Annotated in this window: 203 protein-coding genes and 2 pseudogenes (1 of these 205 only partly in view); 79 read left to right on the top strand and 126 right to left on the bottom strand. The window is 70.4% G+C overall.

The annotated features are described in order from the left end of the window. Positions 1-375, bottom strand: partial view of a hypothetical protein gene (locus N4G66_RS03320; protein ID WP_261702384.1) — the 5' portion only. It extends 333 nt beyond the left edge of the window; only the first 375 of its 708 coding nucleotides appear in the window; its start codon is at positions 373-375; the stop codon falls past the left edge of the window. A gap of 238 nt (positions 376-613) precedes the next feature. Between N4G66_RS03320 and N4G66_RS03315 the strand changes: the two genes are divergently transcribed. The 3 genes from N4G66_RS03315 to N4G66_RS03305 are packed head-to-tail and all read left to right on the top strand — an operon-like array spanning position 614 to position 3,814. After that, on the top strand, positions 614-2,050 hold the full coding sequence (locus N4G66_RS03315) for a magnesium transporter MgtE N-terminal domain-containing protein (RefSeq protein WP_261702383.1): 1,437 nt from the start codon (positions 614-616) through the stop codon (positions 2,048-2,050). Continuing rightward, entirely contained in the window at positions 2,040-2,636 is a 597-nt protein-coding gene (locus N4G66_RS03310) for a DUF1003 domain-containing protein (RefSeq protein ID WP_261702382.1), read from the top strand. Before N4G66_RS03315 ends, N4G66_RS03310 begins: the two co-directional genes overlap by 11 nt. Before the next feature lie 44 nt (positions 2,637-2,680). After that, positions 2,681-3,814: an Mrp/NBP35 family ATP-binding protein gene (locus tag N4G66_RS03305; RefSeq protein WP_261702381.1), complete on the top strand. Its 1,134-nt coding sequence runs from the start codon at positions 2,681-2,683 to the stop codon at positions 3,812-3,814. Positions 3,815-4,029: 215 nt separating this feature from the next. On the opposite strand, the gene N4G66_RS03300 is transcribed toward N4G66_RS03305, so the two are convergent. The 5 genes from N4G66_RS03300 to sigE form a co-directional block, all read right to left on the bottom strand. Further along, positions 4,030-4,686: a hypothetical protein gene (locus N4G66_RS03300; RefSeq protein WP_261702380.1), complete on the bottom strand. Its 657-nt coding sequence runs from the start codon at positions 4,684-4,686 to the stop codon at positions 4,030-4,032. Positions 4,687-4,989: 303 nt separating this feature from the next. Next, on the bottom strand, positions 4,990-5,445 hold the full coding sequence (locus N4G66_RS03295; RefSeq protein ID WP_261702379.1) for a sec-independent translocase: 456 nt from the start codon (positions 5,443-5,445) through the stop codon (positions 4,990-4,992). Positions 5,446-5,709: 264 nt separating this feature from the next. Then, positions 5,710-7,425: a S1C family serine protease gene (locus tag N4G66_RS03290; RefSeq protein ID WP_449343308.1), complete on the bottom strand. Its 1,716-nt coding sequence runs from the start codon at positions 7,423-7,425 to the stop codon at positions 5,710-5,712. 613 nt (positions 7,426-8,038) lie between these two features. Further along, positions 8,039-8,986 carry an anti-sigma factor family protein gene (locus N4G66_RS03285; protein WP_261702377.1) on the bottom strand — a complete coding sequence of 316 codons (948 nt, stop codon included), beginning with the start codon at positions 8,984-8,986 and terminating at the stop codon, positions 8,039-8,041. After that, positions 8,983-9,681 carry an RNA polymerase sigma factor SigE gene (sigE, locus tag N4G66_RS03280; protein WP_261702444.1) on the bottom strand — a complete coding sequence of 233 codons (699 nt, stop codon included), beginning with the start codon at positions 9,679-9,681 and terminating at the stop codon, positions 8,983-8,985. Before sigE ends, N4G66_RS03285 begins: the two co-directional genes overlap by 4 nt. Positions 9,682-9,908: 227 nt before the next feature. On the opposite strand from sigE, the gene N4G66_RS03275 reads away from it, so the two are divergent. Further along, a complete protein-coding gene (locus tag N4G66_RS03275; RefSeq protein WP_315903609.1) occupies positions 9,909-10,610 on the top strand; it encodes an O-methyltransferase in 702 nt (233 codons plus the stop codon). 179 nt (positions 10,611-10,789) lie between these two features. Here N4G66_RS03275 and N4G66_RS03270 read toward each other — a convergent pair whose 3' ends face one another. Continuing rightward, positions 10,790-10,957: a DUF3117 domain-containing protein gene (locus N4G66_RS03270; RefSeq protein ID WP_003966491.1), complete on the bottom strand. Its 168-nt coding sequence runs from the start codon at positions 10,955-10,957 to the stop codon at positions 10,790-10,792. A gap of 364 nt (positions 10,958-11,321) precedes the next feature. Here N4G66_RS03270 and chcB point away from each other — a divergent pair, with 364 nt between their 5' ends. Continuing rightward, positions 11,322-12,125, top strand: coding sequence for a 2-cyclohexenylcarbonyl CoA isomerase (gene chcB, locus N4G66_RS03265; protein WP_261702376.1), 804 nt, complete (start codon positions 11,322-11,324; stop codon positions 12,123-12,125). A gap of 131 nt (positions 12,126-12,256) precedes the next feature. On the opposite strand, the gene N4G66_RS03260 is transcribed toward chcB, so the two are convergent. Then, entirely contained in the window at positions 12,257-12,838 is a 582-nt protein-coding gene (locus tag N4G66_RS03260) for a DNA-3-methyladenine glycosylase I (protein ID WP_315903606.1), read from the bottom strand. After that, complete coding sequence (locus tag N4G66_RS03255; protein WP_261702375.1) at positions 12,835-13,185, bottom strand: DivIVA domain-containing protein; 351 nt, start codon at positions 13,183-13,185, stop codon at positions 12,835-12,837. Before N4G66_RS03255 ends, N4G66_RS03260 begins: the two co-directional genes overlap by 4 nt. 173 nt (positions 13,186-13,358) lie before the next feature. On the opposite strand from N4G66_RS03255, the gene folP reads away from it, so the two are divergent. Then, positions 13,359-14,219, top strand: a complete 861-nt coding sequence (folP, locus tag N4G66_RS03250; RefSeq protein WP_261702374.1) for a dihydropteroate synthase — start codon at positions 13,359-13,361, stop codon at positions 14,217-14,219. Positions 14,220-14,367: 148 nt separating this feature from the next. Here folP and N4G66_RS03245 read toward each other — a convergent pair whose 3' ends face one another. Together N4G66_RS03245 and dapE are read right to left on the bottom strand one after the other, a co-directional pair. Then, positions 14,368-15,126 carry an LOG family protein gene (locus N4G66_RS03245; RefSeq protein WP_261702373.1) on the bottom strand — a complete coding sequence of 253 codons (759 nt, stop codon included), beginning with the start codon at positions 15,124-15,126 and terminating at the stop codon, positions 14,368-14,370. A gap of 150 nt (positions 15,127-15,276) precedes the next feature. Continuing rightward, positions 15,277-16,356, bottom strand: a complete 1,080-nt coding sequence (gene dapE / locus N4G66_RS03240) for a succinyl-diaminopimelate desuccinylase (RefSeq protein WP_261702372.1) — start codon at positions 16,354-16,356, stop codon at positions 15,277-15,279. Between the two features lie 128 nt (positions 16,357-16,484). Between dapE and N4G66_RS03235 the strand changes: the two genes are divergently transcribed. Together N4G66_RS03235 and N4G66_RS03230 are read left to right on the top strand one after the other, a co-directional pair. After that, positions 16,485-17,468 carry a heavy metal transporter gene (locus tag N4G66_RS03235; protein WP_261702371.1) on the top strand — a complete coding sequence of 328 codons (984 nt, stop codon included), beginning with the start codon at positions 16,485-16,487 and terminating at the stop codon, positions 17,466-17,468. A gap of 364 nt (positions 17,469-17,832) precedes the next feature. Further along, positions 17,833-18,234, top strand: a complete 402-nt coding sequence (locus N4G66_RS03230; RefSeq protein WP_261702370.1) for an ATP-binding protein — start codon at positions 17,833-17,835, stop codon at positions 18,232-18,234. 76 nt (positions 18,235-18,310) lie between these two features. Here the strand turns inward: N4G66_RS03230 and N4G66_RS03225 are convergent, their stop codons facing one another. Together N4G66_RS03225 and fdxA are read right to left on the bottom strand one after the other, a co-directional pair. Continuing rightward, the gene (locus tag N4G66_RS03225; RefSeq protein ID WP_261702369.1) at positions 18,311-19,405 is read right to left on the bottom strand and encodes a bifunctional succinyldiaminopimelate transaminase/glutamate-prephenate aminotransferase; all 1,095 of its coding nucleotides are present in this window, start codon (positions 19,403-19,405) and stop codon (positions 18,311-18,313) included. A gap of 155 nt (positions 19,406-19,560) precedes the next feature. Further along, positions 19,561-19,881: a ferredoxin gene (fdxA, locus tag N4G66_RS03220; protein WP_127831304.1), complete on the bottom strand. Its 321-nt coding sequence runs from the start codon at positions 19,879-19,881 to the stop codon at positions 19,561-19,563. Positions 19,882-20,021: 140 nt separating this feature from the next. On the opposite strand from fdxA, the pseudogene N4G66_RS03215 reads away from it, so the two are divergent. Together N4G66_RS03215 and N4G66_RS03210 are read left to right on the top strand one after the other, a co-directional pair. Next, positions 20,022-21,023, top strand: a pseudogene (locus N4G66_RS03215) (GNAT family N-acetyltransferase); the annotation flags it as partial. 179 nt (positions 21,024-21,202) lie between these two features. After that, positions 21,203-22,054 carry a transglutaminase-like domain-containing protein gene (locus N4G66_RS03210; protein ID WP_261702367.1) on the top strand — a complete coding sequence of 284 codons (852 nt, stop codon included), beginning with the start codon at positions 21,203-21,205 and terminating at the stop codon, positions 22,052-22,054. 91 nt (positions 22,055-22,145) lie between these two features. Here the strand turns inward: N4G66_RS03210 and N4G66_RS03205 are convergent, their stop codons facing one another. The 9 genes from N4G66_RS03205 to N4G66_RS03165 all read right to left on the bottom strand — a co-directional run bounded on the left by N4G66_RS03205 (position 22,146) and on the right by N4G66_RS03165 (position 31,208). Then, positions 22,146-23,180: a tetratricopeptide repeat protein gene (locus N4G66_RS03205; protein ID WP_261702366.1), complete on the bottom strand. Its 1,035-nt coding sequence runs from the start codon at positions 23,178-23,180 to the stop codon at positions 22,146-22,148. Between the two features lie 32 nt (positions 23,181-23,212). After that, entirely contained in the window at positions 23,213-23,827 is a 615-nt protein-coding gene (locus N4G66_RS03200) for a response regulator transcription factor (RefSeq protein ID WP_261702365.1), read from the bottom strand. Then, complete coding sequence (locus N4G66_RS03195) at positions 23,824-25,047, bottom strand: sensor histidine kinase (RefSeq protein ID WP_261702441.1); 1,224 nt, start codon at positions 25,045-25,047, stop codon at positions 23,824-23,826. The genes N4G66_RS03200 and N4G66_RS03195 overlap by 4 nt, the downstream gene beginning before the upstream one ends. Positions 25,048-25,052: 5 nt before the next feature. Next, positions 25,053-25,793, bottom strand: a complete 741-nt coding sequence (locus tag N4G66_RS03190) for an ABC transporter permease (protein ID WP_261702364.1) — start codon at positions 25,791-25,793, stop codon at positions 25,053-25,055. Further along, positions 25,790-26,788, bottom strand: a complete 999-nt coding sequence (locus tag N4G66_RS03185) for an ABC transporter ATP-binding protein (RefSeq protein ID WP_261702363.1) — start codon at positions 26,786-26,788, stop codon at positions 25,790-25,792. The genes N4G66_RS03190 and N4G66_RS03185 overlap by 4 nt, the downstream gene beginning before the upstream one ends. Before the next feature lie 205 nt (positions 26,789-26,993). Continuing rightward, the gene (locus N4G66_RS03180) at positions 26,994-29,189 is read right to left on the bottom strand and encodes a hypothetical protein (protein WP_261702362.1); all 2,196 of its coding nucleotides are present in this window, start codon (positions 29,187-29,189) and stop codon (positions 26,994-26,996) included. Between the two features lie 160 nt (positions 29,190-29,349). Further along, positions 29,350-29,775 carry a DUF6113 family protein gene (locus N4G66_RS03175; protein WP_261702361.1) on the bottom strand — a complete coding sequence of 142 codons (426 nt, stop codon included), beginning with the start codon at positions 29,773-29,775 and terminating at the stop codon, positions 29,350-29,352. A 64-nt stretch (positions 29,776-29,839) separates the two neighbouring features. Further along, the gene (gene mshB, locus N4G66_RS03170; protein WP_261702360.1) at positions 29,840-30,751 is read right to left on the bottom strand and encodes an N-acetyl-1-D-myo-inositol-2-amino-2-deoxy-alpha-D-glucopyranoside deacetylase; all 912 of its coding nucleotides are present in this window, start codon (positions 30,749-30,751) and stop codon (positions 29,840-29,842) included. Between the two features lie 262 nt (positions 30,752-31,013). After that, positions 31,014-31,208, bottom strand: coding sequence for a hypothetical protein (locus N4G66_RS03165; RefSeq protein ID WP_037620693.1), 195 nt, complete (start codon positions 31,206-31,208; stop codon positions 31,014-31,016). A 187-nt stretch (positions 31,209-31,395) separates the two neighbouring features. Between N4G66_RS03165 and N4G66_RS03160 the strand changes: the two genes are divergently transcribed. Further along, on the top strand, positions 31,396-33,525 hold the full coding sequence (locus N4G66_RS03160; protein WP_261702359.1) for a S9 family peptidase: 2,130 nt from the start codon (positions 31,396-31,398) through the stop codon (positions 33,523-33,525). A 158-nt stretch (positions 33,526-33,683) separates the two neighbouring features. Here the strand turns inward: N4G66_RS03160 and N4G66_RS03155 are convergent, their stop codons facing one another. From N4G66_RS03155 to N4G66_RS03135, 5 genes are read right to left on the bottom strand one after another with little or no spacing between them, the layout of a single operon-like run. Then, positions 33,684-34,745 (bottom strand): ABC transporter ATP-binding protein, encoded by a 1,062-nt coding sequence (locus tag N4G66_RS03155; RefSeq protein WP_261702358.1) that lies wholly within the window; start codon positions 34,743-34,745, stop codon positions 33,684-33,686. Beyond that, positions 34,726-35,712, bottom strand: coding sequence for an ABC transporter ATP-binding protein (locus N4G66_RS03150; protein ID WP_261702357.1), 987 nt, complete (start codon positions 35,710-35,712; stop codon positions 34,726-34,728). Before N4G66_RS03150 ends, N4G66_RS03155 begins: the two co-directional genes overlap by 20 nt. Positions 35,713-35,717: 5 nt before the next feature. Next, positions 35,718-36,737, bottom strand: a complete 1,020-nt coding sequence (locus tag N4G66_RS03145) for an ABC transporter permease (RefSeq protein WP_391858740.1) — start codon at positions 36,735-36,737, stop codon at positions 35,718-35,720. Then, positions 36,730-37,653 (bottom strand): ABC transporter permease, encoded by a 924-nt coding sequence (locus N4G66_RS03140; RefSeq protein WP_261702356.1) that lies wholly within the window; start codon positions 37,651-37,653, stop codon positions 36,730-36,732. The genes N4G66_RS03145 and N4G66_RS03140 overlap by 8 nt, the downstream gene beginning before the upstream one ends. A 54-nt stretch (positions 37,654-37,707) precedes the next feature. Next, positions 37,708-39,333, bottom strand: coding sequence for a peptide ABC transporter substrate-binding protein (locus tag N4G66_RS03135; protein WP_261702355.1), 1,626 nt, complete (start codon positions 39,331-39,333; stop codon positions 37,708-37,710). Between the two features lie 527 nt (positions 39,334-39,860). Here N4G66_RS03135 and N4G66_RS03130 point away from each other — a divergent pair. From N4G66_RS03130 to N4G66_RS03110, 5 genes are all read left to right on the top strand, one after another. Next, positions 39,861-40,889, top strand: a complete 1,029-nt coding sequence (locus tag N4G66_RS03130; protein ID WP_261702354.1) for an ABC transporter permease — start codon at positions 39,861-39,863, stop codon at positions 40,887-40,889. A gap of 74 nt (positions 40,890-40,963) precedes the next feature. Next, entirely contained in the window at positions 40,964-42,724 is a 1,761-nt protein-coding gene (locus N4G66_RS03125; RefSeq protein ID WP_261702353.1) for an ABC transporter substrate-binding protein, read from the top strand. 97 nt (positions 42,725-42,821) lie between these two features. Then, positions 42,822-43,802 carry an ABC transporter permease gene (locus N4G66_RS03120; protein WP_261702352.1) on the top strand — a complete coding sequence of 327 codons (981 nt, stop codon included), beginning with the start codon at positions 42,822-42,824 and terminating at the stop codon, positions 43,800-43,802. A 76-nt stretch (positions 43,803-43,878) separates the two neighbouring features. Beyond that, positions 43,879-44,916 (top strand): ABC transporter ATP-binding protein, encoded by a 1,038-nt coding sequence (locus N4G66_RS03115; protein WP_261702351.1) that lies wholly within the window; start codon positions 43,879-43,881, stop codon positions 44,914-44,916. Positions 44,917-44,942: 26 nt separating this feature from the next. Further along, a complete protein-coding gene (locus N4G66_RS03110; protein WP_261702350.1) occupies positions 44,943-45,989 on the top strand; it encodes an ABC transporter ATP-binding protein in 1,047 nt (348 codons plus the stop codon). 10 nt (positions 45,990-45,999) lie between these two features. Here the strand turns inward: N4G66_RS03110 and N4G66_RS03105 are convergent, their stop codons facing one another. Further along, a complete protein-coding gene (locus tag N4G66_RS03105) occupies positions 46,000-47,610 on the bottom strand; it encodes a transposase (protein WP_261702349.1) in 1,611 nt (536 codons plus the stop codon). A gap of 470 nt (positions 47,611-48,080) precedes the next feature. Between N4G66_RS03105 and N4G66_RS03100 the strand changes: the two genes are divergently transcribed. Next, complete coding sequence (locus N4G66_RS03100; protein WP_261702348.1) at positions 48,081-48,557, top strand: hypothetical protein; 477 nt, start codon at positions 48,081-48,083, stop codon at positions 48,555-48,557. Between the two features lie 263 nt (positions 48,558-48,820). Here the strand turns inward: N4G66_RS03100 and N4G66_RS03095 are convergent. The 3 genes and pseudogenes from N4G66_RS03095 to N4G66_RS03085 form a co-directional block, all read right to left on the bottom strand. Continuing rightward, a pseudogene (locus N4G66_RS03095) lies at positions 48,821-49,421 on the bottom strand (GNAT family N-acetyltransferase). Between the two features lie 51 nt (positions 49,422-49,472). Continuing rightward, on the bottom strand, positions 49,473-49,850 hold the full coding sequence (locus tag N4G66_RS03090; protein WP_261702347.1) for a VOC family protein: 378 nt from the start codon (positions 49,848-49,850) through the stop codon (positions 49,473-49,475). Positions 49,851-49,868: 18 nt separating this feature from the next. Next, complete coding sequence (locus tag N4G66_RS03085; RefSeq protein ID WP_261702346.1) at positions 49,869-50,381, bottom strand: DinB family protein; 513 nt, start codon at positions 50,379-50,381, stop codon at positions 49,869-49,871. 123 nt (positions 50,382-50,504) lie between these two features. Here N4G66_RS03085 and N4G66_RS03080 point away from each other — a divergent pair, with 123 nt between their 5' ends. Further along, positions 50,505-51,545 (top strand): amidohydrolase family protein, encoded by a 1,041-nt coding sequence (locus tag N4G66_RS03080; protein WP_261702345.1) that lies wholly within the window; start codon positions 50,505-50,507, stop codon positions 51,543-51,545. Here N4G66_RS03080 and N4G66_RS03075 read toward each other — a convergent pair. Then, positions 51,535-51,966 carry a VOC family protein gene (locus tag N4G66_RS03075; RefSeq protein ID WP_261702344.1) on the bottom strand — a complete coding sequence of 144 codons (432 nt, stop codon included), beginning with the start codon at positions 51,964-51,966 and terminating at the stop codon, positions 51,535-51,537. The two genes, N4G66_RS03080 and N4G66_RS03075, sit on opposite strands and share 11 nt — an antisense overlap. Positions 51,967-52,115: 149 nt before the next feature. On the opposite strand from N4G66_RS03075, the gene N4G66_RS03070 reads away from it, so the two are divergent. Further along, positions 52,116-52,850: a class I SAM-dependent DNA methyltransferase gene (locus tag N4G66_RS03070; protein ID WP_261702343.1), complete on the top strand. Its 735-nt coding sequence runs from the start codon at positions 52,116-52,118 to the stop codon at positions 52,848-52,850. Between the two features lie 251 nt (positions 52,851-53,101). Here the strand turns inward: N4G66_RS03070 and N4G66_RS03065 are convergent, their stop codons facing one another. The 7 genes from N4G66_RS03065 to N4G66_RS03035 all read right to left on the bottom strand — a co-directional run bounded on the left by N4G66_RS03065 (position 53,102) and on the right by N4G66_RS03035 (position 64,747). Continuing rightward, positions 53,102-54,253 carry an ABC transporter ATP-binding protein gene (locus N4G66_RS03065; protein WP_261702342.1) on the bottom strand — a complete coding sequence of 384 codons (1,152 nt, stop codon included), beginning with the start codon at positions 54,251-54,253 and terminating at the stop codon, positions 53,102-53,104. Between the two features lie 13 nt (positions 54,254-54,266). Beyond that, positions 54,267-55,328 (bottom strand): ABC transporter ATP-binding protein, encoded by a 1,062-nt coding sequence (locus N4G66_RS03060; RefSeq protein WP_261702341.1) that lies wholly within the window; start codon positions 55,326-55,328, stop codon positions 54,267-54,269. Between the two features lie 9 nt (positions 55,329-55,337). After that, positions 55,338-56,318, bottom strand: a complete 981-nt coding sequence (locus N4G66_RS03055; protein WP_261702340.1) for an ABC transporter permease — start codon at positions 56,316-56,318, stop codon at positions 55,338-55,340. 96 nt (positions 56,319-56,414) lie between these two features. Next, positions 56,415-58,220, bottom strand: a complete 1,806-nt coding sequence (locus N4G66_RS03050) for an ABC transporter substrate-binding protein (protein ID WP_261702339.1) — start codon at positions 58,218-58,220, stop codon at positions 56,415-56,417. Between the two features lie 150 nt (positions 58,221-58,370). Further along, complete coding sequence (locus N4G66_RS03045) at positions 58,371-59,405, bottom strand: ABC transporter permease (RefSeq protein WP_391858739.1); 1,035 nt, start codon at positions 59,403-59,405, stop codon at positions 58,371-58,373. A gap of 774 nt (positions 59,406-60,179) precedes the next feature. Then, a complete protein-coding gene (gene typA, locus N4G66_RS03040) occupies positions 60,180-62,093 on the bottom strand; it encodes a translational GTPase TypA (protein ID WP_261702338.1) in 1,914 nt (637 codons plus the stop codon). A 179-nt stretch (positions 62,094-62,272) separates the two neighbouring features. Next, positions 62,273-64,747, bottom strand: a complete 2,475-nt coding sequence (locus N4G66_RS03035; protein ID WP_261702337.1) for an ABC transporter family substrate-binding protein — start codon at positions 64,745-64,747, stop codon at positions 62,273-62,275. A 505-nt stretch (positions 64,748-65,252) separates the two neighbouring features. Between N4G66_RS03035 and N4G66_RS03030 the strand changes: the two genes are divergently transcribed. The 4 genes from N4G66_RS03030 to N4G66_RS03015 are packed head-to-tail and all read left to right on the top strand — an operon-like array spanning position 65,253 to position 69,262. Further along, positions 65,253-65,576, top strand: a complete 324-nt coding sequence (locus N4G66_RS03030; RefSeq protein WP_261702336.1) for a hypothetical protein — start codon at positions 65,253-65,255, stop codon at positions 65,574-65,576. A 46-nt stretch (positions 65,577-65,622) separates the two neighbouring features. Beyond that, positions 65,623-66,444 carry a hypothetical protein gene (locus N4G66_RS03025; RefSeq protein WP_261702335.1) on the top strand — a complete coding sequence of 274 codons (822 nt, stop codon included), beginning with the start codon at positions 65,623-65,625 and terminating at the stop codon, positions 66,442-66,444. An 18-nt stretch (positions 66,445-66,462) separates the two neighbouring features. Continuing rightward, complete coding sequence (locus N4G66_RS03020; RefSeq protein ID WP_261702334.1) at positions 66,463-68,439, top strand: fumarate reductase/succinate dehydrogenase flavoprotein subunit; 1,977 nt, start codon at positions 66,463-66,465, stop codon at positions 68,437-68,439. 52 nt (positions 68,440-68,491) lie between these two features. Further along, on the top strand, positions 68,492-69,262 hold the full coding sequence (locus N4G66_RS03015) for a succinate dehydrogenase/fumarate reductase iron-sulfur subunit (protein WP_261702333.1): 771 nt from the start codon (positions 68,492-68,494) through the stop codon (positions 69,260-69,262). A 120-nt stretch (positions 69,263-69,382) separates the two neighbouring features. Here the strand turns inward: N4G66_RS03015 and N4G66_RS03010 are convergent, their stop codons facing one another. Then, positions 69,383-69,715, bottom strand: coding sequence for a hypothetical protein (locus tag N4G66_RS03010; protein WP_261702332.1), 333 nt, complete (start codon positions 69,713-69,715; stop codon positions 69,383-69,385). 316 nt (positions 69,716-70,031) lie between these two features. Here N4G66_RS03010 and N4G66_RS03005 point away from each other — a divergent pair, with 316 nt between their 5' ends. Further along, positions 70,032-71,549, top strand: coding sequence for a hypothetical protein (locus N4G66_RS03005; RefSeq protein WP_315903605.1), 1,518 nt, complete (start codon positions 70,032-70,034; stop codon positions 71,547-71,549). Positions 71,550-71,810: 261 nt separating this feature from the next. Here N4G66_RS03005 and N4G66_RS03000 read toward each other — a convergent pair whose 3' ends face one another. The 6 genes from N4G66_RS03000 to N4G66_RS02975 all read right to left on the bottom strand — a co-directional run bounded on the left by N4G66_RS03000 (position 71,811) and on the right by N4G66_RS02975 (position 78,560). After that, on the bottom strand, positions 71,811-74,507 hold the full coding sequence (locus tag N4G66_RS03000) for a SpoIIE family protein phosphatase (protein ID WP_261702330.1): 2,697 nt from the start codon (positions 74,505-74,507) through the stop codon (positions 71,811-71,813). Between the two features lie 247 nt (positions 74,508-74,754). Further along, positions 74,755-75,186, bottom strand: a complete 432-nt coding sequence (locus N4G66_RS02995; protein WP_261702329.1) for an ATP-binding protein — start codon at positions 75,184-75,186, stop codon at positions 74,755-74,757. Between the two features lie 106 nt (positions 75,187-75,292). Beyond that, positions 75,293-75,700, bottom strand: a complete 408-nt coding sequence (locus N4G66_RS02990) for a (deoxy)nucleoside triphosphate pyrophosphohydrolase (protein ID WP_261702328.1) — start codon at positions 75,698-75,700, stop codon at positions 75,293-75,295. 45 nt (positions 75,701-75,745) lie between these two features. Next, on the bottom strand, positions 75,746-75,928 hold the full coding sequence (locus N4G66_RS02985; protein WP_148010279.1) for an SPOR domain-containing protein: 183 nt from the start codon (positions 75,926-75,928) through the stop codon (positions 75,746-75,748). A 420-nt stretch (positions 75,929-76,348) separates the two neighbouring features. After that, the gene (locus tag N4G66_RS02980; RefSeq protein ID WP_261702327.1) at positions 76,349-77,101 is read right to left on the bottom strand and encodes a GntR family transcriptional regulator; all 753 of its coding nucleotides are present in this window, start codon (positions 77,099-77,101) and stop codon (positions 76,349-76,351) included. A 148-nt stretch (positions 77,102-77,249) separates the two neighbouring features. Next, positions 77,250-78,560 (bottom strand): DUF4190 domain-containing protein, encoded by a 1,311-nt coding sequence (locus tag N4G66_RS02975; protein WP_261702326.1) that lies wholly within the window; start codon positions 78,558-78,560, stop codon positions 77,250-77,252. A gap of 149 nt (positions 78,561-78,709) precedes the next feature. Here N4G66_RS02975 and N4G66_RS02970 point away from each other — a divergent pair, with 149 nt between their 5' ends. After that, entirely contained in the window at positions 78,710-79,816 is a 1,107-nt protein-coding gene (locus tag N4G66_RS02970) for a threonine synthase (RefSeq protein WP_261702325.1), read from the top strand. A gap of 77 nt (positions 79,817-79,893) precedes the next feature. Here N4G66_RS02970 and N4G66_RS02965 read toward each other — a convergent pair whose 3' ends face one another. The 19 genes from N4G66_RS02965 to N4G66_RS02875 all read right to left on the bottom strand — a co-directional run bounded on the left by N4G66_RS02965 (position 79,894) and on the right by N4G66_RS02875 (position 104,131). After that, positions 79,894-82,419 carry a vWA domain-containing protein gene (locus N4G66_RS02965; protein WP_261702324.1) on the bottom strand — a complete coding sequence of 842 codons (2,526 nt, stop codon included), beginning with the start codon at positions 82,417-82,419 and terminating at the stop codon, positions 79,894-79,896. A 12-nt stretch (positions 82,420-82,431) separates the two neighbouring features. Continuing rightward, positions 82,432-84,330 carry a glycoside hydrolase gene (locus tag N4G66_RS02960; protein ID WP_261702323.1) on the bottom strand — a complete coding sequence of 633 codons (1,899 nt, stop codon included), beginning with the start codon at positions 84,328-84,330 and terminating at the stop codon, positions 82,432-82,434. Between the two features lie 12 nt (positions 84,331-84,342). After that, positions 84,343-84,882: a hypothetical protein gene (locus tag N4G66_RS02955; protein WP_261702322.1), complete on the bottom strand. Its 540-nt coding sequence runs from the start codon at positions 84,880-84,882 to the stop codon at positions 84,343-84,345. Positions 84,883-84,893: 11 nt separating this feature from the next. Continuing rightward, positions 84,894-88,898, bottom strand: a complete 4,005-nt coding sequence (locus tag N4G66_RS02950; RefSeq protein WP_261702321.1) for a phage tail protein — start codon at positions 88,896-88,898, stop codon at positions 84,894-84,896. Beyond that, complete coding sequence (locus N4G66_RS02945; protein ID WP_261702320.1) at positions 88,895-90,499, bottom strand: baseplate J/gp47 family protein; 1,605 nt, start codon at positions 90,497-90,499, stop codon at positions 88,895-88,897. The genes N4G66_RS02950 and N4G66_RS02945 overlap by 4 nt, the downstream gene beginning before the upstream one ends. Before the next feature lie 3 nt (positions 90,500-90,502). After that, positions 90,503-90,868 (bottom strand): GPW/gp25 family protein, encoded by a 366-nt coding sequence (locus N4G66_RS02940; RefSeq protein ID WP_261702319.1) that lies wholly within the window; start codon positions 90,866-90,868, stop codon positions 90,503-90,505. Between the two features lie 16 nt (positions 90,869-90,884). Beyond that, the gene (locus N4G66_RS02935) at positions 90,885-91,523 is read right to left on the bottom strand and encodes a phage baseplate assembly protein V (protein WP_261702318.1); all 639 of its coding nucleotides are present in this window, start codon (positions 91,521-91,523) and stop codon (positions 90,885-90,887) included. 13 nt (positions 91,524-91,536) lie between these two features. Beyond that, on the bottom strand, positions 91,537-92,718 hold the full coding sequence (locus tag N4G66_RS02930; RefSeq protein WP_261702317.1) for a hypothetical protein: 1,182 nt from the start codon (positions 92,716-92,718) through the stop codon (positions 91,537-91,539). A 1-nt stretch (position 92,719) separates the two neighbouring features. Then, positions 92,720-93,037 carry a hypothetical protein gene (locus N4G66_RS02925; protein ID WP_261702316.1) on the bottom strand — a complete coding sequence of 106 codons (318 nt, stop codon included), beginning with the start codon at positions 93,035-93,037 and terminating at the stop codon, positions 92,720-92,722. A 14-nt stretch (positions 93,038-93,051) separates the two neighbouring features. Continuing rightward, the gene (locus N4G66_RS02920) at positions 93,052-93,801 is read right to left on the bottom strand and encodes a hypothetical protein (protein ID WP_261702315.1); all 750 of its coding nucleotides are present in this window, start codon (positions 93,799-93,801) and stop codon (positions 93,052-93,054) included. An 8-nt stretch (positions 93,802-93,809) separates the two neighbouring features. Continuing rightward, on the bottom strand, positions 93,810-95,606 hold the full coding sequence (locus N4G66_RS02915; RefSeq protein WP_261702314.1) for a hypothetical protein: 1,797 nt from the start codon (positions 95,604-95,606) through the stop codon (positions 93,810-93,812). A gap of 1 nt (position 95,607) precedes the next feature. Continuing rightward, positions 95,608-97,449 (bottom strand): hypothetical protein, encoded by a 1,842-nt coding sequence (locus tag N4G66_RS02910; protein ID WP_261702313.1) that lies wholly within the window; start codon positions 97,447-97,449, stop codon positions 95,608-95,610. Between the two features lie 5 nt (positions 97,450-97,454). Then, positions 97,455-99,059 (bottom strand): hypothetical protein, encoded by a 1,605-nt coding sequence (locus N4G66_RS02905; RefSeq protein ID WP_261702312.1) that lies wholly within the window; start codon positions 99,057-99,059, stop codon positions 97,455-97,457. Positions 99,060-99,230: 171 nt separating this feature from the next. After that, positions 99,231-99,404 carry a hypothetical protein gene (locus N4G66_RS02900; protein ID WP_261702311.1) on the bottom strand — a complete coding sequence of 58 codons (174 nt, stop codon included), beginning with the start codon at positions 99,402-99,404 and terminating at the stop codon, positions 99,231-99,233. Beyond that, the gene (locus N4G66_RS02895; protein WP_261702310.1) at positions 99,401-100,195 is read right to left on the bottom strand and encodes a T4 family baseplate hub assembly chaperone; all 795 of its coding nucleotides are present in this window, start codon (positions 100,193-100,195) and stop codon (positions 99,401-99,403) included. The genes N4G66_RS02900 and N4G66_RS02895 overlap by 4 nt, the downstream gene beginning before the upstream one ends. Before the next feature lie 10 nt (positions 100,196-100,205). Beyond that, complete coding sequence (locus N4G66_RS02890) at positions 100,206-100,676, bottom strand: phage tail protein (RefSeq protein ID WP_261702309.1); 471 nt, start codon at positions 100,674-100,676, stop codon at positions 100,206-100,208. A gap of 109 nt (positions 100,677-100,785) precedes the next feature. Next, positions 100,786-102,888 (bottom strand): phage tail sheath subtilisin-like domain-containing protein, encoded by a 2,103-nt coding sequence (locus N4G66_RS02885; protein WP_261702308.1) that lies wholly within the window; start codon positions 102,886-102,888, stop codon positions 100,786-100,788. Between the two features lie 23 nt (positions 102,889-102,911). Continuing rightward, positions 102,912-103,118 carry a hypothetical protein gene (locus N4G66_RS02880; RefSeq protein WP_261702307.1) on the bottom strand — a complete coding sequence of 69 codons (207 nt, stop codon included), beginning with the start codon at positions 103,116-103,118 and terminating at the stop codon, positions 102,912-102,914. Continuing rightward, on the bottom strand, positions 103,115-104,131 hold the full coding sequence (locus N4G66_RS02875; protein WP_261702306.1) for a hypothetical protein: 1,017 nt from the start codon (positions 104,129-104,131) through the stop codon (positions 103,115-103,117). Before N4G66_RS02875 ends, N4G66_RS02880 begins: the two co-directional genes overlap by 4 nt. 469 nt (positions 104,132-104,600) lie before the next feature. Between N4G66_RS02875 and N4G66_RS02870 the strand changes: the two genes are divergently transcribed. The 3 genes from N4G66_RS02870 to N4G66_RS02860 all read left to right on the top strand — a co-directional run bounded on the left by N4G66_RS02870 (position 104,601) and on the right by N4G66_RS02860 (position 107,034). Then, positions 104,601-105,377: an AfsR/SARP family transcriptional regulator gene (locus N4G66_RS02870; RefSeq protein WP_261702305.1), complete on the top strand. Its 777-nt coding sequence runs from the start codon at positions 104,601-104,603 to the stop codon at positions 105,375-105,377. Positions 105,378-105,648: 271 nt separating this feature from the next. Further along, entirely contained in the window at positions 105,649-106,689 is a 1,041-nt protein-coding gene (locus N4G66_RS02865) for a glycoside hydrolase family 25 protein (protein WP_261702304.1), read from the top strand. A 48-nt stretch (positions 106,690-106,737) separates the two neighbouring features. Beyond that, positions 106,738-107,034, top strand: a complete 297-nt coding sequence (locus N4G66_RS02860) for a hypothetical protein (protein WP_261702303.1) — start codon at positions 106,738-106,740, stop codon at positions 107,032-107,034. Between the two features lie 141 nt (positions 107,035-107,175). Here N4G66_RS02860 and N4G66_RS02855 read toward each other — a convergent pair whose 3' ends face one another. Further along, entirely contained in the window at positions 107,176-108,615 is a 1,440-nt protein-coding gene (locus N4G66_RS02855) for an ATP-binding protein (protein WP_261702302.1), read from the bottom strand. A 431-nt stretch (positions 108,616-109,046) separates the two neighbouring features. Here N4G66_RS02855 and N4G66_RS02850 point away from each other — a divergent pair, with 431 nt between their 5' ends. The 4 genes from N4G66_RS02850 (at position 109,047) to N4G66_RS02835 (ending at position 113,254) form a co-directional block, all read left to right on the top strand. Then, the gene (locus N4G66_RS02850; RefSeq protein WP_261702301.1) at positions 109,047-109,427 is read left to right on the top strand and encodes a CPCC family cysteine-rich protein; all 381 of its coding nucleotides are present in this window, start codon (positions 109,047-109,049) and stop codon (positions 109,425-109,427) included. Further along, positions 109,424-110,155: a HEAT repeat domain-containing protein gene (locus tag N4G66_RS02845; RefSeq protein WP_261702300.1), complete on the top strand. Its 732-nt coding sequence runs from the start codon at positions 109,424-109,426 to the stop codon at positions 110,153-110,155. The genes N4G66_RS02850 and N4G66_RS02845 overlap by 4 nt, the downstream gene beginning before the upstream one ends. A 3-nt stretch (positions 110,156-110,158) precedes the next feature. Next, the gene (locus tag N4G66_RS02840; protein ID WP_261702299.1) at positions 110,159-110,788 is read left to right on the top strand and encodes a DUF6000 family protein; all 630 of its coding nucleotides are present in this window, start codon (positions 110,159-110,161) and stop codon (positions 110,786-110,788) included. Between the two features lie 141 nt (positions 110,789-110,929). Further along, the gene (locus N4G66_RS02835; protein WP_261702298.1) at positions 110,930-113,254 is read left to right on the top strand and encodes an RNA-binding domain-containing protein; all 2,325 of its coding nucleotides are present in this window, start codon (positions 110,930-110,932) and stop codon (positions 113,252-113,254) included. A gap of 85 nt (positions 113,255-113,339) precedes the next feature. Here the strand turns inward: N4G66_RS02835 and N4G66_RS02830 are convergent, their stop codons facing one another. Further along, positions 113,340-113,870: an NUDIX domain-containing protein gene (locus N4G66_RS02830; RefSeq protein ID WP_261702297.1), complete on the bottom strand. Its 531-nt coding sequence runs from the start codon at positions 113,868-113,870 to the stop codon at positions 113,340-113,342. A 1-nt stretch (position 113,871) separates the two neighbouring features. Continuing rightward, the gene (locus tag N4G66_RS02825) at positions 113,872-115,227 is read right to left on the bottom strand and encodes a tetratricopeptide repeat protein (RefSeq protein WP_261702296.1); all 1,356 of its coding nucleotides are present in this window, start codon (positions 115,225-115,227) and stop codon (positions 113,872-113,874) included. Positions 115,228-115,450: 223 nt separating this feature from the next. On the opposite strand from N4G66_RS02825, the gene N4G66_RS02820 reads away from it, so the two are divergent. The 5 genes from N4G66_RS02820 (at position 115,451) to N4G66_RS02800 (ending at position 120,009) form a co-directional block, all read left to right on the top strand. Further along, positions 115,451-116,200, top strand: coding sequence for a hypothetical protein (locus N4G66_RS02820; protein ID WP_261702295.1), 750 nt, complete (start codon positions 115,451-115,453; stop codon positions 116,198-116,200). A gap of 78 nt (positions 116,201-116,278) precedes the next feature. Further along, entirely contained in the window at positions 116,279-117,190 is a 912-nt protein-coding gene (locus N4G66_RS02815; protein ID WP_261702294.1) for a phosphotransferase family protein, read from the top strand. A 1-nt stretch (position 117,191) separates the two neighbouring features. Beyond that, on the top strand, positions 117,192-117,884 hold the full coding sequence (locus N4G66_RS02810) for a class I SAM-dependent methyltransferase (protein ID WP_261702293.1): 693 nt from the start codon (positions 117,192-117,194) through the stop codon (positions 117,882-117,884). A gap of 31 nt (positions 117,885-117,915) precedes the next feature. Beyond that, a complete protein-coding gene (locus N4G66_RS02805) occupies positions 117,916-118,461 on the top strand; it encodes an HAD domain-containing protein (protein WP_261702292.1) in 546 nt (181 codons plus the stop codon). A gap of 123 nt (positions 118,462-118,584) precedes the next feature. Further along, on the top strand, positions 118,585-120,009 hold the full coding sequence (locus tag N4G66_RS02800; protein WP_261702291.1) for a hypothetical protein: 1,425 nt from the start codon (positions 118,585-118,587) through the stop codon (positions 120,007-120,009). Positions 120,010-120,206: 197 nt separating this feature from the next. Here the strand turns inward: N4G66_RS02800 and N4G66_RS02795 are convergent, their stop codons facing one another. From N4G66_RS02795 to N4G66_RS02780, 4 genes are all read right to left on the bottom strand, one after another. After that, the gene (locus N4G66_RS02795; protein WP_261702290.1) at positions 120,207-121,904 is read right to left on the bottom strand and encodes a relaxase/mobilization nuclease domain-containing protein; all 1,698 of its coding nucleotides are present in this window, start codon (positions 121,902-121,904) and stop codon (positions 120,207-120,209) included. After that, complete coding sequence (locus N4G66_RS02790) at positions 121,894-122,469, bottom strand: MobC family plasmid mobilization relaxosome protein (protein WP_261702289.1); 576 nt, start codon at positions 122,467-122,469, stop codon at positions 121,894-121,896. The genes N4G66_RS02795 and N4G66_RS02790 overlap by 11 nt, the downstream gene beginning before the upstream one ends. Before the next feature lie 315 nt (positions 122,470-122,784). Beyond that, positions 122,785-124,038, bottom strand: a complete 1,254-nt coding sequence (locus tag N4G66_RS02785; RefSeq protein WP_261702288.1) for a DUF3631 domain-containing protein — start codon at positions 124,036-124,038, stop codon at positions 122,785-122,787. A 517-nt stretch (positions 124,039-124,555) separates the two neighbouring features. After that, a complete protein-coding gene (locus N4G66_RS02780; protein ID WP_261702287.1) occupies positions 124,556-124,750 on the bottom strand; it encodes a helix-turn-helix transcriptional regulator in 195 nt (64 codons plus the stop codon). 121 nt (positions 124,751-124,871) lie between these two features. Here N4G66_RS02780 and N4G66_RS02775 point away from each other — a divergent pair, with 121 nt between their 5' ends. After that, positions 124,872-125,372 carry a helix-turn-helix domain-containing protein gene (locus N4G66_RS02775; protein WP_261702286.1) on the top strand — a complete coding sequence of 167 codons (501 nt, stop codon included), beginning with the start codon at positions 124,872-124,874 and terminating at the stop codon, positions 125,370-125,372. A gap of 24 nt (positions 125,373-125,396) precedes the next feature. Beyond that, a complete protein-coding gene (locus tag N4G66_RS02770; protein WP_261702285.1) occupies positions 125,397-126,515 on the top strand; it encodes a tyrosine-type recombinase/integrase in 1,119 nt (372 codons plus the stop codon). A 108-nt stretch (positions 126,516-126,623) separates the two neighbouring features. Here the strand turns inward: N4G66_RS02770 and ychF are convergent, their stop codons facing one another. Beyond that, positions 126,624-127,712 carry a redox-regulated ATPase YchF gene (ychF, locus tag N4G66_RS02765; protein WP_261702284.1) on the bottom strand — a complete coding sequence of 363 codons (1,089 nt, stop codon included), beginning with the start codon at positions 127,710-127,712 and terminating at the stop codon, positions 126,624-126,626. A gap of 365 nt (positions 127,713-128,077) precedes the next feature. Here ychF and N4G66_RS02760 point away from each other — a divergent pair, with 365 nt between their 5' ends. Further along, entirely contained in the window at positions 128,078-128,521 is a 444-nt protein-coding gene (locus N4G66_RS02760) for a DUF6542 domain-containing protein (protein ID WP_315903604.1), read from the top strand. On the opposite strand, the gene ppgK is transcribed toward N4G66_RS02760, so the two are convergent. Next, positions 128,515-129,264, bottom strand: a complete 750-nt coding sequence (ppgK, locus tag N4G66_RS02755; RefSeq protein ID WP_261702282.1) for a polyphosphate--glucose phosphotransferase — start codon at positions 129,262-129,264, stop codon at positions 128,515-128,517. The genes N4G66_RS02760 and ppgK overlap by 7 nt on opposite strands. A 29-nt stretch (positions 129,265-129,293) precedes the next feature. Then, the gene (locus tag N4G66_RS02750) at positions 129,294-130,307 is read right to left on the bottom strand and encodes a 4-hydroxy-3-methylbut-2-enyl diphosphate reductase (RefSeq protein ID WP_261702281.1); all 1,014 of its coding nucleotides are present in this window, start codon (positions 130,305-130,307) and stop codon (positions 129,294-129,296) included. 390 nt (positions 130,308-130,697) lie between these two features. Between N4G66_RS02750 and xseA the strand changes: the two genes are divergently transcribed. The 3 genes from xseA to N4G66_RS02735 all read left to right on the top strand — a co-directional run bounded on the left by xseA (position 130,698) and on the right by N4G66_RS02735 (position 132,968). After that, positions 130,698-131,906 carry an exodeoxyribonuclease VII large subunit gene (gene xseA / locus N4G66_RS02745; RefSeq protein ID WP_261702280.1) on the top strand — a complete coding sequence of 403 codons (1,209 nt, stop codon included), beginning with the start codon at positions 130,698-130,700 and terminating at the stop codon, positions 131,904-131,906. Between the two features lie 9 nt (positions 131,907-131,915). Continuing rightward, positions 131,916-132,167, top strand: coding sequence for an exodeoxyribonuclease VII small subunit (locus N4G66_RS02740; RefSeq protein WP_261702279.1), 252 nt, complete (start codon positions 131,916-131,918; stop codon positions 132,165-132,167). Positions 132,168-132,377: 210 nt separating this feature from the next. Next, positions 132,378-132,968, top strand: a complete 591-nt coding sequence (locus N4G66_RS02735; RefSeq protein WP_261702278.1) for a malonic semialdehyde reductase — start codon at positions 132,378-132,380, stop codon at positions 132,966-132,968. Positions 132,969-133,165: 197 nt separating this feature from the next. On the opposite strand, the gene N4G66_RS02730 is transcribed toward N4G66_RS02735, so the two are convergent. After that, positions 133,166-133,684: a DUF4245 domain-containing protein gene (locus N4G66_RS02730; protein WP_261702277.1), complete on the bottom strand. Its 519-nt coding sequence runs from the start codon at positions 133,682-133,684 to the stop codon at positions 133,166-133,168. A gap of 126 nt (positions 133,685-133,810) precedes the next feature. Here N4G66_RS02730 and glpX point away from each other — a divergent pair, with 126 nt between their 5' ends. Continuing rightward, on the top strand, positions 133,811-134,842 hold the full coding sequence (gene glpX / locus N4G66_RS02725; protein ID WP_261702276.1) for a class II fructose-bisphosphatase: 1,032 nt from the start codon (positions 133,811-133,813) through the stop codon (positions 134,840-134,842). 624 nt (positions 134,843-135,466) lie between these two features. On the opposite strand, the gene N4G66_RS02720 is transcribed toward glpX, so the two are convergent. Both N4G66_RS02720 and N4G66_RS02715 read right to left on the bottom strand, forming a co-directional pair. Then, positions 135,467-135,838 (bottom strand): WhiB family transcriptional regulator, encoded by a 372-nt coding sequence (locus N4G66_RS02720; protein ID WP_261702275.1) that lies wholly within the window; start codon positions 135,836-135,838, stop codon positions 135,467-135,469. A 225-nt stretch (positions 135,839-136,063) separates the two neighbouring features. Next, positions 136,064-136,792, bottom strand: a complete 729-nt coding sequence (locus tag N4G66_RS02715) for a DUF1707 SHOCT-like domain-containing protein (RefSeq protein WP_261702274.1) — start codon at positions 136,790-136,792, stop codon at positions 136,064-136,066. A 259-nt stretch (positions 136,793-137,051) separates the two neighbouring features. On the opposite strand from N4G66_RS02715, the gene N4G66_RS02710 reads away from it, so the two are divergent. The 6 genes from N4G66_RS02710 to N4G66_RS02685 all read left to right on the top strand — a co-directional run bounded on the left by N4G66_RS02710 (position 137,052) and on the right by N4G66_RS02685 (position 145,510). Next, on the top strand, positions 137,052-138,719 hold the full coding sequence (locus N4G66_RS02710; protein ID WP_261702273.1) for a fumarate hydratase: 1,668 nt from the start codon (positions 137,052-137,054) through the stop codon (positions 138,717-138,719). A 240-nt stretch (positions 138,720-138,959) separates the two neighbouring features. Beyond that, complete coding sequence (locus N4G66_RS02705; protein WP_261702272.1) at positions 138,960-140,363, top strand: class II fumarate hydratase; 1,404 nt, start codon at positions 138,960-138,962, stop codon at positions 140,361-140,363. Positions 140,364-140,478: 115 nt separating this feature from the next. Further along, complete coding sequence (fomD, locus tag N4G66_RS02700; RefSeq protein WP_261702271.1) at positions 140,479-141,171, top strand: cytidylyl-2-hydroxypropylphosphonate hydrolase; 693 nt, start codon at positions 140,479-140,481, stop codon at positions 141,169-141,171. A gap of 119 nt (positions 141,172-141,290) precedes the next feature. Next, positions 141,291-141,587 carry a hypothetical protein gene (locus tag N4G66_RS02695; RefSeq protein ID WP_261702270.1) on the top strand — a complete coding sequence of 99 codons (297 nt, stop codon included), beginning with the start codon at positions 141,291-141,293 and terminating at the stop codon, positions 141,585-141,587. Next, the gene (locus tag N4G66_RS02690) at positions 141,569-143,746 is read left to right on the top strand and encodes a SpoIIE family protein phosphatase (RefSeq protein WP_391858738.1); all 2,178 of its coding nucleotides are present in this window, start codon (positions 141,569-141,571) and stop codon (positions 143,744-143,746) included. Before N4G66_RS02695 ends, N4G66_RS02690 begins: the two co-directional genes overlap by 19 nt. A 300-nt stretch (positions 143,747-144,046) precedes the next feature. After that, positions 144,047-145,510 (top strand): catalase, encoded by a 1,464-nt coding sequence (locus N4G66_RS02685; protein WP_261702268.1) that lies wholly within the window; start codon positions 144,047-144,049, stop codon positions 145,508-145,510. Between the two features lie 160 nt (positions 145,511-145,670). Here the strand turns inward: N4G66_RS02685 and N4G66_RS02680 are convergent, their stop codons facing one another. After that, on the bottom strand, positions 145,671-147,992 hold the full coding sequence (locus tag N4G66_RS02680) for a transglycosylase domain-containing protein (protein ID WP_261702267.1): 2,322 nt from the start codon (positions 147,990-147,992) through the stop codon (positions 145,671-145,673). 464 nt (positions 147,993-148,456) lie between these two features. Between N4G66_RS02680 and N4G66_RS02675 the strand changes: the two genes are divergently transcribed. The 4 genes from N4G66_RS02675 to N4G66_RS02660 all read left to right on the top strand — a co-directional run bounded on the left by N4G66_RS02675 (position 148,457) and on the right by N4G66_RS02660 (position 152,381). Then, positions 148,457-148,723, top strand: a complete 267-nt coding sequence (locus tag N4G66_RS02675; protein ID WP_261702266.1) for a hypothetical protein — start codon at positions 148,457-148,459, stop codon at positions 148,721-148,723. Between the two features lie 105 nt (positions 148,724-148,828). After that, positions 148,829-149,356: a PadR family transcriptional regulator gene (locus tag N4G66_RS02670; RefSeq protein WP_261702265.1), complete on the top strand. Its 528-nt coding sequence runs from the start codon at positions 148,829-148,831 to the stop codon at positions 149,354-149,356. Then, complete coding sequence (locus tag N4G66_RS02665) at positions 149,353-150,051, top strand: ABC transporter ATP-binding protein (protein WP_261702264.1); 699 nt, start codon at positions 149,353-149,355, stop codon at positions 150,049-150,051. The genes N4G66_RS02670 and N4G66_RS02665 overlap by 4 nt, the downstream gene beginning before the upstream one ends. Next, positions 150,048-152,381 carry an ABC transporter permease gene (locus N4G66_RS02660; protein ID WP_261702263.1) on the top strand — a complete coding sequence of 778 codons (2,334 nt, stop codon included), beginning with the start codon at positions 150,048-150,050 and terminating at the stop codon, positions 152,379-152,381. The genes N4G66_RS02665 and N4G66_RS02660 overlap by 4 nt, the downstream gene beginning before the upstream one ends. A 90-nt stretch (positions 152,382-152,471) precedes the next feature. Here N4G66_RS02660 and N4G66_RS02655 read toward each other — a convergent pair whose 3' ends face one another. The 4 genes from N4G66_RS02655 to N4G66_RS02640 all read right to left on the bottom strand — a co-directional run bounded on the left by N4G66_RS02655 (position 152,472) and on the right by N4G66_RS02640 (position 155,551). Continuing rightward, entirely contained in the window at positions 152,472-152,900 is a 429-nt protein-coding gene (locus tag N4G66_RS02655) for a hypothetical protein (protein WP_261702262.1), read from the bottom strand. Positions 152,901-152,904: 4 nt separating this feature from the next. Beyond that, positions 152,905-153,351 (bottom strand): roadblock/LC7 domain-containing protein, encoded by a 447-nt coding sequence (locus tag N4G66_RS02650; protein WP_261702261.1) that lies wholly within the window; start codon positions 153,349-153,351, stop codon positions 152,905-152,907. Positions 153,352-153,404: 53 nt separating this feature from the next. Continuing rightward, a complete protein-coding gene (locus N4G66_RS02645) occupies positions 153,405-154,364 on the bottom strand; it encodes a MarR family transcriptional regulator (RefSeq protein WP_315903603.1) in 960 nt (319 codons plus the stop codon). A 278-nt stretch (positions 154,365-154,642) separates the two neighbouring features. Beyond that, a complete protein-coding gene (locus tag N4G66_RS02640; RefSeq protein ID WP_261702438.1) occupies positions 154,643-155,551 on the bottom strand; it encodes a LysR substrate-binding domain-containing protein in 909 nt (302 codons plus the stop codon). A gap of 341 nt (positions 155,552-155,892) precedes the next feature. On the opposite strand from N4G66_RS02640, the gene N4G66_RS02635 reads away from it, so the two are divergent. After that, positions 155,893-156,447 carry a peroxiredoxin gene (locus N4G66_RS02635; protein ID WP_261702259.1) on the top strand — a complete coding sequence of 185 codons (555 nt, stop codon included), beginning with the start codon at positions 155,893-155,895 and terminating at the stop codon, positions 156,445-156,447. A gap of 6 nt (positions 156,448-156,453) precedes the next feature. Continuing rightward, the gene (locus N4G66_RS02630; RefSeq protein WP_261702258.1) at positions 156,454-156,987 is read left to right on the top strand and encodes an alkyl hydroperoxide reductase; all 534 of its coding nucleotides are present in this window, start codon (positions 156,454-156,456) and stop codon (positions 156,985-156,987) included. A gap of 154 nt (positions 156,988-157,141) precedes the next feature. Here the strand turns inward: N4G66_RS02630 and N4G66_RS02625 are convergent, their stop codons facing one another. The 4 genes from N4G66_RS02625 to N4G66_RS02610 form a co-directional block, all read right to left on the bottom strand. After that, positions 157,142-158,557 carry an AI-2E family transporter gene (locus N4G66_RS02625; protein WP_261702257.1) on the bottom strand — a complete coding sequence of 472 codons (1,416 nt, stop codon included), beginning with the start codon at positions 158,555-158,557 and terminating at the stop codon, positions 157,142-157,144. Between the two features lie 136 nt (positions 158,558-158,693). Continuing rightward, on the bottom strand, positions 158,694-159,410 hold the full coding sequence (locus N4G66_RS02620) for a lytic transglycosylase domain-containing protein (RefSeq protein ID WP_261702256.1): 717 nt from the start codon (positions 159,408-159,410) through the stop codon (positions 158,694-158,696). A 410-nt stretch (positions 159,411-159,820) separates the two neighbouring features. After that, complete coding sequence (locus N4G66_RS02615; protein WP_261702255.1) at positions 159,821-161,146, bottom strand: PhoH family protein; 1,326 nt, start codon at positions 161,144-161,146, stop codon at positions 159,821-159,823. Between the two features lie 320 nt (positions 161,147-161,466). Further along, on the bottom strand, positions 161,467-162,240 hold the full coding sequence (locus N4G66_RS02610) for an isoprenyl transferase (protein WP_261702254.1): 774 nt from the start codon (positions 162,238-162,240) through the stop codon (positions 161,467-161,469). Positions 162,241-162,384: 144 nt separating this feature from the next. Between N4G66_RS02610 and mgrA the strand changes: the two genes are divergently transcribed. The 3 genes from mgrA (at position 162,385) to N4G66_RS02595 (ending at position 165,686) form a co-directional block, all read left to right on the top strand. Next, positions 162,385-163,422, top strand: coding sequence for an L-glyceraldehyde 3-phosphate reductase (mgrA, locus tag N4G66_RS02605; protein ID WP_261702253.1), 1,038 nt, complete (start codon positions 162,385-162,387; stop codon positions 163,420-163,422). 408 nt (positions 163,423-163,830) lie between these two features. Next, positions 163,831-164,175, top strand: a complete 345-nt coding sequence (locus tag N4G66_RS02600; RefSeq protein WP_261702252.1) for a DUF192 domain-containing protein — start codon at positions 163,831-163,833, stop codon at positions 164,173-164,175. A gap of 359 nt (positions 164,176-164,534) precedes the next feature. After that, positions 164,535-165,686, top strand: a complete 1,152-nt coding sequence (locus N4G66_RS02595) for a winged helix DNA-binding domain-containing protein (RefSeq protein WP_261702251.1) — start codon at positions 164,535-164,537, stop codon at positions 165,684-165,686. Between the two features lie 202 nt (positions 165,687-165,888). On the opposite strand, the gene N4G66_RS02590 is transcribed toward N4G66_RS02595, so the two are convergent. Next, a complete protein-coding gene (locus N4G66_RS02590; RefSeq protein ID WP_261702250.1) occupies positions 165,889-166,677 on the bottom strand; it encodes a class I SAM-dependent methyltransferase in 789 nt (262 codons plus the stop codon). Between the two features lie 85 nt (positions 166,678-166,762). On the opposite strand from N4G66_RS02590, the gene N4G66_RS02585 reads away from it, so the two are divergent. Continuing rightward, entirely contained in the window at positions 166,763-167,275 is a 513-nt protein-coding gene (locus N4G66_RS02585) for a DinB family protein (RefSeq protein ID WP_261702249.1), read from the top strand. 26 nt (positions 167,276-167,301) lie between these two features. Here the strand turns inward: N4G66_RS02585 and N4G66_RS02580 are convergent, their stop codons facing one another. The 15 genes from N4G66_RS02580 to N4G66_RS02510 form a co-directional block, all read right to left on the bottom strand. Beyond that, positions 167,302-168,198 (bottom strand): LLM class flavin-dependent oxidoreductase, encoded by an 897-nt coding sequence (locus tag N4G66_RS02580; protein ID WP_261702248.1) that lies wholly within the window; start codon positions 168,196-168,198, stop codon positions 167,302-167,304. Positions 168,199-168,239: 41 nt separating this feature from the next. Beyond that, a complete protein-coding gene (locus N4G66_RS02575) occupies positions 168,240-168,866 on the bottom strand; it encodes a dihydrofolate reductase family protein (RefSeq protein ID WP_261702247.1) in 627 nt (208 codons plus the stop codon). 85 nt (positions 168,867-168,951) lie between these two features. Next, the gene (locus tag N4G66_RS02570) at positions 168,952-169,599 is read right to left on the bottom strand and encodes an OmpA family protein (RefSeq protein ID WP_261702246.1); all 648 of its coding nucleotides are present in this window, start codon (positions 169,597-169,599) and stop codon (positions 168,952-168,954) included. A 3-nt stretch (positions 169,600-169,602) separates the two neighbouring features. Beyond that, positions 169,603-170,196 carry a hypothetical protein gene (locus N4G66_RS02565; RefSeq protein WP_261702245.1) on the bottom strand — a complete coding sequence of 198 codons (594 nt, stop codon included), beginning with the start codon at positions 170,194-170,196 and terminating at the stop codon, positions 169,603-169,605. 15 nt (positions 170,197-170,211) lie between these two features. Further along, positions 170,212-170,820 (bottom strand): pilus assembly protein TadG-related protein, encoded by a 609-nt coding sequence (locus N4G66_RS02560; RefSeq protein WP_261702437.1) that lies wholly within the window; start codon positions 170,818-170,820, stop codon positions 170,212-170,214. Then, the gene (locus N4G66_RS02555; protein WP_391858741.1) at positions 170,817-171,005 is read right to left on the bottom strand and encodes a hypothetical protein; all 189 of its coding nucleotides are present in this window, start codon (positions 171,003-171,005) and stop codon (positions 170,817-170,819) included. The genes N4G66_RS02560 and N4G66_RS02555 overlap by 4 nt, the downstream gene beginning before the upstream one ends. A 117-nt stretch (positions 171,006-171,122) precedes the next feature. After that, positions 171,123-171,854 carry a response regulator transcription factor gene (locus N4G66_RS02550; protein ID WP_261702243.1) on the bottom strand — a complete coding sequence of 244 codons (732 nt, stop codon included), beginning with the start codon at positions 171,852-171,854 and terminating at the stop codon, positions 171,123-171,125. Next, positions 171,847-173,223, bottom strand: a complete 1,377-nt coding sequence (locus tag N4G66_RS02545; RefSeq protein ID WP_261702242.1) for a sensor histidine kinase — start codon at positions 173,221-173,223, stop codon at positions 171,847-171,849. Before N4G66_RS02545 ends, N4G66_RS02550 begins: the two co-directional genes overlap by 8 nt. Continuing rightward, the gene (locus tag N4G66_RS02540) at positions 173,223-174,113 is read right to left on the bottom strand and encodes a type II secretion system F family protein (protein ID WP_261702241.1); all 891 of its coding nucleotides are present in this window, start codon (positions 174,111-174,113) and stop codon (positions 173,223-173,225) included. The genes N4G66_RS02545 and N4G66_RS02540 overlap by 1 nt, the downstream gene beginning before the upstream one ends. A gap of 13 nt (positions 174,114-174,126) precedes the next feature. Next, positions 174,127-175,068 carry a type II secretion system F family protein gene (locus tag N4G66_RS02535; RefSeq protein ID WP_261702240.1) on the bottom strand — a complete coding sequence of 314 codons (942 nt, stop codon included), beginning with the start codon at positions 175,066-175,068 and terminating at the stop codon, positions 174,127-174,129. A gap of 223 nt (positions 175,069-175,291) precedes the next feature. Beyond that, the gene (locus tag N4G66_RS02530) at positions 175,292-176,632 is read right to left on the bottom strand and encodes a CpaF family protein (protein WP_261702239.1); all 1,341 of its coding nucleotides are present in this window, start codon (positions 176,630-176,632) and stop codon (positions 175,292-175,294) included. 18 nt (positions 176,633-176,650) lie between these two features. Beyond that, positions 176,651-177,232, bottom strand: coding sequence for a TadE family protein (locus N4G66_RS02525; protein WP_261702238.1), 582 nt, complete (start codon positions 177,230-177,232; stop codon positions 176,651-176,653). Positions 177,233-177,369: 137 nt separating this feature from the next. Continuing rightward, positions 177,370-178,989, bottom strand: coding sequence for an AAA family ATPase (locus tag N4G66_RS02520; RefSeq protein ID WP_261702237.1), 1,620 nt, complete (start codon positions 178,987-178,989; stop codon positions 177,370-177,372). 363 nt (positions 178,990-179,352) lie between these two features. Beyond that, positions 179,353-180,066, bottom strand: a complete 714-nt coding sequence (gene cpaB, locus N4G66_RS02515) for a Flp pilus assembly protein CpaB (RefSeq protein ID WP_261702236.1) — start codon at positions 180,064-180,066, stop codon at positions 179,353-179,355. A gap of 171 nt (positions 180,067-180,237) precedes the next feature. Continuing rightward, positions 180,238-181,119 carry a hypothetical protein gene (locus tag N4G66_RS02510; protein ID WP_261702235.1) on the bottom strand — a complete coding sequence of 294 codons (882 nt, stop codon included), beginning with the start codon at positions 181,117-181,119 and terminating at the stop codon, positions 180,238-180,240. A 375-nt stretch (positions 181,120-181,494) separates the two neighbouring features. Here N4G66_RS02510 and N4G66_RS02505 point away from each other — a divergent pair, with 375 nt between their 5' ends. Next, positions 181,495-183,180, top strand: coding sequence for a chitinase (locus tag N4G66_RS02505; protein WP_261702436.1), 1,686 nt, complete (start codon positions 181,495-181,497; stop codon positions 183,178-183,180). 258 nt (positions 183,181-183,438) lie between these two features. After that, positions 183,439-184,809 carry a M14 family metallopeptidase gene (locus N4G66_RS02500; RefSeq protein ID WP_261702234.1) on the top strand — a complete coding sequence of 457 codons (1,371 nt, stop codon included), beginning with the start codon at positions 183,439-183,441 and terminating at the stop codon, positions 184,807-184,809. A 79-nt stretch (positions 184,810-184,888) separates the two neighbouring features. Here the strand turns inward: N4G66_RS02500 and N4G66_RS02495 are convergent, their stop codons facing one another. From N4G66_RS02495 to N4G66_RS02475, 5 genes are all read right to left on the bottom strand, one after another. Then, positions 184,889-185,689 (bottom strand): hypothetical protein, encoded by an 801-nt coding sequence (locus N4G66_RS02495; RefSeq protein ID WP_261702233.1) that lies wholly within the window; start codon positions 185,687-185,689, stop codon positions 184,889-184,891. Positions 185,690-185,869: 180 nt separating this feature from the next. Beyond that, a complete protein-coding gene (locus N4G66_RS02490) occupies positions 185,870-187,393 on the bottom strand; it encodes a GntP family permease (RefSeq protein WP_261702232.1) in 1,524 nt (507 codons plus the stop codon). A gap of 169 nt (positions 187,394-187,562) precedes the next feature. Continuing rightward, positions 187,563-187,973, bottom strand: a complete 411-nt coding sequence (locus N4G66_RS02485) for a RidA family protein (protein WP_261702231.1) — start codon at positions 187,971-187,973, stop codon at positions 187,563-187,565. Between the two features lie 7 nt (positions 187,974-187,980). Continuing rightward, the gene (locus tag N4G66_RS02480; protein WP_261702230.1) at positions 187,981-188,748 is read right to left on the bottom strand and encodes an IclR family transcriptional regulator; all 768 of its coding nucleotides are present in this window, start codon (positions 188,746-188,748) and stop codon (positions 187,981-187,983) included. Further along, positions 188,745-190,043 (bottom strand): sugar kinase, encoded by a 1,299-nt coding sequence (locus N4G66_RS02475; protein WP_391858737.1) that lies wholly within the window; start codon positions 190,041-190,043, stop codon positions 188,745-188,747. The genes N4G66_RS02480 and N4G66_RS02475 overlap by 4 nt, the downstream gene beginning before the upstream one ends. A gap of 146 nt (positions 190,044-190,189) precedes the next feature. On the opposite strand from N4G66_RS02475, the gene N4G66_RS02470 reads away from it, so the two are divergent. Together N4G66_RS02470 and N4G66_RS02465 are read left to right on the top strand one after the other, a co-directional pair. Beyond that, the gene (locus N4G66_RS02470) at positions 190,190-191,467 is read left to right on the top strand and encodes an amino acid deaminase (RefSeq protein WP_261702229.1); all 1,278 of its coding nucleotides are present in this window, start codon (positions 190,190-190,192) and stop codon (positions 191,465-191,467) included. Between the two features lie 16 nt (positions 191,468-191,483). Next, positions 191,484-193,112, top strand: coding sequence for an N-acyl-D-amino-acid deacylase family protein (locus N4G66_RS02465; protein ID WP_261702228.1), 1,629 nt, complete (start codon positions 191,484-191,486; stop codon positions 193,110-193,112). Between the two features lie 20 nt (positions 193,113-193,132). On the opposite strand, the gene N4G66_RS02460 is transcribed toward N4G66_RS02465, so the two are convergent. From N4G66_RS02460 to N4G66_RS02450, 3 genes are all read right to left on the bottom strand, one after another. Then, positions 193,133-194,035, bottom strand: a complete 903-nt coding sequence (locus N4G66_RS02460) for a S1 family peptidase (RefSeq protein WP_261702227.1) — start codon at positions 194,033-194,035, stop codon at positions 193,133-193,135. Between the two features lie 136 nt (positions 194,036-194,171). Next, positions 194,172-195,935, bottom strand: coding sequence for a P-loop NTPase fold protein (locus tag N4G66_RS02455; protein WP_261702226.1), 1,764 nt, complete (start codon positions 195,933-195,935; stop codon positions 194,172-194,174). 46 nt (positions 195,936-195,981) lie between these two features. Continuing rightward, complete coding sequence (locus N4G66_RS02450; RefSeq protein WP_261702225.1) at positions 195,982-196,608, bottom strand: hypothetical protein; 627 nt, start codon at positions 196,606-196,608, stop codon at positions 195,982-195,984. Positions 196,609-196,734: 126 nt separating this feature from the next. Here N4G66_RS02450 and N4G66_RS02445 point away from each other — a divergent pair, with 126 nt between their 5' ends. From N4G66_RS02445 to N4G66_RS02420, 6 genes are all read left to right on the top strand, one after another. After that, on the top strand, positions 196,735-197,946 hold the full coding sequence (locus N4G66_RS02445; protein ID WP_261702224.1) for a pyridoxal phosphate-dependent aminotransferase: 1,212 nt from the start codon (positions 196,735-196,737) through the stop codon (positions 197,944-197,946). A 123-nt stretch (positions 197,947-198,069) separates the two neighbouring features. Then, on the top strand, positions 198,070-198,486 hold the full coding sequence (locus tag N4G66_RS02440) for an SCO4983 family protein (protein WP_261702223.1): 417 nt from the start codon (positions 198,070-198,072) through the stop codon (positions 198,484-198,486). Positions 198,487-198,720: 234 nt separating this feature from the next. Beyond that, positions 198,721-199,794, top strand: coding sequence for a substrate-binding domain-containing protein (locus tag N4G66_RS02435; protein WP_261702222.1), 1,074 nt, complete (start codon positions 198,721-198,723; stop codon positions 199,792-199,794). 228 nt (positions 199,795-200,022) lie between these two features. Next, entirely contained in the window at positions 200,023-201,195 is a 1,173-nt protein-coding gene (locus N4G66_RS02430) for a toxic anion resistance protein (RefSeq protein WP_261702221.1), read from the top strand. Then, positions 201,192-202,736 carry a substrate-binding and vWA domain-containing protein gene (locus N4G66_RS02425; RefSeq protein WP_261702220.1) on the top strand — a complete coding sequence of 515 codons (1,545 nt, stop codon included), beginning with the start codon at positions 201,192-201,194 and terminating at the stop codon, positions 202,734-202,736. Before N4G66_RS02430 ends, N4G66_RS02425 begins: the two co-directional genes overlap by 4 nt. Beyond that, on the top strand, positions 202,723-203,331 hold the full coding sequence (locus N4G66_RS02420; protein WP_261702219.1) for a hypothetical protein: 609 nt from the start codon (positions 202,723-202,725) through the stop codon (positions 203,329-203,331). The genes N4G66_RS02425 and N4G66_RS02420 overlap by 14 nt, the downstream gene beginning before the upstream one ends. Before the next feature lie 257 nt (positions 203,332-203,588). Here the strand turns inward: N4G66_RS02420 and N4G66_RS02415 are convergent, their stop codons facing one another. From N4G66_RS02415 to N4G66_RS02385, 7 genes are all read right to left on the bottom strand, one after another. Next, positions 203,589-204,749, bottom strand: a complete 1,161-nt coding sequence (locus N4G66_RS02415) for a hypothetical protein (RefSeq protein ID WP_261702218.1) — start codon at positions 204,747-204,749, stop codon at positions 203,589-203,591. Next, positions 204,746-205,552 (bottom strand): PP2C family serine/threonine-protein phosphatase, encoded by an 807-nt coding sequence (locus N4G66_RS02410; protein WP_261702217.1) that lies wholly within the window; start codon positions 205,550-205,552, stop codon positions 204,746-204,748. The genes N4G66_RS02415 and N4G66_RS02410 overlap by 4 nt, the downstream gene beginning before the upstream one ends. A gap of 27 nt (positions 205,553-205,579) precedes the next feature. Beyond that, the gene (locus tag N4G66_RS02405) at positions 205,580-206,341 is read right to left on the bottom strand and encodes a vWA domain-containing protein (RefSeq protein ID WP_261702216.1); all 762 of its coding nucleotides are present in this window, start codon (positions 206,339-206,341) and stop codon (positions 205,580-205,582) included. A gap of 17 nt (positions 206,342-206,358) precedes the next feature. After that, positions 206,359-207,546, bottom strand: coding sequence for a hypothetical protein (locus N4G66_RS02400; RefSeq protein WP_261702215.1), 1,188 nt, complete (start codon positions 207,544-207,546; stop codon positions 206,359-206,361). Positions 207,547-207,685: 139 nt separating this feature from the next. Beyond that, positions 207,686-208,150, bottom strand: a complete 465-nt coding sequence (locus tag N4G66_RS02395; RefSeq protein WP_261702214.1) for a hypothetical protein — start codon at positions 208,148-208,150, stop codon at positions 207,686-207,688. Beyond that, complete coding sequence (locus N4G66_RS02390; RefSeq protein ID WP_315903602.1) at positions 208,137-209,102, bottom strand: serine/threonine-protein kinase; 966 nt, start codon at positions 209,100-209,102, stop codon at positions 208,137-208,139. Before N4G66_RS02390 ends, N4G66_RS02395 begins: the two co-directional genes overlap by 14 nt. A gap of 243 nt (positions 209,103-209,345) precedes the next feature. Continuing rightward, positions 209,346-211,163, bottom strand: a complete 1,818-nt coding sequence (locus N4G66_RS02385) for a phosphoenolpyruvate carboxykinase (GTP) (RefSeq protein ID WP_261702213.1) — start codon at positions 211,161-211,163, stop codon at positions 209,346-209,348. A gap of 323 nt (positions 211,164-211,486) precedes the next feature. On the opposite strand from N4G66_RS02385, the gene trhA reads away from it, so the two are divergent. Next, positions 211,487-212,200: a PAQR family membrane homeostasis protein TrhA gene (trhA, locus tag N4G66_RS02380; protein WP_261702212.1), complete on the top strand. Its 714-nt coding sequence runs from the start codon at positions 211,487-211,489 to the stop codon at positions 212,198-212,200. A 191-nt stretch (positions 212,201-212,391) separates the two neighbouring features. Further along, positions 212,392-212,529: a hypothetical protein gene (locus tag N4G66_RS02375; protein ID WP_261702211.1), complete on the top strand. Its 138-nt coding sequence runs from the start codon at positions 212,392-212,394 to the stop codon at positions 212,527-212,529. Here the strand turns inward: N4G66_RS02375 and N4G66_RS02370 are convergent. After that, the gene (locus tag N4G66_RS02370) at positions 212,526-213,725 is read right to left on the bottom strand and encodes an RNA-guided endonuclease InsQ/TnpB family protein (protein ID WP_261702210.1); all 1,200 of its coding nucleotides are present in this window, start codon (positions 213,723-213,725) and stop codon (positions 212,526-212,528) included. The genes N4G66_RS02375 and N4G66_RS02370 overlap by 4 nt on opposite strands. A 45-nt stretch (positions 213,726-213,770) precedes the next feature. Between N4G66_RS02370 and N4G66_RS02365 the strand changes: the two genes are divergently transcribed. From N4G66_RS02365 to N4G66_RS02350, 4 genes are all read left to right on the top strand, one after another. After that, positions 213,771-213,926, top strand: a complete 156-nt coding sequence (locus N4G66_RS02365) for an Arc family DNA-binding protein (protein WP_261702209.1) — start codon at positions 213,771-213,773, stop codon at positions 213,924-213,926. A gap of 118 nt (positions 213,927-214,044) precedes the next feature. Next, positions 214,045-214,191: a hypothetical protein gene (locus N4G66_RS02360; RefSeq protein WP_261702208.1), complete on the top strand. Its 147-nt coding sequence runs from the start codon at positions 214,045-214,047 to the stop codon at positions 214,189-214,191. Beyond that, positions 214,188-214,850, top strand: a complete 663-nt coding sequence (locus tag N4G66_RS02355; protein ID WP_391858736.1) for a TetR/AcrR family transcriptional regulator — start codon at positions 214,188-214,190, stop codon at positions 214,848-214,850. The genes N4G66_RS02360 and N4G66_RS02355 overlap by 4 nt, the downstream gene beginning before the upstream one ends. 12 nt (positions 214,851-214,862) lie before the next feature. Further along, positions 214,863-215,588, top strand: a complete 726-nt coding sequence (locus tag N4G66_RS02350) for a Mut7-C ubiquitin/RNAse domain-containing protein (protein ID WP_261702206.1) — start codon at positions 214,863-214,865, stop codon at positions 215,586-215,588. A gap of 75 nt (positions 215,589-215,663) precedes the next feature. Here the strand turns inward: N4G66_RS02350 and N4G66_RS02345 are convergent, their stop codons facing one another. The 5 genes from N4G66_RS02345 to N4G66_RS02325 all read right to left on the bottom strand — a co-directional run bounded on the left by N4G66_RS02345 (position 215,664) and on the right by N4G66_RS02325 (position 224,445). After that, complete coding sequence (locus tag N4G66_RS02345; protein ID WP_261702434.1) at positions 215,664-217,928, bottom strand: galactose oxidase early set domain-containing protein; 2,265 nt, start codon at positions 217,926-217,928, stop codon at positions 215,664-215,666. Between the two features lie 143 nt (positions 217,929-218,071). Then, entirely contained in the window at positions 218,072-219,277 is a 1,206-nt protein-coding gene (locus N4G66_RS02340; protein ID WP_261702205.1) for a glycosyltransferase, read from the bottom strand. Continuing rightward, positions 219,274-220,965: an ArnT family glycosyltransferase gene (locus tag N4G66_RS02335; RefSeq protein ID WP_261702204.1), complete on the bottom strand. Its 1,692-nt coding sequence runs from the start codon at positions 220,963-220,965 to the stop codon at positions 219,274-219,276. The genes N4G66_RS02340 and N4G66_RS02335 overlap by 4 nt, the downstream gene beginning before the upstream one ends. Further along, positions 220,962-222,224 (bottom strand): glycosyltransferase, encoded by a 1,263-nt coding sequence (locus N4G66_RS02330; protein WP_261702203.1) that lies wholly within the window; start codon positions 222,222-222,224, stop codon positions 220,962-220,964. Before N4G66_RS02330 ends, N4G66_RS02335 begins: the two co-directional genes overlap by 4 nt. A gap of 184 nt (positions 222,225-222,408) precedes the next feature. Then, positions 222,409-224,445 carry a thioredoxin domain-containing protein gene (locus N4G66_RS02325; RefSeq protein ID WP_261702202.1) on the bottom strand — a complete coding sequence of 679 codons (2,037 nt, stop codon included), beginning with the start codon at positions 224,443-224,445 and terminating at the stop codon, positions 222,409-222,411. A gap of 384 nt (positions 224,446-224,829) precedes the next feature. On the opposite strand from N4G66_RS02325, the gene N4G66_RS02320 reads away from it, so the two are divergent. Then, entirely contained in the window at positions 224,830-228,024 is a 3,195-nt protein-coding gene (locus tag N4G66_RS02320; protein WP_261702201.1) for a tetratricopeptide repeat protein, read from the top strand. 156 nt (positions 228,025-228,180) lie between these two features. On the opposite strand, the gene N4G66_RS02315 is transcribed toward N4G66_RS02320, so the two are convergent. Continuing rightward, positions 228,181-228,441, bottom strand: coding sequence for a hypothetical protein (locus tag N4G66_RS02315; protein ID WP_391858735.1), 261 nt, complete (start codon positions 228,439-228,441; stop codon positions 228,181-228,183). Further along, positions 228,434-229,315, bottom strand: a complete 882-nt coding sequence (gene mca / locus N4G66_RS02310) for a mycothiol conjugate amidase Mca (RefSeq protein WP_261702199.1) — start codon at positions 229,313-229,315, stop codon at positions 228,434-228,436. The genes N4G66_RS02315 and mca overlap by 8 nt, the downstream gene beginning before the upstream one ends. A gap of 151 nt (positions 229,316-229,466) precedes the next feature. Between mca and N4G66_RS02305 the strand changes: the two genes are divergently transcribed. Beyond that, complete coding sequence (locus N4G66_RS02305; RefSeq protein WP_261702198.1) at positions 229,467-229,868, top strand: DUF4307 domain-containing protein; 402 nt, start codon at positions 229,467-229,469, stop codon at positions 229,866-229,868. Positions 229,869-230,079: 211 nt separating this feature from the next. Beyond that, positions 230,080-230,577 (top strand): transcription elongation factor GreA, encoded by a 498-nt coding sequence (gene greA, locus N4G66_RS02300; protein ID WP_261702197.1) that lies wholly within the window; start codon positions 230,080-230,082, stop codon positions 230,575-230,577. Positions 230,578-230,686 lie beyond the last annotated feature (109 nt).

Genomic DNA, 230,686 nt, shown 5'->3' with positions numbered 1-230,686 from the left:
GTACATGCCCTCCAGCTTGTCCGCCGCCGCGGTGTCCGACGACTTGCCACCGCTCTTGCCGTCCTGATGGGCCCAGAACTCGCTGTCGGCCTTGAGGAAGAGGTGCTCCCCGACCCGCAGCAGCCGGAAACTGGCCCCCTTCGAGGTGACCGACCCGGTACCGCCGTCGGACTTGAGGCGCATGTCGAGGGTGAACGTGGTCCCGTTGGAGACGACCGTCCCGGAGAGCCGCACGGTCGGCGCGGCCTCGGCCGCCTTCTTCGTCCTCGCCTGAATGGTGGCGGCGGACAGCTTGCCGACCCCGTTCGTACCCGCGTCCGGATCCCCGCTGCCGCACCCCGTCAGTCCCGTCCCTGTCACGGCCAGTGCGCACATCGCGGCCACTGTCACGGCTCTGCGGGTACGGCCCTGGGGAATTGCGGTCACAGGTGGGGCTGCCTCTCGTGCGCGGTCCTCAAACGGCGTACGGCAGCGTACCGGTGCGGCGGCCACCCGTCGGAGGCAGTCCGTCCGGACCGCCCACCAGGGCGTATCCGACCGGGACGGGCTAGCCTGAAGCCCACCCGAGCGGACAGACCGGGACATGACGCTTCGAAGCGAAGGAGGCGCTGGCATGGCCGCAGCCGCCCCCCGGATCTTCGTCTCGCACCTGGCCGGCGTCGCCGTCTTCGACCCGAACGGCGACCAGGTGGGCCGTGTGCGGGACCTCGTCGCCATGCTGCGCGTCGGACGGCGGTCGCCCCGCATGCTCGGCCTCGTCGTCGAACTGTCCACGCGCCGCCGGATCTTCCTGCCCATGACCCGGGTGACCGGCATCGAGTCCGGCCAGGTCATCACGACCGGCGTCCTGAACGTGCGCCGCTTCGAGCAGCGGCCCACCGAGCGGCTCGTCTTCGGCGAACTGCTCGACCGGCTCGTGACCCTCGTCGAGACGGGCGAGGAGGTGACGGTCCTGGACGTGTCGATCCAGCAGCTGCCGGCCCGCAGGGAATGGGAGATCGGCCGGGTCTTCGTGCGCAAGGGGCGCAGCGGCGCCTTCCGGCGCACCAAGGGCGAGACGATGACGGTCGACTGGTCCTCCGTCACCGGGTTCTCCCTGGAGGAGCACGGACAGGGCGCGGAGAGCCTGCTCGCCACCTTCGAGCAGCTGCGCCCGGCCGACCTCGCGAACGTGCTGCACCACCTGTCGCCGAAGCGGCGCGGCGAGGTGGCCGCCGCGCTCGACGACGACCGCCTCGCCGACGTCCTCGAAGAGCTGCCCGAGGACGACCAGATCGAGATCCTCGGCAAGCTCAAGGAGGAACGCGCGGCCGACGTCCTGGAGGCGATGGACCCCGACGACGCGGCCGACCTGCTCGCCGAACTGCCCACCGAGGACGTGGAGCGGCTGCTGGCGCTGATGCGGCCCGGCGAGGCGGCGGACGTCCGGCGGCTGATGGCGTACGCGGAACGGACGGCGGGCGGGCTCATGACCACCGAACCCATCGTGCTGCGGCCCGACGCGACCGTCGCCGAAGCGCTCGCCCGGGTCCGCGACCCCGACCTCTCCCCCGCGCTCGCCGCCCAGGTGTACGTGTGCCGCCCGCCGGACGAGACACCGACGGGCAAGTACCTGGGCGCGGTGCACTTCCAGCGGCTGCTGCGCGATCCGCCGTTCACCCTGGTCGGCTCGCTCGTCGACGACGACCTCCAGCCGCTGGCCCCGGAGGACGAGCTGCCCGTGGTCGCCGGGTTCTTCGCGACGTACGACATGGTCGCGGCCCCCGTCGTCGACGAGAGCGGCTCGCTGCTCGGGGCGGTGACCGTGGACGACGTACTTGACCACATGCTGCCCGAGGACTGGCGGGAGACGGAGTTCCACCTCGACGAGGGTGTGCACGAGAGCCTGCACGAGGAGAGCCACGACAGCGACGACAGCCACCGGGCCGGCCGTGAAGGCGTCCACGAGGACGGCCACGGCCACGAGGACGTCCGCCGGGGGCCGGACGACGAGGACGTCCGCCGGGGGCCGGACGCCCCGCTGGGCGGAGAGGGACGACATGGCGCCTGACCGTGAGGCCCGCGAGCGGGCCGCCACGGGGGCGACGGCGGCCCCCAGGCCGCGCACCCGGCTCGACCAGCCGAAGCCCCCGCGGCGCAGACTGCTGCCCGAGTGGGACCCGGAGGCCTTCGGACGGTTCTCGGAACGCATCGCCCGCTTCCTGGGCACCGGGCGGTTCCTCGTCTGGATGACGGTCGTCATCATCATGTGGGTGGTCTGGAACGTCTTCGCGCCGGGCGGCCTGCGTTTCGACAACTACCCGTTCATCTTCCTGACCCTGATGCTGTCGCTCCAGGCCTCCTACGCCGCCCCCCTGATCCTGCTCGCGCAGAACCGGCAGGACGACCGCGACCGGGTCAACCTCGAACAGGACCGCAAGCAGAACGAGCGCTCCATCGCCGACACCGAGTACCTCACCCGCGAGATCGCCGCGCTGCGGATGGGGCTCGGCGAGGTCGCCACCCGCGACTGGATCCGCAACGAGCTCCAGGACCTGGTCAAGGAGCTGGAGGACCGGTATCCGGACGGGCACAAGGACGACCGGGCCGTATTCCCGGCGGAACGGTCGCACGGACGTGACGTAGACGACCGGTGACGGGGCTTTCCGGGGCCCATGGGGAGCGCCGTACCATCGTCCCTATGGCTACGGAAGACGCGGTGCGTGAAGCACTGGCGACGGTGAACGACCCCGAGATCAACCGACCCATCACCGAACTGGGGATGGTCAAATCGGTGCAGATCAGTGCGGACGGCGTGGTCGCGGTCGCCGTGTACCTCACGGTCTCCGGCTGCCCGATGCGCGACACGATCACCCAGCGGGTGACGGAGGCGGTCTCGCGGGTCGAGGGCGTAACCGGTGTCGACGTCGAACTCGACGTGATGAGCGACGAACAGCGCCGCGAGCTGGCGACCGCGCTTAAGGGCGGTACCGCCGAGCGCGAGGTGCCCTTCGCCAAGCCCGGCTCGCTCACCCGTGTGTACGCGGTCGCCTCCGGCAAGGGCGGCGTCGGCAAGTCCTCGGTCACCGTGAACCTGGCGGCGGCGATGGCCGCCGACGGACTCAAGGTCGGTGTCGTGGACGCCGACATCTACGGCCACTCGGTGCCCCGCATGCTCGGCGTGGACGGCCGGCCGACCCAGGTCGAGAACATGATCATGCCGCCGTCCGCGCACGGCGTGAAGGTCATCTCCATCGGCATGTTCACCCCGGGCAACGCGCCGGTGGTCTGGCGCGGCCCGATGCTGCACCGCGCCCTCCAGCAGTTCCTGGCGGACGTGTACTGGGGCGACCTGGACGTCCTGCTCCTCGACCTCCCGCCGGGCACGGGCGACATCGCGATCTCCGTCGCCCAGCTCGTCCCCAACGCCGAGATCCTGGTCGTCACGACCCCGCAGCAGGCGGCGGCCGAGGTGGCCGAGCGCGCCGGCTCCATCGCCGTGCAGACCCACCAGAAGATCGTGGGCGTCGTCGAGAACATGTCGGGGCTGCCCTGCCCGCACTGCGACGAGATGGTCGACGTCTTCGGCACCGGCGGCGGCCAGTCGGTCGCCGACGGCCTGACCCGCACCACCGGCGCGACCGTCCCGGTCCTCGGCTCCATCCCGATCGACGTCCGGCTGCGCGAAGGCGGCGACGAGGGCAAGCCGGTGGTCCTGACCGACCCCGACTCCCCCGCGGGCTCGGCGCTGCGTGCCATCGCCGGCAAGCTGGGCGGCCGTCAGCGCGGCCTGTCGGGCATGTCGCTGGGAATCACCCCGCGCAACAAGTTCTAGGACTTCCCGCACGAAGCTCCAGAGCCGTCGGGTTCCAGGGCTTCCCGCACGAAGCTCCAGAGTCGCCGGCACGAAGGAGGGGGCGCCGTCCGTTCGGACGGCGCCCCCTCCTTCGTAGCGGCTGTCAGGGCCTCGCAGCGACTGCCGGGCCCCGCATCCGCTACCGGCGCAAGCGCCAGTGCCACCAGTGCCTGAAGCGGCTGCCAGGGCCGTTTCTAGGCGTAGGCCGCGATGTCCTTGATCATCGCGAAGCCCAGCCCGTACGCGCTCATTCCCCGCCCGTACGCTCCCACGTGGACGCCTTCCTGGGTGGAACCCGCGAGGACCCAGCCGAACTCGGACTCGCGGTAGTGGAAGCTCGTGGGGACGCCGTCCACGGGGAGGGACAGGGTGGACCAGTCCGGTCCGTCCAGGTCGTCGGCCAGCACCCACGCGGTCTCGGTCTGCTGGTCCAGCCAGTCGTCGCGCAGGGTGTGGTCCATCTGGCCGGGCCAGGTGAAGGACAGCAGCCCCACACCGGCCAGCCAGGCCGCCGAGGACACCGAGGTGGCCTCCAGCAGTCCCGTGCCGTCCGCGCTGCGCCGTACGGGGCTGGCGGCGACGGTGACCACCACCGCGAACCGCTCCTTGTCCTCGCCCGGCTCGGGGCGCACCGAGGGCTCGTCCCCGTGCCCGATCGAACCGTGCTCGACGGCGCCGTCCGCCGAGGTACCCACCGGCATCAGCCAGTGCGACCCCGTGAAGGCCTCGTCGAGGCCGTACCAGGGGAAGTGCGCCAGCAGGTAGCCGTCGACCGTACGCCGGGCGGAGGGGACCTGTTGTCCGCCCTCCGCGGCCGGCGCCTGCGCGCCTACCCGACTTGTCGTCTCCATCTGCCGGACGCCTCCTCGCTCTCGTCGGACCGGGTGGCCCGCCCCCCTCGGGCGTCCTTGTCGGTCCGCACAACAACTGGGCAGCATAGCCACACCGCTCCGAGCAGCGGCGAAAGCGCCCGGCGCGTAAGGCGTGTGAACGGCGTATTCGGACTGCGCGGGGTCTGTTCGCGGCCCACGGACGAAAACGTTTTCAGACCGGACCCATCCGGCCGAAGCCAGGGCCGGTCCGGCCCGCGAGGGTGGCGGATGCCCGGTCGCGCACGCTCCCGTGCGGCGGGCCGCCGCGGTACTCCGTACGGCTCAGGTGGCGTCGGCGTCGTAGGGCGGGTGCTCGTCGGCGTCGAGCTTCTCGCGCTTCTTCGTCATGTCGACGGAACCGCCGGCCGTGCCGTTGGAGGACCCGGTGGACCCGGAGGTGTCCGAGGAGTCGGACTCGCGGCCGTGCACCACGTCCGTGACCTCGGCCATCTCCTTCTTCAGGTCGAAGCCGTTACGGATTTCCTTGAGCCCCAGCTCGTCATTGTCCAGCTGCTTGCGTATGAACGTCTTGGGGTTGAGGTCCTCGAACTCGAAGTCCTTGAACTCCGGGCCGAGTTCATCGCGGATGTCCGCCTTGGCGCTCTCCGAGAACTCACGGATCTTGCGAATCGTGCGCGTGACGTCCTGAATCATCTTCGGGAGCTTCTCGGGACCGAAGACGAGCACGGCCAGGACGACCAGCGTCACCAGCTCAAGCGGTCCTACGTCATTGAACACCTGATAGCTCCTTGCGATGTCCTCGGTCCACGGCCCTCGGGAGTCTTCCGTGGTCCGGGCCGGGTCCAACGGTACCCGGCGTTCCTGTCCGTCCGGAACTGTCCCGGGGCTTCCGACTTCATGTACACCGCTGGTTTTCCATGATGTTTGCCGTCCGGAGCTGCGACATCATGCTCGACTGTGAGGTTCGTGTCACTCGTGGCCGTGACTCGCGGGGCTCCCGTCTGTGACTCGCGGGGCTCCCGTCCGTGACTCGCGGAGCTCTCAGTCGCCGCTCGCGGAACCGAGGACCAGGGTGACCGTCCTGCGCGTGCCGCCCCGCCGGACGGTCAGCCGGAGCCGGTCGCCGGGCCGGTGGGCGCGGGTCTTCACGATGAGTTCCTCGCCGGAGTGGACACGTCCGCCGTCGACCTCGGTGATGACGTCGCCCGCCTTGAGGCCCGCCTTCGCGCCGGGTCCGCCGGTGGTGACGGGCGGACCGCCCCCGGCGGCCTTGGTGCCGACCCGCGCGCCGTCACCGGCGTAGTTCATGTCGAGCGTGACACCGATCACTGGGTGGGTGGCCCTGCCGGTGTTGATGAGCTCCTCGGCGACGCGCTTGGCCTGGTTGACGGGGATGGCGAAGCCGAGCCCGATGGAACCGGCCTGACCGGTCCCCAGGTCGGAGCCGCTGTCGGCGGAGCGGATGGCGCTGTTGATGCCGATGACGCGGGCCCGGGAGTCCAGCAGGGGCCCGCCCGAGTTGCCGGGGTTGATCGGCGCGTCCGTCTGGAGCGCGTCCACGTACGAGACGTCGGTGCCGTCGCCCTTCTCGCCGCCCGCCGTGATGGGCCGGTCCTTGGCGCTGATGATCCCGGAGGTGACGGTGTTGGCGAGGTCGAAGGGCGCGCCGATGGCGACGACGGGGTCGCCGACCTGGACGCTGTCCGAGTTGCCCAGCGGCATCGGGGCGAGACCGTGGACTCCCGAGACCTTGACGACGGCGAGGTCGTAGCCGCTGTCGTGTCCGACGACCTCGGCCTTGGCGGTCTCACCGCCGTTGAACGTCACGGATATCGTGCCGCCGGCGCCGGCCGGTTCGATCACGTGGTTGTTCGTGAGGATGTGTCCCTCGCCGTCGAGCACGAATCCGGTGCCGGTTCCCTCTTCCTCGCTCCCCCGCACATGCAGGGTGACGACGCTGGGCAGCGCGTGCGCCGCGATCCCGGCCACACTGTCCGGGGCGCGCCCCGGGGCCTCCTTGGCGGCCTGCGGCAGCTCGATGTCCGTCAGCCCCCCGTTGCGCTCCAGATACGCCCCTGCGGCGCCGCCCACTCCCCCGGACACCAGCGCGAGCGCGACGGCCCCGAGCACCAGGGCCTTCCTCGCCCTCTTGCGCCGCTCCGCCACGGTGGGCACGGCGATCCCGTTCTGCTGGAGGGGGCCGTTCTGCTGGAAGGCGCCGTTCTGCCGGAGGGCGCCGGGCGTGGCGGCCCAGGGGTCGTAGTTCTGCCAGGGGTCGGGGACAGCGGACTCGACCGGGGCGGGAGAGGCGGCGGGTCCGGCAGGGGGCTTGGACATCGAGGCTGTCGGGTTCGGGGGTCCCGAGGGTTCCGGTACATGGGGCAAGGCGTCGAAGGGCGCGCCGCCCTGGCCCGGGACTGTCCCTGCGAGGTGCGCTCCGTGGAAGGGGACTCCCTCTGCGGGGTGCGTCCCGTGGGCCGGGACACCCTCCGCGAGGTGCGCTCCGTGCGCCTGAACACCTTCTGCGAGGTGCGCTCCGCGGGCCGGGGCGACCGCCTCCGCCCGGGAACCCGGCGCATGCGAGCCCTGAGCGTACGGACGCTGCGCGTACGGGCCCTGCGTGTGCGGACCCTGTGCCTGTGCGGCCGCCGGGTGCTGGACCGGCGGGGCGGGTGCCCACGGGCCTGGGCCGCCGTAGGGCGGGGTGCCGTAGGGGTCGGGGTCGTGCAGGGGCTTGGGGCGCCGGGGCGCGGGCAGCTCCAGCTCGAAGTCGCCGACACTCGCGCCGTCACCGGCGCCCTCGGCCTGGGCGGAAACGCCGACACGGCGGGCGGACTCGGCATCGACAGGGGCCTGCGCCTCGACCGGGCCGGGGAGGCCCTGGGGCCGGTCGAGCTCGAAGTCGCCGTCACCGGCGCCCTCGGCCCGGGCGTGAAGGCCTACCCAGAGGACGGACTCGGCATCGGCGGGAGCCCCCGCCTCGACCGGGCCGGGGAGGCCCTGGGGCCGGTCCAGTTCGTAGTCGCCCCCGATGTCGCCTTCACCGGCCGCCGTCCCCGGGTGCGCCTGCGCCTCCGGCGCGCTCGGGTCCGCACTCCCTGCGCTCTCCGCGAGGGCAGTGGGGTGCGTGGAACCCGGTTCCGTGAGGTGAGCCGGTGCGGTGTCCGCCCCCGTGCCCTGGGGCCGGGGTCGGCTCCACCACTTCGCCTTCGTGGGCCTGCCCTCGTTCATGCTCTCCCCACACCTGACCCGCGGCACGACTCGCCGACGGTCACCACAGACTTGTCGACTCCGCGCCCGTGATCCCTCCCGCGGACGCGGCCCACCCCGGATTCAACCAGGTTCATGGGCCGACGCGCAGAGGGCAGGGTCAGTGAGCGCTATGCGGGGTGGGGGACGAGGAGGAAGTGGGGGACGGTGTGACGGCGGGGGCGGCGAGCAGTGCCGGGGCCGGGGTCAGCGCGAGCGGCTGGACGTCGGTGAGCGGACGTATGAGCGGGGACATCGCGGCGGCACCGGCGACCACCGGTGTCGTCAGCGTGTGCACGGCGTCCTGGCCGTGGGCCGCCGGAGCGGGAACTCCGGGCAGCAGCGGGGCGGACACCCCGGTCGGCGCCACCGGACCATTGCCGAGCGCCCGCTCTCCCTGGGCGAGCAGCGGTCCGGTGGAGCGGCGTCGCTGCGACTCGGGAGCCGTGGCGGCCCCCGCGCCCTGGGAACGGGACGGCGTCACATTGCTTCCGGCGCCGGACCCTCCGCGCGCGTCCGGGGTGTCTGCGAGCACGCCGGTGGACACTCCGCCGAGCGCGACGGCGGCCAGCGAGACGGCGCCCGCCGCGGCGAAGGCGAACCGGAGCCCGCGCGAGGCCGACCGCTCGGCCTCGTGACGGCTGACGTCATGGATACGGAAGCCGCGCCCCGGAGCGGGGGGCAGCACATCGTCGTGCGGTCCGGACGGCACGTACCCGAAGGCTTCGCCGCGCATTCCGAAGACGCCGGAGAGGCCGGGGCCGGTCGAACCGCCGGCAAGTCCTCCGCGGCCGAAGCCTCCTCCGCCCAGCCGCGAACTGTCGGAGTCGCCTCCACCGGGAAGTCCCTGGAGTCGGGCCAGGAAGCTCTCGGAGGGGGGTGGCGGGGCCATTTCGGCGAAGACGCTCTTCAGTCGGCGCTGGGCGTCGGCCTCGGCCTTGCACTTCGCGCAGGTGGCGAGGTGGGCCAGGACGCGGTCACGCGACTCATGACCGAGCTCTCCGTCCACCAGGGCGGAAAGTCGGTCCCCGAGGTGCTGCTCGGCAGGGGTGGGACGGGTTCCACTCACGCGGTCGCGCCCCCTCCCCCCAGCACGGGCACACGGGCCGCGAACGAGCGTCGCTCGGCGCGGGCCTCGGGAGACCGGTGTGCCAGGGCCTTGCGCAGCTGGGAGCGGCCGCGGTGGATCCGGGAGCGGACCGTGCCGAGCTTGACGCCCAGGGTCGCGGCGATCTCCTCGTAGGACAGTCCCTCGATGTCGCAGAGGACGACGGCGGCGCGGAACTCGGGCGCGAGGGTGTCCAGCGCCTGCTGGACGTCGGCGTCGAAGTGCGCGTCGTTGAAAACCTGCTGCGGGGAGGGCTCACGGCTGGGCAGCCGCTCGGCCGCGTCGTCGCCGAGGGCGTCGAAACGGATGCGCTGCTTGCGCCGCACCATGTCGAGGAAGAGGTTCGTGGTGATGCGGTGGAGCCAGCCCTCGAAGGTGCCGGGCGTGTAGGTCGACAGCGAGCGGAAGACACGGACGAAGACTTCTTGAGTGAGGTCCTCGGCATCGTGCTGGTTGCCCGTGAGGCGGTAGGCCAGACGGTAGACGCGACCGCTGTGGGTGCTGACGATCTCCTCCCAGGTAGGCGGAGTCCACGCCTGCGACTCCGCGTCGGTGGTGAACGTCGCGGTCTGCGCCGGGGCAGCAACGTGGAACTGGTCAGCGTTGTCGGTCACGGATTTCGGCTCACCCGCTGATCTGAGTAGGCGCCGCAGCACCCCTCCCCGATCCACAGGCGCAGCCGCACCTCCCCTGTCGGCTCTGGTGGTGTCCAGTGGAGCCCCTACCATAGCCACCTCGCCCGTTAGCTCCGGATAAGCGGTTTTACGAGAATTTGATACGGGCTCATATGGGTACGCCGGCACCTGCCCGCGGCCCCGCTCCGTGTACCGATCCATCGACTTCCCCCCGCCGGGTATCCCCACCCTTCTAAACGCCCGGTCCCATCCGCAGGTTCCCGGCACCAACGGATACAGTCACGCCCAGGCAATCACGGGGACAGGAGAGGGTCATTACCGGCAACCGGCAGACGAGCTGGGCGGCGTTCGCCGACGCCTTTGTCGCCGAGGACGAGGCGCTGCGCTGGGCCCGGGACCGGGCCCACGAGGTAGGCCTGCGCTCGGTGTCGCCCGGCACGGGCGCCGCGCTGCGCCTGCTCGCCGCCAGCCTGGACGCGAAGGCGGTAGCCGAGATCGGTACCGGGACCGGCGTCTCCGGAATTCATCTTCTGCACGGCATGCGGCCGGACGGGGTACTGACCACGGTGGATCCGGAGCCGGAGCGCCAGCAGTTCGCCCGCCAGGCCTTCCGCGCCGCCGGTTTCGCCAGCAATCGCGCGCGCTTCATCCCGGGCCGCGCGCTGGATGTCCTGCCCCGCCTCGCGGACGCCGGCTACGACCTCGTGTTCTGCGACGGCGACCGTCTGGAGTGCCTGGACTACCTCGCTGAATCGTTGCGCCTGCTGCGGCCGGGCGGGCTCGTCGCCTTCGAGGGTGTCTTCGCGGACGGCCGCACCGTGGACTCGGGACCGCAGCCGGTGGAGGTGAGCCGGCTGCGCGAACTGCTGCGCGCGGTGCGCGAGAGCCAGGAGCTGGTGCCGTCTCTGCTGCCGGTGGGCGACGGTCTGCTGTGCGCGGTCAAGCGCTGACCCCGCTGCCCGACCCGCCGCCCGATCCGTTTCCCGTCATGCGCCTCCGACCAGGCCATATGCCCCGCCGATCGCTGCCGACCGAGCGGCGTGGCAGTCCCGTACGCCGGAAAAAAACGGCTTCCCCGGCACCAGGTGCGGTGCCGGGGAAGCCGAAGAGGTGTGGGTCGCGTTCCGCGTCAGCCGACGACCTTCTTGAGGGCGTCGCCGAGTGCGTCGGCCTCGTCAGGGGTCAGCTCGACGACGAGTCGACCGCCGCCTTCGAGCGGAACGCGCATGACGATGCCCCGCCCCTCCTTGGTCACCTCGAGCGGGCCATCGCCCGTCCGCGGCTTCATGGCCGCCATGCTCGTTCCCCTTCCTGAAACCAGCTCATCGTCGCCGACGGCCCCCTCGGAGGGCACGCACGTCCCCTCATAGGACACACGTCACCGGCATCGAACACATTGCTTCCAGGCCATTATCCCGCATCTCAGGACCCGATGACCAACATCAGTCGGCATCGCTTGCGCAACGCGCTTGAGCAAAACCACTCAATTCGGCGATGTGGCTGCGATACTGCGCCGCCGCATGGACTTCCGCGGCCCGGAATTCTTTGATGCAGGTCACATGTACGCCCCGCGCCACCGCCGGTGATCTCCGCCATGCTGTCATCGGACACAGGACGTACCGGCCGGTACGACGAGCCGCGACCCCCGGAAGGGACCCACCATGGCCGACACCGTGCTCTACGAGGTGAGCGACGGACTCGCGACGATCACGCTGAACCGCCCCGAGGCGATGAACGCGATGAACACCGAGACCAAGGTCGCCTTCCGGGACGCGGCGCAGGCGGCCGCCTCGGACGACGCCGTACGGGCGATCCTGCTGACCGCCGCCGGCGACCGGGCGTTCTGCGTCGGGCAGGACCTCAAGGAGCACATCGGGCTGCTGGCCGCCGACAAGCAGTCGGGGTCGGGCCGGACCATGAGCACCGTGCGCGAGCACTACAACCCCATCGTGCGGGCCCTGACCGGAGCCGCGAAGCCCGTGGTGGCCGGGGTCAACGGCGTCGCGGCCGGGGCCGGGTTCGGTTTCGCGCTCGCCGCGGACTACCGCGTCGTCGCCGACACGGCCGCCTTCAACACGTCCTTCGCCGGCGTCGCGCTGACCGCCGACTCCGGGATCTCCTGGACGCTGCCCCGGGTCATCGGCCCGAGCCGCGCCGCCGATCTGCTGCTCTTCCCCCGCAGCATCAGCGCCCAGGAGGCGTACGAGCTGGGGATCGCGAACCGGCTGGTTCCGGCCGGCGAGCTGCACGCGGAGGCGGAGAAGGTGGCGCGGGCACTGGCCGCCGGGCCGACGCTGGCGTATGCCGCGCTGAAGGAGTCCCTCGCGTTCGGGCTCACCCACTCGCTGGACGAGACCCTGGAGAAGGAGGACGAGCTCCAGGCGCGGGCCGGCGCGTCCGAGGACCACACCATCGCGGTCCAGGCGTTCGTGAACAAGGAGAAGCCGAAGTACCTGGGGCGCTGACGGACCGGGAGCGTGCGTCGCGGCCCGCCCATGGCCCGCGACGCCGCTCGCGGGATCCTTGCCGTCCTGCGGTCCCGAGTACTTCTCGTGGCCTGCGCGGCGCTCCCCGCGCCGTTGAAGGGGTCCCCCCATCACCCGGTGTTGCGCACCGCGCAGTCCGCCAGGTGGTCGTTCACCAGGCCGCACGCCTGCATCAGGGCGTACGCCGTCGTCGGGCCCACGAAGCGGATGCCGCGCTTTTTGAGGGCCTTGGAGAGGGCGGTCGACTCCTCGGTGACGGCCGGTACGTCGGAGAGCCTCTCCGGGACCGGCCGGGAGGCGGGGTCGGGGGCGAAGGACCAGATCAGCTCGTCCAGCTCGCCCGGGGCCCAGTCGGTCAGCACGCGCGCGTTGGCGACGGTCGCCCGGATCTTGGCGCCGTTGCGGATGATCCCCGGATCGGCGAGCAGGCGCTCCTCGTCGGCCTCCGTGAACGTCGCCACCCGGGCGATCTCGAAGTCCGCGAAGGCGGCGCGGAAGCCGGACCGGCGGCGCAGGATGGTGATCCAGGACAGCCCCGACTGGAAGGCCTCCAGGCACAGCCGCTCGTAGAGCGCGTCGTCGCCGTGGACCGCCCGGCCCCACTCCTCGTCGTGATAGGCCACGTAGTCCTCGGTGGACAGCGCCCAGGGGCAGCGCAGGGCGCCGTCGGGTCCGGCGAGCGCGTCGCTCACTGCTCGTCCTCCGGGTGCTTGCGCAGCGAGGTGGGGTGGCTCGCCGCGCGGGCGCCGGCGAGCGCGGCCTCCAGGTCGGCGATCCGGGCGTCCCGCTCACCGATCTCGGCGCCCAGACGGCCGAGCGCGTCGTCGACGTCCGCCATGCGGTAACCGCGCACGGTGACGGCGAAGCGCAGCGCGTCCACGTCGCCCTTGTGCACCGGACGGTCGTAGGGCAGCGGGTCGCGCAGCCGCTCGGGCTCGGCGTCGGGAAGGGGCGTGCTCTCACCGCCGCCCACCACGGACAGGGTGACCGCGGCGACCACGACGGCGAGTGCGACGACCAGGAACAAGAACATGAACATCGCTGAGGTCCCCACGCTCTGGTGCCGGCGCGGGTCGCGTCGGCGCGAAAGTACTGGTGCTGACGAAGGCAGTCTGACGCTGGAAGTGTCAGGCTCCGATCGTGCCATGCGAGTCTGGCAGTTAAGGTCGCAGGCGGCTTATCAGTGCGACTTACTGGGAGAGGTCACAGGGGATGCTCAGGCTGGGCAGGCGTGAATTCGACGCGCACGAGCCGGTGATCATGGCGATCGTGAACCGGACCCCGGACTCCTTCTACGACCAAGGAGCCACCTTCCGCGACGAGCCGGCCCTCGCGCGCGTGGAGCAGGCGGTGTCCGAGGGCGCCGCCATCATCGACATCGGCGGGGTCAAGGCCGGACCGGGCGAGGAGGTGACCGCCGAGGAGGAGGCACGCCGGACGGTCGGTTTCGTCGCCGAGGTGCGCCGCCGCTTCCCGGACGTGATCATCAGCGTCGACACCTGGCGGCACGAGGTCGGCGAGGCGGTCTGCGAGGCCGGTGCCGATCTGCTCAACGACGCCTGGGGCGGGGTGGACCCGCGGCTGGCCGAGGTGGCCGCCCGGTACCGGGTGGGACTGGTGTGCACGCACGCCGGGGAGTCCGAACCGCGGACGCGTCCGCACCGGATCGCTTACGACGACGTGATGACCGACATCCTGCGGGTCACGCTCGGTCTGGCGGAGCGCGCGGTAGCCCTCGGGGTGCCCCGCGAGTCGGTGCTCATCGATCCCGGGCACGACTTCGGGAAGAACACCCGGCACAGTCTGGAGGCGACGCGGCGGCTCGGAGAGATGGTCTCCACCGGGTGGCCGGTTCTCGTCTCCCTCTCCAACAAGGACTTCGTGGGCGAGACGCTCGACAAGCCGGTCAAGGAGCGGGTCGTCGGGACGCTGGCGACGACCGCCGTCTCGGCGTGGCTGGGAGCGCAGGTGTACCGCGTCCACGAGGTCGCGGAGACGCGTCAGGTGCTGGACATGGTGACGTCGATCGCCGGACACCGGCCGCCGGCGGTGGCCCGGCGCGGGCTGGCGTAGCGGACGGACCGCGGGGTGCGGGCCGCGGGTGCGCGGACCGCTCGGTCGCACGGCGCACGGCGCACGGGAGAGGCTGACTCGGGAGAGCCGCCTTCCCGTACGCCTCGGCCCGTCGAGGCGTGGGCCCGTCGGGCCTCGGGCGCGGACCCTAGCGGCCGGCCTCCTTCGAGACCAGGGCCACCGCTTCGTCCACGTCGTCGGTCAGGTGGAACAGCATCAGATCCTTCTCCGAGGCCTTGCCCTGAGCGATGAGGGTGTTCTTGAGCCAGTCGACGAGACCGCCCCAGTACTCCGTCCCGAAGAGGACGATCGGGAAGCGGGTCACCTTCTGGGTCTGGACCAGCGTGAGCGCCTCGAAGAGTTCATCGAGGGTGCCGAGGCCGCCCGGCAATACAACGAACCCTTGTGCGTACTTGACGAACATCATCTTCCGGACGAAGAAGTACCGGAAGTTCAGGCCGATGTCGACGTACTGGTTCAGCCCCTGCTCGAAGGGGAGCTCGATACCGAGGCCGACGGAGATGCCCTTCGCCTCGCAGGCACCCTTGTTGGCGGCTTCCATGGCACCCGGTCCACCGCCGGTGATCACCGCGAACCCGGCCTCGACCAGGCCCCGGCCGAGAGCGACTCCCGCCTCGTACTCGGGCGAGTCCACGGGTGTCCGGGCCGAGCCGAACACACTGATCGCGGGCGGGAGTTCGGCCAGCGTGCCGAAGCCTTCGATGAACTCGGACTGGATGCGCAGAACACGCCAGGGATCGGTGTGCACCCAGTCGGAGGGGCCGCCCGCGTCCAGCAGCCGCTGGTCCGTGGTGCTCGCCTGGACCTGATCCCGCCTGCGCAGCACCGGTCCCAGCCGCTGCTCCTCCGGTGGCCGCTTCTTGCCCCTCGGGTCGCCAGTAGCCATGTCCACTCCCTCCGCGTACGGATCTCCCCCGCTCCGGCCGTGAGCCGGTGCGGGGGAAGGTCGCTCCGCCCCAGAGTAGATCTCCGCTGGTTACGGCGGGGGGACGTCGGCATGTCCGCCATGAACCGCCGGCAGGTACGCCTGTGCGCGTCAGGCGGTGAGCCAGTCGCGCAGTCGCTGCTCGCCCGCAAGGATCTTGGCCGTTTCCACCCGTTCGTCCCGCTTGTGCGCCAAGTGGGGATTGCCGGGGCCGTAGTTGACCGCCGGAACGCCGAGGCCGCTGAAGCGGGAGACGTCCGTCCAGCCGTACTTGGGCTGCGGGGTGCCCCCCACCGCCTCGATGAACGCGACGGCGGCCGGGTGGGAGAGGCCGGGTAGGGCGGCACCGCTGTGGTCGTCGATCACGAACTCGTCCACGCCGCAGTCGGCGAAGACCTCGCGGACGTGCTCGATCGCCTCCTCCTCGGTGCGGTCGGGCGCGTAGCGGAAGTTGACCGTGACGACGCACTCGTCGGGGATGACGTTGCCGGCGACACCGCCCGAGATGCCCACCGCGTTCAGGCCCTCGCGGTACTCCAGGCCGTCGATCACCGGGTAGCGCGGCTCGTACGCGGCCAGCGCGGCCAGGATCGGGGAGGCCGCGTGGATCGCGTTCGAACCCATCCAGCTGCGGGCTGAGTGGGCGCGTTCGCCCTTGGTCCTCAGCAGCACCCGCAGCGTGCCCTGGCAGCCGCCCTCGACCTGCCCGTCGGAGGGCTCCAGGAGGACCGCGAAGTCGCCCTGCAGCCATTCGGGGTGGACCTCGGACACATGCTTCAGCCCGTTCAGATGGGCCGCGACCTCTTCGTTGTCGTAGAAGACGAAGGTGAGGTCCCGGTTGGGTTCGGGGACGGTGGCCGCGATACGGAGCTGGACCGCGACGCCCGACTTCATGTCGCAGGTGCCGCAGCCCCACAGCACGCCGTTCTCGTCGAGGCGGGAGGGCACGTTGCCGGCGATCGGCACGGTGTCGATGTGACCGGCCAGCACGACCCGCTCGGCTCGGCCCAGGTTCGTGCGTGCCACGACGTTGTTCCCGTACCGGTCGACCGCCAGATGCGGCAGGGCGCGCAGGGCGGCCTCGACGGCGTCCGCGAGCGGCTTCTCGTTGCCGCTCTCCGAGGGGAGGTCGACGAGCTGCGCGGTGAGCTCGGCTGCGTCCAGGGTGAGGTCAAGCGGGGTGTCGGCCATGGCGTCGACCCTAGCGCGCCTGGCCGAGGGGGCCCGAAAACAGCCTGATGCGGTCGTATCCCCCGGCCGCGCTCCCGTTGTCCACAGCCCCACAGATCGCCGACAGCGGTCTCCAGTACCTTGTACGCGTGTCTGAGCCGTCCCCCACTCCTGTCCGGCGCCGCCGTCGCCTCCTTCGCTTCGGAGGGGCCCTCGCGGTCCTGTTCGCGATCGCGGGCTATCTCGGCGTGCAGTACCTCACCGGCGGCGTGGGCGCGCCCCGGTGCAAGGTCGTCTCCGGCAACGGCGACGGCGCGTCGTACGAGTTCACCCCGGAACAGGCGGTGAACGCGGCGACGATCTCGGCCATCGGCACCTCCCGGGACATGCCCGAGCGCGCGGTGGCCATCGCCCTCGCGACGGCGCTCCAGGAGTCGGGGCTGCGCAACATCCAGCACGGCGACCGGGACTCCCTCGGCCTGTTCCAGCAGCGGCCGTCGCAGGGCTGGGGCACGAGAAAACAGATCATGGACCCGACGTACGCGGCGGGCGTCTTCTACGAACACCTGGCCAAGGTGCCCGGCTACTCGCGGCTGCCGCTCACCGTCGCCGCCCAGCGTGTCCAGCACAGCGGCTTTCCGCAGGCGTACGCGAAGCACGAGCCGGACGCCACCCTGCTCGCCGCCGCGCTGACCGGCCGCGCTGCGGCCACGCTGACCTGCCAGGGGCGCCCGGCCGCGACCCCGGCGGGCGGCCCTGCGCCGGTGCGGGCCGCGCTCGCACGGGACTTCGGTCGCGATGTGCTCCAGGAGGCGGGCGCCACCGTGGGTACGGCGGGTTCCTCCGCGTCGCCGGCACCGGCCGCCCCGGCGTCCCCGAAGGCCGCCGACCGGACCGTGACGGTCCCCGTGCGCGAGGAATCCACCGCCGGGACCGGGGTCGTCCGCCGCGGCTGGGAGCTGGCGCACTGGGCCGTGGCCAACTCCTCGGCCCTGCACATCGATCGAGTGTCGTACGCAGGGCGCGAGTGGACCGCGGGGACCTCGGAGAGCTCGTGGCACACGGCCGACGAGAAGGGCGGTTCGGGGGCGAAGAAGGCCGCGGCCGAGGTCCGGATCGTGACCGGGCAGTAGTACGGACCCTCACCCGTTGGAAGGACCCGGCCTCCTGCGGGCCGACGATGTGCGCGCGCTTTCGGGCACTCACCCCCCTCGTCCGGGAAATCCCTTGAGAGCAAAGGCCCACAGGGATTCCACGGGCTATCCGGCCGGGTATCGTTTGCCCGTTTTTATCCACAACCGATAATGCGACACATTGCCAACTCTTTACGGCGGGCCACCGCAACCTTCGCGGACTTCGAGCGGTAGTCACTGCGTCCGAGCCCGGAACGATCGCCTCAGACGATCAGCATCGGGTGACGCGGCCGGTCGGCGGCCAGCCGGCCGACCGCCGGGCGCGGCAGGACACTTCCCCGTTCTCTTCCGTCTAAGGAGCACCATGTCCCTCCCCCTGACCCGCCGGATCGCCCGTGTCGTGCTGCTCGTCGCGGCCGGAGCGGCGCCCGTGGTCGGCGCGGCCGGCTCCGCCTGCGCGGCTGCCGACCTGCCGGCCGCCCCCAGCCTCGGCGGGCTGACCGCCCTGGACGGGGCGAACGTCGGCAACACCGTCGACGGAGCGGCGCAGAACGTCACCGGGACCGCCGGCAAGTCCGGCGGGAAGGCCGCCAAGAAGGCCACGCCCGCCGCGCAGAAGGTGGCCGGGGGCGCGGCCGGACAGGCCGGCGCCCTCCTCGGTGACACCGCGAGGACCGCGGCCGTCGGCGGCCTGCCGACGGACGCCGTGACCCATGGCGGCCTGCCGACCGGGCAGCTGCCGGTGCAGGGCCTGCCGCTGGGCTAGTCCCGCGGGAGCGCACGACGACGGGGGTCCGGGGAAGCGAGTTCCCCGGACCCCCGTCGTGCTACGCCCTACCGGCCTACCGCAGGCGTTCCACCGCCGCCGCCACGCGCTCGTCCGAGGCGGTGAGGGCCACGCGGACGAAGTTCTCGCCCGCCTCGCCGTAGAAGTCGCCCGGGGCCACCAGGATGCCCAGGTCGGCCAGGTGGGCCACCGTGGACCAGCAGGACTCGTCCCGGGTGGCCCAGAGGTAGAGGCTCGCCTCGCTGTGCTCGATGCGGAAACCGTGGTTCAGGAGGGCGTCGCGCAGGGCGGTCCGGCGGGCGGCGTAGCGGTCGCGCTGTTCGCGGACGTGGGTGTCGTCCGAGAGGGCCGCGACCACGGCGGCCTGGGTCGGCGCGGAGGTCATCATGCCGCCGTGCTTGCGGATCGCGAGGAGCTCACCGAGGACGGCGGAGTCGCCCGCGAGGAACGCGGCGCGGTAACCGGCCAGGTTCGAGCGCTTGGAGAGCGAGTGGACCGAGACGATCCCCTCGTAGGAGCCGCCGCACACGGCGGGGTGCAGCACCGAGACCGGGTCGGCCTCCCAGCCCAGCTCGATGTAGCACTCGTCGGAGAAGACGAGGATGCCGTGTTCGCGGGCCCAGGCGACGATCCGGGCGAGTTCCGCGGCGGACAGGACCCTGCCTGTCGGGTTCGACGGGGAGTTCAGCCACAGCAGCTTCAGGTCCGTCGGGTCCAGCTCCGTCGGGTCGTCGTAGACCACGTGGTCCGCCCGTGCGAGCCGTGCGCCGACCTCGTACGTCGGGTAGGCGAGGCGCGGGTACGCGACCTTGTCGCCGGGGCCGAGGCCGAGCTGCGTCGGCAGCCAGGCGACCAGTTCCTTGGAGCCGACCACGGGCAGCACATGACGGTGGGTGATGTCCCGCGCGCCGAGCCGTCGCTCGACCCAGCCGGTGAGCGCGTCCCGCAGCTCGGGCGTGCCCCACACCGTGGGATAACCGGGCGAGTCCGCGGCCGCCACCAGAGCTTTCTGGATCAGCTCGGGCACCGGGTCGACCGGGGTGCCGACGGACAGGTCGACGATGCCGCCCGGGTGAGCGGCGGCGGTCGCCTTGTAGGGCTCCAGCTTGTCCCAGGGGAAGGTGGGAAGCCGGTCGGAGACTGCGGACACGGGATCGGGCTCACTTTCTCGTACGTACGACCCGTACCGGCGGATACGGGCTGCTGCACGGACTGCTGCGGCGCTGATACGGCAAATGCCTCGGTCCCGTACGGCGATCGGAGCGATCAGCTGTACGGGACCGAGGCGGCGCGTATGCGGGCCGCTTACTGGTTCTGCGGCGACAGCGCTGCGATGAAGGGGTGGTCGCGCTCGATCAGGCCGAGCTTGCTGGCGCCGCCGGGCGAGCCGAGCTCATCGAAGAACTCGACGTTCGCCTTGTAGTAGTCCTTCCACTCTTCCGGAGTGTCGTCCTCGTAGAAGATCGCCTCGACCGGGCACACCGGCTCACAGGCTCCGCAGTCGACGCATTCGTCCGGGTGGATGTACAAGGACCGGGAGCCCTCGTAGATGCAGTCGACCGGGCACTCCTCGATGCACGCCTTGTCCTTGACGTCGACACAAGGCTGCGCGATGACGTAGGTCACGCTGTCGTTCCTCCTCGATAGGGCGCTGGCGGGCCTCCGTAGGCTCCGCCGCCTGGCGCGCGGGAGCGCGGCGTCGTCGATGCCCGCCCCTAGTATCTCCGTTCTTGGGCATGATCCGAACAGGAGGGGTGAACTGACCTGTGGAAATCTCTGCTGCAGGCCGCCTTGAGGTCCGCATCACCGCTGCTGACGTGGGAAAACGTGTCTCGGTACGACGCCTGATCAATGACGGAGACACGGTGGAGAAGTTCACCGATACGGTCGGTGTTCTCACATCATGGGACGACGGTGTGCTGCTGATCACACGACGGACCGGCGAGCGTGTCCGGATCGCGGAATCCTCACTGGTCGCGGCCAAGGTCGTACCGTCCGCCCCGGCGCGCCGGCGCGGACCCGCGGCGTCCTACGAGGAGCTGGCGCGGGTCGCGGCACGGGCCTGGCCGCCGGTGGAGAGCGAGCGGCTCGGCGGCTGGGAGCTGCGGGCGGCGGGCGGGTTCACCCGGCGCGCCAACTCCGTGCTGCCGCTGGGCGACCCGGGCGTGCCGCTCGACCGGGCGCTGACGTACGTACGCGACTGGTACACCGCTCGTGACCTGCCCGCCTACGTCCAGACCACCACCGGCGCCGAAGGCACGCAGGAGCTGCTCTGCGCGGAGCTGGAGGCGCGCGGCTGGGCGCGTGAGGTGACCGCCGAACTGTGGATCGGCGCGCTCGCGCCGGTCGCGGACCGGGAGGCTCCCGAGGTGACGCTCTCCCGCACGGCCGACGAGGCGTGGCTCGGCCGCTACCAGCGCAAGGGAGTGAGCGACGTGGCCCTGAAGGTGCTGGGTGGCGGCCCCTCGGTGTGGTTCGCGACGGTGCCCGGCGCCGGGGGCGCGGCTCCGGCCGCGATCGGACGGTGTGTGGTGGACGGCCGCTGGGCCGGTTTCGCCGCCGTCGAGGTCGACCCGGACCGGCGCCGCCGGGGCCTCGCCACCGCCGTCATGGCCGCCCTGGCCGGCCGGGCCCTGGAGGAGGGCGCCTCGGCGGCCTGGCTCCAGGTGGAGGCGGACAACACCGGGGCCCGGGAGCTGTACGCCCGGATGGGCTTCGGGCCGCATCACGCGTACCACCACTACCGGTGGCCGTCGGACGCCGGTACGGCAGGCACCAGCGCGGCAGGCACCGGTACGGGAACCGGTACGGGAACCGGTACAAGCCTCGGCACAGTGGCCTCCGGCGCGCCGGACGGCGGTTTCGGTGGTGCCGAGCGGGGTGCCGAACCGGATATCGAGCCGGGCGTCGAGCCGTATCGATCGACGTGAAGGGGCCCGAGCCAGCTATGCCTTCCCCCCAGCCCCCGCAGCCGGAGCGAGCCGACGAGGTACGGCGGCGGTTCGCCGACGAGGCGCGGGCCGAGCGGCCCGATCTGGCGGCGCTGTGCCTGCTGGTGGGCGCCGCGGCGGACAGGACGCTGGACGAGCCCGGAATGGACGCGGCGCAGATCGAGCTGGACGAGCTGGCGGGCCGGCTGCCCTTCCACCCGGGCGGCCCGCGCTCCTGGGCGACCGCGCTGGCCGAGCTCCTCGGCGGGCGCTGCGGATACCGGGGCTCACCGGCTGACTACCAGCGGCTGGAGTCCTCCCTGCTGCACGCGGTACTGCGCCGACGGCGCGGGCTGCCCATCCTGCTCTCGGTGGTGTGGATGGAGGTCGCGCGACGGGCCGGGGCACCGGTCTACGGGGTCGCGCTGCCCGGTCACTTCGTGGTGGGCTTCGGACCGCCCGAGCAGCAGGTGCTGGCCGATCCCTTCGACGGCGGGCGCGTCCTGACCGGCTCCGACGCCGAACTCCTCGTCGTGGGCGCGACCGGCGCCCCGCTCGACCCGTCGATGCTCACCCCCGCCGACCCGCTCGACGTCGTCGTGCGCATCCTGAACAACATCCGCGCCTGGGCGGCGGCCCGCCCCGAACGCTCCGACGTGGCCCTGTGGTCGGTGGAACTCTCCCTGCTGCTGCCCTCGCACCCTGCGCGCCTGCGCTATGAGCGAGCCCAACTCCTCGTCCAGCGCGGCGACTTCCTGACCGGAGCCACCGAACTCGACGCGTACGCCGACGTGGTGGCAGCAGTGGACGAACCGGCCGCAGCCCGCGTACGCCAACAGGCCCACGCGGCACGGGCGATGCTCAACTGACCTCGCCCGAACGCCCTACCGACCTCTCTACCTCCCTACCGACCGACCGTCCGTCCCCCGTCCGTCCGGCAGCGCCGACGCGAGCAGGCGGTCATGCTCCGACGGGGCGCCCTTCAGCGGCGAGGGCCTGCATCTCCTCGATGTCCTCCGGGTCGATGTCCAGTTCCATCGCCTCGGCGAGCAGCGCGCCGATCCGCTCGGTCCGCCCCCGGTCCGCGAGAAACTGTGCGTATTGCACGTACGCGTCCTCGTCCTGGTGGTCGATCGCTTCCCGGTAGCGCCGCTCGGCCTGCTCCCACTGCTCGAGGTCCTCGTGCAGGAGCGCGAGATTCAGGTAGGCGTTGGTCTCCTCGTCCTTGTCGATGGCTGCCTCGTAGTGGGCCACGGCCTCCTTCTCGGCGCCGCCGTCGACCAGGTGGAGCGCGTAGGCGAAATGCGCGCCGGACAGTTCCTCGGCGAGGGCCTCGCGCAGGTGCCGACCGGCCTCCTCCATGGCGCCGGTGGCGTTCTCGGCCTCGCCGAGCACGACCAGGACCGACCGGTGCCCGGCGTCCAGGGCCTGCCGCAGCCAGGGGAGCGCTTCCTCGTACTCCTCCTGGTCGGCCAGGAGCCTGCCGAGGTTGCCGGCCGCCATGGTGTCGCCCTGGTCCACCGCCCGGCGCAGGAGTTCGGCCGCCTCGTCGAGACGTTCGTCGTCGTCGCTGAGGAAGCTGCCGTAGTCGTTGAGCGCTTTCGGGTTCTTCTCGGCCAGCGCCCGCCGGTAGTACTCCTCCGCGCGCGTGCGGTCCCCGACCTCGTCGGCCAGGACCGCCGCGGTCCACAGCGTGACGTCCCGGCCGCCGCGGGCGGCCTGCTCCAGGGCCGCGACCGCGTCCTCGGGCCGGTCGAGCTGGATCAGCAGATCGGCCAGGGCCTCGTACGCCCCGGCGTCACCCGCCTCCGCGGCCGCGGAGATCAGCTCCAGCGCGGCGTCGATGTCGCCCCACTCGTGAACGAGGTCCAGGATCTTCTCCGCGACCTCGTCGTCCCAGCTGGTCCACGCCCGCAGATACAGGGCCAGAGCCGCGGCGAAGTCACCTGCCGCCCACTGTCGTTCCGCCTGATCCTCAAGATTGTCTTCCGCCATGAGGGCATCCTTTTCGTAGGTTCCGCGGGCGGCTACAGCCAGCCCTTCTCCCGCGCGATCCGAACCGCCTCCGCGCGATTGCGTACCGCGAGTTTCTGGATCGCTGTCGAGAGGTAGTTGCGGACCGTGCCCTGGGAGAGGTGGAGGACGGTGGCCAGTTCGGCGTTCGTGGAGCCGTCGGCCGCCGCGCGGAGGATCTCGCGTTCGCGGTCGGTGAGGGGGTTGGCGCCCTCGGCCAGGGCAGCGGCCGCGAGGGTGGGGTCGATGACACGCTCGCCGGCCAGCACCTTGCGTACGGCTGCGGCGAGCTGGGCGGCGGGAGCGTCCTTGACCAGGAAGGCGTCGGCGCCGGACTCCATGGCGCTGCGGAGGTATCCGGGGCGGCCGAAGGTCGTGAGGACGACCAGCTTGAGGGCGGGGAACTCCTTGCGGAGTCCCGCCGCGGCCTCCATCCCCGTCATGCCCGGCATCTCGATGTCGAGGAGCGCCACATCCACGTCATGGGTGCGCGCCGCCGCCAGCACCTCGTCACCGCGGGCCACCTGGGCGACCACCTCGATGTCCGGCTCCAGTCCCAGCAGGGCTGCCAGCGCCTCGCGGACCATCGACTGGTCCTCGGCGAGCAGGACCTTGATCGTGCGGCTCATGCACCGGATCCTACGGGGTCGTCCGCCGCGCCCGCAGAGGCGCGGTCGCCCGCCAGGGGCACCCGTGCGACCAGCCGGAATCCGTGCCGGACGCGGCCGGCCTCCAGCGTTCCGCCCGCCTTCTCCAGCCGTTCGGTCAGTCCCGTCAGACCGTTGCCGGGGGCGGCGCCGGACGAGCCGCCCGAGCCGTCGTCCTCCACGGACAGTTCGAGAACGGGCCCTTCCAGGGTCTGGCGCCGGACGATTCCCACCACGCAGCGCCGCGCGCCGCTGTGCCGTACGACGTTGGTGACCGCCTCGCGCAGCGTCCAGGCCAGCGCGGACTCGCTGTCCTCGGGAACACCGTCGAGGACGGGTTCGGCCGGAAGGTCGGCGACCACGTCCGCGGCGGTCAACGCGACCTGGGCGCCCGCGAGTTCCCCGGCCAGCCGGGGCCTTCGGTAGCCGGTGACCGCCTCGCGCACGTCGACCAGGGCCTGGCGGCTGACCTGTTCGATGTCGGCGACCTGCTGGGCCGCCTTGTCGGGGTGGTCGGGGAGCATCCGCCCGGCCAGTTCGCTCTTCAGCGTGATCAGCGAGAGCGAGTGGCCGAGCAGGTCGTGCAGGTCCCGGGCGAGCCGCAGCCGCTCCTCGTTCGCGGCGAGCTGGGCGACGGTGGCCCGCGCCTTGCGCAGCTCCACCGTCGTGCGGACCAGCTGCCGTACGCCGGTCATCGCGAAGCCGATGAGGACGACGAGCAGGACGAGGTTGCGGGCGTCCCGCTCGCCTCCGTGCAGGCCGACGAGCAGCATCACGACGGCGGTCAGCGGGATGGTCCAGTACGAGACGCGCAGCGGGAACGTCGTCCCGCAGGCGACCGAGACGTACACGAACAGGCCGAGCCAGGGCGCGCCGAGCGTCAGGCTCAGGACGACGGCCAGCGCGCCGAGGGCGAGGACCATGAGGGTGACGGCCAGGGTTCCCGTGAAGGCCCTGCCCATGTTGCGGAAGACCAGCGTCAGATAGACCGCGACGAAGGCCGCGAGGCCCAGCCAGCCGGACGCGGTGGCCGCGGGTGTGTGGTGGCCTGCGGCGAGGTCCTGGACCGGCGAGCTGAGGAACACCAGCCAGATGACGATCCACACCGACTTGCGCAGGGCCTCGCGGATGCTGCGCGGGGACTGTCCCAGCCGCACGATCCGGTCTGTTCGGGCCTCGTCGGGCAGCGGGTCTTCCGTCATGGCACTCACGCCTTCAGCGTGTCCTTCCGGTACAGCCAGGCCGCGCCGCCCGCGAAGAGGGCGAAGGAGACGGCGAGGATGGCGATGTCCTTCGTGTGCGGGGCGTTCCCCAGTTCGATGGCCTGCCCCAGGGCAGCGTACGCGTGCGTGGGCAGCCACTTCGCTATGTTCTGCAGCCAGTCGGGGAAGGTGGTCGTCGGCATCCACAGGCCGCCGAGCATCGACAGACCGAAGTAGACGATCATCGTGATCGGCCGGACCGCGTCCCCGCTGGCGAGGTAGCCGATGGCGACGCCGAGCGCCGCGAAGACCAGGCTGCCGGCCCAGATCACGCCGGTGAGCGCGAACCACTGCCAGGTGTCCAGGCGTACGTCCTTCACGGCCGCGGCGACCACGAAGACGATCACGATCGACGGCAGGCTGATCACGGCGGCGCTGGCCGTCTTCGCGAACACATAGCCGCGGCCCGGCAGCGTGGTGAGCCTCAACTGCCGTACCCAGCCGCTCTCCCGCTCCTTGGCGATGCGCTCGCTGTTGCCCATGAGGACGGCGGTCAGGGCGCCGAAGGAGGCCATCGAGACCATGAAGAAGGTCGGCAGGGTCAGGCCGGTGCCGTCCACCTCGGTGGTGCTGTCCGCGCTGCCCGCGATCAGCAGGAACAGGGCCGAGGGGTAGATCACCGAGAAGAACAGGAACTTGCGGTTGCGCAGGGCGCGGGTGATCTCCAGCTTGATGAGACTGTTCACTTGGACGTGGCCTCCTCGGCGGCGGTGCGGGTGGCTTCTTCGGCCGGGGTGCGGGTGGCCTCTTCGGCCGCCGTGAGGGTGGCTTCCTCGGCGGCGGTGATGGCGACGAAGGCCTGCTCGAGACCGAGCCCGGCGACTTCGAGGTTGCGGGGGTAGACGCCGAGCCCGTACAGCGCGTGGACGGTCGCGTCCGCGTCGGAGGACTGGATGCGGACGGTCTGCCCGGACACGTCGATCGAGGTGAGGAACGGCAGCGCACGCAGCGGGGCCTCGTCGATCGTGCCCTCCAGGTCGAAGGCGACGCGGCGGGCGCCGGCCTTGGCCTTGATCTCGGCGGCGGTGCCGTCGGCCAGCAGCCGTCCCCGGTGCAGGACGAGCACCCGGTCCGCTATGGCGTCGGCCTCCTCCAGGTAGTGCGTGGCGAACAGGACCGTACGGCCCTGGTCGGCCTGCTCGCGCATGGTGGCCCAGAAGGCCTGCCGGGCGGAGACGTCCATGCCGGTGGTGGGCTCGTCGAGGACGATCAGGTCGCTGTCGCCGGCCGTGGCGAGCGCGAAGCGGACGCGCTGTGCCTGGCCGCCGGAGAGCTTGTTGACCTTGCGGTCGGCGATCTGGGTGATGCCGGCGCGGGCGAGGACGTCACCGGCGCGGTACGGCTTCGGGTGCAGATCGCAGGCGAGCTTGACCAGTTCACCGACGGTGACCTCGTCCATCAGCCCGCCGCTCTGGAGCATGGCGCCCACCCGGCCGGCGACGATCGCCTCGCGCGGGCCGGTGCCGAACACCCGGACCGTCCCGCTGTCGGCGTTCTTGAGGCCGAGCAGCAGGTCCAGCGTGGTCGACTTGCCCGCGCCGTTGGGGCCCAGCAGAGCGACGGTCTCGCCCGGGTGCAGTTCGAGCGTCAGCCCGTCCACGGCCCGGACGTTCCCGTAGCTCTTGGTCACCGATTCGAACCGGACCACCGATGTGGTGGTGGTCGCCGCAGTCGTTGTCATGTCGTCCATCGTGGAGGAGGAGGGGGCGCCCGCGGCAGTGCGGTGTGTCCTGGGTCGCGGATGACAGATGTCATGTCGGCCGCCCGCGCCTGCCCCCCCCCCGGCGGATCGTGTCCGTGCCCCGGCGGATCGTGCGATACGGCAAGAGGGCACCCGGCCGGTGGAAAACCTCGGCCGGGTGCCCTCTGTGCGCTTGGTGCGCGCGCTAGTTGGGGTTGGTGGGGATGGTCACGTCGCGTGCGGCGGCCGTCTTCCCCACGAGCGCCCTCCCTATGGCGGAGGCGACGTCCTGCGGGCTCACGGCCTTCTTGCTGCCGTCGCCCTTGGTGATCGTCACGCCGTCGAAGGCATGGCCGTACAGCCCCTGGAGCACGTTGAGGTCGTAGTGCTCGACGAGCTTGCCCTGGACCGGCTGGACGCTCAGGAACTTCCAGATGGACTTCTGCGGGCTGAAGGGGATGAAGTGGGTGGCGTCTGTACGGATGATGATCTTCGCCGACATGGCGACCGTCGCGAACGTCGACATCTTGCGGTCCACCTCGGTCTTGCTCACCGTCGGCTGGCGGGTCGTGGTGGCGACCTTCACGGGAGGGGTCGCGCCGGTCTCCACCTGGGCGCGGTACGCGTCCTGGACGGCCTGCAGCGAGGGGCCGACGTCGATGCCCTTGCCCTCCTTGCCGTAGACGGCGACGGCCTTGCCCGGCTGGAACTTGATCGTGCCGTCGCTCGCCGAACCGGAACCGCTCGCGGCGCGCTCCAGGGCGGCCTGCAGCTTCTCCTTGTCGACCGGCATCACGGGCTCGACCACGCGTTCCTGGCCGAACAGGGAGCCGATCACCGAGATCGGGTTGTAGTCGCTGCCGGCGGCGGCGCGGACGGTGGCCTGGCTGTCCAGCTGGAGTCCGGCCTGGTCGGGCCTGAGCTGGACGGCGTCGCCATCGACGGACAGCGTGAGCGGCTTGTTCGTCCGCGTGCCGAAGGCGTCGTCGAGCTTCTTGACGGCGTCGTCGCGGGTGCCGCCGCCGATGTCGACGCCGAGCACGGTGGTGCCCTTGGGCACGTCCGAGTGGTTCATGAGCAGGCCCGCGCCGTAGGCGCCGCCGGCAAGGACCACGACGAGGACGCCGAGGAGCGCCCGCTTGTTGCGGCCCTTCTTCTTCCCCGGCTTCGACGAGGCCGACGGCCGCTGGACCGGCTCGGGGAGCTTCGGCGGAGTGTGCGACCGGGGTCCGTCGCTCCGCGCCCCCGCCTCGTACGCGAAGTTCTGACTGGGCGAGACGACGGGGATGCCGCTGGTCAGGGTGTGCCCGGAGACGTTCTCCGCGGGAGCGCCGTAGGCACCGGGTCCCGGGGCGGGCGCGGGCTTCTGCGGGGTGAGGATCGCGGTGTCGTCGCTGAGACCGCCGCTCAGGCCGGCGCGCGAGCCATTGCCGGTGCCGGGGTATCCCGTGCCCGTGTTCCGGTTGCCGGGGGCGGAGCCGGGCGATGCGGCCAGGCTGCCGCGAGCCGCGCCCGCACCGGCCGGAGGCAGCAGCGGGCCGTCACCGGTGGCGGGACCGCCGGTCGGACCGGCCGGGCCGCCCCTGCCGCCCCGGCCGCCCTCGGAGAAGTACGGAAGGTCGTCGCGGCGCGGTTCGCCGGACCCGCCGGCCGAACCTATGGCGGGGAAGGAGCCGGTGTCGCGCAGCGCCCCGGAGACGTCGAAGGAGCCCGTGCCGCCGCCGTGGCCGGGGGCCACGGGTCCGGCGCCGGTGGCGCCGGGGAGTCCGGCACCGTTCGTACCGCCGGGCCGCACGCCGCCGGTGATGCCCAGCGGACCGGCACCGGTGGACTGCATCGGCCGTCCCGCGCCCGGTGCACCCGCGGAACCCGCCGCGCCGGAGGGAGCCGAACCGCCCGGCAGGCCCGCCCCATCGGTCGAGCCGCCACCCGGCCCGCCCTTGGGGGGCGCGCCGGCCTTGCGGGGCGCGAACCAGTCGCTCGTCTTCTCCTCGGCCGCCCCGGGCTGCTCCCCGGGCGTGGGCGCGGGTGCCGGTGCGGCCGGGGCCGGGGTGGTGGCCGTCGTGACGGAGGCGCCCGCGGGCGAACTCATGCCCTGCGGCGCCCGGTGCGTCCCGGTGCGGGCGCCGTCGCCGCCCTTGGTGGGCACGTCGGCGTCGGCCACGGGTGTACGGACGACCACGGGCGGGATGGGCCGCGACCCGGGGATGTTGATCCGGATCCGTGTCGTCAGAGTGGTCTCGGTCTTGCGCTCCTCCGGAGGCTTCCCGGCGGCCGAACGGCCCGCGTCGGCACCGCTTTCGGAAGCCGTGGGGGTGCCGTACGGCGGCGTCCCCGACGGGTACGCGGCTCCACCGCGCCCGTTGGGCCCGGAGGACGAACTGTCAGTTTCACGACTCAAGGCAGGTTCTCCCGGTTGGCTCCGCCGCCCGTTTACTCGACCTCATCTCGGGCAGCTCGGCGGCGCGCACCACCATACTGGCCATGTACGACCCGCAAACCTCGCCCGTGCAGGAATCTCGCACGCGACCCGCACGGGACCGATACGGCGAAGTGGTACGTCACTTGCGAAGTCGGGCATCGGAAGGGCCCGGTTGCCGCCCCTGACCGAGGGTGGCGCACATCACAGCCAGGGCCATGCCTCCGAGGAGGAAAAGGTACGAGACGACTCCCGCGCCGAAGAGGAAGTCCCCTTCCGGGCGGCTGGCGGTGAGCAGCACGACGGCGACCATCCAGCCCGCCGCGGGGGCGACGGCCCCGGCACGGGACTCCGTCGCCCGGGCGCCGCCCAGGAAGAGTCCGGCGGCGCCCGCCAGCGCGAGCAGCAGCCCGAGCGGGAACCAGCCCGGCTGCACCAGCGCCCCGGCGACGCCGACCACGGCACCGAGCAGGAAGAGTCCCAGGTAGGCGGCGATCCGCCCGCCCGAGGGCCGAGTCAGCGGCTGGGCGAGCATGCTTCCGCCGCCGCGCTGTCCGTTCGTACTCATCACAGATCCGCCCCTAGCCAAGTCGTCCTCGCACTCGTCCTCGCACTCGCCGTCCCCGTGCCCCTCACCGGTCGATCCCTTCGATCGTCCCGGTGCCCTCGATTCCCTCGAAGAGGTCCGTCTCGCGCGTCGCGGGTCGCTGGGCGTTCACCAGCTCGTAGTACTCGGTGGTGAAGAGCGGCTGCGCCAGTTCGTTCGAGAGGACGAACCAGGGCCCCTCCACGGTGATCTGGGTGGCGTGCGCCCGCATCGCGGCGGCCTTGGCGGCGGCGTACGCGGTTCCGTCGATCTCGGTGGTGATCGTCACCTCGTCGACCACGCCCGGTACGTCGCCGACTGCGGCCATACGGTCGAACGGCAGCTCCGGAAGGGCCTCGCGCAAACGGGCGAACGCCTCCTCGGCGACCCGGCGCGGCACCCGGTTCCAGTAGGTCTTGGTGATCCGCCACGCGTCGCCGAGGTCGGGGCGGTGGGTGGGTTCCGCGGCCAGTTCAGCGGCGCGCACGGCCACACGGTGGGCCTGGATGTGGTCCGGGTGCCCATAGCCCCCGTCGGGGTCATAGGTGACGAGCACCTGGGGGCGTACCTCGCGGATCACCTTCACGAGGCAGTCGGCGGCCTCGTCGAGGTCCGCGGACCAGAAGGCACCCACGCGGTGGTTCTGCTCGACGCCCATCATCCCGGAGTCGCGGAACCGGCCGGGGCCGCCCAGGAAGCGGTGGTCGGCGACGCCCAGTTCCTTCATGGCGGCGCTCAGCTCACCGGTCCGGTACGGGCCCAGCCCGCCGTCACGGTCAGGGGCGAGATGGGCGAGCTCGGGCGGGATGACCTCGCCCTCCTCGCCGAGGGTGCAGGTCACCAGCGTCACATGGGCGCCCTCGGCCGCGTAGCGGGCCATGGTCGCGCCATTGTTGATCGACTCGTCGTCCGGATGCGCGTGCACCAGGAGCAGACGCCGGTCGGGCAGTTCCGTCATGGAACCCACCCTACGAGGCACCCGTCCCCCGCCGGTCGCCCGCGGGCCCCCTCTCGGGCCTCGTGGCGCCGAGCCGGAAGGCAGCCGTCACGCGCTCGCGGATGTCGACGAGCCGACGGTTCAGAGGACCGGATACGTGTGGGAGACGCGGCTCGGCCCCGTCCCGGAGTCCCGTGGTTTCGAGGGAGCCGAACAGGGCAGGCGGGGAGTGGGAGTCGGAATGTGGGCCCGGGTGTTCTCCCCGCCGGCGGTCCGGGGCGGATCAGAACTTGATGCTGCCGATCATCCCCGCGATGTTCGTCGTCAGATCGCTGATCGTGGGCGCGATGGTCGAGGAGGCGAGATAGAAGCCGAGCAGCATGCAGACGACCGCGTGCCCGCCTTTCAGTCCTGACTTCTTGATCAGAAGAAAGACGATGATCGCCAGCAGCACCACCGCCGAAATCGAGAGTGCCACGGCGGCTCACCTCCAAAGTTCCCAGGGACTTGGGGTCCGGTACGGGGTCGGACATGGGGGGTCGGTAAATCCATACAGCAGCCAGCAGGTTCCTACCCACGCAGCGCTAGTGATCATAACTATCCGTACGCGCGCATCGATCGGCGCACGGCCGCACAAGGGGGCGCATGGCCAATATGGTCGAGGCATGACGAACGAGCCTCTCTCCTTCCCGCGCCGGTACGCCCGCACCCAGCGGTTCACCTCCGGCGCGCCGCGCGCGTTCACCGTGTCCCCCGACGGTTCCCGTGTGGTGTTCCTGCGGTCCTCCTCCGGTACGGAGCGGGCGAATCAACTGTGGGTTCTCGATGTGCCGGAGGGCCGGGAACGGATCGCGGCCGACCCCGCGGCCCTGCTCGGCGGCGCCGTCGAGCACCTCTCCCCGGAGGAACGGGCGCGCCGCGAGCGCAGCCGCGAGGGCGGCGCGGGGATCGTCGGATATGCCACTGACACAGCCGCCGAGTTGGCGTGTTTCACCTTGTCAGGGCGGCTGTTCACGGCGGAGCTGCGGGCCGGCACGGCGCGTGAACTCCCGGTCCCCGGACCGGTGATCGACCCGCACCCCTCCCCCGACGGCACGCACGTGGCGTACGTCTCCGGGGGCTCGCTGCGGGTCATCGGGGCCGAGGGCGAGGGGGACCGGGCGCTCGCGGAGCCGGAGCGGGTCGCGGCTCCCGGTTCGGTTTCCTATGGATTGGCCGAGTTCATCGCGGCCGAGGAGATGGGGCGTTCGCGCGGCTTCTGGTGGTCGCCCGAAGGGGACCGGCTGCTCGTCGCGCGGGTCGACGACACGCCCGTACAGCGCTGGTGGATCTCCGATCCGGCGCACCCGGAAGCCGATCCGCAGCGGGTCGCCTACCCGGTGGCGGGCAGCGCCAACGCGGAGGTGCGGCTCTTCGTGTTCGGGCTCGACGGGGTGCGCACGGAGGTCTCCTGGGACCGGGCGCGTTACCCGTATCTGGCGCATGCGCACTGGTCAGCGGCGGGTGCGCCGCTGCTTCTGGTGCAGGCGCGGGACCAGCGCAGCCAGCTGTTCCTGGCCGTGGACCCGGACACCGGGACGACCCGGATGGTGCACGCCGATGAAGATCCAACTTGGCTTGATCTTTTCCCCGGAGTGCCGTGCTGGAGCCCCGGCGGACAGCTCGTGCGGATCGCCGACGAGGGCGGCGCGCGGGTCCTGGCGTTCGGTGAACGCCCGCTGACCGGCGCCCAGTTGCACGTCCGGGCGGTGCTCGACGTCTCGTCCGACGACGTGCTGATCGCGGCCTCGGCGGGCGAGTCCGCGAAGGCGCCGGAAACGGGCGAAGTACATGTGTACCGGGTGAACGAACTCGGCCTGGAGCGCGTCTCGCAAGAGCCCGGCGTGCACTCGGCGGTTCGCGCCGGGGGCGTGACCGTGCTCGTTTCGTCGGTGCTCGACCAGCCGGGCGCCCAGGTGCAGGTGCTGCGGGAGGGGAAGCAGGTCGCGGCCATCACCTCGTACGCCGAACATCCCGGTTTGTCCCCGCGCGTGACACTCACACAGGGGGGCGCACAGAAAATCCCATGCGCCGTGCTTATGCCTACTGACTACGACGGCGACAATCCCCTACCGGTCCTGCTGGACCCCTACGCCGGTCCGCACGGCCCCCGGGTACTGGCCGCACACAACGCCCACCTCACCTCGCAGTGGTTCGCCGACCAGGGCTTCGCCGTGGTCGTCGCCGACGGCCGCGGCACCCCGGGGCGCTCCCCCGCCTGGGAGAAGGCGATCCGCGACGACCTCACGCTCTCCCTCGACGACCAGGTGGAGGCGCTGCACGGTCTCGCGGAGCACTTCCCGCTCGATCTGTCCCGGGTCGCCATCCGCGGCTGGTCGTACGGCGGCTGGCTCGCGGGACTCGCCGTACTGCGCCGCCCCGACGTCTTCCACGCGGGCATCGCGGGCGCCCCGGTCGCGGACTGGCGGCTGTACGACACCCACTACACGGAGCGGTACCTCGGCGATCCGGCGGCGAGCCCGGCGACGTACGCGAAGAGTTCGCTGGTCACCGACGAGGGCCTGTCAGCGCCCGCCGAACCGCACCGGCCGCTGATGATCGTGCACGGCCTCGCGGACGACAACGTGGTGGTGGCGCACGCCCTGCGGCTGTCCTCGGCACTGCTGGCCGCCGGCCGTCCGCACGAGGTGCTGCCGCTGTCCGGCGTCACGCACATGACCCCTCAGGAACAGGTCGCCGAGAACCTCCTGCTCCTCCAGGTCGACTTCCTGAAGCGCTCCCTCGGAATGAGCTGACCCACCGGGGACAGCAACGAGCCGGGGTGACATGGCGCACCCCGGCTCGTTTACGGCACCCGCACGGCCGTACGGTGTTCACCTTGGCGCGTCCGTATATCGGTACCGCTTCCGTCAAGTTGCCTGCGTGTTAACGAAGTTCGCTCACATTTGTGATGTTATGCGGCCCCGCCGGACGGCTCCTCCGGGGGGACGACCTGTTTCTCCTCCGCGAAGTGACAGGCCGAGTCGTGGGCGGCCGGGCTGTCGCCGATCCGGAACTCGGCCGGTACGGCGAGCAGTGGCACCTCCAGCGTGCAGCGTTCCTGCGCCTTCCAGCAGCGGGTGCGGAACCGGCAGCCGGACGGGATGTTCGCGGGCGAGGGCACGTCCCCGTGAAGGATGATCCGCTCCCGGTGCTCCCGCGCCTCCGGGTCCGGCACGGGCACGGCGGACAGCAGCGCCTGGGTGTAGGGGTGCGTCGGATGGTCGTAGATCTCGACGTCCCTGCCCGTCTCCACGATCCGCCCGAGGTACATCACCCCGACCCGGTCGGAGATGTGCCGCACGATCGACAGGTCGTGCGCGATGAAGACGTAGCTGAGATTGAACTCGGCCTGGAGCCTGTCCAGCAGGTTGATCACCTGCGCCTGCACGGAGACGTCGAGCGCGGAGACCGGCTCGTCGGCGACGATGATCTCGGGCCGCAGCGCCAGGCCCCGCGCGATGCCGATGCGCTGGCGCTGGCCGCCGGAGAACTGGTGCGGATAGCGGTTGATGTACTCCGGGTTCAGCCCGACCACGTCCAGCAGGTCCTGGACCCTGCGCCGCCGGTCGCCCTTCGGCGCGACCTCGGGGTGGATGTCGTACGGCTCCCCGATGATGTCGCCGACGGTCATCCGCGGGTTGAGCGAGGTGTACGGGTCCTGGAACACCATCTGGATGTTGCGGCGTACGGCCTTCAGCGCCTTGCCGGACAGCCGCGTGATGTCCTCGCCCTTGTACTTGATCGACCCCTCGGTCGGCTTCTCCAGGTTGACCAGCATCTTGGCGACCGTCGACTTGCCGCAGCCGGACTCGCCGACGATGCCGAGGGTCTCGCCGTGGCCGAGGTGGAAGTCGACGCCGTCCACGGCCTTGACCGCGCCGATCTGCTTCTTGAACAGGATGCCCTGGGTGAGCGGGTAGTGCTTGACCAGTCCGCTGACCTCCAGCAGCGGCTCAGTTGCTGCTTGTGTCATCGAGGCACTCCCTCCAGAAGAAGCAGGCGCTCCTGCGGTCCGCGTCGACCTCCGCGAGCGGCGGCACCTCGCTGCGGCAGATGTCCTGGGCCATCGGGCAGCGCGGGTTGAAGGCGCAGCCCGGCGGGATGTGCATCAGGTTGGGCGGCAGCCCCTTGATCGCGTACAGCTCCCGGCCCTTCTGGTCGAGCCGGGGGATCGAGTGCAGCAGCCCCTTCGTGTAGGGGTGGGCGGGCGCCTTGTAGATGTCGTGGACCGGCGCCGTCTCGACGATCCGGCCCGCGTACATCACCGCGATCTTGTCGGCGACGTCCGCGACCACGCCGAGGTCGTGGGTGATGAGGATGAGCCCCATGCTGAGCTCGCGCTGCAGCTCGGCGAGCAGGTCCATGACCTGGGCCTGCACGGTGACGTCGAGCGCGGTGGTCGGTTCGTCGGCGATGATCAGGGCGGGCTCCAGGGCCAGCGCCATGGCGATCATGATGCGCTGACGCATACCGCCGGAGAACTGGTGCGGATAGTCCCGCACGCGCTCGGCGGCCCCCGGGATGCGCACGTGCTCCATCAGCTCGATCGCCTTGGCGCGGGCTTCCTTGCGTTTCATCCCGCGATGCACGGTGAACATCTCGCCGAGCTGGTCGCCGACACTGATCACGGGGTTCAGGGAGGACAGCGCGTCCTGGAAGATCATCGCCATCTCGGCGCCCCGCACCTTGCGCCGCTCCTCCTCCTTGAACTTCAGCAGGTCCTTGCCCTGGAAGAGGATCTCGCCGCCGGTGATCTTCCCGGGCGGCATGTCGAGGATGCCCATGACCGCCTGGGCGGTCACCGACTTGCCGGAGCCGGACTCGCCGAGCACGGCGAGCGTCTCGCCCTCGTCGACGCTGTAGGTGACCCCGTTGACGGCCTTGGCGACGCCGTCCCGGGTCCTGAACTCCACATGCAGATCTCGCACTTCGAGCAGCACGGCGGTCACCTCAGCTTCGGGTCGAGGGCGTCGCGCACCGCGTCGCCGAGCATGATGAACGCGAGCACGGTGATCGCGAGCGCGCCGGCCGGCCACAGCAGCATGTGCGGGGCCTGGCGGATGTACGCGGAGGCCGAGGAGATGTCGATGCCCCAGCTGACCCTCGGGGGCTTCAGACCGACGCCCAGGTACGACAGCGTCGCCTCCAGCGAGATGTACGTACCGAGCGCGATGGTCGCGACGACGATCACCGGCGCGACCGCGTTCGGGGTGATGTGCCTCAGCATCAGCCGGGAGTTGGAGGCGCCCAGCGCTCGGGCCGCCTGGACGTAGTCGTTCTCCTTGGTGGTGATGACCGAGCCGCGCGCGATGCGGGAGATCTGCGGCCAGCCGAGCAGGATCATGAACCCGACGACCGGCCAGATCGTGTTGCTGGTCACCACGGAGAGGAGGACCAGACCGCCGAGCACGACGGGGATCGCGAAGAAGATGTCGGTGGCCCGGGACAGGATCGAGTCCCCCAGCCCGCCGTAGAAACCGGCCAGTCCGCCGAGGAACGAGCCGAGGAGCGCGACCCCGACCGTGGCGAGCACACCGACGCTGATAGAGATCCGGGTCCCGTACACGGTCCGCGTGTAGACGTCGCAGCCCTGTCCGTCGTACCCGAAGGGGTGTCCGGGCTGCGAGCCCTGCTGGGCCTTGGAGAGGTCGCACTGGAGCGGGCTCTGGGAGGTGATCAGTCCGGGCCAGATCGAGATGACGACCAGGAACAGGATGACGAGTCCGGAGATGATGAAGACGGGGTTGCGGCGCAGGTCCCGCCAGGCGTCGGACCACAGGGAGCGCGGCTTCTCCCGCGGGCCCGTGCCCTCCGGTCCTCCCGGTGTCTTCTCCAGGGTCTCCGCCTCGCTCGACCCGAGGTCCATCGTGCCGCCCATGCCGGTCGGGGCCATGGCGAGGTCCTCCCGCGGGGGACCCTGCGGCCCGTGATGTGGGTCTTCCTCGTACGGCGGCTGCTCAGGCATAGCGGATCCTCGGGTCGAGTACGGCGTACAGGAGGTCGACGAGCAGGTTGGCGACCAGGAAGACGAGGACGAGGATGGTCACGAAGCCGACGACGGTCTGGGTGTTCTGGCGCACGATCCCCTGGTAGAGCTGGTAGCCGACACCGTGGATGTTGAAGATCCGCTCGGTGACGATCGCGCCGCCCATCAGCGCGCCGATGTCGGTACCGATGAAGGTGATCACGGGGATCAGCGAGTTGCGCAGCAGGTGCCGAATGGTCACCCGGCGCCGCGGCAGGCCCTTGGCGACGGCCGTACGGACGTAGTCGGAGCGTTTGTTCTCCGCGATGGAGGTGCGGGTCAGCCGGGTCACGTACGCGAGGGACACCGAGGCCAGCACCAGGCCCGGCACGATCAGCTCACCGAAGGTGGCGTCCGCGGAGACCGACGGTTTGATCCAGCCCCATTGGACGCCGAGCAGCAGCTGGGCCAGCAGACCGGTGACGAAGGTCGGCACGGAGATGACCACGAGGGTGAGCAGCAGGACGCCGGTGTCGACGGGCCGGCCGCGGCGCAGACCGGTGATGACGCCGAGCGTGATGCCGATGACGATCTCGAAGAAGATCGCGACGATCGTCAGCCGGATGGTGACCGGGAAGGCGGAGGCCATCAGCTCGGTGACCGGCTGCCCGTTGAACGCGGTACCGAAGTCGCCGGTGAAGATGTGCCCGATGTAGGTCAGGTACTGCTGCCACAGGGGCTTGTCGAGGCCGAAGTCCGCGCGCAGCTGGGCGGCCGTGGCGGGGTCGCACTGCCGTTCACCGCACAGGCCCGCGATGGGGTCACCCATCACGTTCACCATCAGGAAGATGAGAATGGTGGCGCCGAAGAAGACCGGGATCATCTGCAGCAGACGCCGGATGACGTACCGTCCCATGAGTGCTCCGGGGATAGAGGGGCGGGCCGTTGCGACGGACCCGCCCCGGGCGGCTCAGTTGACGGTGATCTCGTTGTAGACGGGGACGCTGAACTGGTTGAGCGCCACGTTCGAGACCTTGTCCGAGTAGCCGGCGCTGCCGTTCTGGTACCAGAGCGGGATGGCGGCCATGTTGTCCCGTACGACCCCTTCGGCCTGCTGGAAGAGCTGGATGGCCTTGGTGGTGTCGGTCTCCGCGTTCGCCTGGTTGACGAGGCTGTCGAACTGCTTGTTCGACCACTGGCCGTCGTTGGAGGAGGCGTTCGTGTAGTACAGCGGCTGGAGGAAGTTCTGGATCAGCGGGTAGTCCATCTGCCAGCCGGCCCGGAACGGACCGGGCATCTTGTGCTGCCCGATCTGGTTGCGGAAGTCGGCGAAGGTGCCGATCGGGTTGCCGACGCAGGCCGTGTTGTTGCCGAGCGCGTTGTTGATGGAGTTGCAGACGGCGTCGACCCATTCCTTGTGGGAGCCGGTGTCCGCGTTGTACGAGATCTTGACCTGGCCGCCGGGCAGACCGCCCCCCTCCTGGATCATCTTCTTGGCCTCGGTCGGGTTGTAGTCGCAGTACTTGCCGCACAGGCCTTCCTGGAAGCCGCCCTTCTCGCCGAGCACCGGTGAGGTCCAGTCGCTCGCGGGCGTCCGTGTCTTCTGGAAGATCGTGTCGGTGATCTGCTGGCGGTTGATCGCCATGGACAGTCCCTGACGGACCTTCGTCGCCCCGCTGGTGTTCCACTTCGGGTCGTAGAACGGGAAGGCGAGGGTCTGGATGATGCCGGCCGGGGTGTTGATGTACCGGCCGTTCAGGTCCGTCTTCGCGTTCTTGAGCTGGGCCGCGGGCACGTCGTCGACGAGGTCGAGGTTTCCGGCCAGGAGGTCGTTGTAGGCGGTGTTGTTGTCCGTGTAGACCTTGAGGGTCACACCGGCGTTCTGCGCCTTGTCGTCACCGGGGTAGCCGTCCCACTTCACCAGGGACATCTGCGAGCCCTTGGCGTAGGAGTCGATGGTGTACGGGCCGTTGCCGACGGGCTTGCTCACCCAGGCCGCGTGGTCGCTGAAGAACGATTTGGGCAGCGGCGAGAAGGCCGCGTAGCCGAGGGTGTCCGGGAAGGTCGAGAACTTCTGGGTGAGCTTGACGGTGAACGTGTTCGTGCCGGTCACCTTGAGCCCGGAGAGCGTGTCGGCGCTCTGGCTGCCCGTTTCGGGATGCACCTTGTCGTAGCCCTCGATGTACCCGAAGAAGTACGCGTTCTTCTGGTTGTTCTTCAGGCTGGCGCCGTAGTTCCAGGCGTCGACGAAGGACTGGGCGGTGACGGCCTCGCCGTTGCTGAACTTCCAGCCGCTCTTGACCGTGATCGTGAAGTTCTGCGAATCCGAGGTGTCGATCTTCTGGGCGAGCATGTCCTCGGCGGCACCGGTCTTGGCGTTGTACCGCTTCAGCCCGCGGAAGATCATGTCGAGGACCTTGCCGCCCTGCACCTCATTGGTGTTGGACGGTTCCAGCGGGTTCTGCGGGTCCCCCCAGGAGGCGCTGACGGTACCGGAGCCGCTGCTGCTTCCACCCCCTCCGCCCCCGCAGGCGGACGCCGCGAGGGCTACCGCCACCGCGCATGCGGCCCATTTGGCGTGCGTGGCTCCACGCATGGAGTGCCTCCTCAAGAGTGCGCTGTGACGCCGGCGCCGGGTCGGGGTCGGAACGTCCGGCTCCGGTGCGCTGTGCCTTTAGGGCCCAATATCTGTCCATACGGGGCGCATCGCACATTTACCCCACCCTTCCGGGTGGTGGTCCATCCGGAAGGGGGTACTCCGGACGTGTCGTCAGAGGATCTTGACCTTCGCCAAAGAGGATCTTGACCTTCGATGCAACAGATCTCCGCGCATCGATACGGAACCGTTGATTCCAGTGCACTAGATGTACGCATTCCGAGACTCTGGCGTCCGGATAACGAACTCGTTGCCCGTTTCGCGAAGTTAGCCCGAATCCGGACACAGAACGGCCACAGTGCGCTACACGCGTAGTTACGCCGAGGTCAAGCTCAGGCAAAGAAAGTAAATAGAAACCCAAGGCGACCGAGATTTTATTGACCTTGCATGAATTGCGTTGAAAAAGTCCGGCGTAGCCCGTAGGGAGCGCCCTGCGGACGCCGTTGACCCCACGGGCCTGGAGCACCATGACCCTCCCCACTCCTTCCGCGGCCGCATCGCTTGAGGTGACCGACGAGATCGGATCGATCCCGGATTCGTCTTCCAACCCCAAGGGCTCGGAGAGTCGCTCCCCGGGGCGACTCGCCTGGAAGCGGTTCAAGCGTGACCGCACCGGCGTCATATCCGCGTACATCGTGATCTTCTTCTTCGCGATTTCGATCTGCGCGCCGCTGATAGCGAAGCTGTATGGGAAGAACCCGTACGAGCAGTACGGCCAGGAGAAGGACGGCCTGCTCAACGACTTCGCCTTCCCGGTGAAGCCCAACGGCGGCATCGACAGCAACTTCTGGTTCGGCATCGAGCCCCAGCTGGGCCGGGATGTCTTCACGTTCCTGCTGTACGGCATCCGCACGTCGCTGATGATCGCCACCGCGGCCACCCTGCTGACCACGGTGGTCGGTGTGGTGATCGGCATCACCGCGGGATACCTCGGCGGCCGGACGGACTACTTCGTCGGCCGGGTCATCGACATCCTGCTGTCGTTCCCGTCCACGCTGTTCTTCATCGCCTTCATGCCGGTCGTCTACGGCTTGTTCATCCCCTTCAGCGACGAAGTTCCGACCTGGCTCAGGGCCACCAGTCTGATCCTCGTCCTGAGCGCCTTCGGCTGGGCCTCCATCGCGCGACTGCTGCGCGGTCAGGTACTCGGTCTGCGCGAGCGGGAGTTCGTCGAGGCCGCGAAGGTGACCGGCGCGTCCTCGCGCCGCATCGTCTTCAAGGAACTGCTGCCCAACCTGTGGACACCGATCCTGATCCAGTCCACCCTCATGCTGCCGGCCTACGTCACCGCCGAAGCAGGACTCGCCTTCCTGGGCGTCGGCATCAAGGACCCCACCCCCGACTGGGGCGTGATGATCCAGCGCGGCGCCGGCTTCTACGCGGACGACATCACGTTCATGATCTTCCCCGGCGTATCGATGGTCATCTTCGTCCTCGCCTTCAACCTGCTCGGTGACTCGGTCCGCGACGCCCTCGACCCGAAGTCGAAGCGCTGAGTCCCATCCCAGCCCCGGTCGCCGTCGTCCGGCCGGCAGCCCTACTCACCCTCTGAATCCATAGGTAGGCACGCATGTCCTTCTCCCGCAGAAACTTCCTCATAGCCACCGGTGTGGCGGCCGGCGCGAGCACGGTCCTCAGCGCGTGCAGCAGCGGCAACGCCGGCGGCAGCGGGAGCAACAAGGCTCCGTCGGTGGACAAGGCCGCGGCCGCCACCATCGCCGTCGGCACCAAGGCGGACTCGACCGGCCCGGCCCCCGAGGTCGAGGGCGCGGTCAAGGGCGGGACGATCTACACCCTGGACCAGATCGACTGCGACCACCTGGACCCGGCCCAGCTGTACTCCTCGTACGAGGGCGCCGTCTCCGTGCCGTTCCTTCGCGGTCTGACCGGCTACAAGGTCGACGCCAAGGGCAAGGTCACCCTGGTCGGCGACCTCGCCACCGACGCCGGCACGATGACGGACGGCGGCAAGACCTGGGCCTTCACGCTGAAGGACAACGTGAAGTGGCAGGACGGCGCCGACGTCACGATCGAGGACGTCCGCTGGACCTTCGAGCGTCTCTTCGCCAAGTTCGTCACCCAGGGCCCGCGCTACCCGCAGAGCTGGCTCATCGGCGGCGACAAGTACAAGGGCCCCTACGAGGGCAAGCACCTCGACTCGATCGAGATCTCCGGCAACACCGTGACCTTCCGTCTGAAGGAGGGCCACAGCGACTTCAACTTCATGCTGGCCATGCGCGGCTTCTCCCTCGTGCCCAAGAAGCACGACACCAAGGAGAAGTACGACAAGCAGCCCTTCTCCTGCGGCCCGTACAAGATCGAGAGCCGCAGCATCGGCAAGTCGATGACGCTGGTCCGCAACACCCACTGGGTGGCCGACACGGACCCGATCCGCAACGCCTACCCGGACAAGTTCGAGATGCAGTTCGGCTTCGAGCTGCAGGCCTCCACGGACCGCTACATCGCGGACGCCGGCAACGACCAGTACACGGTCTCGATGTTCAACGAGGTCGCCCCCACCCGCATGCAGCAGGTGCTCGGCAATGCGACCCTCAAGAAGCGCGTGCTGACCCAGGTCGACACGACCTGCTACTACTACGCGATCAACACGAAGCGCGTCCCGGACGTCAAGGTGCGCCAGGCGCTCAACTACGCGTGGCCGTCCAAGCAGGCCCAGCAGATCCGTGGCGGCTCATCCTCCTCCGCGATCGCCACCACGATCATCAGCCCCCTCACCCCGGGCCACCAGGACTTCGACCTGTACGGCAAGAAGACGAAGCCGACCGGTGACCCGGAGAAGGCCAAGGCTCTCCTGAAGGAGGCCGGCAAGGTCGGCCAGAAGGTCGTCATCGCCTTCCAGCAGTCCGACACGGCGGTCAAGACCGCCGTCGCCATCAAGACCGCCCTCACCAAGGCCGGCTTCGACGTGGTGACCAAGCAGGTCGACAAGACGTCCTTCTACAGCCAGATCGGTCAGCTGGACAACGAGTACGACCTGTTCGCGGCGGGCTGGGGCCCGGACTGGCCGGCCGGTTACGCGGTCATCCAGCCCTGCTTCGACAGCAGCCAGATCGCCGACGGCGGTGTCAACTGGCCGCAGCTGCGGAACACGGGCGTGGACAAGGCGATCGCCGCCGCCACCGTCGAGGCCGACCCGAAGAAGGCCGCCAAGATGTGGGGCGACCTCGACCGCCAGATCATGGAGCTCGCCGCTGTGGTTCCGGACTACAACCCGATCCGCAACTGGATGTACGGCTCCAAGATCGGTGGCATCCAGTACGACGCGGGCAACACCTGCATCGCGATGACCAAGCTGTACCGCAAGGCCTGACCCGTCCCGGGGCGGCGGCCCTCACCGGCCGCCGCCCGGCTCCTGCCCCTCCCTCCACGCCCCCGGCGACGGCGCCCCGTCCGGAAAGTCACGCGCAATGTTCCGTTTTCTAGTCCGCCGCATCATCGGCGCACTTGTGATTCTGCTGATCATCAGCGCCGTCACCTTCATGCTCTACTACGCGATCCCGCGCGACCCGGCCCGTATGGCGTGCGGCAAGGTCTGCACCAAGGACCTGCTCGAACAGGTCCGGCAGAACCTCGGGATCTCCGACCCGCTCCCGGTCCAGTACTGGCACTGGCTGGAGGGCATCTTCGCCGGCCGTGACTACGGCGGCCTGGGCAACTGCAACGCGCCCTGCCTGGGCTTCTCGTTCACCAACCGCGAGCCTGTCCTCGGCACGATCATGGACCGGCTGCCCACGACCATCTCGCTCGCGCTGGGCGCCGCGTTCTTCTTCCTGATCATCGGTGTCGGTACCGGCATGATCGCCGCGGTCAAGCAAGGCAAGGCGGCCGACAAGATCGCCAGCTCGTTCTCGCTGATCGGCTCGTCGCTGCAGATCTACTTCGTCGGCTACATCGCGATGTTCCTCATGGTGCAGCAGCTCGGCATCATGGATCAGCCCTCGTACACGCCGTTCACAGACAACCCGGTCGCCTGGGCTTCCGGACTGCTGCTGCCCTGGCTGACGCTCTCCATCATCTTCACCGCCAACTACACGCGTATGACGCGCTCCCAGCTCGTGGAGCAGCTCAGCGAGGACTACGTGCGGACGGCGCGCGCCAAGGGCCTGTCCCGGCGCTCGGTGTTCTTCCGCTTCGCGTGGCGCGGTGCCATGGGCCCGATCGTGACGATCTTCGGCATCGACATGGGCACCCTGATCGGCGGCGCCATCATCACCGAGTCGGTCTTCAGCATCCAGGGCATCGGCCGGCTCGCGCTGACGGCGGTCGACGCCAACGACCTGCCGATGCTGCTGGGCGTGACCCTCGTCGCGGCGGCCGCCATCGTCTTCTTCAACATCATCGTGGACGCCGTCTACGCCCTCATCGACCCGCGGATCCGGCTCGCCTGACCCCGCTGCCTGTGCGGCTTCCCTCCCACCGGCCCCACCCAGCTACCCCCCGCATCACCCCCTCAGGAGCGTCCCCGTGACGAGCACCGATCAGCAGCCCTTCCTGTCCGTCAGGGATCTGAAGGTCCACTTCTCCACCGAAGACGGCGTCGTCAAGGCCGTCGACGGTCTCACCTTCGACCTGGCCAAGGGCAAGACACTCGGCATCGTGGGCGAGTCGGGCTCGGGCAAGTCCGTCACGAACCTGACGATCCTCGGCCTGCACGACCGCGAGCGCACCGCCATCGACGGGGAGATCCTGCTCGACGGCAAGGAGCTGCTGACCGCCTCCGAGCGGGAGCTGGAAAAGCTGCGCGGCAACAAGATGTCGATGATCTTCCAGGACGCGCTGGCCTCGCTGTCGCCGTACCACACCATCGGCAAGCAGATCGGCGAGACCTACCGCAAGCACACCGGCGCCTCCAAGGCGGAGGCCCGGGCGCGGGCGATCGAGATGCTCAAGCGCGTCGGCATCCCGCAGCCGGACGTCCGGGTGGACGACTACCCGCACCAGTTCTCCGGCGGTATGCGCCAGCGCGCGATGATCGCGATGGCGCTGGTCTGCGACCCCGAGCTGCTGATCGCGGACGAGCCGACCACCGCGCTCGACGTGACCGTGCAGGCCCAGATCATGGACCTGCTCAAGGACCTCCAGCAGGAGTTCGGCACGGCGATCATCTTCATCACCCACGACCTCGGCGTCATCGCCGACATCGCCGACGACGTCCTGGTGATGTACGGCGGCCGGTGCGTGGAGCGGGGCACCAAGAAGGAGGTGCTGCGCGCGCCGCAGCACCCCTACACCTGGGGCCTGCTGGGCTCGATGCCGAGTCTGGACGGACCGGTCGACGTACCGCTGTCGCCGATCCCCGGCTCGCCGCCCTCCCTCCTCAACCCGCCGACCGGCTGCCGCTTCCACCCGCGGTGCACCTTCACGGAGAAGGTCACGGGCGGTCTCTGCGCAAGCGCGCAGCCGCTGCTGGAGATCACGGACGGGCGCGGTGCCGCCTGCCACCTCACGGCGGACCAGCGCCGCGACTTCTTCGCCGACTTCGCCGCCACGCGGTCGCACTGACGTAACTGAGACGGGACTTCACGATCATGAGCAACACGAACCCCCTCCTGGACGTCACCGGACTGACCAAGCACTTCCCGGTGATGGGCGGCTTCCCCTTCAAGCGGAAGATCGGCGCGGTCCAGGCCGTGGACGGTCTCGACTTCCAGGTCGCCGAGGGCGAGAGCCTCGGCCTGGTCGGCGAGTCCGGCTGTGGCAAGTCGACGACGGGCCGGCTGATCACGCGTCTGCTCGAGCCCACCGCCGGCAAGATCAGCTACCGCGGCCAGGACATCACACACGCGGGCCGCAAGCAGCTGGCGCCGATCCGCTCCGAGATCCAGATGATCTTCCAGGACCCGTACGCCTCGCTGAACCCGCGGCAGACGGTCGGCAAGATTATCTCGGGCCCGATGGAGATCAACGGGATCAACCCGCCCGGCGGCCACGAGAAGCGCGTCCGTGAACTCCTGGAGACGGTCGGTCTCAACCCGGAGCACTACAACCGCTTCCCGCACGAGTTCTCCGGCGGTCAGCGCCAGCGCATCGGTGTGGCACGGGCGTTGGCGCTCTCGCCGAAGCTGATCGTGGCGGACGAGCCGGTCTCGGCGCTCGACGTCTCCATCCAGGCGCAGGTCGTGAACCTGCTCCAGGATCTCCAGCGGGACCTGGGCATCGCGTTCCTGTTCATCGCCCACGACCTCGCGATCGTGCGGCACTTCTCGCAGCGCGTCGCGGTGATGTACCTCGGCAAGATCGTCGAGATCGCCAACCGCGAGGACCTGTACGAGAACCCGCGCCACCCGTACACGCGCGCGCTGATGTCCGCCGTTCCCGAGGCGACCGCGGACGACGTCCCGGCCCGCGAGCGCATCCTGCTCACCGGTGACGTGCCCTCCCCGCTCAACCCGCCGTCGGGCTGCCGGTTCCGCACCCGCTGCTGGAAGGCGACGGACAAGTGCGCGAGCGAGGCTCCGCCGCTGGTGCAGATCTCGGGCAGCAACGACGGTCACCTGACGGCGTGCCACTACCCGGAGACGAAGGAGACCATTCCGGCCCAGCGTCTCGCCAAGGACCCCGAGGCGGCGGTCTGACACACCGTTTCTATGGACTGAGCGGTAGTGGGTCCTGTTGCCAGGACTCATGCTCAGTCGAACGCCCCGGACGGTGTTGGGCGTTCTGGTTACCCGCGTTCGCTCCGCATCCGGGCGGCACGGATCGTGTCCGTGGTCCGGGAACGCGGGGGCGGGGTCCCTCACGCCCCAGGGTTCCCGGTGCGGCCTGGACGGTCCGATGCCCCGCACGATCACTCCGGTCGTGCGGGGGCGGTGCCGTCCGACGCCGGACCGGATGCCCCAGGGCGCGCCTTCCGATCGCCACGGCGGCTGCGTCGTGGCGGGTAGTCTTCCTGGTTTTGCTGGTGAGGGGTTTCTGCCAGTGCTGGGCACCCCAGCGGGAGGTGTAGGCGGGGTCGACCGCGACCAGCGGGATGCCGAGGTCGGCGGCCATCGACACCAGGCGGGCCCGCAGCCGGCCCACGGGCATGCCGGAGATCAGCCTGCGGAACTTCTTTCGGCCTCCGTGTTTCTCCCGGGTCGTCTCGGCGGTGAAGTCGAGGTCCTCCACCGCGATCGCCAACCGGTGCCGGGTAGCCCAGTGCAGCAGGCGGGTCAGCGCGTGGCGTACCTGGGCGTCGCGGTGGTCGGCGGTGCCGGACAGGTCGTAGTCGAAGCGGCGCGGGACGCCGACCGGATTGCCGTGCACGTCCAGCCGCCAGGCCGCCAGATGGTCGGCGTTGGCGTCCACTCCGATCAGGCCGCCGGCCCGGACGGCGGTCAGGGGCACGGCCTGGGCGGGTGGGATGGTCCAGGAGGCGGTCAGGTACCAGCGTTGGCGCTGGACGTCTTCGTGGATGCGGTAGGCCACCGCCCGGTTCGCCCCGACCCGGTCCCGCCATGCCTCACCCCGGTGCGCGAACGACACCCTCGCCGCCAGGACGTAACGGCCGCGCGGGGCGTTGGCGAGGTGGGCGAGCGGGGCCGGAAGCTTGATGCTCACCTGTCCGTCGGGGCTGATGCGGATGGTCTCGTTGCCGTACCGCTTGCCCGACTCGCCGTCCGCCTGCAGAAACCGGCGCGAGGCCTCCCACCGCGCACGCCATTCCTGCTCGGTGAGCTGCGCCTGTTCCAGGTGGTGGCGGCTGTTCAGCAGCCGCTTCCCGCCCCGCACGACATGCACCCGCCCGGCCACCCAGTCGGCCCTGGCGGCAGCCAGCCGATCCTCCAGCACCCGCAGCCGACGCGTCTTGGCATGCCACTCCATGCGGCTGCGGTAGCCACCGGCAGCCCGTTTCGAACCCTTCTCCCGCAGCGGCAGGGACAGCCGGTGCCGGATAGTACGGATCCCGACTTCGAGCTGCCGGATGTGCGCCCCCTGGCCGCGCCGGGCCAGCGCCCACTGATCGTGCGTGGCCTTCGTCAACGACCCCGCCCACCGCGACGACGACTCCGCAGTCAGGATCCGCTTGCGCGACGCCCACGCCTCGTTTTCGTGCTCAAGGCCCGCCGCACACCGCGCCTTCAGGTCCCGGGACGCCAGCGTGCCGAGGCGGCCGCCAACCAGCCGCAGCACTGTCTCGTCCTGGGCGGTCAGCCCCTTGAGTCGGTCCCGGACTGTGACACCCGACAGGCCGGGCACCACGAACGATGCCGCCACTACCCGCAACCCCGCACCCCCCAACCCACTCACCCCCGACCCGAACACCCCATCACCCCGCCCAACGACCACCACCCGAAAAGGTCACGCATTCGAGACAAGAACTTCCGTTCCCCTTGGAACTCTCATGACGAGTGCCATCGCCACTCACCCACCCACGCCAGGACCCCTCACACGCAGTCAGCGAACAGCAGTCGTCCACCCCTTTCCGCCATCCCCCCTTACGGAACCAACTCCCACCGAGCTATTGACCCGAGCTCGCGAACGTCCGTTCCCAGGGAAACGAAGACGTGCACCCGTCAGAGTGCAGGTCTCCTGCATGGGGTGGGCGCCGCGGCGTAGGCAACCCCGTGAGCAAGAGCCTCTTCCTCTGGTCTTCCTCAAATCCCTTCCTTTGTCAGGTCCATAGCGACGAGGGTGATCCCTAAGCGAACTGACCATGCGCTGTCAGAAACGGGTGGATCAAAACGATGAACAGCATCAAGAAAAGCGGAATGATCGCGGGAGCACTCGCACTCGGCCTCTCTCTCATGGGACCGGCGTCGCCTGTTCAGGCCGCAGGCGGCGGCACCACCTTTCACCTCGTCAACCAAGCCACTGGAAAATGTCTCCAGATGAACTGGAAGGACGAGAAGATCACCCAGGCCACATGTAAGAACACCAAGAAGCAGTGGTGGGGTCATGCGGGGGGCCAGCTCTATACGGAGTACAACCGCGGCGCCTGGTGCTTGGCGCACAGCGGCAGGGAAAAGGCCGTGTACGCCCGTCTGTGCACCGACTCCCAGAACTGGACATGGACAAGCCTCCACAACAACGCCAAGACGTCGATCGCATCACCGCAGTGCAGCTATCTCAAGGTGGTCGGCGGAGCGGTGAAGTGCGGCACGAGGACAGGGGTGGGGAGCGAACCCGGCAGGAAGAAGATGACCTGGATCATCAAGTACTGATTCGCTCAGCCTCCTGAACGGCTCTACCCAGGCCGTCTGGAAAGGCCCGTGCCTCTAAGGAGGCACGGGCCTTTCCGTGACAGCCATCCCGCCAGGTCGTTTCTTTCCCATCGTCTTGCAGACCAGATGAAGATGGCGACGAGGTGGAGTCCGGCAAGGTAGATAATCGCGGTCTTGTCCTACGAGGGTGGCCAGGCGGCGCCATTTCTTGAGCTTGAGTTGTCCGGTCCGACCGCAGGATTTCGACCTCAACCCATGGGGCATCAACCAACAACGCACCCAAACCGACGACCAGATGTTCTGTAAGAAACGACCGAGCTCAACCGGACGGCGCGGCCCGAGAACCACACACCGAACCACTGCTCGGCACCATACTCCTCGAACCGCTCCACCTCGGTGAACCCCAGGTTCGCCGCCAGGCGTATCGCGCGGTCGTTGGCGGTCTGGGTGCTGAGCACCAACGGTTCGCCGGGAAACGCGTCGGCGAACCAGTCGAGTACCGCTGCACATGCCTCAGCGGCGTGCCCGCATCCCCACGCCTCCGGCCGGAACATGTAGCCGAGCTCAGCTTCCCCGCCATTCGAACGGACGTGACCCGGACGCTCTGCGCCGCGCCGGTCAAGCGTGATCATGCCAATCATCGCTCCGTCGAGACCGATGACGAAAAGGCCAGGGCGTCGCCCCGGCACCTCAGGCATCGCACGTTCGAGCTCATCACGTGGTCGAGGGCCACCGATGTAGGTGCACACCTTCGGCGAGGCGAAAAGGCCGATGAACGCCGCACGGTCTCCGGGCCTCGGACTCACGGAGCACAAGCCTCTCGGTCTTGATCGGGGCAGGTGGCCAGGCGGGGGACAAACTCAGTCATGAACGGGAACTACCGCACGCCCGCGAGAGTGATCTGAAAGAGAATGCTTAGCCCAACTCTCCGCGTTCCACGCAGAATTCGTTGCCCTCCGGGTCCGCGAGGAGGACCCAGCCGCCGCCGTCGGGGCGGATGTGGTCCTCGACGCGGCGGGCGCCGAGGGACAGGGCGCGTTCGACCTCCTCGTCGCGGGTGCGGCCGTGCGGGGTCAGGTCGAGGTGGACGCGGTTCTTGACCGTCTTGCCCTCGGGGACCTGAACGAACAGGAGTGTCGGGCCACCTGACGGGTCCTCGATCACCGCCTCCGGGTCACCGGGCTTGTCGTCGTCGGCCAGCGGCCGGCCGAGCAACTCGCTCCAGAACAGCCCGACATCGTACGGATCGCCGGTGCAGTCGAAGGTGATGGTGCGGATGGTGGGGTGCGACAACGCTGCTTCTCCCATGTTCTAGTCGCCCGTCCGGCCGTCGGCCAGTTCGCGCAGGATGTCGATGTGGCCGTTGTGACGGGCCGTCTCCTCCACGAGGTGGAGGACGATCCAGCGGAGGTCGACGCAGCTGCCGTCGCGGCCCGGCCGCTCGGCCTTGGTGTCGAGGTCGTGCGCGGCCACCGACGTGCGGTAGCGGGCGCTCTGTTCCTCGTACTCGTCGAGGAGTTGCGGCAGCGGGAAGTCGACGGCGATCCGCATCTCGCGGTCGGGGTCCTCGTCCGTCCAGGGTCCCTTGTCCTCCTCGCCGAGGAAGACCACCTGGAACCAGTAGTACTCGACCCAGCGGAGATGGTTGACGAGCCCGCTGAGGGTCATCAGCGGGGAGCCGGGCAGCGGGGCCTTGCGGGCGTCCTCCGCGGACACGCCCTCGCACTTGGCGCGGACGGTGGCGCGGGCGTAGTCGAGGAAGGTGGCCAGTTGGGTGCGCTCGTCCCAGGCCGGGGGCCTGTCCGTTCGTGTCTGTGAAGTCATCGGGTGAAGCATCCCGGTCGGCCCCGGTCGATGTCGAACGATTAAGCGGTCGCCAAGAGAGTCAACGGGCTCCCGTACAAGGGGTGTTGCCCCGCACGGCGTCCACCGGCAGACTGTCGCGTCGTGCCCTTCCACCTGCGCGGAACCGTTCTGCCCGACGGCGTCGTACGCGACCTCTGGACGCTCGGCGACCGGATCACCTTCCAGCGCCCCTCGGTCCCGGCGGACACCGTCGCCGACGGCGGATTCCTGCTGCCGGGCCTCGTGGACGTCCATACGCACCCGGGTACCGCCGCGGGGGACGACACGGGCTTCGATCCGCAGGTCTTCGCCGAGCAGATCGGCGCGCACCGGGACGCGGGGGTCACCGCCCTGCGCTTTCCGGGTCTGCTGGGTGAGATCCCCGACGGGCTGCGCGAGGCCCCCGGCTCGCCCCGCATGATCACCGCGGGACGCTGGCTGGCCTGGGCGGGGCTCTCCCGCAGCGCCGGGTTCCACACGGTGACCGACGACCTCGTCGCCGTGGCGGTCGCCGAGGCGAAGGCCCACGACGGCTGGTGCAAGCTCCTGGGCGACTGGGACTACGAGGCGCCACCGGTGCCGTACGAGCTGCTGCGCGCGGTGGTCGAGGGCGTACACGCGGCGGGTGGCCGGGTCGCGGCGCACTGCCAGTCGGCGGCGGGTGTGCTGGGCGCGGCCCGCGCCGGGGTCGACTCGATCGAGCACGGCATGGGGATGCCCGAGGAGTGCGTCGGGCTGATGGCCGGGCACGGCACGTCGTACGTCCCCACCCTCACCGCGTTCGCGCGCAGCGCGCCCCGGATCAAGGACAACGCCCGCGGCCGGCTCTGGCACGAGGGGCACCGCACGATGATCCGCCGGGTCCGGGAGGCGTACGACGCGGGTGTCACCGTCCTCGCCGGCACGGACTCCGCTCCCCACGGCAACGTCGCCGTCGAGGTCGAGCACCTGGTCGGCGCCGGGCTGCCGCCCGAGGCCGCCGTGGGCGCGGCCAGTTGGACCGCCCGCGCCTTCCTGGGGCTCCCCCTGACGGCCGAGGGCGCCCTGGCCGACATCACCGTCTACGACACGGACCCACGCCGCGAGCCGGGCGTCCTGCGGCACCCGCGCCGCATCGTGCTGCGCGGCCGGATCATCCGGTGACCTCCTCGGCCGCCCCCTCTCCTTCGTCCTCCCCTTCGTGCTCCCTGACCACGAGTTCGGCCTCGAAGCCGTCGGTGTTCTCCAGATAGGCGGCGCGGTGCCCGGAGCCGCCCGCGTAGGGATGACGGTCCGGGAACAGGAGCGTCCAGCCGTACGCGGGTGCCTCCTCGACTAGCGCGTCCAGCTCGGCGCGGCTCGTGACGTGAAAGGCGAGATGGTTGAGACCCGGGCGCAGCCGGTCGTGGTGGTCCGCGGTCAGGGCGGGCGACTGCTCGAACACGAGGTAGGTCTCCCCCAGCCGCCAGCTGCGGCCGTCCGGCCAGTCCTGGTACGGCGCGTACCCGAGCCGCTCCAGCAGCCAGCCCCAGGAGCGCACGGCCCGCCCCAGGTCCGGCACCCACACTTCGATGTGATGCAGCATCTCGTCCCGATTCTCGCGAGCGGTGCCGGAGCCTGTTCCCCGGCTCCCGGTCGGCCCGTTCAACCTGCCACTGTTTTCGCCCACTTGCTCACCCCGCTCCTTCCCGATCAGTGGTTTCGCATGGCCGCGCGGGCTGAGAGACTGCTCTGATGGCTGATCGTTCGTTCAGTGACGTCTCGCTCGCCGCCCTGTACGACGCGCTGAATCCATGGGGTCCGAGCGACGACTTCTACCTGGACCTGGTGATGTCCGCGCGGTCCGTGCTCGATGTCGGATGCGGGACGGGACGGCTGTTGGCGCGCGCCCGCGAGGCCGGTCACGAGGGGCGGTTGTGCGGGCTCGATCCCGCCGCGGCCATGCTGGTGCAGGCACGCAGGCAGGCCGGCGTCGAGTGGGTGCTCGGGGATCTCGGATCGGTGCGCTGGGAGCGGGAGTTCGACCTCGTCGTGATGACCGGGCACGCGTTTCAGGTGCTCGTCGGCGACGAGGAGGTGCGCTCCGCGCTGGCCGCCGTACGGCAGGCTCTCGGCGACGGCGGGCGATTCGTCTTCGAGACCCGCAATCCCGAGGTCCGGGCGTGGGAGGCATGGCGGCCCGAGCGGGCACGCGAGGTGAGCGACGAGCACGGCGATGCGGTACGGGTCCGGCACGAGGTCGAGACGCCCGTGCTCGGGGACCGCGTGACGTTCAGCGAGACGTTCGAGCATGCGCGCTGGGGGCAGCCGAGGGTCAGCCGCAGCACCCTGCGGTTCCTGGGAGCGGACGCGCTCGGGGCGTTCCTCGGCGAGGCCGGACTCGTCGTGCACGAGCAGTACGGCGACTGGGGCCGGGAGCCGCTCTCCCCCACCGCCCCCGAGATCATCACGGTCGCCGGCCGGGCCTGACCCCGGCACGCCGACCTCGACGATCACCGGCCGGGCCTGAGTACCCGGAACCCCGGTCTCGGACCGTACGCCGGCCGAACCGGCCCGGTGAGCAGGACGGCACGCACCGGGGCAGCCCGTTCACCACGAGAAGGCGGCGCGCACCCGGGACGCCCTGCACCGCGGAAGGGGGCCCCACCGCCGAAGGAGGCCCGCCGCTGCCGCGTGCGGGCCCCCTTGGCCCCCTTCGCAGGCAGGGCGTCCTAGTGGTCCTAGTGGCCCTCTGGCGCGTCCTCCAGGGCCACCAGCGCCGGGTCCAGCACGATGTCCTCGTCGCGGCCCTCGATGGTCGGGTCCTCCGGGAAGTGGCAGGCCGTCAGGTGGCCGTCGTGGTTGCCCGAGATCCGGACCAGCGGCGGTTCCTCCTGGGCGCACTTGTCCTGCGCCTTCCAGCACCGGGTGCGGAACCGGCAGCCGGAGGGCGGGGAGATGGGTGACGGCACGTCGCCCGCGAGCCGGATCCGCTCCCGCCGGACCTTGCCCGACTCGTTCAGTTCGACCTCGGGGACCGCGGAGAGCAGGGCGTGGGTGTAGGGGTGCCGGGGCCGGGTGTAGATCGACTCCCGGTCGCCCACCTCGATCACCTTGCCGAGATACATGACCGCGACACGCTGCGAGAAGTGCCGTACGACCGCCAGGTCGTGGGCGATGAACAGGAACGCGATGCCCAGTTCCTTCTGCACTTCCTGGAGGAGGTTGACGACCTGCGCCTGGATGGAGACGTCCAGGGCGGAGACCGGCTCGTCCGCGACGATCAGCTTCGGCTCCGAAGCCAGTGCGCGGGCCACGCCGATGCGCTGGCGCTGGCCGCCGGAGAACTCGTGCGGGAAGCGGTTGTAGTGCTCGGGGCTCAGTCCGACGATCTCCAGCAGCTCGCGGACCCGCTTCTCCCGGCCCCCGTCCGGGTTGATCCCGTTGATCTCCATGGGAGCCGAGATGATCTTGCCGACCGTCTGGCGCGGATTCAGCGACGAATAGGGGTCCTGGAAGATCATCTGGATCTCGGAGCGGACCGGCGTCAGCTGCTTGCGGCTGGCGTGGCTGATGTCCTGGCCGCGGTACGAGATCGTGCCGCCCGTCGGTTCCAGCAGACGGGTGATCAGGCGTCCGGTCGTCGACTTGCCGCAGCCCGACTCCCCCACCAGGCCGAAGCTCTCGCCCACGTGCACGGTGAGGTCGATGCCGTCCACGGCCTGCACCGCGCCGATGGTGCGCCGGATCGGGAAGCCGCCCTTGACCGGGAAGTGCTTGACCAGGTTCTCGACCACCAGCAACGGCTCGGCGGAGCTGTCGTCGGTGGCCGCGCGCGGGGCGGGCAGCGTGCTGTCACCCGTCGTGACGTCCTTCGTGACGTCTTCCTTCATGGCGCTGTTCTCCCTACCGCAGCCGGGGCTTGATCTGCTCGATGAAAATGGTCTGCTTCTGCTCGGCCGTGAGGTGACACGCGCCTCCCCGGCCCGCGGGCAGCAGCGGGAGCTGGTCGACGCACCGCGCGCCTCCGACCTCGCCCTGGAAGGTGCAGCGGGGGTGGAACCGGCAGCCCGACGGCGGCTTCAGCAGGGAGGGCGGCGCGCCGGGGATGGGGGCCAGCGGCGTACTGAGGTCCGAGTCCAGCCGCGGCATCGAGTTCAGCAGGCCCCAGGTGTAGGGATGCTGGGGCGAGCGCAGCACTTCGTTCACCGAACCGCGTTCCACCGCCCCGCCCGCGTACATCACCATGATGTCGTCGGCCATGTCCGCGATCACGCCCAGATCGTGCGTGATGAAGATGATCGCCGAGCCGAACTCCTGCTGGAGGTCCTTCAGGAGGTCGAGGATCTGGGCCTGCACGGTGACGTCGAGCGCGGTGGTCGGCTCGTCCGCGATCAGCAGGTCGGGGTCGCAGACCAGCGCCATCGCGATCATCGCGCGCTGGCGCATACCGCCGGAGAACTGGTGCGGATAGTCCTTCGCCCGTTCCTTCGGATTGGGGATGCCGACCTTGCCGAGCATCTCCACCGCCCGGTCCCAGGCGGCCTTCTTCGACGCCCCGGTGTGCTTCCAGAACGGCTCGGCGATCTGCCGGCCCACCGTGTAGTACGGGGAGAGCGCCGTCAGCGGGTCCTGGAAGATCATCGCGGCCTTGTTGCCGCGCACCTTCTCCAGCTCCGACTCACGGGCCGTGATCAGTTCCTGGCCGTCGAGCACGATCTCGCCCTCGACGGTCGTGAACATCGGGTTGTGCAGGCCGAGGATCGTCAGGTTGGTCACCGACTTGCCGGAGCCCGACTCCCCCACGATGCCGAGGGTCTTGCCCCGTTCGAGTTCGAAGGAGAGCCCGTCGACGGCCTTGACGACGCCGTCCTCGGTCTTGAACCGGACGTACAGGTCACGCACCGACAGGAAGGCACCCGAGTCCGCCGGGGCACCGGCGCCCGATTCCTTGGTCAGAGTGGTCACGGAGTGCTCCTAGGACAGCCGCACGCGCGGGTCGATGAAGGCGTAGCAGGCATCCACGATGATGTTGAACAGCAGGATCATGGCGGCGGAGAAGAGCATCACGCCCAGCAGCAGCGGAAGGTCGCTGAAGAACACCGACTCGACGGCCAGCTTGCCGAGGCCGGGCAGTCCGAACGTGTACTCGGTGATGATCGCGCCGCCCAGCAGCGAGCCGAGGTCGATGCCGAAGATGGTGACGATGGGGATCAGGGAACCGCGCCAGGCGTAGCGGAAGAAGACGTACTTGCGCGACATGCCCTTCGCCCGCGCGGTGCGGACGTGTTCCTCCTGGAGCTGCTCGATCATCGACGAGCGCGCCATACGCGTGTACTGCGAGGCGAAGATCGTGGAGAGGATCACCCACGGGATGATCAGGCCGGTGAACCAGCTGACCGGGTTCGCGGTGAAGTCGTTGTAGGCGGGCTTGGAGAAGAGGTGGCTCTGGTAGACGAGAGCCGCCAGCGCCAGCGGGCCGAGGAAGTAGATCTGCATCGAGCTGAGCACCATCGCCCCGGCCGTCACTGTCTTGTCCACCAGCGTGCCGCGCTTCCATGCGGCGAGCATGCCCGTGCCCAGGCCCACGATCAGGAAGCAGACCGCGGCACCCAGCGTCAGCGACACCGTCGTGGGCAGGCGGTCCATCAGCGTGCCCCAGACCTGCTCGTTGGTGTGGTACGAGTACCCGAAACAGGGTGCGGGGCACGGGCCTTGGGTGAAGCCGTTGCTGCCCAGCACGAGGTTGTGCAGGAAGATCCCGTACTGCTCGGGGATCGACTTGTCGAGGCCGAGCACGTGGTGGATGTTCGCGAGGTTGGCGGGCGTGCATGTCTTGCCGCACATCAGCAACCCCGGGTCCCTCGGCATCCCGAAGAACAGCAGGAACGCGACGATACTCAGCAGGAAGAGAATGACGACGGCGCCGAGTGTCCGGCGAATGAGGAAGCGCAGCATGACAGGGGCAGCTCTCAGACGTCAGCGGGGCCCGGCGGGGCCCGGCGCGTCCGCCTCGCTGGGCGGCGAGCGCACCGGGCCCCGTCAGAGCGACGGTTACTTGACGAACAGGCGACGCGGGTCGACGCCACCGATCACGTCGTCGTAGACCAGGCCGCCGATCTTGGATCCGGCGATCTGGGTCTGCTTGTAGTAGCCGGTCGGGACCTCGTTGACGACGTCCTTGACCAGGTACTGGTCGACCTTCTCCCACTCGGCAGCGGCCTTGACCGGGTCGGTGATCTTGTTGATGCGGTCGATGTCCGCGTTCACCTTGGGGTCGTTGACCTGCGAGTAGTTCTGCGCGCCGTCGGCGATTCCACGGCCGTCGTACAGCGGCGGGATCACGGTCGAGGCGGACGGCCAGTCGGCACCCCACGCGGTGTGGAAGATGTCGTAGTTGTTGTCCAGCTTGCTGACCTGGTCGTAGTACGTCTCGGCCGGGATCTCCTGGCGCTGGACGTCGAAGCCTGCCTTCTTCAGGCCCTCCGCCATGGCGGTGGAGTACTGCTGGCCCTCGGGGGTGTTGATGTAGCCGAAGGTCAGCTTCATGCCGACCTTGCCGGCTTCCTTCAGCAGGGCCTTGGCCTTCTCGGGGTCACCGGCCGGCTTCTTGCGCTTGCCGAACGGGTCGAAGGACGCGTCGTAGCCGCTGACGGTCGGGCTGATGAGGCCGCCGGCGACCTCCATCGCGTCGTTGCCGCCGTAGGCGCGCACGAACGGCGTGATCGGCAGGGCGTAGGCGATGGCCTCGCGGATCTTCTTGTCCTTGAGAGCCGGGTGGCTCAGGTTGATGTTCATCTGGCCGACGTAGGGCTGGAAGCCCGAGACCGTACGGGACTTCATCTTCGGGTCGGCGAGGATCTTGGAGAGGTTGCCCGCGTCGACCTGGTTGTTGAAGCTGACGCCGGCCTGGTCGGCGCCGGTGTCGGCCAGCAGCGTCTTGGTGGACGTCTCGTACTGCTGGTTGAACGTGATGTTGAACTGGTCCACGTACTGGTGACGGATCGGGTCGGTCTTCGCGTCCCAGTTGGTGTTCTTCACGAGGACCATCGACTTGCCGGACTTGAACGACTGGATCTTGTACGGTCCGGTCGTCACGGGCGCCCGGTCGTACTTCTCCTTGGTGTCACCCTTGGCGGACACCACCGCGTAGCCCGCCATGGCGAGGGCGTACGGCAGGTCGGGGTGCGACGTCTTGAACTTGAAGACGATGGTTTTGTCGTCCGGCGTCTGCAGGATGCTGTCCGGCAGGTGCTTGCCCTTGTAGGGACCGTCCTTCAGCAGCTTGCGGTAGTCCGCGCCCGGCGCGTCGGCGAGCCACTGCTGGATGTAGGGCGGGCCCTGGTTGATGAAGGGTGCGAAGAGGCGCTCCATGGTCTGGCGGACGTCCTTGGACGTGATCGCCGTACCGTCCTCGAACTTGATGCCGTCCTTGAGCGTGTACTTCCAGGTCTTGCCGCCGTCCGTCGTGGTGCCGGAGTCGGTGGCGAGGTCGCCGACGACCTCGTGCTTGGAGCCGTCGTCGCTCGTGGCCTTGTATCCGGTGAGACCACGGTGGAGCAGCGTGGCGAGGGAGCCTTCGTCGGAGACGTAGATCTGGCCCGGGTCCAGGTGCGCGTAGCTGTCACGCTGGAGGACCTCCATCGTGCCGCCGCTCTTCGCGCCGGGGACCTCGGCCGCGGGGCCGGTGGAGTCCGCGGCGTTGCCGAACTTGATCGACGCCTGCTGGCGCTGCGCGTTCTCCTTGTCCTTGCTGTTGTTCCCCTTGTCGCTGCCGCCCTTGCTGCAACCGGTGAGCACGAGAGCTCCCGCCGCGAGCACTGAGACCGCGGCGTATGCGTGGCGTCCGCCCCTACTCATCACTCAGATTCCTACCCATCTGTGTATCACCGGTGCGAACAAGTGCACCTGTGGTGCCGGTGAGTTGCGGTCTTCGAACCAGTGAAGTGCCATTGAGGTGCTGTGGAATTGCCGTTCGAAATCGGGGCGAAGGCGCCCACAACTCGTTGGTCAGCGGGCCGTCTTGGGATCGAAGGCGTCCCTGACCGAATCCCCGAGCAGGTTGAACGCGACGACGAAAATGATCATCGAGACACCCGGGAAGAACATGTAGGTGATGTCGTTCTGCAGGACGAGTTCCGTCGAGGCCTTGGAGAACATCTGTCCCCAGTCGGGCGTCGGTTCGACGATTCCGACACCGAGGAACGACAGGCCCGCCTCGATCGTCACGAAGTTCGGGAGCAGGTAGGTGGACTGCACCAGGAGCGGTGTGACCACGTTGGGCAGCACCTCCTTGCTGATGATCCGCCAGGGGGACGCCCCACTCACCTTGGCCGCCTCGATGAACTCCCGTTCTCGCAGGGCGAGTGCGGTTCCCCGCAGGATGCGGGCGAGACTCATCCAGCCGAGGACCCACTGGACGGCGATCAGTGCGAGCACGCGTACATAGGTCGGTGTCTCGTCGCGCGGGCTCACGAAGAGCGAGACCACGACGGGCATGCTCGCGATGAAGAAGAGCTGCGACGGGAAGGCCAGCAGGAAGTCGACGACACGGCTGATGGCGTAGTCGACCTTCCCGCCGACGTAGCCGGCGGTGACTCCGAGCAGGATGCCGGTGAGCACGACCGTGACCGTCACCGCCACGGAGATCATCAGCGAGGTCCGGATGCCGAAGATCAGCTTGGTGAAGACGTCGTAGCCGTTGCCGGGCTCCAGGCCGAACCAGAACTCGCTGCTGATACCGCCGTTGGGCTGGAGCGGCACGCCGGCACTGTCGAAGAGCTCCGGACGTTCGTCCGCGTACACCGTGTACGGATTCTTGCCGTACACCTTGGCGATCAGCGGGGCGATCAGCCCGATCAGGAAGAAGAACCCCACGACGTAGGCGGAGATGACCCCCGAGCGGTCCCGCTTGAAGCGGATCCACATCAACTGGCCGGGAGACCGACCGACGAGCTGCTCGCCCTCGGGTTTCGCGGTCGCCGCCTGCCCGCCGTGCGCGACGACCGGTTCCGCGCCGTCCTCGGTCTCGATAGGACTCGTCACAATTCGCCCATTCCGCAAGTGTGGGTGTGCCGTACCCGGCGGCGCCGGCCCGCCGGAGCGGAGGAGGCTGTGCCGAGTCGGCGGCCGTCACCTGGCGTGCCCGGCCACCGTTCGGTTCACAAGAGACGTCAATTACCCGACAGTCGCCCGGAAACCCCAGTGGGACGCGCGTAGTTGAAACCACGTCGCGGTCCGTCGGGCCGGGCTTCGGCGCCGGCCTCCGCGTCAGTACGCGCGGGCACGGATCCGGGCTCCCGCGTCAGTACGAGCGGGCGCGGATCCGGGCTCGGAACTCCGCGCCGTCGTCGCGGACCGCGGGGGACGATGTGACCCACATGGCGCTGATGACACCGCACATGGGTACCTCCTCATGACTCAACCGGTGCACGGACAGGAGGGGTACTGATTGACCTCCGACACCCCTGACGAAGGATCAAACACCCCACTGTGCTCGTGAGTCGGCGCTGTCCCCACAGCGCATGACCCATTGACCCGAGCGTTACGCGGCTAACTATCTGACATGAGCCAGATAACCGACCACAGCCTTTAGGTCTCGGTTCCATCACAGCTGCCGCGTACATCTTCCAAAATCTGGACAAAATGATCTGCCGGAGAAGCCCCCGAAACGGACGTGTTACATGCGTATCGGTCGGGGCGTACCGCATTTCGGACACGGGAGGGCGGAAAACGGGTGGCAAAAAAAGCCCGGGTGCCCCTACATCGGGGGCACCCGGGCTTTTTTCTGCCGGTGGATCGGCCGGTGAGGCCGGTGGATCAGCCGTGCTTGGCGCGGCTCGCGGTGCGACCGCGCTCCTTCTGGTCGAGAACGAGCTTGCGGATGCGAACGGATTCCGGGGTCACCTCGACGCACTCGTCGTCGCGGCAGAACTCCAGCGACTGCTCCAGGGAGAGCTTGCGCGGCGGGACGATCGCCTCGAACGAGTCGGCGGCGGCCGAACGCATGTTGGTGAGCTTCTTCTCCTTGGTGATGTTCACGTCCATGTCGTCGGCGCGCGAGTTCTCGCCGACGATCATGCCCTCGTACACCTCGGTGCCGGGGTCGGTGAACAGCACACCGCGCTCCTGGAGGTTCGTCATCGCGAACGCGGTGACGGCGCCCGCGCGGTCGGCGACCAGCGAACCGTTGTTACGGGTCGTCAGGGTGCCGAACCACGGCTCGTGGCCCTCGTGGATGGAGTGGGCGATGCCCGTGCCGCGCGTACCGGTCAGGAACTCGGTCCGGAAGCCGATGAGGCCGCGGGACGGAACGACGAACTCCAGACGGACCCAGCCGGAGCCGTGGTTCGACATGTTGTCCATGCGGCCCTTGCGGACGCCCATGAGCTGCGTGACCGCGCCCATGTGCTCCTCGGGGACGTCGATCGTCATGCGCTCGACGGGCTCGTGCACCTTGCCGTCGATGACCTGGGTGACGACCTGCGGCTTGCCGATGGTCAGCTCGAAGCCCTCGCGGCGCATCTGCTCGACCAGGATGGCGAGCGCGAGCTCACCGCGGCCCTGGACCTCCCAGGCGTCCGGGCGCTCGGTGTCGAGCACGCGGAGGGAGACGTTACCGACCAGCTCGCGGTCGAGGCGGTCCTTGACCTGGCGGGCGGTGACCTTGCGGTCCTTGTCCTTGACCGCGGCCTTGGCGTCCGCGCCCTTGCCCGTGCCGCCACGGCCGACCAGCGGCGAGGTGTTCGTGCCGATGGTCATGGAGATCGCCGGCTCGTCGACCGTGATCAGCGGCAGCGCGACCGGGTTCTCCGGGTCGGCCAGGGTCTCGCCGATCATGATGTCCGGGATACCGGCGACGGCACAGATGTCACCGGGGCCGGCCATCTCGGCGGGCTTGCGGGTGAGCGCCTCGGTCATCAGCAGCTCGGTGATGCGCACGTTGGACATCGTGCCGTCGCGCTTGATCCACGTGACGCTCTGGCCCTTGCGCAGCTCACCCTGCTCGACGCGGAGCAGCGCGATACGGCCGAGGAAGTTGTCGGCGTCCAGGTTGGTCACGTGGGCCTGGAGCGGGGCCGCCTCGTCGTACTCCGGGGCCGGGACGTGCGACAGGATCGTGGAGAAGAACGGCTCCAGGCTGTCGCTGTCCTGCGGGACCGTGCCGTCCTCGGGCTTGGTCAGCGAGGCCACGCCGTCACGCGCACACGCGTAGACGATCGGGAACTCGATCTGCTCCTCGTCCGCGTCCAGGTCCAGGAAGAGGTCGTAGGTCTCGTTGACGACCTCGTCGATCCGGGAGTCCGGGCGGTCGGTCTTGTTGATGCACAGGATGACCGGCAGACGCTGCTGCAGCGCCTTGCGCAGCACGAAGCGCGTCTGGGGCAGCGGGCCCTCGGAGGCGTCGACGAGCAGGACGACCGCGTCCACCATCGACAGGCCGCGCTCGACCTCACCACCGAAGTCGGCGTGGCCGGGGGTGTCGATGATGTTGATCGTGATGACGTCGCCGCCATCCTTCGGGTGGTACTTGACCGCCGTGTTCTTCGCCAGGATCGTGATGCCCTTCTCACGTTCCAGGTCGTTCGAGTCCATCATGCGGTCGTCGAGCGACTCGGCGGCGTGCGCGGCGAAGGCACCGGCCTGCTTGAGCATGGCGTCGACCAGAGTGGTCTTGCCGTGGTCGACGTGGGCGACGATGGCGACGTTGCGGATGTCGTGGCGCGTGGCCATATTGAGGCGCTTCTCCCGGAGTGAGTGGACGGCCTCCGCAGCGCGGGGCCTGCCGGGCTGAACACGCCACGGCCTTACCCCATGGTACGTGGCCCTGACAGAGGCGGCCTCCGCAGGGCCACGGGGGGCCGGGCCGGGCGGGCCCGGCACACGGCGGGCCCCGGTCGTCGACCCGCAGGTCACCGGCTCTTCGACGGGCTCGCCGAAGGGTGCGCACCCTTCTTCAGGAAGCCCATGTCCTCGTACACCGGGGTCTGGAATCCAAAGGCTCCGGTGTTCGCCAGACCGATGCGGGCGGCGGCGAGCTGGGGGCGCTGATAGAGCGGGATGGAGCCGGCGGCCGCCCAGATGCGAGCGTCCGCCTTGCGGACCAGGGAGCGCTCCTCGTCCTCGTTCAGGGTGGAAAGCGCCTGGTCGAACAGCTGATCGACCTGGTCGGTGCCGACCCGGGTGTAGTTCTGCTCGACGCTCAGCGAGCCGTCCGCCGCCGGAACGGGCTTGGCGTAGATCGGGCGGGCGTCGGTGGCCGGGAAGGCGGAGGCCGGCCACGAGTAGAGCGCCAGGTCGTACTGGCCCGAGGCGATGTGATCCTTGAAGTAGCTCTCGTCGGAGACCTTCGAGATGTCGGTGCGGACACCGATGCGCTGGAGCATCCGCGCGATCCGGTCGGCGACGACACGCAGGGACTCCGAACCCGGGCCGGAGGGCACGACGAAGCGGAGCGTCAGCGGCTTGCCGTCCTTGGCGAGGACATTGGACGCGGCGCCCGCCGGGGCGGCCGTCCCCTTGGGCGCGGCTGTCCCCTTGGGCGCGTACGCCCCCGGAAGGCCGCCCTGCCCGGGGTACTGGCGGCCGTCCAGGTGCCGGGCGGCCTGCTCGTCCGTGTGCGCGCCCGACCTCGCGCCGGCCTGCTGCTCCTGCTTCCCGGCGTGGTCCCTGGGGTCCTGTGCCCGCTCCCGGTCCACCCCGGACGGCTTGTTGTCCTCGCCGTCGGGGTACGTCCCGCCCTTGCCCGGCCTGTCGTCCTCTCCCGTGTCCCCCTTCTTGCCCGTGCCCTTCTTGCCCTTGGACCCGGCCGCCTTCTCCGTCTTCTTCTGCTCCGTGACCGGCCCGCCGGGCACCCACCCGGCGTCCGCGAGCAGCGCCCGCGCCTCGGCGGCGTCCTGGTTCCCGAGGGCGCCGCTGTTGTCGGCGTACGCGGCCTGGCCGGCGAGGGCGAGATGACTGCCGACCGGCTCGGCGGGCAGACCGAGCGGCTGGAGGACGATGCGGGCGAGTTCCTTGCGGTCCAGGGCGCGGGCCACCGCGCGGCGGACGCGCTCGTCGGCGAGGGGGCCCTCGGAGCCGTTGAGGGCGAGCTGGGTGTAGGCGGGTTCGAGGGACTTGCGGACCACGAAGGAGCTCAGCGCCGACCGCGAGGGGGCCTCCTTGGCCTTGGCCTCGCTCCCCTTCGCACCTGCCTCGCCCCTCCCGCCCTCGTCGCTGTTCTCGCCTTCGTCGCTGTTCTCGGCCTTGTCGCTGTTCTCGGCCTTGGTGCCCTTCTCGCCCTGGTCGGCCTTCTCGCGCTTGGTCCCCTTGTCGCGCTTGGTTCCCTTGTCGTGTTCGTCGTCCGCCGCGTTCTTCCCGTCCTCCTCCGAGGACGTGTCCTTCTCGCTCTTCTTCTTGGACGTGTCCTTCTCGCCCTTCTCCCCGGACGTGTCCTTCTCGCCCTTCGCGCCCGCCGTGTGCCGCTCGCTCGTCGGGGTGGCCCCCTGCAACGGGGCGCCGTCCTTGTTCCGGGCGGCGAGGGTGACGCGCTCCGCCTCGGCGGGGTCGATCTCGGCGAGGTCGAGCTTGTCCTCCGCGAGCGCCTCGGCCCGCTTGTCACGGGCCACGGCCACCAGGTCGATCTCGTCGAGCTTGCTGGGGTGGCCCCACCAGCGCGCGTTGCGGGTGAGGCGGACCCGGCCGCCCTTGCGGTCGACCTCCTTCAGCGCGAAGGGCCCGGCGGTGACCTTGAGTTTGCGCCGCGCGCCGTCGTTGAAGGAGTCCGCCGTACCCATGACGTCCTTCGGGTACAGCGGCGAGAACAGCGCCTTCCAGTCGGCGTAGGGCCGGCTGAACGTGACACGGACCTCCAGGTTGTTCTTGCCCCGCTCGATCTTCTCGATACGGTCGTAGCCGGCGTTGCGGGCGGTCCAGTACGCGGAGTCCTTGCCGGACAGGGCGCGCCACTGGGCGGCGAAGTCGGCGGCGCCGATCTCGCGTCCGTCGCTCCACACGGCCTGCTGGTCGAGCTTGTACAGAACGACCTGCTTGGGCGACGTGCTCACGACCTTCGCCGACTCCAGGTAGTCGGAGTTGATCTGCGGCCGCCCGTTCGCGTCCAGCCGGTACATCGAGGGCAGTACGGCACCGGCGACACGGGAGGTCGCGGCGTCGGCGTCCGCCTGGAACGCGTTCAGCGTCTCCGGTACGGCGTCCACGGCCCATCGCAGGGTGCCGCCGTCCGCGATCAGGTCACGGGACGCGGGCGCGATGTCCTGCACGGCCGCGGGTTTGTCCGCCTCGTCGTCCGCACTGCACGCGGCGAGGGCGGGTACCGCGAGCACGCCCGCGGTGAGGAACGCGGCCGAGCGCATCACCGCGCGCAGTCCGACGCCTTCGTGGGACATCACTGCAACCTCCGGGGGACGCTCCGCTGTAGGGGCAGGTCTGCTTCTGATCCCGTTTGGCGGTATTAGGGAGCTGATCCGATCTACGGGCTAACTGAAGAGCAGTGCGGCAGGGCGGAAGCGTCGACACGGCGACGGGCGTACGGAACCCCACTCGTGCGGCGCAATCCGGAACCGCGCCACGGGCCGTACCGGGTGCCGCACGACGGACCGTGCCCGGCGCCTCACGACGGGCCGCACCACGCGCCGCGTCACGGGCCCGGACCCTGTCGCGGCACATGGCGGGGGCGTGGGGCCGGCGGCGCGGTTCCCCGCACCGCTCCGGGCGCGCGGGGAAAACGACCGGCGCGCAGGGAAATGAACCGGCGCGCGGGGTTCGATCTGGAGCGTGTCGGCCTTCAATCCGTGCACACGCCTTCACACGGGTACGGGTGACGCGCAACACTCGCAGGCGCATGAACGTTGCCGCCTGGGGCCGCAGGGCCCGCGGAAGTGAGGGCAAGTCATGTCCGTGCACGACGACCTGACGTCAGTCCAGCGCAGCCTCGACGATCTGCAGCGGTCGGTGCGGCGCCTGGAACAGCAGATGGGCACCGGTCTGGAGATGCGCCGCGTGCGCGCCGACGCCGACCACTTGCGGGAAAGCGTCGCGCTGCTGCGCGAGACCACCGGCCCCTCCGCCAGGCTCCCCACCGGGCCCGGGCCGGCGGTGTCCGCGTCCGGCCGGCTGCCCGATCTGGTGCCCGTCCCCGACACCCCGTACGACAGCTCCTTGTGGACCGATTCCGACGACGAGGGTCTCGGCGCGCACCACGGTCCCTCCCACTGAGCGCCCTCGACACCGGCGCGCCACCGAACCCGACCGGAGTGCGAAGTTGGCCACTGGTACGGAACCTCATCTGAACAGCGGCGGTGTACGAACCGGTACGCGCGCCGCGATCGCCGCCCCGCATCTGCGGACCGACCGCTGGTGGCTGGCGCCCGCCGCCACCGCGGCCGGGTTGCTGGCCTTCGTCGTGTACTCGACCTGGCGGGCCTTCTCGGACGCGCACTACTACGCGGCGCCGTACGTCTCGCCGTTCTACTCGCCCTGTCTGGCCGAGCGGTGCGGCACCATGCACGCAGGACCGAACGCGGACCTGTTCGGGAGCTGGTGGGCCATATCCCCCGCGATCATCATCCTGATCTTCCCGCTCGGCTTCCGGCTGACCTGCTACTACTACCGCAAGGCCTACTACCGGGGCTTCTGGGCGAGCCCGCCGGCCTGCGCGGTCGCCGAGCCGCACAAGAAGTACACCGGCGAGACCCGCTTCCCGCTGATCCTGCAGAACATCCACCGGTACTTCTTCTACGCGGCCCTCCTCGTCGCGGGCATCCTCACGTACGACACCGTGCTCTCCTTCCGCGACGAGCACTACAACTGGGGCCACATGGGCCTCGGCACGCTGGTGTTCCTGGTCAACATCACGCTGATCTGGGCGTACACCCTCTCCTGCCACTCCTGCCGGCACATCGTCGGCGGGAAGCTCAAGCACTTCTCCCAGCACCCCGTGCGTTACCGGATGTGGCAGTGGGTCGGGAAGCTGAACGCCCGTCACATGCTGCTGGCCTGGGCCTCGTTGGTGAGCGTGGCGCTCGCCGACTTCTATGTGTACCTGGTCGCGTCCGGAGCCTTCGACGATCCGCGCTTCTTCTGACATGAGTGGGGCCTTGTGATGTCCGTGGTCGACCGACAGGAGTGGGACGTCGTCGTGGTCGGTGCCGGTGGCGCCGGACTGCGTGCCGCGATCGAGGCACGCGAGCGCGGCGCCCGTACGGCGGTGATCTGCAAGTCACTGTTCGGCAAGGCGCACACGGTGATGGCCGAGGGCGGCATCGCGGCCGCCATGGGCAATGTGAACTCCGGCGACAACTGGCAGGTCCACTTCCGCGACACCATGCGCGGCGGCAAGTTCCTCAACCAGTGGCGGATGGCCGAGCTGCACGCCCGGGAAGCACCGGACCGCGTATGGGAGTTGGAGACCTGGGGCGCGCTCTTCGACCGCACGAAGGACGGGCGGATATCGCAGCGCAACTTCGGCGGCCACGAGTATCCGCGCCTCGCCCACGTCGGCGACCGCACCGGACTCGAACTGATCCGCACGCTCCAGCAGAAGATCGTGTCCCTCCAGCAGGAGGACATGAAGGAGACCGGTGACTACGAGTCGCGCCTGAAGGTCTATCAGGAGTGCACCGTCACACGGATCCTGAAGGACGGCGAGCGGGTCTCCGGGACCTTCTGCTACGAGCGCGAGTCCGGCCGTTTCTTCGTCCTCGAAGCGCCCTCCGTCGTGATCGCCACCGGCGGCATCGGCAAGTCCTTCAAGGTGACGTCCAACTCGTGGGAGTACACGGGCGACGGGCACGCGCTGGCGCTCCTCGCCGGGGCGCCGCTGCTGAACATGGAGTTCGTGCAGTTCCATCCGACGGGCATGGTCTGGCCGCCGTCGGTCAAGGGCATCCTCGTCACCGAGTCGGTGCGCGGCGACGGCGGAGTGCTCCGCAACTCCGACGGCAAACGGTTCATGTTCGACTACATCCCCGATGTGTTCAAGGAGAAGTACGCGCAGTCGGAGGACGAGGGCGACCGCTGGTACGAGGACCCGGACCACAACCGGCGCCCGCCCGAGCTGCTGCCGCGCGACGAGGTCGCACGGGCGATCAACTCCGAGGTGAAGGCGGGCCGCGGCTCCCCCCACGGCGGCGTCTTCCTCGACGTGTCGACACGGATGCCCGCCGAGGTGATCAAGCGCCGGCTCCCGTCCATGTACCACCAGTTCAAGGAGCTGGCCGACGTCGACATCACGGCGGAGGCCATGGAGGTCGGGCCCACCTGTCACTACGTGATGGGCGGCATCGCGGTCGAGTCGGACACGGCGGCGGCCCGCGGCGTACCCGGGCTGTTCGCGGCCGGTGAGGTCGCGGGCGGTATGCACGGCTCCAACCGGCTGGGCGGCAACTCGCTCTCCGACCTGCTGGTGTTCGGGCGGCGGGCCGGGTGGCACGCGGCCGAGTACGCGGCCGGCCTCACCGGGGAGGGCGCCCGCCCTCCCCTGGACGAAACCCAGATCGACGCGGCCGCCGCGGAGGCGCTGCGGCCCTTCTCGGCCGAGGGACCCGAAGCCGTCCCCACCGCGTCGGCCGACGGCGCCCCGGCGTCCGGTGCGCACCCGCCCGAGAACCCGTACACCCTGCACCAGGAGCTCCAGCAGACGATGAACGACCTGGTCGGCATCATCCGCCGCGAGGCCGAGATGGAGCGGGCCCTGGAGAAACTCGCCGAGCTGCGGGTACGGGCACGCCGGGCCGGGGTGGAGGGCCACCGTCAGTTCAACCCGGGCTGGCACCTCTCACTCGACCTGCGCAACATGCTCCTGGTCAGCGAGTGCGTGGCACGGGCGGCGCTGGAGCGCGAGGAGTCGCGCGGCGGACACACCCGCGAGGACCACCCGGCGATGGAGCGCTCCTGGCGCCGGATCAACCTGCTGTGCCAACTCACCGACCCGACCGGCGGGTTGGCCGCGACCGACCCGGTGGCCGGGCAGATCGACCTGGTGAACGAGACCACCCAGCCCATCCGCCCCGACCTGCTCGCCCTCTTCGAGAAGGAGGAGCTGGTCAAGTACCTCGCCGAAGAGGAGCTGTACGAGTGAGCAGCCGCAAGGAGTGGCACACGCAGGAGCGGTACGAGGAGGCGCGGTACGCGTGAGCAGCTACGAGGCCCGCTTCAAGGTGTGGCGCGGAGATGTGAAGGGCGGTGGCCTCAAGGACTTCGAGGTCGAGGTCAACGACGGCGAGGTGGTCCTGGACATCATCCACCGGCTCCAGGCCACCCAGGCCCCCGACCTCGCGGTGCGCTGGAACTGCAAGGCGGGCAAGTGCGGTTCGTGCTCGGCGGAGATCAACGGGCGGCCGCGGCTGATGTGCATGACGCGGATGTCGGTGTTCACCCGGGAGGAGACGATCACCGTCACCCCGCTGCGGGCGTTCCCGGTCGTACGGGATCTGGTGACCGACGTCGGCTTCAACTACGACAAGGCGCGGGAGGTCCCCGCCTTCGTGCCGCCCGCCGGTGTCGGACCCGGTGAGTACCGGATGATGCAGGAGGACGTCGACCGTTCGCAGGAGTTCCGCAAGTGCATCGAATGCTTCCTGTGCCAGGACACCTGCCATGTCGTGCGTGACCACGAGGAGAACAAGCCGGCGTTCGCCGGACCGCGCTTCCTGATGCGGGTGGCGGAGCTGGACATGCACCCGCTGGACGCGGCGGCGGACTCCGGCCTGGACCGCAAGCGCACGGCTCAGGACGAGCACGGCCTCGGCTACTGCAACATCACCAAGTGCTGCACAGAGGTCTGCCCCGAGGGCATCAAGATCACGGACAACGCGCTGATCCCCCTGAAGGAACGGGCGGTCGACCGCAAGTACGACCCGCTCGTGTGGCTGGGATCGAAGATCGGCAGGCGGCGGACGTAGGCGGGGCCACCCGCCGCTCCCCGTCCGCGCGCGTCCCTGCCGTCAGCGCGTCCGCGGGCGCCGCGCCGTCAGCGCGTCCCCTGACGCCCCGCCGTCAGCGTTTCCTCGCGGGTCCTGCCGTCATCGTGCTTCGGTGTCCGGCAGGACCGCGTCGCGGCTGCCCGGGCGCTGCCCCAGCATCTGGACCACCTGGCCCGCGACGAACAGGGCCATCCCGCCCAGGACGTAGGGCGCCATGTCGATGTCGGGTCCGCGGAACGGTCCGAGGAACATGAACAAGGACATGCCCACGGCCGCCGCCAGCGCGCCCCATCCCCACAGCTTCGGGCGCACGACCCGGCGGCGGATCCACGGCGGAACCCAGTACACCGTGATGGCCGCGATCCCGAGTCCGGCCTGCGCGGTGACGGCCAGCGTGGCGAACCCCACGAGATACCAGTGCGTCGAGCCCATCGAGCCCTCCCCCGTTCCCCCGCGTACCGGAAAGGGCACGCGTATCGATCATGGCACGCGTGCCACGCGGCGGTCATCCCTTGCACAGGCCGTTCCTCGCGGTACGCCGTCCCCTCGGACTCCGGGGCGGCGAGGGCGCTCCAGAGCATGCCTCCCGCACCCCTCCCGCACACCCCCGTATCACCCGTACCCCGGGCGCCCTCACCTCCCCGCATACCGGTCGCGGAGGTGCTCGAACGGCCATACGCTCCCAAATGTGACGTCGTCCCCGAGTCGAAGCCGGTCGCGCCGGGCCCCGTCGCCCATGGCCGTGCGGGTGGCGCATGCCGTACTCGGGGGGCTGGTCGCGGTGGGATGGCTGGTGCTGCCGCTGGCGCGGGCGGGGGCCGACCATCCGGCGACGGTGGCGCGGAGCGCGGAGGTCACCGCTCCGCCGGTCGCGGCCCCGCAGGAGGGGACGACCACCGGCGATCTCGTGCCGCCCCTGGTCGCGGTCGGCGTCGCGGGTGCGCTGGCGGCTTACGGGTACGCGCGCCGCAGGCGGCGGGCGACGACCCGCACGACACCCGGCGGCGACCCCGAGGTCGTATCCCTCCACGAACTCGACCGGCAGGCACGGCAGTCGCTCATCGAGATCGACGACTGCGTACGCGTCGCCGCCGAGGAGCTCGGCCTGGCCGCGGACCGGTCGGCGGGCGACGCGGTCGAACCGTTCGTCTACGACCTGCGGCACGCGGAAGCCGAACTCGCCGCGGCCTTCCGGCTGCGGCAGCGCCTCGACGAGACGGAAGCGAGTGGCGCGATCCCGGCCGAGGACGACACCAGGGAGGTCCTGGAGGAGATCATCGCCCGGTGCCAGGACGCCGGGCGGCGGCTGGACGCGGCGGCTCCGGGGTTCGACCAGATCCGGGCGCTGGAGCGGACCGCGGTGGCCGCCCTGGAGGCCGCGGAGACCCGCTTCCGGGACGTCGCCGCGCGCACCCCGGCCGCCGGGGCCACGATCGCCGATCTCCACAAGCGGTACGCACCCGCCACCTCCCTCCCGGTCGCCGGCGACGCCGAACAGGCCAAGGACCGGCTCGTGTTCACCACGTTCCATCTCAACCAGGCACGGCAGTACGCGGACCGGGGCGACGGCGCGAAGGCCGCCGCCCATCTACGCGCGGCGGAGGGAGCGTTGGGGCAGGCCGCCGACCTGGTGAACGGCGTGGAGCGGCTGGCGGGCGAACTGGCCTCGGCGGCGACGGAGTTGCCCGTGGCGCTCGCTGCGGTGGAGACCGTCCGGGATGCGGCCCGCAGACGCGCGCCGGATGGTTCCGCCGGACTCGTAGGGCAGCTGGGGCACACCGAGGCGCTTCTCTCCGGGGTACGCCATGAGACGGCGGCCGGGCCCTACGATCCGCTGGCCGCGCTGCGCCGGGTGGTGGAGGCGGCTGCGGGCCTCGCCGGGGCAGGGGGCGGCGACGTGCCCGACGGTCGCGCCCACGCTCTTCTCCCCGCCCGCAGCGCCCTCGCCGGGGCTTCGTGCTTCATCGGCACGCACCGCGGGGCGGTCGGCAGTACGGCCCGGACCCGGTTGGCCGAGGCGGCATGGCTGCTCGGGTCGGGGTCCGCCACCTTGTCCGAGGTGCGGCGGGCCGATGACCTCGCCCGGGAGGCACGACGCCTCGCCGAGCGGGACGTACGGGCGTACGGCAATCCCGCGGGGGGCCGCGGGGGCGCCGGAGCGGGCGGCGCGGTGCTCGGCGGGATCCTTCTGAGCGACGGTGAGGGCGGCCCGATGAGCTACGGCGGCCCGCGCACCCGGGGCCGCCGGGCGGCCTCCTTCACCTGAGCCGGCGAGCCGAGAAGGCCCACGACGCCCGTCCGGCCGCGGGAGCCGGCAGGCCTGACGTCCACGGGCCCGTGGACCGGGCGCGCGCCGAGGCGGTTCGCGCCCTACGGTGCCCGCGCCTGCCCGTTCCCGTCCCCGCCGGGGCACCCGCCGCCCGGGAGCCCGGTGGAGGGAGCCTGCGGCCCCACGGAAGCGGCAGGCCTCGAGGACGGCCGCCGGCCGCGCCGGAGCCCTCAGCCCTCAGCCCTCAGCCCTCAGCCCTCAGAACAGGCTCAGCAACGCCTCCGCCGGGTCGGCGAGCCCCGTCTCCCCGTCCGGCAGCGGGAGTTCGAACCACACGGTCTTCCCGCGCGGGGTCCGGCGGGAGCCCCAGCCCGCGGAGAGCAGACCGACGAGTTGCAGGCCCCGCCCGCCCTCGTCGGTGTCGCGGGCGCGGCGCCGGCGCGGCTGGACGAGCCCGGCGTCCCAGACCTCGCAGACGAGGGTGCGGTCGAGCAGCAGCCGCAGCCTGATCTCGCCCTCGCCGTACCGCAGGGCGTTCGTCACCAGTTCACTGACCAGCAGTTCCGTCGTGTCGACGAGTGGCTCCAGGTTCCAGGCGACGAGCTGGTTGCGCGCGTACTCACGGGCCCGCCCCACACTGCGCGGCTCGCGCGGCAGGGTCCAGTCGCCGACGGAGTCGGCGGGCAGCCCCTGGACGCGTGCCATGAGCAGGGCGATGTCGTCCTCGCCGTGGTGGGTGTCGAGGGTGTTGAGGACGTGGTCGCAGACGTCCTCCAGCGGACTGGAGGGATCGGTGAGGGCGCCGACGAACGCTTGCAGGCCCTCGTCGAGGGGGTGGTCGCGCGATTCGACCAGTCCATCCGTGTAGAGCGCCAGCAGTGCGCCTTCGGGCAGTTCGACCTCCACCTCCTCGAAGGGCTCGCCGCCCACCCCGAGCGGCATCCCGGGCGGCACGTCGAGCATCAGCGCGGTCTCGCCGGGCTCGACCAGCACGGGGGGCAGATGACCCGCGTTGGCGAAGGTGCACCGGCGGGTCACCGAGTCGTAGACGGCGTACACACAGGTCGCGAGGTACACCTCTGAGAGGTCGGCGTCGCGGGGCTGGCGGGCCGTGCGGGTGGCCTGCCGGACCCCGCCGGGGGTGCCGAGGCCGCGCGCGATCTCGTCCAGCGCCGAGAGGACCTCGGCGGGTTCGAGGTCGAGCAGGGCCAAGGTCCGTACCGCGGTGCGGAGTTCACCCATCGCCACGGCGGCGCGCAGCCCGCGGCCCATCACGTCGCCCACCACGAGGGCCGTGCGGTGACCGGGGAGTTCGATGACGTCGAACCAGTCGCCGCCGACCTCCGTCGCCGCGTTGCCCGGCAGATAGCGGCACGCGATGTCGAGGCCGGAGGCCTCGGGGTCGCCCGGGGGCAGCAGGGACCGTTGCAGTATCAGGGCGCGTTCGTGCTCGCGGCGGTACAGGCGCGCGTTGTCGATGCAGACGGCCGCGCGGGCGGCCAGCTCCACCGCGAGTGCGCGGTCGCGTTCCCCGAACGGCTCGCTGCCTTTCGTACGGGAGAACTGTGCGAGTCCCACGACCGTGTCGTGGGCGACCATCGGGACCGCGAGCGTGGACTGGATGAGGCCGCCGTCATCGGCGGGGATGTGCTGCGGCCGTGCGGTGCGCAGGGCGTCCGCGCAGGGCGAGTTGAACGGGTAGTGGTGGACCGCGCCGACGGCGACGGGGGCCGGACCGCCGGCGAACGGCGCGTCGGAGACGGCGCTGGCGAAGGCGACCCGGCGGAGTTCGGCACTGCCGTCCGCGAGGCCCGGCGGGGTCTCGTCGCCGGCCAGCAGACCCTGGTACAGGTCGACCGTCGCGAGGTCGCAGAACACGGGGACCACGACGTCGAGGAGTTCGCGTGCGGTGGTCTCCAGGTCGAGGGAGTTGCCTATGCGGGCGCCCGCCTCGTTCAGAAGGGCGAGATTGCGCCGTGCTGCGGCCGCTTCACGGGCCGCGGCGCGTCGGGAGGTGATGTCGGTTCCGAGCCAGGCGATACCGATGGGGCGGCCGCTTCCGCTGTGCACCCGGTAGAGGTTGATGGACCAGTGGCGGCGCTCGTCGGAGCCGGGCACCTGCCCGGTGACATGCATGTCCGTGATGGAGTCACCGGTCTCCAGGACCCGGCGCAGGATCGCCGTCACCCGATCGGCCTCCGCGCGCGGGAGATAGTCGTGGACTCCCTTGCCACGGTGGTCGTCGACACTGCCGCCGAAGATCGAGGCGAAGCGCTGGTTGGCGCGCCGGACCCGGAGGTCGGTGTCGATCAGCAGGAATCCGAACGGAGATTGACCGAAAATCGCCTGCGAGGCGGCGAGGTCCGTCTCGATGGTGCGCAGGGTGCGGACATCCACCACGATGCATACGGCGGCCCGCTCACCGTGCTCGGTCGTGGTCGGCATCACATAGACCTCGGCGAGACCCTCCGCGCCCCCGGAGTTCTCCACCCCCTCCCCGGCGTCGTCGGGGGCGGGCATCCGGAAGGGCACCAGACCGGTCCACTCGCGGCCGTCCAGGATCTCCGCCATCTTCCGCTGACCGGACTCACGCCGGTCGGCGGGGACGAACGCCTCGATGGGGTCCATGCCGACGGCCTGCTCCGCGGAGATGCCGAAGATCTGCTCGGCCCGCAGACTCCACTGGTCGACCAGCCCGTCGGCGCCGATGGAGAACGAGGCGGCCTTGATGTAGTCGTAGATCGAACCGGGTGGACTGCTCTGCCACATCGCGTCACCCGGCATCTCGCCGACCGCGTCACCGACCAGGTCGGCCACCGCGCCGTCGGCCTCTTCGCCCGTGTTCTCGCCCGCGGCCTCGTCGGGAACCGTGCGCGCGAAATCGCCCGCCGCATCAGCCCTCGCGCCGTCCGACGGGTCCTCGGACTCCGTGGCCTTCGCTGGTATCTCGCTCACGCGAACCGTCCCCTCCAGCTCACCGCGTCCGGCACCGGTCACCGGGGGCGGCTGCCCGCAGTATCCAGCACTACGGCGCCGCACGACACGGTGTTCACGATCACAGCACGGTCCCGATGGTTTTTGGACCGGCCGCGACATACTCCCAGTCTTCTAACCAGGTGGCGCCCCGTCGAATCAAACAATGCGACACCCGTCGGGGGCTTGATCCGGCCGGACGCGGCGCGGGCGTCCCGGCCTCCGCGTCTCAACCCGGCACGGCCAGCTCGAACCAGACGGTCTTGCCGGTGTCCGCAGGCCGGGTGCCCCAGCGTCTGCACGAGCCGGCCACGAGCTGGAGTCCACGGCCGCTCTCGTCGGAGGTGTCGGCGGCCCGTTCGCGGGGCGGATCCGGCAGCGGGTCGGAGACCTCGACGCGTAGGGCGCCCGGCACGTCCTCGGGACGCACAAGCCGGACGCCGATCGGGCCCGTCGCATGCCGGAGCGAGTTCGTCACCAGTTCACTGACCAGCAGCGCGGCGATGTCGCCGAGGGAGTCCAGACCCCAATCACGCAGCTGTTCCCGGACGACAGCGCGGGCGGTACGGACGGCACCGGGCTCCGCAGGAAAGGTCCACTCTGCGCAGTCGCCTTCGGTGTCGATCAAGCCGATCACTTCCCAGACCAGGAACCCACCCATGTCCGGTTTCGTGGGATTAATGGGCCCATACCCGGTATCGGTGATGCTTTACCGCACCCGGGGGCACACTATGGCGCGAACGGTGTAAGAATTCACACCCGGCCCATCACGCGCCCTGATCGAGCCACGGCAGCGCGCCCTTGACCGCCGGCACGTCCTGGTCCAGCCAGTCCACGTCCCAGATCTCGTCGGGGGACAGCCAGCGCAGCTCGTCGTGATCCTGCAGGGCCCTGGGTTCGGCCGAGCCGGGCAGCAGCCGGGCGGCCCACACCACCAGGACGTATCCCGGCTTCAGGGGCCACTCTCCGGGGACGCGCTCCAGCACCTCCATGTCGACGCCGAGCTCTTCGCGCAGCTCGCGCACGAGGGCGCGCTCGGGGGTCTCGCCGTTCTCGACCTTGCCGCCCGGCAGTTCCCAGCGCCCGGCGAGGTCGGGGGGCGCGCTGCGGCGGGCGGCGAGCAGGCGCCCGCCGCGCACCAGGGCGCCTGCGACCACCACGATCCGTTCCGTCATGCGCCGGAGCCTACGGGAGCGGGGCGGGGTCCCCGCCGAGACGGATCACCGGGTTCCGTTCTGCCCGATCCGCTCGACCCAGTAGAGCTGCTTGTGCCCGCGGTCGTCGAGGCTGTCCGCGATCTTCTGAGCCTCGGCGCGGGTCGCGTACCTGCCCACGCGATAGCGATTGCCGTTGTCGTCCTGCCGTATGACGAGCCAGGGAAGAGTGATCGTGCTGTCGTTCATCAAGCCCCTCCGCTTCCCGCCCCAGGCCCCCGTCGAACCCCGCATTCCAAGGAAACCGCAATCCGCATATGCCCGAGCCTACGCCTAACCTTCACGCAGCGAATACGGCTTTACACAAAGAGGTACGCAACCGGCCAGTAAGGAACGTCGGCCCGGGGGGCGCACGCCGTCGAACGCGCCGCCCACGACTCCCCGCGCACCCTCGAACAGGGCGAAGCCCTTCCCCGGTCCGTCACTTGAGAAAGGCCAGATTCCAACCGGGGTCACGGAGAGTTCCGTTGAGGACCGGACGGTCCCGTCGAGGCACCGGCGGTCCGCAGCGGGAACCGCCGGTCAGGGCCTACACCCGAAGGCGGGACGCCACCGGACGCCACGCCGTACGAAATGGCGCAGGAAACGCCGCACGAAGGTGACGCGCGGTCACTTCACCGGCAGGTGGTAGGCGATCCGGTACCGGTCCGCCGGGGCCACCACGTCCGCCGTCTCCACCGGGCGCCCCGAGGCGTAGAAGGTGCGCTGGATGACGACGACCACATGCCCGGGTACGCCGCCCAGCGCGAGGAGCTCCTCGGCCAGGCCGGGACGCGCGCCCACTTCCTCGGTGACGTTGTCCACGATCACGTCGATGGCCGCCATGCGTTCGACGACGCCCATGCCGGCGAGCGGGCCCTCCTCGGGGAGCATGACCGGCGTACGCCCGGTGACGGCGAGCGGCTCCCACGACGTGGAGAGCATCATCGCCTCGCCGCCGTCCCGGTAGACGTAGTTCGTGCACATCACGCGGTCGCCCGGCTGGATGGCCAGCCGCTCGGCGATCGCGCCGCTCGCCTCGACCTGCCGGCTGTGGGACTCCCAGGTGCCGCGCACGGCGAGGTCGGCCTGCTCCTGGCGGAAGGGGGTGGCGCCGCTGTCCGGCCGGTATCCGGAGCGGGCCACACGGCGAGGCACCGGCCGCTCCCGTACGTAGGTGCCGGAACCGGAGCGGCCCTCGACCAGCCCCTCGGCCATGAGCACCTTGCGCGCCTCCAGGGCCACCGTGTCCGAAACTCCGTACTCCTCACGGATTCTGGCCTGCGAGGGGAGTCGGGTGTGTGGTGGCAGCGAGCCGTCGACGATCTTCTTGCGGAGATCACCCGCGACACGCAAGTACGCCGGCTGCTCACCGAAAGTCACTTGGCCGCTCCCATCAGGTTGTACAGACAGCAACAGCGTGGCAACCGTGGGTTGTGCCATGCAAGCAAAGGCCAGAGAATCACTCGATGTGATGACGCAAGCCTCTTGAGGGCATTACGCAGGCGCTTTCTCCCCACTGTGGCCGCCGTCACACCTCCATTCCGCCGCCGCCTTCGCCACCGCTACCGCCGCCACCGCCCTCGTCGTACTTCGGCGGGGTCGTGGCGAGCCCCAGAGCCTTGCGGGTGGTGACCGTCTTGTCGGCGTCGATGAGTTTCACGCCCTTCTCGTAGTGCGCGTAGAAGGTGTCCGCGTCCGGCGCGTCCGCGGCCTTCGCCCATTCCTTCCGGGACCGGTCGAGGTCCTTGACCAGGGCCGCGACGAGCTCGCTCGCGGCCGGCGCGAACGTGTGGCCGCGGAGCAGGCCCGCCTGCTCCGCGAGCGCCCCCGAGACCCTGGTCGCCCACTTCCTGTGGCCCGGCAGGTCGTCCTCGACGTACGCCTTCTCGGGAGCCGAGTCCATCGCCCTGTTGAGGATCCGCGCGGCCTTCAGATAGGCGAGCTGGTCCGCGTCGAGCGTCGTGGCGTCCTTGCGCAGCGAACCGGTCAGCGTGCCCTGCTCGTCGGTGTTCCCGAACATGCAGGTGATCTCGCGGTCGCCCAGGTGCCAGCTCTGCCGGGTCGGCGTGAAGTAGTAGATGTCGACGTCGTCCGGAACGGCCCAGGCGTCCATCGCGTACGTGTCCGCGAGCGCGTAGCACTTGTCGTCGGCCTCGGCGGAGACCGCGGAGTCGCCGGGGTAGGAGTCGCCGCGCGCGGTCGCCTCGGCGAACACCTCGGCGTCGTGCTTCCCGGCGCACGGCACCGTGTCGACGTCGTAGGCGAGGCCCTCCAGGGTGTCGCCCTGCGCGTTGAAGCACTCGCCCTTGTGCAGGGAGAACGTGCTGCCGCTGCCGCCCGCCCCTTCCTCGACACCGTCCCAGAAGTCGCCCGCTCCCCCGGTGGCGACCATGAGCGCGAGCAGCACGACACCGATCGACGACATCACCATGCCGCCCACCGCCATCCCCTTGCCGCGCTCGCCGCGCCTCTTGATCTGGACGAGCGCCACGATCCCCAGCACCAGCCCGACGGCGGGCAGGAAGCAGAGGATGCCGAGAACCAGCGCCGCGATCGCGAACCCGTTGAAGGGCACGGGACGGTTGTACGGGGAGTAGCCCTGACCCCAGGGCTGGTACGGACCCGCGTACGGGGACTGCTGGTACGCCCCTTGAGGGAAGGGGCCTTGTTGATGGGGGGCCTGGGGGCCCTGGGGGTACGGAGCGTGCGGATACGGGGACGGGTAGGCGCCGGGTGCCCCCGGAGCGCCGGGCGGTGTCCCCGGGGCGCCCGGCGGTGTCCCCGGCGGCGGGTACTGCCCCTCGGGCTGCTGTGGGCCGGGCGGCGGGGGTATGGCCACGAGTTCCCTTGCTCCTCATCCACCTGCGGTGGAACGTGTGAACGACTGCCGAATGGCTGCGCGCATCGTAAGCGCGACACGGCGGGGCCATGACAGCGGGCGTCCGCTCGTGACGCTCCGTCACTCCCCGGCGCGTCTAACCTGCGCCTATGACTCCACTGCCGGACTGCTTCTGCCCGACGGACGGCACCCGTGTCCCCGCCGGCTCGCTCGCCTGGTGCTGCCCGGTCTGCCGTGGTCCGCTCGATCTGGACTTCGCGCCGACACCGGCCCCCCTCACGTCCCTCGCCGGACGGGTGAACTCGCTGTGGCGGTACGCGGAGTGCCTGCCGCTGGCCGCGCCCACGGTCAGCCTGGGCGAGGGGCGCACTCCGCTGGTCCCCCTCCGCGAGGGCGTCTCGGCCAAGCTCGACTTCCTGATGCCGACCCTGTCGTTCAAGGATCGCGGGGCCGTGCTGCTGGCCGAGCTGGCGCTGCGGCTCGGGCCCCGTCAGGTGCTCGCGGACAGCAGCGGCAACGCGGGCACGGCGGTCGCCGCGTACTGCGCGCGGGCCGGACTGCCCTGCACCGTGTACGTCCCCGAGGGCACCTCCGCGAAGAAACTGGAGCAGATCGAGGCGCACGGGGCGCGGCTGCGCGTGGTCGAGGGCGACCGTGAGGCGACGGCGCGCGCGGCGCGCGAGGCGGCCGAGGAGGACGGCGTGTTCTACGCCTCGCACGTCTTCAACCCGTACTTCCTGCACGGCACGAAGACGTACGTCCACGAACTCTGGGAGGACCTCGGCGGACGCCTGCCCGACGTCGTCGTGGTGCCGGTCGGCAACGGCACGCTGCTCCTCGGCGCCGCCCTCGCCGTGGCCGAACTGCACGCGGCGGGACTGATCGACCGCAGGCCCGCCCTGTACGCCGTCCAGTCCGCCGCGGTCGCCCCGCTGGCCCGTGCCTGGTCCGAGGGGGCCGACGATCTCGTCGGCGTCACCCCCATGGCGCCCACGTTCGCCGAGGGCATCGCGATCCCGCACCCGCTCCGGGCCCGCCAGATCCTGCGCGCGGTACGCGCCTCCGGGGGCACCTTCCTGACCGTGACGGAGGACCAGATCCGCCACGCGCAGACGGATCTCGCGGGACGCGGGCTGTACGTGGAATCCACGGGGGTGGCCTGCTGGGCGGCGGTCCGCGAGGGCGCGCTGGGCCGACGGGAGGCCGTGGTGCCGCTGTGCGGCGCCGGGGTGAAGACGGGAATGGCACAGGCCTGATCACACGGGCCTGATCACGGGGCGGCCCTCGGCCACGCGCCCGGAACGGAGATCCGGGCCGCGTGGCCGCCGGAGTGTCAGCCTGTGGCGTCGATCGGCTTGAGCAACGTGCCCGCGGCACGGACCGAGACGACCGGATGCTGGTTGGCCTTGAACAGGACGACCCGCTGATAGGTCCCGTCGGTGAACACCGGCGCGGGCTGGTGGTTGAAGATCTCCTCGAACATGCCGTCCTTCAGGGCGAAGACGACGGCGTCGTCGTGACCGGGGCCCAGCCGCTCGTGCCGCACGTCCTGCGGCGTGACGGTGATCCTCGTCGCCCGCAGCCCGCTCGGGTGGTGGGGTATGCGTTCGGTCTTGACCCTGGTGGTGCGGGCGTCGACCTTCACGGCGGCCACCGTGGAGACGGTGAGCTGGCGGTCGAACACGTTCCCCTCGGGGTCCTGACCGTCGGCGAAGACCTTCCAGCCGTACGTGCCGGCCTTGAACACCCGGCTGAACGTGTTGCTGTAGTCACCGGTGCCGGCCTTGTCGTGCAGGATGTCGGTACCGTCGGCGAACAGACCCGGCGCCTGGTGGCGCGGCCACCGGGACCAGCCGTTGTGGCGCATCACGTCGATGATGCGCTGCTCGGCCGGCGGCGGTACGTCCCTGCCGCCCGGGTTCGCCGGTGCCGCGGCCGCCGACGGCGGGGTCGCCGACAGTGCGGCCGCCGACAGCGCCTCGCCCAGTCCTACGGCGGGGGCGTCGAGTTCGGCACGGACGACGGCGCCGAGGACCGGTGCCGAGTCACGGCGGATGCGGACCGTCAGGACCATGTCGTCGCCGGTCAGATACGTCTGCTGGTCCAGCGTCAGCTCGGCCTTGAGGTGCAGGTCCTCGTAGAGCAGCACCTGGTCCTGCGTCAGCGGCTTCGGATCCTTCGTGTCGTTGTCCAGCAGGCTCACCCGCCAGATGACCTCCCCCTCGGGCAGCTTGTTCGACGCACCGACCGAAAGGGCCTGGTCGGTCTCCGACACGTTGGCTTCGGGCACCGAGAACGGCGGGACGAATGTGGCGCCGTTCCACAGGTCGAGCGCGATGGTGCCTTCCGTCGGCGGGGTGATCACCGAGAGGACGACGCGGTCGGCGTCCGTGGTCCTGACGTAGACCCGGTCGGCCTCGGTGGGGATGGGGTCGGGCGCGTTCGTGCTCGGGCTGGGCCGGTTGACCTCCTGGGAGAAGTGCAGCATGTCGGTGAACACCCCGGGCAGATGGGCCGGGTCGAGGACCTGGGTGAATCCGGTGTCGGTGAGTTCTTTGAGCAGCGGGACGTCGATGGTCGAACCGAGGCCGATGACGTACATGCGCGCGCCGGCCAGGATCAGCTTCTTGGCACCGGTGACGCTGGTGAGCGCCTCCACCGCCCCGGGCGGCGCGTTGTCCGGGACCGTGTTGCCGATGTAGTAATGGCCCGCGTTGTGGAGCCCGTCGGTCATACAGACCAGGGTGAAACGCCGGTCGCCGATCGGGCCGGCCCTGTCGAGCATGTCGAGGGCGGCGAACAGGCCGTCGCCGATGTTGGTGTTGTCGGCCGGCTGACCCAGGTCGAGCGTGTTGATGGCCTCACGCGCCTCCTTCAGCCCCGTCAGCGGCATCGCGATCTCGACCTCGTCGGAGATCGGCAGCTCGTGCCAGCCGCCCGGGTCGGTGAACGTGACGATGCCGATCCGGTCCTGGTCGTTGACCCCCGCGCGGGCTTCGGCGATGAGGTGGACGAGGGCCCGGGTGGCGATGACCGCGTTGGTCCACTTGTCCTCGGAGGCCATGCTGCCGGAGCGGTCCAGCACCAGCACGATGTCCTGCGGCCGGTGGCTGATCGTCAGCTGTCTGGCCTCGCTCACGTTGGTGAGGAAACCGTCGGTGCCGAACGAGGTGGTGAGCGTCAGCGGGGCTTCGATCGTCGCGTACACGCCGGGAAGCGTCACGTCGAGCGTCGGGGTGTCGGTGGTCTCGTCCATCGGGAGGATCGCGAGGTCGGCGTCATGGTGCCAGAGGTAGCTCGGTGTGAACGTGTCCGGCGGCAGGCTGCCGAGCACGGTCGGCTCGGTGGCCGGGCCCGTCGCGTCGTCGGCCACCAGCGTGATGTGGTTCTGTTCCAGCACCGTCCCCGGGTCGTGGACGACCGCGCGCGGGTCGCAGATCACGTAGTCGACCAGCGCGCTGGTGTCGGAGAACCGGATGTCCCAGTGGTTCGGCGCGGTCCGGGTGCCGCGCAGGGTCCACGGGGAGCCGAGGGAGCCGAGGGTCTGGTTGGTGATCCGGCAGTTGACCAGGACGGTGTTGGTGTCGGTGTCCGGCGGGCTGACCGTGACCCCCACGGTGAAGTCGCCGACCGTCACCTCCTGGCCCGGCGGAACGGTCAGCAGGTTGATCGGAGCGTTGCCGGTGAGTGTGAGTTCGAGGATCGGGTCGCCGGCGGCCACACCGTAGGTGATGTTGACGGCCTTGGTGACCCCGGCGCCGATGTCCTGGTGGAAGTGCAGCACGAAGGCTTTCGCGTCGCTGACCGTATAGGAGTTGGTGGCCGGAACGGTGGACTTGGTGATGCGTGGCTGTGGCATGGAACACCCTTCTCAGATGGCGGTGACGACCCGCCGTGCGAACAGGTCGGTGTTGGTGGAGCCGTTGCGGTCGTTCGCCCAGACGGCCCAGATGCCCTGGCCCGGGACGGGGACCGCGGCCGGGAAACCGTCGTTGCCCGTGCTCGGGGCCAGCCGCTGCGGCGCGGTCCAGTCCCCGCTGGCCGCGTTGCGTCGGCGTACGACGACGTGGTTGGTGTTGTCGGAGAACCTCCGGGTGGACAGCAGCCAGATGGTGCCGTCGGTGTCCTGGACCGCGGCCGGCTGACTGTCGTTGGCGTCGGTGCCGGAGATGGCGGCCGGACCGCTCCAGGTGGTCCCGCTGAACGTGAGCACGGACAGCCCGCTGCCGCTGTTGTAGAACACCAACGCCGACGTGGCGCTGAGCGCCAGGACGTGGATGTCGGTCGCCTGCCCGGTCTGCTGCGTGCTGCTGCTGACGGTGTTGGTGACCGGGTTCAGCAGCACCGCGGTGAGCTTGGTGCCGTCGTGGAAGGCGATGAACACCACGTTCCCGGCCGACGCCGTGTGCACCGCCCGGCCGCCGGAGTTCGTCGCCAGCTGCACCGGCGCGGTGTCCGGGAAGGAGTTGTCGGTGTGCTTGTAGCGGAGGTAGGACCACTTGTCGGTGCTGCTGCCCGACTGGTCGAAGACGAAGACCACGAAGTCGCCCGCCAGGACTGCCTGCGTCCGCTGGTCGGCGACGTTGGCGGTGGCGGCGATCGTCACCTCGCCCGCCCCGGCGAGGGAGGCCAGCGGCCCCCGCTTCAGCTTCAGGTCGGCGTTCGGGTCCTCGGTCGCCGCGGTCTGGTAGGCGACCAGGAAGTCCCCGTTGGGCAGCATCAGCGCCGCCGGTGCCGCGTGCACGCCGCCGCTGGTCAACGGCGTCGCCGGGACACTCGTGAGGCTCGGATTGGTCAGGTCGATCCGGGCCAGGGCCACCTGGCTGGTGCCCGACTGGCCGGACTGCCACACGATCACCAGACCGTTCGCGTTGTCCAGGAACACCGCCTTGCCGAGCAGGTCGGCGCCCGGACCGTTGGCGACGGCGACCTCCCCCGTGGTGGGCAGCTGGCCGGCCAGCAGCGCGTTGATCGCGGTGCGCAGGCTGATCAGCGGCCGGTTGGCACCGCCGCGGTAGTCGAACGGATCGACGCCCACGGTGTCGGCGATCAGGTGTGCCGGCGGCAGCAGCAGCCGCCGCTGGCGCTTGTCCACGATGTTCGACGGCGCGATGAGGGCGGTGGCGGCCGGGCGGTTGAGTCCGGCGAGCGCTGTGTAGGAGTGCCCGGCCAGGAAGTCCGAGGACCCGGGTGCGGGCACCGCGGCACCCACGCGCACCGCCCACTCGCGTTTGATCCGGGCGCACGACTCGACACCGAGCGCGGGCAGGATCAGGTTCGGATCGTCGTCGGGAGTGACCAGGTGCTCCCATACGTCCAGGTAGGCGACCAGCGTCGTGGCCGTGCCCGGAGTGGTGAGGGCCGCCACGACGGGTACGCCCAGCTTCGCCGCGAGGGCCGCGGCGCCGGACTTCGACGCGTGCAGCGGCTGGGCCGAGAACGCCAGATCGGTCGTGATCATTACATCCAGGCCGTCGACGATGATCCGGCCGGTGTGGGCGAGCGCGGTGTCCAGCTCGCTGCTGCCGCCGCCGGCCGGCGCGCCGGCGCCGATGGTGAAGTCGTTGCTCAGACCACCGGTGATCTGGAAGCCGTTGGTGCCCTCGGGCACGCCGTCGCCGACGTACCACTTGAGGAACGCCCTGAGCTCGAACTTGCGGACGTCGTCCAGCTCGTTGAGGTCCGAGTCGACGATCGGAACGCCCTGCTGCAGCCGCACGTTCACATACCGCAGCAGCGGGTGGAACGTGCTGGAGGTCATCGAGGCCATGGGTTCTCCGCTTCAGAACGTCAGCCAGACGGTCCGCTGCAACGTGCTCGCGGGATCCTTGGCGATGACGGGGTGGGTGACGTAGTTGACGAGCACGGTGGTCCCGTCCAGGCTCGCGATCAGGCCGAACTCGCGCAGATTGCCGCTGACGTGGTTCGCGTCCGGCCAGTTCGGCACGCTGGGCCCGAGGGTCGCCTGGATCTGAAGCCGGTTGGTGGGCGCGGCGGACACGGCAGCCGAGTCGAGGAAGTCCATCCGCAGGTCCGCCGCGGCCACGGTGTGCGGGTGCGGGTCGACCAGCGCGGTCTGCGCGACGGTGGGCGGTGGCGGACCGGTGCCGTCCCACTGGCTCAGCCCGGCACCGACCCGCAGGCCGAGCAGCCCGGTCGACCCGGGTGTGCCGCGCAGCATGGTGGCCAGCAGCCGGCGGCAGTCCCCGACGATCGTGTTGGACCGCCAGCCGTGGTCCCACACCACCCGGCCCCCGGCGTCGTACAGGACGTCGCGGTACTGACCGTGCAGCTGACCGGCCGGGTACTCCCTTGCGGACATGTGCGCTCCTCCTAGCGGAACGGTGGCCACCAGCTGCGTCGGCGCAGGGTGGTGGGCTTGGTGGGGTCGACGGTGATGCTCGTACCGTCGGTGGACAGGAACACCTGCCAGCCGGGCAGGGCGACCGCGGTCTCCTCTGCGATCCGCAGCACCTCGGCGATCGGGTAGTCGTCGCTGAACGCGTCGGCGAGCTCGTGCCCGGCCGGGAAGAGCAACTCCTCCAGCGGGCCCGAGCCGAGCACGACGACGGCCCGCAGGTTGACCGGCAGGAACCGCTCGAGGAGCTGTCGCAGGCGGTCGGCGTCGCGCTGCACGAGCGGTCGGCCGGTGGGCCCGCGTTCCACGTAGAGCCCGATCGTGGACGGCGTGTAGACCTCGTCGGCGGCGAGGGCGGCGCCGTCCGGCCGCTGCGGCGTGTAGTCGAGCAGGTCGCCGAACTGCCGGGTGCCGCGGTTGCGGTCGAGGTCGGCGGGGGTCGCGGTGACGGAGCCGGCGAACCGGCGGACGGACGCCTCCTCCGGCGCGCGCCGGCTGGACTGGTCGGGCCCGGGGCCGGGCACGCCGCCGCCGAGCCGGCCGAGACCGACGTTGCGGTCGCTGCGGAACAACAGCCAGGTCGTGCCGTCCGCGAGCGTGACCGGCGCCGGGTTCGTGTCCGAGGACGGCCCGCTGCTGACCACGGTGGGCGCCGACGGGCCCCCGGTGGCGTCCAGATCGGCGGACCACAGGCGCGGGCCGCCGCCCCGGTCGGAGCGGAAGTGGACACGGGCGGCGCCGGCCGGCAGCGGGGCGAGCGCCGGTTCCCGGTCGGTGCCGCTGACGCCGGTGACGGCGGTGACGGCGGTCGGCGCCGACCAGGCGACGGACGGGAAGTCGAGGTGCCGTACGACGATCTGCCACCGGTCGTCCGGGTCCGCGTAGGCGTGCCGGACGGCCGACGCCAGCCACAGCCGGTTCCCGTCGCCGGTCAGGTGCGGGTCGCGCTCGCCGGGGCCACCGGGGGCGAACCGGCCCGGAGCGGACCAGGAACCGCTCAACGCCCGGACCGGGGTGGCGAGTCCGGACACGGTCCGCCACGATCCGGAGCCGTCCAGGAAGGACAGACCGGCGGCGGTACCCGCCCAGACGGTGCCCTGGTCGACGAGGACGGCCCGGCAGTCACCGCTGGGCAGACCTTCGGCGGGCGTGTGCACCCGGATGTCGCGTACCGACCGGATCTCGACCGGCCCGGCGGCGGTCGCGGCCCACACCGGCCCCGCGTCGTCCGCCTGCGGCCGCGGGTTCGGCGCCGGGGGTGCCGGTGCGACCTGCCGGACGTCGGCGGCGGCGCCGAGGTCCACCGTGCGCACCGACGCGTCGGCGCCGACGCGCGCGACGCCGTGCGCCAGCGCGATCCACAGCGAACCGTCCTGGGCCGGGGCCGCGTGCCGCACCTCCGTTCCGGCCAGGAACGTGGTCCAGGTGCCCGCAGGGTCGAGCCGGGACAGCCCCGCGCCGGTGGCGAACCACACCGCGCCGGTGATGTCGGCGGCGATGTGCCGCACGTCGTTGCTCGCGAGACCGCCCGTCGTCGCGGTGATCGCCTGCCACGAGCCGCCCGCCGAGAGCGCGGCGGCCCCCGCGCCGTGGCCGAACCACACCGTGCCGGACGCGTCCACGGCCACGGTCCGCACATCGGTGGTGGAGAGACTTCCGGCGGTGGTGCCCGGCGTGAACACGGTGCTCGTCCCGTCCGGCCGGCGTACGGCGCCACCGGCGCCGGTGGCGAACCAGCTCGACCCGTCGGCGTCGACCACTACGCCCCGCACGTCCGCCGACGGCAGCCCGGTGAGCGGGGTGACCGCGCCGTCCCCGGCCAGTACCCGCACGCCGGTCGCGGTGGCGATCCGTACCCGGCCGTCCCACCGCAGCCGGTACAGCCGCCACCCGTCGAGCCGGCTCGCCCAGCACAGCCGTACCGCCCCCTCCGGGTCGAGTACGGCGGTGCAGTCGGCGTGCCGGCCCGCCGGTACCGCCGGAATGTCCGTGGCTGCGGCCCAGTCGACGTCGGGCTGCCAGCCGCCCTGCCCGGTCAGCGCACGGTCGCCGAACCCCAGGGCGCGGGCCGCCGTCGATGCGGCCAGGTCGGCGCGCAGGGCGACCCCCGGTCCGGTCGCGGTCGTGGCCAGGGCCAGCGAACCGTCCCCGGCGACGGCCGCCGTGACGCCGGTGAGCTGCGCGTTGAACGCGGCGGTGACCTCGTCCGCGCGGGCCGCGGACGGATCGGCGTAGTCGGCCGCGCGCACGGTGAACCGCTCGGGGGCGCCGTGGCCGGTGAGGGTCAGCACGGTGCCGGCGGTCAGCGCGTACGGGGCCGACGCGTCGCCGCGCAGCCGGGCCGGGGTCGGTGCGGACGGTGTCCCCAGCCGCCAGCGCAGCCGCGCCGCACCGGTGTCCGGGTGCTCGACCCAGGCCAGGCCGAGCCGGCCGTCCGGCAGTGCGACCGGCGCCGGATCGGCCTGCGGCGCGACCGGCTGGGGCTCGACCACCCGGGTGTCCGCCCAGGCTCCCCGGAAATACGCCTTGAGGTGCAGCCGGGGGACGACACCGCCGGCGCCGACGGTGGAGGCATGCGCCAGCCACAGCCGGCCCATCGTGTCGGTGACGGTGGCGAGCCGGCCGCGGGCCGCGCCGTCCAGCGAGACCAGGCTCGCGGGCGCGGTACGCACCTCGATGCGGGACGCCTCACCGGTGAGGCGCGACACGAGCCGTACCGCGCCGCCGGCCCCGTCCGCGCGCAACTCGCCGATGTCCCGGTTCACGACCGCCGCGATCTCGGCGGCGGTCGCGGCGCCCGGGTCGGCGAAGTCGGCCGGGCCGAACGTCAGGGTGATCGGCAGGCCGCCGTCCGGCGCGATGGTGACGGTCATCCCGGTGCGCAGGGCGAACGGCCCGGTGGCCGCGCCGGTCAGCACGGCGTTGGTGGTGGCGGTGCCGGTCGCCACGTCGTGCGGCGCGGTGAAGCCGAGCACGGCGGACGCTTCCTCGGCACCCCACCACGCCCCGTCGCGTCGCGCCGCGGCGAAGACATTGCGCTGCGGGGCCACCCCGGCTCGGGCGACGTGCTGGGAGAACTCGGCGACCCGGGTGGACCAGCCGGTGTAGAAGTCGACGAGGCTGCGCAGTCCGGGGACGGTGCCGACGGAGTCGTAGAGCCTCGGAGCGGTGCGGATCTCGTTGCGCTGCCGTGCCAGGTCCGCGTCGGCGGTCAGGTCCCAGCCGACCCACTGCGACAGCAGGGGCAGGAACCGGCTGTCCACGTCCGATACGGCGCGCAGCCCGCGCAGGTTGTCGGCGGAGCTGCGGATCGCGTCGACGGCGGCGCCGTAGACGTCGACGAAGCGCCGTAACTGTCCGCCGTTGGTGCCGGCCTCGGGAAGCAGGCCGGTGGCGGCGTCGGGTACCCGGGGGAGGGTGTCGTGCCGCCGGTACACCTCGGGGATCAGCTCGTACAGCGTGCGGTGCGCGCCGTGCACGTCGCCGGGGGTGGCGACGGCCCGCATCGGCCGGCCCAGGGCCGGGCTGTCCAGTTCGTAGTAGTACGGCGTGCCGGCGGCCAGCTCGCCGCCGCCGACGCCGCCGACGTCGAGCAGGTCGAGTTCCAGGCGCAGCACGGCGCGATCGGCGCCGAAGACGGTGCGGGTGACGAGCCGGAGCACCTCCCGGGACACCGCGGCGGCCGTCTCGGTCACGGTGACGGTCCGCTCCCGGACCCGCCGGGCGCCGACGGTCGCGTCGCTGTCCGGCAGATCGGTCACGGTGAGCGCGCCGGGCACCGGCGCGGGCGGGAACGCGGCGCTGTCGTGGAGCAGCCAGCGCGCGCCGGTGTCCGGGAACGCGAAGTCGCGGGTCTTGCGCCGCACGGTGACCGGCGGCGTGTCGAGCACGGTCTCGCCGGTGTCCGGCGTGAAGGCCCAGCGCACCCAGATCCGTCGGCCGATCAGGTCGGCGCTCGCGGTGAACGTGTCGATCCTCATGGCAGTGTCGTCCGTACGGTCACGTCGAGGGCGCCGGGGACGGCGATCTCGAACTCGCCGATGTCGATCCGCCCGTCCGTGGCCACGTCGAGCGAGACCGCGTCACGCAGGAAGGCGGGCAGTTCGGCGAGCGGGGGCAGGTTGTACCGCGCCAGTTCCGCCTCGACGTCCGGCGCGGGCCGGTCCTGTCGGCGAAGGCCGGTCACGGTCGCCGCGAGGACCCCCGGGACGGACTCGGCGGCCGCGAACACCTCGCTCTGGAACAGCGGCCGGCCGAAGTCGGCCCGGGAGAACGACAGGAGTGCGGTGATCGCGGCCTCCACCTGCCCGGCCACCGCGTCCGTGACGAACCGCTCGTCGACCAGCAGTTCGACGCCGATGTCCACGGCGACCGGCTGCGCGTCCAGCACCCGGACCAGACAGCCCGCCATCCGCTTGTCCTCGAAGTAGCCGACGAGCCGGTTGCGCAGCGCTTCCGGGACCGGGACCAGGGTGTCTCCGGCGGGCGCGACGAACAGGTCGATCCGGTTCCAGGAGACGCTGCGCGCCCGGACCTTGGCCACCGTGCCCGTGCTGTGCGCCAGCGCCTCGTAGTCGCTCGCGGTCACCGCGCGGTTGGTCGACCGGAACGCGAACGGCGCGTACCGGGCGGCGTGGTCGGAGCGTTCGGCGTCGCTGCCGCCCGCCGCCGCGGCCTCGTTCACCACGGCCTGCAGCGTGTCGATCGTGGTGAGCGCGGTGGTGACCGTGCCGGCCGCGAGGTTGCCCGCGGTGCCCTGGCAGACCCGGTAGGAGGCGCGGACGTTGTTGAGGCCCGCCGGCGGCACCCGGCCCGCGCCGAACACGGCGTGGCCGATCCCGTCGGCGTCGAAGAGCAGTTGGTAGTAGCGCGCCTCGGGGTGGGAGAACACCGCCCGGCCGTCCGCGGCGATGTCGAAGAGGAGACTGTCGCGGCGGTCCCAAGTCACCCAGCCGGCGCCCTCGTTGACCTCGACGACCACGGACGGGACGACCACGGACGCGTCGGGCAGCGCGAAGGACTGGCCGGCCTCACCGGTGGACGAACCGATCGGCACCGGCCCGACCGCGCGGCTCTGCTCGACGGGAAGTCCGTCGTAGCGCACCACCGGTTTGCCGTCGGGGCCGGTACCCGGACGCAGTTGGTCGGAGAGAAGAACCAGGTCCAGGTCGGGACCGAGGTAGGTGAACTCGATCGCGGCGCCGCCCGGCGGCCGGGCGGCGAACTGCGCACCGCTGGGCACGGTCACGGTGCGCGCGCCGGCCGGCCGGGGGAAGGTGAGCAGCAGATCGGCCATCGCGGGCGCTGCCGGGGTCAGCTCGTAGCCGATCAGCCGCAGCAGGTCCACGATGCCGGCCCGCTCGGTGGCGGTGCCCGGGAACAGCTCGCCGGCGATGCGGTCCTGGTAGTAGAGGGTGATGTCGCCGACGTAGGCGAACAGGTCGACCAGCAGCATGCCGAGGTCGGCCGGGCTCTGGTCGGTCCACTCCGGCAGGCGTTGCTGGGCCAGCCGGAGCATCGCCGTACGCAGGGACGCGAAGTCCTTGTCGGTGTAGTCGATCGCGGGTACCGGTGTCGTCATCGCCTACACCAGGGGGACGATCATCTCGGCGGACACCGGCTTGTCGCTGTGCACATAGCTCAGCAGCAGCCGCAGTCCGCCGTCCGAACGGGACAGCCGGGCCCGGGTGACGACGACGCGCCGCTCCCACCGCACGACCGCCTCGTGCGCCTGCTTGCGGAGCAGGTCGGCGGTCACGTCGTCGTCCGGCTCGTGGACCAGTGTGTGCACCCGGGTGCCGAAGTCGCGCAGCATGGGCCGTTCTCCGAGCCGGGTGCCGAGCAGGATCCGCAGGTCGTCGCGGATCTTCTCGGTGCCTTCGGTCCAGGCGATGCCGCCGGTGTGCGGGTCGATCCGGAACGGGAACGCCGCTCCGCGGGCGTCGGCCATAGGGGTCTCCTTCACTTCACTTCACGACGGCTGACTGGCTCAGGTGCACACCGGGCTGCAGGGCGAGCGGCGCGAGCTGGGGCGACGGGGAGCCGGGCGGACCATGGACGTGCGTGAGCAGTTGGGTCCACAACTGGCTGAAGCCGTTGCCGAGGAGCGTCGGCTCGCTCGCGCCGCTGCCCACCTCGACCTTCGACCCGTCCAGCACGATGTGGTCGGCGCTCACGTGCACGCTGCCGTCGGACTCGATCGAGACGGAGGCGCCGCCGCTGTGCCGGATCAGGATCCGTTCCCCGCCGCCGGTGTCGGTGAGGTCGACGACGTGCCCGGCGGTGCTCCGGATGACCTGGTGGTCGGGCGGTGTGACCGCGGCCTCGGGCGGGACGGCACCCGCCGGGTACCAGACCCCCACCCAGATCGGGGCCCGGGTGTCGCCGGCCGCGAACTCCACCCATACGTTGGCGTCCTTGGGCGGCACGAAGAAGTGCCCGTGCGGGAAGCACGGCTCGGCGGTGACGAGCGCCTCCGGTCCGAAGATGTCCGGCACGATCACCCGGAGCCGGCCGCGCCGGCCGTCGTCGGTGTTGTCCCGCACGATCCCGCGGTACTTGCCGTAGTAGTTGCCGGTGTGCCGGGTCAGCTCGTCGGACAGCATGTCGGGCCTCCTGTCACCGGGTCGCGGTGATGTGGGTGAAGTAGCTGGAGTCCTGGTGGTCGCCGACCAGGTCGCGGGTGTACACGTGGTTGACCTTCGTCAGGTACCAGACGCCCTCGGCCCACGGCGCGAGGCCGGTGATCCGCAGCATCGCCTTCGCCCGCAGCAGCACGTTGCCGACGGCCTTGCCCCGGCCGCTCATTCCGACGATCCGGGTCGGGTCGACGCTCACGCGGTTCTTCGCGTCCTGGGCGGTGCCCGCAGCCTTGCCGACGACCCGCTCGGTCGGCGTGGTGAGCTGGGCCTGTGCGACGGCCGCCTTCCCGGTCAGTGCCTCGATCGCGGCGCGCATCCGGTCCCCCGCGGCCGGGGCGCGGCCCGTCTGCGGTGCGGCCAGCGGAGACCGGGGCGGGGTGACCGGCGCCGACTGGTCGACGAGTCGGCCGGTGTCCGGATCGACGGTGCTCGCCGAGCGGACCGGTAGCGCGCCGGAGCTGATGCGTTCGTAGGTGAACGTGACCAGGTCGCTGCCCACCCGGCAGTACCGCAGTGTGCCGATCGGCTCGGAAGCCGCGATCGCGGTGATCGGCCGGAACGAGAACCGGGACTCCTTGTTGTCGGTCAGTTCGACGAACGCGAGACAGCCCTGGCCGCGGGCCTGGTCCAGGATGAAGTCCCAGACCGAGGTGGCGACATAGCGGCCGGCGCCGCGGGCGTCGGGCGCGGTGTCGTCGACGGGTTCGATCGTCCCCACCGTGATCCCGGTGCCGGGCGCGGTGACCAGTTTGCGGAGCAGGGCGCTGAGCGGCTCGCCGGTGTTCCACGTCTTCGGGTCGAACGGGGTCTGCGCCAGCCGGTGGCTGTAGTCCCGGGCGGTCAGTTCGATGTGCTGCCCGTCGGGTCCGGCCAGCACCCGGCTGCTCACCACGACGCCCTCGAACAGCGCCGTGTGCTGCATCTGCCGGCCCAGGGCGAGCCGCACCACCAGGCCCTCGAACAGGGCGTGCGCGAGCACACCCGTGGGATCGTCGAGGACCACCTTCGCCTCGTCCGTGAGCCGGTCGTGGTCCTCCACGGCGACCGAGCGCACCGGCACGGTGACGTCGGCCAGGTCGCCCGGCCCGGTGCCGATCTGCACGGTGGCGAACGGGGCCCGGTTGTCACTGCCCGTCGGGGGCGGGATCGCTACGGTCATCTCACGACACCCGGTCCCGGCTGACCTGGCCGATGTCCTGCGAGGCCGGTACCGAAAGGGCGGCACCAGGTCGCAGGTCGAGCGGGAACTGCACCGGGTTGGCATCGGCGATGCGCCACCACACCTGGCTGTCGCCGAAGTAGCGCCAGGACAGGTACTCGATGTCCTCCACGCCGGTGACCCGGTGCTCGTAGTTGATGCCGCCGGCGGCGGGCGGCGCGTACCTGCGGATCGCCACGGTGGCCCGCGTGCTGCCGGTGGCGTCCACGGCCGGGTAGACCGCGGCCTGCCGGTACCGCGAGGTGATCGACACGGACATGATCGGGTGCCCTCTCAGAGTTCGAAGATGTTCTGCACCAGGCCGGCGCCGGGTACGGCCTGCAGCCAGTCCTGGAAGTCCAGTTGCCCGTAGGACTTGCCGACCTCGACCAGCCGGTCGAGCACGTCGAGGCTGGTGGTGATCGAAGCGGTCTGTTCGTTGAGGGTCAGGCTGACCTCGGCGCGCTCCGGCGTGAGGTCGGGCTTGAACTTGGTGATCTTGATGTTGAGGTCGGTCATCACGCAGTCCAGGTCGATGCCGCCGAGTTTGAGCGTGCACACGGGTGGCTGGGCCGGCGGGCAGAACGTCTTGGCACCGCTGAACCAGGCGAGTACGTCGTTGACCGGATCCCAGGCCGGATTCATGAACGAGCGCAGCACCGCGAGGCTGGGCTCGATCCGGCCGCCGAACCGTGCGTCGTCCGACGCCGAGCCGTCGCCGCTCTGCTGCGCCGGGATGTCCGGCAGGGACCGCGCGTCGAGGGCGAAGTCCAGCGCGAACGAGCGCGGCTTGCCGAAGTCGGCCTCCAGCGCCTTCGTCCCGACCAGCGAACTGCCGATCTCCTTCAGGTCGGTGACGATCCCGCTGACGTTGCCGAAGCCCTTGGACGCTGCCGTCTGGTCGAACGCCCAGTTGCCGAGGCTGGTGGTCTCCCGGTAGGCGAAGCTCTTCTTCTCCGACAGCAGCTCCGGGTTGAACTGGAAACGGAAGATCAGCGGTGGGACGGCGATGAGGTTCGCGAGGTAGCCGGCGGTGCGTGACATGGCGACTCCTAGATCGGTAGGGGCAGCCGGCTGCCGCCGCCGCGCTGGTCGTAGTCGAACCACATCCGGGCGTGCTGCTCGATGTCGTCCGACGGGGCGGTGGAGGGATCGGGTTCGGTGGTGGTCCGGATGACGTAGGGCGTCGCGACCGGTCCGGGTGCGGCGCTCTCCACGTCGACGACCACTTCGTCGATCTGGATGGTGGCCCGGGTCCGGTCCGCCGACTCGACCGCGCGGCGCGGGATCCCGTTCTGGCCCGCCGGACTCGCGAAATGGCTGGTGAGCGAGGACAGCAGGCCGTCGAGTCCGCCGTGCGTCAGCCATGCCTCGTACGCGTTGGCCACCGCTGTCAGGCCGGTCTGCGGTGTCGTCGCCTCGCCGACCACGAGCTTGTCGGCCAGCCTCGCCGACTGGGTGCTGACGTCGTCCAGGGCCCGGCCGAGCCGCGCGTCGGACAGCCTGGTCTCGGCCAGCGCGGCGGCCTCCAGCGTGGTCCCGATGGTGCGCAGCCCGTCCGAGAGCTGTCCGGCGCCGAGGTCGACCGCGTCCGTGCCGAGTTTGCGCACCTTGCCGAGCGGCTCGGTCAGGCCCGCGATGAACGCCGGGTCGGACAGCGCCGCGGCGAAGTTCGGCGGCGCGGGCCGGACCGCCACCGGGCCCGGACCGTCGGACGAGGTGGCCGGAAAGCCGAGCTTGGCCGCGTCGGTGAGAGCGTTCTGCTGCTTGTCGGACACCTGGGTGTCGGTCAGCAGCTCGAAGACCAGGGGGAGCACCGCGGGCAGGATCCGGACCAGATGCGTGATGATCCGGAACGCCCGTAGGTCGCCGAGGTTGCGCAGGACCGCGTCGATCGTCGGGATCAGCCAGTTGAGCAGGCCGTCCACGGTGGCCCTGACGGCGTCGCCGAGCACGACGCCGATCCGCAGCACCGCGAGGAGTGCCTGCTGCACGCCGTCGAAGACACCGCCGATGATCCCGTCCACGGTGGACGCCAGGACGCCTACGACGGAGGCTCCGACCCGGGCCACGACGGCCACCGTGTCCAGCGCGAGCACAAGGAGCGCGCCGCGCAGGAGCAAGGTGACCCGCAGCCCGAAGCGGAGTGTCTCGGCGATCCCCTGCCGGATGTCGCCGAGCCGGCTGATCAGCACCGCGAGCGAGCCGACGGCGATGGGCAGCGCGAGGACGAGGCCGTCCACGACCTTCGCGACGGCGTTCAGCAGTGCGGTGGCACTGCCCAGTTGGGCGGCCGCCGGCTGTGCTCCGACGGGCGGGTTGCCGGCGGCCTGGAACAGCTTGGTGAGTGTGTCGACCGCGCCTTTGATGCTCTCCAGCTGGGCGATCAGGCCGGCTCCCGGGGCAGTGGGAGCCGTGGCCTCGGCTGCGGGTGCGGCTGCGGGCGTGACCGCGGATACGCCGAGCATGGTGAGGATGTGCTCGACGTGCTCGGCGAGCGACGCGAGGTCGCCGAGCGACCCGACCAGCCGGAACTGCGAGACGGCGCCGCCGGCGGCGCCGCCGATCAGGTTGCCGACGAACCCGCCGAGACCGCCCAGCAGCCCGGAGAGGAAGTCGCCGAACCCGCCGCCCGGCGCCAGGTCGTTGATGTTGACCACGTAGACCTTGAGGGCGCCCTCGTACATCGGCGGCGCGCCGAAGTTCGGTCCGGCGGTGATGACGGACGTGAACGCGAACGTGCCGTAGGTCGACGTGGCGCGCTCGATGTCCTCCAGGGCGCGGCGCCCGAACCGGGTCTGGGTGAGCAGCAGTCCGAGCTGGGTGATGAGTTCCTCGGTCTCGTCCATGTCAGACCCGCACCCCCTCGGTGAGGATGCGCAGCCGCCGCTCGCCCGTGCGGAAGGCGTCCCGGACGGCGCCGGCGAACGCTGCTGCCACCGTGTCGGCGAGGTCCTCGTCGAGGTCGCTGCCGGCGCGGACGCGCAGGGTCAGCCGGGGCAGGACGACCCGCCCGAGCGCGGCCCGGCGCAGGATCCTCGGCGACGTGGGGAGCGGCTCGCCCGCACGGTCGACCAGCCCGCCGACGTACCCGTCGATGACCGCGCCGACCACCACGAATCCGCCGCTCGCCAACCACGACTCGAACGCCCGCGCGAGCTGGTCCGGTGGCGGGGCCGCGCTCTGCCGCCGGATCTCGTCGCCGAACACCCGGTCGGCGAGCGCGACGGACCGGTCGCCGATCCGGTCCAGGCCCGGGAGCCGGCTCGCGTCGCGCTGAGCGGCGACGCTCGCGTCGGCGAACCCGCCCAGGCCGGTGGCGGTGCTGGTGAGCGCTCCCCGGACGGCGGTGCGCAGCCCGTCGCCCAGCGCACCGACCGCGCCGGCCAGGGCCGGACCGAGCGCCGGGTCGACCAGGCGCGGGAAGTCCGAGTGGAAGGCGAGAGGCGGGCCCTCGGGGAACGCGGGCAGGAGCACATGCCCCGGGCCGTGGGTGTCGAACAGCGCGTCCAGGAGCCGGCGGGCGCGGCGGAGCTGCCGGCGCGCGTACGGCCACAGCACCAGCGGGCTGCGGCGCACCCGTTTCCGGATCCAGTCCAGAACGTCCGAGAGAGCGTCGTACAGGTTCCGGTTGAGTCCGGTTCCGGGCTTGTCCAGGAGGTCGTCGAGCGAGAAGGCGGCCACGTTCGGCACGAACGTGCCGCCGATCCACGGGATCAGCCGGGCCAGGTTGAAGTCGAACGCGGTGGTGATGACGAACAGCGCCACCCGCATGAGCCGGACCACGCCACGCAGCGCGTAGCCGAGCGCGCCGACGAAGTCACGGATCCGGGTACCGAGGGCGGTGCCGAACGCCAGCAGGAGGCGCACCGTGAAGTCCAGGTGCGCGCCGAGCAGTCCGGCGATCCCGCGGGTCAGTCGCGTCGCCGTGCCGATCAGACCGGCGAATCGGGCGTACGCGGTGCTCAGCGCGTCGCGCCGCAGCTCCAGCACTGCCTGGAACTGCTGCTGGAGGGTGCGCCGGACCACTGTGCCGAGTGCGCCCAGCAGCGACTCGGCCACGGCGGGCAGCAGCACGACGACCGCGATCCCGGTGGCGATGCCCGCCGCGATCCCCTCCAGCGACCCGGTCGCGGACACCGACGGCGGGGACGGCGGTGTCGTCTCGGCCCGGGGCACCGGCACGAAGGGCCGGATCCGGTCGGTGAACCGTTCGAGCTCACCGCCCTTGACGCCTGCCTCCGAGAGGGCCCGGAAGGCCAGCACCGCGACTCCGACGAGGTCCGAGCTGTCGAACATGGCCGGCCGCGGCGCCGCGGTGGACGCCGACGCGTCCAACGCGGCTGACAGCGCGAGGAGTTGGCTCAGCAGGTCGGGTATCGCGTCCGCGTCGTCGAGCCGCAGCGGCCGGGTCAGACCGGCGAGGAACGCGAGCCCGGCGTCGGCCGGGGTCGGCACGGGCGCGGTCCGGGTGAGCGCACGGCGCTGCGCCGGTGCGACGCGCAGGGTCACCGCGCCGTCGACGAACCGCAGCGCCGGGAAGCGCGCGGTGGCCCGGTCCGCCTGCCGCCCGGCCAGCAGCCGGCGCTCCAGTACCGGTCGCACGGCGCGCCGCGCCACGCGCATGGCGTGCTCCTGGGCGGCGAAGGCCCCGGCGAACCGGGCCGCGGCCGTGGCGAAGTCGATCGGCATCGTCATCACCCGCCCGCGCCGGTCAGGTAAGGCTGTTTCCGAAGCCGCGCCAGGAGCCCGTCCTGGAAGCGGCGCACATCGTCCGGGTCGGCGCCGGGCACCCGCAGTCGCAGCGTGCGCACCACCGGCCGGAGCACGTCGCTCTCCGGGAGCTCGGCGACCGGGAAGCCGGAGAGCAGCCGGTCCACCTTCTCCCGCACCGGGCCCGCCAACGCGGCCGGCAGCAGGTGGTCGACGATCGCCTTCAGCGGGGTGAGGTCGACCGGCGCGCTCAGGAAGCGCGGCAGCTCCGGCACGGCCAGTCCGGTCACGGCCGGAACCCGGACGGCCGGGACCCGCACCACGAACGGCGGTTCGGCGACAGGCGCGGGGGGCGGCACCGTCACATCGGGCAGCGAGGACAGCGACGGCAGCGACGGCAGGGGCGGGAATTTGACGGACGGCAGCTCAGGCAGCGCGGCGATCAGCGGTGCGAGCCGGCTCGGCTCGGACGGCGTTTTCTTGGCTTTCTTCGGTGCGGCATCCAGGGCGGCCAGGAAGACGTCCGCCTCGGTACGCAGCCCGGTGACGACCCGGACGGTCGGATGGCCGGTGATCAAGTCTCCGACGAACGTGCCGAGTTCGGTGGGCAACATGCCCACCGTCAGCTTGCCGCCCACCGTCGAAAGCGCGGACTCCAGGACACGGAGACCGTCCCCGAACGCGGCGCCCGCCGCGGTGAGCTGCGTCCGCAGCACGCCGGTCACCCGGGTGAGGAGGCGGTCGAGGGAGAGCGCCCCGTCGACACGGGACGTCGCGTCGGCGGCCACCTCGCCGATCGCGGTGGCCGCCCCGCCGGCGAGCGAGGCGAGGCCGTTCATCAGCGCGGCGACCGGTGCGAGCGCCGGAGCCACCCTGACGACCAGGAACGCCATGGCGCCGAGCACCTGGCCGAACAGCCGCCCGAGCCGTGCCCCGACGATGACCAGACCCGCCGTGAGCGGGTTGCGCATCCGGTCGCCGAGCACCTGGCCGATCACGTCCCGCACGGCGATGAACAGCCGGGTCAGCGACCCGAACAGCTCGTAGGCGGCGCGTACTTCGCGGCGGTCGCCGAGCGCCACCAGCAGGCCGTAGCCGAAGCCCGCGGCAGCCAGTCCGCCACCCACGAGGACGCCGGTGCCGACCGGCGCGACCACCATGCCGACGGCGAGCGCGAACGGGGCCAGTCTCCACACCACCGCGAGGATCAGCGTCTTCCAGCTGAAGTGGGTGAGCCTCGTCACCAGATAGATTCCGGCCACGGCGTAGAGCGGGTCGAGCGCCATGCCGACGATCTTCCCGGCGAGCCCGAGCAGGGACCCCGTGGCGTTCGGGCCGCCCTGGCTCACCGGAACCGAGCGCTGGGCGGCCGCGAACTGCTCCTCCAACTGACCGATGTTGACGATGTACCCGTTCAGGTTCAGCCGGGTGAGAGGGGTCTCGAACCCCCACCAGTGCACCAGGAACGCGGCGTGGGCGCGCTCCACGACCACCGACTCGTGGTCGACGATCTCCAGCCACGGCGTCAGGGTGCGGACCGTCGCGCACAGCGAGCGGGTCAGCCCGCGCAGCAGCATGATCACCGGCATCGTGTCGGCCCTCCCTCCGTCGGCTGTCCGACCCGGTCGGTGCGGGTCGGGTGGTCATCGCAAGTCAGTTGGTCCATGCGGGTCGGCTGGCCGGCGCGGGTCGGCCCGGTCGGTTCCGGTCAACCGGTCAGTGCGGGTCAGTCGGTCGGTGCGGGTCGGCCGGTCAGCCGGTCAGTTCCGGTCGCGGGCCGCCTCGACCTGGGCGTTCTCCCGCTGGATCTGCTCGACCAGCAGATCCACGAACTCGCGCCGGTCCCCGGCGGCCATGTCCATCAGCTCGCCGTAGGGCCAGTGCAGGTGGTAGCCGAGAAAGAAGACCTCCCGGCGGAGCTGGTCGAGACTCACTCCAGAACTAAAAAATTCGTCATGTCCAAGGTGGCCCGCATCTCGTGCCCGCAGGCCGGGCAGTCCAGCTCGCGGATCAGGTCGATGCCCGGCGCGCCGTCGTTGAAGGCCCGGTCGATCAGCCGGCGGTCGGTCAGGGTGAGATCGGCCAGGATCTTCGGGCCGAGCGCCTCCAGCCGGTGCTGCGGCAGGTCGCCGAGGGACCGCAGGCAGCGGGCCAGCAGCGCGTTCTTGCCCAGCGACGCGTTCTTGCGCAGCTGGGGCGCCGCCGCCGCTTCGTCGTCGCCGCGCGCCGGCCGCAGCGTCATCGCGGTGTGCACCGACCCGTCACGGTCGACGTACCCGTCGAGGAGTTCGACCACCACGTCCTGCGGCGTCTCCCCGTCGGCGAGCGGGCGCACCGGCAGTGTGTCCAGATCCTCGGTCTGCTCGAAACGGTCGCCGCAGGACGGGCAGGTGTAACCGGCCTTCAGCTCCGGCCCGAACGTGAAGCTGCGCAGCCGGATCAGCAGGAAGTTGCGGTCCAGCGAGTACATGGCGTCGATGTCACCGCGGCGTACCTGCTGCAGGTCGCCGAGCCGCACGACACAGCTGTGCAGCAGCGCGGTGACCAGCCGGCCGCCGTTGCGCTGGTTCGCCGGGTCGGCGAGGAGCGCCTCCTCGCGGCCGGTCATCTTGCGCAGCGTCACCTGCCGGTGCGTCTGTCCGTCGTGGTCGACGTAGCCGATCGGGAGGGTGACGTCGAGTTCGCGGGCGCCGGCCCGGCCGGGCGCGGTATCGGTGAGGGTCATCGGGGGGCTCCTAGGAGACGCGTTCCAGACCCTCGTGCTCCAGCACGATGGTCTGCAGGAAGAGGTTCGTCGACCCGGCTTCGAGGTCGGTGAACTTGGACGACTTGACCCATGCGCCGTAGAAGGCGAACTGCAGGACGACATCCCCGAAGTGACGCTTGACGATCATGCCGTTCTTGCGCACCGAAGAGCCGCCCTGCCGTGGGGCGTTGAGGCGGAACGTCTGCTGGAACCAGTCCAGGAACCGCTTGTCGTCGGCGCTGCCGTCGACCCGCCGCTCGATGGTCAGCGGCTCGAACTTCATCTTCGCGGCGGCCAGTTTGTACACGTGACCGCTGCCGCCGTCCGGTTGCTCGATCGTGTCCAGCTCCCCCTCGCTGAGCCCGGACACCTTGCTCACGCTGGGACTCTCCACGCCCTCGATGACGAGGACGAACTCATTGGCCCGATAACCCTCGTCGAAGTCGTTGACCCTGGGCATGACCGCTCCTCGCTTTCCCTCTGGTGGAACCGTCCGGCGGGACCGTCCGCCGTGACCTGTCCGCTGTGACCGTCCGGTGTGACCCGTCCGGTGGAACCGTCCGGTGGGCTCAGACCTCACTGGTCGTGGCACCGCTCGCCTGCTGGCCGACGACGATCACGATCGTCTCGGCCGGGCGGGACGGGTAGAACAGCACCTGGACCTGCAGCAGGCCCTGCTGCACCTGGTCCGGCGGGTTGTTGGTGGCGTCGACGGTGACCTTGAAGGTCTGTTCGGGGCTGCCGGTGCCGAACGCGCCCCGGCGCCACAGCCCCATCAGGAACGGGGTCACGGTGCCGAACTCGACGGCGCTCCACAGCGATTCGCGGTTGGGCTCCTGCCGTGCCCAGCGCAGTCCGGTACGAAGGCTGCTCTCGACGAAGTTGAACAGCAGCCGCACATTGACGTAGCGCCAGCGCGGGTCGGAGCTGAGCGTCCGGGAGGCGTCCACCACGATCCCGGCCCGCGGCACCGGCCGGATGCCGTTGACACCGCCGTTGACCACGAGGTCCGTGTGGTCGGCGTCGGAGATGCGGGTCTCCACGTCCAGCACGCCGAGCAGATTGGCCTCGTCGCCGGCCGGTGCCTTCCAGATCCCGCGGGTCGCCTCGATCCGCGCGCAGACTCCCAGCACGTGCCCGACCGGCGGGAGCGTGATCTGCGGACCGGTCCCGGTCCCGATCGGATCGGGCACGACGATCCACGGCCCGTACAGCGCTCCGTACGCCTTCCTCGTCTGCAAGGCCTGCCCGTACGCGACGGCCTGCCCGGCGTCCACGAAGCCCTCCGGGACGGAGCCGACGAACATGGCGTCGCCCCGGCCGGCGCAGTAGGCGAGGGCCGCCTGGGCGATCGCGGTGTCGGTGCGCTCGCAGCAGACCAGCTGGACGTCGAACGGGTCGAACGCGAAGAAGCCGGTGCGGGCCGAGGGATCGCCGATGAAATGAGTGGCGGTGGGGGTGCCGTCGGCGCCGCCCTGCAGCGACAGGAAGCCGTTCGTCGGGGCCGGCCGGTCGGCTCCCGGGCTCGGCGTGCCGACATCGACCAGCCGTACATGACGCGACCCGGAGAGCGGGTTGTTCAGCACGGTGGGCGCGTAGTTCGCGGCGCCCTGCTCCATCGACAGCCCGGTGTACGTCTCGACCGCGTGGTCGGTGTCACCCGTCCCCTGCGCGATGGTCAGGTCGAACTCGGCGTTGGAGACGGTGACCGCGCGCAGGTCGGTGAACGCGCCGGGGTTGGGCAGATCCGGCGCCCAGGTGACGGCGCCGCTCGCCCGGTCGACGGAGAGCAGCCGGACACGGGCGGTGGTGGTGTTGTCGGTGACGATGAGCGCGTCACCCACGTCGAAGCCGTCCGGCCGGGCCAGTTGCGTACCTCCGGCGCTCAGCGCGACCGGCGTGCCCTGCGCCGGGTTGGCCATCACGGCGAAGCCGAGCGCCGTCGCGTCCGCGGTGACCTGGAGCCCGGTCCAGCCGCCACCGACCGCGGCCCGCTCCCCGGTCGAGGTGAGGACCAGCGCGTTGCCGCCGAGCGAGGCGACCAGCAGGTGCGTCTGCCGGTTGATCGCGTCGCGGATCTCCTGCCGGGTGGCGGCCGCCGGGTTGGCGAAGTCGGTGCTGACGAAGGTGAGCGCGGTCGGCGCGCTCGCGCCGTCCACCTTGACCGACAGGGTCGGCGGCGAGGACATGTTGACCGTGGCGGAGAGCGGGGAGCCGGTGATCGTGGCCCGTGCCGACTCACGGAGTCGGCCGGACGCCGACGCGCTGAGCGCCGTCCGTACGAACAGCCCGCGACCCCACGCACCGGGGTCGGCCTGCCCGCGATGGCCGGCCTCCAGGCGCAGGGTGGCGTTGGTGCCGCCGGTGTCGGGCAGCGTCCGGCTCGCGACCGCGTCGGCGGCGCTGAGCGTCGGGTCGACCACCCGGTTGACGTACGCCGTCTGACCGCCGTTGTCGAAGAACCCCTTCACCAGGTACGCGCCCAGACCACTGGCGAAGTAGCTGCCGAACCGATCCACGAACTGCACGAAACTGGTCACCCGTACCGGTGTGTTGGGTACACCGCGTTGGGTCAGCACGTTGAACGCGCCGACCGAGACGGCGGCACCCGTGACCGTGGGCGCCTCGGTGCCGTCGGTCTCGATGACGTTGACGCCGATGTTGAAGGCCATCGCAGGGTTCTCCTTCCTTGCGCTCAGCCGCGCTTGCGGGGGCGGCGGACCGGGTTGTCGGACACGGTGTGCGCGACCAGGACGCCGGTGCGGCACAGGAATCGGACCTGGCCGAGATCGAGGTCCTCGGCGTCGCAGGGCACCTGGCCGAGCGGTCCGACGACCACCACACCGGAGCTCAGATGCAGTTCGACCGGTCGGCTGCGGGTGTTGGCGAGGGCCGTGGTCATACGATCTCCAAGAGGTCTGCGGTGACGGCCAGGTCGTCGACCGGGCGGACCGGCGGGACGGCCGGCGGGGTGCGCCGGACGCTCACGCGGTAGGTGAGGGCGGGGACATCGGTCAGGAAGCCGCCGATCCGGTTCGGACCGGGGATCCACACGAGACGGGTCGGCAGCCGCTCACCGTCGGAGACCAGCTCGTCCACGGGGGACAGCCGGTCCAGCACCGCTTCGAGCAGAGCCGCCTGGTCGCCGCGTGTGGCGGCGACCGGCGTGACGGCGTAGTCGATGTCGTAGGGGTCGCCGGGAACCGCCTGCCGCGAACCGGCGCCGGTGAAGTCACGGGGGACGACGGCGTCCACCACACGGTCGTACGCGCAGCGCACGTCGAACTGGACGACGTCGAGGGCTGGTGCCACCGGCGCCGGTTCACCGGCCGCGCGTACGGTCACGGGTACGGCGGTGCCGCCGATCTCGATGCCGGCCAGGCGGACGGCGAGGGCGCGGTCGGCGTCGGCGAACGGGCGCGGCGCGACCGCGATCACGTCGTCGAGGTAGGCGGTGAATCCCGTGCCGCCGAGGCAGCGCAACTGCATCTCGACCAGGGCGCCGGCCGCGGTGAGGTCGTCGAGGCTGAGCCGGACGGTCTCCCAGCGGCCCGCGGCCCGCACCGGCAGCAGGCGGTGCCAGGTGTTCGCCGGGTCGTCTATCGCGGTCGCCGCCGACCCGACCCGGAGTTCGAGGAAGAACGGGGCACCGCCGTAGCCCGCCGGGCGATCGGCCCGGACGGACAGCCGGAACTCGGTGAACCCGCTCAGGTCCACCGGTGCGAGAGGGCGACGCAGGCGGTGCCCGTCGGCCAGTGGTGTCGCGGAGACCTTCGCGCTGCGCCGGTCGGGGCCGTAGCCGACCACGACCGTCTCGTCGGCGACGGTGACCTCGGTGGACGGCGTGGAGCCGTCCGGTTCCACGGCCGCCCACTGGGCCGCGTCGCCCATGGGTTCGATGACCCGGGCGGTCATTGCCTGCATCCCTGCTGTCGCATGCCGCCGACTGTGCAGGGCCGGCCGTCACCGCGCCGTCACGACCACGTCCCCGGGCCCGGGCACCGACGCTGACCTGCGCCCTTCCCGTCCCCATCGTGCGGCTGGCCTCCGATGTCCACCCCGCCGTGCGGCCGAGCCGGCGCCCACGCGATCGGTTGACGCGGCGCCGGTGTCCGCGGGGCGACGGGTCCGCGGGTCCGCGGGCCAGCAGGTCGGCAGGTCGGCAGGTCGGCAGGTCGGCAGGTCGGTCGTCCGGGGGTGTACGGGGTCCGGTTCGCTGAGCGGAACACCACGTGACAGACCGCCTCCGGCCTTTCACTCTGGCCACCCGGGCATATGCGCACCGCCTGGGAACACAGGCCGCTCAGCCGGCGGCCGCGACACGGGGGAACGTGAACGAGCGATGGCCTGGAACGAATTACCCACGAAGCCGCGAAGAGACCACGTGACAGGGCCGGGACAGGCGGCGACGGCCAGACTGCGTCTGTTCGACGCCTTCCGGCTGGAGGGCGCGAACGGGAGCATCACCGTCCCGGCGAACGAGCAGCGGCTGCTGGCCTACCTCGGCCTGCACAAGCACGCCACGCGTTCGGTAGTCGCCGGGACCCTGTGGCCCGACGTCACCGAGGAGCACGCGCACGGCAGCCTGCGCACGGCGCTGTGGCGGCTGCGCCGGGCGCGGCATCCGGCCGTCCTCGCCGACGGCGACACGCTGTACCTGGCGGACGGTGTGTCCGTGGACGTCGACGACCTCACCCGGGCGGCCCTGCGCCTGACCGGCCCCGCGCACGAAGCGGGTGACGCGCCGCCCCCGCTGGGGCTCCTGGAGGGCGGCGAACTGCTGCCGGGATGGGACGAGGAGTGGATCTCCTTCGAACGGGAGCGGCTGCGCCAACTCCGCCTGCACGCCCTCGAATCGCTGAGTGCCTGGTTCATCCGGCGCGGCTGCTACGCACTCGCGCTGGAGGCCGCCCTCAAGTGCGTCGCGATCGAACCCCTCCGGGAGAGCGCGCACTGCGCGCTGGTGGCCGTGCACCTGGCCGAGAACAACGTCGTGGAGGCGATCCGGCACTACGAGGCGTTCTCGCGCCTGCTCCGCGAGGAACTGGGACTCGAACCCTCGGCGCGCTTCGCCGGCATGTTCCCGTACCGGGTCAAGGACGGTGCGCGAAGGCCCGGACCCCTGGTCTCGACGCCCGGGACGCGCGACCGCCGGGGATGACGGCGCAGTGCCGGAAGGGGAGTTGACGCGGCGGTGACGCAACGGTCACGGGGTGCCTGTCAGCGTCACCGGGTGCCTGCCGATGTCACCCGGGTTCCTGCCGGCGTCACCGGGCCGGTCGCCGGGCGGTCGTCCGCCGGGACGCGCGGTCCCGCCCGCCGAGCGGAGGGGACCGCGAGAGGCGCTCGCCCCCGCGCCGGGCGACCGCCGCGGGACAAGAACGCCACGCACATCCAGTACGCGATCGACAACAGGAAGGGGGCGGCCCGCCATGGCCACTTGCCGCGGAATCGATCTCTCCGTCTATCAGGGAGCCCAGGACTGGAAGGCCCGCAGGGCGGAAGGCGTGGTATTCGCCTTCGCCAAGGCCAGCGAGGGCGGGCACACCCACGACGAGCACTTCGCCCTGCACATCAAGGGCGTCATCGAGGCCGGTCTCGTACCCGGCGCCTACCACTTCGGCTGGCCCAACCAGAACGTCGCCGCCGAGGCGGCGAACTACATCGCCGCCGTCCGACCGCACGCGGGCCGGGGTTTCGTGCACTGGCTCGACCTGGAACGCAGGTCCGACGGCTCGAACTACGCGGGCGTCACAGCGGCCGGGATCCACACCTACGCCACCACCTGGATCGCCACGGTACAAGCCGCGTTCCCGGGCCAGCGGGTCGGCGTCTACACCTCGGCGAGCGACCTGGCCGCCGGCCACGCGCCCACCGCCGTCCCGCTCTGGTATCCCGCCTATCCCTGGTCCGGGGCGGCGACCTACCCGCAGGCGGAGGCGCACGCGAAGCCCAGCCCGTCCGGCAGGTCGCCGCTGTTCTGGCAGTTCACCTCGACTCCCCTCGACCGATCCATCTGCTACCTGAGCGAGTCCGCGCTGCGCGCGTGGGCCGCCGGAACGGAGACAGACATGGCACTCACCACCGACGACATCAACAAGGTCGCGTCGGCGGTCGCCGCGAAGCTCATCGCCGGCGGCGGTGTGCTGGAGGCGCAGGACGTCGACAAGGTGGCGTCCGCCGCGGCGAAGGCGGTCCTGACGATGGACGGGGTGATCTCGGCCCCTGCCGGCGCCCCGGACGTGAAGACCAATCCGTACTGGGCCCTCGAGTCCTACGTCAAGGACACCAACGCCCGCGTGCGCCTCGTACAGGCGACCGAGGCGGCCCACAGTGCGGCCATCGCGCAACTCACCACCACGATCGCGGCGTTCGACAAGACCGTCGACGCCGCCGCTCTCGTCGCCTCGATCACCGCGGCGATCGAGGCGGCCGTGCGCAAGGTCGTCATCCGCCTCGACCCCTCGTTCTGAACCCCTCGTTCTGAACCCCGACTCCTGACTCGTGAGACAGGACTTCCTGTGAACCTCTTCGCCAGTTTCATGCGCACCGTCGTACCGATCGTGGCGGGGCTCGTGCTGACCCTGCTCGTCCACATCGGCGTCGACTTCAGCTCGGCCTCGGTGGCGAGCGCGGTCACCGCGCTCCTGACCGGCCTGTACTACACGACGTTCCGGCTCCTCGAGACCCTCGCCCTGAAGATCCGCTCCCGCCCGCTCGCGACCGTCGCCGGGATCCTTCTCGGCTGGGCGACTCCGCCCGAATACCCGGACACGGCACGTCCGGCGCTTCACACCGTCGTCCGGCAGAGCCCCTGATCCAGCCCCTGACTCCGGTCGATCAGAGCACCACGACAACGGGGTCCGCCCCTGACCGGGCTGAACACCGCGCCCGAGAAGCTCCTCAACGCCGATCAGGGGGAAGCGATCACTCGACCGGAGCGCATCACTGCTCCGCGGCTACCGGGGCCGCCATGCCCGAACCAGGTCTTCCGATCCCCAGTGCGCGGTCAGCGGCAGATCGTCGGCCACCCCGCAGCGGGAGACCGCGACCAGCGGTGTGTCCGGGGCAGTGCCGGGGACAGCGAGCATGTCGCGTACCAAGGCGTCGTAGTCATGACGGCCGAAGGGCTGGGTCTCCAGCCACTTGACCGATCCGACGAAGTGCACCTGCCGGGCCGCCGGTTCGCGGTCCGCACCGACGAGATCGATCTCGGGGTTGTTCTGACGGTTCCACCAACCACCGATGGCCTCGGTCTCGGGCCACTCGTCATCGGGCATCAGCCGCAGCAAGGACTCGCGGATCAGCGGCTCGACCGCCCGCCCGCGCCAGGTGGTCCATGACCGCTCGATCCGTTCCATCGCCAAGTCCCCGCGGCCACGCTCGATGAGCGGGATCGCGCGCGCCAGAAAGGCCAGCCAGAACCGCAGATACGGGTCGGCGATCCGGTAGCGCTTGTTCTTGCTGTCCGGCTTGACGGACAGGGGGAGATCAGCGGCCAGGACCCGCTTGGCCTGCAGCATGGTCAGCAGCGGGGAGAGCGTGCCGGACGGCAGGGCGCCGGCGCCGCCGGCCCGGGCCGCGATCGCGCTGAACGTGCGCTCACCGCTGCCGACCGCTTCCAGTACGGCCCGTGAGTGCGAAGCCTCGGGGAACTCGCCCAGCAGGGACAGCTCGCCGGCCACCAGCAGGGGCGAGAGAGGATTGGCGACCGAGGCCTGCAAGAACGCCGTACGCCCCGTTCCCGGCCGCCATGACTGCACGATCTCGGGGAATCCTCCAGTGATCAACTGGGCGTCGACGGCCGCTGCGGCGTCGAGCCCGGTCATGGCCTGCACGTCGGCCAGGTTCAGGGGACGGACGGTCATCTTCGCCGCCCGGCCGAAGAAAGGGCGCCCGTACGACTGCAGTGCCTCCATCACCGAGGTATCGCTGCCGACCAGCAGCAGGAGCACGGGCTTGGAGGAGAGGTGACGGTCCCAGACGGTCTGGAGCGCGCCCTCGAATTCCTGGTCCTGCTCGACCAGCCAGGGCACCTCGTCGATCACCGCGATGCTGGGTGAGTCGTCGGGTACCGCGAGCGCCAGCGAGCGCAGGGCCTGGTTCCAGTCCTGCGCCTGGAGGCCGGCGATCAGCTCCGCCCCCGGCAGCAGGGACTGGGCGAGGGTCGCGGCGAAGTCGGCGCGCTCCGTCACGGGGTTACGCCCCCGGGTGGCCTGGAACACCACGTACGGTGCTCCCGAGCGGTCGCAGAACTCCTGGACCAGTCGCGACTTCCCCACCCGCCGCCGGCCCGTCATGATCACAGCCCGTCCTCGAGTGGCTCCCGCGCCCTCTGCCACCGTCCGGTACTGCTCGGCCAGCAGCTCAAGATCTCCGGCCCGCCCCTGGAACTCCACGACACACCCCCAGGGTGCTTAACGTAGATGGATTCATACGTAGATTGAATCTTACTTCACCTCGGCGGCCTGGCGGAGGAGCACGGCGGGTACGGAGGTGGGACTGCGGGATTTCCCGGCACCATCCCGGCACAGGGAAAGACGAAAGGGCCCGACCCCGAAGGACCGGACCCCACCTGACCCACATGTTCGCCAGGCCGCCGACATGGCGTTGTCTCATCCGCTCACACGTTGAAGCGGAATGTCTGAGGCTGGATCCTGACCTGCGGCGGAGCCCCCTCCAGGGCTCTGACCTGAGGTTTCCTCGCTGGCATGCGTTGGCTCCCGACGGCCGTTTACGAGTGTCCCGCGGACTGGCTGCGGACTGGCCGGGGGCTCCGAGGCGGCGAAATCCCTGGCACACCGGCGGGACCTGCAACGAGACTGCACGGGTGAGCGACTCCTGCCCCTGCCCGTGCTGCGGGCACCGCGTGCTGGGCGCGATGCCCGGCTCGTACGAGATCTGCCCCGTCTGCTTCTGGGAGGACGACGGGGTCCAGTTCCGCTGGCCGACCATGGCCGGAGGGGCGAACAAGGTCTCCCTGATCGAGGCCCAGCGGAACTACCAGGACTTCGGTGCCTGCGACGAGCACGGCCGCCGGTACGTCCGCCCTCCGGCCGAGGATGAGCCGCTCGACCCCGCCTGGCGCCCCATCGATCTGGCACGGGACTCCTTCGAGGACTGGGCGGCCCAGGACCGCGCCCCGTGGCCCGACGACCACTCGGTGCTCTGCTGGTGGCTGCCCACCTTCTGGCGCCGGGACCACCCATGACCACTCGCATCGAGAGACTCATCCAGCAGCTCGACGATTCGACCGGCCCGTCGTACGACGCCCGCGCGGAACTGATCGGCATCGGCTCCGACGCCATCCCCACCCTCATCGACGGACTGCCCTCCCTCGACGGCTTCGGGCAGCTGACCGCCATCGAGGTCTTCGAAGAGGTAGCGGACCCACGTTGCCGCCCCGCTCTGATCGCCCTCCTGCGCAGCGACGACTCCACCGTCCGGGAATGGGCGGCAATGGCCCTGGCAAGCCTGAAGATCGACGGCGCGGTCGAGCCCGTGCTCCACGCTTATCGCGCCTGCCTGGAGCGGGCGACGCCACCGGACTGGAGCGAGCCGGACGGCATCCGCTGGGCCCTGACCGAACTCGGCGCACGCACCCCCGTCGTCCCACCGCTTACTGCCCACCTACGAGCCACCGCTGCAGACAACGCTCCTGGATGGCCCTCGGCCCACTTCACCGAGATCATCAACGACCTGGCCGACCACGCCCAGGTGATCCTCTACTCCCAGTTCTGGCGAGTGGACGCTGGCCGCACGTACGGCGTCTCCGACACTGGCCTGGACTGGGAACTCGACTGGACCGCGCCCTGGGAGCACCTGGTTGAAGAGTCCCGCACGTGGTCCCTGCTGGAAGCCTCCGAAGCCCCCGTCGGCGACAACATCTTCGTCGCCCCCACTTGGATCGACCGGACTGACCTGCACCCGGAGAGGTGAACGATGCCGTCCCAGCACCCCAAGGATGTCGGCTACGGCCATGTGGTCGAGAGCTACGTGACGAGGATGTACGGCGGCCTCCCGCGCTATCTCGTACTGAATGGCGGGCGGTTCCTGGGCCCCCGGTGGTGGCACACCACCCGCTTCACCCGACACCTGCTGAATGACGCCGCCGCGATCACCGACGAGGAACTGGAAGCTCTCCTCGGGTACGAATGGCGCTCGCGCCTCACCGCCGCCTGGCTGATCGGCGTCGACCGCCGCGAACGGTTCCGGGCACGCATCGGCGACCTGCTCCTGGCCAGCGAGGTCTGCTACTCCGGCAGCGCCTACTGCTTCGCCCTGGCCCGCTTCGGCACCCACGCCGACGCCGAGATCCTCACCGCCTACCTCGACCACTACCTCCCCCGCACCGACCTCCACTACGACCAGCCCGCCGCCCTCGGTGCCCTCCTCCGCCTCGACGCCCTCCTCGGCACCCACCACGCCGACCGATTCACAGAGCCTGACGGCCTCTGGGACGAGTGGGTCAAGGGCGCGGGACGCCTCGGCTACCCCAGCCACACGCCCGCCGAGCTTCGCCGCTGGACGGACCTCCACTGCGACTTCGCCAACGGCTCGCCCCAACTCTGATCACCCCTCAACGCCTGTGGCTACGAAGAGGGTTCGCTACCACCAGGTGGTTCCCAGTAAGGGCCCCCTCGCGCAAGCGGTGCCGATACGATGCTGACCCTGCTGACGTCCGACCGCCGGCCAGAGAGCGAGTAGCCAGGAATGAACCTCGCCACAATCGAGCGAATGGTTCGAGACGGAGATCTGAGTCTCGACGCGCTCAAATACCTCATTGACTGCCGCGGCGAGTGCGAATGGCTAGATTTCAAGCAGCTCCTCCGGCTTGAGAGCGACTATGATGCCGCCGCTTTCACCAAAGACGTGGTCGCCATGAAAAATACAGGGGGTGGTTATCTCGTTATTGGCGTCCAGGACAAAACCTGGGTGCCAGTCGGCCTCAATTCCGAACTCCCATACGATGCGAAACTTCTCCGCGATAAGATCCGCCGGGCCACCGGACTAGAAATTTCGGTAGATATCGTCCAGCATCAGCTCCGCTACACAGGAGAACCACGATGGTTTGCCGTGATCTTCGTGAGGGCGGCGGCGAAGAGGAGAAAGCGGCGCACACCTTCCCTCGTAAAACACGACTTCCAACCGAAAGAGTCGTACGGTCTTCGTCGCGGGGATATCTACTTCCGCCGCGGCGATTCTACCGTGCGACTGGACAGTGCAGAGGAACTCGAGGAACTTCTTGACGACCTAGAAGAACGAGCGGATCAGGATAGCCTCGAGCGTGAACAATCGAAGACTCCGTTCGCCGTAGATACGGGGACCTACCGTCTCCTGGAGAAAGACTTCCAGTATTTTGTCGGACGCGACCAACTGCGGGAGCAGCTGATCTCGGCCGTCACGAAGGACCCCAGAATTTGGATCATCAACGTCCACGGCCCTGGCGGTGTCGGAAAATCCGCTCTTGCGACCTGGGCCGCCTATCACTTCTACGATCAAAGGGATTTTGAAGCGATCCTGCAGCTCACGGCGAAGGAGACCGTGCTGACATCTGGAGGTATCTCCCGCTCTCAAACCAGGACACTATACTCCCTCGAAGGGCTTCTCGACCAGATTCTATTGCTTTTCGGCGAGGAACCACCAGCTGCCCTTGACGACAAGAAGCACACCGTCCTGGAATGGCTCTCAGTGTGGCCTACTCTTATCGTCCTAGACAATCTCGAGACTGTCGACGATGGGAGAATCATCTCCTTCATTCAGGACCTGCCTCCGACTTCGCAAGCCAAGGTCATCATCACGAGTCGCCGCAAGACAGGCGGGTGGGAGTATCCCGTCACCGTCCCAGAACTGAACCACGAAGAGACTCGCGACTTCGTGGCGGTGAAGTCTGGAGAGCTCAGGATCGATCTCCCGATTACAGAACGCCGAATTAGCGAAATTAACAAGGCGTGCGGGGGTCTACCATTGGCGATCCAATGGACCCTGGGTCGCTACAAATTGCGCGGCGACCTCAATGATGCCCTGGGCGCGGTGCAGGGCGAAGATTCCCCGGTCCTGGAATTCAGCTTCCGTAACATCTGGGACGTATTGTCTGCGGACGCAAAGCTTGTACTAAGCGTCATGTCCATCTTTGACACGCCACCAGGTGATCACCTACTCGCCCTCGCTGCCGAAATTCCCCGCGAACGGCTCGATTCAGCCCTGCATGAGCTGGAAGAGGCTACGCTGGTGAGCCGCCAAGTACATCCGGCCGATGGGCAGGCAACCTACAGCAGCCTGCCCATTACCCTCTCCTTCGCCGCAAACCAGCTAGCTCGCTTTAGCGGCTTGGAGACCGGCGCCCGACGTCGAGTCCAACAGTACACGCAACAAATGGAGCTGAAGTCATGGGAGGTAGAAAGGTTCGTTGGAGTATTCGAGCGTTACGGCATTCAGGCCGACAGTGAGAAGCGTGGAGTGATCCTCTGTCGGCGAGGCGAGTCTGAAACATTCTCTGGAAACATGGACGCAGCTGACGCGCTCTTCCAGCAGGCACGCGATGTCGCACCGACCAGCGCCTACGTATTCGCAATGAGCGCAAGCTACGAGCTCGCACGCAACAGGATCGGTCAAGCCATAAAGTTTGCCGATGTCGCATGTGCGCGCGCGAGCCGTCTCACTGGCGGGCTCGCGTACAGCACAAAGGCGAGGGTGTGTGATGCCCAGCGAGATAAGTTCGGGCGCGTTCACGCCTTGCGGCGCGCTGTGGAATTCTCACCAGCAGACCTCGTACTGCTTCACCAGCTTGGTGTTGCCCTGAGCCGCGCCGGGGAAACCAATGAGGCAATCGCAAAATTCACAGAGATCATCACCGTGGAATCTGCACGAGATGTCCCGAGCGAAACCCTACTCATGGCCCTCAAAACGCGGATCATCAATTATCGGCGAGCGGGGCTCACTCAGAGAGCGCAGGAAGATCTGGCTCTCGCGAAAGATCTTCTGGCCCGCCACCCTCATCTCAGCCCTCAGGCGCACCACATTGCGGAGCTGGAGTAATCCCGGCCTCTCGTGAGCTCCACCATGCGCACTTCCTGTGTGCCGCTACGGCATATAGGAAGGCTGAACCCTGGACGGACTGTGCTCACCCCCAGCCGTCCAGGGAGACTTCCACGTCATTGGTCAGGTAGTGGTGGAGGGCACTCGACGTGGTGTCCACGAAGGCGTCGGGGATGGCGTTGGCGTCGATCCAGCGGACCTGCGAGTGCTTGCGGGGTTCGCGGTTTTCGGGTTCGCCGGTCCATTCGTGGGCGGCGAAGACGACGGTGAGGAAGCCGTTGGGGGCTTCGACACCCCAGGCACCGTGGATGATGTGGGCGACCTTGAGGGACTCGGGCTTCACCGTGAGGCCGGTCTCCTCGTAGAGCTCGCGGACTGCGGTCTCCGTGATGGGTTCGCCTGGCTCGCTCTTGCCGACTGGGAGGTCCCACAGGCCCTGGGCAAACTTGGCGTTCTCGCTGCGCTGGAGGAGGACGACGCGGTTGGTCGCCTTGTCGTGGACGATGACGGCCGCGACCAGCAGGGTCATCGATTCGAGCGCCGGCTTGAGGGCTTGGGAGCGGTCGTCGGTCTGCTGAGCCACGGGGTTCCCTTCGTCGGGCGGGTTGTTGGGCATGTTAGGCGAGGGCCTCGCGGGCGCGGCGGGCGAGATCGGCGGCGCCGGGCACCTTGCGTCGCTGGTAGACCGCGAGGGTGGAGCGGATCGAGGAGATGGCCTTGCGGGTCCGGTCGGAGGTCATGCCCTCCATGAGCACCAGGGCCTGGGTCCAGGCGGCGACAGCTTCGTCGGCGCGGGCCTGCGCGGCGAGGCTGTCGCCGAGGTCGGCGTGGGTGAGGGCGTGGACGCGCTTGTACTTCTCGGGATCCCAGCGGGTGAGGGCGTCGCGGTGCTGCTGTTCGGTGCCGATGTGGTCGGCGAGGTCGGTGAGGGTGCGGGCGGTGTGGCTGGCGACGGTGCCGGCGGCGGGGCCGCTGACGCGGGAGTAGCTGGGCTGGGGGCCGTCTTCCCTGAGGAGGGCGTCTTCGGCGGCGAGCAGCGCGCGTGCGGCCGAGGGGTTCTCGTTGACTGCGGCGTAGGCGCGGGCGTGGGTGATGTGGAGGAGTGCCTCGGTCTGACCGTCGACGTGGCCGAGCCCGGCCTGGAGGGCGCCTTCGACGAGGTCGACGCAATGGTAGGGCTGCTTGAGACTGAGGGCCTGGTGGGCGAGGGCACGCATCATCCAGGCCCCGTGGCCGTGGGGGTCGGCTTCGCAGGCGAGTTGGTAGCCGACCTGGTAGTAGCGCTGGGCGGCGCCTTCGTGGCCGAGGTCGTGGTGCTTCCAGCCTGCGAGGTAGGCGAGTTCGGCGACGGCTCCGAAGGCGGCTCGGCGTAACGCTTCGCTGGGGAAGCGTCCGCGGAGCATCGGGGCGGCGGTGTCGGCAAGGTAGGCGGTGACAGTGGTCAGGCCGTGCCCGCCGCCGAGGCGCTCGTCGGCCGCGCTGAAGGCAGCCGTGATCTGCCGTACGACGTCCACGTCCTCCGCGCCGACCACTGACGTGCCGGTGCGGGCGCGGAGCATGCGGGCGGTGGCCTCGTGGTCGTATCCGAGCGGCATGGCGACGCCGGCGGTAGTGAAGGCCGCGATGGCGAGGAAGCGGCGGCGCTCGACGTCGGCCCGGCCCAGGTCGGTGACGGCAAGGACAGGGTCGGATTCCGCCTGTTGTTCGGCCGCGTCGGAGCGGAGGCCGATCTCGGTCTGGGTGATCGTGCGTCCCGCTCGGCGGGACAGCGCTTCGGAGAGGTACTGGCCTACCCGGCCCGAAGGGGCACGGGCGCCGTTCACCCAGTGCGAGATGGCCGACTTGTTGGTCTGGAGGATCTCGCCGTTCTCGGCGGCAACCCGCCGCACGTCCCTGGCGAGGGCCTCGTAAGTGCAGCCGACCGCATCGATGACTTCGCGCAGATGGGAGTTGGGGCCTCTCTGCGCCGCCACAATCGCCTCCACTCCGGAGCTGTAAACCGCGTATACCGCTTCAACTGCCTTCTACCGTACCCACTGAGCGTGACCACCTGTTCACTTGTCAGTAGCCGCCCGGAACGGCGCGACCGTGATCCAGGCTCCCCCTTGGTCCGGGCGGCACCCCGAAGTTCCGTACGCCCACACCGGGCTCGGGCATTCCTGTGCCCGAACCTGGTCGATCAGAGACGGAGACACGGTGACCACCATCGACACCACGGCCATCACGGTCGAACTGCCCGAGGCCTTCGACCCGCGCTGGAGCCGGCTGCCCGGCATCCAGGTCGACGGCCGACGCATCACGATCGACCCGGCCGAGTACTTCTTCCGCTTCAAGTCGAGCACGTGGCTCGTCGCCGACTGGGAGCTGGTCAAGGCCCAACTCCTGGACGTGGACGAGACGACCGAGAGCCCGGTCGAGCAGTTCGCGCTCGACTTCATCAAGCAGCACAGCGAGTCCACCTCCGATGCGGCCCGCGTTCTGGCCACCGCGTACGAGGTGTACGCGTATCTCTTCCGCGACGAGCACCTGGCCGACCTCGGCCTGCCGCAGATCACCGCCGATCATGTGCGGATGCTCCGCGAGGCGGCCACGCTCATGGCGCTCAACAAGGTCGAGCTGGACGGGCACATCTCCAACGTCGGCCCGTGCTGGTTCTTCCCTGCCGCCACGTCCGTCGTCTTCGACCTGGACGACGAGATGGGCGGGATGCTCGACGAGGTCTACCACGGCGGCTGGTTCAACGAGCACCGCCGGATCGAGTCCATCAAGGCCCACGCGGCGCTCGGTGGCCGGCTCGTGCACGGGTGCCAGTCCGTGCCGGACCAGTCCGGCGGCGTGGTCGCGCCCTACGGTGCCTCGATGGCGAACTTCCGCGACGACCTCGCCGCGTTCAAGGCGGGCTGGATCGAGCAGGTCTACGCCCACCGCGTGAACCCCGCCGCGTAACCCACCATCCGATCAGGCTCCGGGGCGGGCCGGCATCCCTCGCCCGCCCCGGAAGCCACCATCCCCCGGAGCCCTCCCATGACCACAAACCCCAGCGCCGAACTCCTCGACAACCTGCTCACCGCGACCGGCCAGACCACCGCCGTACGGGAGGAGGTACGCGTGTGGTCCATGTCCGGCGTCGAGCGCGTGACCTTCCCCGACGGCTCCACGGCCATCTTCAAGTACGCCAAGAAGCCCTTCGACAGCGAGGACCAGGCCCTACGCCTGGCCCATACCCTCGGCGTACCCGTCCCCCAGGTCCACGCCTCCGCCGTCCTGGACGGCTGGCTCGGCATGCTCATGGAGGACCTCGGACCGTCCGTCCGCGAGGCCGACGACCTCGACGGTGTCGCTGCGGCCGTGGTCCTGCACGGCACCCGTACGGCTCCGCCCTTGCCCGTCCTCGGCCAGGAGCGCCTGCGCGCACTTCCGGCCCGGGCGCTGGAACACCTCGAACGGCTGCGCAAGGCCGACCGGTGGCAGGACGCCGACGACGTCGAGGACGCGATCGACCGGATCGCCAAGGCCGCCGAAGCCCGCTCGGCCGGAGCAACACTGGAACCGTTCGGCTGGGTGCACTCCGAGTTCCACCCCACCAGCCTCCACATCGGCGAGCGCGGCTGGCGGCTGCTCGACTTCGCCCGCGCCTTCACCGGCCCCGGCCTGCTCGACCTCGCCAGCTGGCACGGCACCATCGAGCCCCCGCACCCCGTGCGCCTGCGCATCTTCCTGGAGCAGTACGTCACCGCCGGCGGCACCCTCGACGCCCTTGCCCCGCGAGGCGGGCTCACCGCCGAGAACTGGGCCCTGGGCTGGCACCGCATGTGGGCCGTCGAGTGGTTCATGGAGCAGTCCATCCGCTGGATCAACGACCCGGCCACCGACCCCGCCTACCTCAAGGCCGTCCGCCGCCACCTCACCGACGTCCTCCACCTCCTGGAGATCTGACGTGCTCGCCCAGGCATCCCCCTGGCACGCCCACGCCCTCCAACGCACCGCCGCCGGAATCGCCGAACCTCTGGCAGTACCCGCCCGGATGGAGTGGACGACGAGACCCGGCCAAGGTCCCGGCGCCGACGTCCTCGGCCCCGACCTGCGAGGCAAGCGACTCCTGGAACTCGGCTGCGGCCCCGGCCACAACGCCGCCCACCTCGCCACCCGCCATGGCGCCCGTGTCACCGGCGTCGACCTGGTCGGCCTCCAGGTCCGCCGCGCCCGCTCCCACTACGGACGGCTGAACAACCTCACCTTCGTCGCCGGTCACGGCCTGCACTACCTGCACGCCTCCGACGAGCAGTTCGACGCGATCTACTCCGTCTTCGGTGCCATAGGGCTCGTCGCCCCCGAGCTCCTGCTCCCGACCATCGCCCAACGCCTCGCGCCCGGCCGGGTGCTCGCCTTCTCCGTCCCCCACCCACAGCGCGGCGGCCGCAGCCCCTCCGGCGACGACCGGCCCCGCCGCGACCACGTCACCCTCCCCGACCGCACCCGGCTCCCCATCGCCCGCTGGGAGTTCGACACCGACCGCTGGGAGAAGCACCTCAGCCAGACCGGCTTCTGGCTCACCTCGGCCCAGGAGTTCCACGACCCCCGCATGGGCCACTGGCCCACCACCCTGCTGATCCGCGCCCGCAAGCTCTGACAGCCGCGTTCATCCGGACTATGGAGGACCGATGCGCCCGCCCTACCTGCTCCTCGACATCGACGGTGTCCTCATACCCTTCCCCGACGAGCACGGCTCGACCCCGGCCACCCACACCCGCCACGACGTCGTCCCCGCTGGCCGCAGCGCCGACAACCCGGTCACCGTCTGGCTCAACCCCGACCACGGCCGCCTTCTCATGGACGTCATCCGCACCGGCCTGGTCACCCCGGTCTGGTGCACCAGCTGGCGCCAGGACGCCGCCACCCTCATCGGCCCGCTCCTCGGCCTTCCGACCCTGCCGTACGTCGATCTCCCGCGTCCGCAGATCACCACCAGCCACCCCAACGGCTACCTGTGGAAGCGCGACCACGTCGAGGCCTGGCTCGGCGACGCCCCCGCCGTCTGGATCGACGACGACTTCACCGGCCTCGACCATGAATGGGCGTTGGAGCGCGCTGCGAAGGGAACGGCGACCCTCCTCATTCAGCCCGACCCGCACCTCGGTCTACAGCCCGAGCACCTGACCGAGGTCACGAGGTGGGGCGCGCAGTTACCCACAGCCCGCGCCGCCTGACGACTGATGTCCTCGCTGCTACGAGCAGCGAGGACATCAGGGTGTTGCTCGAGCGCGAGCCGTCTGCGGTCTGTGGCACGTATCGGCGCCGCTGATGTCGGAGTCGGCTGGAACACTGCGGTCGTGATCAACGAGATGACCCCAGACCTTCCTGGTGCTCCCTCCGGCTCCCTGCCACCCAGAGCACAGGCAGAGCTCGCCAGCACCGCCTGGGAAGAACTGCCGCACGTCTGTACGGGCCGGCACGGTGTGCCTGACACACCGGACATCCTCGGCGCTGTGCTCGCCGCCGACCCGGCCCGCCGGGTACGGGCGGTGGGCGATCTGTATCGGCTGCTCCTCAATCAGGAGCGGGTGTTTCCGGCAACCGCTCCGGCAGCCTTGGTCCTGGCCTATCTTCTCGACGATCCGCGCACCCTCGCCGAAGACCGGTGGGAGCGCAGGGCCGGTCGGCGGTCGCTTCGCGCCGAACTACTGAACTGGCTGGCTTCGTTCGCCGACATCGCCCGCCTGGACGTCGAGGACGGCGTCGGCACGGCGCAGGATCTGGCTGCCGCTCGTACGGCAAGGCCAATTCTCCACGACCGCATCGCGGATTTCTGCGACGACGACGATCCACTGGTAAGGGAGGCCGCGCTCGCGGCCACCGCCCTGCTCCTGGCCGACCCCGCCCTCGCCTCGTCCGTACCCCGGTACGCGCCCGCCGTTCGCGAGGTCCTAGCCGTGAGCGCGGACTCGTACTACCGGTGGATCGCCCGGGAACGGCTGGCTGCCTGGGGGAAGGATGTCACCGGCCTCGTCACTGCGGAGGAGGAGCGCCGCGCGGCCCTGGACCGGGCAGGCGAGTTGGCGGAGGACCCGTTCGGCCAGGACCAGGAGCAGGCGATCCGCTGGCTGGAAGAGCAACCCGAGGACACCGCGACTCCGGAACGACTCGGCCACCGGCGTGAGGACCGGGCCGCGCCCATACCGGCCGCCCCGCACGAGCCGGCACCCGAGCCGCCCGTGGCCGCCCCGGGGAGCGAGGCGGGGTACCGCGGCCCGTGGCGGATCGCCCGGGAGGAGGAGCGCGCCGAGTGGACGTTCACGCCGTACGTAGGAGTCGGCCCCCTGCACTTCGGGATGACCTTGGAGGAGATCACCCGCGTCCTCGGCGAAGGACCGGCCGTCTCGTCCTACTCCCACCACGGCGAAGACCAGCAGCTCAACTACGCCGACTTCACTGAGAGCGGGATCAGGGCCCTCTTCCATGACGACCGCCTGGGGTGCGTCGCCGCAGACGCCCTCACCGGCCCCCAGGTGAGACTGGACGCAGCCCCGCTGACCGGCTGCGCGCCTTCCCACGTGGAGGACTGGCTCGTCCACCGCACAACACAGCCCGGCAGCCTGGCGTACAGCGTCGCCGGCGATCCGGTCTTCGCCGACCTCGGCCTGGCGATCCGCTCCCAGCGGGCCAGCGACGTCGTCCTGACCCGCCCCCTCTTCCTGCTCCACGACTGGCTCGACCTGTGGCACGCGCTGCCCAGCGAGGAGTGGAACTGCTCCTGAAGCGTGGTTCGCCGGTCGGCCTCACCCGAGTGCGAGGCCGACCGGAACGACATCTCGTCCACTCGAGCAATATCGGGGGCGTAGACCACCGGCCGGGTGGGGAATCAACGTGAGCAGCTCTGTGGCTGGCTGAGCATCGAACCGCTGATCCGGACCGATGCCGCGCCACGAAACGTGGCGAGGGCATCTGACCGGGGTCAGCGGTGTCGACTGTGCTCTTCGGGCCTCGTGGCCACCGGTGCGACCGGAGGATGCGGCGTGGCAGACCTGGCCGATGTGCCGCTGATGGTGCTTTGCCTGCGAGCGGCTTGCGCCCGCCGATTCGGCTGAGCGGTGATGCGCCAGTTGAGGACCTCGGCGGGGTGCTCGGCGCTGCCGAGTTCTCGCTGGGAGCCCACCTCGGCCAGGAGACGTCGGGGGTTGTGGCCGGCGGTCTCGGCGTGGGCGAGGGTTGTGGTCAGGGCGGCCCAGGCGGGGTCGGCGAGGATCTGGTCGGCGTGGTCGGGGAGGGCCACGCGAACGTCCTGCTCGAAGCGGCGGGCGGTCGCAGCTCGTGGTGCGCGGCGGGCCAAGTCCGCCAAGACGGGTGCGGCGGCCTGCTGGTAGCCCGCCTGGAGGTGGCGGAAGGCTTCCTCGGCTGCTGCCGCCTGCTGTTCGTGGCCGCGCTGCTCGTGCCAGTTGGCGGCGGCGCGGGCCAGGTGCACGGTGGCGAAGAGCAGGGCGATGGCGAGTCCGTCCGGCTCGCTGGAGGCGTAGACGAGTTCCTTAGCGGCCTTGCGCAGGGCGGTGGCGGCTTGGTGGTCGGCGCGGGTGGCGGAGTGGCGGGCGCGGTTCAACGCCATCGCTGCCGCCCGCAGCTCCGCCCGGTGAGGGCCGGTCGTGGCGTTGGCGATGTTGTACAGGACATCGCCGAAGGCAGCCAGGTAGCCATGGGCGGCGGCATCGTCACTGGAGTAGAGGACGGTGCGTGCCGCGTGGACGGCGATGGTGGTGTGCCGCCACGGGTCTGCGGGGTCCGCCACATACCGGGAGTGGTCGGCCACCTTCTGGTCGGGGAGGCGTTCGCGTAGGCGGTTGATGGAGAGGTCGGGGGCGAGTTTCGAGCCGCCGTACCAGACGGGTTCGCCGGCCACGTTGGTGTCGCCGGGGGCGGCGAGGCTGTAGCCGATGACGTCGCCGGTCTCGGGGCCGAGGCGTGTCTTGACCTTGATGCCGAGGGACTGCAGCACGGTGAAGTAGTCGGCTTCGTTGCGTACGGCGGCGGCGACCGCGTACGCCTGCTCGCGCAGCCACTGCCGTGCCGTGACCGCCTGCCCCTGGCGCTCGGCCTTGGCGCGTTCGGCGCTGGTGGGGGTGCGGGGCGCGGTGAGATCGCCGGACTTCAGGCGGCGCAGGCCGAACTCGGCCTCGATCTTGCGGCATTCGGCTTGGGCCCGTTGCCCGTCGCGGTGGGTGCGCGGGCGGCGGCCGTCGGCGCGGACGGTAGTGGCCATGATGTGGATGTGGTCGTCGGCGTGGCGCACCGCGATCCACCGGCATGCCTTCTCGTCGCCTTCGGGGGCGATGCCGGCGGCGTGAACGATGCGGCGGGCGACCTCGGCCCACTCGACGTCGGTGAGGTAGCGGTCGCCGGGCGCGGTACGGACCGGGCAGTGCCAGACGTGCTGAGGCGACTTCTTGCTGCCCAGCTCGCGGGTGCGCAGGTCGACGTGGGTGTCGAGGCGCTTGGCAAGCTGGGAGTAGGTGGCTGCCGGGTCGCGGCCGAGGTCGGAGGCGCCGGCCATGTCCCAGGCGGCGACGATATGAGGGTCGGTGTGTTCGTCGCGGCGGCCGGGGCCGAAGAGATAGGCGATCAGTCCGCGGGTGTCGGAACCGGTGGAGACGTCAGGAACCATGCGCGGTGCCTTCCGCCAGGAGCCGGTCGATCAGTCGGTAACTGTTCTGGGCCGCTTGTTCGACACGGTCCAGCACCGCCTCGGCTCGCTCGGGCACTGTTCCTCGGTGGATGGCTGCGGTGATCTGGTTGAGGTTGCTGCCGATGCGGTTCAGCGCGACCGTGTGTACCTCGACGGCCTCGATCAGCGGGCGGAGGGGATCGTCCTCTGGGCTGCCGATCAGCCCCGCCTTGCCAAGGGCAACGGCGAGGGCGGCGTCCCCGACGAATCCGGCGAACTTCTGGCCGCGCTGATGAGCGGCGGCGCTGATCACGCGGACCGCGGACCGCGTGAAGCGAATGGTCTTCTCCTGGTCACGCTTCTCCACCGTGCGCTTGCGGTTCATCAACGCGGGCAGGACAGGGGCGTCGGGATCCCGCCAGGAGGGCTGCTCGGCGGGCGGTTGGACATCGGCCGACGGCTTCGTGCGAGGAGCGACGGAGTCGGCTGCGGGCTGACAGCTGGTCTCGGCTACACCCTTCTCCGGCTCGGGCGCCCCCTGGCGCTCGACCTTCTCCTCCGCCACCCCTGGGGCGGGGGCAAGCGCGGACGAAGCCTCGTTAGAGGCTCGTTCGCTCCAGCTTGCTGCTGATCGGCGGGGCAAGCCGAAGAGTCCCTTGCGACGGCGGGTGGAGGCATTGTCGGTGCTCGTTTCGGGCATGGTGGTGCTCCGGTAGTCGTGTGGGGTGGGGCTTCGTCACGTCCGTTGCATCTGTCCCGTAGCTGGTCAGGGTAGGTACGGAGGCGGTCGCAGGTACGGAGTGATCCGTATCGGCAAGGAACTCCGTCCCCGCGCTGACCTGCGCGGGGACGGATGCGACGGATTGATACGGAGCTGGTGTCAGCGAGTGGGCTTGGGGCCAGCAGGCCCGCCGGGCGGCCCGATGGGCAGCGTCCCGGACAGAGGGGCCGGTGGCTTGCCGTGGGTTGGCCGCGCGAACGCGGCCTCCCCGGCTGCGGGGGCCGGCTGGGCAGGGGCAGGACAGTAGCGGGCCCAGGCGTCGAGGAACTGGTTACGGGCGTACGCCTTGGCCTGCCTGCCGTTCTCGAAACGGTGGTTGCCCGGGCTGATGCCGAAGTCGCGCAGCAGGTTGGCCAGGTGGTAGGCGTTCAGGCCCTTGGTGCCGTACTCGGCCCACGGCCCCTCGGCATCCTGGACGAGGGCGGCGAGCAGGTCCTGGCTGCGCAGAGCCTCCTTGTGGCCCTCCTGCTCGAACACGCGGCGGACGTCTCGCAGCAGCCGCGTCTTCAGCGTCGTCAGCTCGTCCTGGACCACCTCGTTGCGGGTCATCGCCAGGCAGGCGGCACGGGCTCGCGAGGGCCACTGCCCGCCGGCCAGGTCGGCGACGATCACCAGAGGCTCCCACGTGTCGGCGGCGCGGTCCTCGACCGGCATCTGTGGAACCAAGCCTGCGGCGGTGCTCCGTAGCGGGGTCAGCCAGGCGGTCAGCCGGTCGCGCAGCACGTGCAGTTCGGGCAGCGAGTACCGCGAGCGGAACGGGGTGATTCGCTCGCCCGGCTTGCGCTTCTGCATGCGGATGACGACCGCCCGATCCATGATCGTGTCCGGTAGGTCGCCGATCCCGGCGAGCGCAGCCATGGCGAAGGTGGGAAACGCCGTCGGCTTGTGCTCCGGCCCGGAGATCCGCCAGGCGGGTCGGTTTCGCTGGTGCCCGGCGTTCAGCAGGCCACGGAGGTCCTCCTTGTCGCCGGCCTTGGGGCCGAAGATGGTGTCGGCCTCGTCCACCAGCAGCGTCGGCGGGTTCTTGCCGATGACACGGAAGACCACCGCAGGCGACGTGTTCACCGTCATCATCGGCTGGTGCACGGTCTCGTGGAGTACGTCAAGGACGCGGGACTTGCCACATCCCTTGGTCGGCCCCACGACCGCCAGCCGTGGCGCGTGCTGGAGGGAAGGCTGGATGTGGGAGGCCGCCACCCACAAAGTGACCGCGGTCAGAACCTCGTCGCTCGGCAGCACCACGTACCGATCGATAGCCGCACGTAGGTCATCCAGCAGCGCGGTTCCTTCGTCGGCCGTCTCGCCGCCCGTATCAGCGCGGTCCCCGGTCCCCGATCCGCCGTTGGGGACCACGGTCCCCGCAGATGTGTGGGGACCGTGGCCCTCACCATCGGCTCGGAGCACGGCGTGCTCGCCCGGGATTCGGGGACCGGGTTCGGGGACCAGCGGACCGAAAGTCTCCGCCCGGTCCCCGGCTTCCGCTCCTGCGGGACCGGCCCCCAAGGCACTGACCTGCACATGTTCCGCGCTGGTGGCGTTTCGGTCCCCGACCAGAACACCCCCTGAAGCATCGTCGGTTGAGCGTGCAGCAGGGGACCGTGACTCCGTGCGGTCCCCGCTTCGGTCGCCGTTGCGCCAGGGGATGCCCTGGCCAGGGACCACGGCGGCGGGCCAGACAACCTCGGATGCGTTCGAGGTGGCGGGGGACGTAGGGTCCTCCATAGACGTTCCTCTCAGGTGAGGGGCGAGACGGGCAAGGTCCCGCCCCTCACCGGTTCGTTCGTTCAGGGATGGGCGGCATGCAGGGGAATCTCCGGCCCTCGGCGTAGGCACGCCGAGGGCCGTTGCTGTGTCCGGGCCTGCTGGCGGCTCATGAGGCCAGGCCCCACTCGTCTCGGCCGTCGATCAGAGTGCGCTCGTAGCGCAGCAGCTCGGCCTCGGGGTACAGCACCCGCTTGCCGACCTTGATGCCGCGCGGCCCCTTCTTGATGTGGCGCCAGTAGCGGACGGTGCTCTCGGCTGTGCGGTAACGCTCGGCGACCTCGCTGGTGGTCAGATATCGCATGCATTCCCATTCGACTAAGTAGCGATTCGATCTGCATAAAGTTGTATCTCGCGATCAGCGGTTACCCAAATCGGGAAGCTCGTGTTTCAATTTGGATAGCGATGGGGATGATGGAGGTTCGATGGCAGGCGACAAGCCCGAGGGTGGCGAAGTGCCGCTGCTCTACAGCGAAGGGAACGTGGCCGCGCGCGTGGCCCTGGAGCGCGAGGTCAGAGGGTGGAGCACGACCGAGCTGGCGGAGCGGGTGACCAGAGCCGGCGTCAAGATGAACCAGACTGCGGTCTGGCGCATCGAGAACGGCACTCCTCGCCGCCGCATCAACCTCGACGAGGCCCTCGCCTTCACCCGCGTCTTCGAGCTTCCCCTCGAAGAGCTGATGTCCCCGCCCCTGGAGGGGCTCGACATCGACAGCCGGCGCCTCGTCCAAGAGGCCGTCGAAGCGTTCTACGAGGCCCGAGACACGCGCGACCGTCTACACCACGCAGTGGTCGCCATCGCTGACCACATCAAGGCCCATCCCGACAGCTCGCGGGCGATCCACGAGCAGTGCCTCCGCCTCATGGGCGACGAGCGCGACGCTCGCACGCTCACCGGTGACATCGAGGACGGCGGCCACTACTGACAACCGACACGAAGGAGAGGCCACTTGGCCAACATCCAGAAGCGCCCCAACGGCAAATGGCGGGCCCGCTACCGCGACCTCGACGGCAAGGAGCACGCCCGCCACTTCGACCGCAAGATCGACGCCCAGCGGTGGATCGACGAGGTCACGGCCAGCCTGGTCACCGGTCAGTACGTCGACCCGCGATCGGCGAAGAAGCCCTTCAAGGAGTACGCGGAGGAATGGCGGACCATCCAGCCTCACCGGCCTTCCACGGCCAAGGCAGTAGCCCAGCACCTGCGCTGCTACGTCTACCCGGCCTGGGAGAAGCGGGCACTCGGCGCCATCAAGCCCGGCGACGTGCAGAGCTGGGTCACCAGCCTGACCACCATGCACGGGCTGGCCGCCAGCACCTCACGGACGGTCTTCAACACGGTCAACGCCGTCTTCCGGGCGGCCGTCCGTGACCGCATGATCCCCCACAACCCGTGCGCCGAGGCGAAACTGCCCTCGGTGCCCCGGAAGAAGATCGTGCCCCTGGCTGTCGAGCAGGTACGGACGCTGTCCGAGGAGATACCCGCCCGATACAAGGGCCTCGTGCTGCTCGGCGCCGCCACCGGGCTCCGCCCCGGCGAGCTGTTCGGCCTCCAGCTCCGGCACGTGAACCTGCTGCACGCGACCGTCTCGGTCGAGCAGCAGATCCAGCAGACCGCCAAGCACGGCGTGTACGTCTGCCCGCCCAAGACCGATCGCTCGCACCGCACGGTCCCGCTCCCCCGCGTGGCGGTGGACGCCATGAAGGCCCACCTGCGGGACTTCCCCGCCGATGGGCCCGAGAGCTGGATCTTCACGGCGCCGCAGGGCGGACCCGTGGTCTACACGCACTTCATGGACGGGTCCTGGCGACCCGCCTGCGCCAAGGCCGGCATACCGAAGGGCACCGGACCCCACGCCCTCCGGCACCACTACGCCAGCCTGCTGATCAAGCACGGCGAGTCCGTGAAGACCGTCTCCGAGCGCCTCGGCCACACCAACGCGGCCATGACGCTGAACATCTACACCCACCTGTGGCCCGACTCCGAGGAGCGGACCCGGGCCGCCGTCGACAAGGCGTACGCGGACCAGTCCGCAGATGCCCAACCACAGGTCGACGAAGCGGCATAGCCGCTCCCCCGCGCGCTGACCGAAGTCAGCACGCTGCGGACTCTGTGCGGACCGCAAAGGCCGCCCAACCCGCTCCGTCGCAGGTCAGGCGGCCTCTCGCCGAACGTATTAGACGTTGAAGCGGAACTCCACCACGTCGCCGTCCTGCATGACGTACTCCTTGCCCTCCATGCGGGCCTTGCCCTTGGCGCGGGCCTCGGCGACCGAGCCCGTCTCGACCAGGTCGGCGAAGGAGATGACCTCGGCCTTGATGAAGCCCTTCTGGAAGTCGGTGTGGATGACACCGGCGGCCTCGGGGGCGGTGGCGCCCTTCTTGATCGTCCAGGCGCGGGATTCCTTGGGGCCTGCCGTCAGATAGGTCTGCAGGCCGAGGGTGTTGAAGCCGACGCGGGCGAGCGTCGCCATGCCGGGCTCCTGGACGCCGACCGACTCCAGGAGTTCCTTCGCGTCCTCCTCCTCGAGCTCGGCGAGGTCCGCCTCGAGCTTGGCGTTGAGGAAGATCGCCTCGGCGGGGGCGACCAGGGCGCTCTGCTCGGCCTTGAAGTCGTCGTCGACCAGCTCGTCCTCGTCCACGTTGAAGACGTACAGGAACGGCTTGGTGGTGAGCAGGTGCAGGTCGTGCAGCAGCTCCTCGTTGCCGGAGCCCTGGACGATGCCCGCGGAGAAGAGGGTGTCGCCCCGCTCCAGGATCGCCTGCGCCGCCTCGACCGCCGCGACCTTCGGGCCGATGTCCTTCTTGATGCGCGACTCCCTCTGGAGGCGCGGCAGGACCTTCTCGATCGTCTGGAGGTCCGCGAGGATCAGCTCGGTGTTGATCGTCTCGATGTCGTCCTTGGGCGAGACCTTGCCGTCGACGTGCACGACGTTCTCGTCCTTGAACGCGCGGATGACCTGGCAGATCGCGTCCGACTCACGGATGTTCGCGAGGAACTTGTTGCCCAGGCCCTCACCCTCCGAGGCACCCTTCACGATGCCCGCGATGTCGACGAAGTCGACGGTCGCCGGGAGGATCTTCTGCGAACCGAAGATCTCGGCCAGCTTGGCCAGCCGGGCGTCGGGGACGCCGACCACGCCGACGTTCGGCTCGATCGTGGCGAACGGGTAGTTGGCCGCGAGCACGTCGTTCTTGGTCAGGGCGTTGAACATGGTCGACTTGCCGACATTGGGCAGACCGACGATTCCGATCGTGAGCGACACGTTGCGACTTCCCGTACGAGAGGATGGGCGAAGGGCCCTCCAGGAGAGCGGGCCGATCCACCAGTCTACGGCGTGACCCGGCCCGGACCCGCGAGGTATCGAACGCATGGCCAAGCTCCTTCCACGGCCTCACCTTCGGCTGATCTCCGGCGTGTCCGATGAGCCATTCCACACATAAAACGACCTAAGTTGGTCCAGTGGAGCAACACAGGACGCGTCCCCCTCAATCCAGACCACGACGCGGCGCACCCGTTCCGGCACAAGCCGGGCGGGCCGCGGGCGGCGGTGTCCGACGGGACGCCCCGGTGGCGCGGCGGCCCGTGCCCGCGAGCGTCCGGGGGACGCGCCGGACGTCGCGTCCCCGGTTGACCGGGCTCGGCGTGGGGCTGTTCTGCGGCGCGTCGATGTTCGCGCTCGCCTGTCTCGACCACCTGCTGTTCGGCGGATCCGCGACGGTCTACGGGGTGCTGTTCCTGCCGGTGTGCGTGCTGACCGCGCTGTGGGTGCGGCCCGGCGACCTGGTGACCGCCCCCGTGGTCGTACCAATCGCCTTCACCTTCGGGCTGCTGCCGATCATCGACGACAGCGGAGGCGGCATCGGCGGCCACTTCATGGGTCTGATCACCGGCCTCGCCCTCCAGGCCGGCTGGCTGTACGGCGGAACGCTGGTCGCGGTCCTCGTCGTGACCGTCCGCAGAATCCGCCTGATGACCCGCCGGGCCGCCCGCCGGCGGACGCAGGCGCGGGGCCTGCCGCCCGACAGGCAGGCCCGCTGGCCCCCGTACCCTCACCGGCGGCGCCGCTACTGAGCGAGCTGCGCCGCTCGCATCGCCGCGCCCACGATCCCCGCGTTGTTCTGGAGCTGCGCCGGGACGATCTCCGCCTTGATGCCCTCGATCAGCGGCAGGAACTTGTCGGCCTTGCGGCTGACGCCGCCGCCGATGATGAAGAGTTCCGGGGAGAAGAGCATCTCGAGATGGGCGAGGTACTTGGTGACGCGGCGCGCCCAGTGCTCCCAGGTCAGCTCGTTGTCGTCCTTGGCCTTGGTCGAAGCCCGCTTCTCGGCTTCATGGCCGTTCAGCTCCAGGTGCCCCAGCTCGGTGTTCGGGACCAGTTCGCCGTCGATGAAGAGGGCGCTGCCGATGCCGGTGCCGAGGGTGAGCAGGATGACCGTGCCCCTGCGGCCCTTCCCGGCGCCGAACTCCATCTCGGCGACACCCGCAGCGTCCGCGTCGTTCAGTACGGTCACCGGCAGACCACCCAGCCGCTCACCGAGCAACGCGCGGGCGTCGGTGTCGATCCAGTCCTTGTCGACATTGGCAGCCGTACGGATGGTGGAGCCACCGGTCACCACACCGGGGAACGTGATGCCCACCGGGCCCGTCCAGCCGAAGTGACCGATGACGTCCTTCACGCCGTCGGCCACCGCGTCGGGCGTCGCGGGATGCGGAGTGAGCACCTTGAAGCGCTCCTCCGCCAGGTCCCCGCGATCAAGGTCCACAGGGGCACCCTTGATCCCGGATCCGCCAATGTCCACACCGAAGATCTTCATGGACCCACGTTACGTCGTACGACTGACCGTCACTTCCCGGGTGTACCGCCGGTGCGCTCCTCCACCAGCGCGGCGGCCTCGGCACGCAGGTCGCGGCGCAGTTCCTTGGGGAGCGAGAAGGTGATGGACTCCTCGGCGGCCTTGACGATCTCCACGTCCTCGAAACCGCGCTCGGACAGGAACTCCAGGACCTGCTCGACGAGGATCTCGGGGACGGAGGCGCCGGAGGTGACACCGACCGTGCTCACGCCCTCCAGCCACGCCTCGTCGATCTCGTCCGCGAAGTCCACGAGGTACGCCGCGCGGGAGCCGGCGAGCTTGGCGACCTCGACCAGCCGCACCGAGTTGGAGGAGTTGCGCGATCCGACCACGATGACCAGCTCGGCCTCCGCGCCCATCTGCTTCACGGCGAGCTGACGGTTCTGCGTGGCGTAGCAGATGTCGTCGCTCGGCGGGGAGATGAGCAGCGGGAACTTCTCCTTCAGGGCGTCGACCGTCTCCATGGTCTCGTCGACCGAGAGGGTGGTCTGGGAGAGCCAGACGACCTTGGAGGGGTCACGGACCTCGACCTTGGCGACATCCCCGGGGCCGTCGACCAGGGTGATGTGGTCGGGTGCCTCTCCGGAGGTGCCGATGACCTCTTCGTGGCCCTCGTGCCCGATGAGGAGGATGTCGAAGTCCTCGCCCGCGAAGCGGACGGCCTCCTTGTGGACCTTGGTGACCAGCGGGCACGTCGCGTCGATGGTGGCGAGCCTGCCGGCGGCGGCCTCGTCGTGGACGACGGGGGAGACGCCGTGCGCCGAGAACATGACGATGGACCCCTCGGGGACCTCCGCCGTCTGCTCGACGAAGATCGCGCCCTTCTTCTCCAGGGTCTGCACGACGTACTTGTTGTGCACGATCTCGTGACGGACATAGATCGGGGCCCCGTACTGCTCGAGGGCCTTCTCGACGGCGATCACGGCGCGGTCCACGCCCGCGCAGTAGCCACGGGGGGCGGCGAGCAGGACACGGCGGCCAGGCGAAGCAGTCATGCCCACCATCGTAAGGCCGCGCCCGGCAGGTCAAGGATCGCCTCCTCCTTGGAGAGGTCGGGGGTGCCACCTTGAAGAAGCCAGGGGTCGCCACCTTGAAGAGGTCAGGGGTCGCCTCCTGGAGACGTGGGTGATCGCCTCCTGGAGAGGTGCGTGATCGCCTGCCCGGAGAGACAGACCGTGGGGAGCCGAAGGGCCGGGCCGGCGTGGTCCTCGGGAGGCGGACCACGGCCGACACGCGGGCCACCGCCGGTACGGGGGCGGCCGGGCACGGACCGCGGCGCAGCCCAGGCCGTCCACGGACTGCCGCTGTACGGGCGGGGGCGGGCCGGGTCCGGGCGGCGACCCTCCCGCGCCGGGCGTGCCGTGTTGTCGGTGGTGGCCACTACGCTCGGGCGCATGGCTCTCAACACGTCCGCGGACGCTCCGCTGCCCGTCGGAGAGGTGTCACGGCTCATCGGGGGATGGATCGACCGGCTCGGCGCGGTGTGGGTCGAGGGGCAGATCACCCAGCTGTCGCGGCGCCCCGGCGCGGGCGTCGTCTTCCTGACGCTGCGCGACCCGTCGTACGACATCTCGGTCGGCGTGACCTGCTACCGGCAGGTCTTCGACGCGGTCGCCGACGTGGTGAGCGAGGGCGCCCGGGTGGTGGTCCACGCCAAGCCGGAGTGGTACGCCCCGCGCGGGCAGCTGTCCCTGCGGGCCGTCGAGATCAAGCCGGTGGGCGTGGGCGAGCTCCTCGCCCGCCTGGAGCAGCTGAAGAAGTCGCTGGCGGCCGAGGGACTGTTCGCGGCCGAGCGCAAGAAGGCGCTGCCGTTCCTGCCGCAGCTCATCGGGCTGGTGTGCGGGCGCGCGTCGGCGGCCGAGCGGGACGTGCTGGAGAACGCGCGGCACCGCTGGCCCGCCGTCCGCTTCGAGGTGCGCAATGTCGCCGTGCAGGGCGTCCACGCCGTACCGCAGGTCGTGCAGGCGGTGAAGGAGCTGGACGCGCTCGACGAGGTCGACGTGATCATCGTGGCGCGCGGCGGCGGCAGCGTGGAGGATCTGCTGCCCTTCTCCGACGAGCAGCTCGTCCGGGCGGTCGCGGCCTGCCGTACGCCCGTCGTGTCGGCCATCGGACACGAACCCGACAACCCGCTTCTCGACCATGTGGCCGACCTGCGGGCGTCCACACCGACCGACGCCGCCAAGAAGGTCGTGCCGGACGTGAATGAGGAGTACGAGCGGGTGCGGTTCCTGCGGGACCGCGCGCGGCGCTGCGTCCAGTCGTTCCTCGACCGCGAGGAGCGCGGCCTCGCGCACACCCTGACCCGGCCCTCGATAGAGGATCCGCACCGGATGATCGACGAGCGGGCGGACCAGGTCGCCGCCCTGCTCGACCGGGGCCGGCGCACCCTCGGGCATCTCCTGGACCGCGCGGACTCGGAGCTGACGCACACCCACGCGCGCGTGGTGGCCCTCTCCCCCGCCGCGACCCTCCAGCGGGGGTACGCGGTGCTGCAGAAGGACGACGGCTCCGTGGTCCGGGACCCGGCCGAGGTCGCGGCGGACGAGACGCTGCGGGCGCGGGTCGCCGAAGGTGAATTCACTGTTCGAGTCGATGCATAGGGTGGGCGCATGACCAGCAAGGTGGACGAGGCGCTCGGATACGAGCAGGCACGGGACGAGCTGATCGAGGTCGTACGCCGCCTGGAGGCGGGCGGCACGACTCTGGAGGAGTCCCTGGCGCTGTGGGAGCGGGGCGAGGAGCTCGCCAAGGTGTGCCGGCGCTGGCTGGAGGGCGCGCGGGCCCGCCTGGACGCGGCCCTGGCCGAGGAGGGGCCCCAGGAGAAGAACACCGGCTCGGGCTCCGGCTCCGGCTCCGCGTGACAAGCGGCTCGGGCTCCGGCTCCGCGTGACAAGCGGCTCGGGCTGGGGCTCCGGCTCCGAGTAGCCGACGGCCGTCCCTTTTTCGATCCCCGTATCTGTGAAGCGGATCACGACGCCCCGGTTTTGGTTGAACTTTAAACCTCTTCGTCGTACTGTCGTACTCGCCAACAGATCCCCCGGGATCCATCGCACATACCGAGAAGGTTCTTCATGTCTCTCGTCCTTGACCCCACCGCTCAGGACCTGCTGTTCCGCGAGGCCCGCACCGCGAACACGTTCACCGACGAGCCGGTGACCGACGAGCAGGTGCAGGCGATCTACGACCTGGTCAAGTACGGCCCGACCGCCTTCAACCAGTCGCCGCTGCGCATCACCCTGGTCCGCTCCCCCGAGGCCCGTGAGCGCCTGGTGCAGCACCTCGCCGAGGGCAACCGGGCGAAGACCGCCGCCGCCCCGCTGGTCGCGATCCTCGCCGCGGACAACGAGTTCCACGAGGAGCTGCCGACCCTGCTCCCCCACTTCCCCGCCGCCAAGGACCTCTTCTTCTCCGAGCGCCCGGTCCGCGAGGGTGCCGCCGCGATGAACGCCGCCCTCCAGGCCGCGTACTTCATCATCGGTGTCCGTGCCGCCGGTCTCGCCGCGGGCCCGATGACCGGTGCCGACCTCGCCGGCATCCAGAAGGAGTTCCTGGACGACGACCACACCCCGCTGATGATCGTCAACATCGGCAAGCCGGGCGAGGACGCCTGGTTCCCGCGCAGCCCGCGCCTGGACGCCGACCAGGTCATCACGACCGTCTGACCGGCTGCTCCACCGGCACCACTGTTCGATCCCGCATGCATACGAGAAGGGCCCCCGGCGCTACGGCCGGGGGCCCTTCTCGTATGCATGCGCGTATGCGGGATCTGCCGTATGCGGGATCTGCCGTATGCGGGGCCTGCCTTTTGCGGCATCTGCGACCCCGGGATCCGCAGCCCCGGGATCCGCAGCAGCCGGGGCTACGACGTCTTCAGGGCCTGCGCCATCTTCACCAGCGTGCCGAACGACCCGGTGCCGGTGACCACGGTCGTGGAACCCTTGTCCTCCAGGACGAGGGCGTCGTAGTGGTCGCCCTCGTAGCGCTGCCAGGTCCGGTCGCCGATGCGCTCGGCGGTCTTCGTCTGCCGTGCACCCTGGCTCGCCGTGTCGATGAACACGGCCGGCCGCTGAGTGGACTGCTCGACCGCCACGTACTGACCGTCGGGGGCCTGGAAGCCCAGATGCCAGGCGTCGAACTCGCTGCCGTCGTAACGCACCGAGGTCGCCTTCCACGCCGAGGGCAGGCCCTCGGGCGCCGCCACGGGATAGCTCGCCGCACGGCGAGCCGTCAGCAGCTCGACGCGGTAGTCGACACGCTGGAGATCGGGCTCGGAGTCGTCATGCGGGATGAAAATGTAGATAACGCCCGCCATGAGCCCGATGAGGCCCAGGGAAAGAATCATGTCCCGGACCGACTGCTTGCCTTTCGTACCTGCCACGCACCTATCGTCGCAGGTGCCCTGGCCTGCTCATCCGTGGGCCCCCCTGCTCATTTTGTAAGCCTGGCGATAGAGTCGGGACATCACCCTCATCCGGCCGTCGTCGTATCAGAAAGGTGCGTGTCGATGACCGAGCATCATCTGCCCTCCGAACTCGAAGTCCCGTCGGAAGCCCCCGACCGGAACCTCGCCCTCGAACTCGTCCGCGTCACCGAGGCCGCCGCGATGGCCGCGGGCCGCTGGGTCGGCCGCGGCGACAAGAACGGTGCCGACGGCGCCGCCGTCCGCGCCATGCGCACCCTCGTCTCCACCGTCTCGATGAACGGCGTCGTCGTCATCGGCGAAGGGGAGAAGGACGAGGCCCCGATGCTCTTCAACGGGGAGCGCGTGGGCGACGGGACCGGGCCCGAGTGCGACATCGCCGTCGACCCGATCGACGGAACCACGCTCACCGCCAAGGGCATGACGAACGCGATCGCCGTGCTGGCCGCCGCCGACCGCGGCACCATGTTCGACCCGTCCGCGGTCTTCTACATGGACAAGCTGGTCACCGGCCCCGAGGCCGCCGACTTCGTCGACATCAACGCGCCCGTGTCGGTCAACATCCGCCGGGTCGCCAAGGCCAAGCGGGTCACCCCCGAGGACGTCACCGTCGTCATCCTCGACCGGCCGCGCCACGACGGGATCATCAAGGAGATCCGGGACACCGGCGCGCGCATCAAGCTGATCACCGACGGCGATGTCGCGGGCTCCATCCTCGCGCTGCGCGAGGGCACCGGCATCGATCTGCTGCTCGGCATCGGCGGCACGCCCGAGGGCATCATCTCGGCCTGCGCGGTGAAGTGCCTCGGCGGCACCATCCAGGGCAAGCTGTGGCCCAAGGACGACGAGGAACGGCAGCGGGCGGTCGACGCCGGGCACGACCTCGACCGCGTCCTGACGACGAACGATCTGGTCTCCGGCGAGAACGTCTTCTTCGTCGCGACCGGCATCACCGACGGCGAGCTGCTGCGCGGAGTGCGCTACCGCTCCGAGACCGCCACGACCGAGTCGATCGTGATGCGGTCCAAGTCCGGGACGGTCCGCCAGATCACGTCGGAGCACCGACTGAGCAAACTGCGTGCGTACAGCGCGATCGACTTCGATCGCGCCAAGTAGGACCGCCGGCCGAACGGCGCCGCGAGGCGCGAAAGGGGCGCCCCTTATGCGGAGGGGCGCCCCTTTTTCCGTACTCACGCCTGGTCGCGGCCGACATCGAGGCCCCGCCTGTGAGCCCGGCTCCCACGCGTGCGGGCCGACCGACCCCTTGCGGCGTCCCAGTCGGCTTCCGTGCGTGACGCCGGCCCGGCTTCCTCAGGCGTGATCGGGCCCGCCTCCCACGCGTGCGGGCAAGCCCGTCAGCCCTGCACATGCGAGTCGGCCGGCGTCGAGACCCGCTCGACGGCCCGGCTTCCCTGCGAGCGGGCCGACCGGCTCACTCGCATGCGGGTCAGGCCGTCGTCCGTGCGCACACCGGTCGACCTCCCTGCGGAAAGGCCGGCCCGGCCACGCGCACGTCAGCCGGTCGGCTTCCCTGCGAGTGAGGCCGACCGGGCTTCCACGCACATGGGCCGGGCCCGGCAGGCAGACGCGTGGCCACTCGACTTCGAGACGCGTGTGCGGTCCGGCTTCCCTTTCCTTACGCGTGAGCCGGCCGGCTCACGCGTAAGGGCAAGCCCGGCAGCAGCGAGCGCGGCAGTGGGCCCACGCGGGCGGGGCCCCACCCGGCTTTCCCGCGGGGGGTCAGCCGGCCGCGGCTATCGTGCCGCGGGTGGCCTTCTTGAGCTCCACGTCGCGGCGGCGGCGCCTGGCGAGGACGACGCGGCGCTCGGCGGCGGTGAGGCCGCCCCAGACGCCGTACGGCTCGGGTTGCAGCAACGCGTGCTCGCGGCACTCGACCATCACCGGACAGCGGGCGCAGACGCGCTTGGCGGCCTCCTCACGGGAGAGCCGGGAAGCGGTCGGCTCCTTGGAGGGGGCGAAGAACAGGCCGGCTTCGTCGCGTCGGCACACCGCCTCCGTGTGCCATGGCGCTTCCTGATCCCTGTCCCGCACTGGCGCCCGCTGGGCCGGAACGGCAGCTACCTGCAGGGACTGATGCGGCGGTTGCAGCACGGTCTACTCCTGACGACGGCTTCGCGAGCGTGCCGGGCACTGCGGAAAGTTCCACAGCGCCCTCCAAGAGACGATGCAGCAAGCCCTACCCGCTGTGCGCGCGCCTATGCACTGCGTTCCGAAGCCCGGCCGTTCTCGGGCGTGATCGATCGTTCGTCACTGGACCACCACCGGACCACCCCGTGTCGGACCACCCCGCCTCCGCCGTCCGCGCCTTCGCAGGCGTCAACGGTCCAGGTGCTTGCGCAAACTCCGGTCCAGCCGGTCCGCCACCCGCTCGTTCACCCGGCTCGTCACCCGGTCGAGGATGTCCGCGATCAGCTTGCCGCGCTTGGGCCGCGCCTCGACGTTCCCGAGGACGGCGAGGCCGTCGACGTAGACCACGGGTGCGTCGGGGTCGCCCGAATCCAGCGTGTCCACCTCGAAGTTGCCCAGCACGCCACCGCCGCTGCCCCGCAGCGAGACGTTCTCCGGGACGTCGATCTCGACGTTGCCGAAGACGGAGATCGCCTTGATGACGACCTGCTGGTACTCGAAGATCGCCTCGCTCAGGTCGATCTCGACATTGCCGAAGACCGCGTACGCGTGGATCCGCCGGCCCGCTCGCCAGCGGCCCTTGCGGACGGCGGAGCTGAAGACCGCCACCACGTTGTCGTCGGCCTCCACCGGGATCGCGCCCTGGGTGGGACGGTTGGGCGCGGAGGCGTACGCGGAGGTGGCACGACCGGTGTGGGCGGCGGGCAGGTCCCGGACGAACTGGTCGAGCTCACCCACCGTCTTGGTGGCCAGCACGCCCTCCACCCGCTCGGCGTGCTCCTCCGCGGTCAGGCGCCCTTCGGCGACGGCCTCGCGCAGGATGTCGGTGATCCGGTCGCGGTCGGCGTCGGAGGCACGCAGCTCGGCCGGCTTCGCCGCCGTGGCGGGGGTCGCGTCGGGGCTCTTTTGAAGGTCCACGACAACAGCGTACCCAAACGCGATAGATCGCGACTACCCCTCTCCCGTCGCCCGTGGAAAACCGGCCGCCCGTCCACAGCGTCGCCCGCGCCGTCGGTCCGGTGCCCGAACTGAGCCTTACCTCACAGCCTCGGTGTCCGCGCCAGGTCCTACGCTGGTGGATGCTGCCAATGACGGCCGGCCTCCGGCGAGTGAGCCGAAGGGGCGCGCCCGAGGCGAACGAGCCCCAAAGCTGTCTGTCGAGTGAGGAATGGGCGAGATGCCTGAGTTCGCGTACACCGATCTGCTCCCCCAGGGAGAGGACACCACCCCGTACCGGCTGGTGACCTCCGAGGGTGTCTCCACCTTCGAGGCCGACGGGCGCACGTTCCTCAAGGTGGAGCCGGAGGCACTGCGCAAGCTCGCCACGGAGGCCATCCACGACATCCAGCACTACCTGCGGCCCGCGCACCTCGCCCAGCTGCGCCGCATCATCGACGACCCCGAGGCGTCGGCCAACGACAAGTTCGTCGCGCTGGACCTGCTGAAGAACGCGAACATCGCGGCCGCGGGCGTCCTGCCCATGTGCCAGGACACCGGCACCGCGATCGTCATGGGCAAGCGCGGCCAGAACGTGCTCACCGAGGGCGGCGACGAGGCGGCCCTCTCGCGCGGCATCTACGACGCCTACCTGAACCTGAACCTGCGCTATTCGCAGATGGCCCCGCTGACCATGTGGGACGAGAAGAACACGGGCTCGAACCTGCCGGCGCAGATCGAGCTGTACGCCACCGACGGCGGCGCCTACAAGTTCCTGTTCATGGCGAAGGGCGGTGGCTCCGCCAACAAGTCGTTCCTCTACCAGGAGACCAAGGCGGTCCTCAACGAGGGCTCCATGATGAAGTTCCTGGAGGAGAAGATCCGCTCCCTGGGGACGGCCGCCTGCCCGCCGTACCACCTGGCGATCGTCGTCGGCGGCACGAGCGCCGAGTACGCGCTGAAGACCGCGAAGTACGCCTCCGCGCACTACCTGGACGAGATTCCGGCCGAGGGCTCCGAGCTCGGGCACGGCTTCCGGGACAAGGAGCTGGAGGAGAAGGTCTTCGAGCTGACGCAGAAGATCGGCATCGGCGCGCAGTTCGGCGGCAAGTACTTCTGCCACGACGTGCGCGTGGTGCGCCTGCCCCGCCACGGCGCGTCCTGCCCGGTCGCGATCGCCGTCTCCTGCTCGGCCGACCGTCAGGCCGTCGCCAAGATCACCGCCGAGGGCGTCTTCCTGGAGCAGCTGGAGACCGACCCCGCGCGCTTCCTGCCGGAGACCACGGACGAGCACTTGGACGAGGCCGGCGACGTCGTGAAGATCGACCTCAACCAGCCGATGGACGACATCCTCGCCGCGCTGACGAAGTACCCGGTCAAGACCCGCCTCTCGCTCTCCGGCCCGCTCGTCGTGGCGCGCGACATCGCGCACGCCAAGATCAAGGAGCGGCTGGACGCGGGCGAGGAGATGCCGCAGTACCTGAAGGACCACCCGGTGTACTACGCGGGCCCGGCCAAGACGCCCGCGGGCTACGCGTCCGGCTCCTTCGGCCCGACGACCGCGGGCCGCATGGACTCCTACGTCGAGCAGTTCCAGGCGGCGGGCGGCTCCAAGGTGATGCTGGCCAAGGGCAACCGCAGCAAGCAGGTCACGGACGCCTGTGGCACGCACGGCGGCTTCTACCTCGGCTCCATCGGCGGCCCGGCCGCCCGCCTCGCCCAGGACTGCATCAAGAAGGTCGAGGTCGTCGAGTACGAGGAGCTCGGCATGGAGGCCGTCTGGAAGATCGAGGTCGAGGACTTCCCGGCCTTCATCGTGGTCGACGACAAGGGCAACGACTTCTTCCAGGATCCCACGCCCGCCCCGACCTTCACGACGATCCCGGTGCGGGGCCCCGGACTCGCGTAGGGCGGGCCCCTGCGGCGTACGGCCCTCTGGGTGACGCCGTACGGGTGACCGGCGTGTGATGCCGTACGGGAGCCCCGTACGTACGCAACGCCGTACGAACCGTGTGAACGGCCGCCGAACAGGCGGCCGTTCGTTCGTCCCGGGGCGTGCCCGCGTCGGCCCGCCCGGAGGAACGGCTTCGTGCGCCGGGCGGGAACACCCGTGGGCTCCGGGACGCTGTCCCCCAAGGAGGTGTCACCGATGGCAGATGGCCAGAGCGAAGGCGCGTACCGGATCGAGCACGACTCCATGGGCGAGGTGCGGGTGCCCGCGGAGGCGAAGTGGCGGGCGCAGACACAGCGCGCCGTGGAGAACTTCCCCATCTCGGGGCAGCGCATCGAGCGCGCGCACATCGAGGCCCTCGCCCGGATCAAGGCGGCCGCCGCGAAGGTGAACGGCGACCTGGGCGTGATCGACAAGGATGTCGCGGAGGCGATCCAGGAGGTGGCCGCGGAGGTCGCCGAGGGGCACTGGGACGCGCACTTCCCGGTCGATGTCTTCCAGACGGGCTCCGGTACGTCCTCCAACATGAACGCCAACGAAGTCATCGCCACGCTCGCGAGCGAGCGGCTGGGCCGGGAGGTCCACCCCAATGACCAGGTGAACGCCTCGCAGTCGAGCAACGACGTGTTCCCGTCCTCCATCCACATCGCCGCTACCGCCGCCGTGACCGGTGATCTCGTGCCCGCGCTGGAGCATCTCGCCGACGCGCTCGGCCGCAAGTCGGAGGAGTTCGCCGATGTGGTGAAGTCGGGGCGCACCCACCTCATGGACGCGACGCCGGTGACGCTGGGCCAGGAGTTCGGGGGGTACGCGGCCCAGGTGCGGTACGGGGTCGAGCGGCTCCGGGCCTCACTGCCGCGGCTGGCCGAACTCCCGCTCGGCGGCACGGCCGTGGGCACGGGGATCAACACGCCGCCCGGATTCTCCGCCGCGGTGATCGCGGAGGTGGCGCGGGCGACCGGGCTGCCGCTGACCGAGGCCCGCGACCACTTCGAGGCGCAGGGCGCGCGCGACGGGATCGTGGAGACGAGCGGGCAGCTGCGGACCATCGCCGTCGGGCTGACCAAGATCGCGAACGATCTGCGGTGGATGGCCTCCGGACCGCGCACCGGACTGGCCGAGATCAGCCTCCCCGACCTGCAGCCCGGGTCCTCGATCATGCCGGGCAAGGTGAACCCGGTCCTTCCCGAGGCGGTGCTGATGGTCGCCGCCCAGGTGACGGGGAACGACGCGACCGTCGCCGTCGCGGGTGCGGCCGGGAACTTCGAGCTCAACGTGATGCTGCCGGTGATCGCCAAGAACGTCCTGGAGTCGGTCCGGCTGCTCGCGAACGTCTCGCGGCTGCTCGCCGACCGGACGGTCGACGGGATCGTCGCGCACCGTGAGCGGGCCCGGGAGTACGCGGAGTCGTCGCCGTCGGTGGTGACACCGCTGAACAAGTACATCGGGTACGAGGAGGCCGCCAAGGTCGCCAAGAAGGCGCTGGCGGAGCGCAAGACGATTCGCAAGGTGGTGCTGGAGTCGGGGTACGTGGAGCGCGGGGACCTGACCCTGGAGCAGTTGGACGAGGCGCTGGATGTCCTGCGGATGACGCACCCGTAACACGCCGCACCCTTGGAGAAACGCCTGATGACAGCTCCGTAACAGCAGTTCGCCGATGGCGCGAACCGTGACGGGTACCGCAGCGTCGTATGCGTGGGACACCTAATATCTGGTCATGGCAGAGGGTGGAGCGGTGAGACGAGCGGAAGCGGGCGGGCCGGGGGCGTACTGGAAGCCCGGGAGTCAGATCCTGTGGCGGTACCGGGAGAACGCCGGCGAGCGCGTCCACATCTGCCGCCCCGTGACGGTCGCACGGGACGACGCCGACCTGCTCGCGGTGTGGATGGCGCCGGGCACCGAGTGTGTGAAGCCGGTGCTCGCCGACGGTTCGCCGGTGCATGGAGAGCCGCTGGAGTCGCGCTATACAAAGCCTCGCGCCGTGCGGCGCGACCGCTGGTTCGGGTCCGGGGTGCTCAAGCTGGCGCGACCGGGCGACGCGTGGTCGGTGTGGCTGTTCTGGGACCAGGGCTGGCGTTTCAAGAACTGGTACGTGAACCTGGAGGCTCCGCTGACCCGCTGGGCGGGCGGAGTGGACTCGGAGGACCACTTCCTCGACATCTCGGTCCACCCGGACCGGAGTTGGCGCTGGCTCGACGAGGACGAATTCGCCATGGCGCAGCGAGCCGGTCTGATGGATGCTCAACTGGCGGCACGGGTGCGGGAAGCGGGGTGGTCTGCGGTGGAGGTGATCCGCGCCTGGGGCGCTCCGTTCTCGGACGGATGGCAGCACTGGAGGCCCGATCCGGGCTGGCCGGTTCCCGCTCTGCCGGATGACTGGGACCGTACGCCCGCGCACGTGTCCTCATGAGACCCTTGATGCGCCCCCGTGGTACAACCGTAGGATCGTCTTCCGCAAGGGCACAGGGCAGTAACAACTCCCGCAGGCTGAGCCGGGCTTGACCATATGTCACCGAGGGGCGGCAGGACGTGAGCGAGGGGTACGAGGCGTACGGCGGCGTGGCCGGCCAGGGACCGGCCGCACCGCGCGGGCTCGCCACGACGGCCGTGCGGGCGGGGGCTTCGGCCACCGCCCTCCTGTCGGCACCGGCCGTTTCCGGCCGCCCGCGGGCCGTACCGCGCCGGGCGACGGTGGCTGTTGCCGTCGGTCCCGGCCCTGACGACACGCAGAATCCGTTCCTGGGGCACACATTCCGGGTATCGGGGCTGCGGGACGAACTGCGCGCACGGCGCGCAGCCCCGGACGGATGGATTCGACACGCGTGACGGAGCACCCCACCTCGCACGAGCGCCGGCAGAGCGGCGCCGGCCGGCCGCCCGCCCCCGCGGACCCTCGCGGGGCGCTCCTGCGTACCTCGGAGCAGCCGTCCCAGCTGCCGGGTTCCGGCGCGTTACCGGTACAGGCCCGCACGGGCGACGCACCGAGGAGTTCGGGTACGGCCACGCCGCGCGGCAAGCGCGGCAAGGCCGGCGGCCAGGTGTCCGCTGGTGCCGGCATGTCCGCGTCCTCGGGCACGGACGTGCCCTCGCCGTCGCCCGCCTCCTCCGGGCCCGGCCCGGAGCACTCGCAGCCCGCGGCGACCGAGCCCGATCCGCACCGCCCCCGGCCCGCGCCGGAAGGCATCCCGATCCAGCCGGACGCCGAGCAGGACCGGGCCGCGCGGACCTCGGGCGGCAAGGAGCGCCGTACCGGGCAGACCCTGCCGCAGGGTGGCCCGATGCCGATGCGGCGGGACGGGGACCGACTGCGCTTCGTGGGCGCCGCGACCCGGCGGATCGCGCGGGGCATCGATCTCGACGAGATCGTGATGGGGCTGTGCCGGGCCACCGTGCCGACCTTCTCGGACGCGATCCTCGTCTATCTGCGCGACCCGCTGCCGGTCGGCGACGAGCGGCCGACGGGGCCTCTCGTGCTGAGGCTGCGGCGCACGGACCGGATTCCCGAGGAGCGGGACACCGAGAGCGGTTTCATGTCCGCGCTGCGGCCGGAGCCCAGCGAGCTGTCGGCGATGACGGCCGAGCTGTGCGAGGTGCGCCCCGGCGGCGCTCTCGCCGAGGTGCTGCGCGGGGTGCGGCCGGTGTTCGCGGACGCGCCCGCCGCGCGGGCCGCGCTGCCCGAGCTGCTCGGCGACGATCTGCCGGTGCCGAGCGGGCAGCGGGCGATCCTCGCCCCGCTGCGCGGCCGGCGCCGGGTGATCGGGGCGGCGCTGTTCCTGCGCCGGCCGGAGCGCCTCGCCTTCGAGACGGACGATCTGCTGGTCGCGGCCCAGCTCGCCACGCACAGCGCGCTCGGCATCGACAAGGCGGTGCTGTACGGCCGTGAGGCGTACATCGCCGACGAGCTCCAGCGCACGATGCTGCCCGAGACGCTGCCGCGGCCCACGGGCGTACGGCTCGCGTCCCGCTATCTGCCGGCCGCGGAGACGGCGCGGGTGGGCGGCGACTGGTACGACGCGATCCCGCTGCCGGGCAGCCGGGTCGCCCTGGTCGTCGGTGATGTGATGGGTCACTCCATGACGTCGGCGGCGATCATGGGCCAGCTGCGGACGACGGCGCAGACCCTCGCGGGGCTCGATCTGCCGCCGCAGGAGGTGCTGCACCATCTGGACGAGCAGGCGCAGCGGCTCGGCACCGACCGCATGGCGACCTGCCTGTACGCCGTCTACGACCCGGTGTCGCACCGGATCACCATCGCCAACGCGGGCCATCCGCCGCCGGTGCTGCTGCATCTGGGCGGGCGGGCCGAGGTGCTGCGGGTGCCACCGGGTGCCCCCATCGGTGTGGGCGGGGTCGATTTCGAGGCGGTGGAGCTGGACGCGCCCGCCGGGGCGACGCTGCTGCTGTACACGGACGGGCTGGTCGAGTCGCGGCTCCGCGACGTCTGGACCGGGATAGAGCAACTGCGCGAGAAACTCGCGGCGGTCGCGGCGCTGACCGGACCCGATCATCCGCCGCCGCTGGAAGCGCTGTGCGACGAGGTGCTCGACATGCTCGGCCCGGGAGACCGGGACGACGACATCGCGCTGCTCGCCGCGCGGTTCGACGGGATCGCGCCGAGCGACGTCGCGTACTGGTTCCTGGAGCCGGAGGACGCGGCGCCCGGCCGGGCCCGGCGTCTGGCCCGGCGGGCGCTGGCCCGCTGGGGCATGGAGGACATGACCGACTCCGTGGAGCTGCTGGTCAGCGAGGTCGTGACGAACGCGGTGCGGTACGCCTCACGGCCGGTGACGCTGCGACTGCTGCGGACGGACGTCCTGCGCTGCGAGGTCGGCGACGACGTGCCCCAGCTCCCGAGGCTGCGGCAGGCGCGGGCCACGGACGAGGGCGGTCGCGGTCTGTTCCTGGTGAACCGGCTGGCGCGGCGGTGGGGGGCGACCCGGCTGAGTACGGGAAAGGTCGTCTGGTTCGAGTTGAACCGGAACTGACCGGGTACTCGTCCGGTCTCGCCCCGGTGGGCCGGCGCTGAACCGGTCCCGGACCGCGGGACCGGCGCTGAACGGTGCCGGGACCTGGCGGTCCGCGCCTTACCGGTACTGGACCTGCGGGTCCGGGCCGTACCGGCGCTGGACCGTGCCAGTGCCGGGCCGTACCGGTGCCGGGCCGTACCGGTGCCGGGCCGTACCGGTGCCGGGCGGCGTTCCATGTTGCCGACGTGGTGTCGGCGGCGTTGACTGCTGGGGTGGGCGAAGCGACCTGACGACCTCATCTCCGACAGGAGGACGCTCGTGACGCAGGCATCCCGGAAGGCTCCGTACACCACGAACAACGTCGGGATTCCGGTGGAGAGCGACGAACACTCGCTCACCGTCGGACCCGACGGCCCGATCCTGCTCCAGGACCACTACCTCATCGAGAAGATGGCGCAGTTCAACCGGGAGCGGGTGCCCGAGCGGGTGGTGCACGCCAAGGGCAGTGGCGCGTACGGATTCTTCGAAGTGACCAACGACGTCAGTCAGTTCACCCGGGCCGACCTCTTCCAGCCGGGCAGGCGCACCGAGATGCTGGCGCGCTTCTCGACCGTCGCCGGGGAGCAGGGCTCGCCCGACACCTGGCGCGACCCCCGCGGCTTCGCGCTGAAGTTCTACACCGAGCACGGCAATTACGACATGGTGGGCAACAACACCCCGGTCTTCTTCGTCCGTGACACGATCAAGTTCCAGGACTTCATCCGCTCCCAGAAGCGCCACCCGGCGACGGGGCTGCGCGACCACGACATGCAGTGGGACTTCTGGACCCTCTCGCCCGAGTCGGCGCACCAGGTGACCTGGCTGATGGGCGACCGGGGCATCCCGAAGACCTACCGCAACATGAACGGCTACAGCTCCCACACCTATATGTGGATCAACGGCGGTGGTGAGCGGTTCTGGGTGAAGTACCACTTCAAGACCGACCAGGGCATCGAGTTCCTCACCCAGGCCGAGGCCGACGAGCTGGCGGGGACGGACCCGGACCTGCACCGCCGGGATCTGTACGGGTCGATCGATTCCGGGAACGCGCCGAGCTGGACGCTGAAGGTCCAGATCATGCCGTTCGAGGACGCGGCGGACTACCGGTTCAACCCGTTCGACCTGACGAAGGTGTGGCCGCACGGGGACTACCCGCTGATCGACGTGGGCCGCATGGTGCTGGACAGGAACCCCGAGGACTACTTCGTCCACATCGAGCAGGCCGCCTTCGAGCCCTCGAACCTGGTGCCGGGCATCGGGCCCTCGCCCGACAAGATGCTGCTGGGCCGGCTGTTCTCGTACCCCGATACCCACCGGTACCGGATCGGTCCCAACTACGCCCAGCTGCCGCCCAACCGGCCGCACGCCCCGGTGAACTCGTACGCCAAGGACGGTCCGATGCGCTACGAGCCGTCGCACGCGGCCCGTCCCTACGCACCCAACTCCTACGGCGGTCCGGCGGCCGACTACGGGCAGTTCGGTGACCCCGCGAGCTGGCAGACCGCCGGCGAGCTGGTGCGCGAGGCGTACAAGCCGCACAGCGCGGACGACGACTGGGGCCAGGCGGGCACGATGGTCCGCCAGGTCCTCGACGACGCGGCCCGGGACCGGCTGGTGGACAACGTGAGCGGGCACCTCAAGGACGGTGTGACCCGCCCGGTGCTGGACCGCGCGGTGCAGTACTGGCGCAACGTGGACAAGGAGACCGGCGACCGGATCGCGGACAGCGTCGACGGTGGCTGAAGGTGGCTGAACCGGCTCCGCGGCGCGCGCTTCGGGCACGAGAAGGCCGCGCACCCCGGGCACCTCGAAGACGGGGTACGCAAAGAAGGAGCACGTAAACAGGGAGCACGTAAGGAGGGGGCACCCGGAACTCCGGGTGCCCCCTCCTGCGCGCTCGGCCCTACTGGCTGGTCTGGTCGAACGGATTGGCCGGGATGCCCGCCGTACTGGGCGAACCCGTCGGTGTGGACGGGCTCGTCGTCGTCGGCTCGGTCGTCGTCGGCTCGTCCGTGGGGGTCGGCGGAGCGCTCGTGGTGGGCGGCTCCGACGACGGCGCCTCGGTGGTCGGGGTCGACGACGGCGTGCTGGACGGCGTCTGGGTGAAGGTGGGCAGGCCGGTCGGCGCCACCGCCGCGCCCGAGGTGGTGTTCAGGTCGAACTCGGTGACCTTCCCCGCCATCGCCTCGAACGTGTAAGCCGCCCAGATCTTCGCCGGGTAGCCACCGCCGTTGACACGGCCGCCCTCCAGGACGAGGCCCGTGGCGCCCTTCATGGAGACCTGGCTGTGGGTCTTCGCGTCCTCACCGAACAGCAGGACCGAGGTGACCAGGTTCGGCGTGTAGCCGGTGAACCAGGCCGACTTGTTGTTGTCGGAGGTACCGGTCTTGCCGGCGACCTGCTGGCCGTCACGGGACGGGTTGTTCCGTACGGAGACCCGGGCCGTACCGTCGTCGACCACGCCGGTCAGCACCGAGGTGACCGTGTCTGCGGCCTCCTCGCTGATGACCCGGTCGCCGATCGGTTCCGGCATCGTGACCGTACGGTCCTTGTGCTCGGCCGAGGCGACGAGCGCCGGGGTGACCTTCTTGCCGTGGTTGTCGAGCGTGGCGTACGCGCCCGCCATCTCCAGCGGGCTGGCGCCCATGGAGCCGAGGGTCTGGGCGGGCACCGCCTGGAGTCCCTTGGTGTTCATGCCGAGCTTGCCCGCGGTCTTCAGCACCTCGTCCATGCCGACGTCGACGCCCATCTGCGCGAAGACGGAGTTGATGGACTTGTTCATCGCGGTCTGCACGGTGACGGGGCCGTAGCTGTGCTCGTCCTCGTTCGGCGGCGCGAAGCCGATGTCGCTGCCGACGACGGGACGGCGGTTGGTGCCGTCGTAGATCGTGTTCGCGGTGATCGGATCGCCGGAGTGCGTCTTGGCCTCCTCGGCCAGGGCGGCCGCGAAGATCATCGGCTTGAACGTCGACGCGGCCTGGTAGTCACGGCGCGTCGAGTTGTTGAAGTAGTGCTTGAAGTAGTCCTTGCCGCCGTACATCGCGAGGACCTTGCCGGTCTTGGGGTCGACCGACACGGCACCGGCCTGGATGTTGGCGTCGACCTTGCGCTTCTTCGGGTCCAGCTTGCTGGTGAGCTGCTGCTTGACGGTCTTGAGCAGCAGGGCCTGCTTCTTCTTGTCCACGTTGAGCGTGATGGTCCAGCCACCCCGGTCGATGATGTCGTGGGCGTCGCCCAGATCGGCCGCGGTGCCCTGGGCGACGAGCTGCTTGGCCAGCTCGTTGTTGGCCGCCTCCACCAGATAGCCGGTCTGGCCCTCCATGCCCGGGGCGCCCGCGGGGTCCTTGGGAACCGGGAACTTCATGGCCGCGCGCTTGCCCGCGTCCAGCCAGTTCTGCTGGACCATGTTGTCGAGGGTGTAGTTCCAGCGGGCCTGGACCAGCTTCTTGCCGGTCTTCGAGGCGACCGCCCAGTCGTACTGGCTCGGAGCCTGGAGCAGCGAGGCGAGGTAGGCGCCCTGCTGGACCGTGAGGTCGCTGGCGTCGACGCGGTAGTAGGCCTGCGCCGCCGCCTGGATGCCGTAGGCGTTGCGGCCGTAGTAGCTGGTGTTGATGTAGCCCGCGAGGATGTCGTCCTTGGACTGCTGGCGGTCCAGCTTCAGCGAGATGACCATTTCCTTCAGCTTGCGCGTGACGGTCTGGTCCTGGCTGAGGTAGTAGTTCTTGACGTACTGCTGGGTGATCGTCGAACCACCCTGCTTGCCCTTGCCGGAGAGGGTGTTGATCAGACCTCGCGCGGTGCCCTTGAGGTCGATGCCCGAGTCCTGGTAGAAGGTCTTGTTCTCGGCGGCGACGAAGGTCTTCTGAACGCTCTTGGGCACCTTGGACAGGTCGACGATCTCGCGGTTGACCTTGCCGGTGCGCGCGAGCATCGAGCCGTCGCCGTACTTGTAGATGTTGCTCTGCCGCTTCGCGGCCGCGTTGCCCTCGGGCACGGAAACGACCATGTAGAGCACGATGAAGGCGCCCATGCCGAGCAGGCAGAAGCCGAAGAAGGTCCCGAGGAGCGACTTCCAGTTCACGTACCGGCGTATGCCGGTACGGCGGGTCTTGCCGCCCGCCTTCGCGCCGGACCCGGGGCCCGCCGACTCGTGCTCCGACGAGCGTTGGGGCGCCGCGCGGCGGCCCTGCGCCTGCCGCGCTCGTCTCTCTTCAGCTCGTCCCATGGGTCGATCCGCTCCGCTTCATTCTCGTGTGGCACACAAGTTCGTCGGTCAGGTCAGCTCAGAAAGCTAACACCGCGCGCTATGACAAAGGGCAGCCGATCCGGTCTTTTCCGGACGTGACAATCAGCACGCCTTACGCACCCGCCTCACTGAATCCGACGAGCGGGAGGGGCAGAAGGTTGCCGTGCCCGGTAAACTGATATCACTTAGATATGCAGAAGCCATGTCGTGCGAAAGGGAGGACCCTCCGTGCCGTCACACACCTCCCATGACTCCTCATCCGCCCCGGGCGTATCCGCCGCCGGGACACCGGGCGACGTGCCGGCTCCCCGCGGGCGGGGGTTCGCCGCGCACAGCATCGGCGGGGGGCTCGCACCGGCCCTCGGCCTTCTCGGGCCGCTCCCCGGCGCCGCCCTGTGCGCCGTCGGCGCGGCGGGAGTCCAGCCGAACCCGGGGTTCCACCGGTGACCGATCCCGCGGAGGGGGCCCCGGCGCGCCGGCCGCAGCAGCAGCGCAAGCAGGTGCTGCTGCGACTCGATCCGCTGGTGTACGAGGCCCTGGCCCGATGGGCGGGCGACGAACTGCGCTCGGCCAACGCGCAGATCGAGTTCCTGCTGCGCCGCGCGCTCGCCGAGTCCGGGCGCCTGCCCGGCGGCGCGGGACCGATTCCCGGCCGGGGACGGCCGCCGGTTTCCGGGGAGCCGCCGGACGGGCCGGTTTCAGAACCGTGACAATCGGCCGTGACCAGCCGGTTCCCCCTCTCCGAGCCTCCGCTCCCGCGACCTGTACACGGCGCGTATACACGCGATGTATACGCCGTGTGTAGAGTGCTCCGCATGTCCATCGGTCACACCCTCCTAGGGCTCCTGGAGTCCGGGCCACGCCACGGTTACGACCTGAAGCGGGCCTTCGACGAGAAGTTCGGTCACGACCGGCCGCTGCACTACGGCCAGGTCTACTCGACGATGTCGCGGCTGCTGAAGAACGGGCTCGTCGAGATCGACGGGATCGAGGCGGGCGACGGCCCCGAGCGCAAGCGGTACGCGATCACCGAAGCCGGGATCACCGACGTACAGCGCTGGCTCGCGACGCCGGAGAAGCCCGAGCCGTACCTCCAGTCGACTCTGTACACGAAGGTCGTCCTCGCCCTGCTGACCCACCGCGACGCGAGCGAGCTCCTCGACACCCAGCGTTCGGAGCATCTGCGGATGATGCGCATGCTGACCGAACGCAAGCGCAAGGGCGACCTGGTCGATCAGCTGATCTGCGACCACGCCCTCTTCCATCTGGAGGCCGATCTGCGGTGGCTGGAACTGACCGCGGCGCGCCTCGACAAGCTCGCCGAGGCGGTGACGACCCGATGACCGCGGCCACCCCTCCTCCGGGTTCCCTGCTCATAGCGTCGGAGCTGCGCAAGACGTACGGCTCCACCACCGCTCTGGACGGTGCCGCGTTCTCCATCCACCCCGGCGAGGTCGTCGCCGTGATGGGGCCCTCCGGCTCCGGCAAGTCCACCCTGCTCCACTGTCTCGCCGGGATCGTCACCCCCGACTCGGGCTCGATCACGTACAACGGCCGCGAGATGGCCACGATGAACGACGCCCAGCGCAGTGCGCTGCGCCGCTCCGAGTTCGGGTTCGTCTTCCAGTTCGGCCAGCTCGTACCTGAGCTGAGCTGTGTCGAGAACGTCGCGCTGCCGCTGCGGCTGAACGGCACGGGCCGCAAGGAGGCCGAGCGCACCGCGCTGTCGTGGATGGAGCGGCTGGAGGTCGACGACCTCAGGGGCAAGCGGCCCGGTGAGGTCTCCGGCGGCCAGGGACAGCGCGTGGCGGTCGCCCGTTCGCTGGTCACCAGCCCGCGGGTGCTCTTCGCCGACGAGCCGACCGGCGCGCTCGACTCCCTCAACGGCGAGCGCGTGATGGAGCTGCTGACCGAAGCGGCCCGCTCGACGAACGCCGCCGTCGTGCTCGTCACGCACGAGGCGCGCGTGGCCGCGTACTCGGACCGCGAGATCGTCGTACGGGACGGCAAGTCCAGGGACATGGAGCGGATCGTATGAGTGCCCGCCAGTGGTCCCGCGACCTCGCCATGGGCGCCAAGTTCGCGGTGACCGGGGGCCGTGAGGCCTGGGTGCGGGTCCTTCTGACGGCCGTCGGGGTCGGACTCGGGGTGGCGCTGCTGCTGCTCACCACGGCGCTCCCGAGCGCGCTGGACGCCCGGCACCACCGGGAGAGCGCCCGGGGCTACCTGATGTACAGCTCGACGGTCGAGAAGAAGTCCGACCGCACGCTGCTCGTCGCCACCTCGGACACCACCTTCCGCGACGAGGACGTACGCGGCCGGCTGGTCGAACCCGAGGGCTCCCGGGCACCGTTGCCGCCGGGCGTGTCCACGTTCCCGGCGGTCGGCGACATGGTCGTCTCCCCCGCTCTCGACCGGCTGCTGAAGTCACCCGAGGGCAGGCTCCTGCGTGAGCGGTTCGACCGCCGTGTGAGCGGCACGATCGCCGACAGCGGGCTCGTCGATCCGCACGAACTCGCCTACTACGCGGGCGCCGACGGACTGACCGTCGGCGCGCTGAGCACCGGCCGGGTCGAGCGCATCGACACGTTCGGCTACGAGGAGCGGTCCGAGGCGATGGACCCCGTCCTGCTGCTGCTCGTACTGATCGTCTTCGTGGTGCTGCTGATGCCGGTCGGCGTCTTCATCGCCGCGGCCGTACGGTTCGGCGGTGAGCGTCGCGACCGGCGGCTGGCGGCGCTGCGGCTGGTCGGCGCGGACGGGCGGATGACCCGGCGCATCGCCGCCGGCGAGGCGCTGGCCGGGGCCCTGGTCGGACTGCTCCTCGGTGCCGGGTTCTTCCTGATCGGGCGTCAGCTCGCGGGCCTGATAATGCTCTTCAGGATCAGCGTCTTCCCGAGCGACCTCAATCCGACGCCCGCCCTGGTGGCGCTGGTGGCCCTCGCGGTCCCGTCCGCCGCGGTCGCGGTGACGCTCCTCGCGCTGCGCGGCGTCGTCATCGAACCGCTCGGCGTGGTGCGTACGGCCCGGCCCTCGCGGCGCCGGCTGTGGTGGCGGCTGCTGCTGCCGCTGGGCGGCCTCGCGATGCTGTACCCGATGATCGGGCAGGGGCGGTCCAACGGGAACTTCAACGAATACCTCGTCATCGGTGGCGTCCTGCTGCTGCTGGTCGGGATCACCGCGCTGCTGCCCTGGGTGGTCGAGGCGGTCGTGGCCCGGCTGAACTCCGGTGGCGTCGCCTGGCAACTGGCCATCCGCAGGCTCCAGTTGAGCAGCGGCTCGGCGGCCCGCCTGGTCAACGGCATCGCGGTGGCGGTGGCCGGCGCGATAGCCCTGCAGATGCTGTTCGCCGGGGTCGACAGCGACTACACGAAGGTCAACAAGAACGATCTCACCCGGGCCCAGATGTCCGTCAACGTGCCGGACAAGGTACCGATGGACAAGGCGGTCCGAGAGCTGTCGGGAACCAGGGGGGTCACCCGGGCGACGGCCCTCGGACGGACCGATCTGGGCGACCGGCGCGACGAACCCGAGCGCCAGTCGAGCGTGACGGTCGGCGACTGCGCGGCCCTGCGGGAGACGGCCAGGCTGCCCTCCTGCAAGGACGGCGACATCTTCGCGGTGGAGAACGCCGAGTGGGACGAGAACACCGCGGCGCTCGACAAGGCCGGTACCAAGCTCTACCTCGACACGTCCAACGGCTCCTTCGCCAAGGGCAAGGAGGTTCCCTGGACGGTGCCGAAGGACATCTTGCGGGCGGACTCGCGCAAGGACCCCTCGGGCGACGAGCGCGGCGGCTTCCTGTTCACGCCCGGCGCGCTGCCCGAGCGGGCCGCGTCCGCCGTGCAGGGGACGGTCTACCTCCAGCTCGACGAATCGGTGCCGGACGTCCGTGAACTCGTCCGCAACAGCGCGGCGCGGATCGACCAGCAGGCCGAGGCCAACACCTGGACGGCGACGACCCAGGCCGGGAAGTTCACGACCATCCGTACCGGGCTGTTCGTCGGTGCGGCCTGCGTTCTCCTGCTGATCGGCGCGAGCCTGCTGGTCTCCCAGCTGGAGCAGCTGCGCGAGCGCAGGAAGCTGCTGTCGGCGCTGGTTGCCTTCGGCACCCGGCGCCGCACGCTGAGCATGTCGGTGCTGTGGCAGACCGCGATCCCGATCGCCCTGGGGCTCGGCCTCGCGATGATCGTGGGCCTCACCCTCGGCACGGTCCTGCTCAAGATGACGGGCACCTCGGTGAGCGTGGACTGGGCGAGCGTGCTGTCGATGACCGGCATCGGGGCGGGGGTCGTGCTCCTGGTGACCCTGCTCAGCCTGCCGCCGCTGATCCGGCTGATGCGGCCGGACGGACTGCGTACGGAGTAACCGGACGGACCGCATGCGGCGCGGGACGCCGTATGCGGTCCGCGCCACCGCCGGTGGCCCTCCCCGCCGGGGCGGGCCACCGGTTCGCGTTCAGAGGCTGTACTCCCGCACCACGCGCCGGACCTGGGCGAAGAGCATTCCCACGTTGACCGCCTTGCGGCAGACGACCACGGCGACCACGTCCTGCTGATCGTTCATGCGCACGAACAGATGGGTGAGGTTGTCGCTGTTGACCAGGATCTCCTGGAAGAAGTGCGAGTCGGACTCGATACCGCGGCGTTCCTTGAACACGTCCTCGATCATCTGGACCGTGCGCCCCTGGAACAGGTCGAGGGTCGCGCCCGCGAGCAGGTCCAGGACCTCCGGCGGATGGTTGTCGACGGTCTCGTACGACAGCAGCATTCCGGTCGACATGTCGACCGCTCCGGAGGCGACGCAGTCCGGCGCGTCGGTGCGCAGTGATTTGACCAGGCCCATGATCTGGTCGGAGAACCCCGTCGTCATTCGCTTGCTGGCCATGTCGTCATACCCCTTCGGTCGCGGTTTCGGTCACGGCTCCGACGAGGGCGTCGGGTGCGGTCGGGGTCCCGGCGAGCGGGTCGGGGTCGGTGAGAATCGACCCGATACGGCCGAGGGCCGGCCGGGTCTGCTCGTGGAGCCGTTCGAGGTCGATGCCCTCGTCGCCGAGGACGATCATCAGCGCGGTGTCGCCGACCGCGTAGAAGGCCGCGAGGCCCTGGCTGCCGTAGGTCACGGTCTGACGGAACGCGCCCCGGCCGGTCACCGCGGTCGCGCGGCGCGCGATGCCGAGGCCCGCGGCGGCGATCGCGGCGAGACTCTCCGGGTCGATGGTGTCGGCGGTGTCGGCCGCGATGAGCATTCCGTCGGCTGCCGCCACCGCCGTATCGGTGATTCCGGGCACCTGTTCCCGGAGCCCTCTCATTTCCCTGGCCAGCGCCTCGTGATTCATGTATTGAACTCCCTGATTATTGTGCGCATTTGATCGATGACAGGCATGCGGTTTCACGTACCGGAGTCCGGGGTCCAGATCCGGTGCCGGAGTCGGAAGAATCCTTTCCAGCTCGCCCCGGTCCTTTCGGGGGCGAGCGTTTCGGTGATTCCGCTCGCGCCGGGCTCACGGCGCGGCAAGGACGGAGCATTCGCGCCGGGCTCTCTGCGGGGCAGGGACGGAGCGCTCGCCCCGGGAGGCGGGCCGGAGGACGGCCGGGGCTCCGGTGCCGGGGCCTGTCCGGCGGCCACCGCGGAGGACAGGGCCGAGAACACCGTGGGGTCGATCGCGGGCGGGGCGCCGGACGGCCGCTGCCGGAGCGCTCCGGTCGGCAGGTCCCGGACGGTGACCGGGGCGGCGGACTCGGGCTCCTCCGGCAGTTCCAGCAGACCCTCGCCGAGCATGCGGGCCATCCCCACCGTCACGGTGTAGGCGCCGAGGCCGGTCGCGAAGGCGATGTCACGGGCTGTCCGGCGGCCGTCGGCGTGGGCCAGTAACTCCTTCTGAGGAAGGGGCAGTTGCTCGCGTATCTCGTCCGGTACCGGCGCGGGCACGGGGCGTTCCCGGTCCGGTCGTACGGGCTGCGGCAGGGCGGCGACGGCCGCGAGCTTCCTCGCCGCGTCCTGAAGCAACCGTCCCGGCGCCTCCCCGAGGACGACCGGCGCGTACGGCTCGAAAGCGGCGTCGAGCGGGTCGCACGCCTCCACATCACCGGCCACGACGGCGAACGCCGCGTCCTGCATCGCCATCATGCAGACGACCCGGAGCTGCGCGGCCCCCGCGTAACCGTGCGCGATCAGTCCGGCCTCCGGCCAGCGGGTGCCTCCGGTCTCCCGGAGCAGTTCGGCCCACTGCTCACCGCTGATACGGCCGGAACGCAGCAGCCGTGCCTCGGGACCGGGGGCGCCCGGACTCTCGACGGCGACGACACAGCCGTCACGGAGATGGAAGACTCCCCCGGGTTTTCCGGACACCCGCAGTTTCCCCGTCGCCCGTGTGCCCTGGCATTCGCTCAGCGCGCGCGACAGCAGGTCGTATCCGACCCTGCCAAGGGAATCCCGAATGCCCGACATCACTCCCCTTGGAACTTCCGGCACTTCGCACAGACGCCTGACGAGTCACCCTGAGGGGGTTATGTGTATCAGCCGGGGCGGATATCCCAGCGAGAGTCGCACTACCTGACGGAAGTTGAAATATCCCGCCTGCCGAGAGACTTCATCGGTCGTTCGATTGACCGACTCTGTACGGCAGTTCAGGCCTCCGCGCCCAACACCCGTACAGGCAAGGGGCGCAGCGCCTCGCGGAGCGCCTCCGCCAGTTCCCGGTACTCCGTCCCCCGCGCCGCACCCGCCCGCATCGCGAGCGCGATCCGCCGGGTGGGCGCCGGATCCGCGAAGTACCCGGTGAGGAGCTGATTGCTGCGGGTCGTCTCCACCTTGACGGCGGTGCGCGGCAGCAGGGTCACCCCGAGGCCTCCGGCGACCAGCTGGACGAGGGTCGACAGGCCCGCGGCGGTGGTGGTGACGGGGGCGTCCGCGCGCCCGGCCTCACGGCAGATGTCCAGGGCCTGGTCGCGCAGGCAGTGGCCCTCGTCGAGCAGCAGCAGACGGAGTTCGCGCAGCGCCTCGCGGGGAATGCCCTCCCGGCCGCCGAGCCAGTGGTCGAGCGGGGTCACCAGCACGAAGTCCTCGTCGAACAGCGGGAGTTCGGCGACTCCGGGCATGCCGAGGGGGACCGCGAGCAGCAGCAGATCGAGCCGCCCGACCGTGAGGCCCTCCAGCAGGCTGGCGGTCTGCTCCTCGTGCACCTGGAGGTCGAGGTCGGGGTAGCGGTCGTGGACGAGCCGCAGCACGGTGGGCAGGAGGTAGGGGGCGACGGTGGGGATGACACCGAGGCGCAGCGCCCCGGTGAAGGGGGCGCGCACGGCCTCCGCCTCCTCCATCAGCGCGCCGACCTCGTCCAGCACCGCCTTGGCGCGTACGGCGAGACGCTCACCGGCGGGCGACAGCAGCACCTTGCGGGTCGTACGCTCCAGCAGGGTCACCCCGAGGATCTCCTCCAGGGCGGAGACCGCGCCGGACAGTGCCGGCTGGCTCATGCCGATCGCGGCGGCGGCGTCCCGGAAGTGCAGATGCTCGGCCACGGCGGTGAAGGCGCGCAGCTGCGCGAAGCTGGGACTGCGGCGCCCGCCCCCTTTGCCGCCCGCCCTCCCGACGGCCCCCGTCCTGGCGAGGGCCGGACCCGTCGCCCCGGCAGGTCCTGCCCTTCCGGGGGCGGCCGTCTCGCCGGTGGCGTCGGCGGTGCCGGTTTCGCCGATGGGGCTCGCCATGGCCGCACCTCTCGTTCCGCGTCGGTTCACCGGCTGCAACTGATAGCCGAATCCGATCAACACGACCGAGTGTAGCTATTTCTCGAATCAATGCGGCCCGTGTCAACATCAAGTTCGTCCACCCCCAGGGAAATGCCCCCAAAAAGGGCTATCCCTCGCTGCAAGGAGAGCGCGTGCTCACTGTCGGTGACAAGTTCCCCCAGTTCGACCTGACCGCCTGCGTATCGCTGGAAAAGGGCCAGGAGTTCGAGCAGATCGACCACAAGACCTACGAGGGCAAGTGGAAGATCGTCTTCGCGTGGCCCAAGGACTTCACCTTCGTGTGCCCGACCGAGATCGCGGCCTTCGGCAAGCTGAACGACGAGTTCGCCGACCGTGACGCGCAGGTGCTCGGCTTCTCCGGCGACTCCGAGTTCGTGCACCACGCCTGGCGCAAGGACCACGACGACCTGCGTGACCTGCCTTTCCCGATGATGGCCGACTCGAAGCACGAGCTCATGCGTGACCTCGGCATCGAGGGCGAGGACGGTTTCGCCAAGCGCGCCGTCTTCATCGTCGACCAGAACAACGAGATCCAGTTCTCCATGGTGACCGCCGGCTCCGTCGGCCGTAACCCCAAGGAGGTCCTGCGGGTCCTGGACGCTCTCCAGACGGACGAGCTCTGCCCCTGCAACTGGACCAAGGGCGAGAACACCCTCGACGCGGTCGCCCTCCTGGCCGGTGAGTGATCTTCCATGTCGCTCGACGAACTGAAGTCCGCCGTACCGGACTACGCCAAGGACCTGCGCCTGAACCTCGGTTCGGTCATCGGCAACAGCGACCTCCCGCAACAGCAGCTGTGGGGCACCGTGCTGGCCTGCGCGATCGCCTCGCGTTCGCCGCGCGTGCTGCGTGAGCTGGAGCCCGAGGCGAAGGATCGGCTGTCGCCCGAGGCGTACACGGCCGCCAAGTCGGCCGCCGCGATCATGGCGATGAACAACGTCTTCTACCGGACGCGGCACCTGCTCTCCGACCCGGAGTACGGCACGCTGCGGGCCGGACTGCGGATGAACGTCATCGGCAACCCCGGCGTGGACAAGGTCGACTTCGAGCTGTGGTCGCTCGCCGTCTCCGCCGTCAACGGCTGCGGACAGTGCCTCGACTCCCACGAGCAGGTGCTCCGTAAGGCGGGCGTCGACCGGGAGACGATCCAGGAGGCGTTCAAGATCGCGGCCGTCCTCCAGGCGGTCGGTGCCACGCTGGACGCCGAGGCCGTTCTCGCCGAGTAGTCCTCGCGCACCCCGGGCAGTCCAAGCCTGCCCGAGTTCCCAGGGCCCCGTTCACCCGTGTGGTGGGCGGGGCCCTGAGTGTTGTCGTCCCCCGGGCCACGGGCCACCCGCCACCGCACGAGCAAGTGAGTGAGTGAGTGAGAAGGCGCAGGCCCTACGGCGTCGGACGGTGGGCCGGGGACGCGTCCAGCGCGGTGGCGCCCCGGGGCTCCGGGGCGTGCCGCAGGTCGGCTTCACGGGCGTACGAACGCAGGTACACGACCACCGTGTTGGTCACCGCGACCAGCGGGACCGCGACGACCGCTCCGCCGATGCCGGCGACCATGCCACCCGCGGCGACCGAGAGGACCACCGCGAGCGGGTGGACACGGACCGCGCGGCCCAGGATGAAGGGCTGCAGGATGTGGCCCTCGATCTGCTGGACGGCGAGGACCACGAGGAGGGTCATGACGGCGGCGAAGACACCCTGGGTCACCAGCGCGACCACCACCGCCAGCGCCCCGGAGATCACCGCGCCCACCAGCGGGATGAACGCGCCGAGGAAGATGAACACGGCGAGCGGCACGGCCATCGGGACCTTGAGGAAATAGATGCCCAGGCCGATGAAGATCGCGTCGATCATGGCCACTACCACCGTGCCGCGGACGTACGCCGTGAGCGTGCGCCACGCGCGCGGGCCCGCGCCCGCGACCCCGGTCCGGGCGGCGGCCGGGACGAGCTTGAGCGACCACTCCCAGATCCGCTTGCCGTCGTAGAGCAGGAAGAGGGTCGAGAACATCGTGAGCAGGATGCCCGTGAGGGCCTCCACGACCACCGTCACACCCTGCAGGCCCGCCGACGTGATCTGGTCCGTGTTCGCGCCGATCGCCTCGCGGAGGTTCTTCGCGATCTTGTTGATCTGCTTGTCCGTCACATGGAACGGGCCCTTGAGGAGCCACTTGCGCAGCTCGTCGATGCCGTCCTGGATCTGGTTGGAGAGGTTGTCGATGTTCTCCTGGACCTGCCAGACCACGAACCAGCCGATCAGCCCCATGATGACGAAGCCGAGGACGGCGGTGAGCGCGGTGGCGAGCCCGCGCGGCACCCCGTAACGCGTCAGCCGGGCCACCGCCGGCTGGAGCAGCGCGGTGATGAGCAGTGCGGCCACGAAGGCCAGCACCACGAGCTGTACGGCGCTGATGACCCGCATCAGCACCCAGAGCGCGCCCGCGAGGATGAGCAGCCTCCAGGCGGCCTCGGCGGCGACGCGCACCCCCCACGGCACGGCGAAGGCGGGGTCGGGACGCTGGGACGTCACCGTGTACGCGGCTGTCGTGGCCGTTTCCTCGGAAGGCCGCTGGACCGGGAGCGCGGACGGCTCCGCGTCCGCCACCGAGTCCTTGGGGGAGCCGGGAGCCTCCGGGAGGGTGCCGGGTGCGCCGAGGGGAGCGCGCGCGTCGAGGACGACGCCTTCGCCGTCGAGGGGGCCCTGCGACTCCAGCTCGACCTCGGCGCGGCGTTCGTCCAACCGCTCACCCAGCTCGGTGAGTCCGGCGCCGAGCCGGCCGAGCCATCCTGGTACACGCGACATGATGCGTCCTTTTCCCCCGCTGCTCCCCACCACTCCCCCCTGGAGTCGTCGGGTCCGACCGTACATGGCCGAAGCCCCTCCCCTTAGGACGGGGAGGGGCTTCGCAAGGTTGAGCGGCCGGCGAAAGGCGCGGAGCCTAGTACCAGCTGTTGGCCTGCCAGAACGACCAGGCGTCACAAGGACTGCCGTACCGGCTGTTCATGTAGTTGAGGCCCCACTTGATCTGTGTGGCCGGGTTCGTCTGCCAGTCGGAACCGACGGACGACATCTTGGAGCCGGGCAGGGCCTGGAAGAGACCGTAGGCACCCGAGGAGGCGTTGACAGCCCGGTAGTTCCAGCTGGACTCGTGGTTCACGATGTTGCTGAAACACTGGAACTGACCGCTCGGCACCATCTGGGCCGCCATCGCCTGGATCTGCGCGACGGTGTACGAGGCCTGGACGGAGAAGCTGGAGGCGTCACGCGTCGCGGAGCGGCTGGCCGCTTCCGCCGCCGCCTTGCGCTCCTTGGCTTCCTTCTCGGCCTTCGCCGCAGCCTTCTGCTTCGCGACGGCGTCGTCGGCAGCCTGCTTGCGGGCGGACTCCTCCGCGTCCTTCTTGGCACTCGCGTCGGCGGCGATGGCCTGGGCGTCGGCCTGCTGCGTCAGTGACGCGGTCTGCACCTGGGCCTGCTGGCCCGCAGGTATGTCTGCGAGGAGAGTCGAGTCGCTCGCCGTCGCCTCGGCATCGTTCGAGGGCTGGGCGACGCTGCCCGAGGCAACTCCGACCACGCTTCCGACAGCGGTGACCGCCGTGGCCGAAGCCACTGCGAATCCCCGGACCGAAATCCGGCTCACACGGTTTCCTTCCAGCATCGCCCGTTTAGGTGACCCTCGCGGACGCAATCGTGCCCCTCGGCGCTGGCCTCCCAACTGCGGGGTCACGGGGAGACACGGGCCCGGTGGGCAACTCCCGCTCGGGGAGCGCCGCGTGGTGCGCGGGCGGCATACGACGGCTCTATGGAGTTCTGAGGTTCCGGTGTTGCCGTACCGCTGGGGATACAGCTGTGTCGTATGCGGGGCCTGACAGGAGTGAGACTTTAGCCGCAACGCGACGCCGCACGGCAATTCCGCGTCGCGTGTGAAAGCTCACACCCCGTTTGCCTCAGCTGTTTCGCGGAAACGCCAGCGCAGCAAGACGCCGCCCGGCTAGGCTTTTTGCCTTTGCCGGACGGCGCCAACCAGCGTGTATCAACCACCCTTTGACCAGGTGGGGACAGCTGGGATCAGATCTGCCCGTCCTCCAGCATTTCGGTCACGAGTGCCGCAATCTGGGACCTCTCGGAACGATTCAGCGTGACGTGCGCGAAGAGCGGATGGCCCTTCAACTTCTCTACGACGGCGACCACTCCGTCGTAGCGCCCGACGCGCAGATTGTCCCTTTGCGCCACATCGTGGGTCAGAACAACCCGCGAATTGGCGCCGATCCGGGACAGAACGGTCAGCAGGACGTTCCGTTCCAGGGACTGGGCCTCGTCCACGATCACGAACGCGTCGTGGAGCGAGCGGCCACGGATGTGCGTGAGCGGCAGGACCTCCAGCATCCCGCGCGCGGTGACCTCCTCGATGACCTCGCGGCTGGTGACCGCGGAGAGGGTGTCGAACACCGCCTGGGCCCAGGGGCTCATCTTCTCGGACTCGGAGCCGGGCAGATAGCCGAGCTCCTGCCCGCCCACCGCGTACAGCGGCCGGAAGACCATCACCTTCTGGTGCTGGCGGCGTTCGAGGACGGCCTCCAGACCCGCGCAGAGCGCGAGCGCGGACTTGCCGGTGCCGGCCCGGCCGCCCATCGACACGATCCCGATGTCCGGGTCGAGCAGCAGATCGAGCGCGATGCGCTGCTCGGCACTGCGGCCCTTGATGCCGAACGCCTCACGATCGCCGCGTACGAGCCGGACGTTGCCCTCGGAGGTGACGCGGCCGAGGGCCTTGCCGCGCTCCGACTGGATCGTCAGGCCCGTATGCACGGGCAGGCCGGCCGCTTCGGGGACGTAGACGTGCCCCTCCTCGAAGAGGATGTCCACCTGTTCGCCGGCCAGGCTCAGTTCGGACATTCCGGTCCAGCCGGAGGAGCCCGTGATGGCGAGCTCCGCGCGGTACTCCTCGGCGAGGAGACCCACGGAGGACGCCTTGATCCTGAGCGGCAGGTCCTTCGAGACGACGGTGACGTCGAACCCCTCGGCCTGCAGGTTGCGGGCGACCGCGAGGATGCGGGAGTCGTTGTCCCCCAGGCGGTACCCGCTGGGCAGGACGCTGGGGTCCGAGTGGTTGAGCTCGACGCGTACCGTCCCGCCGAGGTCCCCGACGGGAATCGGGGAGTCGAGGCGGCCGTGCCGGACCCGGAACTCGTCGAGCAGGCGCAGGGCCTGCCGGGCGAAGTAGCCGAGTTCGGGATGGTGCCGCTTGGCCTCCAGCTCCGTGACCACGACGATCGGAAGCACTACTTCATGCTCGTCGAAGCGGCTCAGGGCATTCGGGTCGGCCAGCAGAACGCTGGTGTCGAGAACATAGGTGCGCCGGTCAGGCTTGCGGCGCTTTGTGCTGGTCACCACGGAAGGACGTACCCCCTCGGATGAGGTCGGGGAGCGACGAAGGAGATCTGGACCGGTTACCGGCACCGATGCGCGGGCCGAAAACCGGCCCTCCGCTTCGTCCGTACTGACCGCACGGTCGGGCTGGTGCAAAGGGCCTCCCGGGCGGACGGCCCCGAGCCGTCCGCTGAGATACGACACCCGTGGTTCGGGCGTCGACCTGCAAGGCTTATGCCCTCGAACGAGCGAAGCCATGCCAGGGCATATGACGGCGCGTTCGTTAACTCCCGATGACGTACGTCCCCGCAGGGTGCCCCGGGTGACGCGGGGCACCCTGGAATTCAGCCTCCGTAACGGCGGTGTCGCGCCGCGTAGTCACGCAGGGCGCGAAGGAAGTCGACCTTCCGGAAGGCGGGCCAGAAGACTTCGCAGAAGTAGTACTCGGAGTGCGCGGTCTGCCAGAGCATGAATCCGGACAGCCGCTGTTCACCGCTGGTGCGGATCACCAGGTCGGGATCGGGCTGGGCGCCGGTGTAGAGGTGCTTGCCGATGAGGTCGACGTCGACGCGGTCCGCGAGGTCCTCCATCGAGGTGCCCTTGTCGGCGGCGTCGAGGATCATCGAGCGCACGGCGTCGGCGATCTCCTGGCGACCGCCGTAGCCGATGGCGACGTTGACGACTATCCCCTCGACGTGCGCGGTGGCCTCCTCGGCCTCCTTGAGGGCCGACTGCATCGGGGAGGGCAGGATGTCCCGCGTCCCGACGTGGTGCACCCGCCAGCGGCCGTCGGCCGCCAGCGTGCGGACGACGCCCTCGATGATGCCGAGGAGCGGACCGAGCTCCTCCTGCGGGCGGTCGAAGTTGTCGGTGGACAGCAGCCAGAGGGTGACGACCTCGACATCGGTCTCGGAGCACCAGCCGAGGAACTCCCCGATCTTGTCGGCTCCGGCCCGGTGGCCCTGGGCGGTGGTGGAACCCGCCGCCTTCGCCCAGCGTCGGTTGCCGTCCATGATGACGCCGATGTGCTTGGGCACCTGGTCGTGGTCGAGGTGGCCTTCCACCCTGCGTGCATAGAACCTGACCAGCAGACGGCGCAGGTTGTCGCGCAAGGTCACGTGTTGTCAGCCCCTCCGTGCGGATCGGACAGCCGCGCCCGAGCACGGTCCCTGTCCATATGACGATCCCCCGGGGCGAAGCCTACCCCCGTGAAACGCGGGAGCTGCCGAGGGGCCCGTGCGCCCTGACATAGGTTCGTCCTCATGAACGACCCCTCTCTGTACCGGGCCGCAACGGAGCGGTACGACTCGATGGAATACCGGCGTACGGGCCGCAGCGGCCTCAAGCTGCCCGCGATCTCGCTCGGCCTGTGGCACAACTTCGGCGACGACCGCTCACTGGACTCCCAGCGCGCGATCCTGCGCCGCGCGTTCGATCTCGGCGTCACCCACTTCGACCTCGCCAACAACTACGGGCCGCCGCCCGGCTCGGCGGAGATCAACTTCGGCAGGCTGCTGAAGGAGGACTTCGCCCCCTACCGGGACGAGCTGGTCATCTCGACCAAGGCGGGCTACCTCATGCACCCGGGTCCCTACGGCGAGTGGGGCTCCCGCAAGTACCTATTGTCCTCCCTCGACGCCTCGCTGCGGCGGATGGGCGTCGACCACGTCGACATCTTCTACTCGCACCGCTTCGACCCGGACACCCCGCTGGAGGAGACGATGGGCGCGCTCGCGTCCGCCGTCCAGCAGGGCAAGGCGCTCTACGTCGGCGTCTCCTCGTACACCAGCGAGCAGACCGCGGAGGCGGCCCGGATCCTCACCGGGATGGGTGTCCGTCCGCTCATCCACCAGCCCTCGTACTCGATGCTCAACCGCTGGACCGAGGACGACAGCCTGCTCGACACGCTGGAGGCGGCCGGCATGGGCTGCATCTCCTTCGCGCCGCTCGCGCAGGGCCTGCTGACGGGCAAGTACCTCCAGGGCATCCCGGAGGGCTCGCGCGCCACCCAGGGCAAGTCACTGGACCCGGACCTGCTGAGCGAGGACGTCGCACGCCGGCTGAACGGGCTGAACGGCATCGCGGCCCGGCGGGGCCAGTCGCTCGCCCAGCTCGCGCTCACCTGGGTGCTGCGCGACCAGCGGATGACCTCCGCCCTCATCGGCGCGTCCAGCGTGCGGCAGCTGGAGGAGAACCTGGCGGCGCTGGCCGCACCGGAGCTCACGAACGAGGAGCTGAAGGAGATCGACACGTTCGCGGTGTCGACACAGGGCACGAACATCTGGGCCCAGCGGCACTGAGTCACCGGAATCCCGGACCGCGCGGGGCGGACCCTCGGGGGGGCGCACGGGGGCGCCTGCCGGGCGGGCCGTCGCGGGCACAAAAAACGGGCCGGTCCGTGGGGGGGAGACGGACCGGCCCGAGGGGGGGTTTCCACCATAACCCTTCGTAAGTGATGCTGTGTGCATCCGCGTGCCACAACTACTCTCCGAAGTCGCCCAGCGACGCCGCGGTGAGCACGGAACCATCGATTCCGGGTGTGATCATGGCCGAATCACAGCTGATTCAAAGGGAATCGAGGAGGATCGGGAGAGATCCAATGGGTCTGCGCCCGCTTGTGGGGCGTGGCACCGACTTGTCCCCACGTACTCCGGGCGAGTGATCCGCGTGGCGCGCTCCCGCTTGACTCCACCGCTAACTTCGCACCCATGGCCACGTTCACGACGGACACGACGCGAGGGACACCCGAGCCGGTGCCCCTGGAGCTCGCCGCGACGGCGCGCGCCCGGCGGCGGGGACTGCTCGGGCGCTCGGGGATCGAGGGCGCACTGCTGCTGACACCGGCGAACTCGGTGCACACACTGGGGATGCGGTTCGCGATCGACGTCGCCTATCTGGACCGGTCGTCACGAGTCCTGGCGGTGCGCACGATGCGTCCGGGCCGGCTGGGACTGCCACGGCCGCGAGCCCGGCAGGTCCTGGAGGCGGAGGCCGGGGCGATGCGGCGATGGGGAGTGCGGCGCGGGACGCGGATCACGGTCCAGGGCGGCTGACAGCACGTCACCGGGCAAGGCAGCACCGCGCAGCCCCCTCCGCTGCGCGGTGCCACACGCGCAGCTTTGCTCACGCGAATTACCTTGGTCTGAACTTACGTGAGCCAAACATCCAGGGCGACACGCGCTCGATAACGATGTGGAAAACCCGTGTGGATGTGCCGCACACCCCGAGGCCCCCAGCGGGCTCCTCGTCCGCCATCCGGACGGACATCTCACTCCGAGCACCCCTCAATGGGATGCTTTCGGTCAATCTGCTCGGGCCTGCATGGATCACCCCGCTCGCCCGCGTTGCGCGCGTCGCCGGGGCTCCGCACAGCGGACAGGAACTGACCTCTTTCCCTTCTAGCGTCGGCCGTATGACCTTGAGGATCACATGGGACGAGGCGAGCGCCCGGCGCCTGGAACGGCAGTTCCTGTCCGTTCCCGCGCGGGCCGGGACACCGGTCGCCGAGGTGGTCGGCGCGATGCTCGGCGCCCACGCGCAGGTGCTGTCGGCGGCAGAGGTGTCGGTGGGCGTACGGGCCGAGGGCGTGACCCGGGCGGACGTCCGCGCGGCACTGTGGGAGGAGCGCTCGCTGGTGAAGACGTACGGCCCGCGCGGCACCCTTCATCTGCTGTCGGCCACCGGGCTCTCCTTCTGGACCGCCGCTTTGACGGCGATTCCGACCGGTCCGAGCCCCTTCGCGCAAGATGCGCGGATGACCGCGGCGCAGGCCGACGAGGTCGTCGCCGCGATCGCCGACGCCCTGGCCGGCACCTCGCTGACCATCGACGAGCTGAGCGAGGCGGTAGTGGCGCGCACCGGAACGTGGGCCGGGGACCTGGTGATGCCCGCGTTCCAGGGGATGTGGCCGCGGTGGCGGCAGGTGATGCACCGGGCGGGCCAGCGGGGCGTCCTGTGCCTCGGCCCCAACCGGGGGCGCAAGGTGACGTACACCCGGCCTCCGCACTTCCGGCCGATGGCCGCCGACGAGGCACTCTCCCTGCTCGTACGCCGGCATCTGCGCGCCTACGGTCCGGCGACGGCAGCGCACTTCGCCCAGTGGGCGGCGGCTCCCCGGGGCTGGGCCCGCGACCTGTTCGCCGCGCTGGCCGACGCCGGGGTGATCGAAGAGGTCGACTTCGCGGGCGGACCGGCGTGGGTGGCGGCGGGCGACACCGACTTCCCGGGTGAACCGGCGCGCGGAGTCCGGCTGTTGCCGTACTTCGACGCGTACGGCATCGGCTGCCGGCCGCGTGAACTGCTGTTCCCCGGGGCCGCCTACGAGCGGGCGCTGGCCGGCGGCCAGGCGGGGAACCATCCGGTGCTGCTCGTCGACGGCGTGGTGTCCGGGGTCTGGCACCAGCGGCGCAGCGGACGCCGCACGACGGTCACCGTGGACCCGCTGGTACGGCTGACAGCGGCACAGGAGAGGGAGTTGGCACGACAGGCGGAACGGGTGGGCGAAATCCTGGAGGCGACACCGGAGTTGGTGGTGGGGAAAGTGACGTCGGGGCCGCATGCGTGACGGCAGGGGTGCGTCTGCGACGGCAGGGGTGCGTGGGTGACGGTGGGGCCGCTTGCCTGGCCGCGGGGTCGTGTGGCTGACGGCGGACCGCGGGCGTGGTCGCGGAGTCGTAGGACCGACAGCAGGCCCGCGGCGTGGTCGCGGGACGCTCGCGCGGTGGCTGGGCCTGCGGGTCTGCGGTCCCCCGGGGCCTGTGTGGTAGCTAGTCCTGCGGATCTGCGGTCCCCCGGGGCTTGCGTGCCTCGATCAGGAACCGGGCGCTGTGTGCGACGAACGGGCCCTGCGTCTCGATCTGTTCGTGCAGGGCGCGGAGCCTTTGCCGGTAGGCGTCGACGGTGAAGCCCGGGACCATCCAGATCACCTTGCGCAGGAAGTGGACGACGGCGCCGACGTCGTGGAACTCCATGCGCAGCCGCTCCGAGCGCAGATCGACGACGTCGAGCCCGGCGGCCTCGGCGGCGGCGCGGGCGAGGCCCGGGTCGCGGCCGTTCCTGACCTCCTCAGGCTGCGGGCCGAGGAAGTACTCGACGAGCTCGAAGACGCTCGCGGGACCGACCTGCTGGGAGAAATAGGCGCCGCCGGGGCACAGCACGCGAGCGATCTCGTCCCAGTACGTCGCCACCGGGTGCCGACTGGTGACCAGGTCGAAGGCCCCGGCCGCGAACGGCAGCGGCGCGTCCTCCGGGCAGGCGACCACCACGGCGCCCCGGGGGTGGAGCAGGGCGGTGGCCTTCGCGACGTTCGGCGGCCAGCCCTCGGTGGCGACGGTGAGCGCGGGCAGCTTCGGGGCGGAGTTCAGGACCTCCCCGCCGCCCGTCTGGATGTCGAGGGCGCCGCGCGCGCGGGCCAGCCGCTCCCCCATCGCCCGCGCGTACCCCCACGAGGGCCGCTCCTCGGTGGCCCGGCCCTCGAACCAGGAGAAGTCCCAGCCGTCGACGGACGCCGTCTCGGCTTCGGCGACGAGGTCTTCGAAGGTGCGCGCGGTGCTCATGGGGCGATTCTCGCAACGGACGCGGTCTCGGGGCGATGTGATTTCCCGGGCGGGTGATGTCAGTGGCCGCTGCTACGTTCCGGGCATGCCTACGAATCCGGGAACCACGCCGACGCCGTACACCGGCGGCGAGAAGGAAACCCTGCACGCCAGTCTCGACCGGCATCGGGACGTCGTGCTGTGGAAGCTCCAGGGCCTGGACGACGAACAGGTCAGACGGGTGATGACCCCGTCCGGCACCAATCTGCTCGGGCTGGTGAAACACCTCGCGTCCGTCGAGTACGGCTGGTTCTGCTCGGCCTTCGGCCGCGAGGTCGAGCCGCTGTGGTTCGACCCCTTCTCCGACGAGGACATGAGCGCGGGCCAGGACGAGACGACGGAGCGGATCGTCGAGTTCTACGGCCGCGCCCGCACCGCCGCCGACCGGACCGTCACCGAGCTGACGCTCGACGACGTGGGCACGACGGGGAACGGCCGGACGGTCTCGTTGCGCTGGGTGCTGGTCCACATGATCGAGGAGACGGCACGGCACGCGGGTCACATGGACATCGTGCGGGAGCTGATCGACGGGGGAACGGGGGATCACCGGCCTGACTGACCGGCCGGGACAGTCGGTCTCCTGCGTCATGACCGACCGGGCGGGTCCTGGGCGAGCAGCGGGCGCACCTGCTCGGCCGCGAAGCGGACGAACCCCTCGGGGTCCGGCTCGTCGGCGGTGGGCTGGAGGACCACCGTGTCGGCGCCGGCGTCCGCGAGCCGCTGGACGGCCTTGGCGACGGTGTCCGCGTCGCCCGCGACGCCGTGTTCCGGGACGGGGTCCTCGCCGTCGGCCTCGATCTCGGCGCGCAGCCGGGCGGCGGCGTCCGCCCCGGTGGCGGTGCGCAGATAGACGACCACCCGGTGGTGTCCGGCCGTCCGTCCGGCCGCCCGCCGTCCCTCCTCGATGAGCCGGAGTGCCTGCCGTACCCCGTCGACGGTGGTCGAGGCGGTGAGGACGGTGCCGTCGGCGGCCTCACCGGCGAGGCGGAGTGTACGGGGCCCGGTGGCACCGGTGAGGACCTCGGGCGCCTCGGCGGGCGGCCAGTCGAGGGCGACGCCGTCGAGCTTCACGTACCGCCCGTCGGTGGTCACGCGCTCGCCGCGCAACAGGGCGCGCAGCGCGTCGAGGTGCTCCCGCAGCAACGTCAGGGGCGACTCGGCCCGCGCCCCGACCTGTCCCATCCACTCCTGGACACCGTGGCCGACCGCGAGGACGGCTCGCCCGGGGAACAGCCGGTGCAGGGTGGCGGCCTCCATCGCGGTTACGGCGACATTGCGCAGCGGGACGGGCAGCAGTCCCACTCCCACCCGCAGGCGCTCGGTCCAGGCGAGTGCGGCCGCGGCGGCGGAGATGCCCCCTTCGAGGAAACAGTCCTCCCACAGCCACAGTTCCTCGAGACCCGCTTCCTCCGCCTCGCGAGCCAGGGCGCGCAGCCGCTCGGGGGAAAGTTGGGGCCGGAAGACAACACCGAGTGACGTCATGCGGCCTTCCTACCCAGGCCACCGGGGCATGAACAACCGCTTTACGTGTCATGAGAGCCGGAGGCACCGGCGGTGCCGGCGCCGGTGTCGGCGGAGGTATCAGCGGCGTGGTCGAGCGCGTAGCGCAGGAGCACGACGCCGTTGGCGAACTCCCGCGTCTCGATGAGGCGGAGCCCGGTCGGGGCCTCTGACTCCGGGAAGAGCCGCTTTCCGCGCCCGATCAGCACGGGGTGGACGTACAGCCTGAACTGGTCCACGAGGTCGTGCCGCAGGAACTCCGCGGCGAGATCGGCTCCCCCGAGACCGATGTCTCCGCCCGGCTGCGCCTTGAGCGCCCGGATCTCCTCGGGCACGACCTCCGGTACGACCGTGGTGTGCCAGTCGGCGTGCTTGAGCGTCCGGGAGAACACCACTTTGGGCATGTTCCGCCAGATCGCGGCGAACTCGGCCATCTCCGGGCCGATCCCCGGGTCCTTGTCGGCCGTCGGCCAGTACGCGGCCATCAGCTCGTGCGTCACCCGCCCGCTCAGCAGGGCGCCGAACTGCCTGATCTCCTCGTTGAAGTGCTGGAGCATCTCGGAGTTGACCCGGTGCCAGTCGATCTCGCGGTTCGGGCCCTCGAAGAATCCGTCGAGCGACACCGACATCATCAACACGATTTTCCTCATGGCGGACTCCATCGACCTCGTGCGCGACCCGTTCGTCGGAGGAATGCTGCCAGGAGGCCGGGCACCGGAGAAGGTGACGCGCGCGTCAGGCGTTGTTCCCGCCGGCCGGGCCCCTCGGGAAGGTCACCTCCACGCGGCGGTTCTTGCGGCGGCCCTGTTCCGAGGTGTTGTCGGCGATCGGGTAGTCCTCGCTGTAGCCCCGCACCTCGAAGGTGATGTCCGCCTCCGCGGAGCCGAGCGCGGCGGCCAGCCGGTCGTGCACCTGTTCCGCGCGGTTCTTGGAGAGGGTCAGACCGTGCGCGTACGAGCCGAGGTTGTCGGTGAATCCGAAGACCCGGACGGTCGTCGCGTGCTGCGCCTTGATCTCGTCCGCGATCGCCTGGATACGGGACTGGGAGTCCGCGTTCAGCTTCGAGCTGTCCTTGGGGAAGAGGACCTCCGCCTGGAGCGCGAACGTCACATCCGAGTTGGTGTCCTCCCGGCGCTCCTCACCTCCGAGGTCCTCCACGACCGACTTGATGTCCAGCACCTTGGCGGGCGCCAGCGTCGCCCCGTCGGCGAGCTTGAGCCCCGGGCTGGTGGCGTCGACTTCGGGGGGCGAAGGAGTGGTGACGCTGCCGGGCGGGGCGCTGGGGTCGCCGTCGTCCGCGTACGCGGGACCCGGAAGGCCGAGGGTGATCAGCACGGCGAGGGCCGTGAACGTCGTCGCGGCGCCGCGGGGCGGGAGGGCCATGGCTCAGCCCTCGGAGATCTCGATGGAGGCGGGGGGCATGGAGCCGACCTGGAAGTCGACGGCGGTGGTGTCGGCGGGGGGTGCGGGGAACTGGGCGAACCATTGGGCGGTCGCACCCTGGCGGACGCCGCCGGTGAACTGCGTGCACAGACAGCGGCCCGAGGTGTCCCGGAGGATGAGGTACTTCTTCTTGCCCTTCTGGTCGATCAAGTTGGCGCCGGCGATGGATCCACCGTTTCTCGCCAGCTCCTTCTCGTCACCGCGCCAATCGGCCGCGACCCAGAGCGAGTCCGTGTTGTTGGTGACCGTTCCTTCAACCGTCACGAACCCGCCGCCATCGCGCTTGGCAGAGGTGACATCGAGCACCAAGCCGTTCTGGCCCTTGACCTCAGCGAGCACCGCATCGGCCTCGGGTGACTGAGATTCCTCCTTGCCGCCGCCACTGCTGCTCTTGACGGGCGTCGACGGTGACGAGGCCCCCTTGTCGGACGTCCCATCGCCTCCCCCGCCGCAGCCGACCACCGTGAGGAGCAGCCCAGCCGTGATGGCCACCGAGCTCAGCGCCGTACGGCCCTTCCTGGTGTGCCGAAAGTCCATCGGTACGGCTTCCTCTCACTCGGCCAGGTGCACGGAGAACAGCACCGACGCGTCCGGCAGGTCGTCCGGGTTGAAGTCTCCGGGGTCGATGTTCACGGTCTCCCCGCCACAGTCGAGTTCGACGGGCTTCTTCGGATCCGCGGCCGGATCGAAATCGCAGCGCGGCTGAATCACGGCGACGGCATGGGCCTTCGCGTGTTTGCCCTCGGTGCCCGGGATGATGGAGCGGCCGACGGTGTAGTTCGTGAGGATGTCGGCCTGGTACCCGGGGTAGCCGTTCCTCGTGACGAACTGAACACCTTGAAGGCTGGAGTTGTTCGCAGCGGCCAGTTGCTGGGCTGCGGCGCCCACTCCGGCCCCGACGGCCTCCTGATCGCCGTTCAGCCAGCCCAGCCAGTTGTCGTCCTTGCCGACAGCGGCGGCCAGACGGTCCATCAACTCGTCCCGAGCATTCTGTGCCGCTGCCAACGCCGAAGCGTCCGCCGCGGATTGAGCTCCATTCCGGGCGGACGCTGCTTGGGCGAAGGCGAAGAAGGCGAACGCGGCGAAGAGCAGAATCCCCGTCAGCCAGATGTAGATGGGGAGGGTCTGCCCCCTGTCATCGCGCGAACGCGCGTGGGTCAGCCTCCGCCGATGACGTTGTTGACCGCGTTCATGATCGCTCCCGAGATCGCGCCGTCCAGCCCCAGGCCATCGATCATGGTGAAGATCCCCGCGATGATGATCATCAGGCCCGCGTACTCCACGAACCCCGCTCCCGCGTCCCGGTTCGTGCCCCGCGTCCGGGAGATCACCGTTCGTGTCCACATGGTGAACCTGTTCATCAGGACTGCCCTCCCACCCGACGCCACTAACGACCCGAGCACCGTACGTGAGAAGTCGCCTACTCCGGGTGGGCCCAGGGGCCCAACTTCTCGGCTGTGGAGTCATCGGCTCCACCCCTCGCGGGTGGTGCCCAGCCAGTGGGCGATCGCTTCGCTGCGCGAAGAACTGTGCAGCTTCGCGAAGATGCGATTGATGTGATTCTTGACGGTCTTCTCAGCGATGAAGCAGGTGGCGGCGATCTGGCGGTTGTTCATGCCGGCCGCGATGAGGTCCATCACCTCCACCTCCCTTGAACTCAGGCCGAAGTCGGGCCGATGGACGGCATGACGGTGAAGTCCCGCCGCTGGTACGGGCCGAACCTCCGAAGACTGTGCCACAGTTGATTGCAGATGCGAAGAGAAAGAGGGCGGTTGGTGCGAAAGTCCGATTGAATCCGGGACAGTCGGAGGTCGATGGCGAACGTCCCGAACGGCGGCGATCAGTTCGGCCGCCGTGAACTCGCCATGGACGAGATAGCCGGAGGCTCCTCTGCGCAGGGCTTCCGCCACGACCTCGGGTTCACGGCTGTACGTCAGCATCATCACCGGGGCGATCCGGCACAGTTCGGGCAGCGCGGTGAGGCCGTCCGTGCCCGGCATGCGCACGTCGAGCAGGACCACGTCCGGGATCAGGCGGGCGGCGTACGCCAGTGCCTCCGCGCCGTCCCGGGCCGCCGCGACGACGGCGATGTCGGGGTGCGCGTCCAGCAGCGCGGTCAGGCCGGCCCGTACGACCGGGTTGTCGTCGGCAACGAGGACACGCAGGGGCGGGCCGGAAAGTGCCTGGTCAGGCATGTGCGGCCTCCTCTTGGAGAGTGGGGGGAGAGGGAAGGGCGGCCGACGGGAGCGGGAAGGTCAGCCGGACCTCGGTGCCCCCTTGCGGGGATCGGTCCAGGGCGATGAGGCCACCGACGCAGGCGGCCCGTTCGGTCATGCCGAGCAGGCCGAAATGGCCGGATCTCGTCCAGGCGGCGAGCATGGCGGGGGTCATGGCCGTCGGCAGGCCCACGCCGTCGTCACCTACGCGCAGCGAGAACCCGTGTGCCGACACGTCGAGTTCGACCGTCACCGCGCTGGCGCCCGCGTGCCGGTGGGCGTTCTCCAGGGCCTCGGACACGATCGCGAGGACGTGGTGGGCCGCACTGCAGGGCAGGACCGGGTCCGTGCCCCGGTGTCGTACGGCGGTGGGAAGGCCGGTTCGAGCCTCGAAGTCCGTTGCCATGGAACCGAGTTCCGGCAGGAGGTCGCTGTCCGGGGCGGTCAGATCAGTGTGGCGCCGCAGGTCCGACAGGAGCGTGCGGGACTCCGCGGCGGCGCGGCGCGCCGCGTCGGCGACGACCGTCGCCTGGCGTTTGAGCGCCCGCGGGTCCGCGCCGTCCGCCGACGCGGCCAGGGCCTCCGCCGCGAGTGCGAGGCCGTGCAGCGTCTTGGCCACCGAGTCGTGCATCTCGCGTGCCAGGCGGGCCCGTTCGGACTCCACCGCCTCCGCGACGGCGAGTCTGCTGGTCGCCTCGGACAGGGCCTGGCTCGCCGTGCCGAAGCGGAACATCAGATTGCGCAGGGTCACGCCGATGATGCCGGCGCCGACGCAGAAGCCCGCGATGAGGAGGGTGTTGGCGCCCGCGCCCGGCCGGTGCTCCCAGGCCCTGAACACCGTGAGCAGGACGACGAGTTGGAAGCCGGTGAAGACGCCCGCGCCGCGCCAGCCGTAGAGCAGGCCCGAGAGGAGCGGGGTGCAGACCGTGGCGTAGGCGAGGGGGGAGGCCGGGGACGCGGTCAGGAGCAGGACCGCGCCGAAGGTGAGGTCGAGGCCCATCAGGGTCGGGTGGGCCAGGAGCCGGGGGCCGAAGCGGTCCCAGTCCCGGAGCATGGCGTAGGAGCCCATGACGCCGAGGACGGCCGCGGCCAGGACGGCGTAGCGGGCGAGGCCGTCCGTGGCGTTCGACATCGCGAAGGGGGCGCCGACCGCGATGGCCGCGAGGCGGACGGCGAAGGCCTGACGGCACAGGGCCTGGAGGGCGTTGAGCTGGAGGCGGATGCCGCCGGGGGCTGGGGCGTCGTCCGCGAGGTAGCCGGTGCCCCGTTCGCGGCTTCGCGTGAACAGGGAGCACCGCCGTCGGGCCTCTCGGCCCGTGTGCGCACAACCGCTCAGGAAGGCGTTCATCAGCGCCCCAGGATCGAGCCGAAGTTCGTCCCCGAGCCCAGGAACATGCCCGTCGCGATGAGGATCATCGTGGCCGGGAGCATGAAGACGAGGGTGACCATCGTGGCCTTGGGGATGGTCTTGGCGGCGCGGCGGCGGGCGTTCTGGGCGTCGGTGCGGCGCATGTCCGTGGCGAGCTGGATGAGGGTCTCGGCGATCGGGGAGCCGAGTTCCTCGCCCTGCTGGAGGGCCGAGACGAACTGGGCCACCTGCTCGGAGGAGTTGCGCCTGCGGAGCTCGTCGAAGGCCTGGCGGCGGCTGACGCCCATGTCCATCTGGCGCAGGGTGATGCGCAGTTCGTCGGCCCAGGGCCCCTCGTACTTCTCCGCGACGCGGTCCAGGGCCTGGCGGAAGCCGAGGCCCGCCGAGACGACGACCGCGAGGACGTCGAGGAAGTCGGGCAGGGTGCGGTCGATGACCTCCTTGCGTTCGCGGACGGCCTGCCAGATGAGGGCGTCCGCGGCGACCAGGCCGAAGGCGAGGGTGAGCACGGCGAAGAGGAGCTGACCGTTGGAGAGGAAGACCAGGCCGAGGACGACGCCGAAGACGCCGTAGACCGCGCGGCGGGCCGCGTAGCGGTTCAGCGTCATGCCGCCGGGGTTGCCCGCCATGTCGATGCGGCGGCGTTTGGCGTCCACGCGCCGGGGACCCATCAGGCGCAGGACGGTCGGCGCGAAGCGCATGCCGAGGCGGTCGACGGCCGAGTCCGCGGCGGAGACACGGGTGCCGCCGACCTCCAGGGCGAGCTGGAGATCGCTGGGGAGTTTGACGTCGGCGCGGATCATCCGGACGCCCAGGAGGACGCCCGCGACGGCCGCACCCATCAGGACGGCGAGCAGCAGCGGCAGCAACGTGACCCCTCCCTCACACTTCGATCTTGCCGAGCCGGCGGATGACGAAGAAGCCCACGGTGTAGAGGCCGAGGGCCAGCAGCACCAGGCCCTGGCCCAGCGGGGAGCCGGTGACGCGGGCGAGGGCTCCCTCGTTCGAGGAGTTGATCAGGACCAGCGAGCCGATGCCGAGGAAGGGGACCGTGAAGGCGGTCGCGTTGACCTCGGAGAGCATCGTGCGGACCTCGCGGCGGGTCTCCTTCCTGTCCTCCAGGGTCTGGGTGAGGTTGCGCAGGGAGCTGACGACGGAGCCGCCCGCCTTGTTGGCGAGGACGAGGGTCGTGACGAGGACGATCAGCTCACGGGAGGGCAGGCGCTCGGAGAGCTCGCCGAGGGCGTCGTCGATGGTACGGCCCAACATCAACTGGTCCGCCACATGCGCGAGTTCCTCGCCCGCCGGGGCCTCCAGCTCTTCCGCCGCCATGGCGAGCGCCGTCCGCAGGGCGAGGCCCGCCGCCGTCGCGTTGGCCAGCAGGCGTGCCACGTCGGGGAGTTGGTTGATGAACGCCTCGATGCGCTTCTGGCGCTGCCAGTTGAGGAAGATGGCCGCGCTCCACACGCCGAGGACGGCGGCGATCGGGCCGAAGAACGGGGCGAGCGTGGCGGCCGCGATCAGCCACAGGGCGACGACCACGGTGGCGACGTAGGTGAAGAACTCCCCCGCCGTGACGTCGAGTCCGGTGGCCGTCAGGCGCAGGTGGATCGTGCGGCCGAGGCGGGTGCGGCGCAGCCGGCGGTCGATGCCCGCGAAGCGGCGGACACGGCGGCCCGCCATGTGCGACGGGCCGCCACCGGAGAGGCGGTCGACCAGATCCCGTCGCTGGGCGCGGCCCGAGGCGTAGGAGTGCACGCCCGCGACGGCGAGTGTGCCGCCGAGGAGCGTCCCGCCGAGGGCGAGGAGCGCGGGGTCGTTCACGGCTGCCTCCCTTCGGGGGCGGGGGACCCAGAGGTGGGGAACCCAGAGGTGGGGAACCCGGGGGCGGGCGGCCCGGAGGCGGGGGACCCGGGGACGGACGACCCGGAGGTGGGGGACCCGGAGGTGGGGGACCCGGAGGTGGGGGACCCGGGGACGGACGACCCGGAAGTGGACGGCCCGGAGGCGGACAACCCGGAAGTGCGGAACCCGGAGGTGGGGGATGTCATCCGATCGCCTGCCTGGTGTTGAGTACGTCGATGGCCTCGGCGACGCCGAAGGCGGGCGGCAGCGGCTCGTTGGCGACGTACAGCTTCTCCGCGACCGAGCGCGGGAGCGGGAGGTGCTCGAAGTGGCCCCGGACGACGCGGTCGGGGCCGACCGGGCGGGGCACGAACCGGGTGACGGGGGTGACGCGGAACTGCTCGCGGCCGTGCGAGACGAGCAGCGCGACCTCCGTGACCTTGCGGGAGCCGTCGGCGTGCCGGGACAGCTGGACGACGACCTCGACGGCGGAGTTGATCTGGTCCTTGAGCGCCTCGAAGGGGATCTGGACCTCGGACATCGAACCGAGGGTCTGGAGGCGCATGAGGGCGTCCTCGGCGGAGTTCGCGTGGACGGTGGCGAGCGAGCCGTCGTGGCCGGTCGACATGGCCTGGAGCATGTCGAGGGTCTCGCCGCCTCGGACCTCGCCGACGATGATGCGGTCGGGGCGCATGCGCAGCGAGTTGCGGACCAGGTCGCGAATGGTGATCTGGCCCTTGCCCTCCACGTTCGGGGGGCGCGATTCGAGGCGGATGACGTGCTCCTGCTGGAGCTGGAGTTCGGCGGAGTCCTCGATGGTGATGATGCGCTCGTGGGACGGGATCAGGCCGGAGAGCGCGTTCAGCAGGGTGGTCTTCCCGCTGCCGGTGCCGCCGCTGACGATGACGTTGAAGCGGGCCCGGACGAAGGCGGCGAGCAGCATGAGCGTCTGCTCGTCGAGGGAGCCGAGACCGATCAGCTCCGGGAGCGTGTACGCGCGGGGGAAGCGGCGGATGGTGAGGGTGGGGCCGGTCAGGGCGAGCGGCGGAATGATGACGTTGACCCGCTCGCCGGTGGGCAGGCGGGCGTCGACCATCGGGTTGGACTCGTCGACGCGGCGGTTGACCGTCGAGACGATGCGTTCGATGGTCTGCATGAGCTGCTCGTTGGAGGCGAAGCGCAGCGGCAGCTGTTCGACGCGGCCGGCTCGCTCCACGAAGATCGAGTCCGGGCCGTTGACCATGATCTCGGTGATGGACGCGTCCGCGAGGAGGGGTTCGAGGACGCCGAGCCCGAGGGCCTCGTCGACGACCCGGCGGATCAGCTGGGAGCGTTCGGCGGTGGAGAGGACCGGGCCCTCGCGGCTGATGATGTGGCCGAGGACGCGTTCGAGCCGGACCCGGCGTTCGGCCGCCGCCAGGCTGGACATCTCGGCGAGGTCGATCTCTTCGAGGAGTTTGGCCCGGTAGACGGCGACGAGGTGTCCGTCCTCACGGGCGGGCCCCCCCTCGTCGGGGGCCGCGATACGGGAACGCAGGCTCATGGTGTCGGCTCCTCCCGGTCAGTCGTCGGTGGGCATGGTGGCGCGGCGGGTCAGGTCGTAGCCGGGGAAGAGGGGGATGACGCCGGGGACGTGGACCGTGACCGTCGCGGTGGTGAGGTCGGGGCCCTTTGCGGGCGGCGGGACCCGCGGATTGAGCCATCCGCTCACGGCGGCCTGTCCCGCCGCCCCGCCGTCGCCGCCCTGCGAGGCGACCCGCGCGGCGGCCCGCGCCCCGGAACCGGCCTGGTTGGCGCCGTACCCGATGAGACCGAGCTGGATGACCGCCATCCCGATGAGCAGCAGGATGGGCAGGAACCCGACGAACTCCAGGATGGAGACACCCCGGTCCCCCCGGAGCCGCCGCGCGCCACGGAACCCGCCCGCCGGGCGGCGCCCGGTCACGGCACGGCGCCCGGACGTGGCACGGCCCTCGGTCACGGCCCGGACCCCGGTCGCGGCACGGCCCTCGGGCGCCGCGCGGCGCCCGGTCATGGGCTGGGTCCGGGGCACGACCCGGCCCTCGGCCACGGCTCGAGGCCCGGTCAGGGCGCGGCCCTCGGTCGCCGCCCGGCCCTCGCCCGTGGCGCGGCGCCCGGTCACGGCGCGGAAACCTGTGGCGGCACGCGGCCCGGTCACGGCCCGGACCCCGGTAGTGGCGTGAAGACCGGCCGTGGGGGCCGACCGGTGCGCGCGGCTGAGGGCGTGCGAGGCGCGTATGCCGTGCCGGAGGTACGTCCTCATCCGTCGTCCCCCTCCAGCGCCGCGCCCGCGGTGCCCCGTACGTGGAAGCCCGCGTCGAAGCCCGGGAAGAACAGCGGGACGTCGACCTCGACGGTGGCCCGCATGACGGGGCCCGCGACGCCGCAGTCGATGCCCGCGTCCTTCCAGGAGCCCGGCAGATGCCTGCTCCCGGCCGCCGTGCACGCGCCCGGGACGTCGCCGTGCACCGCGTACGCGGCGGTGGCGGCCCGTGCCGCCTCGTCCGCCGCGTTCCCGGCCAGCGAGTACGAGTAGCCGTACAGCACGCACTGCCACAGGATCGTCATGACGACGAGCAGCAGCGGGAACATCCCGGCGAATTCGAGGGTGACCGCTCCCCGGTCGCCGCCCCGCCGGCGGAGCGAGAGCGCGCCCCGGTCCGACGCGGACGCCTTGCGCCGCCTGCCGCCGCCCCCGCCTTCCTGGGGGACCACGAGACCCAGCTCCGCGGCGAGTGTCCACAGCGCCTGTTTGACGGTCGAGCGGGCGTCCAGGTCCTGCAGCCGCCCCGCGTCGACGACCGACTGGAGTTCCTTGAAGGCGGCGGGCACCGCGGAGCGGGCGACCTTGGTGCCGGTGACGCGTTCGACGAGGGACGGCTGGATCTCCGTACCGCGGGCGAAGCGGTTCACGACCGTCGTGGTCTCCTCCGCCTTGCGGATCTGCAGGCGGTCCCACATACGGACCATGCGTTTGGCGGCCCGTACGGCGATGACGTCGGGGGTGACGAGGAGCAGGGCCTGGTCGGCCATCTCGACGGCCGCCGCGGTGGCCGAGTTCATCTGGGAGCCGCAGTCGACGACCACCACGTCGTGACGGGAGCGCAGCGCGCCGATGACCTGGCGGGCCACGCGATCGGTGACCTCCTCGCCCCGTTCGCCCTCGGCGGGCGCCAGGAGCAGGGCGATGCCGCTGTCGTGGGTGTAGACGGCGTCCTGGAGGATGCGGGGGTTGATGTCGGTGATGGCCGCCAGGTCGGCCACCGACCGGCGGAACTGCACATCGAGGTACGAGGCCACGTCCCCGGACTGGAGGTCCAGGTCGAGCAGCGCCACGTTGTGGCCGGACGCCCGTGCGGCGAGGGCGAGTTGGACCGCCGTGACGGTCGCGCCGACGCCGCCCTTCGCACCGGTCACCGTGATGACGGTGCCACCGGGGCCCGCGTACAGCTCGGGCGCGCCGCTGTGCAGGTGGCGGCGCATGCCCGCGGACCAGGCGGCGGCGGCCTGGACGCGTTCGGCGAGGGCGTCGTAGCCGAGGGGCAGGCCGATGATGCCGCGGGCGCCGGAGTCCATGGCGGCGGTGAGGACGCTGTTGCCGGTGTCGGCGGTGATGAGGACGACGCCGACCGCGGGGAAGCGCATCACGAGGTCGCGGATGAGGTCCAACGCCGGTACGGGACCTATGCGTTCATGGACCAGGACCACTTCGGGGAGCTCGTCGAGGGACTCGGCGGCGAGGCGCGCGAGGGTGTCGAGGAGGGCCGTCGAGTCGGGTACGGGCGGGGCGGGTTCGGTGTCGGCGAGCTGGCTCAGCAGGGTGGTGAGCGCGCGGGCCGAGTCGATGTCGCCGACGGCGGGAAGGATACGGATGGTCATCGGCGCAGCCCCTCACTCGCGTACCGCACGCCGGTCCCCCGGACCGACGCCCTGCGAACCTGCCGCCACGCCCGGGACCACCGGCCCGGCAACCCCCCGACCTGCCGCGCACCGGGGCCCCGGTCCGGCATTCCGCGGACTCGCCGCACACCGGACCCTGAGCCCAGCACCCCACGAACCTCCCGCCGCACCCCGCACCACCGGTCCGGCACCCCGGGGTGCCGGGGTGCGGCCTGTGGCCGGTACCGTCCGGCGCGCGTCCGGTGCGGTGACGTCGCCGGCCGTCGGTCCGGACCCGTGCGCGTCGGCCTCGTACGCGACCCTCTGCACCGCCCCGTGGGCATGGACCTCATGCGCGGCCTCCTACTTGTCCTCGTCGAGGGTGTACGTACGGTCGCCGGGCGCCACGCTCGTGTCGGAGCCGCCGGCGACCAGGGCGAGCCGGACGTGTTCGGCGAACGATTCGGCGTACGCGACACGTTGGGCGTCGGCGGTGCCGAGCGCGAAGGTGATGGGGACGGCCTGGGTGGCGCTGTTGCGCCGGTCGGAGCTGGACTGGGCGGGGTCGAGGGCGGTGAGTTTGCCGACGTCGATGACGCGGGCGTTCTCGACGATCACCTTGGACTGGTCCCTGCCCTTGTCGTTCTGGGCCTTGAAGGTGGCGTAGATGTTGACACGCGAGCCGGGGTCGATCTTGCCCGCGACACCGGTCGACGCGTCGATCATGATGGCGATCTCCTGCTGCCCCGCGGCCAGTCGAGGCTTGTCGACGATCATGTCGGCCTGCAGCAGGGAGCCCTTCTCCAGCTTGGTGACGGCGATCTTGCCGCGGATGCGGGAGAGGTCGGTGACGGCGGTGGACGACAGCCACCGCTCGGGCATCGAGATCCTCTCGAACTGGTCGGCCGACAGCTCCTTGTAGGGCGGTATGTCGCTCTTCAGGCGGTACGCCGTGACCTCCGGGCCGACCTTGGAGTTCACGTCGCGGATCACCGAGAGGACTCCGGCGAAGGCGCCGAGGGCGCACAGGACCGAGAGGACCAGCAGGATGACGCCGCGGCGCTGGCGCGAGTTCACTGAATCTCACCTCGTGGGGCGGTACCGGGGAGTTGACCGGGCTGTCGTTCCTGCCGGGGATCCGGGGGGTGACCTCCGGGATGATGCAGCATGTTCCGGACAACCTCGATCTACGGGGACGGCGGGGCCGAGCGGTCGTGCCTGGTGCTGTTCAGATGTGCCCGAGGGGGCCTATGTGGCACCTCGGGGCAGAGCGCGTACCGAAGAGGCTGCCCGGACGGCGGCGGCCGGAAGCTCTTGTGCGGACGGCGGCGGCAGGGGCGCGGCGCAGAACCCGCAGCGGTCACCGATGAGTTCGAGGCCGCACCAGCGGCACTCGTCCCGCCGGACGGACGAGACGAGCTGGTAGAGGACGGAGACGTCGTACAGTCCGGCGGCGAATTCGACGAGCCGTGACGTCCCCCACCAGCGGACCGATTCCTCGGGCAGCGGGACGGTGGCGACGCCCTGGACCTGCCAGGCGGGCGCCAGGGTCGAGGTGACCCAGTCGGAGGGCGGCTGGCCCGCGGCCCAGAGCAGCCGGGTGCCGAACTCCGGTCCGGGCAGTTCCTCCTGGCCGACTCTGACCAGCTCGGGCCGCGGATTGGCGAGTACGGCGAACTGGGCGCCCGGCACCCATGACTTGGCGTGCGACTTCAGCGAGACCGGGACCCGGTCGAGCTTGGCGACCGAGCCGAGCAGGGCACCGGCGTAGATGTAGTGGGCGAGCAGCCGGGCGGCGCAGGCGAGCACGCCGGGGCTGAAGTCGCAGACGGAGAGCTGGCGCAACTGCTGGGCCAGCAGGGCGATTCCGAGCGGCGGCAGGTCGATGCCGAGCAGCGCGATCCGGTCGCTCTCCAGGACGGAGCGGACGGTGTGCAGCCGCTGGGTGACGGCGCTCTCGGTGGAGGACGGATAGAGGGAGATGACGTACCCGTGCTGTTCGATGAGCGTGTGCATCCCGGTGAGGGAGTTCTCCAGGGTGCCGAGCGGCTGGACGACCGCCGGCGGGGTCTGCCGGTCGTGCGGCGGGAGCACCAGATCGGGACTGGTGACGGCTATCGCGGTCGGCACGCTGCACACACCCCGTTCGCTGCGGCGGGGTGGTCAACCACCGCCTCAGATCGCCCCTTTTATCGCCATGGAGCGTCACGGACGACCACATACGGCCGCAGATCGTCACTGTGACGTCCTCTTGCATCAGCACCATATCCACGGCATGGCCCGCTCAACACCGAATCTCCGAGATCATCTCACCGAAGGTGCGGGCGTGATCAACGGAGAGTAAGCCGGGTCGGCCAACTGGAAGTGCCAGTAAGGGCGTTGAGGGCTCCCCGGGACTTGACAACCGGATTGGTCTGGACCAACTTGTATCCACCGGCGGTGGCCACCGTTCCGTTCCCCCTCCCCCACCTCTCCCTGGAGGACCCAGTGGACCGCGTCATCCGTATGCCCGGGCGGAGATGGGCGGGAGCCCTCGCCGCCGCCGTCACCGCGTCCGTTCTCTCGCTCACCGGTCTGGCCGGCCAGGCCCAGGCCGCCGACATCAACAACGTCAAGAACGGCGGCTTCGAGTCCGGCCTGACCAACTGGACCTGTTCGGCGGGCAGCGGCACGACCGTCTCCTCGCCGGTGCACGGCGGCTCGGCCGCGCTGAAGGCCACGCCCGCCGGGCAGGACTACGCCCAGTGCTCCCAGTCCGTCGCCGTGAAGCCCAATTCGACGTACACACTGAGTGCCTGGGTGCAAGGGTCCTACACCTACCTCGGGGTGACCGGCACGGGGACGACGGACGTGTCGACCTGGACGCCCAACACCACCTGGACGCAGCTGACGACCACCTTCACCACCGGCGCCTCGACGACGTCGGTGGCTGTCTGGACGCACGGCTGGTACGGGCAACCCGCCTACTTCGCGGACGACTTCTCGGTGTTCGGCCCCGACGGCGGTGGTGGCGGCGACCCGGCCCCGACGGTCCCGGCGACCCCGGCGGGTCTCGCCGTGTCGGGCACGACCTCATCGTCCGTCTCACTGGCCTGGAACACGGTGTCGGGCGCGACCGGCTACAACGTCTACCAGGGCGGCTCCAAGGTCCAGTCGGTGACCGGGACCTCCGCGACCGTCACGGGGCTCGCCGCGTCCACGGCGTACTCCTTCCAGGTCTCGGCGACCAACGCGGCCGGTGAGTCGGCGAAGTCGTCGGCCGTCACCGGGACGACGGCCGCGTCCGGCGGTGGCGGGGGCGGCGGGACCGTGCCCGCGCACGCCGTGACGGGCTACTGGCAGAACTTCAACAACGGCGCGACCGTCCAGAAGATCTCCGCGGTGCAGTCGCAGTACGACATCATCGCCGTCGCCTTCGCCGACGCCACCAGCACGCCGGGCGCGGTGAGCTTCACCCTCGACTCGGCCGGGCTCGGCGGCTACACGGTCGACCAGTTCAAGGCCGACATCAAGGCCAAGCAGGCCGCCGGCAAGAAGGTCATCATCTCCATCGGCGGCCAGAACGGCACCATCTCGGTGAGCGACTCGGCGTCGGCCGCGAACTTCGCCAACTCCGTCTACTCCCTGATGCAGACGTACGGCTTCGACGGCGTCGACATCGACCTGGAGAACGGTCTCAACGCGACCTACATGTCGCAGGCGCTGCGCTCCCTGTCCGCGAAGGCGGGCTCGTCGCTGGTCATCACGATGGCCCCGCAGACGATCGACATGCAGTCCACGTCGAACTCCTACTTCCAGACCGCCCTGAACATCAAGGACATCCTCACCGTCGTCAACATGCAGTACTACAACAGCGGTTCGATGCTCGGCTGCGACGGCAAGGTCTACTCGCAGGGCTCGGTCGACTTCCTGACGGCGCTCGCCTGCATCCAGCTGGAGGGCGGTCTCGCCCCGTCCCAGGTGGGCCTCGGCCTCCCCGCCTCCACCAGCGGCGCGGGCAGCGGCTATGTCTCCCCGACCATCGTGAACAACGCCCTCGACTGCCTGACCAAGCTCACCAACTGCGGTTCGTTCAAGCCCTCCAAGGCCTACCCGGGCCTGCGCGGCGCGATGACCTGGTCGACCAACTGGGACGCCTCGGCGGGCAACGCCTGGTCGAACGCGGTGGGCCCGCACGTGCACGCGCTGTAGTTCCGGACCGCCGCGTCACCCTTTCCCCGGCGGTACTCCATCCGGCCCCGTTCGCCGCAGTCGCGGCGAACGGGGCCGGCGCCGTTCCGCGCGGCCGGTTCCCGCCGACGGCCCTTTGTCGTCCCTTGACCTGCTCATGCCATAACCCCCACCATGAGCGCCACACCCGCACCAGGCACGTCGCCTTGAGCCACCCCCCAGCTCCACTCCCCTACATTCCGGAGATCCCGGAATTTTCCGGAGAAACAAGGAGACTTCATGCGATTTCGCCCACGTGGCAGCGGCAGCGCCGACGGCAAGGGCAGAGGCGGCCGGCGCGGCGCCGCCCTCGCCGTCCTCGCGGCCCTCGCCCTCGCGGCTCCCCTGACCGCCACCGCCACCGACGCCACGGCGAGCGGGGCCAGGGCCCTCGCGCCTTCGTCCGACGACATCAGGCAGTACGAGATCCACACGAGCTCGACGTCCGCGTCCCGAACACAGATCCAGCGGTCGGGCGTCACCGTGGACGAGGCCGACGAGGAGACCGTCGTCGTCTCGGGCCGCGCGGACCAGATCGCCACCTTGCGCCGACAGGGCTACGACGTCTCGCTGTTGGGCTCCGCGCCCAACCGTGCCGCCTCCGCGGGCGACGTACGCCTCTTCGACTTCCCGACGGCGGACTCGAAGTACCACAACTACGCGGAGATGAACGCGGAGATCGACCAGCGGCTCGCTGCCTACCCGGGCATCATGAGCAAGAAGGTGATCGGCAAGTCGTACCAGGGCCGGGACATCGTCGCCATCAAGGTCAGCGACAACGTCGCGACCGACGAGAGCGAGCCCGAGGTCCTGCTCACCTTCCACCAGCACGCCCGTGAGCACCTCACGGTGGAGATGGCGCTGTATCTGCTGCGCGAACTCGGGGCCGGCTACGGCAGCGACTCCCGTGTCACCAGCATGGTGAACAACCGCGAGATCTGGATCGTCCCGGACCTCAACCCGGACGGCGGCGAGTACGACATCGCGAGCGGCTCCTACCGCTCGTGGCGCAAGAACCGCCAGCCCAACTCCGGTTCCTCGTACGTCGGTACGGACCTGAACCGCAACTGGAACTACAAGTTCGGCTGCTGCGGCGGCTCTTCGGGCTCCACGTCCTCCGAGACCTACCGCGGCGCGTCGGCCGAGTCCGCGCCCGAGGTGAAGGTGGTCGCCGACTTCGTACGCGGCCGGATCGTCGGCGGCAAGCAGCAGATCAAGGCCGGCATCGACTTCCACACCTACAGCGAACTGGTGCTGTGGCCGTTCGGGTACACCACATCCGACACCGCGACGGGGATGACGGCGGACGACGCGAACGCCTTCAAGACCGTCGGCCAGAAGATGGCCGCGAGCAACGGCTACACGGCCGAGCAGTCCAGTGATCTGTACATCACGGACGGCTCGATCGACGACTATCTCTGGGGCACCCAGAAGATCTTCGACTTCACCTTCGAGATGTACCCGACGTCCAGCTCCGGTGGCGGCTTCTATCCGCCCGACGAGGTCATCGAGCGGGAGACCTCCCGCAACCGGGACGCGGTGCTCCAACTCCTGGAGAACGCCGACTGCATGTACCGGTCCATCGGCAAGGCGGCCCAGTACTGCGCCTAGGCGCAGCACCGGCCCGTCCGGCCGGGTGACCGGGGATCCGCGTGCCCTTCCTGACCGGGCGCGCGGATCCCCGTACCGCTTACGGCTTTTCGACCTTGCTCTCGACCGCGTTCTCGGTCTCGGCCTCGGCCTCCGTCTCGGCCTGGTCGGCCTTCTCGGACGCCTCGGACGTGCTCGGCGCGTCGGCGTCCTCGGACGTGTCGGTCACCTCGGACTCGTCCGCCGCCTCGGACGGGGCGACGGACGTCACGTCGTCGGCGTCCGCGGTGGACTCGTCGGCCTCGACGGCCCCGGTGTCGTCACCGTCCTCGAAGTAGGCGTCGAGGACGGCGTCGAGCTGCTCCTCCCACTCCTTGAAGCGTGCTCGGGCGTTCGCCTCGATCTCCAGGGGATACCAGCGGCGCTCCGGCGTGTGCACCGTGATGGTGAACCGCTTGCCGAAGCGCGGGGACTCCGTCTCCACGGCGCCGATCTCGTCCCAGCGGAACTCCGCCTCCTGGTCGTCCAGGCGCAGCCGGACTCCGCTGTGGTCGGCCGTGATCGAGGCACGCCGGTCGGAGGCCTCGAAGACGGGACCGTCGGTGGCGGACTCCGGGTCGGTCCCGGACTCCGCTTCCGTCCCGGAGTCGGTCTCATCCTCGGAGCCGGTCTCCTCTTCGGACACGGACTCCTTCGGGGTCTCGGCGGCGGGCGCCTCGTCGGACGCCGCGTCGTCGGAGACCGTCTCGTCGGAGACGGTCCCCTCGGCGGCGGCCTCCTCGGTCTCCGCGACCTCGTCCTTCGGCTCCGCCGGCACGGGTGACGTAAGCCCGGGGATGTACGCCGGGTTCACCGCGGCGGCATCCAGGGGCTGGCTCTTCGAACCTATGCGCTGCTCCACAGCGGGAAGTATGGTCGAAGATCCTGTGTCGGACACAGCCAGCCCCCACTTAGCTATGCCTCTGTTACACGAAGAGACTCTTCACGACCGTACGAAGAGACTCATCACGACCGTGCGATCAAGCCGGCCGCGGTCGTAGGGAGCCCCCCGACCGCGGCCGTACGAGGACGCCGGGCTCGGCTAGACGAAGAGGCTGACCACGGCGGCCACGGCGAACCCCGTGACGGACAGCACCGACTCCAGGACGGTCCAGGTCCTGAGGGTGTCGCGCTCGCTGATGCCGAAGTACTTGGCCACCATCCAGAAGCCGCCGTCGTTGACGTGCGAGGCGAAGATCGAACCCGCCGAGATCGCCATGATGACCAGGGCGACGAAGGCCTGCGAGTGGTGCCCTTCGGTGAGCAGGGGCGCGACGATGCCGGCCGTGGTGACGATCGCGACCGTCGCCGAACCCTGGGCGACCCGCAGGACCAGGGAGATCAGATAGGCCAGGACGATCACCGGGAGGCCGACGTCGTTGAAGGTGTCCGACAGGGCCTGGGCGACCCCGCTGGCCTTCAGCACGGCGCCGAAGATTCCGCCCGCGCCGACCACGAGCAGGATGTTGCCGACCGGCTTGAGGGACGAGGTCGACACCGTCTCAAGGGACTTGCGGGACCAGCCGCGCCGGATGCCGAGCAGGTAGTAGGCGAGGAGCAGCGCGATCGTGAGGGCGACGAACGGGCTGCCGAAGAACTCGATGACCGAACGCAGGGTGGAAGGGTCGAGGGCGATCGAGGAGAAGGTGGCCGCGAGGATCAGCACCAGCGGCGTACCGATGATGCCGAGGACCGTGCCGAGCGGCACCGGCTTCTCGTCCGGCTCCGCCCCGTCCTGCGGGCTTTCGGTCCCACCCGGCAAGGAGGCGCCCGCACCCCGCTGTTCGGCTACGACGGCCCGCTTGGCCTCGGCCGCCGCCTCGACCATGTCCTGCGGTACGGGGACGAAGATCCGCTTGCCGATCCAGGCGGCGTAGACCCAGGCGGCCAGCACGGCGGGGATGCCGCAGACGATGCCCATGAGGATGACCCAGCCGAGCTGGACGTGCAGCAGTCCCGCGGCGGCGACCGGGCCGGGGTGCGGCGGCAGGAAGGCGTGGGTCATCGACAGGCCGGCGAGCAGCGGCAGACAGTAGAGCAGGATCGACTTGCCGGAGCGTTTGGCGGCGGCGTAGACGAGCGGCGCGAGGACGAAGATGCCGACGTCGAAGAAGACCGGGATGCCGAAGATCAGGCCGGTCAGACCCATGGCGAGCGGGGCCCGCTTCTCCCCGAAGAGGTTGAGCAGCCGCGACGCCAATACCTCGGCGCCACCGCTGACTTCGAGGATCGCCCCGAGCATCGTGCCGAGGCCGATGATGATCGCGACATGGCCGAGGATGCCGCCCATGCCGGTCTCGACGACCGACACCGCGGTGGACCGCTGGACCGTGCCGAACAGCTCCGTGACCGAGAGTCCGGCGGAGAGGCCGACGGCTATGGAGACGGCGAGCAGGGCGACGAACGGCTGGAGCCTGACCTTGATGATCAGGAAGAGCAGGAGTGCGATACCGAGGGCGGCGACCGTGAGCAGTCCGGCCGTGCCGTCGAGAAGGAGCAGGAGACCACCGGTGTGAGGTGGTGTCTCCGGGGCCGGGGCTGTCGCTGCGAGCGGATACGACGACATGTCGGGGGGCCTCGTTTTCGTGGGTCCATGGAGCTTTCGGGCAGGGCGGATCGCGGTGCGGCACCCCGGGGTCTGCGGGTGCCGCACCGTGACGTCGTACGCGGTGCGGGAGTTGCGCGGGCGTGGGCCCGGAGGGACGTCGTGCGGGCGTGGGCCCGCACGGGCGACGTCAGCCGAGAACGGCGAGCACGTCGATCTCGACGAGGAGTCCGGCCGGCAGGCCGACGTAGACCGTCGTGCGGGCGGCGGGGGGCGCGGTGAGGCCCTGCTCCTCGAAGTACTGGTTGTAGATCTGGTTCATCTCGGCGAAGTGGCCGACGTCCGTGAGGTAGACGCGGATCATCATCGCGTCGTCCCAGCCGGAGCCGCCCTCTTCGAGGATGGCCTTGACGTTGGCGAGCGTCTGCAGGGTCTGCTCGCGCAGGGTCGGGCCGGCGGGCGTCGGCTTCCTGCCCTCCTCAGCGGGCAGGAAGCCGACCTGGCCGGCGACCTGGAGGATGTTCCCCTTCCGCACACCGTGCGAGAACTTGGCGGGCGGGGTGGTGTGGGTCGCGGGGGTGAGGGCGATCTTGTCCGTCATGCGGTGATCATTCCTTTGGTTCTTCCTTCGTGGGGGCTCTGCCGGAGTAGTCGCGGCTGATGGCGTCCGCCGTACGGCGCACCAGCGGGAGCAGGGTGAGGAGTTCCTCGGCGGTCACGACGACGTTGGGCGCGGAGACCGACATGGCGGCGGCGACGCGTCCGTCGGCGCCGCGGACGGGGGCGGCGACGCAGTTGATGGATTCCTCGTGGCCGCCGAGGTCGGTGGCCCAGCCCTGTTCGCGTACCGTCGCCAGCTCCTTCAGGAAGGCGGGGGCGTTGGGGGTCGAACGGGCCGTGTACATGGGGTAGTCGAGCTTGTCGGCGACGGCGCGGCGGTCGGCCTCGGGCAGGTCGGCGAGGAGCAGCTTGGCCACCGCCGCGACGGTGATGGCGACGGGCTTTCCGATCCGCGAGTACATGCGCACCGGGTAGCGGCTCTCCACCTTGTCGATGTAGAGCACCTCGTTCTCCTCGTAAACGGCGAGGTGGACGGTGTGCCCGCAGCTCTCGTTGAGGCGGACGAGGTGGGGGTGGGCGATCTCGCGGACGTCGAGGTTCTCGACGGCCTCCTGGGCGAGGGCGAAGAGCCGGGCGCCGAGGCGGTAGCGCTGGTCGGACTGGCGGTACACCAGGCCGTGTTCGTGCAGGGTGCGCAGCAGGCGGAGCGCCGTGGACTTGTGGACGCCGAGGCGGTCGGCGACCTGTCCGAGGTCGGCGGGGCCCTCGGCGAGCAGCGGCAGAATGCTCAGCGCTCGGTCGACGGTCTGGCTCATGGCGTGCGTACCTCCTCCGCGGCCCGTGCGTCGGCTGCGGTCCAGCCGGGGCCGAGACGAAGTGTCTCCCAGGCGCGGTCGTCGAGAGCGGCCAGCCGGTCGGCGTGCCCTCGGGCGGGCGGCTCGGCGAGGTCGCCGGGCGCGGTGAGGGCGGCGGCGGCCATCAGGTGGCCGTGGCGCAGCCGGTCGCGGACGGGAAGGCCGCGCAGGGTGGCGGAGAGGAACCCGGCGGCGAAGGCGTCACCGGCGCCGACGGCCGCGACGACGTCGACGCGCAGGGCGCGGACGAAGGTGGCGGTGCCGGCCGCGCCCTCGTCCCCCTTGGTGTCGCCCTCGGTCCGCTGGGTATCGCCCCCAGCCCCACCAGCGGCGTCCTCCGCCCTCTCGGTATCACCACCAGCCCCACCAGCGGCGCTCTCTGTCCTCTCGGGGGTGTCCTCTGTCCCGCCGGTGGCGCTCTCCGCCCCCGCGACGGCGTCCGTGCCGCCGCCGGCGTTCCTGTCGAACACGACGGCGCCGTCCTTGCCGTACTTGACGACCAGGACGTCCGGTTCGGGCAGCGCGGCGCGGATCGCGTGCGCACCGCTCAGCCCCCAGGCCTCGCGGGCCTCGTCCTCCCCGACGAAGACGATGTCGGCGCCGCGCGCGAGGTCGAGCAGGACACGCGGTCCCTCGGGATCGCGCCACAGCCCCGGGCGGTGGTTGACGTCGAAGGAGACGAGGGGGCGGCCCGGCCGCGGGGCGGTCAGTTCGCGCATCAGGGCCAGACAGCCGTCGGACAGCGCGGCGGTGATTCCGGACAGGTGCAGCACGCGGCCGGACCGGGCGGCGGCGAGGTCCACGTTGTGCGCCGTCATCGCGGAGGCGGCGGATCCGGCCCGGTAGTAGGCGACTTCGTGGGCGTCGGTCGCCCGGTCCCCCGCGGTGCGGAAGTAGACGCCGGTCGGGCGGTCGGGGTCCCGGCGTACGGCGGAGGTGTCGACGCCGTACGCGGTGATCGCCTCGACCAGGTGATCGCCGAACCCGTCGGCACCGACCCTGCCGACCCAGCGCGCGGAGTGACCGGCGCGGGCGAGCACGCACGCCACGTTCGACTCCGCGCCGCCGATGCCCCGCTCGAACGACGGCACGTCGGCGAGGCGTCCGGCCCGGGTGGGCAGAAAGGTGACCATGGACTCGCCGAGCGCCACCACGTCGACGATGCCGACGCCAGTACCGATGCCAGTGCCGGTGTCGACATCGATGTCGGCGTCGGCGTCGGGGGACGCGGCACCTGCGGGTCCGTTGCTGGTCACGGTGGTCGGGGCTCCTCGCTCTGGCGGCCGACGGCGGCGAACGGCACCGTTGACCCTGCGTTGGCTGGGATGTTAGACAGCAGTAAGCGACATACGCAATGAGCGTTGCACATGATGCAACGCAACCGGTCCATCAAGGAGGCTCCATGAGCGCCGACACCGCCGCCGCACCGCTGGCCGCTCTCGCGGCGGAGCGCGTCGACCACCGTTTCAAGGGCCTTCCTCCGGACGCGGACGGCCTGAGCGTCGGCGAGTTGGCCGCCCAGCGCCGCAACCTCTTCACGGACGGCTTCACCACCCCCGTCCTCGCCCTCTCCGCCGAGCGCCTGACGCACAACCTCGAACTCATGGAGACCTACGCCACCCGGCACGGCCTCGCCTTCGCCCCGCACGGCAAGACGTCCATGGCGCCTCAGCTGTTCTGGCGGCAGATCGAGCACGGCGCCTGGGGCATCACCCTCGCGGTCCCCCACCAGGTGCGGGTGGCCCGGGAGTTCGGCGTCGACAGGATCTTCCTCGCGAACGAACTGGTCGACCCGGCGGCGCTGCGCTGGATCGCCGCCGAACTGGCCGAGGACCCGGGGTTCCGGTTCGTCTGTTACGTCGACTCCGTGCGCGGTGTGGAGCTGATGGACGCGGCGCTGCGCGGGAGCACCCGCCCGGTGGACGTCGTCGTCGAACTCGCCGCCGGTGAGGACGCCCGTACCGGCGTGCGCACGGAAGCGGAGTGCGAGGCCGTGGCGGACGCGGTGGCCGCGACGGCGACGCTGCGGCTGGCCGGTGTCGCGGGGTACGAGGGCGAGGTCCCGGACGCGAACCCCGAGCGGGTGCACGCCTGGCTGCGGCGGCTGACGGCGCTCGCCGCGGCCTTCGACGACGCCGGACGGTTCAAGGGCCTGGACACGATCGTCGTCAGCGCGGGAGGCAGCGCCTGGTTCGACGCGGTCGCCGACGTCTTCGCAGAGATCCCCGAACTCTCGCTCCCCGTCCTGAAGTTGCTGCGTTCGGGCGCGTACGTCTCGCACGACGACGGCCACTACCGGAAGCTGACCCCGTTCGTCCGCGTCCCGCAGGAGGGCGCCCTGCACCCGGCGTTCCGCCTCTGGTCGCAGGTCGTCTCCCGGCCCTCCCCCGAGCAGGCCTTCACCAACGCGGGCAAGCGGGACGCGGCCCACGACCTCGATCTGCCCTTCGCCCAGGTGGTCCGCCGGGACGGCGAGGAGCGCCCCGCGGCCGGCATCGAGGTCAGCGGGCTCTCCGACCAGCACGCGTGGCTGCGTACGGCTCCCGGGGCGGACCTGGAGGTCGGCGACTGGCTCGGCATGGGGCTGTCCCATCCGTGCACGTCCTTCGACAAGTGGCAGCTGATCCCGCTGGTCGAGGCGGACGGCACGGTCGTCGACTACATCCGCACGTTCTTCTAGAGCCGGGAGACACCCCATGGATCACGCCGATCTCGTCCTCCAGGACGTGGACGTCGCCGACGGGAGTGGCGCCCCCACCTACCGCGCCGACGTCGCCGTCAAGGGCGGCCGGATCGTCGCGATCGTCAAGGAGGCCGCGGCGGCCGGCTGCCAACGGCCGCGCGGCACACGGGAGCTGGACGCCGAGGGTCTCGTCCTCGCCCCCGGCTTCATCGACATGCACGCGCACAGCGACCTCGCGCTGCTGCGGGACCCGGACCACAGCGCGAAGGCCGCCCAGGGCGTGACCCTCGAAGTCATCGGCCAGGACGGCCTGTCGTACGCCCCGGTCGACGACCGTACGCTCGCCGAGGTCCGCCGGACGATCACCGGCTGGAACGGCCACGGCGACGACATCGACTTCACCTGGCGCTCCGTGGGCGAGTACCTGGACCGTCTCGACCACGGCTTCGACGGCGAGGGCATCGCGGTGAACGCCGCCTACCTCGTCCCGCAGGGCACCGTCCGCATGCTCGCCGTCGGCTGGGAGGACCGCGAGGCGACCCCCCAGGAGCTGGACCGGATGCGGCAGTTGGTGGCGGACGGACTGCGGGAGGGGGCGGTCGGCATGTCCTCAGGGCTGACGTACACCCCGGGGATGTACGCGAAGGACGCCGAACTCACCGCCCTGTGCCGGGTGGTGGCGGAGCACGGCGGCTACTACTGCCCGCACCACCGCTCCTACGGGGCGGGCGCCCTGGAGGCGTACGAGGAGATGGTGACCCTCACGCGGGAGGCGGGCTGCCCGCTCCATCTCGCCCACGCCACCATGAACTTCGGCGTGAACGAGGGCAGGGCGCCGGAGCTCCTCGCGCTGCTGGACAAGGCGCTGGCCGAGGGCGCGGACATCACCCTGGACACCTATCCGTACACCCCGGGGTGCACCACCCTCGTGGCGATGCTGCCGAGCTGGGCGGGCGAGGGCGGGCCCGAGGCGGTTCTCGCCCGGCTGCGGGACGACGCGACCGCCGAACGCGTCCGGCACCACATGGAGGTCGTGGGCGCCGACGGCTGCCACGGCGTCCCCATCGACTGGGACACGATCGAGATCTCGGGGGTGAGCGACCCGGACCTCGGCTCGTACGTCGGCCGCACCGTCCAGGAGTCCGCCGACCTGCGTGGCGAGGCCCCCTGGACCACCGCCCGGCGGCTGCTGGTGGAGGACCGGCTCGGCCCGACGATCCTGCAGCACGTCGGCCACGAGGAGAACGTCCGGGCGATCATGCGGCACCCCGTGCACACCGGCGGCTCCGACGGCATCCTGCGCGGCGACAAACCGCACCCGCGCGCCTACGGCACCTTTCCGCACTATCTCGGCCGGTACGTACGGGAGTTGGGCGTCCTCTCCCTGGAGGAGTGCGTCGCCCATCTCACCGGCCGCCCGGCCGCCCGGCTGCGGCTGCCCGACCGCGGTCTCGTCCGCGAGGGGTACCGCGCCGACCTGGTCCTCTTCGACCCGGCGACGGTCGCGGCGGGCTCGACCTTCGCGGCGCCGCGCACCCTGCCGACCGGTATCCCGCACGTCCTGATCGACGGCCGTTTCGTCGTCGAGGACGGGCGCCGGACGGACGTCCTGGCGGGACGGGCGGTCCGCCGCACGGCGTGACCGCCCGCCCTCCCGCGGCCCTACGGCTTGGGCAGGACGCACCCGCTCGCGCTCAGGTTCAGCTGGTTGCCGGTCGTGAAGCAGGCCGGGATCTGGTAGGTCTCCTCGGCGTAGTTGATGCCTTCACGGACCGTGACGTTGCCGCTCGCGTCGACCTCGCACGGGTTGTTCACCGTGCAGGTCTCACCGTCCTCGTTGCCGGTGTTGTTGACGGCGACGACCTTGCCGGTGGACTGGTCGATGACTGGCGAGCCCGAGGTGCCGCCGATCGTGTTGCAGGCGGAGGTGTAGCGGACCGAGTCCTTCCAGGTCCAGCTGCCCTCCTTGAGGCGGTACACGAACCCGTCGATGCTGCAGTTGTAGAGACGCTTCCAGTAGCCGGAGGCCACGGTGATGGCGGTGCCGGCGGTCGGGTGCGTGTCCTGCACGGTCAGCGCGGTGATGCCGTACGAGCTCTTGATGGTCGCGTACGTGCTGGTGAGCTGGTAGATCGTGATGTCCGTGTCGGTCATCGTCGAGTACGCGACCTTGCTCGCGCGCAGGGTCGCGACCTTGGTGCCCGCCGAGTTCAGCAGACCGAAGGTCCGGCTGGACGACTGGCCGACGATCACCTCGCCCGGGTCCGGGAAGCCGGTCTCCAGGCAGTGGCCGTTGGAGAGCACGAGCGCCGGGGCGGTGTCCGCCGAGTTGGGGAAGCGGATGACGGAGCCGGAGCAGTTGCTGAGCGCGACGGTCCCTGCGAGGCCGACGGCCTGGATCGTGGGCGCCGCCGCCTTGGTGGTGCCCGCCGCGGTGCCCGTCGTGACGGCGGAGGCCGACACGCGCGCGGGAGCCGAGTGGGGAGCGGGTACCGCGACCGCGGGTGCCGCGCCCGCCCCGGCCATCACCAGGGCGAACAGAGCGGCGACGAGAGGCTTTCTCATGTGGGGGTCCCCTCTTGCGACGTGGGCGACCGAAGGTCATCCGGTCACCTTCTGTTGACCGGAGGTCTTCCGGTCATCTGTTTGTCATGTGCATTGTGAGGGGGGAGGGAAAGGCGGACAAGGAGACGTTTTCGGCCTAAGAGGCGGAAACCTCGTAGGCCTCCTCGGCGTATCGGAAGAGCAGGGCGCCGCTCGTGGCGACCTTCGCGTCGAGGGCCGCGGCGCGGGCTTCGCGGTTCGGGGTGGTGCGGCTGGTGAAGAAGACGGCGGGTCCGCGATACCGCCCGCTCTCGCGCCAGCGGCCCAGATCGGTGAGCCCCGCCTCCCGGTCCAGTCCGCGCTGTACGTCGGAGACGAGCAGGTCGATCAGGGTGGCGTCGAGGACGTGCTCGGCACGGTCCCGGTCCGTGGCCACCCAGACGCGGGCACCCTGCGCCTCCAGCAGTTCGACGAACTGGGTGTTGCGCTCGGGATGGTCGTCGATCCAGAGGATCTGCATCCCGGCGTGCGGCGGCCGGACGCTGCCCGGCTGCACGGCCGAACCGGGTTCCGGGGCCCCGTCCACGGGATCCGCCGCGAGCCGGGGCGCGCCCCGCTGCAGCTGCCCCACCATGTCCTCCACCTCGGTCAGCGCCATCAGCTCCTCGATGAGCCGGACGAAGTTCGGGTCGAGCGCCAGCTCCGGGAATCCGGTGGGCAGATGCTCCTCCAGCCGGGCGAGCAGCGTGCCCCAGTCCTCGGGCCGGTCCGGCTCCGGCGCGACCAGGTCGTACGCGAGCAGACAGCTCACCGCGACCGGCCAGGTCCCCTCCGCGGGCTGCGCGAACGGCTGGCTCAGCACCCGCCGGGCCGTGCGGTAGCGGAGGAACTCCCGGGCCGCGTGCACGTCGGCGCCGTCGCGGGCGAGCAGCACCCGGTAGAACTCGGGGTACAGCTGCTGGAGCAGCAGGACCCGGATCACCGCCTCCGAGCTGAACGACTCCCAGACGGGGTTGAGCGCGCACTCCAGGCCGAAGCCGTTGATGAGCCGCTTGATCCGGCGCGGGTTGCGGGCCGAGCGCAGGGCGATCAGCTCGGCGAGGTGGTCGCCGAGCAGATCCTGGATGCCGGAGCGCTCCGCGCACCGGTCGACGTACGCACGGACCTCGGCGGCCGCCGGGACCGGCACCCGGTAACTCGTCTGGAAGATCTTCTCCATGAACGCCGACCCGGCCGGCGACAGATCCCGCAGCAGCCCGCTCGGTCCCAGCGCGGAGCGGTCGCACCCGATGACGAAGGCGAGCCCCGGCACGTCCAGGTACACCTTCACCGCCTCGCACACCGCGAGCACGGTCTCCTCGGAGCAGCGGTCGAGGTCGTCGACGAAGACGACGAGCAGCCGCCGGGTGTCGTACGGTGTGGACTCGGCCCAATCCGTGGTGAGTTGGCACAGTGTGTCCCGCATGGCGTTACGGGACCGGGCGTCGACGGAGAGGTCCCGCCAGAGCCGGTCGACGACGGCGGCGATCCCGAGCGGCCCGGCGACCAGCGTCAGCGCCGCCCGGACCGCACCGATGAGCGCCCGCTGCTCCGACACCCGGTGCAGCGCCCGCCGCAGCGCCCGCCGGTCGAACCGCATCAGGACGGACTTGATCAGGCCTTCGAGGGCGTCGGCCCCCGTCGAGGTCCAGGCGTTGTACCAGACGGTGTGGACGCCCTCGCGGGCCTGCAACTCGGCGTCCACGAGCCGCATCAGGCTGCTCTTGCCCATACCCCACCCGGCGTCCACCGCGAGGGTGAGCGGGGTGGCGGCGCGCGAGTCGTGGAGCAGTTTGGCGAGTTCGCGGGCGGCCCGCCCGGTGCCCAGCAGATCGTCGCCCGGCCCGGCCACCGGCTCGTCGTTCAGCAGCGAGAATTCCATGCCCTGTCTCCCCCTTGCGGCAGGGCCAACCTACTGGGAACGACCGCTAGTTGGACCAGCCGCCGCCGTGCCCGTGCCCATGGCCGTGCCCACCGGTGCCGGCCGTCGCGGAGGCGGCCGGAGTGGTCGGGGTGGGGGCCGCGGAGGTCGTGGGCGCTGTCGAGGCGGAGGGCGCGGGGGCCGTGGAAGCACTCGGCGCCGTGGAGGCGCCCGCGGTCGTGGTCGCGCCCGGGGAGGCGGCGCCCGCGCTGCCCGAGGGTGCGGCCGAGACGTCGGCCGGCGCCGACGTGGTGTCCGGCTGGGCGGGTCCGGTGGCGAGGTGCACGGGCCCGGCCGTCCGCACCGGCGTGCCGCCCGGCTCCCCGGCCGCCCCGGAGTCGAACATCCCCGCGACGGCGATACCGAGGACGACGACGCCCGCCGCGCCCCCGGCCACGACCAGCCGCCGGTTCAGCCGGGCACGCCTGCGGTGCAGCCGCCGCTCCTGCCGCCCGGCCGAGCCGCCGGGCACGACGTCCAGGACGGTCGTGTCGCCGCCGTCCGTGTACGCCTTCTGCCAGCCGTGGGCCTCGGCCGGATCGGCGTACGTCTCGTAGGCCAAAGGCGTCTCACCGTCGCTCTGTGGGACGTACACCTTCGGCCGGGCTTCGGGATCTCCGGACTGCCAGGACATGATCGCGCATTGTAGGGACCACCAGCGCTTTCGGCCCAGCCGGTGGACGAAGAAGCTCGAACCGCCACGTCTCACGTGGTGGAAAACACGCCCCGACGCGCGTTACGCGGCCGTAAGCTCACGGACATGCAGGTGATCCAGTCCACGAAGCTCGCCAACGTCTGCTACGAGATCCGGGGCCCGGTTCTTGAGGAGGCGATGCGGCTCGAAGCGGCCGGTCACCGCATCCTCAAGCTCAACACGGGCAACCCGGCCGCCTTCGGGTTCGAGTGTCCGCCCGAGATCCTCGAGGACATCCTCCGCAACGTCTCCTCGGCGCACGGCTACGGCGACGCCAAGGGCCTGCTCGCCGCCCGCCGCGCGGTCGTCATGCACAACCAGACCCTCGGCATCGAGACGGACGTCGACCACGTCTTCATCGGCAACGGCGTCTCCGAGCTCATCGTGATGGCGATGCAGGGGCTGCTGGACGACGGCGACGAGGTGCTCGTACCGGCCCCGGACTACCCCCTGTGGACCGCGGCCGTCTCCCTGTCCGGCGGCACCGCCGTGCACTACCGCTGCGACGAGCAGTCCGACTGGATGCCGGACCTCGCCGACGTGGAGCGGAAGATCACGGACCGCACCAAGGCGATCGTCATCATCAACCCGAACAACCCGACCGGCGCGGTCTACGACGACGCGATGCTGCAAGGGCTCACGGACATCGCCCGGCGGCACAACCTGCTGGTCTGCTCCGACGAGATCTACGACAAGATCCTCTACGACGGCGCCACGCACACCGCCACCGCCAAGATCGCCCCGGATCTGCTCACCCTCACCTTCAACGGCATGTCGAAGGCGTACCGGGTGGCGGGCTACCGCGTCGGATGGATGTCGGTCTCGGGACCGCGCGCGCACGCCTCCTCCTACATCGAGGGACTGACGATCCTCGCGAACATGCGACTGTGCGCGAACATGCCGGGACAGCACGGAGTGGTGGCGGCGCTCAGCGGACGCCAGACGATCAACGACCTGGTCCTGCCGGGCGGGCGCCTGAAGGAGCAGCGGGACGTCGCGCACGAGCTGCTGACGCAGATCCCGGGTGTGACCTGCGTGAAGCCGAAGGGGGCGCTGTACCTCTTCCCGCGCCTCGACCCGAAGGTCTTCAAGATCAAGGACGACCGGCAGATGGTGCTCGACCTGCTGCGCCGCGAGAAGATCATGGTCGTCCAGGGGACGGGCTTCAACTGGCCCGAGGCGGACCACTTCCGGGTGGTCACCCTGCCGACGGTCGCGGACCTGACGGACGCGGTGACCCGGATCGGCACGTTCCTGGACGGCTACGGCCAGCCGTGACACCCGCGGGGACGCCCGGCGCACTCACCCTGTGTACGCGCCATGTCCCATTACGCGAACCGGCTCAACTTTAGACGAAATCCAAGCTAGGATGGCTTCCTGTCAGGCACAGGAGGCCATCCCATGTACGAACCGATCCGCACGAAGTCGGTCCACACGATGGCCGGCGCCCCCTCCCCCGACTTTCCCCACCGGTCGCGCGAGGAGGAGCTGGACATCCAGCTCGCCGGTCACCTCGCGGCCCTGCTCGCCGTCACGGACGAGATCCGCGCGCTCGCGCCGTCCGCCGACCTGGACACCGGAGCCGAGCGGCTCACCGAACAGGTGACCCGGCTGCGGGGCGGCTCCGCCCCGGTCCGCGCCCCGGGCGCCGACGCGTCCCACGTGTCCCCTCTCGCGACACTCCACCGGCGTGCCCACGCCCTGGCGGGCCGCGCCCTGGTCGTGGCGGCCTCCCGCGCCGACACGGCCGCGGCGATCCTCTCCGCCGAGCGCATGGACGCGCACGCGGTCGAAACCCGCGAGCTGGCCACCCACTGAGCCCCGGGCTCCCCGAGCCCGAGGCCCCCGCACGGCCCCGGTCCGCGCGCTCCCGAGCGACGCGCGGACCGGGTGCCACACACACCACCTCTGCCCCGCGGACGCCTCCGCACACAGCTGCGCACTCCCGTGTAGCGGCGCTCCCCCCTCCGGTTGCGTACCGGGACCCGGTAGTCACCCCGCGTTCACCCCCCGAGACGGGGAACGTTGGATTCCGAGGTGCACGCTCCAGACGTGAGACGCATCGCGGGAATCGTCCTGGCGGTCCTGTTGATCGGCGGAGTGGCAGCAGCCGTCGTCGCGGGCCGCACTGGTCAGGACAAGGGCACGGCAACGAAGACCGTGCAAGGTGTGATCGGTTCGGAGAAGGCGGAGTTCTTCGCCGATCCCGACGTGGTGAAGGCCCTCGCCGCCAAGGGCTACACCGTGAAGACGGAGACCTCCGGGTCCTGGGCCATGGACGGCCTCGACCTCAAGGGATACGACTTCGCCTTCCCCTCCAGCCAGGCCCCGGCCGACGAACTCGCGGACAAGTACCACGTCCGCCAGCCGCTGCCCCGGCCCTTCTATTCGCCCCTGGTCGTGGTGGCCCACCGCAGCGCGGCACAGGTTCTGGCCGCCAATGGACTCGCCACCCTCGACAAGAACACCGGCACGCTGAAGATGGCCGCCTACCTGGACGCGGCCCGGCACGCGCGGACCTGGCAGCAGCTCAAGGGCGCCAAGGCGCACGGTGAACTGACCGGCACGCTGTACATCGCCAGCACCGACCCGGAGACCTCCAACTCCGGCGCCCTCTACCTCGCCGCCGCGTCCTATGTCGCCGACGGCGGGCGCGTCGCCGCCGACAACGCCGCCGTCGGCCGCACCGCGCCCCTGATGCACCAACTCATCAGCGTCCAGGGCGCCCAGCAGTCCAGCACCGACGCCGAGTTCGGGGACTTCATCAGCGGCGCCGGCAATCCGCTGGTCCTCGTCTACGAGTCACAGGTCGCCGCGCTGCTCGCCGAGGGCCAGGACACCGGCGACCTCACGGTCCTCTACCCGGACACCACCGCCAACAGCGACCACACGGTCGTACCGCTCACGCCCGAGGGCCGCGCACTGGGTGAACTCCTCAGCACCGACCCGACGTTGCGCAGGCTCGCCGTCCGGCACGGGTTCCGGCCGCAGGGCGCGACCGCCGAGTTCACGGCGGCGACCGCCGACCGTGCCACGTATCTCAATCAGAAGCTGACCGGCGTCCGGCAGGCGCCCGTGCCCGCCTACAAGGTGCTGCACGAGATGGCGCGCCGGGCCGGGAACTAGGGCCTGCCGTTTGGATCATGCGGCGGGACGCGGGGCAGGGCACGCGCATCTGCGGCGTTGTCGTCGGTCCACGACGTCCCCCAGCCTACGGCCGGGAGGTGCCCCCACCGCGTCGCCTCCCTCCTCCGCCTTGCAGCTGCACGCACCCTGCCCCGCTCGACCCAACCGACAAGGCACCGCACCTCAACGCCACCTGATCCAAACGACAGACCCTAGGGGGAAGCGCACATGACCACCGAAGACACGTTCACCCTCACGCCGCCCGAGGCCGTCGCCCCCGTGCCCCGCGAGAAGGCCGGCGGACTCGTCCCGGTCGACCCGGGAGTGCGGGACGAGATGGCGCGCCGGGCCGCGGAGTACATCGACGGGCTCGCCGTCCTGGATGCCCGCTCGCCCGAATTCGCGGGCAAGGTCGGGGAGATCGCGGGTCTGGGGTCGAGCGAGATGCGCGGCGCCGCCGCCCAGTCCAACCGCATGCTGGAGCGGACGATCCGCAGTCTGCCCTCCAAAGGCGAGGACGCCCCGTCGCACGTCGCGGGTTCGCTCGTCGAACTCCGGCGTGTGGTCGAGGACCTGGACCCGCGCGACCTGTCCGCGAGCAAGGGCCGCAAATTCCTGTCCAAGCTGCCCGGCGGCAACAAGCTGCGCGACCACGTCGCCAAGTACGCCTCCGCACAGGGCACGTTGAACAGAATCGTCGGCTCACTGCGCGGCGGCCAGGACGAACTGCGCCGGGACAACGCGGCCTTGCAGACCGAACGCGTCCGGCTCTGGGAGACGATGGGCAAGCTCCAGGAATACGTCGTGCTGACCCAGGCCCTGGACAGCGCCGTCGAGGACCACATCGCGGGCGTCGACTCCGCCGACCCGGCCCAGGCCGACACACTCCGCTCCGACGTCCTCTTCCCGGTCCGGCAGAAGCACCAGGACCTGCTCACCCAGCTCGCGGTGTGCGCCCAGGGCTATCTGGCGATGGACGTGGTCCGGCGCAACAACGAGGAACTCATCAAGGGCGTCGACCGCGCGGCCACCACCACGGTCTCCGCGCTGCGCATCTCCGTGATGCTCGCCTCCGCTCTCGACAACCAGCGCAAGGTGGTCGAGCAGGTCAACGCCCTGCGCGGCACCACGGAGGACCTCATCCGCGGCAACGCCGAGATGCTCGCCACCCAGAGCGGTGAGATCCAGCGCATCGCCGCCGACCCGGCCGTCGGCGCCGAGACCCTGCGCACCGCCTTCCAGGAGATCTACCGCACCCTCGACGCGATCGACACGTACAAGGTCCGGGCGACCGAGACGATGGCCGCGACGGTGGAGTCCCTCACCTCCGAACTCCAGCACGCAGGAACCTACTTGGAGCGCAGCCGCACGCAGGGCGCCCTGGAGGGCGGGCGCGGATGAGGGCCGTCCGACAGGCGGCCTGCGCCGCCGTGGCCCTGCTCGCCGTCACGGCCTGCACGGCCCGGGGCGAGCGGAAGTCCGGTGACGACGCGGCGCCGCGGCCCGTCACCCTGCGCGTCCTCGCCTCCAGCGAACTCAGCGACATGAAGCCGGTGCTGGACCGGATCGAGCGGGACACCGGCATCACGGTCGAACCCACCTACACGGGCACCCTCACCGCGGTCGACCTGATCGCGCGGGGCACCGCGGACGGCAGGTACGACGCCCTGTGGCTCTCCTCCAACGCCTCTCTGCGTCTGCGCCCGGAGGCCGCGAAGAAGGTCGTCTCGGAGACGCCGGTCATGTCGAGCCCGGTGGCCATCGGCGTCAAACCGGCCACGCTGAACGCCCTCGGCTGGAAACCGGACGGCGTCACCTGGCCGCAGGTGGAGAAGGCCGTGGCGGACGGCAAGCTGACGTACGGCATGACCGATCCGGCGCGTTCCAACTCCGGTTTCTCCACGCTGATCTCGGTCGCCTCCGGACTGTCCGGCGCCCAGTCGGCGCTCACGGACGCCGACGTGGACAAGGCCACGCCCCGACTGCGGGAGTTCTTCAAGGGGCAGAAGCTGACGTCGGGTTCGTCGGGCTGGCTGGCCACCGCCTACCGGCGCCGCGGCACCGTGGACGCCCTGTTCAACTACGAGTCCGTCCTCAAGGGCGTGAAGGGCCTGACGGTCATCCGCCCGCGCGACGGCGTGGTGACCGCCGACTATCCGCTCTCCTCGCTCGCCGCGTCCTCCAAGGACACCCGCGAGACCGTACGGCGTCTCGCCGAGGCCCTGCGCGCCCCGGCCACCCAGAAGCGGATCACCGAGCAGACACATCGCCGCCCGGTCGTCGCCTCCGTCTCCCCGGCGGCCGGACTCGACACCGGACGACGGCGTGAACTCCCCTTCCCGGGAAGCCGGTCCGTCGCCGACCGGCTCCTCGACTCCTACGAGAACAAGCTGCGCCGACCGTCCAGGACGGTGTACGTCCTCGACACCTCGGGCTCGATGGACGGCGACCGCCTCGACCGGCTGAAGAAGTCGCTCGTCGATCTGACCGGCGATTTCCGCGACCGCGAGGAAGTGACGCTGATGCCGTTCGGCTCACAGGTCAAGAGCGTCCGCACGCACGTGGTCCGCCCCGAGAACCCGAAGGCCGGGCTCGACGCCATCCGCGAGGACACCCGCGCGCTGACCGCCGACGGCGACACCGCGATCTACACCTCGCTGGAGAAGGCCTACGAGCATCTGGGCACCGACGGCGACACGTTCACCTCGATCGTGCTGATGACGGACGGCGAGAACACCAAGGGCGCGAGCCCCTCCGACTTCGACGCCTTCTACGGCCGCCTGCCCGGCGGACAGCGGGAGATCCCGGTCTTCCCCATCCTGTTCGGCGACTCCGACCGCGGCGAACTCCAGCACATCGCCGACCTGACCGGCGGCCGTCTCTTCGACGCCCGGAAGGGCTCGCTGAACGGCGCCTTCGAGGAGATCCGTGGCTACCAATAGGCTCGTCGGCTTCCTCGAGTCCCGCAAGAACCTCACCGGCAGCGCGTGCGGGATCGCCGGACTCGCGCTGACCTTCGCCGGCGTCGCGGGCCCGTACTGGCCGGTCGTCGTCGCGGGTCTGTACGGCGCGGGCGCGCTGATCGCCCCACCGGAGCGCCCCGCCCTTCCCGACTTCCCGGACCCGTCCGCCCAACTCGCCGAACTGCGGGGCGACTTCGACAAACTGCGGGAGTACCTGGACGGTGTCGAGCTGCCCCCGGCGGCCGCCGGCCGGCTCACCGAGCTGACCGAGGTCCTCAGCGCCCTGCTCGACCCCGGCTGGGTCGCCGAGGTCCTCGCCCAGGACCCGGAAGGCGTGCACACCCTGTCGCGTGCCGTACGACAGGACATCCCCGAGGCGGTCGACACCTTCGTCCGCACCCGGTGGTGGACCCGGCTGGCCCCCGGCACCGAACCGCCGGAGCGTCACCTGGAACGCCAACTCGGCCTGCTGCACGAGGAGTCGGACCGGCTCGCGACGGCACTGCGAGAGACGGAGGCACGGCGCCAGGAGTCGCACACGCGCTACCTGGAGGACCGCGGCCGCTCGCAGTGACCCGGGCCGCGCGCGGTCCGGGCCCCTCCCCCTCCGGAGCCCCAGGCCGCGGCCCCTCGAACTTCCGGCCCCCTCGGACTTCGCAGCCCCTCGCGCTTCCGGGCGCCTCGCACTTCCAGCCCCGCGGACTCCGCGACCCCTCGCACTTCCGGGCGCCCCGCACTCCACAGCCCTCGCTGCGACCAGCGCCGCGCGGGGTCCGGAGCCGTCGGCCCTCCGGGCCGCTCATGCTCCGGGCCGCTCGCCGCGACCGCGGCTCACGCGTTCGCCGCGATCACCACCAGGATCACGACCACCAGGATCAGCAGCGCCACCTTCAGCGCGGTGGGCCACGGCTCACCCGGCACCGGCGGCTGGGACGGCGCGCCCGGCACCGGCACCGCCGCCGGTCCGTTGAACACGTCGTGCCCGGTGAGCGCCGCCCGGGCGCACCAGGGGCACGCGGTCAGATGCGAGCCGAACGCGTGCAGCGGGCGGCCCGGGCAGACCCGTACCAGCGCGCGTTCCTTGTCCAGGGCGCGCAGCCATGCCTCCGCCGGGGGCCGGGTGGCGGGATCGTGCACACCGGGGCCGAAGGCTGAGCGGGCCAGCGCGAGGAGCTCGGGCGGGAGCACCGAGGGGTCGATGGTGCCGCGCGGGATGACGACCCGCTCGGGGCGCACGACGTAGGAACAGCTCGCGGCGATGTTGTCCTTGACGGTCGACTCCGAGGCACTGTCGTGCGGGACACCGCCGAAGGGGTGATTGCCCGCGGTCAGCAGCTGGTAGACGAGGACGGCGAGGGCGAATTCGTCGGTGGCCCGGGTGGCGGGACCCCCGGCCTGCCGCTCGGGGGACGAGTAGTCGGTGGTGTGCATCAGGCAGGGGAAGAGTTCCCCGGTCACCCGGTCGTTGAAGGCGATGGAGTCGCAGTCGAGGAAGGTGACGAAGCCGTTGGCGTCGACGACGACGTTGCTGCTGGAGAAGTCGCCGATGACGAGATTGTCGTAGTGCATGCGGGCGGTCATGAAGGCGAGGTTCCAGGCGACGCCGAGCAGAAAGCGCCAGTCGGCCCGGTCGGCGAAGAGCTTGAGGCGCTGGGCGCGGGTGAACAGGCCGATCAGCTGCACGTGCTGGGGCTCGCCGAAGCGGCGCATGGCGTAGCCGAGGAACTCGCCCTGCGAGCCGCGGGCGAGGGCGGTCGGCCAGGCCAGCTCGGGCGGCTGGGAGGCGTCGGTGGGCCGGGTCACGAGCGGGGACATGGTCAGCATCCGCATCAGCCGCCGCTCCTGTTCGGGGCCCGGCGGCTCGCGGTACAGCTTGACCACGATGCCGTCGTCGCCGACGACCGGGAAGACGGCCGCCTGACCGCCGCCCTTGAGGGGCAGTTCGGCGAGGGTGACCGGCTTGCCGTCCAGGAACACGGTGAGGCCGCTCATGGCCGCGCCTTGAGCACGGCCCGCAGCAGGGTCTTGTCGTCGGCGTTGAGGGCGGTGAGCCGGTCCGACCGGAGCAGGGTCCCGAGGCCCTCGTGGGCGCTCGCGGTCACCGGACCGGGAACGTCGAGGGAGCGGAAGACCGCCTCGGCGAACGACGTGTTCGGGGACAGCGCGCCGCCGCCGGAGCGGTTGAGCGCGGCCTGCGCCAGTCCGTCGGTGGACAGCAGCACCCCGTCGACGCCGTCGTCGGACACGCAGTCGGTGTGCACCCAGCGGGCCGCGTCCGGCGAGGTGAGGAAGACCGTCTCGTTGCTGTACTCGCTGGCCGCCGCGGGCTGCGGCAGCAGATGGAACTGCCGCTCGCCGTCCTCCGTACCGGCCCGCAGGACGACGAAGCCGTCACCCACGGACAGATGACCGAGCCAGCCCCGCGCGAGCACGACCACGGTGAGCGTGGTCGCGAAGTCCGCCGCGTCGGCGCCCGTGCGGTCCAGGAACACCTTGCAGACGTCGTGGAAGGCGTCCTCCAGCAGCTCGTGCACGGCCTGGCCGGGACGGCGGTCCGCCGCGGTGGCGGCCCGGCGCGCGAAGTGCTCGGTGGCCAGCTCCACCGCGAGCCGCGAACCCTCCTCGGAGCGTGGTCTGCTGCCCGCGCCGTCCGCGACCGCGAGGACCGCCACGGACGCCGACTCCGTGTAGGCGCAGGCGTCCTGGCAGGGCAGCCCCTGCCGGCGGTGCCGGTATCCCTCGACGCTCATTCCATGGATCCGCCACGGCGTCTCCCGCTCGTCGGCTCCGGTCATCAGTCAGGAATCCCATCCGGTCGTCGGTCACGATTCCCAGGCCGGGCGCTGCGTCTTGAACTGGCTGAAGATCTTCTCGAAGACCTCGTCACCCGCGCCCTTCTGTTCGGCGTTGGCACTGGCGGACATCATCTGGAGCAGCTCGCGGAACGGGAATCCCTGCAACCGGGCGTTGAACTTCGGGGCGAACGACTGGAGCACCTGCTCGCCCCGGTCCGTGATGCCTCCGACGCCGATCGCGTACAGCCGGAAGCGGCGGGCCCGCTGTTCGTCGGCGAGCACCGGGACCAACCGGTGCCAGGAGTCGGTGAGATGGCCCGTGGCGTCGGTCGGCAGCCCGTCGGTGACCAGACAGATCTGCGGCCGGTAGTACTGGAGTCCGGAGGCGCGCAGCTCGGCCTTACGGGCGGCGACGATGTGCATCGACAGTTCGAGGGCTTCGGTCATCAGGGTGACGCCGGCGGCGGCGAGCTGCGGCGGCCGGAACATGTGCGCCGGCACGAAGGGGCTCACCGGGGCGCGGGGGGCCAGGAGTTGGGGCCCGCGCCAGGCCGCGACGCCGTTGCCGCCGAAGGTGACCACGGCGACCTCGACGCTGTAGCTGAGGCTGACGTCGTCGTGCAGTTCCCGGGTCCACTCCGCGAGCGCGTTGTTGAGCGTCTGGATGGGCTGACCCGCCATGGAGCTGGAGATGTCGAGACAGAGCACGAGCGGCAGCCGCTGCGCGTTGTTCTCGAACTCGATGTCGGCGTACTCCGCCGGCAGCGTGGGCGGGTAGTCGCTGTGCATGGGGATCTCTCCTGGTCTCAGGGCCGGCCGGCTTTGGCGTGCCGTCCAACCGTCGGCGGGAAGGCGTAGAGGAGGTCGGAGTCCCGCTCCCTCGCCTCGGTGACATCGACGAGTCCGCCGGGTGCGGGTGGTGGGCGGCCCGGCTCGGCCCACACCGCCCGGTACAGCACGTGATCGATCTCGACATAGCCCTGCGGGTGCAGTTCGGTGCGGACGACGGCGGGCCGGGCGGGGCCGGGTACGTTGCCGACCGCCCGTCCGCGATGGGGAGGCGACGGCGTGGCCCGGAGGCGGGTGGTGGCCTCGTCGGGCACGTGGGTACGGGGACGGGTCCGCGGGCGGGGCGCCATGGCGGCCGGAACGGCGCCGACGCCCGGCGCGGCGAGCGATCGCCGGGACAGGGTGCCGACGGCGACGCCGCGGGCGGAACGGCGGATCAGGAAGAGGAGCAGGCCGAGGAGGAGGACGAGCACAACGCAGAGGACGGCGAGCACCTGGGTGGCGGTGTCCCAGCCGGAACCGGCGCCCGTGTCGGTACCGGCGTCGGAGGTGGGGCCGGGGTTGCCGGAGCCGCCGGAGTCACCGACGTTTCCGGCCCCCTGCCCCTGGCTCCGCCCGTGGCCCTGGCCCTGGCCCTGCCCCTGCCCCTGCCCCTGGCTCGCCTGGCCGGAGTCGGTCTCGGTGGGGTTCGAGGTGGCGGACGGCGCGCCCAGGGTGCCGTCGACGCCGTACGTGTGCTGGGAGAGGTCGACGGCCAGGCCCAGTTCGACGAGGTCGCCGCCGCTCAGCGAGTGGCCCGGACGGAGCCGTGCGCACGGGTCGCTCGCCTTGTCGGGGTCGCAGGCCTCGCGGGCGGCCAGCTCGTCCAGGGCCTGCTGCGACAGCGCGTCGATCGTGGCGTCCTTCGCGACGAGCCTCGCCTTCGGGTCCGCCAGTACGAGAAGTGCCGTTCCGCCCTGTCCGGTGTGGGCGCGCCCCGGGACCTCGACCACGAGTCTGGCCCGCTGCCCCAACAGGGCCTTCTCGAAACCCTTGTGGCTCTCGGCGCTGCCGTCGAACGGCAGCGGCCGGTCGAGGGTGACGTGAACCGTTCCCTCGCCGATCGAGTGGGACCAGCACCGGAGGTGTTCCCCGAAGGTCGCGCCGCACGACTCGGCTGCCGCCGGCACCGCCGGAGCAAGCGCGACCAGGAGTCCGGAAAGCATGATGAAGGAAAGCCGACGCCGCATGGAGACCCCCCGTGGCCCTAAGAAAACACCCCCGTGGCCCTGAAAGGCACTCGCCCATAGTGGCGGAAAACGGCGGGCGTCCGAAAGGGTTTGAGGAACGCAGCGGGCATCACTTCTACAACTCGAACACCTGATGGCATCGGGTGAACATTTGTCTCGCCCGTTCCACCCAATCGCTGGCCAAAGCATCGAAATCTGTTTGTGTGACGCGACAGGTCAGGGGAAGGTCGCACACGCCCGCGAGACAGGGACGCGGTCCCCGCACGTCCCAGACGGACAGCATGGGACGCAGCTGCTCGGTATTCCACGCGTTCGACGCGGCCGCGGCGACGGCCAGTTGGTCCTGGCGCAGAAAATGCCCGTCGGTCGCGAAAGCGACCAGCAGTCTCTTGGTCGTCATGAATCGCACGGTGACCATCCGGCCTGTTTCCTCGAGGTCGAATCGCATGGAGACGGAGACGGTGTCGGTCGCCGTGTGGAAATTCCGTCTGGCCACCCAGTTCTGCACCAACTGCCGCCAGTGCGCGCCGATTTCGAGGATCTCCTGGCCACGGCCGGAAAAGGAGTCAGGCGTCGCCACGGCCCACCGCCCCGGCGACCATCGCGTCGGTCAGCCCGGCGTCGAGCAGCGCCTGAGCGTGCGACAGCAGACAGGAGGGTACGGACACGCTGGTGCTCTCCTTGCGGCGCTTCATCAGATCCTGGGTGCGCACCTTGATGCTGTGGGCCACCGTCGGCGGCGGCCAGGCGGCCTGCCGGGGCTCCTCTTCCTCCAGCAACCCGGCGAGAAGTTCGGCCAGTCGGGGCCGGTCCTCGGGCCGCTTCGCCAGACAGCGCGCGACCAGTTCCCGCATCGGCCCCGCTATGCCGTCCAGTTCGGGTTCGGCGAGGACGACCCGGTAGCGCACCGCCTCTCCGCTGCCGTGCGGCGGCCGTCCGGTGAGCGCGTACACCAGGACCCCGCCGAGGGAGAAGACATCGCTCGGCGGGCCCACCGTGGCCCCCTTGATCTGTTCGGGCGACATGAAGGGCGGGGTGCCGACGACGACACCGACCTGGGTGAGGCCCGGGGCACCGTCCACCCGGGAGATCCCGAAGTCGATGACGCGCGGTCCGTCGGAGGCGAGGAGCACGTTCGCCGGTTTGAGGTCCCGGTGCACCACACGTGCGGCGTGGATGGCCTGGAGCGCCTCGACCAGGCCGGCGCCGAGCCGTCGCACCTGCGGCTCGGGCAGGGGACCGTCGCTGTGCACCGCCTCGGCGAGCGAGGGGCCGGGCACGTACAGCGTGGCCAGCCAGGGCAGTTCGGCCTCGGTGTCGGCGTCGACGACGGCCGCGGTGTAGGCGCCGCTGACCACGCGTGCCGCCGCGACCTCGCGTGCGAAGCGCTCCCGGAACTCGCCTTCCGCCGCGAGTTCGGGCCGCACGACCTTCACCGCGACCTCGCGCCCGGCGGGTGAGCGGCCGAGATACACCCATCCCATGCCACCGGAACCGAGCCGGCCCACGATGCGGTAAGGACCGATCTTCATGGGGTCACTGACAGGCGTACGCACCCCGCCCACCTCATTTCGGGGTCCACTGCTGGATGTCAGGAGTGTCCCTCGAAATCCGCGCTTTTTCAGCCGTTCCGGCACGGGCGGGGCGGAGCGGACGAAAAAGCCGGGGCCTCGCACATACGTGCGAGGCCCCGGCGGGGTGCTGTCACCGCGGCCGACCTCCGCAACGGTCGCAGGTCAGGGCAACTCGGGTCGGCCGCGGAGCCACAGGGGGCGTCAGCCCAGGCGCTGCACCAGGGCGCGGTACTCGTCCCACAGCTCCGTCGGCGTGTGCTCGCCGAAGGTGTTGAGGTGCTCGGGGACCAGGGCGGCCTCCTCGCGCCAGACCTCCTTGTCGACCGTGAGCAGGAAGTCGAGGTCGGCGTCGGCCAGTTCGAGACCGTCGGTGTCGAGGGACTCCCGGGTCGGCAGGACGCCGATCGGGGTCTCGACGCCCTCGGCCTTGCCGTCGAGGCGCTCGACGATCCACTTCAGGACGCGGCTGTTCTCGCCGAAGCCGGGCCACACGAACTTGCCCGCGTCATTCTTGCGGAACCAGTTCACGTAGTAGATCTTCGGGAGCTTCGCCTGGTCCTTGTCCTTGGCGACGTCGACCCAGTGGCCCATGTAGTCGCCCATGTTGTAGCCGCAGAACGGCAGCATGGCGAAGGGGTCGCGACGCAGCTCGCCGACCTTGCCCTCGGCGGCGGCGGTCTTCTCGGAGGCGACGTTCGCGCCGAGGAAGACACCGTGGTTCCAGTCGAAGGACTCCGTCACCAGCGGTACGGCCGTGGCGCGGCGGCCGCCGAAGAGGATCGCCGAGATCGGCACGCCCTTGGGGTCCTCCCACTCGGGCGCGATGATCGGGCACTGCGAGGCGGGCGTCGTGAAGCGGGCGTTGGGGTGTGCGGCGGGCGTGGCGGACTCCGGCGTCCAGCTGTTGCCCTTCCAGTCGGTCAGGTGTGCCGGAGTCTCCTCCGTCATGCCCTCCCACCAGATGTCGTTGTCGTCGGTGAGCGCGACGTTGGTGAAGACGGAGTTGCCCCACAGCGTCTTCATCGCGTTGGCGTTGGTGTGCTCACCGGTACCGGGCGCGACACCGAAGAAGCCGGCCTCGGGGTTGATCGCGTACAGCTGGCCGTCCTCGCCGAACCGCATCCAGGCGATGTCGTCACCGATGGTCTCGACCGTCCAGCCCGAGATCGTGGGCTCCAGCATGGCGAGGTTCGTCTTGCCGCAGGCGCTCGGGAAGGCGGCGGCGACGTACTTGGACTCGCCGGTGGGCGGGGTCAGCTTCAGGATGAGCATGTGCTCGGCGAGCCAGCCCTCGTCGCGCGCCATCACGGAGGCTATGCGCAGGGCGTAGCACTTCTTGCCGAGGAGCGCGTTGCCGCCGTAGCCGGAGCCGTACGACCAGATCTCGCGGGTCTCGGGGAAGTGCGAGATGTACTTCGTGGAGTTGCACGGCCACGGCACATCGGCCTCGCCCTCGGCCAGCGGCGCTCCGAGCGTGTGCACCGCACGCACGAAGAACCCGTCGGTGCCGAGTTCGTCCAGGACCGGCTGCCCCATGCGGGTCATGGTGCGCATGGAAACGGCGACGTAGGCGGAGTCGGTGATCTCGACGCCGATCGCGGAGAGGTCCGAGCCGAGCGGGCCCATGCAGAACGGGACGACGTACATCGTCCGGCCCCTCATCGAGCCGCGGAAGACACCCTGCTCACCCGAGAAGATGTCCCGCATCTCGGCGGGGGCCTTCCAGTGGTTGGTCGGGCCCGCGTCCTCTTCCTTCTCGGAGCAGATGAACGTCCGGTCCTCGACCCGCGCGACATCGGTCGGGTCGGAAGCGGCGTAGTACGAGTTGGGGCGCTTGATCGGGTCGAGCTTCTTGAAGGTGCCCTTGCGGACGAGCTCCTCGCTCAGTCGCTCGTACTCGGCCTCGGATCCGTCACACCAGACCACACTGTCCGGCTCGGTCAGTTCGGCGATCTCGTTGACCCACGAGATCAGTTCCTTGTGATTGGTCGGGACGGGAGCCGCGATGTCGCGCGCCACGATTGCTCCTAAATGAGGGGTTTTGTTGTTGTGCCCCGTGGGGGCTGCGACCCGGATGCTTCACGGTGATTGAACCCCTGGCGCTCATCCGGTGCCGACCGCACTCATTTGATGATCCGACCGAGTCGCGCATATGTCCAGAGGGCCTCACACCTGAGCGGAGTGAGCATCGCCACTCTCCGGAGGGTTTCCCCCCGCTTGCTCCGGGTTCACCGCGAGTACCCCGGTACGCCCGGCCGATCGCGTGAGATCATGGCCACTATTGCGGTTCGCTTACGCGGGACTGACGCGTAACCTACGGTTCCGTAGGTACGATTCGGCCCATGACTGCGTCCGCCCCCGACGCGCCCACGGACTCGCCGGCCGCCGGCCACGTCTCCGTCGCGCACTCCTTGTCGGAAGAGATCAAGCCCAAGCTTCGCGGCTGGCTGCACCTCGGCATGTTCCCCGCCGCCCTCGTCTCCGGACTGGTCCTCACCGCCCTGGCGGACTCGACCCGCGGGCGCGTCGCCTGCGGAGTCTTCGCCCTGACGGCCTGCCTCCTGTTCGGGGTGAGCGCCCTCTACCACCGCGGCGACTGGAGTCCGCGGATGGACGGCATCCTGCGCAGACTCGACCACGCGAACATCTTCCTGATCATCGCGGGCACCTACACCCCGCTGACGATGCTGCTGCTGCCGGAGGCCAAGGGACAGTGGCTCCTGTGGAGCATCTGGGCCGCCGCGGCGGCGGGCATCATCTTCCGGGTGTTCTGGGTGGGCGCACCGCGCTGGCTCTACACGCCCTGCTACATCGCGATGGGCTGGGCGGCCGTCTTCTTCCTGCCCGACTTCATGCGCACGGGCGGCATCGCCGTCCTCGTCCTGGTGATCGTCGGCGGTCTGCTCTACAGCGCGGGCGGGGTGATCTACGGAATCAAGCGGCCCAACCCGTCACCGCGCTGGTTCGGATTCCACGAGGTCTTCCACTCCCTGACCCTCGCCGCGTTCATCGTGCACTACGTCGGCATCTCGCTGGTGGCCTACCAGCACGGCTGACACCTCCCCCAACTCCCCCTTCCTCAGTGGCCGCGGCTTCCAAGCCGCGGCCACTGCGCGTTTCCGGCGCGATGACACCCCTCCCTGCCAACCGCGCCGACTCCGTCAACCGCGCCAACCCACCGACTCCGCCAACTAAAGTCTCACTAAATTGGCAGTAAATGCCTTTTGATAGTCAATTTTATTTCATCGTGACTCTCACGCATGACGGCATCGCTCGGCGCGACGCCCGCTGCCGGTGGGTCGGGGCCCCGGTCGCGAGCATGCTCGTGCTCGGCTTCGACTTCTTCGACATGACGATCCTCAACTTGACATCCTCCCCGGCTTAAAGGCCGGGGATTCCCGCCTGCACACGGCCGGTCGGCCGGGCACGTCGGGTGGGTTCCTGTTTCTTCCGCACCGGGGTGCGGGTTGCGCGCTGTGCCGGCACGCGTGCCGGTCTTACCTGCGCTCCACGGGCGTTTCGGGTCTCCGCCTGTCCGGCGGCGACCTTGTGTCCTTCGGTGCGGATGTTGCGGGCGGCGTTCACATCGCGGTCGTGGAGGGTGCCGCAGCCGGTGCAGGTCCATTCCCGGACCGCAAGAGGCTTGGGCCCGTCCTTGAAGCCGCAGGCGGAACAGAGCTGCGAGGACGGGAAGAACCGGTCCACGCGGGTGAAGACGCGCCCGTACCGGGCGGCCTTGTACTCCAGCATGCCGACGAACGCCGACCAGCCGGCATCGTGCACGCTTTTGGCGAGCCGTGTGCGGACGAGACCTTTCACGCACAGATCCTCGACGTGTACCGCTTGGTTCTCGCGGATCAACGTCGTGGACAGCTTGTGGTGAAAGTCCCGCCGGGCATCGGCCACCCGGGCGTGAGCCCGCGCCACCTTCACGACGGCCTTCTTGCGGTTCGCCGACCCCTTGGCCTTGCGGGCGAGGTCCTGCTGCGCTTTACGGAGCTTCTTCTCCGCACGGCGGAAGAACTTCGGGGCGGTGACCTTGCGGCCGTCGGTCTCCACGACGAACGAGGCGAAGTACCGGCCGGACGCATCCTTGATGACGGTCACCGAGGATGGGTCGGACGGGAGTTCGCGGGACCAGCGGACCCGGACCTCGCCGACCTTCGGCAGGCGCAGCTTGCAGCCCGGTGTGACGGCCCAGCGGTCCGAGCGGGTGTACCGAGCGGTCTGCCTGTTGTCCCGGCGCGAGCGGAACCGCGGCTCGCCGATCCTGGCACCCTTGCGCTTGCCGGACAGGGAATCGAAGAAGTTGCGGTACGCGGTGTCCAGATCACGCAGGGCCTGCTGCATCACCCCGACTGGGGCGTCCGCCAGCCAGGCCCGCTCGGGGGTCTGTTTGGCCTGTGTGATGAGCCGTTTGGCCAGATCCCCGGACTTCGGGAACGGCAGGCCTTCGGCATGAGCGGCACGGCGCACGGCGAGCGCATCGTTGAACACAACTCGCGCGCACCCGAACGTCCGGGCCAGCGCCTGCCGCTGGCCCGGCGTGGGGTACATCCGCACGTTGTACCGGAGCTGCATGGCGTCAAGATAGCACCACTATAGGACCAATGCCATGATGGGACCATGACGAAACACGTGAACCTACGACTCCCCGACGACGTGCACGAAATGGCTGTAGCCGCAGCCGCAGCCGACGACCGCTCCCTGAACTCCTGGCTGATCGCTGTCGTACGACGAGCGGCAGAGAGGGGCGAACGCCGATCCGCCCAGGAGGCGTAACGGCTTTCCCTGCCCTGCTCCGCAGGACCCCGCATTCACCCTCGGCCAGAAGGTCAGGGCCCTTACGGTTTGCCGGTGGCACTGCTCGTCGTAAGCGAACGCCGCGTACATCCATGGCATGGACCTGGTCCTGCTGGTCAGCGGGATCGCCGCGCTGGTCACCGCGCTGCTGGCGGCGGCGCTGCTGCCGGGCCATGGACAGCCCATCCCCGTACTGAAGGAGGACACCGACATGGCCCCGGCCCCCGCCGATGCCGGACAATGAGGACCATGGCCGCCACCGCACAGAGTTCCCCTCCCGCCGCGGAGCCCCAGCCAGGGCTCCGCGAGCGGAAGAAGATCAAGACCCGCATCGCGATCCGCGAGGCGACGTACCGGCTGATCGCGGAGCAGGGATACGACGCGACGACGATCGAGCAGATCGCGGAGGCGGCCGAGGTCTCCCCGTCCACGGTGTTCCGCTACTTCCCGACCAAGGAGGACATCGTCCTCACGGACGAGTACGACCCGCTGCTGGAAAAGGAACTGCGCGAGCGTCCCGCGGACGAGCCGTGGTTCGAGTCCCTGCGCCATGTGATCAGGAAGGCCATCGGTGTCAGCAGCTCCGAGGACCCCGAGATCACCCGGCTCCGGACACGGCTGCTGGTCGAGGTCCCCGCGGTGCGTTCCCGGATGATGGAGAGCATGTCCGTCACCGGGCGGCTGCTGAGCCGGGCCATCGGCGAGCGCTCCGGCCGGGACCCGGACAGCCTGGAGGTCCGGGTCTTCGCGATGTCCCTGATCGGCGGTCTCATGGAGACCTCCCTGTACTGGGCCGAGACCGGCCAGGGGGACGACCTCGCCGATCTCGTCGAGCGCACCGTGAAGGTCCTGGAGCACGGTCTGCCGCCGCGAAACCCGGAGGACCGGGGCGCCCCCGCATGACATCCTGACCGCGTGAACGGACCGGAGATCCACATCGAATTCGCCCCCGAACTGGGGCTGTTCGTCCCGCACGCCCGCCGCGCCGAGGTCACCCCCGTCGGCACCGACGGCTCCTCCACCCTCGGTCATGTCGTCGAGTCGCTCGGCGTCCCGCTGACGGAGGTCGGCGCCCTGGTCGTGGACGGGCGCGAGGTGCCCTTCTCGCACATCCCGGCGGCCGGCGAGTCCGTGCGGGTCCGCGCGGTCGAACGCCCGCAGCGGGTCCCCGGCGCCCCGTTGCGCTTCCTCCTCGACGTGCACCTCGGCACCCTCGCCCGCCGCATGCGGCTGCTCGGCGTCGACACGGCGTACGAGTCCACCGACATCGGCGACCCGGCTCTCGCCGCCCGTTCGGCTTCCGAGCGGCGGGTGCTGCTCAGCCGCGACCGCGGACTGCTGCGGCGCCGCGAACTGTGGGCCGGCGGCTTCGTCTACAGCACCCAGCCCGATGACCAACTCCGCGACGTCCTGGGCCGGTTCGCTCCCGAGCTGAAACCCTGGACGCGCTGCACCGCGTGCAACGGCCTGCTCCGCACGGCCACCAAGGAGCAGGTCGCGGACCAGCTGGAGAGCGGCACCGAGCGGTCGTACGACGTCTTCGCGCAGTGCTCGGAGTGCGGGCGCGCCTACTGGAAGGGCGCGCACCACGACCGGCTGGAGACCGTCGTGGAGCGCGCCCTCGCGGAGTTCGGGAGCTGACGGGCCGGCGCCGGACCACGTCCGGCGCCCGACCGGATCCTTCACCTGACCGAATCCGTCTTCAGGTCCCGCCCTCTAACGTCTGATCAGATCCTTTGCCCCGCAGGCCAGTCCGTCCGTGCTGGGGTCGAGCCCGAGGGGATCGTCCTTGCCGTTGATCCTGAGGCGCCCGTAGTCGTTCTTCTTCAGCCAGGCGCAGCGGGAGGCCGTCGTCTTCCTCACACCGTCCGGGAAGACCGTCGGCACACAGACGTTGATCGTGCCGTAGTGGCGGTCGCAGCCGGAGACGGTGGTGGACACCTTCTGCGAGGTCCGCTTCTTGCCCGCCCCGGTGACGGTGCCCGCCAGGGAGTCGGCGAAGGAGTGGACATGCGCCGAGGCGGTGTCCGTGGCGAGCGCGGACGGGCCCTGGAGATGCACCCACTTGGCCACCGAGGGAACGCCGTTGGCGTCGACCGCGAAGAGCATGTACCAGCCGGGCGGCGCCATGTCGGGGTTGCTCGTCACGTTCAGGTCGACGTTGTCGCCGTCCACGCTCAGCGGCAGGTCCACGAACCGCTGGTTGGGATCGGAGGAGTGCGTCACCGCGGCGGGCCGGATCAACTCCGCCTTCACGATGGGCCGGTCGACCGTGATGCGCTGGGTGTCCCCGTACACCCACTCGTTGTCGATCACCGAGGTGATCGTCGGGCGGGTGCCCTTGAGGAGGTACGGCGGGGTGTAGATGGACACGTTGTGGTTCCAGGTGCCGTTGCCCGGGTTGTCACCGGTGGCCATCACGCGGCCGTCGGGCAGCAGGAACGCGGAGGAGTGGTAGCCGCGCGCCTCCGGGTCGGCGGCCACCGGGTCGAAGGTCGAGGTCGCCGGGTCGAAGAGCGACGCCTCGAAGACCGGATCGGCGCGGTTGTGCAGTCCGCCGCCCGTCTCCAGGACCTTCCCGTCGGGCAGCAGCACCGCCGAGACGTACATCTTGCCCTGGCTGCCGGTCTGGGCGACCTTGCCGTTGCCGAGGTCCACCGTGCCCTGCGGGATCTGCGGGCCGACGGTGTACGCGGGGTTGGCGGCTTTCAGGTCGATGATGTCGGTGAGCCGGCCCGCGTCCGGGTTCGAGTCGATGTTGCCGCCGCCGATGGTCAGGACCTTCTGGTCCTGCGCGGGAGGCAGCAGCACGCTCGCGGACTGGTCGCGCTGGTCCTTGTTCTGGAGTCCGGGGACCGCGGTCGTGGTGTTGGCGTCGTAGTCGTAGATCGCCGAGCCGGTGCCCGGGGTGCCGTTGCCGAAGACATGGCTGCCCGAGTAGAAGAGCCGGCCGTCCTGCATCAGGATCATCGACGGGTACAGACCCCAGAACGACCACGTCTGGTTGACCTGCCACAGCGGCAGCCACTGCTGCTGTGCGTTCGAGAAGCGCTCGGCGGTCACCGAACCCGACGAGTCCTCGCGCAGACCGCCGAACGAGATGATGTCGCCGTTGCCCAGCTCGGTGGCGGACGGATACCAGTGGCCGTCGTTCAGGTCGTTCGTCCTGCTGTACGTCTCGGTGACCGGGTCGAAGATGTACGAGTCCTTGAACCCTTCGTACCCGTGCCCGCCCGCCACCGGGAACGCCTTGTTGCCGCTCATCACCAGCACCCGCCCGTCGGCGAGCTGGACGTGCCCGGCGCAGAACATGTCCTTGGGCGTGGGGATCACCTTGTACGAGCCGGTCGCCGGGTCGTACACCGCCGACGTGAACGTGCCCGCGTCGAAGTTCTCCTCGCTGTTCCCGGAGCCCGCGATCAAGAGCACCTTGCCGTTGTTCAGCACGACGGAGTGCATGGAACGGACCGGGTTCTGCGTGGGCAGGACCGTCCACTTCCCGTTCGCGCACTCGTCGGCCGTGCCCGTGCAGGTGGCCGGCGGAATGGGATCGGAGACCTGTTCCATCGTGTAGTCGTCGGTGGTCGCCGAACCCGTGCCGTACACGGAGACGCCCCAGGTGATGCGGTCGGTGCCCGCCGGGACGGCCGGGGTGCGCACCGTCGCCTGCGTCCAGGCCGCCGCCATGTCCAGGGTCTTGAGGTCGGTCCAGTACTGCCAGCCCGCCGTGGTGTCGTGCCGGAAGAGCGTGATCGCCGCGTCGGGCGTCGTCGTCCTGTAGTAGAGCCCGAGGTCGTACTGCTTGCCCGCGGTGACCACCGGCGCGCACGCGGTGGACTCGGTGATCAGCGCCTTGCGGTCGCCGTCGACCCGGCGGGTCAGCGTGACCTTCATGGCCTTGGAGCCGGAGTGGGCGTCGGTCACGGTCGCGAAACCGAAGTCGTTGTCGCCCCAGCCGGACTTCTCCCAGCAGGACGGCATGCCGTCCGTACCGGCGGTCTCGAAGCCCGGGTTGGTGACGAGGTTGACGGCCGACGCGGGCTGCGGTGACACGAGCAGCAGCCCGGCGGCGAGGCCCGTCACGGCCAGCAGGGCGGTTCTCCGTCGTGGTCTCACCCGGAATTTCACGCGGCACTCCTCGCTGTACGGCTCCCACGCCGGCTCTCGCTGCTGCGGCGCGGGAGATAGACCAGCGCTTCGGTCCCGGCGAAGCGCAGAACGAAGGTCGTCACCAGGGCCAGCGCCGTGGCGGACAGGGCACCCATGCCGAACTGGTGGACGAAGAACGCGATCAGCGGGATGCGCAGCACCAGATCGGCGTTGGCGAGCAGCGCGAACCGGCCCGTCCGGTCCCACCGGCTGCGGTGCCTGCGGCGCTCGCGGAACAGCAGATGCTCGATGAGCAGGAAGTTCCAGGCCACGCCGAGCTGGTTGGCGAGGATCTCCGCCGGTACGTAGTGCAGTCCGGCGGCGGTGAGCGCGTACAGGCCGAGCAGGTTCGGCACGAAGCCGGTGGCGCCGATCAGCCCGAAGACCACCATGCGGGCCACCGGCGAGGCTGTGCGCAGCCCGACGAGGTGGCGCAGGAACCGGAAACCCTCCTGCGCGCTCGACTTGGACTCGCCGGCGAAGCGGTCCTGGAAGACGAAGGGCACCTCGGTGACCTGTCGGGGGCGGCTGCGCACGGCCAGTTCGAGCAGGATCTTGTAGCCGAGCGGCTGCAGGACCTCGGCGGTGACCGCGCTGCGGCGGATCGCGAAGAACCCGCTCATCGGGTCGCTGATGCCCCGCAGCTTGCGCGGGAACAGCGTCTTGGTCAGCCAGGTCGCGCCGCGCGACACCGCGATCCGGTAGCCGCCCGCGAGCCCTTCCCGGCTGCCGCCCTTGATGTACCGGCTGGCGACCACGAGGCCCGCGTTCGCACGCTCCCCCGAAGCGACCAACTCCGGTATCAGGGACGGCGGATGCTGGCAGTCCCCGTCCATCACGACGATCCACTGGGAGCTCGCCGCCTTCAGCCCCTCGACGACCGCGCCGCCGAGCCCGCCCTCGGGCACCTCGCGGTGCAGCACGGTCACCGGGAACGGGCAGTCCCGGGCGGCCTCGGAGATCACCTCGGGGGTGTCGTCCGTGGAGTCGTCCACGAAGACGACCTCGCAGGGCAGCCGGGCCGGTACGGACTCGGTTATCTGGTGCAGCAACTCCCTTATGTTCGCCGACTCGTTGAAGGTCGGTACGACGATGGTCACGGCGCCGGGCTCCGGGACCTCGGCGCCGCGTACCGCCGGGTCGCCCAGCTCACCGGGGACAGTGCTCTCGAAGCTGCTCATCGACTGCCTCCGGAACGGGCCGTGTTGGTGGTGGTGGTGTTCTTGGTGGCGCTGCGGTCGTTGGAGTCGCCGATCCGCCGGATCTCGATGCGGTCCTCGCCCCTGCCGAAGGTGGCGACCGGGGTGGAGTGCTCGATCGCGGCCTTCACGTTGGGCAGGTCGACCGCGTCGCGCCGTACGGTCGGCGACGCGACCACGTAGTCGAGGTCCTTCCAGCCGCGCGGCAGCGTCTTGGTGACCGCGGGGTCGAGGTCGGCCTTGTAGAACCAGATGGCGCCGAGGCCCGGCCGGTAGCCGTCGTGCACGAGGTCGAGCCAGAGCGCGTCGTCGACCAGGACCCGGGTGTCCCGCGGGTCCTTCACCTCGGTCCTCAGCCAGGAAGAGGCCGCCCGGTAGGGGGCGTTGGCGTCGGCGGTCACGGCCGTGCGGTCACCGTCGTACCAATGGGGCACGACATAGGCGCCGGCGGCCACCAGCAGCACCGCCGCGAGCCCGCGCCGCCCCCACGTCACATACGTCCGCTCCTCCTCGGTCCGCCGTCTGCGCAGCACGGCGTGGGCGACGCTCGCGGTGCCTCCGGCGAGGACGAGGGCGAGGAAGGGAAGGGCCTGGATGACGTACATCGCGGGCAGGTAGCCGTTCGGGCGCATGGCCACCAGGGCGAGGATCGCCACGGTGAGCGCGGGTCCGGCCAGGGCGCGCGCGGTCACCGACCAGCGGAAGGTGACCAGGAGCAGCAGGGCGCCCGCGAGTCCGCCGAGCGGCAGGACCCGGTCGTAGTACAGCCAGGAGTGGAGCACCCCGTACGAGCCGGTGCCTGCCCCCAGGATGAACCCGGAGCCGGGGCGGCTCATCTGGTAGGTGATGCCCTCCCAGAGCGAGACATGTCCGCCGCCCGGGAACAACTCGCCCTTGAGCAGGGCGAAGAGCGGGTACGCGGCGCCGATCAGCACGCACGCGGTGACGGCGCCGGTGAGCGCGAACTTGCGGGTGTCGCGATGGCTGTGCCGCCACATCGTGACGAACAGCGCGGGCAGGATGACGAGCATCGTCTCCTTGGTCAGCACGGCGGCGGCGGCCGCGAGGCCCGCGCCGAAGTGGTGCCACAGATGACGGCTCGGCGACGCGGCCAGGCAGAACGCGAGCAGCGTCCACATCACCGCGATGTTGTCGAGGAAGATCTCCCGCTGGAGCACGACCGAGAGCGGGGAGAGCCCGAAGAGGACCATCGCGAGACCGGCCGCCCACCGCGGCAGCGACAGCCGGCGCGCGAGGACGTACAGCAGAACGGCGCTCACCGCGCTGACCACGAGCATCGCGAAGCGCATCGAGCCGACGGTCATCAGCGAGGGGCTGATGTGCGCGGGTATCCAGGTCAGCAGGGCTATCTGGATCCAGCCGAGCGGCGGATGGTCGTACCAGTACGTGTAGTGGGCCAGGCCCTTGCCCTGCTGGACGGCCCAGGCCTGGGCGAGGTAGGTGCCCTCGTCGTCGCTGAGGGTCGGGTAGGCGGCGATGTTCCAGCCCTGCACGACGAGGATCGCCGCGAGCAGCACCGCGCACAGGATCAGATCGGAGCGCGAGCCGCGAAAACGCGAGTCGGGAAGGGGTGTCGGGACGGTTTTGGGCGCACGAGGCCGCTGCGCGGGGACCGTGGGTGTGGTCGCCGCGGGAAGGGTGGAGGTCACGCAGGAACGTCCTCTCGGATCACTTCGGTGAGATGCGCGCCGACATGACTGGTCAACTCCCAGTCGTTGCGGCCCCGTTGCTCGCGCCAGACGGCGCGCACGGCGGCACCCGCGAGCAGCACCTGGTAGAAGGGACCGCCGACGACGAGCTTCAGGTAGTGCACGGGGCGGACCCGGAGCCCGTACTGCTTGCCGAAGTCGTGCAGTCCGACGAGCTCGAACACGAAGGTGACCAGAGCGGTCACGGCCGGCAGGAACGTGATGAAGGCGATCCCGACGGGCACGTCCAGGAAGAGCGCGACCGCGACGTTGAGCGGGATGATCACCCCGGAGATCGCCTGGAGATACGGCGTCATCAGCGTGTAGCGGGCGAGCAACCGCTGCCCGAAGCCCGGCAGTTGCTTCCAGTCGCGCTTGCGGTAGACCTGCAGGAAGCCCTGGTTCCACCGGGTGCGCTGCTTGAGCAGCGACATCAGGGAGCCGGGTGTCTCCTCCTTGGTCACCATGTCGGAGTCGTACGCGACGACGACCTTCTTGCCGACGCTGGACAGCCGTACGCCGAGGTCGCAGTCCTCCGCGAGGCAGTCGGGGTCCCAGCCGTCGGCCTCCCGCAGGACCTTCGTCCGTACGAAGACGGTGTTGCCGCCGAGCGGGATGAACCCTTTCTGCGCGTGCAGATGAAGGCGCGAGCGGAACCAGAAGAAGTACTCCAGGCAGTTGCGCAGGCTGTACCAGCTGGAGTTGAAGTTGATGAGCTGCACCCCGCCCTGGACGACGTCCGCGTCCGTCGTGCGGAACGCGTGGTCGACATGGGCGAGCAGCTCCGGATGGACCTGGTCCTCGGCGTCGAAGACCCCGACCACATCGCCGCGGCAGTGCGGCAGGGCCGTGTTCATGGCCTTCGGCTTGTTCTTCTTCTCGTGGTGGTCGACGACGACCCGGACACGCGGATCGCGTGCCTCGGCACTCCGGGCCACCTCGGTGGTCTCCGGGTCGTCGTGCCCCACGATGACGATGATCTCGAAGTCGGTGTGGCTGGATTCCAGCAGTCGCTGGATGGTGTGGTCGAGCACGGCCTGCTCGTGCCGTGCGGGCAGCAGCAGCGAGAAGGACAGGCTCTCACCCCCGTCCGGACTGCTGAAGCGGGTGGAAGCGAGCACTTCGGGCGTACGCCACGCGTGCATCTGCCACCACAGGGTGAAGGCCGCCATCCAGAAGAGCGCCAGAGAAACGGCAGCGATGAAGACAGACGTGAGCAACAGATCCCCCCAGATCCCCAAAAACCCCCAGTCGCGACAGTGCGTTACACCTGTCGCGACACCGTGGAGAGACTATGGGCGGTCTGTGAAGGGCAAAGAATCCTCTGGTGAAGAGCGTGTTTCATCACGCTCGGTCGGCTTGCTGAACAATCGGCGCTCTAGGGGTGTTTGAACCGGTTGGTAGTCACGTCTTTCGGCCGTTCAGAGCCGTGCGAAGCCGGTCGGGATCGGTCGTCGGGGCGTCGCAGGCGAAGTTACGGCAGACGTACGCGGCAGGCTTGCCGTCCACCAGGGGGCGGCCGGAAAGCAGCGGCAGCTCGTCACTCTCCGGAGCTCCCACCGCCAGGACGACACCCGGCGCGGTTCCCAGAAGTGCCGTACGCCGCAAGGCCGTTGTGGCCGGATCGCTCCCCTCCCCCACGACCGCGACCTCCCGGGGACCGTCGAGCAGCGCCTCGGCCACCGCGAGCCCCCACCCGATGAAACGGGGCGCCCGCGGCCCGAGCGCCTTCACCACGCCGAGCGCCCGCTCGGCGGCGGTGCGATGGGGCTCCGCGCCGGTCTGGGCGGCATACGACAGCAGCGCTCCGGCCGCCGCGCTCCACCCCGAGGGCGTGGCGTTGTCGGTCGGGTCCTGCGGACGGCGGATCAACCGCTCGGCATCGGCCGCCGTGTCGTACAGCGCACCCGACTCGTCGTCCGTGAACTGCGCGAGGACGTGGTCGAGCAGGAACCCGGCGAACTCCAGCCAGACCCCTTCCCCGGTCACGGACGTCAGCGCGAGGAAGCCCTCGGCGACATCCGCGTAGTCCTCCAGCACCCCCGCGTGGGCGCCGACTCGGCCGTCCTTGCTGGTGCGGGCAAGGCGCGCCCGGTCATCCATGTGCAGCCGTACGAGGAGGTCGGCGGCGCCGATCGCGGCCTCCACCAGATCGGGTCGGTCGAAGTAGGCTCCGGTCTCCGCGAGGGCGGCCACCGCGAGCCCGTTCCAGGCGGCGACCACCTTGTCGTCCCGCCCGGGGGCGGGCCGCCCGGCCCGTGCCGCCAGCAGCCGCTCCCGCACGGAGGCGACCTTCTCGGCATCGAAGACGCCCTCCTGCTGCGGGAGTTGCAGTACGGACGCACCCTCCTCGAAGGTGCCCTCCTCGGTGACCCCGAAGTGCTGGGCGGCGAGTTCGGCGTCCGCGTCCCCGAGCACCTCACGCAGCTGCGCGGGCGTCCATACGTAATACGCGCCCTCGACATGCCTGCCGGTGCCGTCTTCGCTGTCCGCGTCGAGCGCGGAGGCGAACCCGCCCTCGTCGGTGCGGAGTTCGCGCACCAGGAAGTCCGCGGTCTCCAGAGCCACCCGCCGGGCGAGCTCGGACCCGGTGGACCGCCAGAGATGGGCGTAGACCCGGCAGAGCAGGGCGTTGTCGTAGAGCATTTTTTCGAAGTGCGGGATCACCCACTCGCGGTCGACGGAGTACCGGGCGAAGCCGCCGCCGAGCTGGTCGTAGAGGCCGCCGCGCGCCATCCGCTCGCAGGTGTCGACGGCCATCTGGAGAGCGCCCTCGGAGCCGGTCCGCGCGTGGTGACGCAGCAGGAACTCGATCACCATGGACGGCGGGAACTTGGGCGCCCCGCCGAACCCGCCGCGCGCGGCGTCGTAGTCCCGGGTGAGTCCGAGCAGTGCGGCGGCCAGCTCCTCCTCGCCCGGCACCTGGCTGTCCCCGAAGGACATCTCCCGCTCGGCGAGATCCCGCGTGATCTTCCCCGCGACCTCGGACACCTCGTCGCGCCGGTCGGTCCAGGCAGCGGCCACGCCCTCCAGCACCTGCCGGAACGACGCCATGCCGTGCCGTGGCTCGGGCGGGAAGTAGGTGCCGAAGTAGAAGGGCTCGGCATCCGGCGTGAGGAACACCGTCATCGGCCAGCCGCCCTGCCCGGTCGCCGCCTGCACCGCCTCCATGTAGACGGCGTCGACGTCCGGCCGCTCCTCCCGGTCGACCTTGATGCTGACGAAGTGGTCGTTCAGATACGCGGCTGTGGCGTCGTCCTCGAAGGATTCGTGCGCCATGACATGGCACCAGTGACAGCTGCTGTACCCGACGCTCAGCAGAACGGGTCGGTTGCTTCTGCGGGCCTCGTCGAAGGCCTCGGCCGACCACGGCCACCAGTCGACGGGGTTGTCGGCGTGCTGGAGCAGATACGGGGACGTCTCATGGGCCAGTCGGTTCACCCTGCCACTCTCCCACGGCGTCCGGGACGGCGTAGAAGCGCAGGTGCACCGGGCGTGCCCCTGCGGGGGCATCTTCACGAGGGTGGCCGTACCGGTCGAGGAGGGCCCGGGATCCGCGCACGAACGCGCAGCCGGGCGCCCTCTCCTCCAAGCCCTGCTCCGGGCGGTGGCGGAGGCGGCGCCCGCCCGCGCGTGTGTCTTCCCCGCCCTCTCCGGGGGTGTGCCTCACGCGAGGGACAGGGCGGGTCCCGTACCCCTGAAGGAGCGGACACCACGCCGGTCGGACGATGTGATCCACGGGATTGATCGACGGCCCTCTCGCGCTCGCGTCCTCCCCGAAGGACACTCATAGGCCAGGGAGTTGCTGCCGGAGGGGGACGTGACATGCGGGACAGCCATCGGGCGGAGGCCGAGCGGCTGTTGGTCCGGGCCGTCGAGGAGGAGGTACGCCGCTACGGAGGGCGCGTGGACGGGGGTGCGCTGCTGTCGCGGACGCGGGCCGCGCTCGACGCGATGGCGGAGACGGCCGCCGAGGAGTACACGGCGTACGCACGGGCGCTGGACGAGTCTCAGGCGGGACGGCAGACCTTCGGGCAGCGGTTCGCGCGCGAGGGATCCGGAACTCCCCTGCTGGTGGCCGCTGTTGGTGCACTCGCGGCCGTCGTCGCCGACCTGGCCCTCGGCGCCGGCGCGGGGACGGCCGTCGGCACCGGAGCGACGGTGGCCGTGGCGGGCGCGGCGGCGACCGTCCTCAAGGTGACGGCCTCGCACGTGCCGGCCGCGAGCCGCCGGGCCGGAGCCCTGGCGCAGCCCGGCGGCCCCGAGCAACTGCGCCTCCAGTGGCTGACGGCCCTGGAAGTGCGGGGCGTCCGCCCGTTCCTCGACCAGCAGCGGGTGCTCACCGCCTCCACCGGCGCCAAGAAGGGTGCGCCCCAGCTGCGGCGCACCGACAAGAGCGCGGCGGCCCGCAGGCGCAGTGTGCTCGAGCAGTCCTTCGGCCAACTTCCGGAGCAGGAAGGTCCGTTCACCGGGCGCCGGACCGAGCTGTCGCGGGTCGCGCAGTGGGTGCACGCGGCTCGGGCGAGCACCGAGACGAGGCCGACGGTCGTGGTGCTGCACGGCGCGCCCGGCTCCGGCCGCAGCACGCTCGCGGTCCGGGCGGCGCACGCCCTCAAGGACCAGTTCCGCGGCGCGTGCGTGGTCGACCTGCGGGGCGACAGCCCGGACGACCCGCCGCTCACCACCCGCGACGCGCTGCTCCACCTGCTGAACCGGCTCGGCGCCCCGCGCGAACAGCTCCTCTTCCGTGAGCGCTCCTCGCAGGACCAGCAGGTCAGACGTCTGAGCGAGCTGTATCACCAGCATCTGACGGGCCTGCCCGTGACGATCGTGCTGGACGACGCGAGCGACGCCGAGCAGGTGCGCACCCTGGTCCCCGAGCGCTCGGAGAGCCTGGTCCTGGTCACCGCGCGGGGTCCCCTCGACCTGCCCGCCGACCTCCCCGCCTGGGTGCACCAGCTCCCCGTCGAGGCGCTGGACGCGGCGGGCTCCGAGGAGTTGCTGACCGCGGCGGCGCAGGACGCGTCCGGTCCGTACGACGCCGAATCAACCGACCGGATACGGGAGTTGTGCGGCGGGCTGCCGCTGGCCCTGCGCGTCGCCGGCTCCTCGCTCGGCCCGCGCACCCCGCGCGGACTCGCCACCGACCTCGCGGCCTACGGCCCCGTGGAACCCGTCGAGCGGGTGCTGTGGCTGCGCTACACGGACCAGTCGGACATGACGCGCCGGCTGCTGCGCCGGCTGGCCCTGGCCGGTCGTGCCTCGCTGGGCGCGGCAGCGGCGGCGTCCCTCCTCGCGACGGACGAACCCGAGGCCGTCCGCCATCTGACCGCCCTCTCCCGGGCGGGCCTGATCGACCACGTGCGCGGCAGCCGCTATCGCCTGCACGACCTCGTGCGGACGTTCGCCGCGGCCCGTCTCCTCGACGAGGAGGAACCGTCGGAGCGCACGGCGGCGCAGGAGCGCCTGATCGTGAACTACGCGGAACTCGCCGACTCGGTGATCCGATTGGTGGACGGCAAGACGTCTACGCGCGCCGACCAGTTCGGGCCGCACGGCTTCACCTCCCTGGATGCCGCGCTCCGCTGGCTGGACGACGAGTCGAGCTTCATCACGGCGGCGCTGCGGCACGCGGAGGGGGTGGACCAGGCGGCGGTGCTGAACCTGCTCGGCGCCCTGTGCGACTACTGCCTGCTGCGCGGTGACCTCTACCGGCTGGGCGAGATCAGCGAGCTGACCCAGGCGGTCGACCAGGGCCTCCTCGTCCGCTCGGTGCAGTGGCGCACCGGTATCGCGGCCCGCCAGCTGGGCGAGCTGGACAAGGCGCGGACGACCCTGGCGGCGGTGGTGGACCTCTATTTCGAGGCCCACCACGACGCGGGGGCGGCCAGGGCGCTGTGTTCCCTCGGCATCACGCTGCACCACCAGGGCAACCTCATCGAGGCGACGGCCAGGCTCCAGGAGGCCATGGACCTCCAGGCCGCACCCGAGCTGGCGGCCGACCGCGCCTGGACGATGCACGCGCTGGCGGCGGTGGAACGCGACAGATCCCGGCTCGTCCAGGCCCTCGGCCTCCTCACCGAGGCCCTGGTCCTGCACCGCGAGAGCGGCTCGGTGCACGGCGAGGCCTGGGCCCACTTCCAGCTCGGCCAGCTGGGACTGCGCATGGGCGACGTGCCGCGCGCCGAGCGTGAACTGCGCGAGGCGCTCGACCTGTACGGCCGTACGCGCGACGCCCGCGGCGAGGCCTGGGCGCTCACGCAGCTGGCCCGCGCCCGGCTCGTCGAGGGCGACCCGTCCTCCGCGGTCGACGGGCTGCGCCAGGCGGCCTCCCGGCACCGTGAGAACGAGGACGCGCGTGGTGAGGCCTGGACTGTCTACTACCTGGGCCAGGCTTTGGAGGAGACCGGCAACCTGGACCAGGCCGTGCGCGAGCTGGAGCGTTCCCGGACGATGTTCTCCCGTATGCGGGACGTCTACGGCCTGGCCTGCGCGCGCCACCACTCGGCCCGCGTGACCCGCGACCAGCGTGCCGCGCAGACGGGCTCGCTGCGGAACTCGGGCTTCGCCCGTCAGCTCCTCGTCGACGCCCGCGCGGACTTCCAGCGCATCGGGGTGGCGCACGGCGAGGCGTGGACCTGCCTGGAGCTCGCCGTCGTCGACGCCGGCAACGCCCGTACCCAGCAGGCGCTGTCCTTGTGCGAGGAGGCCCTCGGCCTGTTCGCCTCGTACGGCGACCGTCGCGGGGAGGACTGGGCCCGCTTCCTGCGCTGCACCCTGCTCCCGTACGCGGCCCCGGGCGGCCACGAGGTGGGCGCCGCGGTGGCCCAGGAGGAACTGTCACAGCTCGCGCGCGCCGGCCACTCCACCCGCGACGGCCGCCTCGACGACTTCATCGAGGCGTACCAGCTGCTGCTGGAGCGGGGAGTGGACCTGGACGCCGGCTGGCAGGCCTGGCGCCTGGGCATGGTGCCGGGACGCCACGCACGCGACGTGATGGGCGTGAGCGTGATGACGTGAGAAGGGGCCGAGCTCCCGCAGGGCCCGGCACCCCGCAGGGGCTGGAGCTCCCGCGGGACCCGGCACCGTCCGCGACCGACTTCTTGCCGGTGCCGGTGTTCTGCACCCCGCAGGGGCTGGAGCTCCCGCGGGGGCCAGACCCCCGCGGGCGCGCGCTCAACCCTTGGCGGGGCTGGGCTTCCCGCCGGGGACGGACCGGTCCGCGCCGCCCGAGCCCTCCGGCCCGTTCTCGGGGTCCTGCTCGAAGGTGACCTTGCCCATGTGGCGGTTCATGGACTTCATCAGGCCCCAGACGGCCAGGGCCATCACCGCGAAGACGATGAAGCCGAGGACGCCGGGGGTGACCTTGTTCTCGTCGACCTCCTTGGCGAGGGGGACGAGGTGCGTCAGTGCCAGGCTTGCGCTCATGTCAGGCATTGTCGCGGATGCCCGCAAAGAGGTCGTCCTCGGGGAGGGATGTATCGACGAGGGACTTGGCGAGCTCGTACTCCTCGGTCGGCCAGACCTCCCGCTGGATGTCCATGGGGACCTTGAACCAGCCGCCGTCGGGGTCGATCTGCGTGGCGTGCGCGATCAGCGCCTTGTCGCGGATCTCGAAGAAGTCCGCGCACGGAACATGCGTGGTCAGCGTGCGCTCGGCACGCTGGAACTCGCTCCAGCGCTTCAGCCAGTCCCCGTACGGCGACTCCATTCCGCGGTCCAGGAGCGCGTGGTGCAGCGCCTCGGTGCGCGGGCGGTTGAAGCCCTGGTTGTAGTAGAGCTTCTGCGGCTGGAACGCCGGTCCGAACTCGGACTCCGGGTACTTCTCGGTGTCCGAGGCACCCTCGAACGCCACCATCGAGATCTGGTGGGTCATGATGTGGTCGGGGTGCGGGTAGCCACCGTTCTCGTCGTACGTGGTGATCACCTGCGGGCGGAACGAGCGGATCTGCTTGACGAGCTCGCCGGCCGCCTTGTCGATGTCCTCCAGGGCGAAGCAGCCCTCGGGGAGCGGGGGCAGCGGGTCGCCCTCGGGCAGGCCCGAGTCGACGAAGCCGAGCCACTCCTGCTTGACGCCGAGGATCTCGCGGGCCTCGTCCATCTCCTTCTTGCGTACCTCGTGGATGTGCTCCTCGATGTACTTGTCGCCCTGAAGCTTGGGATTGAGGATGGAGCCGCGCTCCCCGCCCGTGCAGGTCACGACCAGCACGTCCACCCCCTCGGACACGTACTTCGCCATGGTGGCCGCGCCCTTGCTCGACTCGTCGTCGGGGTGGGCGTGAACGGCCATCAGTCGCAGCTGGTCAGTCAAGACTCAATCCTCGGTCGGTCGGCTGTCGCCTGAGTACGTCGGCTGTCGGCGCCCGGCGTGAATCAGCGCTTCGGGCGGCTTCTATAGTGACGGAATCGGGGGGCGAATAATTCCGGGGTCCCCATCACGGACCCCAGCCGAGAGGACGATCATGAGCACGGCGAGCGCGCAGCTGCCCGAGGGCCGGTACGGCCGCTCCGCGGACGAGCGCGCCGACCGGAAGCTCAAGATCGTCGGCAGCGTTCTGGGTGTCGCCCTGATCGGCCTGATCGGCTGGTTCGGCTACGACTACATCGCCGGGACCAGGATCAGCGCCCAGGTGATCACCTTCAAGGCGGTCTCGGACAGCGCGGTCGAGGTGCACCTGGAGGTGCACAAGGACTCGGGTACGAACGGCTACTGCACGTTGCGTTCCCAGAGCGCCGACGGCATCGAGGTGGGCCGCGCCGACTTCCGCTTCGACCAGGGCGCCTCCCGCCTCGACAAGGTGGTTACCCTGCGTACGACGGCCCGGGGCTCCACGGCAGAACTCCTCGGCTGCCACACGGGCTGAACGGCATCGCCGCCCCTGGCCCGACGGCATCGACACCGGCCGGCATCACTCTCGGCAACAGGTAGCTGACCTGCGTCGATGTAATTCTGATGTCTTATGTCCTCGCCTCCGAGCCGCTGAATTGTTAGGCTCGTGGTTTCGCCCACCCGTGAGAGAACATGCTTCAGGGTAGGGCGATGCTTTGTATTCCCAGTACCTACGAGGAGCACCTGTGACCCAGACCAGTGAGAACGTCACCTGGCTGACCCAGGAGGCGTACGACCAGCTCAGGGCCGAGCTGGAGTACCTGTCTGGTCCTGCGCGCACGGAGATCGCCGCCAAGATCGCGGCCGCGCGCGAGGAGGGCGACCTGCGCGAGAACGGCGGGTACCACGCGGCCAAGGAAGAGCAGGGCAAGCAGGAGCTCCGAGTGCGCCAGCTGACTCAGCTCCTGGAGAAGGCCAAGGTCGGCGAGGCTCCCGCGGCGGACGGCGCGGTCGCACCGGGCATGGTCGTGACCATCGCCTTCGACGGCGACGAGGACGACACCCTGGACTTCCTGCTCGGCTCACGCGAATACGCGAGCTCCGCCATCGAGACGTACTCCCCGCAGTCCCCGCTGGGCTCCGGTGTGAACGGCAAGAAGGTCGGCGAGGACGCCCAGTACGAGCTGCCGAACGGCAAGCTCGCCTCGGTGAAGATCCTCAAGGCCGTGCCGTACCAGGGCTGAGCCCAGGACCGGCGAAGACGATGCCCCCGGCCGCCGGCCGGGGGCATCGTCGTATCCGCGTCGACGCCCGGGTCTACGTCTGCGTCCGCGTCGACGCCCGGGGCGATGT

This window comes from Streptomyces rhizosphaerihabitans (assembly GCF_025399795.1).
Classification (GTDB): domain Bacteria; phylum Actinomycetota; class Actinomycetes; order Streptomycetales; family Streptomycetaceae; genus Streptomyces; species Streptomyces rhizosphaerihabitans.
This window is presented reverse-complemented; position numbering and strand designations above follow the sequence as displayed.

Coding starts and splice junctions, on each gene's coding strand:
- N4G66_RS03315 (WP_261702383.1), top strand. CDS start 614: ATGGCCGCAGCCGCCCCCCGGATCTTCGTCTCGCACCTGGCCGGCGTC.
- N4G66_RS03310 (WP_261702382.1), top strand. CDS start 2,040: ATGGCGCCTGACCGTGAGGCCCGCGAGCGGGCCGCCACGGGGGCGACG.
- N4G66_RS03305 (WP_261702381.1), top strand. CDS start 2,681: ATGGCTACGGAAGACGCGGTGCGTGAAGCACTGGCGACGGTGAACGAC.
- N4G66_RS03300 (WP_261702380.1), bottom strand. CDS start 4,686: ATGGAGACGACAAGTCGGGTAGGCGCGCAGGCGCCGGCCGCGGAGGGC.
- N4G66_RS03270 (WP_003966491.1), bottom strand. CDS start 10,957: ATGGCGGCCATGAAGCCGCGGACGGGCGATGGCCCGCTCGAGGTGACC.
- chcB (WP_261702376.1), top strand. CDS start 11,322: ATGGCCGACACCGTGCTCTACGAGGTGAGCGACGGACTCGCGACGATC.
- N4G66_RS03255 (WP_261702375.1), bottom strand. CDS start 13,185: ATGTTCATGTTCTTGTTCCTGGTCGTCGCACTCGCCGTCGTGGTCGCC.
- folP (WP_261702374.1), top strand. CDS start 13,359: ATGCTCAGGCTGGGCAGGCGTGAATTCGACGCGCACGAGCCGGTGATC.
- N4G66_RS03245 (WP_261702373.1), bottom strand. CDS start 15,126: ATGGCTACTGGCGACCCGAGGGGCAAGAAGCGGCCACCGGAGGAGCAG.
- dapE (WP_261702372.1), bottom strand. CDS start 16,356: ATGGCCGACACCCCGCTTGACCTCACCCTGGACGCAGCCGAGCTCACC.
- N4G66_RS03230 (WP_261702370.1), top strand. CDS start 17,833: ATGTCCCTCCCCCTGACCCGCCGGATCGCCCGTGTCGTGCTGCTCGTC.
- N4G66_RS03210 (WP_261702367.1), top strand. CDS start 21,203: ATGCCTTCCCCCCAGCCCCCGCAGCCGGAGCGAGCCGACGAGGTACGG.
- N4G66_RS03205 (WP_261702366.1), bottom strand. CDS start 23,180: ATGGCGGAAGACAATCTTGAGGATCAGGCGGAACGACAGTGGGCGGCA.
- N4G66_RS03200 (WP_261702365.1), bottom strand. CDS start 23,827: ATGAGCCGCACGATCAAGGTCCTGCTCGCCGAGGACCAGTCGATGGTC.
- N4G66_RS03195 (WP_261702441.1), bottom strand. CDS start 25,047: ATGACGGAAGACCCGCTGCCCGACGAGGCCCGAACAGACCGGATCGTG.
- N4G66_RS03185 (WP_261702363.1), bottom strand. CDS start 26,788: ATGACAACGACTGCGGCGACCACCACCACATCGGTGGTCCGGTTCGAA.
- N4G66_RS03175 (WP_261702361.1), bottom strand. CDS start 29,775: ATGAGTACGAACGGACAGCGCGGCGGCGGAAGCATGCTCGCCCAGCCG.
- mshB (WP_261702360.1), bottom strand. CDS start 30,751: ATGACGGAACTGCCCGACCGGCGTCTGCTCCTGGTGCACGCGCATCCG.
- N4G66_RS03160 (WP_261702359.1), top strand. CDS start 31,396: ATGACGAACGAGCCTCTCTCCTTCCCGCGCCGGTACGCCCGCACCCAG.
- N4G66_RS03155 (WP_261702358.1), bottom strand. CDS start 34,745: ATGACACAAGCAGCAACTGAGCCGCTGCTGGAGGTCAGCGGACTGGTC.
- N4G66_RS03145 (WP_391858740.1), bottom strand. CDS start 36,737: ATGCCTGAGCAGCCGCCGTACGAGGAAGACCCACATCACGGGCCGCAG.
- N4G66_RS03140 (WP_261702356.1), bottom strand. CDS start 37,653: ATGGGACGGTACGTCATCCGGCGTCTGCTGCAGATGATCCCGGTCTTC.
- N4G66_RS03135 (WP_261702355.1), bottom strand. CDS start 39,333: ATGCGTGGAGCCACGCACGCCAAATGGGCCGCATGCGCGGTGGCGGTA.
- N4G66_RS03130 (WP_261702354.1), top strand. CDS start 39,861: ATGACCCTCCCCACTCCTTCCGCGGCCGCATCGCTTGAGGTGACCGAC.
- N4G66_RS03125 (WP_261702353.1), top strand. CDS start 40,964: ATGTCCTTCTCCCGCAGAAACTTCCTCATAGCCACCGGTGTGGCGGCC.
- N4G66_RS03120 (WP_261702352.1), top strand. CDS start 42,822: ATGTTCCGTTTTCTAGTCCGCCGCATCATCGGCGCACTTGTGATTCTG.
- N4G66_RS03110 (WP_261702350.1), top strand. CDS start 44,943: ATGAGCAACACGAACCCCCTCCTGGACGTCACCGGACTGACCAAGCAC.
- N4G66_RS03100 (WP_261702348.1), top strand. CDS start 48,081: ATGAACAGCATCAAGAAAAGCGGAATGATCGCGGGAGCACTCGCACTC.
- N4G66_RS03085 (WP_261702346.1), bottom strand. CDS start 50,381: ATGACTTCACAGACACGAACGGACAGGCCCCCGGCCTGGGACGAGCGC.
- N4G66_RS03075 (WP_261702344.1), bottom strand. CDS start 51,966: ATGCTGCATCACATCGAAGTGTGGGTGCCGGACCTGGGGCGGGCCGTG.
- N4G66_RS03070 (WP_261702343.1), top strand. CDS start 52,116: ATGGCTGATCGTTCGTTCAGTGACGTCTCGCTCGCCGCCCTGTACGAC.
- N4G66_RS03065 (WP_261702342.1), bottom strand. CDS start 54,253: ATGAAGGAAGACGTCACGAAGGACGTCACGACGGGTGACAGCACGCTG.
- N4G66_RS03055 (WP_261702340.1), bottom strand. CDS start 56,318: ATGCTGCGCTTCCTCATTCGCCGGACACTCGGCGCCGTCGTCATTCTC.
- N4G66_RS03050 (WP_261702339.1), bottom strand. CDS start 58,220: ATGAGTAGGGGCGGACGCCACGCATACGCCGCGGTCTCAGTGCTCGCG.
- typA (WP_261702338.1), bottom strand. CDS start 62,093: ATGGCCACGCGCCACGACATCCGCAACGTCGCCATCGTCGCCCACGTC.
- N4G66_RS03035 (WP_261702337.1), bottom strand. CDS start 64,747: ATGTCCCACGAAGGCGTCGGACTGCGCGCGGTGATGCGCTCGGCCGCG.
- N4G66_RS03030 (WP_261702336.1), top strand. CDS start 65,253: ATGTCCGTGCACGACGACCTGACGTCAGTCCAGCGCAGCCTCGACGAT.
- N4G66_RS03020 (WP_261702334.1), top strand. CDS start 66,463: ATGTCCGTGGTCGACCGACAGGAGTGGGACGTCGTCGTGGTCGGTGCC.
- N4G66_RS03010 (WP_261702332.1), bottom strand. CDS start 69,715: ATGGGCTCGACGCACTGGTATCTCGTGGGGTTCGCCACGCTGGCCGTC.
- N4G66_RS02995 (WP_261702329.1), bottom strand. CDS start 75,186: ATGGGTGGGTTCCTGGTCTGGGAAGTGATCGGCTTGATCGACACCGAA.
- N4G66_RS02990 (WP_261702328.1), bottom strand. CDS start 75,700: ATGACGGAACGGATCGTGGTGGTCGCAGGCGCCCTGGTGCGCGGCGGG.
- N4G66_RS02985 (WP_148010279.1), bottom strand. CDS start 75,928: ATGAACGACAGCACGATCACTCTTCCCTGGCTCGTCATACGGCAGGAC.
- N4G66_RS02970 (WP_261702325.1), top strand. CDS start 78,710: ATGACTCCACTGCCGGACTGCTTCTGCCCGACGGACGGCACCCGTGTC.
- N4G66_RS02965 (WP_261702324.1), bottom strand. CDS start 82,419: ATGCCACAGCCACGCATCACCAAGTCCACCGTTCCGGCCACCAACTCC.
- N4G66_RS02960 (WP_261702323.1), bottom strand. CDS start 84,330: ATGGCCTCGATGACCTCCAGCACGTTCCACCCGCTGCTGCGGTATGTG.
- N4G66_RS02955 (WP_261702322.1), bottom strand. CDS start 84,882: ATGTCCGCAAGGGAGTACCCGGCCGGTCAGCTGCACGGTCAGTACCGC.
- N4G66_RS02950 (WP_261702321.1), bottom strand. CDS start 88,898: ATGAGGATCGACACGTTCACCGCGAGCGCCGACCTGATCGGCCGACGG.
- N4G66_RS02945 (WP_261702320.1), bottom strand. CDS start 90,499: ATGACGACACCGGTACCCGCGATCGACTACACCGACAAGGACTTCGCG.
- N4G66_RS02940 (WP_261702319.1), bottom strand. CDS start 90,868: ATGGCCGACGCCCGCGGAGCGGCGTTCCCGTTCCGGATCGACCCGCAC.
- N4G66_RS02935 (WP_261702318.1), bottom strand. CDS start 91,523: ATGCTGTCCGACGAGCTGACCCGGCACACCGGCAACTACTACGGCAAG.
- N4G66_RS02930 (WP_261702317.1), bottom strand. CDS start 92,718: ATGACCGTAGCGATCCCGCCCCCGACGGGCAGTGACAACCGGGCCCCG.
- N4G66_RS02925 (WP_261702316.1), bottom strand. CDS start 93,037: ATGTCCGTGTCGATCACCTCGCGGTACCGGCAGGCCGCGGTCTACCCG.
- N4G66_RS02920 (WP_261702315.1), bottom strand. CDS start 93,801: ATGTCACGCACCGCCGGCTACCTCGCGAACCTCATCGCCGTCCCACCG.
- N4G66_RS02915 (WP_261702314.1), bottom strand. CDS start 95,606: ATGGACGAGACCGAGGAACTCATCACCCAGCTCGGACTGCTGCTCACC.
- N4G66_RS02910 (WP_261702313.1), bottom strand. CDS start 97,449: ATGCCGATCGACTTCGCCACGGCCGCGGCCCGGTTCGCCGGGGCCTTC.
- N4G66_RS02905 (WP_261702312.1), bottom strand. CDS start 99,059: ATGCCGGTGATCATGCTGCTGCGCGGGCTGACCCGCTCGCTGTGCGCG.
- N4G66_RS02895 (WP_261702310.1), bottom strand. CDS start 100,195: ATGACCCTCACCGATACCGCGCCCGGCCGGGCCGGCGCCCGCGAACTC.
- N4G66_RS02890 (WP_261702309.1), bottom strand. CDS start 100,676: ATGCCCAGGGTCAACGACTTCGACGAGGGTTATCGGGCCAATGAGTTC.
- N4G66_RS02885 (WP_261702308.1), bottom strand. CDS start 102,888: ATGGCCTTCAACATCGGCGTCAACGTCATCGAGACCGACGGCACCGAG.
- N4G66_RS02880 (WP_261702307.1), bottom strand. CDS start 103,118: ATGACCACGGCCCTCGCCAACACCCGCAGCCGACCGGTCGAACTGCAT.
- N4G66_RS02875 (WP_261702306.1), bottom strand. CDS start 104,131: ATGACCGCCCGGGTCATCGAACCCATGGGCGACGCGGCCCAGTGGGCG.
- N4G66_RS02865 (WP_261702304.1), top strand. CDS start 105,649: ATGGCCACTTGCCGCGGAATCGATCTCTCCGTCTATCAGGGAGCCCAG.
- N4G66_RS02845 (WP_261702300.1), top strand. CDS start 109,424: ATGACCACTCGCATCGAGAGACTCATCCAGCAGCTCGACGATTCGACC.
- N4G66_RS02840 (WP_261702299.1), top strand. CDS start 110,159: ATGCCGTCCCAGCACCCCAAGGATGTCGGCTACGGCCATGTGGTCGAG.
- N4G66_RS02835 (WP_261702298.1), top strand. CDS start 110,930: ATGAACCTCGCCACAATCGAGCGAATGGTTCGAGACGGAGATCTGAGT.
- N4G66_RS02830 (WP_261702297.1), bottom strand. CDS start 113,870: ATGCCCAACAACCCGCCCGACGAAGGGAACCCCGTGGCTCAGCAGACC.
- N4G66_RS02815 (WP_261702294.1), top strand. CDS start 116,279: ATGACCACAAACCCCAGCGCCGAACTCCTCGACAACCTGCTCACCGCG.
- N4G66_RS02805 (WP_261702292.1), top strand. CDS start 117,916: ATGCGCCCGCCCTACCTGCTCCTCGACATCGACGGTGTCCTCATACCC.
- N4G66_RS02795 (WP_261702290.1), bottom strand. CDS start 121,904: ATGGTTCCTGACGTCTCCACCGGTTCCGACACCCGCGGACTGATCGCC.
- N4G66_RS02780 (WP_261702287.1), bottom strand. CDS start 124,750: ATGCGATATCTGACCACCAGCGAGGTCGCCGAGCGTTACCGCACAGCC.
- N4G66_RS02775 (WP_261702286.1), top strand. CDS start 124,872: ATGGCAGGCGACAAGCCCGAGGGTGGCGAAGTGCCGCTGCTCTACAGC.
- ppgK (WP_261702282.1), bottom strand. CDS start 129,264: ATGAAGATCTTCGGTGTGGACATTGGCGGATCCGGGATCAAGGGTGCC.
- N4G66_RS02750 (WP_261702281.1), bottom strand. CDS start 130,307: ATGGTGGGCATGACTGCTTCGCCTGGCCGCCGTGTCCTGCTCGCCGCC.
- xseA (WP_261702280.1), top strand. CDS start 130,698: ATGGCTCTCAACACGTCCGCGGACGCTCCGCTGCCCGTCGGAGAGGTG.
- N4G66_RS02740 (WP_261702279.1), top strand. CDS start 131,916: ATGACCAGCAAGGTGGACGAGGCGCTCGGATACGAGCAGGCACGGGAC.
- N4G66_RS02735 (WP_261702278.1), top strand. CDS start 132,378: ATGTCTCTCGTCCTTGACCCCACCGCTCAGGACCTGCTGTTCCGCGAG.
- glpX (WP_261702276.1), top strand. CDS start 133,811: ATGACCGAGCATCATCTGCCCTCCGAACTCGAAGTCCCGTCGGAAGCC.
- N4G66_RS02710 (WP_261702273.1), top strand. CDS start 137,052: ATGCCTGAGTTCGCGTACACCGATCTGCTCCCCCAGGGAGAGGACACC.
- N4G66_RS02705 (WP_261702272.1), top strand. CDS start 138,960: ATGGCAGATGGCCAGAGCGAAGGCGCGTACCGGATCGAGCACGACTCC.
- fomD (WP_261702271.1), top strand. CDS start 140,479: ATGGCAGAGGGTGGAGCGGTGAGACGAGCGGAAGCGGGCGGGCCGGGG.
- N4G66_RS02690 (WP_391858738.1), top strand. CDS start 141,569: ATGGATTCGACACGCGTGACGGAGCACCCCACCTCGCACGAGCGCCGG.
- N4G66_RS02680 (WP_261702267.1), bottom strand. CDS start 147,992: ATGGGACGAGCTGAAGAGAGACGAGCGCGGCAGGCGCAGGGCCGCCGC.
- N4G66_RS02670 (WP_261702265.1), top strand. CDS start 148,829: ATGTCCATCGGTCACACCCTCCTAGGGCTCCTGGAGTCCGGGCCACGC.
- N4G66_RS02665 (WP_261702264.1), top strand. CDS start 149,353: ATGACCGCGGCCACCCCTCCTCCGGGTTCCCTGCTCATAGCGTCGGAG.
- N4G66_RS02660 (WP_261702263.1), top strand. CDS start 150,048: ATGAGTGCCCGCCAGTGGTCCCGCGACCTCGCCATGGGCGCCAAGTTC.
- N4G66_RS02655 (WP_261702262.1), bottom strand. CDS start 152,900: ATGGCCAGCAAGCGAATGACGACGGGGTTCTCCGACCAGATCATGGGC.
- N4G66_RS02650 (WP_261702261.1), bottom strand. CDS start 153,351: ATGAATCACGAGGCGCTGGCCAGGGAAATGAGAGGGCTCCGGGAACAG.
- N4G66_RS02630 (WP_261702258.1), top strand. CDS start 156,454: ATGTCGCTCGACGAACTGAAGTCCGCCGTACCGGACTACGCCAAGGAC.
- N4G66_RS02625 (WP_261702257.1), bottom strand. CDS start 158,557: ATGTCGCGTGTACCAGGATGGCTCGGCCGGCTCGGCGCCGGACTCACC.
- N4G66_RS02620 (WP_261702256.1), bottom strand. CDS start 159,410: ATGCTGGAAGGAAACCGTGTGAGCCGGATTTCGGTCCGGGGATTCGCA.
- mgrA (WP_261702253.1), top strand. CDS start 162,385: ATGAACGACCCCTCTCTGTACCGGGCCGCAACGGAGCGGTACGACTCG.
- N4G66_RS02600 (WP_261702252.1), top strand. CDS start 163,831: ATGGCCACGTTCACGACGGACACGACGCGAGGGACACCCGAGCCGGTG.
- N4G66_RS02595 (WP_261702251.1), top strand. CDS start 164,535: ATGACCTTGAGGATCACATGGGACGAGGCGAGCGCCCGGCGCCTGGAA.
- N4G66_RS02590 (WP_261702250.1), bottom strand. CDS start 166,677: ATGAGCACCGCGCGCACCTTCGAAGACCTCGTCGCCGAAGCCGAGACG.
- N4G66_RS02585 (WP_261702249.1), top strand. CDS start 166,763: ATGCCTACGAATCCGGGAACCACGCCGACGCCGTACACCGGCGGCGAG.
- N4G66_RS02580 (WP_261702248.1), bottom strand. CDS start 168,198: ATGACGTCACTCGGTGTTGTCTTCCGGCCCCAACTTTCCCCCGAGCGG.
- N4G66_RS02575 (WP_261702247.1), bottom strand. CDS start 168,866: ATGAGGAAAATCGTGTTGATGATGTCGGTGTCGCTCGACGGATTCTTC.
- N4G66_RS02570 (WP_261702246.1), bottom strand. CDS start 169,599: ATGGCCCTCCCGCCCCGCGGCGCCGCGACGACGTTCACGGCCCTCGCC.
- N4G66_RS02565 (WP_261702245.1), bottom strand. CDS start 170,196: ATGGACTTTCGGCACACCAGGAAGGGCCGTACGGCGCTGAGCTCGGTG.
- N4G66_RS02555 (WP_391858741.1), bottom strand. CDS start 171,005: ATGTGGACACGAACGGTGATCTCCCGGACGCGGGGCACGAACCGGGAC.
- N4G66_RS02550 (WP_261702243.1), bottom strand. CDS start 171,854: ATGCCTGACCAGGCACTTTCCGGCCCGCCCCTGCGTGTCCTCGTTGCC.
- N4G66_RS02545 (WP_261702242.1), bottom strand. CDS start 173,223: ATGAACGCCTTCCTGAGCGGTTGTGCGCACACGGGCCGAGAGGCCCGA.
- N4G66_RS02530 (WP_261702239.1), bottom strand. CDS start 176,632: ATGAGCCTGCGTTCCCGTATCGCGGCCCCCGACGAGGGGGGGCCCGCC.
- N4G66_RS02520 (WP_261702237.1), bottom strand. CDS start 178,989: ATGACCATCCGTATCCTTCCCGCCGTCGGCGACATCGACTCGGCCCGC.
- N4G66_RS02505 (WP_261702436.1), top strand. CDS start 181,495: ATGCCCGGGCGGAGATGGGCGGGAGCCCTCGCCGCCGCCGTCACCGCG.
- N4G66_RS02500 (WP_261702234.1), top strand. CDS start 183,439: ATGCGATTTCGCCCACGTGGCAGCGGCAGCGCCGACGGCAAGGGCAGA.
- N4G66_RS02490 (WP_261702232.1), bottom strand. CDS start 187,393: ATGTCGTCGTATCCGCTCGCAGCGACAGCCCCGGCCCCGGAGACACCA.
- N4G66_RS02485 (WP_261702231.1), bottom strand. CDS start 187,973: ATGACGGACAAGATCGCCCTCACCCCCGCGACCCACACCACCCCGCCC.
- N4G66_RS02480 (WP_261702230.1), bottom strand. CDS start 188,748: ATGAGCCAGACCGTCGACCGAGCGCTGAGCATTCTGCCGCTGCTCGCC.
- N4G66_RS02470 (WP_261702229.1), top strand. CDS start 190,190: ATGAGCGCCGACACCGCCGCCGCACCGCTGGCCGCTCTCGCGGCGGAG.
- N4G66_RS02465 (WP_261702228.1), top strand. CDS start 191,484: ATGGATCACGCCGATCTCGTCCTCCAGGACGTGGACGTCGCCGACGGG.
- N4G66_RS02460 (WP_261702227.1), bottom strand. CDS start 194,035: ATGAGAAAGCCTCTCGTCGCCGCTCTGTTCGCCCTGGTGATGGCCGGG.
- N4G66_RS02455 (WP_261702226.1), bottom strand. CDS start 195,935: ATGGAATTCTCGCTGCTGAACGACGAGCCGGTGGCCGGGCCGGGCGAC.
- N4G66_RS02450 (WP_261702225.1), bottom strand. CDS start 196,608: ATGTCCTGGCAGTCCGGAGATCCCGAAGCCCGGCCGAAGGTGTACGTC.
- N4G66_RS02445 (WP_261702224.1), top strand. CDS start 196,735: ATGCAGGTGATCCAGTCCACGAAGCTCGCCAACGTCTGCTACGAGATC.
- N4G66_RS02440 (WP_261702223.1), top strand. CDS start 198,070: ATGTACGAACCGATCCGCACGAAGTCGGTCCACACGATGGCCGGCGCC.
- N4G66_RS02430 (WP_261702221.1), top strand. CDS start 200,023: ATGACCACCGAAGACACGTTCACCCTCACGCCGCCCGAGGCCGTCGCC.
- N4G66_RS02425 (WP_261702220.1), top strand. CDS start 201,192: ATGAGGGCCGTCCGACAGGCGGCCTGCGCCGCCGTGGCCCTGCTCGCC.
- N4G66_RS02415 (WP_261702218.1), bottom strand. CDS start 204,749: ATGAGCGGCCTCACCGTGTTCCTGGACGGCAAGCCGGTCACCCTCGCC.
- N4G66_RS02410 (WP_261702217.1), bottom strand. CDS start 205,552: ATGACCGGAGCCGACGAGCGGGAGACGCCGTGGCGGATCCATGGAATG.
- N4G66_RS02405 (WP_261702216.1), bottom strand. CDS start 206,341: ATGCACAGCGACTACCCGCCCACGCTGCCGGCGGAGTACGCCGACATC.
- N4G66_RS02400 (WP_261702215.1), bottom strand. CDS start 207,546: ATGCTTTCCGGACTCCTGGTCGCGCTTGCTCCGGCGGTGCCGGCGGCA.
- N4G66_RS02390 (WP_315903602.1), bottom strand. CDS start 209,102: ATGAAGATCGGTCCTTACCGCATCGTGGGCCGGCTCGGTTCCGGTGGC.
- trhA (WP_261702212.1), top strand. CDS start 211,487: ATGACTGCGTCCGCCCCCGACGCGCCCACGGACTCGCCGGCCGCCGGC.
- N4G66_RS02370 (WP_261702210.1), bottom strand. CDS start 213,725: ATGCAGCTCCGGTACAACGTGCGGATGTACCCCACGCCGGGCCAGCGG.
- N4G66_RS02365 (WP_261702209.1), top strand. CDS start 213,771: ATGACGAAACACGTGAACCTACGACTCCCCGACGACGTGCACGAAATG.
- N4G66_RS02360 (WP_261702208.1), top strand. CDS start 214,045: ATGGACCTGGTCCTGCTGGTCAGCGGGATCGCCGCGCTGGTCACCGCG.
- N4G66_RS02355 (WP_391858736.1), top strand. CDS start 214,188: ATGAGGACCATGGCCGCCACCGCACAGAGTTCCCCTCCCGCCGCGGAG.
- N4G66_RS02345 (WP_261702434.1), bottom strand. CDS start 217,928: ATGCCGTCCTGCTGGGAGAAGTCCGGCTGGGGCGACAACGACTTCGGT.
- N4G66_RS02340 (WP_261702205.1), bottom strand. CDS start 219,277: ATGAGCAGCTTCGAGAGCACTGTCCCCGGTGAGCTGGGCGACCCGGCG.
- N4G66_RS02320 (WP_261702201.1), top strand. CDS start 224,830: ATGCGGGACAGCCATCGGGCGGAGGCCGAGCGGCTGTTGGTCCGGGCC.
- N4G66_RS02315 (WP_391858735.1), bottom strand. CDS start 228,441: ATGCCTGACATGAGCGCAAGCCTGGCACTGACGCACCTCGTCCCCCTC.
- N4G66_RS02305 (WP_261702198.1), top strand. CDS start 229,467: ATGAGCACGGCGAGCGCGCAGCTGCCCGAGGGCCGGTACGGCCGCTCC.